Source organism: Streptomyces sp. NPDC047869 (assembly GCF_040704065.1).
Classification (GTDB): Bacteria; Actinomycetota; Actinomycetes; order Streptomycetales; family Streptomycetaceae; genus Streptomyces.
In genome coordinates, this window is record NZ_JBEYRK010000006.1 from 1 (window position 1) to 168,173 (window position 168,173).

At 71.7% G+C, this 168,173-nt stretch carries 148 protein-coding genes, 2 tRNA genes, 2 pseudogenes and 1 riboswitch; of the genes and pseudogenes, 61 read left to right on the top strand and 91 right to left on the bottom strand.

All coding sequences use genetic code 11. The annotated features are described in order from the left end of the window. Positions 1-392 precede the first annotated feature (392 nt). Entirely contained in the window at positions 393-1,400 is a 1,008-nt protein-coding gene (locus AB0924_RS10040; protein WP_358929006.1) for a stage II sporulation protein M, read from the bottom strand. Positions 1,401-1,541: 141 nt separating this feature from the next. Between AB0924_RS10040 and AB0924_RS10045 the strand changes: the two genes are divergently transcribed. Then, a complete protein-coding gene (locus AB0924_RS10045; RefSeq protein ID WP_366911125.1) occupies positions 1,542-2,552 on the top strand; it encodes an RDD family protein in 1,011 nt (336 codons plus the stop codon). Positions 2,553-2,567: 15 nt separating this feature from the next. Here AB0924_RS10045 and AB0924_RS10050 read toward each other — a convergent pair whose 3' ends face one another. The 8 genes from AB0924_RS10050 to AB0924_RS10085 all read right to left on the bottom strand — a co-directional run bounded on the left by AB0924_RS10050 (position 2,568) and on the right by AB0924_RS10085 (position 11,030). Further along, complete coding sequence (locus tag AB0924_RS10050) at positions 2,568-3,179, bottom strand: hypothetical protein (protein ID WP_366911126.1); 612 nt, start codon at positions 3,177-3,179, stop codon at positions 2,568-2,570. Between the two features lie 177 nt (positions 3,180-3,356). After that, positions 3,357-4,814 (bottom strand): adenosylhomocysteinase, encoded by a 1,458-nt coding sequence (ahcY, locus tag AB0924_RS10055; RefSeq protein WP_358929000.1) that lies wholly within the window; start codon positions 4,812-4,814, stop codon positions 3,357-3,359. Between the two features lie 330 nt (positions 4,815-5,144). Continuing rightward, positions 5,145-6,125: a cation diffusion facilitator family transporter gene (locus tag AB0924_RS10060; protein WP_366911127.1), complete on the bottom strand. Its 981-nt coding sequence runs from the start codon at positions 6,123-6,125 to the stop codon at positions 5,145-5,147. A 132-nt stretch (positions 6,126-6,257) separates the two neighbouring features. Further along, positions 6,258-7,409 (bottom strand): mannose-6-phosphate isomerase, class I, encoded by a 1,152-nt coding sequence (gene manA / locus AB0924_RS10065; protein ID WP_366911128.1) that lies wholly within the window; start codon positions 7,407-7,409, stop codon positions 6,258-6,260. 137 nt (positions 7,410-7,546) lie between these two features. Continuing rightward, positions 7,547-8,674 carry an SIS domain-containing protein gene (locus AB0924_RS10070; RefSeq protein ID WP_366911129.1) on the bottom strand — a complete coding sequence of 376 codons (1,128 nt, stop codon included), beginning with the start codon at positions 8,672-8,674 and terminating at the stop codon, positions 7,547-7,549. A 114-nt stretch (positions 8,675-8,788) separates the two neighbouring features. Beyond that, the gene (locus AB0924_RS10075; protein WP_007382472.1) at positions 8,789-8,959 is read right to left on the bottom strand and encodes a Trm112 family protein; all 171 of its coding nucleotides are present in this window, start codon (positions 8,957-8,959) and stop codon (positions 8,789-8,791) included. A gap of 152 nt (positions 8,960-9,111) precedes the next feature. Further along, positions 9,112-10,476, bottom strand: a complete 1,365-nt coding sequence (locus AB0924_RS10080; protein WP_366911130.1) for a phosphomannomutase/phosphoglucomutase — start codon at positions 10,474-10,476, stop codon at positions 9,112-9,114. 176 nt (positions 10,477-10,652) lie between these two features. Then, on the bottom strand, positions 10,653-11,030 hold the full coding sequence (locus AB0924_RS10085) for a DUF3499 domain-containing protein (RefSeq protein WP_250404864.1): 378 nt from the start codon (positions 11,028-11,030) through the stop codon (positions 10,653-10,655). A 435-nt stretch (positions 11,031-11,465) separates the two neighbouring features. On the opposite strand from AB0924_RS10085, the gene AB0924_RS10090 reads away from it, so the two are divergent. Beyond that, a complete protein-coding gene (locus AB0924_RS10090) occupies positions 11,466-11,849 on the top strand; it encodes a metallopeptidase family protein (RefSeq protein WP_358928988.1) in 384 nt (127 codons plus the stop codon). 153 nt (positions 11,850-12,002) lie between these two features. Here the strand turns inward: AB0924_RS10090 and AB0924_RS10095 are convergent, their stop codons facing one another. The 3 genes from AB0924_RS10095 to AB0924_RS10105 all read right to left on the bottom strand — a co-directional run bounded on the left by AB0924_RS10095 (position 12,003) and on the right by AB0924_RS10105 (position 17,612). After that, positions 12,003-13,511 carry a DUF5719 family protein gene (locus tag AB0924_RS10095; RefSeq protein WP_358928986.1) on the bottom strand — a complete coding sequence of 503 codons (1,509 nt, stop codon included), beginning with the start codon at positions 13,509-13,511 and terminating at the stop codon, positions 12,003-12,005. Then, positions 13,508-17,071 (bottom strand): glycosyltransferase, encoded by a 3,564-nt coding sequence (locus AB0924_RS10100; RefSeq protein ID WP_366911131.1) that lies wholly within the window; start codon positions 17,069-17,071, stop codon positions 13,508-13,510. The genes AB0924_RS10095 and AB0924_RS10100 overlap by 4 nt, the downstream gene beginning before the upstream one ends. 277 nt (positions 17,072-17,348) lie before the next feature. After that, positions 17,349-17,612 carry a WhiB family transcriptional regulator gene (locus AB0924_RS10105; RefSeq protein WP_003975777.1) on the bottom strand — a complete coding sequence of 88 codons (264 nt, stop codon included), beginning with the start codon at positions 17,610-17,612 and terminating at the stop codon, positions 17,349-17,351. 669 nt (positions 17,613-18,281) lie between these two features. Between AB0924_RS10105 and AB0924_RS10110 the strand changes: the two genes are divergently transcribed. From AB0924_RS10110 to AB0924_RS10125, 4 genes are all read left to right on the top strand, one after another. Continuing rightward, on the top strand, positions 18,282-18,788 hold the full coding sequence (locus tag AB0924_RS10110; RefSeq protein ID WP_358928982.1) for a cysteine dioxygenase family protein: 507 nt from the start codon (positions 18,282-18,284) through the stop codon (positions 18,786-18,788). Positions 18,789-18,821: 33 nt separating this feature from the next. After that, positions 18,822-19,781: a 2-phospho-L-lactate transferase gene (gene cofD / locus AB0924_RS10115; RefSeq protein ID WP_358928980.1), complete on the top strand. Its 960-nt coding sequence runs from the start codon at positions 18,822-18,824 to the stop codon at positions 19,779-19,781. Beyond that, positions 19,778-21,085, top strand: a complete 1,308-nt coding sequence (locus tag AB0924_RS10120; RefSeq protein WP_366911132.1) for a coenzyme F420-0:L-glutamate ligase — start codon at positions 19,778-19,780, stop codon at positions 21,083-21,085. Before cofD ends, AB0924_RS10120 begins: the two co-directional genes overlap by 4 nt. An 88-nt stretch (positions 21,086-21,173) precedes the next feature. Beyond that, complete coding sequence (locus AB0924_RS10125) at positions 21,174-22,196, top strand: DNA-3-methyladenine glycosylase 2 family protein (protein WP_366911133.1); 1,023 nt, start codon at positions 21,174-21,176, stop codon at positions 22,194-22,196. Between the two features lie 203 nt (positions 22,197-22,399). On the opposite strand, the gene AB0924_RS10130 is transcribed toward AB0924_RS10125, so the two are convergent. After that, a complete protein-coding gene (locus AB0924_RS10130; protein WP_359552014.1) occupies positions 22,400-23,482 on the bottom strand; it encodes an NDP-sugar synthase in 1,083 nt (360 codons plus the stop codon). A 169-nt stretch (positions 23,483-23,651) separates the two neighbouring features. After that, complete coding sequence (locus tag AB0924_RS10135) at positions 23,652-24,968, bottom strand: peptidoglycan recognition protein (RefSeq protein WP_358928972.1); 1,317 nt, start codon at positions 24,966-24,968, stop codon at positions 23,652-23,654. A gap of 128 nt (positions 24,969-25,096) precedes the next feature. Here AB0924_RS10135 and AB0924_RS10140 point away from each other — a divergent pair, with 128 nt between their 5' ends. From AB0924_RS10140 to AB0924_RS10155, 4 genes are all read left to right on the top strand, one after another. Continuing rightward, positions 25,097-25,852, top strand: a complete 756-nt coding sequence (locus AB0924_RS10140; RefSeq protein WP_358928970.1) for a TIGR03089 family protein — start codon at positions 25,097-25,099, stop codon at positions 25,850-25,852. Positions 25,853-26,039: 187 nt separating this feature from the next. Beyond that, positions 26,040-27,218: an LCP family protein gene (locus AB0924_RS10145; RefSeq protein WP_358928968.1), complete on the top strand. Its 1,179-nt coding sequence runs from the start codon at positions 26,040-26,042 to the stop codon at positions 27,216-27,218. Between the two features lie 233 nt (positions 27,219-27,451). Continuing rightward, the gene (locus tag AB0924_RS10150; protein WP_366911134.1) at positions 27,452-29,221 is read left to right on the top strand and encodes an LCP family protein; all 1,770 of its coding nucleotides are present in this window, start codon (positions 27,452-27,454) and stop codon (positions 29,219-29,221) included. 174 nt (positions 29,222-29,395) lie between these two features. Beyond that, positions 29,396-30,985 (top strand): LCP family protein, encoded by a 1,590-nt coding sequence (locus tag AB0924_RS10155; RefSeq protein ID WP_366911135.1) that lies wholly within the window; start codon positions 29,396-29,398, stop codon positions 30,983-30,985. Positions 30,986-31,049: 64 nt separating this feature from the next. Here the strand turns inward: AB0924_RS10155 and AB0924_RS10160 are convergent, their stop codons facing one another. Then, positions 31,050-32,078: a glycosyltransferase family 2 protein gene (locus tag AB0924_RS10160; RefSeq protein ID WP_358928962.1), complete on the bottom strand. Its 1,029-nt coding sequence runs from the start codon at positions 32,076-32,078 to the stop codon at positions 31,050-31,052. Positions 32,079-32,373: 295 nt separating this feature from the next. Between AB0924_RS10160 and AB0924_RS10165 the strand changes: the two genes are divergently transcribed. Beyond that, positions 32,374-33,756, top strand: a complete 1,383-nt coding sequence (locus tag AB0924_RS10165) for an LCP family protein (RefSeq protein WP_358928960.1) — start codon at positions 32,374-32,376, stop codon at positions 33,754-33,756. A gap of 95 nt (positions 33,757-33,851) precedes the next feature. On the opposite strand, the gene AB0924_RS10170 is transcribed toward AB0924_RS10165, so the two are convergent. Continuing rightward, positions 33,852-34,400, bottom strand: coding sequence for an acyl-CoA thioesterase (locus AB0924_RS10170; RefSeq protein WP_358928958.1), 549 nt, complete (start codon positions 34,398-34,400; stop codon positions 33,852-33,854). Positions 34,401-34,519: 119 nt separating this feature from the next. On the opposite strand from AB0924_RS10170, the gene AB0924_RS10175 reads away from it, so the two are divergent. Further along, positions 34,520-35,815 (top strand): LCP family protein, encoded by a 1,296-nt coding sequence (locus AB0924_RS10175; RefSeq protein WP_366911136.1) that lies wholly within the window; start codon positions 34,520-34,522, stop codon positions 35,813-35,815. Here AB0924_RS10175 and AB0924_RS10180 read toward each other — a convergent pair. From AB0924_RS10180 to AB0924_RS10190, 3 genes are all read right to left on the bottom strand, one after another. Next, positions 35,812-36,630 (bottom strand): class I SAM-dependent methyltransferase, encoded by an 819-nt coding sequence (locus AB0924_RS10180; protein ID WP_366911137.1) that lies wholly within the window; start codon positions 36,628-36,630, stop codon positions 35,812-35,814. The two genes, AB0924_RS10175 and AB0924_RS10180, sit on opposite strands and share 4 nt — an antisense overlap. A 71-nt stretch (positions 36,631-36,701) precedes the next feature. Then, complete coding sequence (locus AB0924_RS10185; RefSeq protein ID WP_358928952.1) at positions 36,702-37,064, bottom strand: four-helix bundle copper-binding protein; 363 nt, start codon at positions 37,062-37,064, stop codon at positions 36,702-36,704. Between the two features lie 161 nt (positions 37,065-37,225). Continuing rightward, positions 37,226-38,383, bottom strand: a complete 1,158-nt coding sequence (locus AB0924_RS10190) for an acyl-CoA dehydrogenase (protein WP_366911138.1) — start codon at positions 38,381-38,383, stop codon at positions 37,226-37,228. A gap of 180 nt (positions 38,384-38,563) precedes the next feature. Between AB0924_RS10190 and AB0924_RS10195 the strand changes: the two genes are divergently transcribed. Further along, positions 38,564-39,907 carry a UDP-glucose/GDP-mannose dehydrogenase family protein gene (locus AB0924_RS10195; protein ID WP_358929028.1) on the top strand — a complete coding sequence of 448 codons (1,344 nt, stop codon included), beginning with the start codon at positions 38,564-38,566 and terminating at the stop codon, positions 39,905-39,907. A gap of 92 nt (positions 39,908-39,999) precedes the next feature. Here AB0924_RS10195 and AB0924_RS10200 read toward each other — a convergent pair whose 3' ends face one another. Continuing rightward, positions 40,000-40,533, bottom strand: a complete 534-nt coding sequence (locus tag AB0924_RS10200; protein WP_358928948.1) for a CGNR zinc finger domain-containing protein — start codon at positions 40,531-40,533, stop codon at positions 40,000-40,002. A gap of 114 nt (positions 40,534-40,647) precedes the next feature. On the opposite strand from AB0924_RS10200, the gene AB0924_RS10205 reads away from it, so the two are divergent. Both AB0924_RS10205 and AB0924_RS10210 read left to right on the top strand, forming a co-directional pair. After that, a complete protein-coding gene (locus tag AB0924_RS10205; RefSeq protein WP_358928946.1) occupies positions 40,648-41,004 on the top strand; it encodes a VOC family protein in 357 nt (118 codons plus the stop codon). Between the two features lie 14 nt (positions 41,005-41,018). Then, entirely contained in the window at positions 41,019-41,420 is a 402-nt protein-coding gene (locus AB0924_RS10210; RefSeq protein WP_358928944.1) for a VOC family protein, read from the top strand. Between the two features lie 16 nt (positions 41,421-41,436). On the opposite strand, the pseudogene AB0924_RS10215 reads toward AB0924_RS10210, so the two are convergent. From AB0924_RS10215 to AB0924_RS10230, 4 genes and pseudogenes are all read right to left on the bottom strand, one after another. Continuing rightward, a pseudogene (locus tag AB0924_RS10215) lies at positions 41,437-42,096 on the bottom strand (membrane dipeptidase); the annotation flags it as partial. Between the two features lie 158 nt (positions 42,097-42,254). Then, positions 42,255-43,442, bottom strand: a complete 1,188-nt coding sequence (locus tag AB0924_RS10220) for a dipeptidase (protein WP_358929026.1) — start codon at positions 43,440-43,442, stop codon at positions 42,255-42,257. Between the two features lie 5 nt (positions 43,443-43,447). Beyond that, entirely contained in the window at positions 43,448-43,972 is a 525-nt protein-coding gene (gene purE, locus AB0924_RS10225) for a 5-(carboxyamino)imidazole ribonucleotide mutase (protein ID WP_358928942.1), read from the bottom strand. Then, entirely contained in the window at positions 43,969-45,129 is a 1,161-nt protein-coding gene (locus AB0924_RS10230) for a 5-(carboxyamino)imidazole ribonucleotide synthase (RefSeq protein WP_358928940.1), read from the bottom strand. Before AB0924_RS10230 ends, purE begins: the two co-directional genes overlap by 4 nt. 182 nt (positions 45,130-45,311) lie before the next feature. Here AB0924_RS10230 and AB0924_RS10235 point away from each other — a divergent pair, with 182 nt between their 5' ends. Next, positions 45,312-45,821, top strand: a complete 510-nt coding sequence (locus AB0924_RS10235) for a GtrA family protein (protein ID WP_358928938.1) — start codon at positions 45,312-45,314, stop codon at positions 45,819-45,821. A gap of 40 nt (positions 45,822-45,861) precedes the next feature. Here the strand turns inward: AB0924_RS10235 and AB0924_RS10240 are convergent, their stop codons facing one another. Next, positions 45,862-47,133, bottom strand: coding sequence for an ATP-binding protein (locus tag AB0924_RS10240; protein WP_358928936.1), 1,272 nt, complete (start codon positions 47,131-47,133; stop codon positions 45,862-45,864). A 42-nt stretch (positions 47,134-47,175) separates the two neighbouring features. Then, the gene (locus AB0924_RS10245; RefSeq protein ID WP_143631351.1) at positions 47,176-47,853 is read right to left on the bottom strand and encodes a response regulator transcription factor; all 678 of its coding nucleotides are present in this window, start codon (positions 47,851-47,853) and stop codon (positions 47,176-47,178) included. Between the two features lie 492 nt (positions 47,854-48,345). Between AB0924_RS10245 and AB0924_RS10250 the strand changes: the two genes are divergently transcribed. Continuing rightward, positions 48,346-49,884, top strand: a complete 1,539-nt coding sequence (locus tag AB0924_RS10250) for an oligopeptide:H+ symporter (RefSeq protein ID WP_358928933.1) — start codon at positions 48,346-48,348, stop codon at positions 49,882-49,884. 84 nt (positions 49,885-49,968) lie between these two features. Here the strand turns inward: AB0924_RS10250 and AB0924_RS10255 are convergent, their stop codons facing one another. The 3 genes from AB0924_RS10255 to AB0924_RS10265 all read right to left on the bottom strand — a co-directional run bounded on the left by AB0924_RS10255 (position 49,969) and on the right by AB0924_RS10265 (position 52,143). Beyond that, complete coding sequence (locus AB0924_RS10255) at positions 49,969-50,328, bottom strand: hypothetical protein (protein ID WP_358928931.1); 360 nt, start codon at positions 50,326-50,328, stop codon at positions 49,969-49,971. A 596-nt stretch (positions 50,329-50,924) separates the two neighbouring features. After that, positions 50,925-51,485 carry an ATP-binding protein gene (locus AB0924_RS10260; RefSeq protein ID WP_358928929.1) on the bottom strand — a complete coding sequence of 187 codons (561 nt, stop codon included), beginning with the start codon at positions 51,483-51,485 and terminating at the stop codon, positions 50,925-50,927. Positions 51,486-51,765: 280 nt separating this feature from the next. Beyond that, the gene (locus AB0924_RS10265; RefSeq protein ID WP_199210801.1) at positions 51,766-52,143 is read right to left on the bottom strand and encodes an anti-sigma factor antagonist; all 378 of its coding nucleotides are present in this window, start codon (positions 52,141-52,143) and stop codon (positions 51,766-51,768) included. A gap of 248 nt (positions 52,144-52,391) precedes the next feature. Here AB0924_RS10265 and AB0924_RS10270 point away from each other — a divergent pair, with 248 nt between their 5' ends. Both AB0924_RS10270 and AB0924_RS10275 read left to right on the top strand, forming a co-directional pair. Further along, the gene (locus tag AB0924_RS10270; RefSeq protein ID WP_359551976.1) at positions 52,392-53,285 is read left to right on the top strand and encodes an RNA polymerase sigma factor SigF; all 894 of its coding nucleotides are present in this window, start codon (positions 52,392-52,394) and stop codon (positions 53,283-53,285) included. A gap of 281 nt (positions 53,286-53,566) precedes the next feature. Continuing rightward, on the top strand, positions 53,567-55,117 hold the full coding sequence (locus tag AB0924_RS10275; protein ID WP_358928924.1) for an RICIN domain-containing protein: 1,551 nt from the start codon (positions 53,567-53,569) through the stop codon (positions 55,115-55,117). A 22-nt stretch (positions 55,118-55,139) separates the two neighbouring features. On the opposite strand, the gene hutI is transcribed toward AB0924_RS10275, so the two are convergent. The 4 genes from hutI to hutU all read right to left on the bottom strand — a co-directional run bounded on the left by hutI (position 55,140) and on the right by hutU (position 60,719). Beyond that, positions 55,140-56,315 (bottom strand): imidazolonepropionase, encoded by a 1,176-nt coding sequence (gene hutI, locus AB0924_RS10280; RefSeq protein WP_366911139.1) that lies wholly within the window; start codon positions 56,313-56,315, stop codon positions 55,140-55,142. A gap of 53 nt (positions 56,316-56,368) precedes the next feature. Beyond that, positions 56,369-57,721 carry a formimidoylglutamate deiminase gene (locus tag AB0924_RS10285; RefSeq protein WP_358928920.1) on the bottom strand — a complete coding sequence of 451 codons (1,353 nt, stop codon included), beginning with the start codon at positions 57,719-57,721 and terminating at the stop codon, positions 56,369-56,371. Then, positions 57,718-58,920, bottom strand: coding sequence for an allantoate amidohydrolase (locus tag AB0924_RS10290; protein WP_358928918.1), 1,203 nt, complete (start codon positions 58,918-58,920; stop codon positions 57,718-57,720). Before AB0924_RS10290 ends, AB0924_RS10285 begins: the two co-directional genes overlap by 4 nt. A gap of 134 nt (positions 58,921-59,054) precedes the next feature. Then, positions 59,055-60,719, bottom strand: a complete 1,665-nt coding sequence (gene hutU / locus AB0924_RS10295) for a urocanate hydratase (RefSeq protein WP_358928916.1) — start codon at positions 60,717-60,719, stop codon at positions 59,055-59,057. 106 nt (positions 60,720-60,825) lie between these two features. On the opposite strand from hutU, the gene AB0924_RS10300 reads away from it, so the two are divergent. The 5 genes from AB0924_RS10300 to AB0924_RS10320 all read left to right on the top strand — a co-directional run bounded on the left by AB0924_RS10300 (position 60,826) and on the right by AB0924_RS10320 (position 64,536). Then, positions 60,826-62,232: a diaminopimelate decarboxylase gene (locus tag AB0924_RS10300; RefSeq protein ID WP_358928914.1), complete on the top strand. Its 1,407-nt coding sequence runs from the start codon at positions 60,826-60,828 to the stop codon at positions 62,230-62,232. 179 nt (positions 62,233-62,411) lie between these two features. After that, positions 62,412-62,801 carry a hypothetical protein gene (locus tag AB0924_RS10305; protein WP_358928912.1) on the top strand — a complete coding sequence of 130 codons (390 nt, stop codon included), beginning with the start codon at positions 62,412-62,414 and terminating at the stop codon, positions 62,799-62,801. Beyond that, positions 62,798-63,616 carry a transcriptional regulator gene (locus AB0924_RS10310; RefSeq protein ID WP_358928910.1) on the top strand — a complete coding sequence of 273 codons (819 nt, stop codon included), beginning with the start codon at positions 62,798-62,800 and terminating at the stop codon, positions 63,614-63,616. Before AB0924_RS10305 ends, AB0924_RS10310 begins: the two co-directional genes overlap by 4 nt. A 34-nt stretch (positions 63,617-63,650) precedes the next feature. Further along, positions 63,651-64,151 (top strand): roadblock/LC7 domain-containing protein, encoded by a 501-nt coding sequence (locus tag AB0924_RS10315; protein ID WP_358928908.1) that lies wholly within the window; start codon positions 63,651-63,653, stop codon positions 64,149-64,151. A 10-nt stretch (positions 64,152-64,161) separates the two neighbouring features. After that, complete coding sequence (locus AB0924_RS10320) at positions 64,162-64,536, top strand: hypothetical protein (RefSeq protein WP_358928906.1); 375 nt, start codon at positions 64,162-64,164, stop codon at positions 64,534-64,536. A gap of 12 nt (positions 64,537-64,548) precedes the next feature. Here the strand turns inward: AB0924_RS10320 and AB0924_RS10325 are convergent, their stop codons facing one another. Then, a complete protein-coding gene (locus AB0924_RS10325) occupies positions 64,549-65,133 on the bottom strand; it encodes a hypothetical protein (RefSeq protein WP_358929024.1) in 585 nt (194 codons plus the stop codon). Between the two features lie 97 nt (positions 65,134-65,230). Further along, positions 65,231-66,094 carry a MurR/RpiR family transcriptional regulator gene (locus AB0924_RS10330; protein WP_358928904.1) on the bottom strand — a complete coding sequence of 288 codons (864 nt, stop codon included), beginning with the start codon at positions 66,092-66,094 and terminating at the stop codon, positions 65,231-65,233. Positions 66,095-66,271: 177 nt separating this feature from the next. Here AB0924_RS10330 and AB0924_RS10335 point away from each other — a divergent pair, with 177 nt between their 5' ends. After that, positions 66,272-66,673 (top strand): hypothetical protein, encoded by a 402-nt coding sequence (locus AB0924_RS10335; RefSeq protein WP_358928902.1) that lies wholly within the window; start codon positions 66,272-66,274, stop codon positions 66,671-66,673. A gap of 437 nt (positions 66,674-67,110) precedes the next feature. Here AB0924_RS10335 and AB0924_RS10340 read toward each other — a convergent pair whose 3' ends face one another. Continuing rightward, positions 67,111-68,502, bottom strand: coding sequence for a cystathionine beta-synthase (locus tag AB0924_RS10340; protein ID WP_359551958.1), 1,392 nt, complete (start codon positions 68,500-68,502; stop codon positions 67,111-67,113). 161 nt (positions 68,503-68,663) lie between these two features. Between AB0924_RS10340 and AB0924_RS10345 the strand changes: the two genes are divergently transcribed. From AB0924_RS10345 to AB0924_RS10355, 3 genes are all read left to right on the top strand, one after another. Next, positions 68,664-69,683: an SGNH/GDSL hydrolase family protein gene (locus AB0924_RS10345; RefSeq protein ID WP_366911140.1), complete on the top strand. Its 1,020-nt coding sequence runs from the start codon at positions 68,664-68,666 to the stop codon at positions 69,681-69,683. Positions 69,684-69,858: 175 nt separating this feature from the next. Then, on the top strand, positions 69,859-71,079 hold the full coding sequence (locus AB0924_RS10350) for an acetyl-CoA C-acetyltransferase (RefSeq protein WP_358928896.1): 1,221 nt from the start codon (positions 69,859-69,861) through the stop codon (positions 71,077-71,079). Positions 71,080-71,352: 273 nt separating this feature from the next. Continuing rightward, the gene (locus AB0924_RS10355) at positions 71,353-72,144 is read left to right on the top strand and encodes a hypothetical protein (protein WP_366911141.1); all 792 of its coding nucleotides are present in this window, start codon (positions 71,353-71,355) and stop codon (positions 72,142-72,144) included. A gap of 26 nt (positions 72,145-72,170) precedes the next feature. On the opposite strand, the gene AB0924_RS10360 is transcribed toward AB0924_RS10355, so the two are convergent. Then, positions 72,171-72,482 carry a hypothetical protein gene (locus AB0924_RS10360; RefSeq protein WP_358928892.1) on the bottom strand — a complete coding sequence of 104 codons (312 nt, stop codon included), beginning with the start codon at positions 72,480-72,482 and terminating at the stop codon, positions 72,171-72,173. 98 nt (positions 72,483-72,580) lie between these two features. Between AB0924_RS10360 and AB0924_RS10365 the strand changes: the two genes are divergently transcribed. Next, on the top strand, positions 72,581-72,811 hold the full coding sequence (locus AB0924_RS10365) for a DUF4287 domain-containing protein (protein ID WP_031173022.1): 231 nt from the start codon (positions 72,581-72,583) through the stop codon (positions 72,809-72,811). 112 nt (positions 72,812-72,923) lie between these two features. Here the strand turns inward: AB0924_RS10365 and AB0924_RS10370 are convergent, their stop codons facing one another. The 3 genes from AB0924_RS10370 to AB0924_RS10380 all read right to left on the bottom strand — a co-directional run bounded on the left by AB0924_RS10370 (position 72,924) and on the right by AB0924_RS10380 (position 75,339). Further along, positions 72,924-73,784, bottom strand: a complete 861-nt coding sequence (locus AB0924_RS10370; protein WP_358928890.1) for a Bax inhibitor-1/YccA family protein — start codon at positions 73,782-73,784, stop codon at positions 72,924-72,926. Between the two features lie 145 nt (positions 73,785-73,929). Next, positions 73,930-75,102, bottom strand: coding sequence for a 4-hydroxybenzoate 3-monooxygenase (locus AB0924_RS10375; protein ID WP_358928888.1), 1,173 nt, complete (start codon positions 75,100-75,102; stop codon positions 73,930-73,932). Positions 75,103-75,252: 150 nt separating this feature from the next. After that, positions 75,253-75,339: transfer RNA gene (locus AB0924_RS10380), tRNA-Leu, on the bottom strand. A gap of 391 nt (positions 75,340-75,730) precedes the next feature. On the opposite strand from AB0924_RS10380, the gene AB0924_RS10385 reads away from it, so the two are divergent. Then, positions 75,731-76,501: an ABC transporter ATP-binding protein gene (locus AB0924_RS10385; RefSeq protein WP_358928886.1), complete on the top strand. Its 771-nt coding sequence runs from the start codon at positions 75,731-75,733 to the stop codon at positions 76,499-76,501. After that, entirely contained in the window at positions 76,501-79,029 is a 2,529-nt protein-coding gene (locus tag AB0924_RS10390) for an FtsX-like permease family protein (RefSeq protein ID WP_366911142.1), read from the top strand. The genes AB0924_RS10385 and AB0924_RS10390 overlap by 1 nt, the downstream gene beginning before the upstream one ends. Before the next feature lie 65 nt (positions 79,030-79,094). Here AB0924_RS10390 and AB0924_RS10395 read toward each other — a convergent pair whose 3' ends face one another. The 15 genes from AB0924_RS10395 to AB0924_RS10465 form a co-directional block, all read right to left on the bottom strand. Then, positions 79,095-80,384, bottom strand: coding sequence for a cyclopropane-fatty-acyl-phospholipid synthase family protein (locus tag AB0924_RS10395; RefSeq protein ID WP_358928882.1), 1,290 nt, complete (start codon positions 80,382-80,384; stop codon positions 79,095-79,097). 211 nt (positions 80,385-80,595) lie between these two features. After that, the gene (locus AB0924_RS10400; protein ID WP_358928880.1) at positions 80,596-81,978 is read right to left on the bottom strand and encodes an NAD(P)/FAD-dependent oxidoreductase; all 1,383 of its coding nucleotides are present in this window, start codon (positions 81,976-81,978) and stop codon (positions 80,596-80,598) included. A 536-nt stretch (positions 81,979-82,514) separates the two neighbouring features. Further along, positions 82,515-83,471 carry a Ppx/GppA phosphatase family protein gene (locus AB0924_RS10405; RefSeq protein WP_366911143.1) on the bottom strand — a complete coding sequence of 319 codons (957 nt, stop codon included), beginning with the start codon at positions 83,469-83,471 and terminating at the stop codon, positions 82,515-82,517. Further along, a complete protein-coding gene (locus AB0924_RS10410; RefSeq protein ID WP_358928876.1) occupies positions 83,468-84,007 on the bottom strand; it encodes a DUF501 domain-containing protein in 540 nt (179 codons plus the stop codon). Before AB0924_RS10410 ends, AB0924_RS10405 begins: the two co-directional genes overlap by 4 nt. A gap of 82 nt (positions 84,008-84,089) precedes the next feature. Next, the gene (locus AB0924_RS10415; protein WP_358928874.1) at positions 84,090-84,566 is read right to left on the bottom strand and encodes a septum formation initiator family protein; all 477 of its coding nucleotides are present in this window, start codon (positions 84,564-84,566) and stop codon (positions 84,090-84,092) included. A gap of 122 nt (positions 84,567-84,688) precedes the next feature. Next, on the bottom strand, positions 84,689-85,996 hold the full coding sequence (eno, locus tag AB0924_RS10420) for a phosphopyruvate hydratase (RefSeq protein ID WP_358929022.1): 1,308 nt from the start codon (positions 85,994-85,996) through the stop codon (positions 84,689-84,691). 340 nt (positions 85,997-86,336) lie between these two features. Further along, a complete protein-coding gene (locus tag AB0924_RS10425) occupies positions 86,337-87,029 on the bottom strand; it encodes a transglycosylase family protein (RefSeq protein WP_358928872.1) in 693 nt (230 codons plus the stop codon). Between the two features lie 4 nt (positions 87,030-87,033). Beyond that, positions 87,034-87,206, bottom strand: a riboswitch (cyclic di-AMP (ydaO/yuaA leader). Positions 87,207-87,382: 176 nt separating this feature from the next. After that, positions 87,383-88,435: a transglycosylase family protein gene (locus tag AB0924_RS10430; protein WP_366911144.1), complete on the bottom strand. Its 1,053-nt coding sequence runs from the start codon at positions 88,433-88,435 to the stop codon at positions 87,383-87,385. Positions 88,436-88,583: 148 nt separating this feature from the next. Further along, positions 88,584-89,873 carry a cytochrome P450 gene (locus AB0924_RS10435; RefSeq protein ID WP_358928868.1) on the bottom strand — a complete coding sequence of 430 codons (1,290 nt, stop codon included), beginning with the start codon at positions 89,871-89,873 and terminating at the stop codon, positions 88,584-88,586. A 45-nt stretch (positions 89,874-89,918) separates the two neighbouring features. Further along, a complete protein-coding gene (locus AB0924_RS10440) occupies positions 89,919-90,887 on the bottom strand; it encodes a nucleoside triphosphate pyrophosphohydrolase (RefSeq protein ID WP_358928866.1) in 969 nt (322 codons plus the stop codon). Positions 90,888-91,031: 144 nt separating this feature from the next. Then, positions 91,032-91,679, bottom strand: a complete 648-nt coding sequence (locus AB0924_RS10445; protein ID WP_358928864.1) for a SurA N-terminal domain-containing protein — start codon at positions 91,677-91,679, stop codon at positions 91,032-91,034. Positions 91,680-91,825: 146 nt separating this feature from the next. Beyond that, complete coding sequence (locus tag AB0924_RS10450; protein ID WP_366911145.1) at positions 91,826-92,653, bottom strand: glycoside hydrolase domain-containing protein; 828 nt, start codon at positions 92,651-92,653, stop codon at positions 91,826-91,828. 124 nt (positions 92,654-92,777) lie between these two features. After that, positions 92,778-94,271 (bottom strand): protein kinase, encoded by a 1,494-nt coding sequence (locus AB0924_RS10455; protein WP_358929020.1) that lies wholly within the window; start codon positions 94,269-94,271, stop codon positions 92,778-92,780. A gap of 38 nt (positions 94,272-94,309) precedes the next feature. Continuing rightward, a complete protein-coding gene (locus AB0924_RS10460; RefSeq protein WP_366911146.1) occupies positions 94,310-94,972 on the bottom strand; it encodes a hypothetical protein in 663 nt (220 codons plus the stop codon). 147 nt (positions 94,973-95,119) lie between these two features. After that, on the bottom strand, positions 95,120-97,207 hold the full coding sequence (locus tag AB0924_RS10465) for an N-6 DNA methylase (protein ID WP_366911147.1): 2,088 nt from the start codon (positions 97,205-97,207) through the stop codon (positions 95,120-95,122). Positions 97,208-97,396: 189 nt separating this feature from the next. Here AB0924_RS10465 and AB0924_RS10470 point away from each other — a divergent pair, with 189 nt between their 5' ends. Together AB0924_RS10470 and AB0924_RS10475 are read left to right on the top strand one after the other, a co-directional pair. Beyond that, the gene (locus AB0924_RS10470) at positions 97,397-98,095 is read left to right on the top strand and encodes a hypothetical protein (RefSeq protein WP_358928856.1); all 699 of its coding nucleotides are present in this window, start codon (positions 97,397-97,399) and stop codon (positions 98,093-98,095) included. Between the two features lie 126 nt (positions 98,096-98,221). Further along, the gene (locus AB0924_RS10475) at positions 98,222-98,974 is read left to right on the top strand and encodes a hypothetical protein (protein ID WP_366911148.1); all 753 of its coding nucleotides are present in this window, start codon (positions 98,222-98,224) and stop codon (positions 98,972-98,974) included. A 24-nt stretch (positions 98,975-98,998) separates the two neighbouring features. Here AB0924_RS10475 and AB0924_RS10480 read toward each other — a convergent pair whose 3' ends face one another. The 5 genes from AB0924_RS10480 to AB0924_RS10500 all read right to left on the bottom strand — a co-directional run bounded on the left by AB0924_RS10480 (position 98,999) and on the right by AB0924_RS10500 (position 107,918). Beyond that, positions 98,999-99,742 (bottom strand): N-acetyltransferase, encoded by a 744-nt coding sequence (locus AB0924_RS10480; RefSeq protein ID WP_366911149.1) that lies wholly within the window; start codon positions 99,740-99,742, stop codon positions 98,999-99,001. Between the two features lie 49 nt (positions 99,743-99,791). Next, positions 99,792-100,511 (bottom strand): HNH endonuclease family protein, encoded by a 720-nt coding sequence (locus AB0924_RS10485; RefSeq protein WP_366911150.1) that lies wholly within the window; start codon positions 100,509-100,511, stop codon positions 99,792-99,794. A 217-nt stretch (positions 100,512-100,728) separates the two neighbouring features. Further along, a complete protein-coding gene (gene mfd / locus AB0924_RS10490; RefSeq protein WP_358928848.1) occupies positions 100,729-104,262 on the bottom strand; it encodes a transcription-repair coupling factor in 3,534 nt (1,177 codons plus the stop codon). A gap of 288 nt (positions 104,263-104,550) precedes the next feature. Next, positions 104,551-107,133, bottom strand: a complete 2,583-nt coding sequence (locus AB0924_RS10495) for an FtsX-like permease family protein (RefSeq protein WP_366911151.1) — start codon at positions 107,131-107,133, stop codon at positions 104,551-104,553. Further along, positions 107,130-107,918 carry an ABC transporter ATP-binding protein gene (locus AB0924_RS10500; protein ID WP_351664784.1) on the bottom strand — a complete coding sequence of 263 codons (789 nt, stop codon included), beginning with the start codon at positions 107,916-107,918 and terminating at the stop codon, positions 107,130-107,132. Before AB0924_RS10500 ends, AB0924_RS10495 begins: the two co-directional genes overlap by 4 nt. A 606-nt stretch (positions 107,919-108,524) precedes the next feature. On the opposite strand from AB0924_RS10500, the gene AB0924_RS10505 reads away from it, so the two are divergent. After that, positions 108,525-108,932, top strand: a complete 408-nt coding sequence (locus AB0924_RS10505; protein ID WP_358928843.1) for a DUF485 domain-containing protein — start codon at positions 108,525-108,527, stop codon at positions 108,930-108,932. 53 nt (positions 108,933-108,985) lie between these two features. Further along, a complete protein-coding gene (locus AB0924_RS10510) occupies positions 108,986-110,566 on the top strand; it encodes a cation acetate symporter (RefSeq protein ID WP_366911223.1) in 1,581 nt (526 codons plus the stop codon). 30 nt (positions 110,567-110,596) lie between these two features. Here the strand turns inward: AB0924_RS10510 and AB0924_RS10515 are convergent, their stop codons facing one another. The 3 genes from AB0924_RS10515 to AB0924_RS10525 form a co-directional block, all read right to left on the bottom strand. After that, a complete protein-coding gene (locus tag AB0924_RS10515; RefSeq protein WP_358928841.1) occupies positions 110,597-111,532 on the bottom strand; it encodes a cellulose-binding protein in 936 nt (311 codons plus the stop codon). 201 nt (positions 111,533-111,733) lie between these two features. Continuing rightward, positions 111,734-114,640, bottom strand: coding sequence for an SUKH-4 family immunity protein (locus AB0924_RS10520; RefSeq protein WP_366911152.1), 2,907 nt, complete (start codon positions 114,638-114,640; stop codon positions 111,734-111,736). A gap of 10 nt (positions 114,641-114,650) precedes the next feature. Next, positions 114,651-115,646, bottom strand: a complete 996-nt coding sequence (locus AB0924_RS10525) for an SMI1/KNR4 family protein (protein WP_358928837.1) — start codon at positions 115,644-115,646, stop codon at positions 114,651-114,653. Positions 115,647-115,908: 262 nt separating this feature from the next. Between AB0924_RS10525 and AB0924_RS10530 the strand changes: the two genes are divergently transcribed. Beyond that, a complete protein-coding gene (locus tag AB0924_RS10530) occupies positions 115,909-116,421 on the top strand; it encodes a YwqJ-related putative deaminase (protein ID WP_358928835.1) in 513 nt (170 codons plus the stop codon). Positions 116,422-116,492: 71 nt separating this feature from the next. After that, positions 116,493-116,987 (top strand): SUKH-3 domain-containing protein, encoded by a 495-nt coding sequence (locus tag AB0924_RS10535; RefSeq protein ID WP_358928833.1) that lies wholly within the window; start codon positions 116,493-116,495, stop codon positions 116,985-116,987. Positions 116,988-117,093: 106 nt separating this feature from the next. Here AB0924_RS10535 and AB0924_RS10540 read toward each other — a convergent pair whose 3' ends face one another. Further along, positions 117,094-118,392: a histidine kinase gene (locus AB0924_RS10540; protein ID WP_366911153.1), complete on the bottom strand. Its 1,299-nt coding sequence runs from the start codon at positions 118,390-118,392 to the stop codon at positions 117,094-117,096. Positions 118,393-118,558: 166 nt separating this feature from the next. On the opposite strand from AB0924_RS10540, the gene AB0924_RS10545 reads away from it, so the two are divergent. The 8 genes from AB0924_RS10545 (at position 118,559) to AB0924_RS10580 (ending at position 125,073) form a co-directional block, all read left to right on the top strand. Next, positions 118,559-119,440 carry a helix-turn-helix domain-containing protein gene (locus AB0924_RS10545; protein ID WP_366911154.1) on the top strand — a complete coding sequence of 294 codons (882 nt, stop codon included), beginning with the start codon at positions 118,559-118,561 and terminating at the stop codon, positions 119,438-119,440. Positions 119,441-119,451: 11 nt separating this feature from the next. Beyond that, a tRNA-Gln gene (locus AB0924_RS10550) sits at positions 119,452-119,522 on the top strand. Between the two features lie 115 nt (positions 119,523-119,637). Continuing rightward, positions 119,638-121,086 carry a bifunctional UDP-N-acetylglucosamine diphosphorylase/glucosamine-1-phosphate N-acetyltransferase GlmU gene (gene glmU / locus AB0924_RS10555; protein ID WP_358928827.1) on the top strand — a complete coding sequence of 483 codons (1,449 nt, stop codon included), beginning with the start codon at positions 119,638-119,640 and terminating at the stop codon, positions 121,084-121,086. A 141-nt stretch (positions 121,087-121,227) separates the two neighbouring features. Then, positions 121,228-122,208: a ribose-phosphate diphosphokinase gene (locus AB0924_RS10560; protein ID WP_358928825.1), complete on the top strand. Its 981-nt coding sequence runs from the start codon at positions 121,228-121,230 to the stop codon at positions 122,206-122,208. Between the two features lie 204 nt (positions 122,209-122,412). Next, a complete protein-coding gene (locus tag AB0924_RS10565; RefSeq protein WP_366911155.1) occupies positions 122,413-123,012 on the top strand; it encodes a 50S ribosomal protein L25/general stress protein Ctc in 600 nt (199 codons plus the stop codon). A gap of 70 nt (positions 123,013-123,082) precedes the next feature. After that, a complete protein-coding gene (gene pth, locus AB0924_RS10570; protein ID WP_358928821.1) occupies positions 123,083-123,685 on the top strand; it encodes an aminoacyl-tRNA hydrolase in 603 nt (200 codons plus the stop codon). Between the two features lie 52 nt (positions 123,686-123,737). Further along, positions 123,738-124,241 (top strand): hypothetical protein, encoded by a 504-nt coding sequence (locus AB0924_RS10575; RefSeq protein WP_358928819.1) that lies wholly within the window; start codon positions 123,738-123,740, stop codon positions 124,239-124,241. A gap of 136 nt (positions 124,242-124,377) precedes the next feature. Next, positions 124,378-125,073 carry a hypothetical protein gene (locus tag AB0924_RS10580; RefSeq protein ID WP_366911156.1) on the top strand — a complete coding sequence of 232 codons (696 nt, stop codon included), beginning with the start codon at positions 124,378-124,380 and terminating at the stop codon, positions 125,071-125,073. Positions 125,074-125,143: 70 nt separating this feature from the next. Here the strand turns inward: AB0924_RS10580 and ppc are convergent, their stop codons facing one another. Beyond that, positions 125,144-127,876 carry a phosphoenolpyruvate carboxylase gene (ppc, locus tag AB0924_RS10585; RefSeq protein ID WP_358928815.1) on the bottom strand — a complete coding sequence of 911 codons (2,733 nt, stop codon included), beginning with the start codon at positions 127,874-127,876 and terminating at the stop codon, positions 125,144-125,146. Between the two features lie 304 nt (positions 127,877-128,180). Between ppc and AB0924_RS10590 the strand changes: the two genes are divergently transcribed. Both AB0924_RS10590 and AB0924_RS10595 read left to right on the top strand, forming a co-directional pair. After that, positions 128,181-129,188, top strand: coding sequence for a fatty acid desaturase (locus AB0924_RS10590; RefSeq protein WP_366911157.1), 1,008 nt, complete (start codon positions 128,181-128,183; stop codon positions 129,186-129,188). Beyond that, positions 129,185-129,862: a TetR/AcrR family transcriptional regulator gene (locus tag AB0924_RS10595; protein WP_358928813.1), complete on the top strand. Its 678-nt coding sequence runs from the start codon at positions 129,185-129,187 to the stop codon at positions 129,860-129,862. The genes AB0924_RS10590 and AB0924_RS10595 overlap by 4 nt, the downstream gene beginning before the upstream one ends. On the opposite strand, the gene AB0924_RS10600 is transcribed toward AB0924_RS10595, so the two are convergent. Further along, on the bottom strand, positions 129,859-130,230 hold the full coding sequence (locus AB0924_RS10600; RefSeq protein WP_366911158.1) for a VOC family protein: 372 nt from the start codon (positions 130,228-130,230) through the stop codon (positions 129,859-129,861). The genes AB0924_RS10595 and AB0924_RS10600 overlap by 4 nt on opposite strands. Before the next feature lie 3 nt (positions 130,231-130,233). Further along, on the bottom strand, positions 130,234-131,049 hold the full coding sequence (locus tag AB0924_RS10605) for a trans-aconitate 2-methyltransferase (protein ID WP_358928810.1): 816 nt from the start codon (positions 131,047-131,049) through the stop codon (positions 130,234-130,236). Between the two features lie 89 nt (positions 131,050-131,138). Between AB0924_RS10605 and tamR the strand changes: the two genes are divergently transcribed. After that, complete coding sequence (tamR, locus tag AB0924_RS10610; RefSeq protein ID WP_366911159.1) at positions 131,139-131,636, top strand: MarR family transcriptional regulator TamR; 498 nt, start codon at positions 131,139-131,141, stop codon at positions 131,634-131,636. Here tamR and AB0924_RS10615 read toward each other — a convergent pair. Next, positions 131,595-132,362 carry a response regulator transcription factor gene (locus AB0924_RS10615; RefSeq protein ID WP_358928806.1) on the bottom strand — a complete coding sequence of 256 codons (768 nt, stop codon included), beginning with the start codon at positions 132,360-132,362 and terminating at the stop codon, positions 131,595-131,597. The genes tamR and AB0924_RS10615 overlap by 42 nt on opposite strands. A gap of 263 nt (positions 132,363-132,625) precedes the next feature. Here AB0924_RS10615 and AB0924_RS10620 point away from each other — a divergent pair, with 263 nt between their 5' ends. Then, positions 132,626-133,081 (top strand): N-acetyltransferase, encoded by a 456-nt coding sequence (locus AB0924_RS10620; protein WP_358928804.1) that lies wholly within the window; start codon positions 132,626-132,628, stop codon positions 133,079-133,081. A gap of 437 nt (positions 133,082-133,518) precedes the next feature. Here AB0924_RS10620 and AB0924_RS10625 read toward each other — a convergent pair whose 3' ends face one another. The 7 genes from AB0924_RS10625 to galT form a co-directional block, all read right to left on the bottom strand. Beyond that, the gene (locus AB0924_RS10625) at positions 133,519-134,166 is read right to left on the bottom strand and encodes a hypothetical protein (protein WP_358928800.1); all 648 of its coding nucleotides are present in this window, start codon (positions 134,164-134,166) and stop codon (positions 133,519-133,521) included. Next, on the bottom strand, positions 134,159-134,329 hold the full coding sequence (locus AB0924_RS10630) for a hypothetical protein (RefSeq protein ID WP_366911160.1): 171 nt from the start codon (positions 134,327-134,329) through the stop codon (positions 134,159-134,161). Before AB0924_RS10630 ends, AB0924_RS10625 begins: the two co-directional genes overlap by 8 nt. A gap of 237 nt (positions 134,330-134,566) precedes the next feature. Beyond that, the gene (locus AB0924_RS10635) at positions 134,567-135,169 is read right to left on the bottom strand and encodes a Uma2 family endonuclease (protein WP_358928796.1); all 603 of its coding nucleotides are present in this window, start codon (positions 135,167-135,169) and stop codon (positions 134,567-134,569) included. Positions 135,170-135,224: 55 nt separating this feature from the next. After that, positions 135,225-135,905, bottom strand: a complete 681-nt coding sequence (locus tag AB0924_RS10640; RefSeq protein ID WP_366911161.1) for an adenosylcobinamide amidohydrolase — start codon at positions 135,903-135,905, stop codon at positions 135,225-135,227. 70 nt (positions 135,906-135,975) lie between these two features. Beyond that, complete coding sequence (galK, locus tag AB0924_RS10645) at positions 135,976-137,130, bottom strand: galactokinase (RefSeq protein ID WP_366911162.1); 1,155 nt, start codon at positions 137,128-137,130, stop codon at positions 135,976-135,978. Beyond that, positions 137,130-138,092, bottom strand: a complete 963-nt coding sequence (galE, locus tag AB0924_RS10650; protein WP_358928790.1) for a UDP-glucose 4-epimerase GalE — start codon at positions 138,090-138,092, stop codon at positions 137,130-137,132. The genes galK and galE overlap by 1 nt, the downstream gene beginning before the upstream one ends. After that, entirely contained in the window at positions 138,089-139,150 is a 1,062-nt protein-coding gene (gene galT / locus AB0924_RS10655; RefSeq protein ID WP_358929016.1) for a galactose-1-phosphate uridylyltransferase, read from the bottom strand. The genes galE and galT overlap by 4 nt, the downstream gene beginning before the upstream one ends. A gap of 179 nt (positions 139,151-139,329) precedes the next feature. On the opposite strand from galT, the gene AB0924_RS10660 reads away from it, so the two are divergent. Further along, a complete protein-coding gene (locus tag AB0924_RS10660; RefSeq protein WP_366911163.1) occupies positions 139,330-141,021 on the top strand; it encodes a sodium:solute symporter family protein in 1,692 nt (563 codons plus the stop codon). Positions 141,022-141,042: 21 nt separating this feature from the next. Further along, the gene (locus tag AB0924_RS10665; RefSeq protein ID WP_358928786.1) at positions 141,043-141,396 is read left to right on the top strand and encodes a hypothetical protein; all 354 of its coding nucleotides are present in this window, start codon (positions 141,043-141,045) and stop codon (positions 141,394-141,396) included. Positions 141,397-141,484: 88 nt separating this feature from the next. Here AB0924_RS10665 and AB0924_RS10670 read toward each other — a convergent pair whose 3' ends face one another. From AB0924_RS10670 to rsmI, 10 genes are all read right to left on the bottom strand, one after another. Beyond that, complete coding sequence (locus AB0924_RS10670; RefSeq protein WP_358928784.1) at positions 141,485-142,171, bottom strand: response regulator transcription factor; 687 nt, start codon at positions 142,169-142,171, stop codon at positions 141,485-141,487. 228 nt (positions 142,172-142,399) lie between these two features. Next, positions 142,400-144,316, bottom strand: coding sequence for a PQQ-binding-like beta-propeller repeat protein (locus AB0924_RS10675; RefSeq protein ID WP_366911164.1), 1,917 nt, complete (start codon positions 144,314-144,316; stop codon positions 142,400-142,402). Between the two features lie 67 nt (positions 144,317-144,383). After that, the gene (locus AB0924_RS10680; RefSeq protein ID WP_366911165.1) at positions 144,384-146,144 is read right to left on the bottom strand and encodes a PQQ-binding-like beta-propeller repeat protein; all 1,761 of its coding nucleotides are present in this window, start codon (positions 146,142-146,144) and stop codon (positions 144,384-144,386) included. Positions 146,145-146,413: 269 nt separating this feature from the next. After that, positions 146,414-148,222 carry an ABC-F family ATP-binding cassette domain-containing protein gene (locus AB0924_RS10685; RefSeq protein WP_358928778.1) on the bottom strand — a complete coding sequence of 603 codons (1,809 nt, stop codon included), beginning with the start codon at positions 148,220-148,222 and terminating at the stop codon, positions 146,414-146,416. 94 nt (positions 148,223-148,316) lie between these two features. Further along, positions 148,317-149,210, bottom strand: coding sequence for a 4-(cytidine 5'-diphospho)-2-C-methyl-D-erythritol kinase (locus tag AB0924_RS10690; RefSeq protein ID WP_366911166.1), 894 nt, complete (start codon positions 149,208-149,210; stop codon positions 148,317-148,319). Continuing rightward, positions 149,207-150,112, bottom strand: a complete 906-nt coding sequence (rsmA, locus tag AB0924_RS10695; protein WP_358928774.1) for a 16S rRNA (adenine(1518)-N(6)/adenine(1519)-N(6))-dimethyltransferase RsmA — start codon at positions 150,110-150,112, stop codon at positions 149,207-149,209. The genes AB0924_RS10690 and rsmA overlap by 4 nt, the downstream gene beginning before the upstream one ends. A 49-nt stretch (positions 150,113-150,161) precedes the next feature. Next, entirely contained in the window at positions 150,162-151,532 is a 1,371-nt protein-coding gene (locus tag AB0924_RS10700; protein ID WP_366911167.1) for a ubiquitin-like domain-containing protein, read from the bottom strand. Positions 151,533-151,664: 132 nt separating this feature from the next. Beyond that, positions 151,665-152,546 carry a TatD family hydrolase gene (locus tag AB0924_RS10705; RefSeq protein WP_358928770.1) on the bottom strand — a complete coding sequence of 294 codons (882 nt, stop codon included), beginning with the start codon at positions 152,544-152,546 and terminating at the stop codon, positions 151,665-151,667. Positions 152,547-152,594: 48 nt separating this feature from the next. Next, positions 152,595-152,996 carry a hypothetical protein gene (locus AB0924_RS10710; RefSeq protein WP_358928768.1) on the bottom strand — a complete coding sequence of 134 codons (402 nt, stop codon included), beginning with the start codon at positions 152,994-152,996 and terminating at the stop codon, positions 152,595-152,597. Positions 152,997-153,330: 334 nt separating this feature from the next. Continuing rightward, positions 153,331-154,182 (bottom strand): 16S rRNA (cytidine(1402)-2'-O)-methyltransferase, encoded by an 852-nt coding sequence (gene rsmI / locus AB0924_RS10715; protein ID WP_358928766.1) that lies wholly within the window; start codon positions 154,180-154,182, stop codon positions 153,331-153,333. A 105-nt stretch (positions 154,183-154,287) separates the two neighbouring features. On the opposite strand from rsmI, the gene AB0924_RS10720 reads away from it, so the two are divergent. Beyond that, on the top strand, positions 154,288-156,036 hold the full coding sequence (locus AB0924_RS10720; protein WP_366911168.1) for a phospholipid carrier-dependent glycosyltransferase: 1,749 nt from the start codon (positions 154,288-154,290) through the stop codon (positions 156,034-156,036). An 84-nt stretch (positions 156,037-156,120) separates the two neighbouring features. Here the strand turns inward: AB0924_RS10720 and AB0924_RS10725 are convergent, their stop codons facing one another. From AB0924_RS10725 to AB0924_RS10745, 5 genes are all read right to left on the bottom strand, one after another. Next, positions 156,121-156,363 carry a hypothetical protein gene (locus tag AB0924_RS10725; protein ID WP_358928730.1) on the bottom strand — a complete coding sequence of 81 codons (243 nt, stop codon included), beginning with the start codon at positions 156,361-156,363 and terminating at the stop codon, positions 156,121-156,123. 110 nt (positions 156,364-156,473) lie between these two features. Then, on the bottom strand, positions 156,474-157,811 hold the full coding sequence (locus AB0924_RS10730; protein ID WP_366911169.1) for a hypothetical protein: 1,338 nt from the start codon (positions 157,809-157,811) through the stop codon (positions 156,474-156,476). A gap of 5 nt (positions 157,812-157,816) precedes the next feature. Continuing rightward, positions 157,817-158,275 (bottom strand): hypothetical protein, encoded by a 459-nt coding sequence (locus AB0924_RS10735; RefSeq protein WP_366911224.1) that lies wholly within the window; start codon positions 158,273-158,275, stop codon positions 157,817-157,819. 133 nt (positions 158,276-158,408) lie between these two features. Then, positions 158,409-158,789 (bottom strand): hypothetical protein, encoded by a 381-nt coding sequence (locus AB0924_RS10740; protein ID WP_366911170.1) that lies wholly within the window; start codon positions 158,787-158,789, stop codon positions 158,409-158,411. Further along, the gene (locus tag AB0924_RS10745) at positions 158,789-159,115 is read right to left on the bottom strand and encodes a hypothetical protein (protein WP_358928722.1); all 327 of its coding nucleotides are present in this window, start codon (positions 159,113-159,115) and stop codon (positions 158,789-158,791) included. Before AB0924_RS10745 ends, AB0924_RS10740 begins: the two co-directional genes overlap by 1 nt. A gap of 183 nt (positions 159,116-159,298) precedes the next feature. Between AB0924_RS10745 and AB0924_RS10750 the strand changes: the two genes are divergently transcribed. The 4 genes from AB0924_RS10750 to AB0924_RS10765 all read left to right on the top strand — a co-directional run bounded on the left by AB0924_RS10750 (position 159,299) and on the right by AB0924_RS10765 (position 163,678). Further along, a complete protein-coding gene (locus AB0924_RS10750; RefSeq protein ID WP_358928720.1) occupies positions 159,299-159,541 on the top strand; it encodes a winged helix-turn-helix domain-containing protein in 243 nt (80 codons plus the stop codon). 61 nt (positions 159,542-159,602) lie between these two features. Next, positions 159,603-160,136, top strand: coding sequence for a chloramphenicol phosphotransferase CPT (gene cpt / locus AB0924_RS10755; protein ID WP_366911172.1), 534 nt, complete (start codon positions 159,603-159,605; stop codon positions 160,134-160,136). 161 nt (positions 160,137-160,297) lie between these two features. After that, positions 160,298-161,929, top strand: coding sequence for a penicillin-binding transpeptidase domain-containing protein (locus AB0924_RS10760; RefSeq protein ID WP_366911173.1), 1,632 nt, complete (start codon positions 160,298-160,300; stop codon positions 161,927-161,929). Positions 161,930-162,022: 93 nt separating this feature from the next. After that, positions 162,023-163,678 (top strand): penicillin-binding transpeptidase domain-containing protein, encoded by a 1,656-nt coding sequence (locus AB0924_RS10765; RefSeq protein ID WP_366911174.1) that lies wholly within the window; start codon positions 162,023-162,025, stop codon positions 163,676-163,678. 22 nt (positions 163,679-163,700) lie between these two features. On the opposite strand, the gene AB0924_RS10770 is transcribed toward AB0924_RS10765, so the two are convergent. Further along, entirely contained in the window at positions 163,701-164,039 is a 339-nt protein-coding gene (locus tag AB0924_RS10770) for an SsgA family sporulation/cell division regulator (protein WP_358928712.1), read from the bottom strand. A gap of 148 nt (positions 164,040-164,187) precedes the next feature. On the opposite strand from AB0924_RS10770, the gene AB0924_RS10775 reads away from it, so the two are divergent. From AB0924_RS10775 to AB0924_RS10795, 5 genes and pseudogenes are all read left to right on the top strand, one after another. Next, a complete protein-coding gene (locus tag AB0924_RS10775) occupies positions 164,188-165,240 on the top strand; it encodes an energy-coupling factor ABC transporter permease (protein WP_366911175.1) in 1,053 nt (350 codons plus the stop codon). A gap of 1 nt (position 165,241) precedes the next feature. Continuing rightward, complete coding sequence (gene cbiQ / locus AB0924_RS10780) at positions 165,242-166,003, top strand: cobalt ECF transporter T component CbiQ (RefSeq protein WP_358928708.1); 762 nt, start codon at positions 165,242-165,244, stop codon at positions 166,001-166,003. Further along, positions 165,991-166,755, top strand: coding sequence for an ABC transporter ATP-binding protein (locus AB0924_RS10785; RefSeq protein ID WP_358928706.1), 765 nt, complete (start codon positions 165,991-165,993; stop codon positions 166,753-166,755). Before cbiQ ends, AB0924_RS10785 begins: the two co-directional genes overlap by 13 nt. 22 nt (positions 166,756-166,777) lie before the next feature. Further along, positions 166,778-166,960 (top strand): annotated as a pseudogene (locus tag AB0924_RS10790) (organic hydroperoxide resistance protein); the annotation flags it as partial. 73 nt (positions 166,961-167,033) lie between these two features. Next, a partial coding sequence (locus AB0924_RS10795) for a serine hydrolase domain-containing protein (RefSeq protein ID WP_366911176.1) occupies positions 167,034-168,173 on the top strand: 1,140 nt, incomplete at its 3' end.

Below are 168,173 nucleotides of genomic sequence, written 5' to 3' on the forward strand. Positions count from 1 at the left end.
CTCAAGGAACGGTCGCTTCCTTTGTACTCACCCTCTCGGGCTTTCCTCCGGGCGCTTCCCTTCGGTCTTGCGTTTCCGACTCTATCAGATCTTTTTTCGATCCGATTTCCTCGGTGCTTTCCAGGTTCCCGCTCTCGCGTTTCCCTTTCCGGCGGTTCCGACTTTATCAGAAGTTCTCGGCCGGTCTGACCGGCTGCTCATTTCTGAATAATTCGGAGGCGTGCTTCTCTCGATCGCGTCCGCGACTCTTGGGAAGCAGTAGATTCTAAACGATCGGCCCCGAACCTGTCCAGTTCTAGGCAACTGTTTGAATCTACCTCCCCGCTCCAGCCGTGTCAACAGCTCTTGCGGGGCGAAGGAGACACTAGCAGCTCAGAGACCGTGGATGCACATCAGGCGGCCGTCGGCACGGTGGCGCTGCGTTCGGCCGCCTCGATGTCGCCCGTCTCACCGGCCCGCACGGCGCGGCCGCCCAGGACGAAGACGTACGCCAGGAATGTCAGCTCGGCCGCGATCCCGATGCCGATACGAGCCCAGGTGGGCAGGCCGGACGGCGTGACGAAGCCTTCGATGGCGCCGGAGACGAAGAGGACGAGGGCGAGGCCGATGGCCATGCCGACCGCGGCTCGGCCCTCTTCGGCGAGCGCGACACGGCGACTGCGCGGCCCCGGGTCGATGAGGGTCCAGCCGAGGCGCAGACCGGTGCCGGCGGCGACGAAGACCGCGGTCAGTTCGAGCAGGCCGTGCGGGAGGATCAGGCCCAGGAACGTGTCGAGACGGCCGGCGGACGACATCAGACCGAAGCCGACGCCCAGGTTGAGCATGTTCTCGAAGAGGATGAAGAGCACGGGCAGGCCCAGGAAGATGCCCAGGACCAGGCACATCGCCGCCGCTTGGGCGTTGTTCGTCCAGACCTGGGCCGCGAAGGACGCCGCGGGATGGCTCGAGTAGTAGGTCTCGTACTCGCCGCCGGGGCGGGTCAGCTCCCGCAGCTGGCTGGGGGCCGCGATGGTGGACTGCACCTCCGGGTGGGTGCCTATCCACCACCCCAGAAGGATCGCGACCGCGGTGGAGACGAGCGCGGTGGGCACCCACCAGCGACGCGCGCGATAGACCGCGGCGGGGAATCCCTGGCCCAGGAACCGCGTAACGTCCCGCCACGAGGCGCGGCGGGTGCCGGTCACGGCGCTGCGCGCGCGTGCCACCAGTTGGCTGAGCCGGCCCGTCAGCTGAGGGTCCGGCGCGCTGGACTGAATGAGGGAGAGGTGGGTGGCGGTGCGCTGGTAGAGGGCGACGAGCTCGTCCGCCTCGGTTCCGGTGAGGCGGCGCCGCCGGCGGAGCAGGGCGTCGAGGCGGTCCCATTCGGCGCGGTGTGCGGAGACGAAGACGTCCAGGTCCATGGGGTCTGCCTGCTCCTCGGCTGGTCGTCCGCTGCTCGTCGTGCACTCTTATTGCCGTCAGCTTGTCGTACTGCGGCGCGATGCGCCCTCAGCTTGGCAGACTTGCGGTTCACGGGGCAGGCCAGGGGAAGGACGACGGGCGTGAGTGAGCTGGTGACCGGCGAGGCGGTGGCGCTCGAATTGCGGCCCGCGAAGCTCCCGAGCAGGGCGTTGGCGGTGCTGCTCGATCTGGTCGTGGCCGTGCTCGTGTACATCGGCGTGACTCTGGCGCTGGTGGCTGCGACCTCGTCGCTCGACGAGGCCGCTCAGGTCGCGCTGTCGATCGCCACCTTCCTGCTGGTGCTGGTCGGTGGGCCGATCGCGGTGGAGACGCTCAGTCACGGCCGTTCGCTGGGGAAGCTGGTGTTCGGGCTGCGTGTGGTACGGGACGACGGTGGCCCCGTCCGGTTCCGGCACGCGTTGGTGCGGGGCGCCATCGGTGTGGTCGAGATCCTGATGACGTTCGGGGTGGTGGCCTGTATCGCCTCGCTGGTGTCGGCGCGGGGGCGGCGGCTCGGCGACGTGTTCGCGGGCACCCTGGTCGTGCGCGAGCGGATTCCGGCCGGGCAGACCGGTCAGGTGCCTCCGCCGCCACCGTGGCTCGCGGGGCGGTTCGCCGAGCTGGATCTGTCGGCCGTACCGGACGGGCTGTGGCTCGCGATCCGGCAGTACCTGACGCGGATGCAGCAGCTGGATCCGCGGGTCTCCTGGGAGATGGCGCAGCGGCTTGCGGCGGACGTCGCGGCTCGCACGGGGGCATTTGTGCCGCACGGCGAGCACCCGGCGGCCTTCCTGGCCGCCGTGGTCCAGGAGAGGCAGTCGCGCGAGGCCCGGCGGGCGTTCGGCGGGGGCGGGTCCGTCCCGGCGGCGGGCTCGTCCGCTCCCGTTGCCCCCGGAGCGCCCGCGCAGCCTGTGGGGCCCTCGGCGGTCGGGGGCGGTGCGTCCGGTGGCTACCCTCCGCCGTTGCCCCAGCCGCCCGCGCCGTACACGTATCAGTCCCCGGCCGCTGGTCAGCCGCAGGATCCCGTGGCTCCCTCCGCGCCGTCCGCCCGGGTGCGCCCGGACGAACCGACGGCCGACCGTCCCGCCACCGGATTCGCGCCGCCGGCCTGAGACGGCGGCGGCCGCTCAGCCGAATACGGACGGCGGTGACTGGAGGTCCTCCAGCTCGATCCCGGGCGCGGACAGGACCACGTCCCCGGCGATGTGCACGGTGTGCAGTTCGCCTGTGTCCAGGGCGGTGACCTGGTATTCGTCCACGGTCAGAGGGCCGTTGTCAGTGGCGTGTGCTTCGCTTCTCACCAAGGTCCAGGACTGGTCCACGGTGCGGGGGGCGAGGACCGGGTCGGTGAAGGCCACGAGGCGCACGCGGGTCGCTGAGGAGGGGGTGAGGCGCAGGAGACGGGCGGTGGCGACGAGAAACGCGGGGGACGTGCCGGTGAAGGCGTGGGCGCGCACATTGCCTTCGGTGGCATGCGTTCCGGTGGCGTCGGTGCGGACCCAGGTGACGCCGTCGAGGGCGGCGCCTCGCACCTGCCAGCCACCTGTGTGCAGTTCGAGGCGGATGGGGCGGCCGAGGTCGTCCAGGGCGAGATCGACCGAGCCGCGGTGATCGCCGGCGGGGGTGGTCAGCTGGGAGACGTAGCGCCAGCCGGAGGGGCCGGGAGCGCACTGGAAGTGCTCTTCCGCGAAGGGGGTGTGATCGTGCGGATCGTGGAGCGAATATCGGCCGCGTGGCATGGGGGTCCTGGGTCTTGACGGGCCGGCGGTCCGGCCTACGGCTGCTGGTCCGGTCCTGGGCCAAAGGGGCAGGCCCCCGGCACGGGGGTGCGGGGGCCTGCCTCTGTGGATCTGCGGACCTGCTGCCGGGGAGCGCGGCGGTGCACCGGTGTGCTCCCCGGCGGCGGGGCTGCGGACTCAGTAGCGGTAGTGGTCCGACTTGTACGGGCCCTCGACCTCCACGCCGATGTACGAGGCCTGCTCGGGGCGCAGCTTGGTGAGCTTCACGCCGAGCGCGTCCAGGTGGAGGCGGGCGACCTTCTCGTCGAGGTGCTTGGGCAGCACGTAGACGCCGGTCGGGTACTCGTCGGGCTTGGTGAACAGCTCGATCTGGGCCAGGGTCTGGTCCGCGAAGGAGTTGGACATCACGAACGACGGGTGGCCGGTGGCGTTGCCCAGGTTCAGCAGGCGGCCCTCGGAGAGCACGATGAGGACCTTGCCCTCGGGGAACTTCCAGGTGTGGACCTGCGGCTTGACCTCGTCCTTGACGATGCCGGGGATCTGGGCGAGGCCGGCCATGTCGATCTCGTTGTCGAAGTGGCCGATGTTGCCGACGATCGCCTGGTGCTTCATCTTCGCCATGTCCGACGCGAGGATGATGTCCTTGTTGCCGGTGGTGGTGATGAAGATGTCGGCGGTCTCGACGACCTCGTCCAGCGTGGTGACCTGGTAGCCGTCCATCGCCGCCTGCAGGGCGCAGATCGGGTCGATCTCGGTGATGATCACGCGGGCGCCCTGGCCGCGCAGGGACTCCGCGCAGCCCTTGCCCACGTCGCCGTAGCCGCAGACGACGGCGGTCTTGCCGCCGATGAGGACGTCGGTGGCGCGGTTGATGCCGTCGACCAGGGAGTGGCGGCAGCCGTACTTGTTGTCGAACTTCGACTTGGTGACGGCGTCGTTGACGTTGATCGCCGGGAAGAGGAGGACGCCGTCGCGCTGCATCTCGTACAGGCGGTGCACGCCGGTGGTGGTCTCCTCGGTGACGCCGCGGATCTCCGAGGCGAGCTGGGTCCACTTCTGGGGGTTCTCGCCCAGGGTGCGGTGCAGCAGCTGGAGGATCACGCGGTGCTCGTCGGACTCGGCGGTCTCCAGGGCGGGGACCTTGCCGTCCTTCTCGTACTCGACGCCCTTGTGGACGAGGAGGGTGGCGTCGCCGCCGTCGTCGAGGATCATGTTCGGGCCGCCGGTGGCGCTGTCAGGCCAGGTCAGCGCCTGCTCGGTGCACCACCAGTACTCCTCCAGGGTCTCGCCCTTCCAGGCGAAGACCGGGACGCCCTGCGGATTGTCGGGCGTGCCGTTCGGGCCGACGGCGATGGCGGCGGCCGCGTGGTCCTGGGTGGAGAAGATGTTGCAGGAGGCCCAGCGGACCCGGGCGCCGAGGGCGACCAGGGTCTCGATGAGGACGGCGGTCTGCACGGTCATGTGCAGGGAGCCGGTGACGCGGGCGCCGGCGAGAGGCTGGGCCTCGGCGTATTCCTTGCGGAGCGCCATCAGGCCCGGCATCTCGTGCTCGGCGAGGGTGATCTCCTTGCGGCCGAACTCGGCCAGGGAGAGGTCGGCGACCTTGAAGTCCTGTCGGTTGTCGACAGTCGTCATTGCGAGCTGCTCCTCGGGGTTGGGTCGAGGTGGGTACGGCTGGTCTGCGCGGCGGCGGACGCACGGGTGCCCGAGAAGAGGACACAGGCATGCCCACGTACGCGCAGCGCAGTCCGTCGGAGGCCCTCTCTCCCTCGGCCGGTCCGCTGCGGGACCGCCCGACCGCCATCAGCAGCGACGTCTGGCTCCGTCCCAAGCTACACCGGGAGACAGGGAGGCCCCCAGTCCGTCTTCGAAGAGTTCCCGCCGTCCGGGGAGTGAACGGGGGCATTCCCCTTGTGGGGCGGCCCCGGTCGCCTTGTGGGGCGGCCCCGGTCGCCGTGTCGGGAATCAGTGGCCGGCGGCGTGCGGGGTGGGGCCGCCCGGGGTCGCCTCGGGGTCGGGGCCCTTGGCGGCCTCGGCCTCGCTGTAGATGTCGGGTTCCAGGTAGATCACGCGGGCGATGGGCACGGCGGCCCGGATGCGGGCCTCGGCCGCGTTGATGGCGTTGGCCACCTCGGTGGCCGTGTCGTCGTGCCGGACGGCGATCTTGGCGGCGATCAGCAGTTCCTCGGGGCCGAGGTGGAGCGTGCGCATGTGGATGACGCCGGTGACGGTGTCGCCGTCGACGATCGCGGCCTCGACCTTCTTGACCTCTTCGATGCCGGCGGCCTCGCCGAGCAGCAGCGACTTGGTCTCGGCGGCGAGCACGAGGGCGATGGAGACCAGCAGGACACCGATGCAGACGGTGCCGATGCCGTCCCAGACGCCGTCGCCGGTGAGCAGGGCCAGGCCGACGCCGCCGAGGGCGAGGACCAGACCGATGAGCGCGCCGAAGTCCTCGAGGAGGACGACGGGCAGTTCGGGGGCCTTGGCACGGCGGATGAACTGCGACCAGGACAGCTTGCCGCGCAGCTCGTTGGACTCCTTTATGGCCGTGCGGAAGGAGAAGCCCTCGGCGATGATCGCGAAGAGCAGGACCCCCACCGGCCAGTACCAGTGCTCGACCTGGTGCGGGTGGGTGATCTTCTCGTAGCCCTCGTAGATGGCGAACATGCCGCCGATGGAGAACAGGACGATCGAGACGAGGAACGCGTAGATGTAGCGCTCGCGGCCGTAGCCGAAGGGGTGCTGGGGGGTCGCCTCGCGCTGTGCCTTCTTGCCGCCGATCAGCAGCAGGAACTGGTTGCCGGAGTCGGCGACCGAGTGGACACCCTCGGCGAGCATCGAGGACGAGCCGCTGAACGCGAACGCCACGAACTTCGATGCCGCGATCGCGAGATTGGCGCCGAGTGCCGCCACGATCGCCCTGGTACCGCCTGACGCGCTCATGTGTCCGCGTTGTCCCTTCGCCTTCGTCCGTCTACGCCGTCCAGGCGTGTACCCGACTTTGCCCGTACTTTGCCGGGGGGCCATTCTTGCAGCCCGTCCGGGTGGCGGCGCTTCAGGTGTCCACAGTCCCGGTCATACGATCACAGTGGCACGGAAGACCGTGCCCGCTCCGGACACCTCGGCCTTCTCCCCCGCCGGGACGAAGACCGACTGGCCGGGGGCCAACTCGTGCTCACCGGCCTGGACGGACCCGGCGGTGCAGAGCAGGATCTGCGGGGTGTCGACGGTGAGGTCGTGGGCGGTGCCGCCCTCGGACAGGGCGTACCGGGAGAGCCGGAACTCGTCGATCGGGGTCTCGTAGACCTCCTCGCCGTCCGGGGAGGCCTCGGGGCGCAGCACGCCCGGGTCGCCCGCCTCGAAGCGGACGACGCGCAGCAGTTCGGGGACGTCGACGTGCTTGGGGGTCAGGCCGCAGCGCAGGACGTTGTCGGAGTTGGCCATGATCTCGACACCGAGGCCGTCGAGATAGGCGTGCGGGATGCCGGCGCCGAGGAACAGCGCCTCGCCGGGCTGCAGGCGGACGTGGTTGAGGAGCATGGCCGCGATGACGCCGGGGTCGCCCGGGTAGTGGTGGGCGAGGCCGGCGTAGGGGGCGTAGTCGCCGCCGAGGCGGGTGCAGGCGGCGGTGGCCTCGGCGACCGTGTGCGCCATTTCCCGCGGGTCGGCGCTGAGGACGGCGGTGAGGACCTCCCGCAGGGCCGCGTCCTCGGGGTGCGCGCGCAGCAGGTCGACGTACGGCTTCAGGGAGTCGACGCCGAGCCCTTCGAGCAGGCCGGCCGCCTCGGCCGGGTCACGGAACCCGCACAGGCCGTCGAACTCGGTGAGCGCGCAGAGCAGTTCGGGCTTGTGGTTGGCGTCCTTGTAGTTGCGGTGCGGGGCGTCGAGGGGGACGCCGCGCCGCTCCTCGTCGGCGAAGCCCTCCCTGGCCTGCTCCAGGTCGGGGTGCACCTGGAGGGAGAGGGGCGCGCCGGCGGCGAGGATCTTGAGCAGGAACGGCAGCCGTGGGCCGAACTTCGCGACCGCCGCGGCGCCCAGTTCGCGCTCGGGTCCGGCGTCGATCACCTCGACGAGCGTCCCGCGCGCGGTGCGTGAGGGAGCGCCCGGATGGGCGCCCATCCACATCTCCGCCTGCGGTTCGCCGCTCGGCTCGACGCCCAGGAGGTGCGGGATGGCGGTGGTGGAACCCCAGGCGTAGGGGCGGACGGTGTTGTCGAGGCGGTCCATGTGGTTTCTCTGTCTCCGTACGTACGCTGCTCGGCCGGCGCCGGCGCCGGGTGGTGTGCCGGTGCCGGTCGGTGTTCCGGTGGTGGGGCGCGGGCCGGTCGGCCCGGGCGGGCCCGGGTGCGACGCCCTGAGCAAGATCAGGCCCCGGAAGCGAGCGCCAGGTAAACGGCGGCGAAATCCGTGACGGCGATCAGTTCCGCGAGGGCCTCCAGTTCGTCGCCCTCGTCCGGTTCGAGTTCGCTGATCGGCGTGTCGTGGCTGAGCGCCAGGTCGCGGGCGGCGGGGGCGGCGGTGAGGCCGCCGATCGGGCGGTCGCGGAGCAGCACCACGCGCGCGTGCATCGCGGGCGGCTCCTCCACACGGTCGCGGAAGAAGTCGTCCGGGTCGGCGCTGGCCGCGAGCGGGCCGGCCAGCAGGGCGCTGTGCGCGGCGAGCGCCTCGGGGAGTTCGGCGACGAGGGCGGGGCGGCCGGCGAGTTCGGCGAGAGCGGCGGCGAACCGGCGGCCGGCGGGGCCGGTCGCGGGGCCCTCCGTCCACACGACGGGCAGCGCGTCGGCGAGTTCGGCGGCGAGGGTCTTGGCCGGGTTGCTGTAGGCCGCGATGGCCGGGCCGCAGCGCTCGGCGATGTGGTCCAGGCGGTCGGCGACCTTCTCCAGGGCGTCCGGCGCCGCGCTCAGCAGACCGATGCGGTCCAGCAGCGCGAGCAGCGGGGTGAACATGGCCCAGAAGACGCCCGGGGAGGACGCGGCGAGGGGTTCTTCCTGGTCGTAGGGCGCCGTCGCCATCGGTACGAACATTCCGTGTGCCGCGGCGATCGCCTCGGCGAGCGGGGTGTGGGCCGGGGCGACGGCGACCACCGAGCAGCCTCGGCGGTAGGCCTGCTCGGCGAGCAGGGAGAGGCTGGGTTCGGTGCCGTCCGGGGTGGCGATGAGCAGCAGGTCGACGGAGCCGACCCAGCCCGGGATCTCCCAGCGCAGGGCGCCGGCGGCGGGGGCGACGCCGGTGGGGGCCAGCCGGATGACGGGGCTGCCGGGGCCGGCCAGGGTGCCGAGCAGGTCGGCGGTGTGGGTGGCGGCGGCTCCGGGGCCCGCGATCAGTACGGCGCGGGGGCGGCCGTCGGGCTTGAGCTCGGCCACACCGGCCTCGGTGGCGTGCCGGACGGCGGTGCGTACGCGGGCGCCGGCCTCCGCCGCGCCGCGGAGGAGGCCGCGGGTGTCGGCGTCGGCGAGGCCGTCCGGGCTGTCGAGCAGCGATTCGTCGAGCATGGGCAACAGTCTCCGATCGCCGGGGTCCTGTGCGGGGTTCGAACGCGGGGGTGGGCGCCTCGTCGGTGCGCGGCGGTGACGCCGCGGTGCACGCGGGACGGGGAGCGCCTCGGGTTACGCGGGGCGGCGGGCCTCGTCGACGAGCAGGACCGGGATGCCGTCGCGGACCGGGTATGCCAGGCCGCAGTCCTGACCGGTGCAGATCAGCTCGGTGTCCTGCTCCTTGAGGGGGGCGTGACAGGCGGGGCAGGCGAGGATCTCCAGAAGGCCGGCTTCGAGCGGCATGAGGGTGTCCCTTCGGGGCGGAAGTTCTATTGCCGATGTGCTGGTCAGCGTACCGCTGGTGGCGGGGTCGGGCCGGGCCTGCGGGTGCGGCCGGAGGCGCGCTGCCCGCTGGGCCCCGGTTTGCCCGCCCCGGTGCGGGGCGGGCGGGTGGCTCAGGCCCTGATGATCGCCAGGGCCTCGTCGCGGATCCTGGTCATCGTCGCCTCGTCCTCGGCCTCCGCGTTCAGGCGCAGCAGCGGCTCGGTGTTGGACGGGCGGACGTTGAACCACCAGTCGGCGGCGGAGACCGTGAGGCCGTCGAGGTCGTCGAGGGTGATGCCCGGGCGGCCCTCGTAGGCGGCGCGGATCGCGGCGAGACGGGCGGCCTGGTCGGCGACGGTGGAGTTGATCTCGCCGGAGCCCGCGTAGCGGTCGTACTGGGCGGTCAGGGCGGACAGGGGGCCGTCCTGCCCCCCGAGGGCCGCGAGGACGTGGAGAGCGGCCAGCATGCCCGTGTCGGCGTTCCAGAAGTCCTTGAAGTAGTAGTGGGCGGAGTGCTCGCCGCCGAAGATAGCGCCGGAGCGGGCCATCTCGGCCTTGATGAAGGAGTGCCCGACGCGGGTGCGGACCGGGGTGCCGCCGTTCTCCTTCACCACCTCGGAGACGGTGCGGGACGTGATCAGGTTGTGGATGACGGTGCCCTTGCCGCCGGTGCGGGCCAGTTCGCGCGCCGCGACCAGCGCGGTGATCGCGGACGGGGAGACGGGGTCGCCGTTCTCGTCCACGACGAAGCAGCGGTCGGCGTCGCCGTCGAAGGCGATGCCCAGGTCGGCGCCCTCCGCCGGGACCCGCTTCTGCAGGTCCACGATGTTGGCCGGGTCGAGGGGGTTGGCCTCGTGGTTCGGGAAGGTGCCGTCCAGTTCGAAGTACATCGGCACGAGGGTCAGGGGCAGGCCGGCGAAGACCGTGGGGACCGTGTGGCCGCCCATGCCGTTGCCGGCGTCGACGACGACCTTCAGGGGGCGGACGGCGCTGAGGTCGACGAGGGAGCGGAGGTGGGCCGCGTAATCCTCCAACGTCTCGCGCGTGGTGAGGGTTCCCGGCTCGGCGGCCGGCTCCGGAGCGCCCGACTCCAGCCATCGCTCGACGAGTTCGCGGATCTGCGTCAGGCCCGTGTCCTGACCGACCGGTGCGGCGCCCGCGCGGCACATCTTGATGCCGTTGTACTGCGCCGGGTTGTGGGAGGCCGTGAACATCGCACCCGGGAGGTTCAGCGCGCCCGAGGCGTAGTACAGCTGGTCCGTCGAGCACAGGCCGATCTCGGTGACGTCCACCCCGCGTTCGGCGGCGCCGCGCGCGAAGGCGCGGGACAGGCCGGGGGACGAGGGGCGCATGTCGTGACCGACGACGATGGCCGTCGCTTCCGTCACCTCGGCGAAGGCGGCGCCGAAGAGGGCGGCCAGCGGCTCGTCCCACTGGTCCGGGACCACTCCGCGTACGTCGTACGCCTTCACGATCTGCGACAGATCAGCAGCCACGGCCAACCCTCCTGAAGTCCTATGGGTGCCCACAAACTACCCGTCGGGGGTGAGAGGCAGGTGTGCGGACACCCAGCGGACGGACAAGCGGACGGACAAGTGGACGGCGAGGGACGAGCAAATGGACTCGCGGGCCGTCCGGGTGGGTGCGGGATCGGTTCTCCGCGGATGCGGACTCAGTTGTCCGGTGAGCGCAGGATGCGCAGATGCCCGCGGCGGGCGACTTCCATGGGGTCCGGGGTACGGGCCCCGCCGCCGCCCGCCTCGGCCGCCCGCTGCTGGGGGCGGGCCGCCTCGCGCACGGCGTTGGCGAGGGCTTCGAGGTCGTCCCCACTGGGCCGCGCGGGCGCGGAGCCGTCGAGGAGACGGACGACCTCCCAGCCGCGGGGCGCGGTGAGGCGCTCGGAGTGCTCGGCGCACAGGTCGTAGCAGTGGGGTTCGGCGTAGGTGGCGAGCGGGCCGAGGACCGCGGTCGAGTCGGCGTAGACGTACGTCAGCGTCGCGACGGCGGGTCGGCCGCAGGCGGTGCGCGAACAGCGACGTACAGGGCTCACGACGATGGACGGTACCGCACTCTTGAGCGGGCCGCGACGACTCTCCTCCAGGTCACGCCACCGTGTCGGACTGTGAGCCGCCCCACAGGCACCTCTCAACGGGCCTTGCTGACCTGCGGGGACGGGGACGTGCGGGGTCCCGGGCGGGAAGGCCCTCGGTCACGAGGCGGCACAAACTCCGTCAATTGCCTTGAGTTGACCGGTCTTGGATGGTTACGGAAACGAGCCAGACCTTGGCTGGAATGGTCAACTTCTGACACGCCCTGTGACACGTGTTGTGCCGTGCCCGGGGACACGGAGGGCCGGCGGCCGGTTGCCGCGTGGGGCCGGGCGGGCGGAGCGCGCGGGGACTAGGCTTCTGCGGTGATGGACAACCGTGTACCGCCCCGCGCCACCGGCCCCGGGCCCCGTCGCCGCGATCGTCACGGACGGGGCATGCGTGGGCCGATCGCGCCGCCGCAGGTGCCGCTGGCGGCCAGCAGGGCCGAGGTGTTCGCGGATCTGGTGCAGGACTCCGTGGAACGTCTCGAGCGGCGGTGGCCGCAGTTGGCCGACATGGACTTCCTGGTGCTCGAGGTGCCTCGGCTGGAGAGGCGGGGCACGGACGCCTGGGACGACGAGGCCGTGCCGTTGGGCGGGATCATTCCCGCGCGGGAGGGGCGGCGGGCTCGGGTCGTGGTGTACCGGCGGCCGGTGGAGATCCGCACCAAGGGGCGGGACGAGCGGGCCGCGCTGGTGCATGAGGTCGTGGTGGAGCAGGTGGCGGAGTTGCTGGGGTTGACTCCGGAGACTGTTGATCCTCGGTACGGCGAGGATTAGGCGGGGCGCCCCGAGCTGGATGGACTGGGCCCGGGGCGCCTGGATGCCCCGTGCCTCGGTGAGCGTCGCGGTGTTTCGCTTGCCCGCGCTTGCGGGGTGCCTCCCGAGGCACGCATGCCCGCAGCTATGGCGGGCCGGGAGGCGAGCAGCGGGTTACTTCTGCAGGAGGGACAGGTCCTCTTCTGTTCGGGGAACCGAGACCAGGCCTCGGTCGGTGGGGAGGGTCTGGATGGTGAAGGCGGGGACGCCGGCCGCTGTCGACGCGAGGGTGCGGGCGGCGTAGAGGGGGCCTCCGGAGACGGGTTCCACCGTCAGGGCGTAGGTGCCCTTCAGGCCGGACGGGACGAGGGCCGGGATGTCCTGCGTGGTGCCGGACTTGATCGTGAAGGTCTTCGTGACCGGGGTGCCGCCCTCACTGCCCGCCGAGGCGGTGACCTTGACCGTGGTGGTGGCCGTGGGCGCGGTCAGGGAGAGGGTCGAGGTCTTGCCGCGGTTGTCGGCCGAGGTCGCCCGCTTGCCTACGGGAGCCGTGGCGGGGATGAAGGCCGTCTCCTGCTTGGCTCCCTTGCCCCGGACCACCCGCAGGGCCGCCACCACGGGTACGGACTGGTCGGTGGGCGTGAGCACCAGGGAGCCCGCCTCGCCACGGGTGACGTCGCCGAGGTCGGCGGCGGTCGTCATACCGGCCTTGACGTGCAGCGTCTCGTTCCCGGCCGGGGTGATCAGGCCGTCGGGCGAGGCCAGGCGGACCTTGAGGTCAGCGTCGGTGTCGCCGGGGGTGAAGGCGATCAGCCGGACGTCGGTGGCGTCCTTGGGGATGCCGGGCAGGACCAGGCTGCCGGACGGATCGTCCGCCGCGGCCAGCCAGTCGCCACCCACCTTGTCGTCCAGGGCCTGTACCGCCGCGCCCACCCGGCCGCTGCGCACACTGACGTGCACGGTCAGATCGGTCTGCCGTTCGTCGGTGAGCGTGGAGAGCAGGATCGGCTCGCTCCCGTGCGGCGGGATCGTGAAGCCGTCCGTGACCGAGGACTTGATCGCGCCGTCCTTGCCGTACAGCTCGATGTCGACGACGGCGGCCGAGTCCTCGGGGTTGGTGAGGTGCACGTAGTCGGTGCGGTCGGCGGCCGTGCTGGCGCCCGGGAACCAGAACTCGGTGTCCGGGGCGGTGCAGTTGACGCCCTGCAGTCCGCGGCCCGTGCCCGCCACGACCTCGGTGGTCTCCTGCACGGTCCAGCCGGGCGCGTACTTGCCGTCGGCGGTGCCGACCTGTGCGGGGGTGTCGGCGCCGGAGGTGTCGCCGGTGGCCGGGGTGCCGGGGTTCTTCGGCGTGAGGAGCGGCTTGGCGGGCTTCTTCTCGGCGTCCGCGCCCTTCTTGGATCCGCTCGTGCCGTCCGCCGACTGTTCGGCGGCCGCCTGGAGTTGGGCCTTGCCGCCGCTCGCCGTGCCCTTCGTGACGGGCGTGTACGACGTGTACGAGGTGTCGGCGATGTCGGAGGAGCTCGGCGCGGGGCACAGCAGGCTGGTGCGCTCCACGGGCAGTTCGGCGGCGGCCTTGGCCGGGGCCGCGCCGGATGCGGACGGGGTGTCGAGCGCGGCGAAGGCGGTGACGGCGGCCAGCGCGGTCGTGCAGGCGATCAGGGACAGGGTGGTGCGGTTCACTGCTGGCTCCCGTCGGGGCGCTCGCTGCCGGTGCCGTACTGCTGCTGGGCCGGGTCGTAACCCTGCTGGTACGCCTGCTGGTCGTACGCCTGCTGGTCGGCCGTGCCGCCGTAGGCGTAGGGGTCGTACTGGCCGTCCGGGTAGGGGCCGGGCTGGTACGCCTGCTGGTCGTAGGCCTCGGCGGGGTACTGCCCGGCGTCCTGGTACTGGCCGGTGCCGTAACCGGTGTAGTCGCTTCCCGCGTAGTCCCACTCGCCGTACGCCGGCTGCTGGGGGACGGCCGCCGGGGCCTCCTGCGGAGGTGACGGTACGTCGTCGGGCGCGGGCTGCTCCGGTACGGCGGCCTCCTCCGCCTGGGCGCGCAGCCGGCGGGCACGGCGGCCCTCTCCGGCGGTGGCCTGGGCCGGCAGCGGCTGCTCCTCGGGCAGGTCGTCGTCGATGTCGCGGCGGCGGCCGGGCAGGGCGAGGACGACCAGGACGAGGGCGAGCGCGCCCTGGGCCCAGAGCCAGGCGGTGTGGGTGATCGGGTCGTCGTGCACGACATCCAGCCGGCCGCCGGTGGCGGGCAGTCGGAAGCCCTGCGCCCAGCCGTCGACCGTGGTGCGGGTGAGCGGCTCGCCGTCCAGGGTGGCCGTCCAGCCGTCGGAGGCGGCGTCGGCCAGGCGCAGGACACGGCCGTCGGATCCGGAGGGGACGGTGGTGTGGATCTCCACGGGCCCGGAGGCGACGGACCGGGCGGTGCCGGTGCCGCCCGCGGGCACGATGGTGGCGCGGGAGACCTGCTGGTCGACGCGCCACAGGGCGCTGCCGTCCTGCTGGCTGAGCCGGCTCAGGCCGGGCGTGGCGTCCAGGACGCGGGCGATCTCGCGGGGTGCGCCCTTGTGGACGAGGACGTAGCGCACGGCGAAGCCGCCGAGCTGGCCCGCCTGGTCGGCGCCGGAGCCGGCGACCAGGTTGGCGACGACCTTGTCGAGCCTGGCGTTCTCCCCGTCGGTGGCGGCGAGTTCGGCGTCTCCCATGCGGGCACCGGAGCCGCGGACCAGGCTGTAGCGCACGAGTGCGGTGGAGTCGCTGTCCAAGACCAGGGTTCGGGCCTGGTCGCGGGTGGTGGCGTCCTCGGCGACGAACGCGGGGACCTGCACCGGGTCGCGGCGCTCCAGCGGGCCGTCGGCACCGCCGATCATCCAGCCGGCGGCGACGAGCAGCGGGCCCGCGGCGGAGGCGAAGGCGATCAGGGCGGCGACGGGCTGACGCCAGCCGAAGCTCTGCTCGGCCACGCGCGCGCGTGCTCCGTCGGCGCCGAGCGTCGCGGCGGCCAGCAGGGCGATGCCGTAGACGAGGGTGGCCGGTCCGGCCCACGTGGAGTGGTTGGACAGGACGGCGAAGACGAGACCCACCAGGGCGACCGCCCAGGCGGTGCGGATGCCCAACTGGCGTTCGGAGCGCAGCAGTGCGGCCAGGGCGGCGAGGACGATGCCGATGAGCATCAGGCCGTCGACGGTGCCGGGACCGCCGGGGCCGGCGCCGAGCAGGTCGAGCGCGGAGGCGCTGGAGGCGCCGTACTCCAGGCCCGCTTCCGTGAAGAAGCCGGTCGGGAGCAGCGTCAGCGACCAGGGGGCGAGGACCAGCAGCGGGGTGCCGAGCTGGGCGAGGAAGCGCAGGCCGTGCGCGACGAGGTCGCCGCGGCGCAGGACCAGCACGCCGATGCCGAGGATCAGCGCGAGGGGCCAGACGATCGGGGTGAACGCGGTGGTGATGGTCAGCAGCAGCGCGTACGCCCAGGTGGCGCGCCAGCTGCCGCGCGCGCCGGAGGGATGGGTGAGGCCGCTCGCGGCGATGCCCGCGCGCGCGATGAGCGGCAGCAGCACGGCGAGGACGGCGGTGCCGATGCGGCCGCCGGCCAGGGCGCCGGTGGCGGCCGGCAGGAAGGCGTAGGCGATGGCGGCCCAGGCGCGCAGCAGGCGGGAGGTGACGAGGGGCCGGGAGGCGAAGTAGGCGGTGAGGCCGGCCAGCGGAACCGAGCAGACCAGCAGCACGGTGACGGCGAGTCCGGTGGAGCCGAACAGGATCGAGGCGAGGGTCGCGACGATGGCGAGGTACGGCGGTGCGGCGGCGGTGCCGCCGGCGCCCACCGGGTGCCAGGCGTCCAGGTAGCGGGACCAGAGGTCGCCGGCGCTCGCCGGGGCGGGCAGCAGGGCACCGCCCGCGAGGGCGCCGCCGCCGAGCAGGGCGCGGCAGGCGACGAGGGAGACCAGGAGCAGGGCCAGGAAGAGCACCGGGCCGGGCTTGCGGGCGATCCGCTTCAGCCGGGCGAACTGCTCGATCTCCAGGAAGTCGGCGTCGTCGCCGCCGGGTCCGGACTCCACGGCGCCGCCGTGCCGGCCGGCCGAGGCGGTCTCGCTGTCGGAGCGGTCGGAGAAGTTGCCCGCGACCTGTTCCACGGTGGCGCGGATGGTCGCGCCGGGGGGCGGGAACAGCCGGCGCAGCTCGGTCTTGTCGATCTGGGAGGGGCCGCCGCGGCGGCGGCGGCCGGCGAGGATCCGCTCGGGCCGCAGCAGGGTTCCCAGCAGACCGCGGATCTCGTCGACGGCCTGTCCGGGGACCTTTCCGACGAGGTAGGCGACGGTCCTCAGCAGGGTGCCGAGGACGAGCCGCAGCAGCACCCAGGGCAGTGCGGCCGTGCGGGTGTTGACGAGCAGGGTGTAGATGGCGCCGGCCTTGTCGACCTTGTGCGGGGAGGCGGCGGTGCGGCCCACGCAGTCGACGGTGCGGCGCTCGCGGGAGGCCGCCTCGGCGTGTCGTACGACCGCCTCGGGGACGACGAGGACCCGGTGGCCGGCCGTGTGGGCCCGCCAGCACAGGTCGACGTCGTCGCGCATCAACGGCAGCCGGCGGTCGAATCCGCCGAGCTGTTCGAAGACGTCGCGGCGGATGAGCATGCCGGCGGTGGAGACGGACAGCACGGTGCGGACGTGGTCGTGCTGGCCCTGGTCCTGTTCCCGGCGGTCCAGGCCGGTCCAGCGGCGGCCGGAGTTGGCGATGGAGACGCCGACCTCCAGCAGTTGCCTGCGGTCGTACCAGCCGCGCAGCTTGGGGCCGACGATCGCCACGTCGTCGCGGCCCAGTTCGAGTTCGTTGTCGACGACCCGGAGCAGCTGGGCGAGGGCGTCGGGTTCGGGGGCGCAGTCGTCGTGCAGCAGCCAGAGCCACTGGACGGGCTCGCCGTGCGGCAGTTCCGGCAGGTCGTAGGCGTCGTCGCGCCACGAGCGCGTGACCGGGTCCCAGCCGCTGGGACGCCTGAGGTAGGGCAGCTCGTCGGGGGTGAGGAGGGGGGCGATGCGGCTCGCCTCCTCCACCGCCTGGCCGAAGCCGGTGCGCCGGGCCAGGTGCAGCACACGGTCGTCGCCGAGCGCCTCGGTGACCAGCTGGGCGGAGTCGTCCGCGCTGCCGGTGTCGGCCGCCACCGCGTTCTGGACGGGGCGCTCCTGGCCGAGCAGTCCGGCCAGCGCGTCGGGCAGCCAGCGGGCGCCGTCGTGGGAGACGAGGACCGCGGTCACCACATGACGCGGAAACTCAGGGTGGGCAGCCGGGTCTTGAGCTGCCGTTTGGCTGTGCACGGACATCGAGGTACGGGCCCCGGTTCGATGGACTGCGGTGGACGCCTGTGCCCCGAGGGGACAGCGGAGCGTCTCGGACGAGCGACCACACTATCGGCTGACCATGACGAGGGCCCGCCGCCTGTGGATAACCCACGGGCGACGGGCCGTTCGCGACATGTGCGAGGGTGCCGTCCGGCCGCTCGGCGGTGCGGCGGCCGTAACGTGACCGGGGCGCCGGTCAGACGGCGGCCTTCTTCAGCCGTCGGCGCTCACGCTCGGACAGACCGCCCCAGATGCCGAAGCGCTCGTCGTTGGCGAGGGCATACTCGAGGCACTCGGAGCGCACCTCGCAGGCGAGGCAGACCTTCTTCGCCTCTCTGGTCGAGCCGCCCTTCTCAGGGAAGAAGGACTCGGGGTCGGTCTGGGCGCACAGTGCGCGCTCCTGCCAGCCGAGTTCCTCGTCCGCGTCGTCGACCAGCAGTTGCTGCACCAGCTCGGTCATGTGCGCCCCTCGTCTGTCTTCACGTCCCCGTGCGTAGCCGCTACCGATTTCGGCTGAACGACACGAGTGAAATTACAAGTGTGCTGCTCCGGGCGAGTCAAGCCGAGATCTGCTATTGAGCCCGTTATTCACTCTGCGGAACCAAGGCCATGCGGAAAGTGTTCAAATCGCCATAAACCATGACACACAGAAGAGGCCCCGAGGGGCGGCGGACCCCGCACAGTTCCCTGTACGAAGAAGGACGCCCCTGCGTTCGATCTCGTTCCTGCGAGGCTCGAGCGCTCGGTTGAGCGCCATGTGTCCCGCGATCCGGGTGAACAAACCTTTCACCTGACAGATGAACCGGATGAGGTGAACCATGTCGCACTTTCCGGGCGTCGAGTTGACAGTCCGGGTGTGAGCCGGTGTCCTAGTGGGCATGCTCGCGAACTTGGCACCCGTCTCGACCCGCACCGCCGGGTCCCTCGGTGCCGCACGCGCGCGCTGTAGCTGTTGTTGCTGTCCCAGCTGTTGAGCCCATCGCGCTCCGGCTGCTCCCGAGTCCATCCCGGCTCGGCCGCGTTTCCCCGTCCCCGACCCTCATCCGGGACCCCTCTCATCGCCCGTGACCCGGGCGGACGCAGAGCGACACCCAGCCCCCACTCCCCCGCCGAGGAACCCCCTCACCCGATGAACAGCGACAACGACCTCCAGATCGCCGGCGACATCCTCGAAGTCCCGCACCTGCTCCAGCCGCCGCGTGAGCACCCCGCCACGGTCGCCGAGTTCGTGGGCCTCGCCCGCGCCATCGCCGCCGACCGCTCCCAGTGGGCGCACCTCGTCCGCTACGACGCCACCACCCGCTGGTACCACCGGCTCCGCACCGGCCCCGGCTACGAGGTCTGGCTGCTGTCCTGGGTGCCCGGCCAGGGCAGCGGGACGCACGACCACGGCCGTTCCTCCGGTGTCCTCACCGTCCTGGAGGGCACGCTGACCGAGCGCACCGAGCGGGACACGCGCGCGCTGACGGCCGGCGCCCAGCGGGTGTTCGCGCCGGGTTACGTGCACGAGGTGGTGAACGACGCGCTGGAGCCCGCGGTGAGCCTGCACGTCTACCACCCGGGCCTGACCGAGATGCCGATGCACAACTCCCCGCACTGCGAGGCGCGCACCGGACCGCGTCCGGTGACTGCCTGACACGATGTCGTACCCGCCTGCGAGAATCGGCCCATGCGCATTGTGGTTCTGGCAGGCGGCATCGGTGGTGCCCGGTTCCTGCGCGGTCTGAAGCGGGCCGTGCCGGACGCGGACGTCACGGTCATCGGCAACACCGGCGACGACATCCACCTCTTCGGGCTGAAGGTCTGCCCGGACCTCGACACGGTGATGTACACGCTGGGCGGCGGCATCAACGAGGAGCAGGGCTGGGGGCGGACGGACGAGACCTTCCACCTCAAGGAGGAGCTGGCGGCCTACGGGGTCGGCCCGGAGTGGTTCGGTCTCGGGGACCGGGATTTCGCCACGCACATCGTGCGGACGCAGATGCTGGGCGCCGGCTTTCCGCTGAGCGCGGTCACCGAGGCGCTCTGCGACCGCTGGAAGCCGGGTGTGCGGCTGATCCCGATGACCGACGACCGCGTGGAGACCCACGTGGCCGCGGAGATCGACGGCGAGCGCAAGGCGATCCACTTCCAGGAGTACTGGGTGCGGCTGCGCGCCTCGGTCGCGGCCGAGGCGGTCGTGCCGGTCGGCGCCGAGCAGGCCAAGCCGGCGCCGGGCGTCCTGGAGGCCATCGCCGAGGCGGACGTCATCCTCTTCCCACCGTCCAACCCGGTCGTGTCCATCGGCACCATCCTGGCCGTGCCCGGCATCCGTGAGGCGATCGCGGAAGCGGGCGTGCCCGTGGTGGGCCTGTCCCCGATCGTCGGGGACGCGCCGGTGCGCGGGATGGCCGACAAGGTGCTCGCCGCGGTCGGCGTGGAGTCGACGGCAGCCGCGGTCGCCGAGCACTACGGCTCGGGGCTGCTGGACGGCTGGCTGGTCGACACCGTCGACGCGGGCGTGGTGGAGCGGGTCGAGGCGGACGGGATCCGCTGCCGGGCGGTGCCGCTGATGATGACCGACGTCGACGCGACCGCGCAGATGGCCCGGGAGGCGCTTGCACTGGCCGAGGAGGTGCGGGGAGCGTGAGCGGCCGGCGCCCCGAGTACCGGGTCTGGGCCCCGTCCGGCATCGCCGAGGTGCGGGCCGGCGACGACCTGGCCAAGCTGATCGCCGCCGCCGAACCCGGGCTGGCCGACGGGGACGTGCTGCTCGTCACGTCCAAGATCGTCTCCAAGGCGGAGGGTCGTGTCGTCCGGGCGGACGACCGCGAGTCCGCGATCGACGCGGAGACCGTGCGGGTGGTGGCCCGGCGCGGCCCCCTGCGCATCGTCGAGAACCGCCAGGGCCTGGTGATGGCGGCCGCCGGGGTCGACGCCTCCAACACCCCGTCCGGCACCGTGCTGCTGCTCCCCGAGGACCCGGACGCGTCCGCGCGCGCGATCCGCGACGGGCTGCGCGACACCCTCGGCGTCCGGGTCGGCGTCGTCGTCACCGACACCTTCGGCCGGCCCTGGCGCGCGGGGCTCACGGACGTCGCGATCGGCGCGGCCGGAGTGCGCGTGCTGGACGATCTGCGCGGGGGCACGGACGCCCACGGCAACCCGCTCAGCGCCACCGTCGTCGCCACCGCCGACGAACTGGCCGCCGCCGGCGACCTGGTCAAGGGCAAGGCCGCCGGACTCCCGGTCGCCGTGGTGCGCGGGCTGCCCCACGTGGTGGACGGCGAGGACGGCGAGGGGGCGCGGGCGCTGGTGCGTACCGCGCGGGACGACATGTTCCGGCTGGGCACGTCCGAGGCCGTGCGCGAGGCCGTGACCCGGCGACGTACCGTGCGGGCCTTCACCGACGAGCCCGTGGACCCCGGCGCGGTCCGGCGCGCGGTGGCCGCGGCGGTCACCGCGCCCGCCCCGCACCACACCACGCCCTGGCGGTTCGTGCTCCTGGAGTCCGAGGAGTCGCGGGTACGGCTGCTCGACGCGATGCGGGACGCCTGGATCGCCGACCTGCGCCGGGACGGCAAGAGCGAGGGGTCCATCACCAAGCGGGTCCGGCGCGGCGACGTGCTGCGCAACGCCCCGTACCTGGTCGTGCCGTGCCTCGTCATGGACGGCTCGCACGCCTACGGGGACGCGCGGCGGGACGGCGCCGAGCGGGAGATGTTCGTGGTCGCGACGGGCGCGGGCGTGCAGAACCTCCTGGTCGCCCTGGCCGGGGAGCGGCTGGGGTCGGCCTGGGTGTCGTCGACGATGTTCTGCCGGGACACGGTGCGCGAGGTGCTGGGACTGCCGGCGGACTGGGACCCCATGGGGGCGGTGGCGGTGGGCCATCCGGACGAGGAGCCGCGGCCGCGGCCGGAGCGGGACGCGGGGACGTTCATCGAGGTGCGGTGACGTCCGTGGGCAAGTCGCGTCCGACGCCCCCGGCGACCGCCTAGTCTCTAGGACAGCCCCGGCACCACCACCCCCTAGGAACCCACCAGTGGCAGGACGATTCGCTCCGCGCCCCACCCGTACGACCGTGCGCGGCGGGCATGTCGGTGTGCCCGCCGGTGCCGCCGCCGGGATACCCCGGCAGGCCGCGGGGCCGGCGCGGGTGCGGCGCTGGACGCCGGAGGGGCCGCTCGATCTGGGGCTGGTGCTGGGTCCGCTGCGGCGCGGGCCCGGCGACCCGACGTTCCGGACCACACCGGACGGGTCCGTGTGGCGGGCCGCCCTGACGCCGGCCGGGCCGGGCACGCTGCGGGTGCGCGCCTACGGCGGTGAGGTGCTCGGTGAGGCGTGGGGACCGGGCGCGCAGTGGCTGCTGGAGCAGTTGCCCGGGATGCTGGGTGCCGCCGACGACCCGGACGCGTTCGTGCCCCGGCACCGGGTGGTGGCGCTGGCGCGGCACCGGCGGCCGGGGCTGCGGCTGACCCGGACCGGGCTGGTGCTGGAGTCGCTGATTCCGTCGGTGCTGGAGCAGAAGGTCACGACCGACGAGGCGTACCGGGCGTGGCGGTTGCTGGTGCGGAGGTTCGGGGAGCCGGCGCCCGGCCCCGCGGGCGCGTTCGAACGGCCGATGTGGGTGATGCCCGCTGCGCGGACGTGGGCGCTGATTCCCTCCTGGGAGTGGCACCGGGCCGGGGTCGACGACAAGCGGGCCTCGACGATCCTGCGGGCCGTGCGGGTCGCCGCGCGGCTCGAGCAGGCGGTGGGGATGCCGGCGGACGAGGCTCGGGCGCGGCTGGAGGTCGTGCCGGGGATCGGGCCGTGGACGTCGGCGGAGGTGGTGCAGCGCAGTCATGGGGCGGCGGACGCGGTGACCGTCGGGGATCTGCATCTGCCGGGGATCGTGGGATGGGTGCTGGACCGGAACCGGGACGCCGATGACGCGGAGATGCTGCGGCTGCTGGAGCCGTATGCGGGGCAGCGGCATCGGGCGGCTCGGCTGATTCTGCTGAGTGGGCAGGTGCCGCGGCGGCGGGCGCCGAAGATGCCTCGGTGGGACATCGGGGTGCTTTAGGGCTGGGGTGTGCGTGGGTGCTCGGCGTTGGCGCCGGCCTGGGGGTTGCGCTTGCCCCGCGCTCGCGGGGTGCCTCCCCCACGCTCGGCTTCGCTCGAGCGGGGGGGACCCCATCGCTCACCCGCGCCGCCCTGGGGGTCCCCCCAGGCCCTTGAGGCACTGGGGGAGGCACGCATGCCCGCAGCTGGGTCGGCTTGGTGCGCTTACTGGTCCGAGGAGAAGCGGAGGGCGGCCGGGGGGATGTGGGCGTCGCACCAGACGCGGACGCCTTCGCGGAGTTCGTTGTCGGGGCCGACCACCGCGCCGTCGCCGATGACCGTGCCGGTGAGGACGGAGCGTTCGCCCACCCGGGCGCGGCTGCCGATGAGGGAGTCGGTGATGACGGCGCCGGGCTCGATGACCGCGCCGGGCAGGATCGTCGAGCCGGAGACCCGGGCGCCCTCCGCGACGAACGCGCCCTCGCCGACCACCGTGCCCCCGGTCAGCTTGGCGTTCGGGGCGACGACGGCCGTGGGCAGGACCAGCCGGTCGCCGCAGCGGCCGGGGACGGCCGGCGAGGGGGCCCGGCCGAGGACCAGGTCGGCGGAGCCGCGCACGAAGGCCGCGGGGGTGCCGAGATCGAGCCAGTACGTGGAGTCCACCATGCCCTGCAGGTGGGCCCCGGCGGACAGCAGACCGGGGAAGGTCTCGCGTTCCACGGAGACCGGACGGCCCGCCGGGATGGTGTCGATGACCGAGCGGCGGAAGACGTACGCCCCCGCGTTGATCTGGTCGGTGACGATCTCCTCCGGCGTCTGCGGCTTCTCCAGGAAGGCGAGCACCCGGCCGGTCCCGTCGGTGGGGACCAGACCGTAGGCACGCGGGTCCGTCACCTTCGTCAGGTGCAGGGAGACGTCCGCGCCCGTCGACTCATGCGTGTCGACCAGGGCCCGGATGTCCAGGCCGGTCAGGATGTCGCCGTTGAAGATCAGTACCGGGTCGTCGGGACCGGAGCGCAGGAGCGGGGCCACGTTGCGGATGGCGCCGCCGGTGCCGAGGGGCTCCTCCTCCGTGACGTACTCGATGTGCAGGCCCAGCGCGGCGCCGTCGCCGAAGTAGGGCTCGAAGACCTCGGCGAGGTAGCTCGTGGCGAGGACGATGTGCTCCACGCCCGCCGCTCTCGCTCTGGCGAGCTGGTGCGTGAGGAACGGCACCCCGGCCGCCGGGACCATGGGCTTGGGCGTGTGCACCGTGAGCGGGCGCAGCCGGGTGCCTTTGCCGCCGACCAGGAGGATCGCTTCTGTCACCTGTCGTCTCCGCTTCCTGCCGGGACCGGCCGAACTTCTCGTTTCGGCCGGTCAGTGTATGCAGACCGGCCGGCGACGCCTCGGGTGGCCGCGCGGTGTCCGGCGGGATCGGCGCCAGGATTCCCTCGACCGCGCGTATCTCCCGACGACGGTGCCCGCGTCCCGGTCCTCAGCGGCCCTGGTACCGCGCGGCGCTGGAACGGGCCGAGCCGAGCTTGGAGTAGAGCCGCTTGCCCGGGCAGTCGGTGGCGAATCCGTCCCTGTGTCCGGAAATCACGTTCAGTCGTACGCTCTTCCCCTTTGGGTAGAGATTGCCGCCACCCGATGTCAGATATGTCTTTCCGCGCGGATTGGCGCCGTAGAGGCCGAGCTTCCACGCGGTGAGCTTGGCGACGGCCTTCACCGCGGCGCCGGACGGCTTGCTCGAGCCGTAGCTGCCGATGACGGCGATGCCCATGCTGTTGCTGTTGAACCCGAGGGTGTGGGCGCCCAGGACCGCCTTGGTGACTCCGCCGGCCCGGCCCTCGTAGATGGTTCCGCACTTGTCGACGAGGAAGTTGTAGCCGATGTCCCGCCAGCCCATGCTCTTGACGTGGTAGCGGTAGATGCCCCGGATGACGGACGGGGCCTGGGAGCATGAGTAGTTGTTGCCGGTGGACGTGTGGTGCACGAAGGCGGCCTTGATCTTCTTCGTGTACACGAACCCGCGCCCGCGCAGTGACTCGTCCGCGCTCCAGCCCCGGCGCGTCACGATTCCCGGGCGGGGCCCGATGTAGGGCTTGGCCCGGGGCACACCGTCGTCCACGGCGTCCAGGTCGCCCTCGGCCCGCAGACGGTCCATCTCCCGCTCGGTGTCGCGCCGGCTCAGCGCGGGCAGGGCGCGGGGGCTGTCCGCTTGCGGCCCCTGGGCCGTCGTCGTGCCGCCGGGGTCGACGAGTTCCAGGCGCAGCCCGGACGGCAGGGGCGGGTCGCCGCCCCCGCGCCGGTCCGTGGCAGCCCGGTCCGGCGCGGAGTCGGCGCGCACCCGTACGTCCACGCCGTCCGAGTCGCCCACCCACAGCGGCGCGGTGGCTCCGCGCACCCGGCCCGAGGAGCGTTCGGCGGTGGCCGGGTCGGCGCCGTGGTCCCCGTTGTGCGTCTCGACGTCCTGCCAGCGGGACCATTTTCCGGACGCCGCAGACCGGGTCCGTACCTGCACCGTGCCGCGCAGGGCTGTGTCCGGGTCGTCCCAGATCACGCCGACGAGCGAGAAGTGCCGTACGCCGGTGCGGTACAGGCCCTGTTCGGGGGCGGTTCCGGGGGTGCGCTCCTGGTCGAGCGGGGCCAGCGGCAGCGACTGGGTGCTGCCCGGGGCCGCCGCCCCGGCCGGCCGCCCCGCTCGCGGGGACGCGGCGGTCGCGGGCAGGGCCGCCGAAAGGACAAGGGCGGCCGCGCAGGTGACGCCGATCGAGGTGGCGCGGGCCGGGGAGCTGAGGAATCCACGCATGTCCTTGATCCTGGGCACGGTCGCCGTGGCCCGCCATCGGGGAACTGACGGTGCGTCGGCGGCCGTTGCGCCGAACCGGTGGCCCCGGCACTCGGTGCGCGGGGCCGCCCCGGCGTACTCTTGCGCGGGTGAACGCCACCGATCGCACCCCTGCCGACCTGCTGCGTTCCGCGCTCGCCGCGGACGCCGGACGCCCCCTGGTGACCTTCTACGACGACGCCACGGGCGAGCGCGTGGAACTGTCCGTGGCCACCTTCGCCAATTGGGTGGCCAAGACCGCGAACCTGCTGCAGGGCGACCTGTCCATCGGCCCCGGTGACCGGGTCGCGCTGCTGCTGCCCGCCCACTGGCAGACGGCGGTGTGGCTGCTCGCCTGCTCGTCGGTGGGAGCTGTCGCGGACATGGCCGGCAACCCGGCTGCCGCCGATGCCGTCGTGAGCGGGCCCGACACCCTGGAGGCGGCCCGGGCCTGCCGCGGCGAGCGGGTCGCGCTCGCGCTGCGGCCGCTCGGCGGGCGGTTCCCGCGAACGCCGGACGGGTTCGTCGACTACGCCGTGGAGGCGCCGAGCCAGGGGGACCGGTTCGCACCGTTCGCCCCGGTGGACCCCGAGGACCCCGCGCTGATCGTCGCGGGTGCGGAGTTCAGCGGGGCCGAGGTGGTCGAGCGGGCGCTGTCCGAGGCGCCGTCGCTGGATCTGACGGGGCCCGGGTCGCGACTGCTGTCGGGGCTGCCGTACGACACGTGGGACGGGCTGAGCGCGGGGCTCTACGCGCCGCTGGCCGTCGGCGGGTCCGTGGTGCTGTGCCGGAACCTGGACCGGCTGGACGGGGAGGGCCTGGCCAAGCGGATCGAGAGCGAGCGGGTGACCGCGTCCCGCCACTGAGCCGCGTCCCGCCCTTGAGCCGCGTCCCGCCACTGAGCCCGCTGGGCACCGCCCCGGCCACCCGTCGGGCAGGCCCCACCGCCGTCACCCGGATGGAGTAGCAAAGGGCGGCTCCCCCGGCTCCGTCCCGCCATCGTCGTAGGAGCAGCACGTGACGCTCGTACGCCATGGAGGGGTGTGACCGGACGTGCCCGACAGCGCAGGCAAGCCCCTCGGCCCCGGCCTCGGGTCCTCGGCCGACGGGGAGGGCCTGGCACGACGGCACCGGCGGCGGTGGGTGTGGGGTACGGCGGTGGGGGTGACCGCGTTCCTGATGGCCTCGTCGGGGATCGGCTGGGTCGTCTACGCCAAGCTCAACGGCAACATCACCGCCGACGAGGCGGCCGCCGCCGAACTCGCCCGGTACGAGCGGGAGCGGCCCACCTCGCTGGTGCGGGGCGCGCAGAACATCCTGCTGGTCGGCTCCGACACGCGGGCCGGGCAGGGCAACCAGGAGTACGGGCGGGACGTGGGCAGCGAGCGGTCCGACACCACGATCCTGCTGCACCTGGCCGCCGACCGGCGCAGCGCCACCGCCGTCTCGCTGCCGCGGGACCTGATGGTGGACATCCCCGGCTGCCGCAGGGCGGACGGCAGCCGCAGCGAGCCGGTGTTCGCGATGTTCAACCGGGCTTTCCAGGTGGGCGGTTCGGCCTGCTCCATCCGTACCGTCGAGAAGCTGACGGACATCCGCGTCGACCACCACATGGTGGTCGACTTCAGCGGGTTCAAGGAGATGGTGGACGCCGTCGACGGGGTGCGGGTGTGCCTGCGGGAGCCCATCGACGACAAGGCCGCCAAACTCAGGCTGCCGGCCGGGAAGGTGACGCTCGACGGGGAGCAGGCGCTCGGTTACGTGCGGGCCCGCAAGTCGCTCGGCAACGGCAGCGACACCGACCGGATCGACCGGCAGCAGCAGTTCCTCGGCGCGCTCGTGAACAAGGTGCAGAGCAGCGGTGTGCTGCTGAACCCGGTGAAGCTCTACCCGCTGCTGGACGCGGCGACCTCCTCGCTCACCACCGATCCGGAACTGGCAAGTCTGCGTGGTTTGTACCAGTTGGTGCGCGGACTGCGCGACATCCCCACCGAACATGTCCAGTTCCTGACGGTGCCGCGGAAGTCGTACGTCTACGACGCCAATCGCGACCAGCTGGTGGAGCCGGAGGCCGAGAAGCTGTTCGCCCGGCTGCGGGCGGACCAGCCGGTCGCGGTGAAGGCCGTTTCACGGCAGGTTCCCGGCGGCGGAGGGGAAGAAAACCGTAAGAATGCCCCCTCCCCCACCCCCACCTTCCGCGGGAACACCGCCGACGAGCACACCTGCGAGTAAGGCGTACAGCAGGGCCTACAAACTTTTGTTCAGAAATATGAGGGGGATTGCCCGGTTGTAGGAACGTGGAATTTGTCACCGCCGTCGCTCGACGCTGAACTGGACGGATAGTGTGAGCGATCCGGTGCACCCGGCCACGAGGTCTGTCCTGGGGTCGCGCACTGTTTCACCGAGACCCGAGCGCCTTTGAGGGGGAAGGCGCCGCGTGGCCCCGACGGAGGATTCGGACAACCGTGGACGCGCAAGGCCGTGGGCGGGCGGACAACATCGACCCCGCAGACCAGTGGGTGCTCAATCCGAACACCGGCGAATACGAACTGCGACTGAGCCCTTCCGCACCGCAGTCGGCGGTTCCCGGCCCGCGCAAACCGGGCTCCCGGGCCTCCGGTGGCGCGGGGCGCGGGCGCGGCGACTCGGCGGCGGGCGGGACGCGCCAGATGCCTCAGGCGCGCGGCGCGGACGTGCCGGCCCCGCGCCGGCGCCGTGGCCCCGAGTCCGAGCCCGAGCCGCCGCAGGGGCGGCGCAACCGGCGGCCGGTGAAGAAGAAGTCGACGGCCAAGAAGGCGCTGGCCTGGACCGCGGGCGGCACGGCGTTCGTCCTCCTCGCCGTCGGCACGGCCGGCTATCTCTACCTCAAGCACCTAGAGGGCAACGTCACCACGACCGACACCAGCGCGGCCAAGGACGGCTTCAGCAAGGACGACGCGTTCAACATCCTGATCATCGGCACCGACAAGCGGACCGGCAAGGGCAACGAGGGCTACGGCGACAAGGGCAGCGTCGGCCACGCGGACACCAACATCCTGCTGCACGTGGCCAAGGACCGGACGAACGCCACCGCGCTGAGCATCCCGCGCGACCTGATCGTGGACGTCCCCGACTGCGAGACCATCCAGCCCGACGGCAGCAAGAAGGTCGTCGCCGGCACCAGTGACGTCCGGTTCAACACCAGCCTGGGACAGGACGGCCGGGACCCGGGCTGCACCATGAACACCGTGAAGGCGGTCACCGGGATCGTGCCCGACCACTTCATGATGGTCGACTTCAACGCGGTGAAGACGCTGACGACGGCGGTCGGCGGTGTCGACGTGTGCCTCAAGCACGCCGTGAAGGACGCGGATTCGCATCTCGACCTGCCCGCCGGCCCGTCGAAGGTCGCGGGCGAGCAGGCGCTGGCGTTCGTCCGCACCCGGCACAGCTGGGGCAACCAGGGCGACCTGGACCGCATCAAGGTGCAGCAGCAGTTCATGGGCTCGCTGATGCGCAAGATGTCCTCCAGCGACACCCTCACCAGCCCGACGAAGCTGGTGAAGCTGGCGGAGGCCGCCACCAAGGCGCTGACCGTCGACCAGGGCATCGGCTCGGTGAGCACGCTCAAGGACGTGGCACTCGAACTGAAGAAGGTGCCGCCGAAGAACATCTCGTTCATGACGGTGCCCGTCCTGGACAATCCGGCCGACGGCGTCGTCCACAAGACGGTGATCGTCAACCAGAGCAAGGGACCCGCGGTCTTCGACGCCATCAAGAACGACGTCTCCTTCACCGACGTGAAGAAGAAGCAGAAGGCGGCCAAGGCCAAGGCCAAGGACGAGGCGGCCGCCCGGCTGAAGGGCACCAAGTCCGACCCCTCCGAGGTGCGGGTGCGGATCCTCAACGGGGGCGCCGCGCAGGGCAGCGCGCAGGCCGAGCTCAACTGGCTGCAGAACAACGCGGGCGTGCTCAAGTCGGAGAACGGGGGCAACGCCCCCGCCCCGCTGAGCAGGACCACGCTGGAGTACGCGCCCGACCAGGCGGCGCAGGCACGCCGGCTGGCCGCCATCATGGGCCTGTCCGGCTCGGCCCTGAAGCCGGGCAAGAGCGTCACCAACGCGCAGGGACTGCCCGCGATGACGCTGACCCTGGGCAAGGACTTCAAGGGCGCGGGTGCGTCCCTGACCGCTCCGACGAAGGCGCCGGAGGTGGACGGCCAGTCCACCGCGGACAAGGTGCAGTGCGCCTCGTAGCCAAGGCCGTTCACAGTTCAGGCAGTTCATGGTTCAGCGTGGTTCACAGGTAACCCATCGGGTCCGTCGTGCGTCTAACCCGACGCGGGACGGACCCGTTGCATGGCGCAAGTGGGGGGCAGGGAGTTGGCGCAGAGCGGTGTGCGGGGGGAGCCTCCCGCGGTCGAGGACACGATGTCGCTCACGACGCGGACGGCGGGCGCCCCTGCGGGGTCCGGACGGCATGGCGGGGGGCGTCGTGGTGGCGGCCCGAAGACGGACCGGCGGCCGCGCCGACGGCGCGCGCTGCGCTGGTCGGCGATCGTGCTGGCCGTGGTGATACTCGGCACCGCGGGTGCCGGCTATCTGTACTACGAGCATCTGAACGGCAACCTTCAGAAGGGCCGGCGCAGCAACGCCGACGACTCCAAGGCGCAGCGGACCCGCCCGAACGCGGCCGGCCAGACACCGCTGAACATCCTGCTGATCGGCTCCGACAGCCGTAACTCCGACGCGAACGTGGCGCTCGGCGGCAGCAAGGACAACCGGGGGAACCCGCCGCTCGGCGACGTGCAGATGCTCATCCACCTCTCCGCGGACCGCAAGAGCGCCGCGATGGTGAGCATCCCGCGGGACACCCGCGTCGACATCCCCCAGTGCGAGGACCCGAAGACCGGCAAGTCGTACCCGGCGACCAACGACATCATCAACACCTCGCTGGCCCGGGGCGGCGCCGGCTGCACGCTGGCCACCTGGGAGAACCTCACCGGGGTCTACATCGACCACTGGATGACGATCGACTTCGCGGGCGTGGTCCGGATGGCGGGCGCCATCGGCGGCGTCGAGGTCTGTGTGAACCAGAACGTCTGGGACCGCTCGACGCCCAGTCAGCGGGGCGGCTCCGGACTCAAGCTGAAGGCCGGGCGGAAGAAGATCGAGGGCGTGCAGGCCCTGCAGTGGCTGCGCACGCGGCACGCCTGGGGCAGCGACCTGATGCGGGCCCGCGCCCAGCACATGTACCTGAACTCGATGATCCGGACGCTGAGGCAGCAGAGCGTCTTCACCGACACCGGCCGGCTGACGGACCTGGCCGAGGCGGCCACCAAGTCGCTGACGGTGTCGGAGGAGATCGGCACCGTCAAGAAGCTCTACGACCTCGGCATGGAGCTGAAGTCGGTACCGTCCAACCGCATCACGTCGGTGACGATGCCCAACGTCGAGGACCCGGTGAACGGCTCGCACGTGGTGCCGGAGAAGGCCGGCGCCGACAAGATGTGGCAGATGCTCCGCGACGACGTGCCCTTCGACAAGAACGGCAAGGAAGCGAAGAAGAAGGACAAGGCCGAACCGGCCAAGACCCCTTCGACGGACGCGGCCCGGCTCGGCGTGCTCGTCCAGAACGCCACCCAGTCCTCGGCCGGGCCCGCGGTGCAGGGCCGGGCGCGCGCGATCGGCCAGGTCCTCGTGCAGCACGGGTACGCCAGGGCGGACACCGACACCTCGGCGGCGGTCTCGGCGGACGAGACCGTCGTGCGCTACCCGAGCGCCGAACTGCAGGGCGACGCACAGGCCGTGGCCAAGGCGCTGGGCATCCCGGCGAGCCAGGTGAAACGGTCGACCGACGTGTCCGGGGTCACCGTCGTCGTCGGCGCGGACTGGCGTACGGGCTCCGTCTACCCGAAGAAGTCGGCCCCGAAGGCCGGCGACCTGCCGAGCAACTCCGACGCCCTCAACGGCTCGGACACCTCCAAGTGCATGGACGTGTACAAGCCCTACCAGTGGTAGCGCGGTGAGCGCATGAGAAGAGGGCCCCGCCTCGGACAGGTGGGGCCCTCTTCGTGTTCCGTCGTCAGCGGGGTTCGAGCACCGCCGGGCGCCGCGAGGCGATCACCCGCTTCGCCAGCGACCTGGGACTGGTCAGGAAGCCCCAGCCCCACGTCATGTGCATGGTCGCCAGAGCCACCGGTATCCGCAGCCGGGCCTTGAGGGGCAGCCCCTTGCCCGCCGGGACCGAGCCCGCCAGGATCGCGGCCAGATAGCCGCCGGGTATCACCAGGCCCCACGGGGTCAGGGCGACGCCCACCACCAGGCCCGCGGCGATCGCGCACACCGCCGTGGGCGGGGCGAGGTAGCGCAGGTTGATCGAGCCCTCGTGGTACCGGGCCACGACATGGCGCCAGCGGCCGTAGTCCTTGTACTGCTTGGCCAGCGCCTTCACGCTGGGCCGCGGCCGGTAGGACACCCTCAGCTCCGGCGAGAACCAGATCAGGCCGCCCGCCTCCCGGATGCGGAAGTTCAGCTCCCAGTCCTGGGCCCGGATGAACTCCTCGTTGTAGCCGCCCTGCTGCTCCAGGGCCTCGCGGCGGAACACCCCGAGGTAGACCGTTTCGGCGGGGCCCGCCTGGCCACCGGTGTGGAAGGCGGCGTTGCCGACGCCGATCTTCGAGGTCATGGCGGCGGCGACCGCGTGCTCCCAGTCGTTCTCGCCCTCGGCGTGCATGACACCGCCGACGTTCTGCGCGCCGGTCTCCTCCAGGAGCCGGACGGCGGTGGCGATGTAGTTCGGCGAGAGCATGCCGTGGCCGTCGACGCGGACCACGATCGGATGCCGGGAGGCCTTGATCGCCGCGTTCAGCGCGGCGGGGGTGCGGCCGGTCGGGTTCGGGACGGTGTGTACGCGGGGATGTTCCGCGACCAGCTCGGCGGCGATCTCGTCCGTGCGGTCCGTGGACGGACCGAGGGCGATCACGACCTCCAGCTCGCCGGCGTACTCCTGCGCGAGGATCGCTTGGACGGCCCCGCGCAGATGCCGCTCCTCGTTGAGGACGGGCATGATCACAGACACGGCGGGGTGCCGCACGTCGGGCTTGGTGTTCATAGGGGGCTCACGTTACCGCGAACGGGGGACACCGGTGCGCGCCGCCGGGGCCGATCGGCGGGCTGAGGATCGTATCGCCCTACCGTGCTCACGGATCCCACGTACGGCCGTCGTCCGGAGGTTCCCTTTGCCCAGCCCGCCACGGTCCCCCTCCCCCGCCGCGAAGGGTGGGGGAGACGCCACCAGGCCGCAACGCCGGCCGCAGCCGTCCGCCCGCGTGCCCAGGCCGCCCCGGCCGCCCAGGCCTGGCCGGCCGGCCGGGCGGGCGATGCGGCCCAGGCGGCCGCGCTGGGCGATGCGTGCGGTGACCACGCTGTCCGTGGTCGTCCTCGCCTCGGCCGGGATCGGCCACGCCGTCGTCACCAGCCTGGACGCCGGCATCACCCGGGTCGACGCCTTCAAGGACATGAAGAACCGGCCCCGGGCGGGGCACGGCACGAACGTCCTGCTGGTCGGCACCGACGGCCGCGACAAGATCGGCGAGCGGGAGCGGCGGGCGTACCACCTCGGTGGCCAGCCCTGCCACTGCACCGACACGATGATGATCGTGCACATCTCGGCGGACCGGGAGCGGGCGAGCGTGGTGAGCCTGCCCCGCGACTCCTACGCCGAGGTGCCCGCGCACACCGACACGGCCACCGGCCGGCAGCGCGCCGCGCACCCCGCCCGGCTGAACGCGGCCTACGCCGAGGGCGGCCCCCAGCTGACCATCAGCACCGTGGAGAACATGACCCATGTGAAGATCGACCACTATCTGGAGGTCGACTTCACCAGCTTCATGAGGACCGTGGACGTGCTCGGCGGCGTCCGGGTCTGCACGGCGACACCGCTGAAGGACTCGTACACCGGGCTGGACCTCGCGCCCGGCACCCACACCCTCATGGGCGGGCAGGCACTGCAGTACGTGCGCGCCCGGCACGTCGACGGGGCGAGCGACCTGGGCCGGATGAAGCGGCAGCAGCACTTCCTGGCCGCGCTGATCGACCGGGCCACCTCCTCCGGGGTGCTGCTGAACCCCATGCGGTTCCGGGACGTGACCCGGGCGGTGCTCGGATCGGTCCGCGCCGACGTGGGCTTCGGCACCGACGAGCTGCTCGACCTCGGCCGGGCGATGCGGAACTTCTCCCCGTCCTCCTCCGAGTTCACCACCGTGCCCATCGGACAGATGAACTACCAGGTCAAGGGGCTCGGCTCGACCCTGAAGTGGGACGACGCGGCGTCCGGCGCGCTCTTCGCGGCGCTGCGCGAGGACAAGCCGCTCAGCGCGGAGCGGCCGCGGCCCGCCGGGCCGGTCCCGGTGGAGGTCGACCCGCGGCGGATCCGGGTCCAGGTGGAGAACGGCACCCGCACCGAAGGGGTCGCCAAACGGCTCGACGCGGCGCTCGCCGCGGTGGGCTTCGCCGCCACCCACCGGCCGGTCACCGCGGCCGCCCACGACGTCTCGCACACGGTGGTCTCCTACGACCCCCGCTGGGACCGCTCGGCCCGCTCCCTGGCCGCGGCCCTGCCCGGCAGCGAGCTGCGCGCGGTGCGCGGCCAGGGGCCGCTGATGAAGGTGACCACCGGGTCCGACTTCCTGGACGCCCGCAAGGTGCGCAAGGTGCGGACCGGGGACCCGGCGAGGCCGGAGCACATCGTGGTGCGCGGCAACGAGGTGGTGTGCTCGCGGGGCACCTGATCCGTCGCACCGACCGGCGCGGGAGCGGTGAACGGCTCACCGGCGCGGGCCGCGGACCGGCGGTCCCCGGCCGGCGCCGGGCCCGCCGCGCCGGGTCAGTCCTCGAAGCCCTCCGCCGCCCGCTTCTCGCGCAGCTCGCGGATCGCGCGGCGGCGCGCCAGGCGGTGGGTGCGGCGGATCTGCGCCTCCTGGTTGCGGCGCCGGTCACGGTCGGTCTCCGGGTGCACCTGCGGCACCCGGCGCGGCTTGCCGTCGGCGTCCACGGCCGCGAAGACCAGGTAGGCCGAGCCGACCTGGGTGGCGGGGGCGGACTCGTTCCAGCGTTCGGCGAGCACTCGCACGCCGATCTCCATCGAGGTCCGGCCGGTCCAGTTCACCTGGGCCTTCACATGCACCAGATCACCCACGCGGACCGGCTCGAGGAACACCATCTCGTCCATGGACGCGGTGACGGCGGGTCCGCCGGAGTGCCGGCCGGCCACGGCGCCCGCGGCATCGTCGACCAGCTTCATGATCACCCCGCCGTGCACCGTCCCCAGCAGGTTGGTGTCGTTGTGGGTCATGATGTGGCTGAGCGTGGTGCGGGAAGCGGAGGTGGGCTTGCCCGGGATGTCCGGATCCGCGTCCGGGGCCTGATCTGTCATGACCCCTACCTTATGACGAAGTCACATTCGCGGAATTTGTGTCAGCTTCGCAACAGCGGCGCCCTTATTTTCCGACAACCCTTGTGGGGCACACGCCCCCGACCTGCACACTGGGGCGCATGAATGACTGGCCCCAGGGATGGTCCGACGACAACCGCGGCCCGCGCTACGGACGCGGCAGCGGCGGTGCGCAGCCGGAAGGCGCCCGCGTGATGCGTCAGGTGCAGCGCGGCCCGGCGGTACCGCCCGGCCAGCGCCCGTACGGCACGCCCGGCCCGTCGGCGCCGCCCTACGGCGCCGGGGTCCCGCAGCAGCCGTCGTACGTCGACGGCCAGGGATACGACGACTACGACAGCGGCTACAACACCGGCCAGGTCTACGGCGGAGGCGGCCCCGGCGGCCCCGAGGAGCCCTACGGCAGAGGCCCCCGCCCCGCCCCGAACTGGCGGCGGCGGATCAAGCTGACGGCCCTGACGCTCGTGACTGTGCTCATCGTCACGTCGGTGGCGACCTACTTCTGGGCCGACTCCAAGCTGAACCGGGACGTCGACCTCTCCAAGGTCATCGACCGGCCCGAGACCGGCGAGGGCACCAACTACCTGATCGTCGGCTCCGACAGCCGCAAGGGCATGACGGCCGAGGACAAGAAGAAGCTGCACACCGGCTCCGCGCAGGGCCAGCGCACCGACTCGATGATGATCCTGCACGTCGGCAGCAACGGCGACACCCTGATCTCGCTGCCGCGCGACTCCGACGTGGCGATCCCCTCCTACAAGGGGTCGACGTCCGGGAAGGTCTACGCGAACCAGGGCCGCCACACGAAGCTGAACGCGGCCTACGCCGAGGACGGCCCGACCCTGCTGGTCCGCACGATCGAGTTCAACACCGGCCTGCACATCGACCACTACGTGGAGATCGGCTTCGGCGGCTTCGCGAAGATCGTGGACGCGGTGGGCGGTGTCGAGATGAACCTCGACCAGGGCTTCAAGGACAAGTGGTCGGGCGCCGACTTCAAGGCCGGCAAGCAGACGCTGAACGGCGAGCAGGCCCTGGCCTTCGTCCGCACCCGGCACGCCTTCGCGGCGAGCGACCTGCAGCGCACCAAGAACCAGCAGAAGTTCCTGGCCGCGCTGGCCCACCAGGTCGCCACCCCGTCGACGGTCCTCAACCCGTTCAAGTTCTACCCGACCATGGGCGCCGGCCTGGACTCCCTGACCGTCGACAAGGACATGAGCCTGTGGGACCTGGCGTCGATGTTCTGGGCGATGAAGGGCGTCAGCAGCGGGGACGGCAAGTCCATGAACATGCCGATCTCCGGCTCCTCCGGCGGCAACCTCGTCTGGGACAAGGCGAAGGTGAAGACCCTGGTGGACGAGCTGAAGAACGACGAGACGGTGACCGTCTCCGGCAACTAGGCGGTCCCGGAGGCCAGCAGCGCGACATGGGGAAGGGCGAGCAGCCCTTCCCCTTCGTCGTACCGGGCGCACAGCCGTTCGTACTCGCGCCGGACGCGTCCGGCGGTCTCCGCGTCCTGCGAGGTCACGACCAGGCCGACGGTGCCGACCCCGGCGGCCACCCCGCCCCACCACTCCTCGACGGTCGCCCGGTGGTCCCACTCCAGCTCCTCCGCCCCGGCACCGCCGAAGCCGGCCTCCGAGAGCAGCCCGGCCAGGCCCCGGGGGGTCCGCTCGAAGTCCTCGTCCGGCGCGAGACGGGGCAGGTACGACGGCGGGACCGCGCCGCCCGCCGCGCACGCGGCACCGAGCAGCTCCTGCCCGCCCCCGCGCCGGGCGCCCCACAGCGTCACCGCGAGCCGCCCTCCCGGCCGCAGCACCCGCCGCAACTCGGCGAGGGCGGTGCGCGGACGGCCCACGTGGTTGAGCACGAAGTTCCCGACGACCGCGTCGAACTCGCCCTCCTGGAATGGCAGTTCGGGCAGCACCGCCACCTCGGCGGTCACCCCGCGCCGACGCGCCTCGGCGACCATCCCGGCATCGGCGTCCACGGCCCGCACCAGCGCGCCCCGCTCCGCCGCCGCCAGCGCGGCCGTGCCGGTCCCGGTACCCACGTCGAGCACCCGGGTCCCCGCGCCGACGCCTGCGGCGTCCAGCAGGGTGGGCACGGTGTGAGCGCACAGGCGCCCGAAGCTCATGGCGTACGCCTCGGTCCGCCCGGCCCACATGGTCCGTTCGGCGGCGTCGAAAGCCGTCGTCGCATCCGTATCGGTCATGCGCCCAGCCTGCCGCACAAACGATCAAGGGCACCCCGTGGGTGCCCTTGATCACACGCAGGCGCGCGAGGTCACATCCGGGCGCCCGCCATCGTCCGGCACATCTCCGCGCAGCGGCGACACGCCTCGGCGCAGCGCATGAGCTGCTGGTCGTCCGGCATGGACATACACGCCTCGGCGCACATGTCGCAGGCCTTGGCGCACATCGCGCACATCTCCTGGGCCATGGGCGAGCGGCGCATCATCATGTCGGAGCACATGCGGGTCATCTCGGAGCAGTCCATGAGCGCGCGCATGATCTGCATCTGGGGCTGGCCGCCCATGTGCATGCAGGAGCTCATGGCCTCCTCGCACATGGTGTGCGCCGTCATGCAGGCCTCGACGCAGTCCTGCATCTCCTTGGTCATCGGGGTCATGGTTCCGGGCTGGGTCATGGCTCCTCCTGGGAAGACTGGGACCCGGATCGGGCCCCGTGTGCTTCCGTCCTACGCCCACCATCCCCGGCCCGCATGTGACCGACCGGTCGTAAGGCGCCCCCGAACAGACGGAAGGCGCCCCGTGGGGCGCCTTCCGGAGACCGTGGATCCGCGACCGGCTACGGCAGGTTGCGCGCCATCACGATCCGCTGGACCTGGTTGGTGCCTTCGTAGATCTGGGTGATCTTCGCGTCGCGCATCATGCGCTCCACCGGGTAGTCGCGGGTGTAGCCGTAGCCGCCGAGGAGCTGGACGGCGTCGGTGGTGACCTCCATCGCCGTGTCCGAGGCGAAGCACTTGGCGGCGGCGCCGAGGTAGGTGAGGTCGGCGTCGCCGCGCTCGGAGGCGGCGGCGGCCTGGTAGGTGAGGGCGCGGGCCGCCGAGATCTTCATGGACATGTCCGCGAGCATGAACTGGATGCCCTGGAAGTCGGCGATCGGCTTGCCGAACTGCTTGCGCTCCTGGACGTAGCCCTTGGCGTAGTCGAGGGCGCCCTGGGCGACACCGAGCGCCTGGGCGGCGATGGTGATGCGGGTGTGGTCCAGGGTCTTCATGGCGGTGGCGAAGCCGGTGCCCTCCTCGCCGATCATGCGGTCGGCGGGGATGCGAACGTTGTCGAAGTAGACCTCGCGGGTCGGGGAGCCCTTGATGCCGAGCTTCTTCTCCGGGGCGCCGAAGGAGACTCCCTCGTCCGACTTCTCGACGACGAACGCCGAGATGCCCCTGGAGCGCTTGGCGGGGTCCGTGACCGCCATCACCGTGTAGTACTCGGAGACGCCCGCGTTGGTGATCCAGCGTTTCACGCCGTTGAGGATCCAGTGGTCGCCGTCGCGGACCGCCTTGGTCTTCATGCCGGCCGCGTCCGAGCCCGCCTCCGGCTCGGAGAGGCAGTACGAGAACATCGCGTCGCCCTTGGCGAGCGGGGTCAGGTACTTCTTCTTCAGCTCCTCGCCGCCGGAGAGGATCACCGGCAGGGAGCCCAGCTTGTTCACCGCGGGGATCAGGGAGGAGGAGACGCAGGCGCGGGCGACTTCCTCGATCACGATGACCGTGGCGAGCGCGTCGGCGCCGGCGCCGCCGTACTCCTCGGGGACGTGCACGGCGGCGAGGTCGTTCGCCACGAGCGCGTCGAGGGCCTCCTGGGGGAAGCGGGCCTCCTCGTCGACCGCCGCGGCGAACGGCGCGATCTTCGCCTCGACCAGCGAGCGGACGGCGTCCCGGAGCATGTCGTGCTCCTCGGACGGGCGGTACAGGTCGAAGTCAGCCGTTCCGGCCACGGTCTCTCACGCTCCAAAGACACAGTGATACTGACGCTAATTACCGTTAAGTAACTCAAATTTTAGTGGGCCGCCCGGAACCCGCCTACGTGAGCTTGGTGACAGCGGGGAAAATGCCCGGTGGGCGGCCCGACTATGCTCAGGCACCGCATGACCGAGTCCCCGAGCTGGAGCGCACCCATGAGCCTGAAGATCACCGTGATCGGCACCGGCTATCTCGGCGCCACGCACGCCGCGGCCATGGCCGAGCTGGGCTTCGAGGTGCTGGGGCTCGACGTCGTGCCCGAGAAGATCGCCATGCTGGAGCGCGGCGAGACCCCGATGTACGAGCCGGGGCTCGAGGAGCTGCTGCGCAGGCACGTGACGGGCTTCGAGGGGTCCTCGGGGCGGCTGCGTTTCACCACGGACTGGGCCGAGGTGGCCGAGTTCGGCGATGTGCACTTCGTGTGCGTGAACACCCCGCAGCGGCACGGGGACTACGCGGCCGACATGTCGTACGTCGACGCGGCCATCGCCTCGCTCGCCCCGCATCTGCGCGGCCCGGCGCTGGTGGTCGGCAAGTCGACCGTGCCGGTGGGTTCGGCGGACCGGCTGGCCGACTACCTCGCGGAGCACGCGCCCGCCGGCGCGGACGCGGAGCTGGCCTGGAACCCGGAGTTCCTGCGTGAGGGCTTCGCGGTGCAGGACACGCTGCACCCGGACCGGATCGTGGTCGGGGTGCGCAGCGAGCGGGCGGAGAAGCTGCTGCGCGAGGTGTACGCGACGCCGGTCGGCGAGGGCACCCCGTTCGTGGTGACGGACTTCCCGACGGCCGAGCTGGTGAAGACCGCGGCGAACTCGTTCCTCGCGACGAAGATCTCGTTCATCAACGCGATGGCGGAGGTCTGCGAGGCGGGCGGCGGTGACGTGGCGCAGCTCGCGGAGGCCATCGGTTACGACGACCGGATCGGGCGGAAGTTCCTGCGCGCCGGGATCGGGTTCGGCGGCGGCTGTCTGCCGAAGGACATCCGGGCGTTCATGGCGCGCGCCGGTGAGCTGGGCGCGGACCAGGCGCTGACCTTCCTGCGGGAGATCGACTCCATCAACATGCGCCGGCGCGGCCAGATGGTGGAGATGGCCCGGGAGGCGCTCGGCGGCGGCTCGTTCCTGGGCAAGCGGGTGGCGGTGCTGGGTGCCGCCTTCAAGCCCGACTCGGACGACGTGCGGGACTCGCCGGCGCTGAACGTGGCCGGGCAGATCCATCTGCAGGGCGGTCAGGTGACCGTGTACGACCCGAAGGGCATGGCGAACGCCCGCAAGGTCTTCCCGACGCTGGGTTACGCGGATTCCGCCCTGGAGGCGGTCCGGGGGGCCGACGTGGTGCTGCACCTGACGGAGTGGCGGGAGTTCCGCGAGCTGGACCCGGCTTCGCTGGGCGAGGTGGCGGCGGCCCGGCTGATCCTGGACGGGCGCAACGCGCTGGACCCGGAGCTGTGGCGGCGGGCCGGGTGGACGTACCGGGCGATGGGCCGCCCGACCGCGTAGCGCCGGCTCCGAGTGCTATCCGGAGGACGCCGGTTCGGCCGAGGCTCAGTCGGCCGAACCGGCGTCCTCTTGCATTCTGCCCCACGGGGCGGCTATGTGGCCGTCGAACTTTCCGTGGTGTACGGCCCCTTCGCCCGGTACCGGCGCATCTTGGCGCGCGCTCCGCACACCTGCATGGAGCACCAGCGGCCGCGGCCGGCGGGGCTGCGGTCGTAGTACGCCCAGTGGCAGGTGTCGGCGGCGCAGGCCTTCAGCCGGGTCCAGGTGCCCGCGACCAGGGCCTGGGCGACGGCCGCGGCGACCCGGGAGAGCAGCGGGCCGGTGTCGGCCGGGGCGAGGGCCGCCGAGCCGTCGCCGGGATCGACGGTGATGTGCAGAGGTGCGTCGGCCAGCAGCTCGCCGAGCGGGGCGACCTCGCGGTGCGGCGGGTGGCCGGCGTGGGCGAGCAGGGTGGCCCGCAGTGACTCGCGCAGGGTGCGGGCGCCGGCCAGTTCGTCCTCGCTGAGCCCGAGGAGCCGCCGGCCGTCGGCCGTGTCGAGCGCGTCCCGCCCGCTCTCGATGTCGAGCGTGTTCACCAGGGACTCGATGAGCGCCAGGCCTTCCGGGGCGGGTGATCGCTCGGTCATGTCCGCCTCTCTTCTCCGCAATCCGGTTGCGACGTTACCCGCCTTGCGGGAGCATGCGGTAACCGTTACCGGATAACCGGGTTCAACGGTAACTCGGACGTCGTGGAGGAAGTCATGGCTCTCGCCAAGCTGGGTGTGGTCGTCCTGGACTGCCCGGACCCGCACGCGCTCGCCGGTTTCTACGCCGAGGTACTGGGCGGCACCCCCGAGGGGGACGCGCAGTGGGTGGACCTGAAGGTGCCGGGCGGGCAGGCGCTCGCCTTCCAGCGGGCCCCCGGACACGTCCCGCCGCGCTGGCCGTCGCCGGACGCCTCGCAGCAGCTGCATCTGGACCTGGTGGTAGAGGACCTGGACGAGGCGGAGAAGGGGGTGCTGGCGTTGGGTGCGAAGCCGCTGGCCGAGCAGGGCGGGAACAGCTTCCGGGTTTACGCCGACCCGGCCGGGCACCCGTTCTGCCTCTGCGCCTGCTGACACCTGGAGGACCCATGGCCATCGCCCGTCTGCGCAGCGTCGTGCTCGACTGCCCCGACCCGCACGCGCTGGCCGCGTTCTACGCGGCGGTGGCGGGCGGCACCCCGGACGCCGAGGACGACAACTGGGTCGTCCTGCGGGTCCCGGACGGGCCGCGGCTCTCCTTCCAGCGGGCCGAGGGATTCGCTCCGCCCCAGTGGCCGCGCGCCGACCGGGACTCGCAGCAGTTCCACCTGGACTTCGACGGCGGGCCGACCTGGACGGACATGGACGCGGCCCACGAGAAGGTCCTCGCGCTGGGAGCCCGGCCGCTGGACCTGGAGGACCGGGAGAAGAAGGACTTCCAGGTGTACGCCGATCCGGCCGGGCATCCGTTCTGCCTGTGCCGGATCGAGCGGCCGGACGGGCTCGACTGACGGCCGCTGGAAGGGCCTAGCCGTCCAGCTCCGTGATGCTCGCGGTCGACGGGCCGCGGCGGTGCTGTGCGGTCTTGGCGGTGAAGTCCGCCCTGCGCAGCACCCGCTGGACGTTCTGCCAGGTCAGCAGGGCCAGCTCGGACTCGGCCCAGCCGCGGCGGAGCAGCTCGGCGATCAGCTGGGGATAGCGGGAGGTGTCGGCTAGGCCGCGAGGGTGTGCGGCGCCGGTGTCGTAGGTGCCGGACAGGCCCACGGACTGGGGGCCGGCGACGTCGCGGACGTGGTCGAGGTGGTCGGCGACGTCCCGGACGGTCGGGCCGGTCTGCTCGGCGGTCATCGGCACCATGCACAGACCGCCGGCCGCGCCCAGTACGGCGAGCAGGTCGTCGGGCAGGTTGGCGGGGTGCGGGCGCAGGGCGCGGGCCGCGGAGCGGGTGCACAGGACCGGTGCCCGGGACAGGGCGAGGGTCCGGCGCACGGTGGCGTCGCCGGCGCCGGAGAGGTCGGCGAGGACGCCGAGGCGGTTCATCTCCCGGACCACCTCCTCGCCGAACCGGGTCAGCCCGGCCGCGCCCGCCCAGGCGGTGCCGGTCAGGGTGAGGACGCGCAGGCCGAGGGTGTGCAGCAGGCGCAGGATGCCCAGGGAGTCGCCGAGCGCGGGCGCCCCGGCCGGGCCGGCCGGCCACTGGCCACGCCGAACCACCGAACGAGCGCGACCGCCGGACGAGCGCGACCACCACACGGACCGGTCCGCCAGACGGGCCCAACCGCCGGACAGGCAGACCCGCCTGACGGCAGGCCCGCCAGGCAGGCCTGCCGTCCCGCTGCCTGCCGTCAGGCCCCGGTGCCGTCCAGGGACTCGATCGTGGCGTTGGACGCGGTGCGGGTGGCCCGGAGGTCGCGGGCGACGTCCTCCGCCGCGCCCAGCACGCGTACCGCGTTCTGCCACGTCAGCTTGGCCAGGTCGGGGCGGGACCAGCCGCGGTCGAGCAGTTCGGCGAGCAGGTTCGGGTAGCCGGAGACGTCGTCCAGGCCGTCCGGGGTGAACGCCGTGCCGTCGTAGTCACCGCCGATGCCGAGGTGGTCGATGCCCGCGACCTCGCGCATGTGGTCGAGGTGGTCGGCGACCGTGGACACCGTGGCGACCGGGCGCGGGGTGCTCTCCTCGAAGGCGCGGTGCACCTTCATGGCCTCGGCGGTGGTGTCGAGGTGGTGGAAGCCGTGGGCGCGCAGGTTCGCGTCGGCCGCCGCCGTCCAGTCGACCGCCGCCTGGAGCACGAACTTCGGCACGAACGTCACCATCGCCATGCCGCCGTTGGCGGGCAGCCGCTCCAGGACGTCGTCCGGGATGTTGCGCGGGTGGTCGCAGACGGCCCGGGAGGAGGAGTGCGAGAAGATCACCGGCGCGGTGGAGGTGTCCAGCGCGTCCCGCATGGTCGTCGCCGCCACGTGGGAGAGGTCGACGAGCATGCCGAGCCGGTTCATCTCGCGCACGACCTCGCGGCCGAACGCCGACAGGCCGCCGACGCCCGGCTCGTCGGTCGCGGAATCCGCCCAGTCGTTGTTGTCGTTGTGGGTGAGCGTCATGTAGCGCACGCCGAGCGCGTACAGCCCGCGCAGGGTGCCGAGCGAGTTGGCGATGGAGTGGCCGCCCTCGGCACCCATCAGGGAGGCGATCCGGCCGCCCTGCCGCGCCGCCTCCATGTCCGCCGCGGTCAGCGCGGGGGCCAGGTCGGCCGGGTAGCGGTCGATCAGCTGCCGGACGCAGTCGATCTGCTCGAGGGTGGCCGGAACCGCGCCGGGCCGGTCCGAGGGGACGTACACCGACCAGTACTGGGCGCCGACGCCGCCCGCGCGCAGCCGGGGGAGGTCGGTGTGCAGGTGGGCGTTCTGGTCCGCGGCGATGTCCCGGGCGTCCAGGTCGTAGGTGACCTGTTCGCGCAGGGCCCACGGCAGGTCGTTGTGGCCGTCGACGACCGGGAACTCGCGCAGCAGCTCGCGGGCCTCGTCCAGGGATGCCATGGGCGTCATTTCCCGAAGCCGAAGCCGCTGCCCGCGCCCTCGACCTTGGTCCGCAGGCGCTTGCCCTTCTCGGTGGCCTGGTCGTTGAGGTCCTGCATGAAGTCGCGCATCCGCTGGAGCAGCTCCTCGTCGTGCGCGGCGAGCATGCGGGCCGCGAGCAGACCGGCGTTGCGGGCACCGGCGACGGAGACGGTGGCGACCGGGACGCCGGCCGGCATCTGCACGATCGACAGCAGGGAGTCCATGCCGTCGAGGTACTTCAGCGGGACCGGGACGCCGATGACCGGCAGCGGGGTGACGGAGGCGAGCATGCCGGGCAGGTGGGCGGCACCGCCCGCGCCGGCGATGATCGCCTTCAGGCCGCGCTCGGCCGCCTGCTCGCCGTACGTGATCATCTCGCGCGGCATGCGGTGCGCGGAGACGACGTCGACCTCGTAGGCGATCTCGAACTCGTCCAGCGCCTTGGCGGCGGCCTCCATGACGGGCCAGTCGGAGTCCGACCCCATGACGATGCCAACAACAGGGCTCATTCGGTGATCGTGCCTCTCAGGTAGCCGGCTGCGTGCCGTGCGCGCTCGAGGACGTCGTCCAGGTCCTCGCCGTAGGTGTTGACGTGTCCGACCTTGCGGCCGGGCTTCACGTCCTTGCCGTACATGTGGATCTTGAGCTTGGGGTCGCGGGCCATGCAGTGCAAGTACGCGGAGTACATGTCCGGGTAGTCGCCGCCCAGGACGTTGACCATCACGGTCCACGGGGCGCGCGGGCGCGGGTCGCCGAGCGGGAGGTCGAGGACCGCGCGGACGTGGTTGGCGAACTGGGAGGTGACCGCGCCGTCCTGGGTCCAGTGGCCGGAGTTGTGCGGGCGCATCGCGAGTTCGTTGACGAGGATGCGGCCGTCGCGGGTCTGGAACAGCTCGACGGCGAGGTGGCCGACGACGCCGAGTTCCTTGGCGATGGTCAGGGCCATCTCCTCGGCCCGCAGCGCGAGGTCCTCACCGAGGTCGGGGGCGGGCGCGATGACGGTGTCGCAGACGCCGTTCACCTGCCGCGACTCGACCACCGGGTAGGCGACGGCCTGGCCGTGCGGGGAGCGTACGACGTTCGCGGCGAGCTCGCGGACGTAGTCGACCTTCTCCTCGGCGAGGACGGGCACGCCCGCGCGGAACGGGTCGGCGGCCTCCTCGGCTGAGTCGACGACCCACACGCCCTTGCCGTCGTAGCCGCCGCGGACGGTCTTCAGGACGACGGGGAAGCCGTCGCCCTCGGCGCCCTCGGCGAGGCCCTCGCGTGCGAAGGCGGCCACGTCCCGCGGGTCGCTCACGATGCGGTGCCGCGGGCAGGGGATGCCGATCGCGTCGAGCCTCGCCCGCATCACGCCCTTGTCCTGGGCGTGCACGAGCGCGTCGGGCCCCGGGCGCACGGGGATGCCGTCCGCCTCCAGGGCCCTGAGGTGCTCGGTGGGTACATGTTCGTGATCGAAGGTGATCACGTCGCACCCGCGCGCGAACTCACGCAGCGTGTCCAGGTCGCGATAGTCGCCGACGACGACATCGTTCACGACCTGTGCCGCGGAATCCTGAGGGGTGTCACTGAGGAGCTTGAACCTGATGCCCAACGGGATGCCGGCTTCGTGCGTCATACGCGCGAGCTGCCCCCCGCCGACCATGCCGACTACCGGGAACGTCACCCCCCTAGCGTATCGGCCAGACCGACCCGCCCGGCCTACCGGCCTCACACCCCCTCTTACCCTGGGCTTTCCCGGCTCTTTCCGACCCGTTCCCAAGCTGTGGCCTCGTCCGCAGGCGCCGGGGGTGCGGCCTGGATAGCATGGCTTGGCTGACGAAACCTACGGACGGGAGCTGCACAGCCATGGAACTACGTTCCTCGGGGCTGCAACGGCTCGTACGCGAGGTGGCCAAGTTCGGTGCCGTCGGCGGTGCCGGTGTCCTCGTCAACCTGGGCGTGTTCAACCTGGTCCGGCACGTCTCCGACCTGCCGGTGGTGCGCGCCAGCATCATCGCGACCGTCGTCGCCATCGCCTTCAATTACGTGGGCTTCCGTTACTGGACGTACCGGGACCGTGAAAAGAGCGGCCGCACCCGGGAGCTCACGCTGTTCCTGCTGTTCAGCGCGATCGGTCTGGTGATCGAGAACGGCGTGCTGTACCTGGCGACCTACGGCTTCGGCTGGGACAGCCCGCTGCAGAGCAACATCTTCAAGTTCGTGGGCATCGGCGTCGCCACCCTGTTCCGCTTCTGGTCCTACCGCACCTGGGTGTTCCGTGCCATGCCCGCCCGGGAGGCGGTCGCGGGCGCGGAGTCGATCCTGGCGCAGCAGCCCAGGAAGCCCGCGTCCGAGCCCCGGCAGCGCGTTCCGTAGCCGGCTGCCGCAGCCGGTTCCGGGGAGGTCCCGGGTCCCGCTAGCGGACCGTGGGCCCGTTCTCCTCCGGTTTGCGGGAGGGGGGCGTGCGGGACAGGAACAGGCCGAACACCGGTGGCTTGGCCTGGAGCAGCTCCAGGCGGCCCCCGTCGGCCTCCGCGAGGTCGCGGGCCACGGCCAGTCCGATGCCGGTGGAGTTGCGGCCGCTGATGGTGCGCTCGAAGATCCGCGCGCCGAGGTCGGCCGGGACACCGGGCCCCTCGTCGGTGACCTCCACTACCGCCTGGTTGCCGGTGACCCGGGTGCGCAGGGCCACGGTCCCGCCGCCGTGCATGAGGGAGTTCTCGATCAGCGCGGCCAGCACCTGCGCGACCGCGCCGGGGGTGCCGACGGCGTGCAGATGCCGCTTGCCGGAGGAGACGACGGCCCGGCCGGCGCTGCGGTAGGCGGGCCGCCACTCGGCGAGCTGCTGCTGGATGACCTCGTCGAGGTCGAAGGTGACGGCGGAGCCGGTGCGCGGGTCGCGGGCGTTGGTCAGCAGCCGCTGCACCACGTCCGTCAGCCGCTCGACCTGGGTCAGCGCGATGGTCGCCTCGTCCTTCACCGTGTCCGGGTCGTCGGTGAGGGTGATCTCCTCCAGCCGCATGGACAGCGCGGTCAGCGGCGTACGGAGCTGGTGGGAGGCGTCGGCGGCCAGGCGGCGCTCGGCGGTCAGCATGCGCCCGATCCGCTCGGCGGAGGAGTCCAGGACATCGGCGACCCGGTCCAGCTCGGGGACGCCGTACCGCTTGTGCCTCGGGCGCGGGTCGCCGGAGCCGAGGCGTTCGGCGGTCTCGGCGAGGTCGGTCAGCGGGGAGGCGAGGCGGTTGGCCTGGCGGACGGCGAGCAGCACGGCGGCGATCACCGCGAGCAGCGCGACCAGCCCGATGATCAGCAGGGTGCGGCCGACCTCGCGGGTGACCGCGGAGCGCGGCTCCTGCACGGTGACCGTCTCGCCCTCCTCGCCCCGCTGCGTGGCGTGGATGACGTCGCCCTCGGGCTTGCTGCCGATCTCGATCGGCGCCCGGCCGGGGACTTTGATGACCGCGTACTGGTCCTTGCTGACCGGGTTGCGCAGGACCTCGGAGTTGACGTTCTCCTCCGCGAGGATGCGGCTGTCCACGATGCTCGCCAGCCGCACCGCCTCGGACTCGACCCGCTCCTGGGCGCTGCTGGTGATGGTCCGCGTCTCGACGATCACCAGGGAGACCCCGAAGACGGCGATCACGACGAGGACGACGGCGAGCGTGGACTGGATGAGACGTCGGCGCATGTCCTGGTTACCTGAAGCGGTGCCGGGCCCCCGGTGGGGGGCTCAGCTCTTTTCGAAACGGAAGCCGACTCCGCGCACGGTGGCGATGTAGCGGGGGTTCGCCGCGTCGTCGCCGAGCTTCTTGCGCAGCCAGGAGATGTGCATGTCGAGGGTCTTGGTGGACGACCACCAGGTGGTGTCCCAGACCTCGCGCATGAGCTGGTCCCGGGTGACCACGCGTCCGGCGTCCCGCACCAGCACCCGCAGCAGGTCGAACTCCTTCGCGGTGAGCTGGAGTTCCTCCTCGCCCATCCAGGCGCGGTGCGACTCGACGTCGATGCGCACCCCGTGCGTGGCCGGCGGCTGCTGGGGCTCGGCGGCGCCGCGCCGCAGCAGGGCCCGTACCCGGGCGAGCAGTTCGGCGAGCCGGAAGGGCTTGGTGACGTAGTCGTCGGCGCCCGCGTCCAGGCCCACGACGGTGTCCACCTCGTCGGCGCGCGCGGTCAGGATGAGGATCGGCACGGACTGCCCGTCGGCACGCAGCCGGCGGGCGACCTCCAGGCCGTCCATGCCGGGCAGGCCCAGGTCGAGCACGACCAGATCGACACCGCCCTGGATGCCGGCGTCGAGCGCGGTGGGTCCGTCCTCGCGCACCTCGACCTCGTAACCTTCCCGGCGCAGTGCGCGGGCCAGCGGCTCCGAGATGGACGCGTCGTCCTCGGCGAGCAGTACACGGGTCATGAGGTGATGGTAGACCGCCCGCGCTCGGTGCCGGGGTGTGATCGCTTCCCGGGATTCTTACCTTCCCGGGCCAGTGGTACGAACCATTGCCTGGGGGATGCGATCGTAGGGGAGACCTTCGAATCAGGTCCCGCAGTTCCCCCGACACCTGTGATCCGTGTCTCAAGTCCTTCCATATCCGGCAGTGTCCTGACGTAGAGTGACGTGAACGCCTGTAGCACACCGGGGACCTTTGGCGGGCACTTGTCGCTGAGGGTCTCTTTTGTGTGCGGGCTGACGAAGATCAGCCCTGAAAGGAATGACCTCCGGCCGGGCTCCGGACGCAGTGCCGCGTGCGGGGCGTGGATCCCGGTGGTCGCCGTCCGCCGCTCCGCGATCCGGAGCGGACTCCCCCCTGGGCGTGGGGGTGGACGAGCGACCCCGCCGGTGCCGGCCAACCCCCCACCGGGCGCGCAACGCTCCATCGCGCGTCCCGACCAGCAAGGAACGACCATGGCGTCCAGCCTGACGAAGGACTCGGTCCGCCCGGGCACCCCCGGGTCCGAGAAGACCTTCTTCGGCCACCCCCGCGGACTGGCCACTCTCTTCATGACCGAGATGTGGGAGCGTTTCTCCTACTACGGCATGAAGGCCCTGCTCACCGTCTACCTGCTCTCCGGCGGCCCCGATGCCGGCAAGGGCAGCATGGGCGGCGGCCTGGCGATGGACGTGGCCACCACCACGGTGATCGTGTCCGTCTACTCGGCGATGGTGTACCTGCTCGCCATGCCCGGTGGCTGGCTCGGTGACCGCGTCTGGGGCCCGCGCAAGACGGTGGCCATCGCCGCTGTGACGATCATGTCCGGCCACATCGTGCTGGCCCTGCCCGGCGGTCAGGCGCCGTTCTTCGCCGGTCTGGCGCTGGTCGCGGCCGGTTCGGGTCTGCTCAAGGCCAACATCTCCACGATGGTGGGGCACCTGTACAACGGCCCGGACGACCCGCGCCGTGACGGTGGCTTCACGATCTTCTACATGGGCATCAACGCGGGCGCCTTCTTCGCCCCGCTGGCCATCGGCACCGTCGGCCAGGAGGTCAACTGGCACCTCGGCTTCGGCATGGCCGCGGTCGGCATGGCGATCGGTCTGGCCGCGTTCCTGCTCGGCACCCGCCACCTGAACCCGCAGAGCAGCGTCGTCCCGAAGCCGCTGAGCACCGAGGAGCGCACCTCCTGGCTGCGCAAGGGCCTGACCTGGGTCATCATCGCGGCCGTGTTCTACGGCGTCGTGGGCGTCACCGGCCACTTCACCCTGAACTGGGCGATGATCCCGCTGACCGTCATCGGTCTGGTCATCCCGGCCGGTGTGCTGATGCGCATCAAGCGGGACAAGGAACTGTCGTCCACCGAGCAGTCGAAGATGACCGGCTACATCTGGTTCTTCGTCGCGGCCGCCGTGTTCTGGATGATCTACGACCAGGGCGCGTCCACCGTCCAGGCGTTCGGTGAGGGCAAGGCCTCCGGCTCGCTGCTGGGCTTCGACTTCCCGTCCTCCTGGTACCAGTCGCTGAACCCGCTGTTCATCATGGCGCTGGCCCCGGTCTTCGCCTGGGTCTGGATGTGGCTGAACCGCCGGGATAAGGAGCCCAGCACCATCGTGAAGTTCTCGATGGGTCTGGTCCTGGTCGGCGTGTCGTTCTTCTTCTTCCTGATCCCGCTGGGCATGGCCGCGGGCGGCACCGCGGTCAGCCCGATGTGGCTGGTCGGCATCTACTTCATCCAGACCATCGGTGAGCTGTGCCTGTCCCCGGTGGGTCTGTCGGTGACGACGAAGATGGCCCCGGCCAAGTACGCCAGCCAGATGATGGGCGTGTGGTTCCTCGCGGTCACCGCGGGTGACTCCATCACCAGCCTGCTGTCCAACCCGGCCATCGCCGGGGTCGACCTCGGCGGCACGGGCGCGGTCTTCGGGGAGGCGGCCCTCGCGGCGCTCGCCGGCTTCGCGGTGTGGATGTACCGCCGGAAGGTGAAGTCGCTGATGGGCGACGTGCGCTGACGCACCCCCATACGCAACGACGGAGGGCCGCCGCACAGGATGTGCGGCGGCCCTCCGTCGTTGTCCGGGTCCCCGGCTCGGGGGTCAGGACTTCGTCTCGACCGACCAGGACCGGGTGAAGCTGCTGAAGCCGCACATCACGGTGGACTTCTGACCGGGCTTCACCCAGGGCCCCCACAGGTACCACGGGATCTCGTGCGGGGTGCCGCGGCCGCGGATCACGTCGCACACCAGCTTCACCCGGTGCCGGCCCACCGTCTTGCCCGAGGCGGACTTCTTGCACGTGGACGTGGCCTTGGGCCGGCCCAGGTCGAGGTGCACCACGGCGGTGCACTTGTACTTGGCGCCGGCCGCCTCCGCGGTGCCCGCGGTGGCCAGGCCGGTCCCCGTCGCCATGAGGACGGTGGCGAGCACGCCGCCCGCCACCTTCTTCCCCCAGATCATTTGCTCCTCTTTCCTCCGCCGGGCCCCGCGAGCGATGGTCAATCGCTCAACTGCGGATTCGCCCGGCGGACAGCATGCCTGTTCGCTTTGCTTGCACGAACGACGGGGACGCTATGCCGTATTTGATCTTGGTGGCAAATCGGCTGGGGGGTTCTGAGCAAGATCTGAGGTGCAAAGTCCCCGCGCCCGGTGCCGTCCCTGCGCCCGGGGCCGCGCGGAAGGGCGGCGGCGCGGGCCACGGAAGGGCGTGCGGCGATACGCCGTACCTCGCGCGGGGGCCGTGGGCGCCTCCGGTGGGGCCTGGAACCCTCTGGGGCGCGAGAGGGGTGCGCGGGAGCGCGTTGCGCTCGACGGTTGCGCCGGTGCGAGTGCGCGGTGGGTGGGGCAGCGCGCATATACGGCGAGTGGGCCAGTGAGGCGAGCGGGTGCGCCCGGTGGCCGTACCTGCGCGCGTGAACGGGTGCGTTCCGTGGCTGGGCCCGCGTACGAGAGCGGGTGCGCGCGGTGGGCGTACCGGTGCGCCGACGCGGAAAGCGGGGCCGCCCGGGCGGGTGGCGCCGGTGCGGTGGGCGGGGGCGCGGGCGCGCTTCGGCGGGTTACGCCGGTGCGCCCAGCTCCGCCCACACGGTCTTGCCGTCGCGGCCCGGGACGCGCAGGACGCCCCAGTCCAGGCAGAGCCGCTGCACGATGAACATGCCGTGGCCGCCGGGGCGGCCGGCGCGGTGCGGGGTGCGGGGGGCCGGCTGGCCGGTGCCCCGGTCGGAGACCTCCAGCCGGATCACCTTGTTGTCGCAGGCGAGGAGCAGCTCGTCCGGGCCCTCGGCGTGCAGGCAGGCGTTGGTGACCAGCTCGGACACCACGAGCAGCACGTCCTCGGCGGCGGCACGCTGATCGGCGCCGGCCGCGGGCAGCCAGCCCCACGCGTACAGGGCCTGGCGGGTGAAGTCACGGGCGAGCGGGACGACACCGCTCTCGCCGTCCAGGCGCAGCGTGCGTACCTGCCGCCCCCGTCCCGGGGGCGCGCCCTCGGACGGCACGGACGGCGCGGCTGCCCCCGTGGACGCGCCCGGCTCCGGCGCACCCCCTTCGGACGCCCCGGAAGCGCCGCTGGGCTCCGGGCCGCGGTCGCCCGGCGAGTAAGGCCGGGTGGTGCTCATCAGCGCTTCACCTCACCGATCCACCAGTTCACAGTTCAACATTCCGGCACCGTTCGGTGCCGGGCGGTCCGTACACAGTCCGCCCACGACTCCTCCGTCGTCCCCCTTCGCACGTACGTCGCGTCCAGGCCGTTCATCGGTCCCTGACGGCTCGGCGTGTTCGCGGTCGACGGCTTTCAGGATGACTCCTGCCCGACGGATCCGGCGGAACACCCCCCGTTTGGACATGACCGGTGCCCCGTACAGACATCGGCCGTCCGGGACCGGCGGGAGCACGGGTTCAGTCGGAGTCGCCGGCCAGTGCGGCCTCTACGGAGTCATGGACGGTGAAGACCGCCTCGGCCCCGGTGATCTCGAACACGCGCGCCACCACCGGGAGCATGCCCGCCAGGTGCACTCCGCCGCCGGCGGCCTCCGCCTTGAGTCGCGCACCGAGCAGAACGTTCAGTCCGGTGGAGTCGCAGAACTCAAGCCGTGAGCAGTCCACCACAAGCCGTGAGAACCCCTTCTCCAGAAGGTCGTCGAGGGGCTCGCGCAGAAGATCGGCGGTGTGGTGGTCAAGTTCACCCGCAGGTGTGACTACGGCGCTGGGACCCTCTTCCCGCACCTCCACCAGAAGCCGGCCCGACTGTGCGCTGCCGACCGTCCCGTGGTCCATGCCGTCTCTCTCCCGAGGTCGTGGCCGCTGATGCCCTCGAACATTACGCCTTTCAATCGCACTCCGACACCCGAACAACCTCCCACAATCGGACATATCGACACAGAACGCACTTGCGACCTGCTCGGTGAAGCGGGTAGGGCTAGTAAGGACACACAGCCCTACAGCCGGCTTCGGAGGCGCCGCACACCGCAGTGCACGATTTTTTGGCTCCGGCAGCCATATGCCGAGAACGATGGAGGACACCCATGTCACCCCGGCTCGACGAATCGCATACCCCGGTCGCGACGTCGACACCCCCACCGGAACTGGATCATCCCATCAATCCCCTCGAGGCGATCGAGGGACTCCCGGAGATCCCGCCCTTCGACGAGGTCGGCCCGGTCGACGCCCGGGCGCTGTCCCGGACGCTCTTCGAGCGCCTCGAGTCGCTCGAGGAAGGGACGCCCGACTACTCGTACGTGCGCAACACGCTCGTCGAGCTGAACCTCGCGCTGGTCAAGTTCGCCGCCTCCCGCTTCCGCTCCCGCAGCGAGCCGATGGAGGACATCATCCAGGTCGGCACCATCGGCCTGATCAAGGCGATCGACCGCTTCGAGCTCTCCCGCGGTGTGGAGTTCCCCACGTTCGCGATGCCGACCATCATCGGCGAGATCAAGCGCTTCTTCCGTGACACCTCCTGGTCCGTGCGGGTGCCGCGCCGACTGCAGGAACTACGGCTGGACCTGGCCAAGGCCGGGGACGAGCTGGCGCAGAAGCTGGACCGCGCCCCCACGGTGGCGGAACTCGCCGAGCGGCTCGGCATCTCCAACGACGAGGTCGTCGAGGGCATGGCCGCCTCCAACGCCTACACCGCGTCCTCCCTGGACGCCCAACCCGAGGAGGACGACTCCGAGGGCGCGCTCGCGGACCGCATCGGGTACGAGGACCACGGGCTGGAAGGCATCGAGTACGTCGAGTCGCTGAAGCCCCTGATCGCCGAACTCCCCTCCAGGGACCGGAAGATCCTTTCACTGCGCTTCGTCGCGGGCATGACCCAGTCGGAGATCGGCGAGGAACTGGGCATCTCCCAGATGCACGTCTCCCGGCTGCTGTCGCGGACGCTGGTGCGGCTGCGCAAGGGGCTGACCGTCGAGGAGTGATCCCTTTGGTGCCGCGTGCCAGGCGGCCCGGCCACGGCGCCGGGCCGCTTCGCCGTTTCCGGGACAGAATGCTCCGGTTCGACGGGTACCCGGCGCTCCAGCCCTCATGCCTGCCGGCTCATCGGTCACCCGTGGGCTCACCTGGTCTGTGCGCCCGCGTCATGCGCGAACCGTTACCGGGGTTACCCAGGGAAACGTCTTTCCGGAACCGCGCCGCTCCACCACCATGAGCCCCCAAACCGGCCGGTACGCCGGAGAGTTCGGGGGACGGAGGGCACGCGATGACTCAGGGCGGCGACGGGGCCGAGGCGGACACGGGACTCGCCGAAGCGCCGGACGCGCGGCTGATGGCGCTGCTGCGCACCCCGTCCCCGACGGCCTACCCGGCCCTTCAGGAACTGCGCCGCCGGCACCACCCGGCGGTCCTCGCCTACGCCCGGCTGTGCGCGTCGAGCGAGTCCGCGGCCCGCCGGCTGGCCGCGGAGACCCTGACCGAGGCGGCCCGTGAGACGGCCCGCGGCCGGGAGCCGAACGTGCCGCTGCGCCACCAGCTCCTGCTGCTCACCGCCCGGCTGGCGGCCGCCTGGGCTGCCGACGAACGCTCCGCGGGCGTCGACGCGGGCCTGCTGCTGGTGCTGAACGCCGGCGGCCTGCCCGAGGGGCCCGTCCCACCGCTCCTCCCGGCGTTCCAGACGCTCCCGTCCCGCGCCCAGGGCCTGATCTGGTACGGCGTCCTCGAAGCGGAGCCCGTGGAGCGCACCGCCGCCCACCTCGGCCTGAGCCGCGTGGACGTGACCCATGACACCCCGCAGGCGGTGCAGGCGCTGGCCCAGGCCTGTCTGCGGCACCGCCTGGCCGGCTCGGACGACCCGCGCTGTGCCGACTTCCGCCGGCTGATCGAGGAGGCGGTACGGCCCGACGGCCCCCGCCGCAGCTCCGACCTGGACGCCCACCGGGCTCGCTGCCCGCACTGCGCGGCCGCCGTCGAGGAGCTGACCGCGCTGCGGGACGCCCCGCGGCAGACCCTGGCGGAGGGCCTGCTCCCCTGGCACGGGACGGCGTACCTACGCACCGCCGGTCCGGTTCCCGCGCCCGGCCCGCGTGCCGCCCGCCGGGACCGGCCGCCCGGCCGCCGCTACCTGCTGGCCTCGACGGCGCTGGGCGTGGCCCTGGCCCCCCTGCTGGTCTTCCTGCTCTCCCCGTCCGAGGCCGCCGACCGGCACGCGTCGGCGGCGACGCCCACTCCCCCGCCGGTGACGGTGACGGCCACGGTCTCGCTGTCCCCGCCGCCCGCACCGACACCGTCACGCACCACCGAGTCGCCGTCACCGTCGCCGTCACCGTCACCGAGCAGGACTTCGCACCGCCCGGCCACCTCCCCGCCGCCCAGCCGAGGCGCCCCGCCCCGGTCCCCGGCGCCCGCGCCGCCGGGCAGCGCCTTCGCCCAGGTGGTGAACCTGGCCACGGGCCGCTGCCTGGACATCCGGGACGGCGAGCTGTGGAAGGGCAACGACGTCGTCATGGCGCCCTGCGACTCCTCCGCCACCCAGCGCTGGCGGGTCGACGCCGGTCCGGGCGTCCTGCGCTCGGCCGCCGACTCCGACTTCTGCCTGGACAGCCGCGGCTCGACCGACCGGGGCGTGGGCATCTGGGAGTGCGACTCGGTCTACGGCCGCAACGGCCAGAACCTCCGTTTCGGCGTCGGAACCGACGGCACGATCCGTCCGGCGATCGACAGCGGCACGGCGGTGACCCCGGACGGCGGCGACGGGCTCGTGCTGCGGCCGCTGGCCGGGGAGCAGGCGCAGCGGTGGCGGTCCGGGGCCGCCTGACCGGCCGGCGCGGACGCCCGGGTCAGATCTCGCGCACGCCGCGCCGCCAGACGCCGGCGACCAGTGGCACGCCCGGCCGGTAGGCCAGGTGCACATGACTCGGGGCGTCGAGCAACAGCAGGTCGGCGCGGGCCCCCGGGGCGAGGCGGCCGATGTCCGTGCGGCGCAGGGCCGCCGCGCCGCCGGCCGTCGCCGACCAGACCGCCTCGTCCGGGGTCATCCTCATGTCCCGCACCGCGAGCGCGACGCAGAAGGGGACCGAGGAGGTGAAGGACGAGCCCGGGTTGCAGTCCGTCGACAGGGCCACGGTGACGCCCGCGTCCAGCAGGCGGCGGGCGTCGGGCCACTCGGCGCGGGTGGAGAACTCGGCGCCGGGCAGCAGGGTGGCGACCGTGTCGCTGTGGACGAGGGCGTCGACGTCCGCGTCGGTGAGGTGGGTGCAGTGGTCGGCGCTGGCCGCGTCCAGCTCGACGGCCAGCTGGACGCCGGGGCCGTAGGAGAGCTGGTTGGCGTGGACCCTGGGGTGCAGGCCCCTGTCCCGGCCGGCGGTGAGGATCGCGCGGGCCTGGTCGCCGTCGAAGGCGCCCTTCTCGCAGAAGACGTCGATCCAGCGGGCGTGCGGTGCGCACGCGTCCAGCATCTCGCCGGTGACCAGGGCGACGTAGGCCGCCGGGTCGTCGGTGTGTTCCGGGGAGACGATGTGGGCGCCGAGGAACGTCACCTCGTCGGTGTGCCGGGCCGCGATGCGCAGGGCGCGGGCCTCGTCCTCGACGGTGAGGCCGTAGCCCGACTTCGTCTCGAAGGTGGTGGTGCCCTGACGGAGGGCTTCCGTCAGGTAGCGGGTGAGGTTCGCCTCCAGCTCCGCGTCGGAGGCGGCGCGGGTGACCGCGACCGTGGTGCGGATGCCGCCCGCGGTGTAGGAGCGGCCGGACATCCGGGCGTTGAACTCCTGGGTGCGGTCACCGGCGAAGACCAGGTGGGAGTGGGAGTCCACGAAGCCGGGCAGCACCGCCCGGCCGCCCGCGTCGACCCGGTTGTCAGTGGCGGGTGCTTTCCTTGATTCACCGGTCCACGCGATGCGGTCGCCGTCGATGACGACCGCCGCGTCCTGGATCAGGCCCAGGGGGGACCTGTCACCGAGGGAGGGGTCGTTGGTGACCAGCGTGGCGATGTTGGTGATGACGGTGCTGCTGCTCATGGTGTCCTCGTGGGTGGCCGGTCGGGGTTCGGCGGGGTTCGGCCGCGCGGGCGTCAGCCGCGCAGGGCTTCGATCGCGTCCGCGAGCGCTTTCGGCACGTCCGGTACGAGGGCGTGGACCCCGTCCCGTACGACCTGACGGCCGCCCACGACCGTGTGCCGCACGTCCGCCGCGGTCGCCGCGAATACGGCCGTCTCGGCGCCCAGTCGGGGCAGCGGCCCGGCCGTCCTGACCGAGTCGAGCGCGATCGTCGTCAGGTCGGCGAGCGCGCCGGCCTCGATGGTGCCGGCGTCCTGCCAGCCGAGGGCCGCGTGGCCGTCGGCGGTGGCGGCGCGCAGCAGTGCCGCGGCCGTCCAGTGGCCCCGGGTGCGGGTGCGCAGCCGCTCGTTCAGCTCCATCGCGCGCGCCTCTTCGAACAGGTCGATGACCGCGTGGCTGTCGGAGCCCAGGGAGAGCGGGGAGCCCGCCCGCTGCAGGGCGACGGCCGGGCCGATGCCGTCCGCCAGGTCGCGTTCGGTGGTGGGACACATGCAGGTGCCGGTACGCGAGCCGCCGAGCAGCGCGATGTCCTCGTCGGTGAGATGGGTGTTGTGCACACCGGTGGTGCGCGGCCCGAGGACGCCGTGGTCGGCGAGCAGTTGGGTGGGGGTGCGGCCGTGCGCGGCCCGGCAGGCCTCGTTCTCGGCGGTCTGCTCGGACAGGTGCACGTGCAGTGGGGCCCGCCGCTCCTCCGCCCAGCGCGCCACGGTCGCCATCTGGTCCGCGGGCACGGCCCGTACGGAGTGGATCGCCGCCCCGATCCGTGCGTGATCCCGTTCCTTGAGAACTGAACAGCGTTCGGCCCAGGCCTCCGCGCTGCCGTCGGAGAAGCGCAGCTGGTGGGTGTTGGGCGGCTCACCGCTGTGCTTGTTGCGGATGGCGGAGGAAAGGTAGGCGGTGTCCAGGAGAGTGATGCGGATACCGGCTTCGGCGGCGGCCGCGATCAGCGCCTCGCCCATGGCGTTGGGCTCGGCGTAAGGGGTGCCGCCGGGCGCGTGGTGCACGTAGTGGAACTCGCCGACGCAGGTGATGCCGGCCAGGGCCATCTCGGCGTACACCGCGCGGGCGAGGGCGTGGTAGGTCTCCGGGGTCAGCCGGTCGGCGACGGAGTACATCACCTCGCGCCAGGTCCAGAAGGTGCCGCTGCCGACCTGGACCGTGCCGCGCAGCGCCCGGTGGAAGGCGTGCGAGTGGGCGTTGGCCAGGCCGGGCAGGGTCAGTCCGCGCAGCACCTCGGCGCCGGGCGGCGGGGTGGGCACGCCGGTGCGGACGGCGGTGATCCGGCCGTCCGCGGCCGCCACCACGACTCCGGGCTCGACATGGGTGCCGAGCCAGGCGTGCTCCAGCCAGTAGGTCGCGTCGGTCACGTGCAGGCCAGCCCTTCCAGTATGTCGGCGAGCGCGCGCACCCCGGCCAGGCAGTCGTCCTCGGCCGCGGACTCGGCCGGGGAGTGCGAGACGCCGGTGGGGTTGCGCACGAACAGCATGGCGGTAGGGATGTGTCCGGAGAGGATTCCGGCGTCGTGTCCGGCGCCGGTACCCAGGACGGGCACCGTGAGGCCGGTGTCCTTGCCGAGGACGCGGCCGAGTTCGTCGCGCAGCGCGTGGTCGAACTCGACCACCGGGGTGAAGGACTCCCGGACGACGTCCAGGTCGATGCCGTGGGCGTCGGCGTACTCGCGCGCGGCCTTCTCGATGCCGCCTACGACGGCGTCCAGGGTCGCCTGGTCGGCGGCGCGGGAGTCGAGCCAGCCGCGCACCAGGGACGGGATGGCGTTGACGCCGTTCGGCTCGACGGAGATCTTGCCGAAGGTGGCCACGGCACCGGCGAGTTCGGCCTCGCGGCGGGCGGCGAGCACCGTCTCGGCGTATGACAGCATCGGGTCGCGCCGCTCCACCAGGCGGGTGGTGCCCGCGTGGTTGGCCTCGCCGCGGAAGTCGAAGCGCCAGCGGCCGTGCGGCCAGATGGCGCTGGCGATGCCGACCCGGTCGCCGGACAGGTCCAGCGCGCGGCCCTGTTCGACGTGGAGTTCCACGAAGGCGCCGATCCGGGCCAGCCGTTCCGGGTCGGCCCCGATGGCCTCGGGGTCGTAGCCGGCGGCCTCCATGGCCCGGGGGAGGGTGACACCGTCCGCGTCGGTGAGGCGGTGGGCCTGCTCGACGGTCAGCTGTCCGGCGGTGAGCCGGGAGCCGACACAGGCGAGACCGAACCGGGCGCCCTCCTCGTCGCCGAAGTTGACGATGGCGAGGGGCTTGGTGAACCGCGCGTTTCCGGCGCGCAGTTCGTCGAGGGCCGCGAAGGAGGACACGACGCCGAGGGGGCCGTCGAAGGCACCCCCGTCCGGCACCGAGTCCAGGTGCGACCCGGTGACCACGGCGTCCCCGGCGGCCGGGTCGCCGAGCCAGGCCCACTGGTTCCCGTTCCGGTCGACCTCGTAGGCCAGCCCGCGCGCCCGGGCCTGCTCCTCGAACCAGGCCCGGCACTCCCCGTCGGCCCCGCTCCAGGCATACCGCCGGTACCCACCGGAGTCGGGGTGCCGCCCGATGGGCAGCAGCTCACGCCACATCTCCTGGAAGGAGCCACCCACAGGCTGTGGGCCGTTCGGCGGGACGATGGGGCGGGTGGGCGCAGCCGCAGCCGCGCCCGGCGACGGCACCCCGGCCCCCGCCGAAGTGCCGCCGCCCCCGCCGCGAGCGGAACTCACGCCTCGTCACCCTCACGCATCGGCACCCGGACCCCCCGCTCGTCCGCGACGGACTCGGCGATGTCGTAACCGGCGTCCACGTGCCGGATGACACCCATACCGGGGTCGTTGGTGAGCACCCGCCGGATCTTCTCCCCGCCCAGCTTCGTGCCGTCGGCCACCGTCACCTGGCCGGCGTGGATGGAACGCCCCATGCCCACGCCGCCGCCGTGGTGGAGGGACACCCACGACGCGCCGGACGCCACGTTGACCATGGCGTTCAGCAGCGGCCAGTCGGCGATCGCGTCGGAGCCGTCGAGCATGGCCTCGGTCTCGCGGTACGGGGAGGCGACGGAGCCGCAGTCGAGGTGGTCGCGGCCGATGGCCAGCGGGGCGGCGAGCTCGCCGGAGGCCACCATGTCGTTGAAGCGCTCGCCGGCCTTGTCGCGCTCGCCGTAGCCGAGCCAGCAGATGCGCGCGGGCAGGCCCTGGAAGTGGACGCGCTCGCCGGCCATCTTGATCCAGCGGGCCAGGGACTCGTTCTCCGGGAAGAGGTCGAGGATCGCCTTGTCGGTCTTGGCGATGTCGGCGGGGTCGCCGGACAGGGCCGCCCAGCGGAACGGCCCCTTGCCCTCGCAGAACAGGGGCCGGATGTAGGCGGGCACGAAGCCGGGGAAGGCGAACGCGCGGTCGTACCCGGCGAGCTGGGCCTCGCCGCGGATGGAGTTGCCGTAGTCGAAGACCTCGGCACCGGCGTCCATGAAGCCGACCATGGCCTCCACGTGCTTCGCCATGGACTCACGGGCACGCGTGGTGAAGCCGGCCGGGTCCTTCGCGGCGGCGTCGGCCATGTCCTCGAAGGCGATGCCGACGGGCAGGTACGCCAGCGGGTCGTGGGCGGAGGTCTGGTCGGTGACGATGTCGATCGGCGCGTCCATCGCCAGGAGCTGCGGGACCAGTTCGGCGGCGTTGCCGAGGACGCCGATGGACAGCGGGCGGCGGGCGTCGCGGGCCTCGGTCGCCAGCTGGAGCGCGTGGTCCAGGGAGTCGGCCTTGACGTCCAGGTACCGGTGCTCGATGCGGCGCTCGATGGCGCGCGGGTCGCAGTCGACGCAGATGGCGACGCCGTCGTTCATGGTCACGGCGAGGGGCTGGGCGCCGCCCATGCCGCCGAGGCCGGCGGTGAGGGTGATGGTCCCGGCGAGGGTGCCGCCGAACTTCTTCGCGGCGACGGCGGAGAAGGTCTCGTAGGTGCCCTGGAGGATGCCCTGGGTGCCGATGTAGATCCAGGAGCCGGCGGTCATCTGGCCGTACATGGTCAGGCCGAGGGCCTCCAGACGGCGGAACTCCTCCCAGTTGGCCCAGTCGCCGACGAGGTTGGAGTTGGCGATGAGGACGCGCGGGGCCCACTCGTGGGTCTGCATCACGCCGACCGGGCGGCCGGACTGGACCAGCATGGTCTCGTCCTGCTTGAGCGTCCGCAGCGTGCGCACCATGGCGTCGAAGGAGCGCCAGTCACGGGCGGCCTTGCCGGTGCCGCCGTAGACGACGAGCTTGTCGGGGTGCTCGGCGACCTCGGGGTCGAGGTTGTTCTGCAGCATCCGCAGGGCGGCTTCCTGCTGCCATCCCAGGGTGCTCAGTTCCGTGCCGCGCGGTGCTCGTACGGGGCGGGGTCCCGACATCGTCTGCCTCCTCCTGTTACTACGTCTATTCACATCCTGGCTTTCTGAATAGAACTAGTCAACACCTCCCCGCGCTCACACCCGCGCGTCCCGGATGTTTGGCTGGATGTACACGAAGGCCGACAGGAGGGGAGAGGTCGTGGACCACGACACCGACGGTGAGGCCCGGGAGCGGGCCGCCCGGCGCGACGAGGCGGTACGCGGCGCGGTGGAGCAGGGGCTGCTGGGGCCGGACGCGGCCGTGGTGGGGCTGCTGGACGTCACCGGCATCCGGGAGTCGGCGGCCGCGCTGCGGGCGGCCTTCGACGCGGTCGTGGCGCCGGGGACGCCGGTGCTGCACGCCTTCGCGGTGAAGGCGAGCCCGCTGGTGCCGGTGCTGCGGCTGCTGCACGAGGAGGGCATCGGCGCGGAGGTGGCCAGCCCGGGCGAGCTGGCGCTGGCGCGGGCGGCGGGGCTGCCGCCGGAGAACACGGTGCTCGACTCCCCCGCCAAGACACCGGCCGAACTGCGCGAGGCGCTGGCGCTGGGCGTCGCCGTGAACGCGGACAACCCGCAGGAGCTGGACCGGCTCGACGCGCTGGTCCGGCCGGCGGCCACCCGGTCACCGCTCGGCATCCGGGTCAACCCGCAGATCGGCGGCGGCACCATAGGGGCGACCTCGACCGCGACCGAGACCTCGAAGTTCGGGGTGGCCCTGCGCGACGAGGGGGCCCGCGAGTGGGTCGTCCGGGCGTACGCCGACCGGCCGTGGCTGACCCGGCTGCACGCGCACACCGGCTCCCAGGGCATCCCGCTGTCGCTGCTGGCACGGGGTGTGGCGGAGACGTACGCGCTGGCCGAGGAGATCAACGCGCGGATCGGGCGGCGGCAGATCGACACGCTCGACATCGGCGGAGGGCTGCCGGTCAACTTCGACGCGGAGGCGACCTCGCCGACGTACGCGCAGTACGCGCGCACGCTCAGGGAGGAGGTGCCGGGGCTGTTCGACGGGCGGTACGGGATCGTCACCGAGTTCGGACGGTCGCTGCTGGCCAAGCACGGCACGGTGGTGGCTCGGGTGGAGTACGCGAAGAGCTCCGGCGGGCGGCGGATCGCGGTGACGCACGCGGGTGTGCAGGTGGCCACACGGACGGTGTACGCGCCGGGGGCCTGGCCGCTGCGGATCGCCGCGTACGACGCCAAGGGCCGGCCGAAGCCGGGCCCCGAGGTGACCCAGGACGTGGCGGGCCCGGCCTGCTTCTCGGGCGACCTGCTCGCCGAGGGGCGCGCCCTGCCCCTGCTGGAGCAGGGCGACTACGCGGCGGCGCTGGACACGGGCGCGTACTACTTCGCGCACCACTACGCCTACAACTCCCTGGCCCGGCCCGGGATCTACGGTTTCGCGCCGGACGGCTCCGGGGGCGTCGCCTTCGCGACCGCGCGGGAACCGCAGACGGTGGCGGAGGTCGTGGCCGAGTCCGGAGGGGCGCACGCGTCCGCGCTCACCACCCTGCACGCGTCCGGGAACCGTTGACACACTCCCGCACCTCGTCGAACAAATGGACCAACTGGCGGGCAGCAGCCGTCAATTGACCCACCCTAGTACGCCGGGCGCACGTTCCAACGGAAAATGCCAAAGCCCTCACCCGTCACGCACACGTTGCGTAGTGTCGCTGTCACTCAACCGGAGTACAGGCGGGGAGGGGAACCGGCGTGCCCGGAATCGACGAGTGCCTACTGGATGCGATGCGGCTGCCCGGTGCCCGGGGAGCCGCGCTGGTGGACTGGACGAGCGGACTGGCCCTGGGATCCGTCGGCGAAGCCCCGGGCGGTGACCACGAGACCACCGCAGCCGAGGCCGCCGAACTGGCCAGGCTGGCCGCCGAGCACGGCGCCTTCTCGGCCGGGGACGCCGAGGACGGACGCCCGCCCGTCGAGGACGTGATCATCAGCAACCGCGACAGCTACCACCTGCTGCGGTTCGTGGTCACGTCCTTCGACAGCAGCGTCTTCCTCCACCTGTGGCTGGGCCGCGAGGAGGGCAACCTGGCCCTCGCCCGCATCCGGCTCGGTGAGATGGCCGACCGGCTGGTGCTGGGATGACCATGGTCGGCACGCCTCCGCCGCTGCCGGTGCGGGACAGATCGGCCGGGGCCGACCGGACCGCGGGCGCGCTGTCGCCGATGCTCAGACGGCTCGCCGAGGAGCAGGCCACCGGCGTGCTCGTCCGCGAACACGGCACCCTGTACCTCGCCCGGGGCCGGGTCGTGCACGCCGAGAGTCCCCTCGCACCCGGCCTGAACGTCCTGCTCACCGCCCACGGCACCCTCGCGGCGGCCGCGTGGCAGCGGGCGGCCGATCGGGCCGGCGGCACTGCGGGCGCCGCCCTGCTGCTGCTCGACGCCGGACTGCTGCCCTCGGGCGCGCTGGAACTGTGCCATCTGGATGCGCTGTACGACGCCGGGTACTTCGCCCTGGCGCCGAGCAGCACCCCCGGCCGGTTCCGGTACGACGGCACGCCCCGTATCGGCCCGCTGCCCTCGGTCCCGGTCATCGCGCTGGAGCGCGAGACACTGCGCCGCCGGCTGCTGCTGCACCGGCTGTGGCCGGACCCGGCGGCCGACAGCGCCCCGCTGACCCGCGCCGACCCGGCCGCGGGGACGCAGGTCACACCGCGCCGGCGGGCCGTCCTGGACCGGGTGGACGGTGTCCGCACGGCCCCGGAGATCGCCCGTGACCTGGGCAGACAGGCATTCCACACGCTGGTGGACGTACGCCGGCTCGCGGCGGCCGGACTCATCCGGCCGGTGCCCACGGCACCCGACCCGCCGCCGCTCCCGCCGGCTCCCCCGCTCACGGTCACCGACCCCGACATCGCGCTGCTGAAGAGGCTCAGGGATGCGCTGGAGGCGCTTTGAACGGCACCACCCCGCCGCCGAGAGGAGAGAGCTGATGGTGCCCGAACAGGACCTGGAGACCGTGCTGGACGAGCTGCGCCGACTGCGCACCCGCGTCCCGCAGCTCACCGGCGCCCTCGCGGCCGGCGTCGACGGACTCGTCGTCGCCCACGACACACCCGGCATCGACCCGGAGGGCCTGGCGGCGCTCACCGCGGCAGCCCTCGGCGTGGCCGTGCGGGTCGCCGACGCCACCGGCAACGGCGGCTTCCGGGAGCTGCTGGTGCGCGGCGAGCGCGGCTACGTCGCCACCTACGCGGCAGGCCGCACCGCCGTGCTGACCCTGCTCACCCAGGACCGGGTGAACGTCGGCCGGCTCCACCTGGAGGGCCGCCGGTCCGGCGCCCGCATCGGGGAGCTGCTCGACGCCGCCGAGGCCGCCGCCCGGGCCGCGGCGCCCGCCGCACGGCCCGCCAGAACCACACCCGCACGTACTCGCACCGCGCGCGCGCCACGCACCACGGCCACCGAAGCGCGCACCGCAACCGACAACTGAGAGGACCACCATGGCCAACACCGAGACCGCCCTGAAAGAGGCCCTGACCTCCATCGAGGGCGCCACCGGCGTCGCACTCGTCGACTACACCAGCGGCATGGCGCTGGGCACGATGGGCGGCAACAAGACCTTCGACCTCAACGTGGCCGCCGCGGGCAACACGGACGTGATCCGCGCCAAGATGCGCACGATGGAGATGCTGGGCCTCAAGGCCGAGATCGACGACATCCTGATCACGCTGACGGACCAGTACCACCTGATCCGCCTGCTCAAGGGCCGCGGCGGGAACGGCCTGTTCCTCTACCTCGTCCTGGAGCAGAACCGGGCCAACCTGGCGATGGCCCGGCACCAGCTCAAGAGGATCGAGGAGGAGCTGGAGGTCTAGGACCTCTCGACGTCAGACCAGTGCCGCGGTACGGCGGCGGGACCCGCCGGGGGTCGCGTCGCCGGCCGCGACGCCCGTGGCGCGCAGGCCCTTCACGGCCTTGCCCACCGGGCCGCCGCCCCGCGGGTCGAGCCAGTCGACCCGCACCCACAGCAGCGTCTGTCCGGCCCGCTCCCGGCGCCCCAGCCACGCGGCCTTCAGCCTGAGCCCGGTGCCGGCCCCGGCCAGCAGCATGCCCCCGGCCGCGGGCACCGCGAACGAACCGCCGAGCGCCACCGCGAACGCCAGCAGCAGCCACCACCGGTGTCCCCGGCGCCAGTTGCGCACGGTCACCGCCCGGTCCTGCAGTACGTCGTACTTGCCCGCCCGGGCGGCACCGCGGGCGAGAGCGGCGTACCGCTTCCCGCGCACCAGTGCCACGACGGCCGCGGCAACGAGGAAGAGCGCGGCCCCCGCCGTCACCCCGATCCGGCGCCCGGTCACCCCGGGCGGCAGTACCCCGATACCGGCGGCCACCACCCCGAACCACCACAGCGGTGCGGCACCCGCCCTTACGACGACGGCCACCCGGGCCAGTCCCTGCCCTCCGCGCGCCACGTCAGCCTCCCGTGTCACGTCTGCGTCTCCACCCAGCACCTGGGTCCGGGCACGACGCTAACGGCAGAACGTGAGACGAGTCTGAGAGCGCGTCGGGTCACTCCACGAACAGCCCCCGGGCGGCGGCGTTCGCGTCGAACTGCTCCAACCGGGCCTGCGCGTCCGGCAGATCGTCGCACAGCGCCTCCAGCAGCACCCGCCCGAGCAGCATCGGCGCGCACGCGGTGTCGAAGGCGAGCCCGGTGCCGACCGCGGCGGGCAGCAGCAGGTCGGAGTGACGGGCGACGGGCGCGAACGCGGAGTCGGCGACCGAGACGACGGTCAGCCCCGCCTCCTGGGCGTAGGCGAGGGTGTCGACCACCTCGCGCGGATGCCGGGGCAGCGCGAAGCACAGCAGGGCCGTGGCGCCGGCGCGGACGGCCGCGTCGATGCGGTCCTGGATCATCGTGCCGCCCTCGTTGAGCAGCCGGACGTCCGGGTGGACCTTGGCGGCGAAGTACGCGAAGCCGTACGCCTGGGAAGCGGCGGCGCGCAGCCCGAGCACCGGCAGCGGGCGCGAGGCGGCCAGGATCCGGCCGGCCTTCTGCACCGGCCGGGGGTCGGCGAGCAGCTCCGCGAGGTGTCTCAGGTTCTCGATCTCGGCCTCGACGGCCTGCTGGTACTCGTTGTACGAGCCCGATCCGGCGGCGGCCTGCTCGGCGGGCACGACCTCGCGCAGGTGCCTGCGCAGGGCGGGGTAGCCGTCGAAGCCGAGGGCGACCGCGAACCGGGTCACGGAAGGCTGGCTGACCCCGGCCAGTTCGGCCAGTTCCACGCTGGACAGGAAGGGGACGTCGGCGGCCCGCCGCACCATGCTGTGCGCGATGCGGCGCTGGGTCGGCGTGAGCCGGTGCCCCTCGAAGAGCGCCTGCAGACGGGTCGCCGGGGTGTCCGTCACGCCCGTGCTCCGGTCGACGCTCATGCTGTGCTCCCCCTCCGGATGTGAACCCATGACCTATTCAGACATCTAGAACTCTGCATGAGCCTATACAGCCGGGCAAGGCCCGTCTCGGGATCCGGCCGGCCCGAGCCTCCCGGGTGCCGAAGAGGGGGGTTTACCCCAGTGCGCGGGGCACCGGCGCTCCTTACCGTGAAGCGCATGAGCGCACTGGACTCGCGGGACACCGACCTCAAGAAAGACCTGGACGCCACCGTACGGGCGCGCGGGGAGCTGGGCGAGGAGTACGACTCCGCGCTCGTGGACTCCTTCCTGGAGAAGGTCGAGCAGCGGATCGACGACACGGTGGACCGCCGGGTGCGGCGGCACCTGGCCGAGCGGCGGATGGACGACGCGCGCGGCCCCCGGCGGCCCGGACCGGCCGGCTCGTGGGCGGACCGCTTCGGTCTCGCGATCGTGTCGCTGGTGCTGGCCGTCCCGCTGTCCGCGATCTCCGGCGCCCTCGCCGGGGTGACCGGGATCGTGGCCACCTGGCTCGGGATCGTCGGTGTGAACGTGGCCCAGGCGGCGCGCCACAACCGAGCTGATCGCCGGCCGGCGTGATTCCGGGCGGTCCGCCCGCGACGACTGAGGCCCGGCGAAAAAGGAGGCCCGGCGAAGAACCGAGAACCGAGACCCGGGGAAGGGTTCTGCGCGGGGACCGCCGCACCCCCGTTTCCGGGGGGCGGGACGACGGCGGTCCCCGCGCGGGACGCGGGCCGGGTCAGGACCGGGCTTGCGCGCCCTGGGCGTCCATGGAGGTCCGGGAGCCGCTCCGGATGTCCTTGGCGCCGCACGGCGCCGGCCTGGGCGGGGAGCCTCCCCCAGTGCTCAACGCCTGGGAGGTACCCCCATCGCCCTGCCGACACCCCTAATGTGCCGGACCCGTGTTAAGCGGGTGCTGCGCGCACGTGACACGCTCGTACCAGTTGCGGAACGGACCGACCGGCCCAAGTCACCCGCGGTTCGCCGCCGTTGCCGGCGGTTCACCGCGGGTTCGGCTACTTGTTGCCGCCCTTGGCCAGGAAGGCCAGCAGGTCCTGCCGGCTGACCACTCCGGTCGGCTTGCCCTCGACCAGGACGATCGCGGCGTCCGCGGAGCCCAGCACCGACATCAGGTCGCCGACCGGCTCGCCGGAGCCGACCTGGGGCAGCGGGGCGCTCATGTGCTTCTCCAGCGGGTCCTCCAGCGAGGCCCGCTTGGAGAACAGGGCGTCCAGCAGTTCGCGTTCCACCACGGAACCGACGACCTCGGCGGCCATCACGTCCGGGTGACCGGCGCCCGGCTTGACGACCGGCATCTGCGAGACGCCGTACTCGCGCAGCACCTCGATGGCCTCGCCGACGGTCTCCTCGGGGTGCATGTGCACCAGGGACGGGATGGTGCCGGCCACCTTGTCCTGCAGGACGTCGCCGACGCGGGCGCTGGGGCCCTCGTCCTCGAGGAAGCCGTAGTCGGCCATCCACTCGTCGTTGAAGATCTTCGAGAGGTAGCCGCGGCCGCTGTCCGGGAGGAGGACGACCACGACGTCGTCCGGGCCGAGCCGTTCGGCGACGCGCAGCGCGGCGACGACGGCCATGCCGCAGGAGCCGCCGACCAGCAGGCCCTCCTCCTTGGCCAGGCGGCGGGTCATCTGGAAGGCGTCCTTGTCGGAGACGGCCACGATCTCGTCGGCCACGGTCCGGTCGTACGCGGTCGGCCAGAAGTCCTCGCCGACGCCCTCGATCAGGTACGGCCGGCCGGAGCCGCCGGAGTACACCGAGCCCTCGGGGTCGGCGCCGATGACCTTGACCGCGCCGTCGGAGGCGTCCTTCAGGTAGCGGCCGGTGCCGGAGATGGTGCCGCCGGTACCGACGCCCGCCACGAAGTGGGTGATCTTCCCCTCGGTCTGCTCCCACAGCTCGGGGCCGGTCGAGTGATAGTGCGAGAGCGGGTTGTTGGGGTTGGAGTACTGGTCGGGCTTCCAGGCGCCGGGGGTCTCGCGGACGAGGCGGTCGGAGACGTTGTAGTACGAGTCCGGGTGCTCGGGGTCCACGGCGGTCGGGCAGACCACGACCTCGGCGCCGTAGGCCCGCAGCACGTTGATCTTGTCGGTGGAGACCTTGTCAGGGCAGACGAAGATGCACTTGTAGCCCTTCTGCTGGGCCACGATGGCCAGGCCCACGCCGGTGTTGCCGCTGGTCGGCTCGACGATCGTGCCGCCCGGCTTCAGCTCCCCGCTCTGCTCGGCCGCCTCGATCATGCGCAGGGCGATGCGGTCCTTCACGGAACCGCCCGGGTTGAAGTACTCCACCTTGGCCAGGACGGTCGCCTGGATGCCCTTGGTCACGTTGTTGAGCCGCACCAGCGGGGTGTTGCCGACGAGGCTGATCATCGAGTCGTGGAATCGCACCGTTGTCTCCGGTTGCTTGCAAAAACATTGGTCGTAGTGGTTCCGCCAGCCTACGGCCCCGGAAGTGGCCTCGGCCGGGCGTTCACTCCCCGTTGAGATTGACACACGGACTGTACGGGGCAAGGAGTGGGTGTACGGCTACGAGGAGGTGGCGGCGACGCATGACGAGCATGTCGAGGGCGAGAGTGGCCCGGCGCATCGCGGCCGGAGCGGCCTACGGCGGCGGCGGGGTGGGGCTCGTCGGGGCGGCGGCGGTCGGCCTGCTGCTGGCGGAGATGCAACTGGCCCGGCGCCATGTGGGCAACGGCAGCACGGGCCGGGTGCCGGTGGCCGACGGGGTGTACGGCCACGCGTACGACATCCCCGGCGAGCCTCCGCTGCGGCTGGCCCTGCTCGGCGACTCCACGGCCGCGGGGCAGGGCGTGCACCGGGCGGGCCAGACGCCGGGGGCGCTGCTGGCGTCGGGGCTGGCCGCGGTGGCGGAGCGGCCGGTGGAGCTGCGGAACGTGGCGTCGCCGGGCGCCCAGTCGAACGACCTGGACCGGCAGGTGGCGCTCGTCCTGTCGGCCGCCGATCCCGTCCCGGACGTCTGCGTGATCATGATCGGCGCGAACGACGTGACCCACCGGATGCCGCCGACGCGGTCGGTACGGCACCTGTCGGCGGCGGTACGCCGGCTGCGCACGGCCGGCGCCGAGGTGGTCGTCGGCACGTGCCCCGACCTCGGGACCATCGAGCCGGTGCAGCAGCCGCTGCGGTGGCTGGCCCGCCGGACCTCGCGGCAGCTGGCGGCGGCGCAGACGATCGGGGCGGTGGAACAGGGCGGACGGACGGTGTCGCTGGGCGACCTGCTGGGCCCGGAGTTCGAGGCGAACCCCCGGGAGCTGTTCGGTCCCGACAACTACCACCCCTCGGCAGAGGGCTATGCGACGGCGGCGATGGCGGTCCTGCCGACGGTCTGCGCGGCGCTCGGTCTGTGGCCGGCCGAGGAAGAACGGCCGGACGCGTCCCGGCGCGAGGGCTTCCTCCCGGTGGCCCGGGCGGCCGCGGAGGCCGCCTCCGAGCCGGGCACCGAGGTCACGGCGGCCATGCCCACCGGCCCCCGGGGCCCCTGGGCCCTCCTGAAGCGCCGCCGCCGGCGCCGTGTGAGCGAGGCGGAACCGGCCCGCCCCACGGCATGACGGAGGCCGGGGGCGCAGCCCTCGGCCTTACGGAGCCCTGTCGGCGAACCGCCGACGACCCAAGCAAGCGCTTAGTAAATTGCGGCCAGTGTCACACCGCGACACCGGTGACCTGAACCATACGGCCGGGTAACTTCCCAACCGGCCCTGCCCAACTCCGTCCTCTGGAGCCGTGATGCCCGAAGCCGTCATCGTCTCGACCGCCCGCTCCCCCATCGGCCGCGCCTTCAAGGGCTCCCTCAAGGACCTGCGCCCGGACGACCTGACCGCCACGATCATCCAGGCGGCGCTGGCCAAGGTCCCCGAGCTGGACCCCAGGGACATCGACGACCTGATGCTCGGCTGTGGTCTGCCGGGCGGCGAGCAGGGCAACAACCTCGGCCGCATCGTGGCCGTGCAGATGGGCATGGACCACCTGCCCGGCTGCACGGTCACCCGCTACTGCTCCTCCTCGCTGCAGACCAGCCGCATGGCCCTGCACGCCATCAAGGCCGGCGAGGGCGACGTCTTCATCTCGGCCGGCGTCGAGATGGTGTCCCGCTTCACCAAGGGCAACTCCGACAGCCTCCCGGACACGCACAACCCGCTCTTCGCCGAGGCCGAGGCCCGCACCGCCGCCGTGGCCGCGCAGGAGGGCACCACCTGGCACGACCCGCGTGAGGACGGCCTGGTCCCGGACGCCTACATCGCGATGGGCCAGACCGCGGAGAACCTCGCCCGCTGGAAGGGCGTGACCCGCCAGGACATGGACGAGTTCGGCGTCCGCTCGCAGAACCTGGCCGAAGAGGCCATCAAGAACGGCTTCTGGGAGCGCGAGATCACCCCGGTGACCCTGCCGGACGGCACGGTCGTCGCCAAGGACGACGGCCCGCGCGCCGGCGTCACCTTGGAGGGCGTGCAGGGCCTCAAGCCGGTGTTCCGCCCGGACGGGCTCGTCACTGCCGCCAACTGCTGCCCGCTCAACGACGGCGCCGCCGCGGTCGTCATCATGTCCGACACCAAGGCGCGCGAGCTCGGCCTCACCCCGCTCGCCCGCATCGTCTCCACCGGCGTCTCCGGCCTCTCCCCGGAGATCATGGGCCTCGGCCCGGTCGAGGCGTCCCAGCAGGCGCTGCGCCGCGCGGGCCTCACCGTCGACGACATCGACCTGGTGGAGATCAACGAGGCCTTCGCCGCCCAGGTGATCCCCTCCTACCGCGACCTCGGCATCGACCTGGACAAGGTGAACGTCAACGGCGGCGCGATCGCCGTCGGCCACCCCTTCGGCATGACCGGCGCGCGCATCACCGGCACGCTGATCAACTCGCTCCAGTTCCACGACAAGCAGTTCGGCCTGGAGACGATGTGCGTCGGCGGCGGCCAGGGCATGGCGATGGTCATCGAGCGCCTGAGCTGACGCACCCCCGGTAGCGGGCACGGCACCCTACGTCAGGCGGTGGCCCAGAACCCGGGAAAGCCCCGGGTTCTGGGCCGTTTTGTGATCCAATCTCCCTCAGGATGTGACCTATGTCCCTCACAGGGGCGTCCTTGCAGGTCAGCGCTGTCGGCCGGGGAACGACGCCAAGAAAGTCCTGTCCGTTTCGTGACGTTACGCACTGACAGCTGGTCAGTCCGCCCTTCAAGCTGATGTAGGAAGTCGGGGGTCGACTTTGAACCTGGGAGTACGTCAGTGAGCGCCATGCCCTTCGCCCTGCTGCTCACCACGGCCGCCACGGGCGCCGTGGGCGTCGCCGTCCTGCGGACCGTTCTGAAGCTGCGCCGCCAGCTCAGCCAGCTGCAGGCACAGCTCGCCGAGAACCAGGCCTCCGCCAGGCGTGCGCTGCTGCCCGCCGCCCGCGCCGCCGACGCGGACGAGATACGCGCGGCCGTGGCCGAGGCGCTGGCCGAGGAGCGGGAGCGGGAACTGGCCGAGGCCCGCGCGTTCTGGGCCGCACAGGAGGCCCGGGACGCCTCCGACGCGCCGTCCCTGCTGAACCTTTCCGAGAACGACCTGTTCCTGCCCCGGCAGGCCGATTTCGCGGGCCTGGACTCACTGGAGCCGGTCGCCGAGCCGGCCACGGAGACCGAGGAGTTCTCCGGGGGCGAGTCCCCCGAACTGGCCGCGGCCCGCCGCCGTCACCCCTCGCACCCCGACTTCGTGCCCGTACAGTCGCCGGTGGTGAACGACCATGAGCGCACGGTGACCGCCCTGGAGCAGCTTGCCGCCGACCAGGTCGAGCTGGCCGACGTCCGGCCCGGGCCCCTGGGCACCCTGGACGTCTACGTCTTCGCCGACGGCACCACCCTGTGCATGACCCCCGGGCACCGGGAGACGGCGGAGCGGCTGGCCGCGGCCGTGCGGGAGGGCGACACGCCGTACCTGCTCGGCGGCTCGGGCATCTCCGGCGCCTACACGCTGACGTTCGCGTGCGGCGGCGACATGGTCTACATCCTGGCAGACCGGGTCATCGCGTCCCTGTGACGGCGGCGGAAGCCCGTGCCGGTGCCTCAGACGCCGGCCCGCTTGCGTGCCTCCTCCACCAGCGCGACCGCCTCGCCGACCTCGTCGTCGGTGCGCAGCACCAGCGACAAGTCGTGCGCGGCCACGAGAATTTGGTCGGCGGCGGCGAACATTCCCGCGTCCGGCATCTCCCGTGGCTCGGCGGCCGGCTCCTCCACGCGCTGCGCCCACTGGGCCAACTCGTTGGCCAGGGCCAGCGCCTCCGCCGCGGCTCCCCGCTGGAGCCGGCTCTGCGGAGCCGCCCGCAACCGGTCGGCGAAGTGATCCACTGCTCGGGTCAAGGGCGTCGTATCAACCACGGGCTGAGCGTAACGCGCCGCACTGTTGCCAATACGCGAACGCTCAGGCACGGTGACGTGAAGGACCGGCTTACATCCCCTTTGCACCGGAGGCGCCGATGTCCCAACTCTTCTCCGAGGAGACCCACCGCAACCTGCTCGCCCGCATCCCCCATTGCACCGGTCGTGAAGTCTCCGACTGGCTGCGCACCGTCGAAGAAGGCCCCGCGCTGTTCCGCTTCGAGGAGAAGGTCAGCTGGCTCCGGCACGAGTACGACCTCGCGTACGGCCACGCCAAGGCGATCATCCATGAGTACGACCTGAGGAGGGCCGCCCGCAAGCTGCTCTAGCACGCGCGGCGACCCGGCCACGGCAAAGGGCCCCTGCGATCCGCCTTCGACGGATCCGGGGCCCTTTCCCACGACTTCACCCGAGCGGCGGCCCGGTCGCGGGCCGGTCGCGCTAGTCGTTGCTGCTGAAGATCGCCACCAGCCGCAGCATCTCGACGTAGATCCACACCAGGGTGAGGGTGAGGCCGAACGCGGCGAGCCAGGACTCGCTGCGCGGGGCGCCGTAGGCGATGCCGTCCTCGATCTGCTTGAAGTCCAGAGTGAGGAAGAAGGCGCCGAGCACGATGGCGATGATGCCGACGATCGCGCCGAGCGGGCCGAAGCTGCGCAGTCCGCCGTCCTCGGCCACACCGAACGCGACCAGAAGCAGGTTGACCACCATCACCAGGATGAAGGCCATGGCGATGGCCATGCCGATGCGGGCGTAGCGGGCCGTGACGCGGACCCAGCCGGCCTTGTAGACGAGCAGGGTCGCGGCCGAGACGGCCATGGTGCCGAGCACCGCCTGGAAGGGCGCACCGCTCCAGCGGCTGTTGTACATCTCGCTGATGACGCCCAGGAAGACGCCCTCGAAGGCCGCGTAGCCCAGGATCAGCGCGGGCGACGGCGTGCGCTTGAAGCTCTGCACCAGCGCCAGGACCATCGCGACGATGGCGGCACCGAAGGCCAGGCCGTAGCTGGTCGCGGAGACCGGCAGCAGGATCCAGGCCAGGGCGGCGCCGACGGCGACCGTGCCGAGCGTGAGGGCCGAACGCATGACGACGTCGTCCATCGTCATCCGGCCGGTGGTGGCCGGGGCCTGCGGCGGGGCACCTTGCTGAAGGTCCTGCTGAGCGTAGGGGTTCTGCGCGTACGGGTTCTGCGCGTACGGGTTGCCCTGCGCGTACCCGGCCTGCGCTGCGGTGTTGAAGCCGGCGTAGCCGTTGTCGCGGCTGAACCCCCGTCGCGAGAAGACCGGGTTACTGCTCCTCATTTCACTCCTCCATGGCCACTGTGCGCGGCCTTGGCTCAAGAGTAATGGATTGGCAAAAGAACGGCCGTACTACTTGAGAGGGATCTTTCCCCTGCGGTGTTGCCCAACACGCCACGCGAACCCCTGATTCCCCCTGTGGAACCGCTCACTCCAGCGGGAAGCCGGTGTAGGCCTCGGCCAGATCGGTCTCGGCCGCGCGGGAGGAGGTGACGCGTTCCAGCCGGGCCCGCTGGAGGCGGGCGTCGAAGGCGGTCGCGTCGGGGGCGCTGTGCAGCATGGTCGTCATGTCGTACGAGAACCGCTCGGCCTGCCAGATCCGGCGCAGGCAGCTGGCGGAGTAGGCGTCGAGGAGTTCCGGCGACCCGGTCCGCCGTTCGTGGACGAGCGCCCGGGCGAACGTCACGACGTCACCGACGGCGAGGTTCAGCCCCTTGGCGCCGGTCGGCGGCACGATGTGGGCGGCGTCACCGGCCAGGAAGAGCCGGCCGTGGCGCATCGGCTCGTGCACGAAGGACCGCATGGGGGTGACCGACTTCTGTGTGATCGGACCGCGCTCCAGCTTCCAGCCGTCGTCGGTCTCCAGGCGCCGGTCCAGTTCGGCCCAGATCTCCTCGTCGCCCCACTGTCCGGCCTCGGTGCCGGCGGGCACCTGGAGATAGAGACGGGAGACGGAGGGCGAGCGCATGGACAACAGGGCGAAGCCGCGGTCGTGCCGGGCGTAGACGAGTTCGTCGTGCGAGGGCGCGACGTCGGCGAGGACGCCGAGCCAGGCGTACGGGTAGGTCCGCTCGAACACCCGGGAGGCGGTGGGGAAGGCCTTTCGGGCCACGCCCCAGAAGCCGTCGCATCCGACGACGTAGTCGCACTCCAGGACGTCCTCGCTCCCTTGGTGCCGGAACGGCACCCGCGGCCGGCCGCCGTCCGCGCCCTCGACGGCCAGCGCCTCCGCCTCGAACAGCAGCGGGCCGCCTTCGGCCAGTTGGAGGGCGATGAGGTCCTTGCAAATCTCCGTCTGGGCGTAGACCGTCACGGACCGCCCGCCGGTGAGGCCGGGGAAGTCGACGCGGTGCCGGCGCCGGTCGAAGCGGAGTTCGATCCCGTCGTGCCGCAGACCCTCGCGGTCCATCCGCTCACCGGCGCCGGCCTCCCGCAGTACGTCCACGGTGCCCTGCTCCAGGATCCCGGCCCGCTGCCGCTGCTCGACGTAGGCCCGGTCCCGGCTCTCCAGGACGACCGAGTCGACGCCGGCGCGGTGCAGCAGCCGCGCCAGAAGCAGCCCGGCCGGACCGGCTCCGATGATCCCGACGGTGGTGCGCATCGGTCGCCCCTTTTCTCTGCCCACTCTTGTTCGCGTGGTGAAGTTTCTTTCACTCTTGCGAGGCGAGTCTCCGGCCGCGCACATACCGCTGTCAACGGTCACGGGGCAGAAGGCCCGGGAAACAAGGGAGCGGGCCGGAAAAGAGGGGGTTGGTGCCCGGAGCCGGACTTGAACCGGCACGCCCGCGAAGGGGCAGCGAGGTTTAAGCTCGCCGTGTCTGCATTCCACCATCCGGGCAGGCCATGGGCACCGCTGCGAGGCTCCGAGCCTATCGGGGCGCATCCCTCGGACAGGCGAAGGGATGACCCGATGTTGTCTTATTTTATTGATGTCTGAGGGTGCATCAGCACTCGGAACTCGCCATCCGCACTTGCCACCAGCGTGACGGGGCGTGGGTGGGCGCGTACGCGGAATGACGGAATTTCACCTACCGAACGAGGGCGCTCGTCCTGTTCCGGCCACCGCGCGGGTCGGGGTCGCCCGTCCTCCCCAGGTATGACACGGGCCCGCTCCGTCCGACCGGAGTCGCCCCCCGGAACCGGAACAGCGGCTGACTACACGCGCGCCGGCGGCCGGGACGATGGATCAGTCCCCGAAACAGACGTCGTCCCGACAGGAGCACCCTCCCGTGACCACCACACCCACCGCCGGCCGGACCACGGCCGTGGCCGCACGCGCCACCGAGCTGTCGAAGATCTACGGGCAGGGCGAGACCCGGGTGGTCGCCCTGGACCAGGTCTCGGTCGACTTCCGGCAGGCGGAGTTCACCGCGATCATGGGACCGTCCGGTTCCGGCAAGTCCACACTGATGCACTGCGTGGCGGGTCTGGACACCTTCTCCTCCGGGTCCGTGCGGATCGGCGAGACCGAGCTGGGCTCCCTGAAGGACAAGCAGCTCACCAGGCTCCGCCGGGACAAGATCGGCTTCATCTTCCAGGCGTTCAACCTGCTGCCGACGCTGACCGCGCTGGAGAACATCACCCTGCCGATGGACATCGCGGGCCGGAAGGCCGACAAGGCGTGGCTGGACCGGGTCATCCAGATGGTCGGGCTGTCCGACCGGCTCGGCCACCGGCCTTCGCAGCTCTCCGGCGGTCAGCAGCAGCGCGTCGCCGTCGCCCGGGCGCTCGCCTCCAAGCCGGAGATCATCTTCGGTGACGAGCCGACCGGAAACCTCGACTCGCGCTCCGGCGCCGAGGTACTGGGCTTCCTGCGCAACTCGGTGCGCGAACTGGGCCAGACGGTGGTCATGGTGACCCACGACCCGGTGGCGGCGGCGTACGCGGACCGCGTGGTCTTCCTGGCCGACGGCCGGATCGTGGACGAGATCCACGGCCCCACGGCCGACTCCGTCCTCGATCTGATGAAGCAGTTCGACGCGAAGGGCCGTACCAGCTGATGTTCCGCACCGCCCTGCGCAACGTGTCCGCGCACAAGGCCCGGCTCCTGATGACCGTGCTCGCCGTCATGCTCGGCGTGGCCTTCGTGTCCGGGACCCTCGTCTTCACCAACACCATCTCCGACGCCTACCAGAAGAGCTCCGCCAAGGGCTTCGACCAGGTCGACGTCGCCGTACGGCCCGAGTACCAGGACTCCGAGGGAGACCGGGTCGGCAAGACCCCCGAACTGACCCAGGCCCTGCTCGACCGGGCTGCCGGGACGCCCGGCGCCGCCTCCGCGACCGGTGTCGTCACCGGGTTCACCGCGATCGCCGGCAAGGACGGCAAACTGCTCGGCGACGGCTGGCAGTCCGAGGGCGGCAACTACTGGGGCACCAAGGACGCCCGCTACCCCCTGGTCGCCGGACACGCGCCCAGCGGCCGGGGCGAGGTGCTGATCGACGCCAGAACCGCCGAGCGGGCCGGCTACAAGGTCGGCGACACCGTCCGGCTCTCGGTGGACGGTCCCGTCCTCACTCCGCGCATCAGCGGCATCTTCAGCACCGACGACGGCAACGTGGCCGCCGGCGGCAGCCTCGCCCTGTTCGACACGCCCACCGCGCAGGCCCTGTTCGGCAAGAAGGGCACGTTCGACGAGATCGACGTGAAGGCGAAGGCGGGAACCGGCCAGAGCGCGCTCAAGACGGCCCTGGACGAGGCCCTGCCGTCACGCCTGGTGGAGACCACCACCGGCAAGCGGCTCGCCGACGACCAGGCCGAGATGATCTCCGCCTCGATGAGCGGCCTGAAGCAGGGGCTGCTGGTGTTCGCCGGCATCGCCCTGTTCGTCGGCACGTTCATCATCGCCAACACCTTCACCATGCTGGTCGCCCAGCGCACCAGGGAACTGGCCCTGCTGCGGGCGGTCGGCGCCTCCCGCCGGCAGGTCACCCGCTCGGTGCTGATCGAGGCGCTGGTGGTCGGCACGGTCGCCGGGGCGACCGGTCTGGCCGCCGGTGTCGGCATCGGCGCGGGCCTGCGGTCGCTGCTGGGCTCGTTCGGCGCGAGCATGCCCGACGGGCCGCTGGTGATCACACCGGGCACCGTGCTGACCGCCCTCGCCGTCGGCATCGTCATCACCGTCCTGGCCGCCTGGCTGCCGGGCCGCCGCGCGGCGAAGATCCCGCCGGTGGCGGCGATGAGCAGCGTGCACGCCAAGGCGACCACCAAGTCGCTGGTGCTGCGCAACACGCTCGGCGCGCTGTTCTCGGCGGCCGGCGTCACGGTGGTCCTCGCGGCCACGACGATGGACACCGACTCCGCCCAGGGCCCGATGGGGCTCGGCGCGGTCCTGCTCATCATCGGCGTGTTCATCCTGACCCCGCTGCTGTCCCGCCCGCTGATCGCGGCCGCCGCGCCCGTGCTGCGCGTGTTCGGTGTCTCGGGCAAGCTGGCCCGCCAGAACTCGGTGCGCAACCCGCGCCGTACGGCGGCCACGGCGTCCGCGCTGATGATCGGCCTGACACTGATCACCGGCATGACGGTGATGGCGGGCAGCCTGCAGACGTCGATCGACCGGATGGCCAGTTCGGCGATCCGCGCGGACTACGTCGTGTCGATGGCCAACCGCGGCCCGCTCTCCCCGGACGTCGCGCGCAGGCTCGCCGGCGCCGACGGCGTCACCGCCAGCAGCCCGCTGCGCAACGGGGCGTCCCGGATCGGCGGCGAGACGGAGTACCTGACCGGCGTCGACGGCTCCGCGATCGGCAAGCTGACGGACCTGAAGGTGGACGACGGCTCCTTCACCGTGGGCGGCTCACGGATCGTCGTGGACAAGGACCGGGCCCAGGAGCACGGCTGGCGGGTCGGCTCCCGGTTCACCGCGCACTTCGAGGACGGCGCGGCGCGCGGCCTCACGGTCGCCGGGATCTACGAGGGCAACGACATGCTCAACGGGATCATGCTCGACAACAAGGTCCTCACCCCGCACCTGACCGACCCGGCCGACATGCAGGTGATGGTCAAAACCGAGGGCGGCGCCTCCGGCGGCGCGAAGGACGGGCTGGAGAAGGCCCTCGGCTCCAACCCGGCGATCCTGGTCCAGGACAAGAAGGACATCTCCAACGACATCGCGAAGATGTTCACGCTGATGCTGAACATGGTCTACGGCCTGCTCGGCATGGCGGTGATCGTCGCGGTCCTCGGCGTCATCAACACCCTGGCCATGTCGGTCTTCGAGCGCTCCCAGGAGATCGGCATGCTGCGCGCGATCGGCCTGGACCGCAGGTCGGTCAAGCGGATGGTCCGCCTGGAGTCGCTGGTGATCTCCCTGTTCGGCGGGGTGCTCGGCATCGGTCTCGGTGTCTTCTTCGGCTGGGCGGCCGGAGAGCTGCTGGGCACGAAGATGCCGACGTACGAACTGGTCCTGCCCTGGGGCCGGATGGCGCTCTTCCTGCTGCTGGCCGGGGTGGTCGGGGTGCTGGCCGCCCTGTGGCCGGCCCGGCGCGCGGCACGGCTGAACATGCTGGCGGCGATCAAGAGCGAGTAGCCGCACGGACGACCGGGGCCCCGTTCCGCGTACCGGAACGGGGCCCCTCGCCGTGTCCCGGCGCGTCAGGTGTTCCAGGTGCGGGTGCGCAGGGGCAGCCCGGAGGCGCCCGAGTCGGGGGTGCGGACGGCCAGGACCTGGTTGACGCCGATGCGGTTGCGTTCGAAGGCGAGCGCGCAGGCCGCCATGTACAGCAGCCAGACGCGGGTCCGGCCGGGGCTGGTGAGGCGCATCGCGCGGTCCCGGCCGGCCTCCAACCGGGTGACCCACTGGCGCAGGGTGCGGGCGTAGTGCTCGCGGATCGACTCCACGTCCCGGACCTCGAAACCGGCCCGTTCGAGCTGGGTGACGGTGGTGCCGAGCGGGGCGAGTTCGCCGTCGGGGAAGACGTAGGCGTCGATGAACGCGTCGACCTCGTACGTGGATTCGTCGCGCTGCGGGCGGCGGGCGATCTGGTGGTTGAGCAGCCGCCCGCCGGGCTTCAGCAGGGCGTACAGGGCGCTCGCGTACTCCAGGTAGCGCTCGGCGCCGACGTGTTCGGCCATGCCGATGGAGGAGATCGCGTCGTAGGGGCCGTCCGTGACGTCCCGGTAGTCCTGGACGCGGATCTCCACGCGGTCGGTCAGCCCCTCGTCCGCGACGCGCTTGCGGGCGTACGCCGCCTGCTCCTGGGAGAGGGTGACGCCGACGACGCGCACGCCGTGCTCGCGGGCCGCGTGTACGGCCATCGAGCCCCAGCCGCAGCCGACGTCCAGCAGCCGCTGCCCCTGCGTCAGGCCGAGCTTGGCGCAGACGAGTTCGAGCTTGTCCCGCTGGGCGGACTCCAGGGTGCCGCCGTCCTGCCAGTAGGCGCACGAGTAGACCATCGACGGGCCGAGGACGAGTTCGTAGAAGTCGTTGCCGACGTCGTAGTGGTGGCTGATGGCCCGCCGGTCGCTGTGCCGGGTGTGCAGGTGGCGGCGTCTGCGGACCTCCTCGCGGGGCGGGGCTGGCGGGATCGGCGGCCCGGCGAGCCTCAGCAGCTCGCGCCCGGCGGCCCGCACCTCGGGGTCGCGCAGCGCCTCGACGAGACCGCGGGCGTCCTCGTCGCGTTCCCACACCAGCCCCGCGATGACCGCGAGGACTTCGTAGAGGTCGCCCTCGATGTCCAGGTCTCCGGAGACCCAGGCCCGGGCCAGGCCCAACTCACCGGGCTTGAACAGCAGTCGGCGCAGGGCCCGGCGGTTGCGGACGACGAGGGCCGGGGCGTCCGGTGGGCCGGACCGCGAACCGTCCCAGGCGCGGATCCGCACCGGTAGCGGTGCTCCCAGCAGTTGCTCGGCGAGATTCCTCAGCCGCGACGCGGCGTCGGCCATGGCGCACACCTCCAAGACGACGATCCCGGATGTCCGATACCACGAAAACACCGGGAGGCCTCCGGCGCAGTCCCGCAAAGGAGTTACAGGTGGGTGAACTCCCCCTTCCGGAAGCGCGCCGGAACGCCGGAAGACCTCCCGCACCACGGATGGCGGGAGGTCTTCCGGATGGTCGCGGCACCGGTTCGGCGACCGGTGGCGCGACCGTGGGTCAGGAGGCCTTGGCCTTCTCGCCGGTCTTGCCGGCGGCGGCGACCGGGGCCGGCTTGGCGGCCTCGTAGAACTCCTCGCGCGGGTTCTCCATGGCGCCCAGGGAGACGACCTCGCGCTTGAGGAACATGCCGAGGGTCCAGTCGGCGAAGACGCGGATCTTGCGGTTCCAGGTCGGCATCGCCATGCCGTGGTAGCCACGGTGCATGTACCAGGCGAGACGGCCCTTGAGCTTGATCTTCATCTTGCCCATGACGATCATCGCCACGCCCTTGTGCAGGCCGAGACCGGCCACCGCACCCTTGTTGGCGTGCTCGTACTCCTTCTGCGGGAAGCCCCGCAGACCGGAGATCACGTTGTCGCCGAGGGCACGGGCCTGGCGCAGCGCGTGCTGGGCGTTCGGCGGGCACCAGGCGTTCTCGTTGCCGGCCTTGCGGCCGACGAGGTCCGGGACCTGGGCGTTGTCGCCGGCGGCCCAGATGTAGTCGGTGCCCTTGACCTGGAGCGTGGGCTCGCAGTCGACGTGTCCGCGCGGGCCGAGGGGCAGGCCGAAGCGGGCGAGGGCCGGGTTCGGCTTGACGCCGGCGGTCCAGACGATCGTGTTGGAGTCGACCTCGAGGCCGTTCTTCAGCACGACGTGGCCGTCGACGCAGGAGTCCATCGAGGTGGAGAGGTAGATCTCCACGCCGCGGCTCTCCAGGTGCTCCTTGCCGTACTGGCCGAGCTTGGGGCCGACCTCGGGGAGGATCTTGTCGGCGGCGTCCACGAGGACGAACCGCATGTCCTCGCGGGAGACGTTCTTGTAGTACTTGGCCGCGTCCCGGGCCATGTCCTCGACCTCGCCGATGGTCTCCGCGCCCGCGAAGCCACCGCCGATGAAGACGAAGGTGAGCGCCTTGCGGCGGATCTCCTCGTCGGTCGTGGAGTCGGCCTTGTCCAGCTGCTCCAGGACGTGGTTGCGCAGGCCGATGGACTCCTCGATGCCCTTCATGCCGATGCCCTGCTCGGCGAGGCCGGGGATCGGGAAGGTGCGGGAGACCGCGCCCATCGCGATGACCAGGTAGTCGAAGGGCAGCTCGTACGCCTCGCCCACGAGGGGGGCGATCGTGGCGACCTTGCGGTCCTGGTCGATGGTGGTGACCCGGCCGGTGAGGACCTCCGCCTTCGGCAGCACGCGTCGCAGCGGGACGACGACGTGGCGAGGGGAGATGCTGCCGGCGGCGGCTTCGGGGAGGAAGGGCTGGTAGGTCATGTACGACCGGGGGTCGACGACCGTGACGGTCGCCTCGCCGTAGCGCATCTTCTTGAGGATGCGCCGAGCTGCGTACAGGCCTACGTACCCACCGCCTACTACGAGGATCCTGGGACGCTCCGTGGTGCTCATGGCATCGAGTATCCACCCGGCTCAGGGGGGCTGCTCGTGCGCCCCTTCACAAGCTCCGGCATGCCCTGTGCTAAACTCCGCGGCCCGCGTGACGCAGGTCATGTCGCGAACCCGGAACCGCGGGGCGGTCTGACCCGTTGTCAAGGCCGCGTGAGCTGCCTCTCTGTCGATTCAGGGCGTCCGTGAGGAACCGGAAACGTCCTCGGAGCCTCCCCCTCGAGCCTCTCGTGCAGCCACCGTCTGAACATGTTCAAACGGCAGACGAACCCCCGGAAGGGCCAACCGGCCCTGTTTCCCGGCCGAACGGGACGGAATTCCTTGTGAAGAAGTTCACGAACTTTCCCGACGGGGTGTCGCCGGAGGCACCGAACGGCTCGCTCACACGTTATCCGAGCTGCTCAACAGAGGCTACTCATCAGTAGCATGCGGACGGAAGAAGCCCCCGGGGGCGGGGTGTTGGCCGGGGACGCCGGCGGCCCGGGCCGTCGGCGTCCGCTTGCCGGCAGACGCGGGATGGTTTTCTTCAGCACCACCCGTTACGGCGTCATGCTCTCCGCCGCGCTGAAGGCGATGCCGTCGAGGATGTCGTGCTCACTGACGACGACCTCCTCGGCCCCGGTCCGCTCCATGATCGCGAGCAGTACGAGGGCGCCCGCGCCGATCACGTCGACCCGGCCCGGGTGCATGGAGGGGATCGCCGCGCGCTCGGCGTGCGTGGAGTGCAGCAGCTCGTCCGTGATCTCGCGGACGCGCTCCAAGGTGACCCGGGAGTGGTGGATGCGCGCGGAGTCGTACTCGGGCAGCTCCTGGGCGATCGCCGACACGGTGGTGACCGAGCCGGCGAGGCCGACCAGGGTGCGTGCCTCGCGCAGCGGGACCGTCCGCTCGGCGAGGTCGAGGGCGGCCTCGACGTCCGCCCGTATGGCCGCGATCCGCTCTTCGGTGGGCGGGTCGGTGACCTTGCCCTCGTGCACCAGGTGCCGTTCGGTCATCCGCACGCAGCCGACGTCCACGGACCGCGCGGCCCGTACGTGGTCGTCGCCGACGACGAACTCGGTGGAGCCGCCGCCGATGTCCACGACGAGGTAGGGGCGGGGCAGGTCGTCGCGGCCCCGGAGCTCGTTGGTCGCGCCGGTGAAGGAGAACTCGGCCTCCTGCTCGCCGGTGATGACCTCGGGCTCGACGCCGAGGATGTCCACGACACCGCGCACGAAGTCGTCCCGGTTCTCCGCGTCCCGGGAGGCGGAGGTGGCCACGAAGCGGATCCTCTCCGCGCCGTGCTCCTTGATGACCTCGGCGTACTCGCGGCAGGCGGCGAAGGTGCGCTCCAACGCCTCGGGGGCGAGCCGGCCGGTGCGGTCGACGCCCTGGCCGAGCCGCACGATCGTCATCCGCCGGTCCAGTTCGACGAGTTCACCGGTCACGGGATCGGCGTCGGCGACCAGCAGGCGGATGGAGTTCGTACCGCAGTCGACGGCGGCCACGCGGGTCACTTCTCGTCCTCCCCGGCCGGCTCGCACGGCGTCACGCACGGTCCCTTGCTCCACCACTCGGGGAGCATCGCGATGGCCTCGTCGCCGAGCGGGTTGACGCCCGGTCCGGCGGCCAGCGAGTGGGCCACCAGCACGTGCAGGCACTTCACCCGGTCCGGCATGCCGCCGGCGCTCGGGAAGCCCGCCAGCACCTCGATCTCGTCCCGGCGCCGGATGTAGTCCTCGTGGGCGGCCCGGTAGGCGGCGGCCAGCTCGGGGTCGGTCCCCAGCCGCTCGGTCATCTCCTTCATGACGCCGTCCGCCTCCAGCGTGCCGATCGCCGAGTTGGCGCGCGGGCACGTCAGGTAGTACGTCGTCGGGAAGGGCGTGCCGTCGGGCAGCCGGGGCGCCGTCTCCACGACGTCCGGCTGACCACAGGGGCAGCGGTGCGCGATGGCCCGCAGGCCCCGCGGCGGGCGGCCCAGCTGCTGCTTGAAGGCCTCGACGTCCGCGTCGGTGGGCTCGGTGCGCGGAGTGGGCGGCGGAGGCGTTTCCATGACTGCTTTCAGGGTGGCTTTCTGTCGGTGGCCGGCCCGCGGGCCGGTTACTGGTGGCGGCCGGTGGCCGGCCGGGGTCCGGTCACTGGTCGGAGGCGTCCGCCTTGTCGACCCCGTCCCAGACGTTCGCGTACCAGGGCCGGCGGGCGGCCCCGAGGTCCGCGCGGGACTGCTTGGCCTCGCCCGGGTCGACGACGACGTAGCCGGTCTCGCCGGGCATCACATAGTGCAGCCGGCGCCGGATCTGCTGCTCGGCGTAGGCGTCGTCCTGCCAGCGCGCCTTGAGGTCACGCAGCTGCTCGACGCGCTGCCGGGCCTGCCCCCGCTCCCGCTGGAGGTCGGAGATCTCGGCGCGCTGGGAGACGTACTGCCGCATCGGGTAGGCGAGGGCGACGATCAGCGAGCACAGCACCAGTGCCAGCAGGGCCGCGCGGCCGGTGAGCCGGGAGCGGCGGGCCTGCCGTTTGGTCTGGGAGCGGTAGACCCTGGCCGCGGTCTGCTCGCCGAGCGCGCGCAGCCTGGTGGCGGTGGAGAAACGGTCCCGGTCCTTGACGGCCATCTGGCTCTCCGCCTCCCCTTCCACGTGCGTACGTCCCCGCACACGGTACGGGACCGGGTACGGGGACGTACGTACGACTGGCTGATATCCGGGTCGTCCCGTTCGGATCGGCCCGGCGGAGGTCAGCCCTTGGAGACCTCGGTGTGGCCGCGGAAGCGCGGGAAGGCGCTGCGGCCGGCGTACACCGCGGCGTCGTCGAGGATCTCCTCGATGCGCAGCAGCTGGTTGTACTTGGCGACGCGCTCGGAGCGGGCCGGGGCGCCGGTCTTGATCTGGCCGCAGTTGGTGGCGACGGCCAGGTCGGCGATGGTGACGTCCTCGGTCTCACCGGAGCGGTGGGACATCATGCACTTGAAGCCGTTGCGCTGGGCCAGCTCGACGGCGTCCAGGGTCTCGGTGAGCGAGCCGATCTGGTTCACCTTGACCAGCAGGGCGTTGGCGGCACCCTCGTCGATGCCGCGGGCGAGGCGCTCGGGGTTGGTGACGAACAGGTCGTCGCCGACGAGCTGGACCTTGTCGCCGAGCTTGTCGGTGATGATCTTCCAGCCGGCCCAGTCGTCCTCGAACAGCGGGTCCTCGATGGAGACGAGCGGGTAGGCCGCGACGAGCTCCTCGTAGTACTCCGTCATCTCGGCGGCGGAGCGGTCCTTGCCCTCGAAGAGGTACTTGCCGTCCTTGTAGAACTCGGAGGCGGCGACGTCGAGCGCGAGGGCGATCTGCTCGCCGGGCGCGTAGCCGGCTTCCTTGATGGCCTCGAGGATGAGGTCGAGGGCCTCGCGGTTGGAGCCGAGGTTCGGGGCGAACCCGCCCTCGTCGCCGAGGCCGGTGGACAGGCCCTTGCTCTTCAGGACCTTCTTCAGCGTGTGGTAGACCTCGGTGCCCCAGCGCAGGGCCTCGGAGAAGGACTCCGCGCCGATCGGAGCGATCATGAACTCCTGGATGTCCACGTTGGAGTCGGCGTGCGAGCCGCCGTTCAGGATGTTCATCATCGGCACCGGCAGCAGGTGCGCGTTCGGGCCGCCCAGGTAGCGGAACAGCGGCAGGTCGCTGGCCTCGGAGGCGGCGTGCGCGACGGCGAGGGAGACGCCGAGGATGGCGTTGGCGCCGAGCGAGCCCTTGTTGTCGGTGGCGTCCAGGTCGAACATGGCCTGGTCGATCAGGCGCTGCTCGGTGGCGTCGTAGCCGACCAGCTCCGGGCCGATCTGCTCGATGACGGCGAGGACGGCCTTCTCGACGCCCTTGCCCTGGTAGCGGTTGGGGTCGCCGTCACGGAGCTCGATGGCCTCGAAGGCACCGGTGGAGGCACCGGACGGCACGGCGGCACGACCCGTGCTGCCGTCGTCGAGGCCGACCTCGACCTCGACCGTGGGGTTGCCTCGGGAGTCCAGGATTTCCCGGGCTACGACGACGTCGATGGACGGCACGAGCATCTCCTTCATGGATGTGACGCTGGAAGTGCGGGGCGGGGTGCCTTTCGGCTCTGCCTTGCGACTAGAGCCTAACCGTCCAAGGGGCGTCGGCCACCGACCGACCGTCCCGTGGACAGAGAGACGGTACCCATTGTTCCTGTCCGGAACAAAGCGGTTCGGTGAGGTTCCGCGAACCAATGGGGGAAGGGGGCGGGAAAAAACACAGCCCCGCCCCGGTGCGTACGGGGGAACACGCACCGGGGCGGGGAGCCCGTGGGGGACGGGAGGAATGGCCCTCACGAGGCCTTCAGCTTGGGGGACGGCCTTGTGAGGGCACTGTGGTTCCGGTCGGAGCCAGGCGTCACTTCAGGTGCAGCTGCTGGCCCGGGTAGATGAGGTCGGCGTCCTGGACGATGTCCTTGTTCAGCTTGAAGAGCTTCTGCCAGCCGCCGTCGACCTTGTGCTTCTCGGCGATGGTGCCGAGGGTGTCGCCCTTGACCACCTTGTACTCGCCGTCGCCCTTCTTGACCTTCTTACCGGTCGGGGTGGTGACGGTCTTCTTCGCGCTCGCGGCCGGACGCTCGCTGGAACGGGAGGCGGCCTGCTGGTCGCCGGCGCGGGTGGCGGTGCTGCCCGAGGAGGTGCTCTTGGAGGAGCCGCTCGGGGCGGAGCCGCTGTAGGGGGTGCTCGACAGGCCCTTGCCGCACACCGGCCAGGCGCCCTTGCCCTGGGCGGCGAGGACCTTCTCGGCGACGGCTATCTGCTGGGCCTTGGAGGCCTGGTTGGCCTGGCCGGCGTACTGCGTGCCGCCGTAGGCGGCCCAGGTGGAGGCGGAGAACTGCAGACCGCCGTAGTAGCCGTTGCCGGTGTTGATGGACCAGTTGCCACCGGACTCGCACTGGGCGACCGCGTCCCACTCGGAGGTGGTGGCGGCGGAGGCGTTGCCGGCCGCCATCAGCGGGGCGGCGACGGCGGCGCCGGTAACACCGGCGAGCGCGATGGCACGGGTGGCCTTGGACGGACGACGGTGCTTGCCCTTGCTGGAGAACAGCATGGATGGATCCCCTCACCGACGCCTGCGAGGTGAGCTGTCGGGTTCGGGCCGGTTGAGTTGCCCGGCCGCGGGCCCGCTTTCACGGGCCGCGGCTCCACCCCTAGCCGGTTCCAGCGCGACCGCTGGTTCCGGCACTTACCTTGGGTCCCCCGCTCCTGCCTACGGCGCTTTACGCGACGACTGTTCCCGGGCGGCCGCTGGCAGGATTCGGCGTTGCGACAGCCGGGGCTCGTGGTGACGAGCGGTCACGACCGTAGACACGCGATCGAGGGAATTTCAAAGACGATCAGGGCTTCTGAGACTCATCCCACACTTTCACCGAAGCGGACATCAATGCCCAATCCGGTCGTCAACTACCGCTGCTTTTGGCCCGTTTCGCTACCGACTTCCAGGGTCTGACCGGCGGAGATGTGGTTCGGGTCGGTACCGATGGCCTTCTTGTTCCGGGCGTACAGCTCGTGCCATCCGCCGTCCACGTCAAGGGAGTCGGCGATGGAGGCGAGGGTGTCGCCCTCATGCACGGTGTAGGTGTCCGTCCCGCGGGAGGCGTGCTTCCCCGACGAGGAGGCGCTCTGACCGTTTGTCACGCTTTCGTCCGCACTGCCGCCGCGGTGACGTCCGCCACTGCTGAGTGCTCCGGTGTCGACGAGGCTCCAAGAACCGCCGGTCTGCAATGAATTGTCCGAGTCTTCCACGACCGGGTCCGGGGTCGCGGACTCGCTCCCCTGTGACTCCTCGGCGCGCGGCGAGGTGGATTCGTCGGACTCGGGAGTGCCCGTGCCCGTGTCCGACCCCTTGGAGCCGGCACTCTTGCCCGCGCCCGGGGACGACTTGCCGGCCGAGCCCGAGGAAGAGTCGGAGCCGGAGTCGGAGGAGTCGGGCGAGGAGGTGGAATCCGGCAGACCGGACGAGTCGGGATCACCGGCGGAATCGGACGAGTCCGTGGAGCCGGAGGAGTCGCCGGACCCGCCATGGTCCGAGCCGGACTTCCCGGAGCCTCCGACGCCCGTGTCGACGTCCAGGGACCCGGAGTCGGAGGTCAGGCCGGAGAGCAGGGCACAGGTGGTCCAGGGCGTGGTGCCCTTGTCGGCGAGGATCTTCTCGGCGACGGCGATCTGCTGGGAACGGCTCGCCAGGTCGGCGGTGGCGGCGTACTTGGTGCCGCCGTAGGCGTTCCAGTCGTCCTGGGAGATCTGCAGTCCGCCGTAGTACCCGTTGCCCGTGTCGGCGCTCCACGAGCCGCCGCTCTCGCACTCGGCGACCTTGTCCCAGGTCGTGCCGTCGGCCGCGTTGGCGCTAGCGGCACCTAGGAGCGGGATGGCGATGGCGGAGCCGGTCACTCCGGCCGCGACGAGAAGAGCCGGAGCCTGACGGGGGCGACGGTGACGACCGTTCCCGGAGAGCATGCGGAAGCCTTTCGTGCGACAGCGGGAGCGACGCGGCACCCAATGCTCGGGCCGCGTTGATGGGTGAACGTATAGGCACACGATCACTTGTCACAAGTTCATGCCGCACAGATCACATGAAGATCACAAAGTTGAACGCCCGTCATGTTTACGGTTGTACGGGCTGTTCCTTGGCCGGGGTGAACTCCACGGGCAGGGTGCGCAGCCCGCGCATGATGAGCCCGCCGCGCCAGCGCAGGTCGGCCGGATCGGCCGCGAGCCGCAGGTCGGGGAGGCGGGTGAGGAGCGTGGCGAGCGCGGTCCGGCCCTCCAGCCGGGCGAGCGGGGCGCCGAGGCAGTAGTGGATGCCGTGGCCGTAGCCAAGGTGCTGGTTGTCCCCGCGGGCGAGGTCGAGGACGTCGGGACCGGCGAACCGCTCCGGGTCCCGGTCGGCGGCGGCGAGGACGACGAGCACCGGGTCGCCGGCCGCGATCTCCTGCCCGCCGAGGGTCAGCGGCCCGGTGGCGAACCGCCAGGTGGCCAGCTCGACCGGGCCGTCGTAGCGGAGCAGTTCCTCGATACCGGTCTCCAGCAGACCCTGTTCGCCGCGGGCGAGGGAGTCCTGCAGCCGGTGGCGCTGCTCCGGGTGGTTGAGCAGGGCGTAGGTACCGTTGCCGATGAGGTTGACGGTCGTCTCGAAGCCGGCGAACAGAAGGATGAAGGCCATCGCGGCGGCCTCGTTCTCGGTGAGGTGCTCACCGTGGTCGGAGGCGCGGATCAGGCCGGAGATCAGGTCCTCGCCCGGGGTGGGCTCGGCCGGCAGTGCCGCACGCTTGCGGTGGATCAGCTCGGCGAGGTAGCCGCGCATCTTCTTCACCGACCGGGCGACCCCACCGCGCGGTCCTCCGCCGTGCCTGATCATCATCCCGGCCCAGTCGCGGAAGTCGTCCTGGTCCTCGCGCGGGACGCCGAGCAGGTCGCAGATGGCGTAGATGGGCAGCGGGAAGGCGAACTCGTGGATGAGGTCGGCGGAGCCCGTCCTCGCGAACCGGTCGATGAGGTCGTCGGTCAGCTCCTGCACCCGGGGCGCGAACTCGGCGACCCGGCGCGGCGTGAACGCCTTGCTGACCAGCCTGCGCAGCCTGGTGTGGTCCGGCGGGTCGATGTTCAGCAGGTGCGTCATCAACTCGGCCTTGCGCTCACCCGGGATACCGGTCTTGCCCTTGGCGTGCGCGGGCTCGTCGTGGTGCGCGGGGTTCTTGCTCAGCCGCTGGTCGGCGAGGGCCTGCCGGGCGTCGGCGTACCGGGTTACCAGCCAGGCCTCGACCCCGCTGGGCAGCCGCGTCCGGCGCACGGGCTCGTGCTCGCGCAGCCAGGCGTAGGCGGGGTAGGGGTCGGCGGCGAACTCCCAGGTGAACAGTTCCGGGGCGGTGCTGGGCGGGGCGGGCTGGTCGGTCACTCCTCGACGGTATCGGTCACGGACGCCTGCTCCGCGGCGCGGGTGTCAGCTCTCGGCCGCCCGTATCGCGTCCCGGTACACCCGCGCCGCCGCGCGCAGGGCCGCCTCCGGGTCCACACCGGCGGACTCGGCGCGGACCGCCAGGGCCAGCAGCTCGTAGCCGATGCCCTCGCCCTCGGGCAGCGGCACCTCCAGGCCCGCCGTGCGGGTGCGGGAGGCGAGCTTGGCGGCGAGGGCCAGGCCGGGCTGGCCGAGGGGTACGCCCTCGGTGACCGAGGTGCGCCGCTTCTCCTCGGCCTTGGTGCGCAGCCAGTGCTCCTTGACGTCCTCCGGGGTCTCGGCCGTCTCGTCGCCGAAGACGTGCGGGTGACGGTGGATCAGCTTGGCGACGATGCCGCCGGCCACGTCGTCGACGGAGAACGGCGCCTCCGGGTCCTCCTCGGCGATACGGGAGTGGAAGACGACCTGGAGCAGGACGTCGCCCAGCTCCTCGCGCAGTTCCTCCCGGTCGCCGGCCTCGATCGCCTCGACCAGTTCGTACGCCTCCTCGATCCCGTACTTCGCCAGGCCCAGGTGGGTCTGCCGGGACGACCAGGGGCATTCGACCCGGATGCGGTCCATGACCTGGACGAGGTCGAGGAGGCGGGCGCCGGGCAGGTCGTAGGAGGCGGGCAGCAGCTCCAGCTCGGGCATCCGGAACCGTCCGGAGCCGGCGAGGCGGGCGAGGCCGTCGGTGAGGGCGGGCTCTCCCTCCCCCGTGGCCACGACGACCACCGTCCGCCCGCCCGCGCAGGTGTCGAGCAGCTCCTGCGCGGTGGGCGCCGCCTCCGCCACCGTTATCCCGGCCTCCCGCAGATAGGGAAGCTGCGGATGGGCGCCGTCCGCGCACAGCACGGCGTCGGCGGTGCGCAGCGCCTGCCAGGCGGGCCAGGACAGCAGGCCGGGCGCGACGCGGTGGCTGGTGGTGAGCAGGACGATGCGGCCGGGGGCGGCTTCGGGACTGGTTGCGTTCACCATCCGAACGTAACCCACGGGGAAGAGGGACGGGATCGGTTGTCCACAGGGCCGGGGGCAACGTGTGATCGTATGACCGACCGGTCCCCGTCGGGCCCTGCCGTACCCGCTCCGGCGCCCCGGCACAGGAGCGCCGACCGCCCGCTACGCCGGCTGCTGCGCCCCCGTCGCCGTGGCCTCCCGCACCCAGGGCGTCTTGGCGTCCACGCGGCCGCTCTTGCGCACGTCCCAGGCGCCGTAGCGCGGGTTGAGGTCGACGTGGAGTTCCTGGGAGGCCCGGGACAGGGCCTTCCAGAACGCGGGCTGCGTGGTGTCCGAGCCGAGCTTCGCGGCGAGTTTCTGCGCCTCGAGCTGGAGCCGGAGGTTGTCGTCCAGGCGGCCGGGCGCGATGCCGTACTTCTGCAGCCAGGCGGTCTCCAGGCCCTTGGCGCCACCGGCCTGCTGCTCCAGGCCGGCCCGCATCCCGGAGACCTCCTTGCGGGTGACCGTGATCCCCTCGTCCTGCGCGGCGCGGTGCAGGACCTGGTCCAGGACCATGTTGTGCAGGGTGTCGCGGGTCAGACTGCCGGTGGAGGCGAGGACCTGCTGGTACTGGGTCTCGTCCCGCACCGCCGCGCGCTGCGCCCGGCGTACCTCGTTGACCCGGCCCTCGAGCTGGGCGACGGTGATCCGCTCCCCTCCCACGACCGCGGCGGCGCCCGGGTGCGCCTCGCCTCCGCAGGCGGTGAGGGCGGGTGCCGCGGCGGCGATCGCGGCGGAGAGGAGGAGCGCGGTGCGACGGCGGCGGTGCAAGGAGACCTCCAGGGGAGCTTGTGCGGCGGTGCACAAAGTCTTGCGGTGATCGATGTTAGGCAGTGGGCAGCCTGTGGCCAACCCATTCGACCAACGATTCGCACGTGCTTCGGGCACCGTGGTGCCTCCCCGGGCCGGGGGACGGGTCAGCCGGTGATGGCCACCGGCGCGTCCCAGGCGTCACGGTCGACGGTGAGCGTGACACCGCCGTGCGACTCCTTGCTGTTGACCATGTACTGGTGGGCGCGGCTGTGGTTGGTGAACTGGGTCGAACCCCAGGGCCAGTCCGAGGTGGTGGTGTTCTTCTTGTCCCACAGCGCGTACCAGAGGTTGCCCGGCAGGTCGGTCTTGTCGCTCGCGGTGGCGATGGCCTTGGCGCTGGAGCTGGTGAAGCCGTAGTAGCCGGCGCGGTACGTCTTGACGCGCAGCTCCTTGTCGAAGGCGCGGACGTAGGTGAGCACGGCGTCGTTGCAGGACTTGTTCGTGACGTCGTACGGCTCCATGTCCAGGTAGATCGCGCTGCCGGCCTTCATGCCGAGCGCGGCGGCCCTGGCCACGGCGTCCTTGGCGTCGCTGGTGCCGAGGGAGGCGGCGGTGGACGCGGTGAGCTTCTCCGGGTTGGAGCTGGTCTGGCAGGGCGGCTGGGCGCCGACGTAGATCGGGACGAGCTTCCAGCCGAGGCCGCTGACGTAGGTCACCCAGGAGGACGTCAGGTTGGGCTGGGTGCAGCCGCGGTTCCGGCCGCCCACGTAGACGGCGGCCGCGCCGTAGAAGCCGGTGTGCCAGGCCTTCATCGTCGCCTTGGAGGGCGCGGTGCAGGTGTCGAAGGCGCGGCCGGTGAACGTCTTCTGCGCGGGCCAGGCCGTGGCGGCCATCGAGGTCTGCGCGGCGATGCCCCCGCCGGCGACGACGGCCGTGGCCGCCACGGCCCACGTGATGTACCTGCGCCTCTTGGACTGCCGATGACCTGCCATGGAACCCCACCCCTGCTCGCAAAGTGCGTGGCGAAAACGAACCGCAACCTATCCCGCGCCGGTCATGCGTTCGGGAAACCCAAGCCCTTGTAGAGCACAAGAATCTCCCAGGCGAGGGCAAAGACTAGCCGCGCACCTGCCCCAGCCATTGCAGGGTCCGGCGGATCTCCGCGGCCAGCGGGTCGCCGGGGCCGCGGAAACGCTCGACGTCCACCAGCAGCCGCGCCAGCGTGTCGTGGGCGGCCGGCCGGTCGCCGAGGGCGAGCAGCAGGTGGCCGATGCGGCGGCGCACGTCATGGGCGAGCTGCGGATCACCGGAAACGTACTGGTTCTCGTAGTACGGCAGCAGCGCGCGGTACTCGGCGAGTGCCGCCGCCGGTTCGCCGAGCTGTTCGAGGCACTGGGCCGCCTCGTAGCGGAAGCGCAGGGACTGCGGGTCGGCCTGCCCGGCCTCGGCGGCGCGCTCGTCGGCGAGGCGGCGCAGTTCGGGCAGGGCGCGCCGGTACTGGCCGTCGTCCAGGAGGGTGGCCGCGTACTGCTTGCGCAGGGTGCGCACCACCGGGGAGCGCTCGCCATGCTGTTCGGCCGCGGCGGGCAGGATCGCGCCGAGTATGTCCACGGCCTGGGTGATGCGGCCCTCCCCGAGCAGGCGCTTGACCTCGTCCACGGCGGCGGCGACGTCGGGCTTCCCGGCGGCGGGCGGCGCGGGCGCGACGGGGGCGGGCTGCGGCGCGGGCGTGCGCGCGCGGTCCGGCCAGGGGGCGTGCGGCCGCAGGAAGGGGCGCGTCGGGTCCAGCGGCGCACCGGTGGGCATGCCGCGCGCGGGCAGCAGCAGCGCCAGGTGCTCGTACACCTCCTGCGCGGAGTCCGGCCGGTGCTGCGGGTCCTTGGCCAGCAGGCGCAGGACGAGCGACTCCAGCGCCTCGGGGACCTCCGGGCGGGTGCGGCGCACCGGCAGCGGCGGCTCGTACAGGTGCCGGTGCAGCACGCCGAGCGCGGTGGAGCCCGCGAACGGCACGTCACCGCTGAGCAGTTCGTGCATCAGCACGCCGAGCGCGTACAGGTCGGTGTACGGGCCGACCGCGCCGCCCATGGCCTGCTCGGGCGCCATGTAGGCGGGCGAGCCGATCGGGGAGCCGGTGTGGGTGAGGCGGGTGGTGTCGGTGTCCATGACGGAGGCCACGCCCAGGTCGAGGACGGTGACCGTGCCGTCCTGCTTCACCATGACGTTCCGCGGTTTGAGGTCGCGGTGCACGATCGGCACGGCGTGCACCGCGCTCAGCACGGCGCACAGCTGCGCGGCCACCGCCACCGCCCACTGCCAGGGGTACGGGTCGTGCTCGGCGAGATGGTCGGAGAGGTCGGCGCCGTCGACGTACTGCATGACGAGGAACAGCTCCTCGCCCTCGCTGCCCGCGTCGTGCACCGTGACCAGGCCCGGGTGGTCGACCTGCGCGGTCACCCGGCACTCGCGCACGAAGCGGCGGCGCAGTTCGTCCGCCTCCTGCCCGGCCACCTTGTCGGGGCGCAGCAGCTTCACCGCCACCCGCCGGTCCAGCCGCTGGTCGTACGCCGTCCACACCTGGCCCATGCCGCCCTGGCCGATGAGCGTGGACAGTTCGTAGCGGCCGGCGACGACACGTCCCGCCGCCACGCTCACCGTCCGCCCTCGTGGCCGGCGTCCCGCACGCCGTCGCCGTCGTGGTGGCCGTCGTGCTGGCGCAGGTAGTCGCTCAGCTCGTCCAGTTCGGCACGCACCTGGTCGATACGGGCGGGTGCCGGGCGCTGCTGCGGCGGGGCGACCGGCGGGTGCTGCGGCACGGGCGTGTGGTGCGCGGGGGGCGTCGCGGGTACGGGTGTGTGGTGTGCCGGGGGCGTCGCCGGCACGGGGGTCTGCGACGTGGCCGCGGTGTTGTACGGCGTCGCGGGCGGCGGGTAGCCGTACCCGGACACCGCGGCGCCGGCGTACGCCTGCCGCAGCCTCTGGTAGTGCCGGATCTCCGCCACGAGGTAGTACACGAGCGCGGCCGCAAGGGCGCCCAGGAGCAGCAGGACGCCCAGGTAACCACCGGTGGTGTGGACCTCGTCGCCGGGCTCGCTGCCCAGCAGGACGATGCTGAGGATGTCGGCGGCCAGCAGCGCCACGAACAGACCCCAGTCCAGCGACCTGCGCGTGACGGCGGCCAGTCGCAGCAGCATCACCCAGGCGAGCATGCCGATGCTGAGGACCGCGACCGCCACGAACAGCACGCGCAGGAAGACCAGCCCCGCGGGGTGCGGCGGCTGCTTCACCGGCTGTACGTAGCCGTGGCCTTGCATGGCTGCTCCTGATGCCTGAAATGGGCGTACCTGTCCGCCCGGTGTGCTCCGCCGGGCTGACGCCACTCGTGCGATGGTCGCTTCGAGCATATGGCCCGGCACGGACAAGCGGTCCGGGTTGTACCGAACCGTTGTCCGGGAGCACCGTCAATCCGGCGCGACGGTACCGTCCGTGAGTCCGTCGTACATCCCGCGCACCAACTGCTCCCCGAGCCGGCTCGCGTGCCGCACGGCCCGCTCGAACTCCTCGAGGGCGCGGAACCGCGCGCCGTAGCGCCGCTGTTCGTCCAACGGGAGCCGGGGCAGCTGGAGACGGCGCACGTCCAGGCGGGTGGCCGTGGAGGCATAGCTGCTGGCCTGGCGGTGGTTGGCCGTACCGCGCAGGAAGCCGGCGAGGAACCACGGGTCCAGCGCCGCCGGATCGGGCCGCAGCAGCACCAGGTTGCGGCCCAGGGCGGCGCCCCGCGTCGACTCGCCGATCACGCGCGCCACCGTGCCGCCGCCGAGCACCGGCACGACGACGTCGCCGGCTTCCGTCAGCACGGCCTCCTCGTCGCTCTCCGGCAGCATCCCGGAGGGCGCCGTTCCGGCGAGCACGTCGTGGTCGGTGAGGACGGGGACGCGCGCGCGGCCGCCGTTCCCGCCGGTGCGCAGCACCAGCGTGCCCCCGCGCGCGAGTTCACCGACGGTGGTGAGCGGCCAGCGCACGGGGGGCGCCGGGTCGGCGGGGGGCGGGGTGAGGTCTGCGGTCAGCCGCAGCGTCTCGCCGAGGCGCTCGCGCACCGCGGTGAGCTGCTCCGCGCCGTCGGCGGCCGCCGCGGGCGGCAGGTGGCGGGCGGGGGCCAGGTCGACGTCGTCGTCGAGGAGTTCGATGACCGGCACGGACCGGGCCAGCCCCGGCCGCTCCGCCAGCCGCCCGGCGCGTTCGAAGGCGCGCCAGGCGTCGAGCACGGCCTCCCGCACCGCCTGCCAGTCGGGGCCGCCGCGCGCCTCACCGGCGAACCGCCCGGTGTCGGCGAGCAGCACCTCGGGCGCCGCGGGCGTCCGGTCGGGCCGGCGCAGCACCCACACGTGGAGCGGGATGTTGTACGGCGGCGCCGCCCCGACCGGCAGCGCGACGACGGCGCGCAGCGCGCCCCGGCGCAGCAGATCGGCGCGGATCCGGCGCCCGGAGCGGCGGGAGGCGGCGGCCGGCGGCATGAGCAAGACGGCGGTGCCGCCGTCGGCCAGCCGGGCCAGCGCGTGCTGCACCCAGGCCAGCTCGGACTCGGTGCGCGCCGGGAAGCCGTACTCCCAGCGGGCGTCGTAGGCGAGTTCGTCGTGGCCCCAGTTTCGCTCGTTGAACGGCGGGTGGCACAGCACGGCGTCGGCGCGCAGCTCCGGGTGGGCGTCGGCGCGCAGGGTGTCGCCGACGGCGGCGTGCACGGTGGCGCGGGACTGCAGTCCGAGGCGCAGGGCGGTGAGGGCGGCGAGGTCGGGGGCGCCGTCCTGGGCGTACAGCTCCTGGCCGGGGCGGGTGTCGACGGCGCGCAGCAGGGCGCCGGTGCCGCAGGCCGGGTCGAGGACGGTGCGGACGGGGCCCGCGAGATCGGCCATCAGCCGGGCGAGGTCGGCCGGGGTCAGCGTGTACTGGCGTGGGTTGGCGTCCAGGTGGCGGCCCAGCAGGAACTCGAAGGTCTGCCGCGCCCCCGTCTCGGCGGCCAGTTCGGCCGCGCCGCGCAGGAGGGGGGCGGAGGGGAGGAGCTGGGGGCCGGTCGGGGTGTGCAGCGCGGGGGTGGGGGCGGCGGGCGGGGTGTGAGTGGACGGCGGAGTGTGAGCGGGGGCGCCGGTGTTCACAGGCGGCGAGGTGTTCACAGCCAGCACCTGCTCCAGCGCGCCCGGCAGCATCGCGGCCAGACGTTCGTCGGAGCCCGCGCTCACGTCCAGCCAGACGGTGGGGCGTTCATGGATCAGCAGCAGCACGCAGCCCGCGTGCACCAGCGCGGTGACCGGGCCCTCGGGATGCCCGGCGAGCTGCTGCCAGACGCGTTCACGCAACGGGACCTCGGCGAGCTTGCCCTGCTCGCGCAGCCATGCCTCCACCTCGGCGAGCGCGAAGGACGGACTGGTCTCGGTGCCGCCGACCGGTTTGGGGAAGTCGGCGTGCCGGCGGCGCCAGTTGCTGACGGCGGCCCGGCCCACACCGGCGAGCCGCGCGATACCGGCGGCGGTCACCTCTGTCGCGTTGTCCTGCACCGGCCCCGCTCCCCTCGTCCCGTTGTGCGCCGAGCATACCGGCGTACACAAGATCCACGGCTTCACGAACGTGTACTGCCGAGAATCTGTGAACCGTGTTGACTCGGTTCACAAGCTCTGATCTTATTGACCCAGCGAACGAGCGGCCAGCCGGAGGGGGCGGTCGCCGCATCGGGGAGGGGTTCCGTCATGGGTATGGGCAAGATCGCGCTGGGCGCAGTCGTCGGGGTCGCCGTCATCGCCGCCGTGTCCGCCAACGCCGACGACAGCAAGGACGGCGGTTCCGGCAGCGGCAAGGACACTTCGGCGTCCGCCGCGCACCGGCCCGGCTCGAAGCAGGACAAGGGCGCCGGGAAGGAAGCCGGCGGCAAGGCGGCGGCGAAGAAGAAGGCCGCCTTCGACGGGGACGGCGAGTTCCAGGTCGGCTCCGACATCAAGCCCGGCACCTACCGCACCACCGGCAACACCGACGGCATGTGCTACTGGGAGCGGGCCAAGGACGCCTCGGGCGAAATGGACTCCATCCTCGCCAACGACAACGTCTCGGGCACCAGTTACGTCACCGTCAAGGCCGGCGACAAGCTGTTCAAGTCGCACGGCTGCGCGGACTGGGAGGCCGTCGCCGCGAAGGCGAAGGGGTCGCCCGCCTCCGCCATGGACGGCGACGGCGGCATGTTCAAGGTCGGCACCGACATCGCGCCGGGCACCTACAAGTCGGCCGGCAACAGCGACGACTCCTGCTACTGGGAGCGCGACAAGGACGCCGAGCACGGGCTCGACTCGATCATCGCCAACAACAACGTGAAGGGCACGGCCGTCGTCACCGTCGGCGCCGGCGACGCCTACTTCAAGACGACCGGCTGCGGGAACTGGAAGAAGACGGCCTGACCGCCGCCCCGTTCACCACCGCACCGCTCCACCACCGGGCGACCACCGCGCCACGCACCGCACCGCACGGCGCACCGTTCCACTCGTCACCACATCTCATCCCACTTCACCCAGCAAGGAACTGTCATGCGCCGAACCGCACTTGCCGCCCTCTGTCTCATCGCCGCGGCCACCGCGGGAATCACCGGCTGTCTGCCGGGGCAGGACAAGGCGGACAGCAAGCCGGAGGGCCCGTTCGCCGGGCTGAGCGGCGGCGAGATCGCCGACCGCGCGCTGAAGGCCACCACCGGGGCCTCTTCGCTGCGGATGAAGGGCGATGTCGCCGACGACGAGAGCACGGGCACCATCGGGCTCGACATGGCCCTGGACAAGAAGGGCGAGTGCGCCGGCACGATGAGCATGGGCGGCCAGGGCAAGGCCGACCTGGTCAAGACCGGGAGCACCGTCTACATGAAGTACGACGAGGCGTTCCTGCGCGCCCAGAGCAAGGGTGAGTCCAAGGCCGACACCGACGCGGCGGTGGACATGCTGGCCGGGAAGTGGACCAAGATGGCGGTGAAGGGCCAGGACGCCAAGGACATCGCGGGCTTCTGCGACCTCAACTCGGTGCTGGCCGGCGCGGGTGACGTCAGCTCGGACGCCACCCGCGGGAAGACCACCACGGTCGGCGGCACCCCGGCGATCGTGCTGCACGAGAAGGACGGCAAGGACCGCTACACGCTGTACGTGGCGACCGAGGGCAAGCCGTATCTGCTCCAGGTCGACAGCGCGGCCGGCGCCAAGGAGCCGGTGCACCTGTCCTTCAGCGACTACGACAAGCCCGTACCGGCGCGGAAGCCCGCCGGGAAGGTCATCGACCTGGACGCCCTGGGCGGCTGAGTCCGGGCCGGGCCCGGCGCCGGGTCACAGCGGGTGCCGCATCCACACGTTGGGCTCGACGTAGACGGCGTACCCGCGCTCCGGTTCGCAGTGGACCGGGACCAGCGCGCCGGGCACCTCGACGTCCCCCCGGGTGTCGAATGGCAGCCCGGTCCAGCGGCGCCACTCCTCGAGGGAGGCGCCGACGGTCATGGAGGCCGTGGCGACGGAGTCGATGGTGGCACCGGCGCGGGCGTGCACGCGCAGCCACGGGTCCTCCGGCAGGCCGTCGGGGCGGACCCGGTGGGCGTACTCGGCGATCGGGGTGCGCGGTTCGCGGTGCTTGGCGCTGGGGCGGACGGGGGCGACGACCTCGCCGAAGCCGCGGGCGCGGGCGTTGTCCCGCATCGCCGAGAGCATCCGGGCGGACAGGCCCTGCCCCTGGGCGTGCGGGGCGATGACGACGGAGATCGCGCTGACCGTGTCGGGGCGGGTGCCGCGGCGCAGGTCGGAGAAGGCCCACAGCAGGATCTGGTCCCAGCCGCGGGCGGGCAGGGTTCCCCGGCCCTCGGCGGCGAGGGAGAAGGGGACGCTGAAGGCATGGGCGACGACCTCACCGCGCCCGTCCTCGGCGAACAGCGCGTACTCGGGCAGTTCGGTGGGGATGCGGCCGTAGTGGGCGTTGCCCACGGGGTCGTTGGTCACGAACTCGGGCCAGGTGTCGGCCATCTCGAACACCGCCGGGAGCCGGTCGGGCCGCTCGGCGACGCTGCTCACCTTCACGTCCATGCGGGTCACCGTAGGCGGTGCGGAACGCCCCGAGAAACCGAATTGCCGGTCACCGGGCCTTGAAGCGCTCCGGGGCGTTCGTGGGGTTGCCGCCCGTGGGGAGCTTCTGGTCCGGGCAGGTGGCGAGCACCTTCTTCATCGCGGCCTTCTCGGCGGCGGTGACCCACAGGCCGTACTTCTTCTTCACCGCCACCTGGGCGGCGACGTAGACGCAGCGGTAGCCCTTGGCGGGCGGCAGCCAGGTGGCCGTGTCGCCGTCGCCCTTGCCGCGGTTGGCGCTCGCGTCGACCGCGAGGAGGTTGAGCGGGTCGTTGGCCAGGGCTATGCGCTTGCTGGGCTCCCAGTACTTGGCGCCCTTCTGCCAGGCGTCCGAGAGGGCGACGAGGTGGTCGATGTCGACCTGGCTGCGGCCGCGCCGGTAGGTGATGTCCTTGCCCGAGTAGGGGTCCGACTTCAGCAGGCCGTAGGAGACCTTGCAGTCCCCGTCGGTGAACCTCACCTGTTCCAGGTCGCGTCTGAGGATGTCGTCACGCGTGTCGCAGGAGTTGGAGTCGGTGTCGGCCCAGGCGGAGCCGAAACGCTCGCGGGAGTACCCGGTCTTGGGGGCGCGCCCCTTGACTGTCAGCGAGTCGGCGGCGGCCAGGGCCGCTCCCCCGCGCGCCTTCTCCTGGGGGCCGGAGGACCCGCCGATCTCAGCGCTCTTGCAGCCCGCCACGGAGACCGCCATGACGACCGCCGCGGCGACCGCCCCGCCCCTCAGACGCGTCACGGTGCGTCCCCCTCGCTCGCCCTGTCCGCCCCGCTGTGCGGGCGGATCCTGTCCGCGTCCACCGTAACGGGCGTTCGGCGCACAGCAGATGGGGCTCAAAGGGGTGACAGGGCCGCAACCGGGACGATCACCGCGAAATTCGGCGCTCCGCCGTCGGCCACCGCACCACGGCGGCGGGGCGGGAGGTCACGCCCTCCCGCCCCGCGCCCAGGACTTCCTACGACCCCAGGACCGAGGCCAGGAACTCGCCGACCCAGCCGAGCAGTTCGCGGCCGACGAGCGGCTTGCCGCCGACCTTCGCGGTCTTCGGCCGCGGGACGAGGACCTGGTGCGCGGCCGGCTTGATGACCGTGCCCGGGTAGAGCCGCTTGAGCCGCAGCTCCTGCGACTCGCGCAGCTCCACCGGCGCGAAGCGGATGTTGTTGCCCTGCAGCACGATCTCGCCGACGCCGCACGCGCGCGCGAGCATCCGCAGCCCGGCCACCAGCAGCAGGTTCTCCACCGGCTCGGGCAGCTTGCCGTAGCGGTCGGTGAGTTCCTCGCGGACGGCCTTGACGTCCTCCTCCGAGTTCGCGGAGGCGATGGCGCGGTACGCCTGCAGGCGCAGCCGCTCGCCGGGGGCGTAGTCGTGCGGGACGTGCGCGTCGACGGGCAGCTCGACCTTGACCTCGAGCGGCGGCTCCTCCTCGATCTCGCCGGTCTCCAACTGCCGCCGGTAGTCGGCGACGGCCTCGCCGACCATGCGGACGTACAGGTCGAAGCCGACGCCCGCGATGTGCCCGGACTGCTCGCCGCCGAGGAGGTTTCCGGCGCCGCGGATCTCCAGGTCCTTCATGGCGACGTACATGCCCGCGCCCATCTCGGTGTGCTGGGCGATGGTGGCGAGGCGCTCGTGCGCGGTCTCCGTCAGCGGCTTCTCCGGCGGGTACAGGAAGTAGGCGTAGCCCCGCTCCCGTCCCCGGCCGACGCGGCCGCGGAGCTGGTGGAGCTGGGACAGGCCGAAGTTGTCGCCGCGCTCCACGATGAGGGTGTTGGCGTTGGAGATGTCGATGCCGGACTCGACGATCGTGGTCGACACCAGCACGTCGAACTTCTTCTCCCAGAAGTCGACGACCACCTGTTCCAGCGCGGACTCCGACATCTGGCCGTGCGCGGTGGCGATCCGCGCCTCGGGGACGATCTCGCGCAGGCGGGCCGCCGCCCGGTCGATGGACTCGACCCGGTTGTGGATGTAGAAGACCTGGCCCTCGCGCAGCAGTTCACGGCGGACGGCGGCGCCGATCTGCCGCTCCTCGTACGGCCCGACGAAGGTGAGGACGGGGTGCCGCTCCTCGGGCGGGGTGGTGATGGTGGACATCTCCCGGATGCCGGTGACCGCCATCTCCAGGGTGCGCGGGATCGGGGTGGCGGACATGGTCAGGACGTCGACGTTGGCGCGGAGCTTCTTCAGCTGCTCCTTGTGCTCGACGCCGAAGCGCTGCTCCTCGTCCACGATGACCAGGCCCAGATCCTTGAACTTGGTCTCGGAGGCGAACAGGCGGTGGGTGCCGATGACGACGTCCACCGAGCCTTCCTTCAGGCCTTCCAGGACGGCCTTGGCCTGGGTGTCGGTCTGGAAGCGGGAGAGGGCCTTCACGCTCACCGGGAACTGCGCGTACCGCTCGGAGAACGTCCCGAAGTGCTGCTGCACCAGCAGGGTGGTGGGGACGAGCACGGCGACCTGCTTGCCGTCCTGTACGGCCTTGAAGGCGGCCCGCACCGCGATCTCGGTCTTGCCGTAGCCGACGTCACCGCAGATCAGGCGGTCCATGGGGATCGACTTCTCCATGTCCTCCTTGACCTCGGCGATGGTGGTGAGCTGGTCGGGGGTCTCCGCGTAGGGGAAGGCGTCCTCCAGCTCGCGCTGCCACGGCGAGTCGGCGCCGAAGGCGTGGCCGGGGGCGGCCATGCGGGCGCTGTAGAGCTTGATCAGGTCGGCGGCGATCTCCTTGACGGCCTTCTTCGCGCGCGCCTTGGTCTTGGTCCAGTCGGCGCCGCCGAGGCGGTGCAGGGTGGGGGCCTCGCCACCGACGTACTTGGTGATCTGCTCGAGCTGGTCGGTGGGGATGTAGAGGCGGTCGCCGGGCTGGCCGCGCTTGGCGGGGGCGTACTCCACGACCAGGTACTCGCGGGTGGCGCCCTGCACGGTGCGCTGCACCATCTCGATGTAGCGGCCGACGCCGTGCTGCTCGTGGACGATGTAGTCGCCCGCCTCCAGGGTGAGCGGGTCGATGGTCTTGCGGCGGCGGGCCGGCATCCGGGCGCCGTCGCGGCCGGAGGCCTTCTGGCCGGAGAGGTCGGTCTCGGTGAGGACGGCCAGCTTCAGCGCCGGGTCCACGAAGCCGTAGTCGATGCAGCCGCAGGCGACGTGCACCACGGAGGGGCTCAGCTCGCCGAGGTCGGCGTGCAGGCGGGCGGCGATGCCCTCGCCGCCGAGCACCTCGACGGTGCGGGCGGCCGGGCCGTGGCCCTCGGTGACGTAGACGGTGCGCCAGCCGTCGGCGAGCCAGCCCTTGGTGTCGGCGAGGGCACGCGCGGTGTCGCCGCGGTAGGTCTCGGTGGCGTGCATGCCGAGCTTGAGGGTGTCCGCGTCGAGCTGCTCGTCGGCCGCGAACGGGGAGACCGACCACCACATCATGCCCAGCTCGCGCGCGCGGTCGCGGACGTCGGCGATGGACCACAGGGAGGCGGCGCCGACGTCGATGGGCGCCTCGCCGCCGCCCGCCGTGGCGGCCCAGGAGGCCTGGAGGAACTCCTGGGAGGTGGCGACGAGGTCGGCGGCGCGGGTGCGGACCCGCTCCGGGTCGCAGACGACGGCCATGGCGCCACCGGGGAGCACGTCGAGCAGCAGCTCCATGTCGTCGACCAGGACGGGGGCGAGGGACTCCATGCCCTCGACCGCGATGCCCTCGGCGATCTTGTTCAGCAGTTCGCCCAGCTCCGGGTGTTCCTCGGCGAGGGCACGCGCGCGCGTGCGCACGTCCTCGGTGAGCAGCAGCTCGCGACAGGGCGGGGCCCACAGACCGTGCTCGGCGACCTCCAGGGAGCGCTGGTCGGCGACCTTGAAGTAGCGGATCTCCTCGACGTCGTCGCCCCAGAACTCGACGCGCAGGGGGTGCTCCTCGGTGGGCGGGAACACGTCCAGGATGCCGCCGCGCACGGCGAACTCGCCGCGCTTCTCCACCAGTTCCACGCGCGCGTAGGCGGCGGCCGCGAGGGCTTCGACGACCTCGTTCAGGTCGGCGCTCCGGCCCGTTCTCAGGGACACCGGCTCCAGGTCGCCGAGGCCCTTGACCTGCGGCTGGAGCACGGAGCGCACGGGGGCGACGACGACGGAGACAGGGCCGGTCTCGGGGTCGTCGGCACTGGGGTGGGCGAGGCGGCGCAGTACGGCGAGGCGGCGCCCGACGGTGTCGCTGCGCGGGCTGAGCCGCTCGTGGGGCAGCGTCTCCCAGGAGGGGTACTCCGCCACCGTCTGCGGGGGCAGCAGGGTGCGCAGGGCGGCGGCCAGGTCCTCGGCCTCCCGCCCGGTGGCGGTGACCGCGAGCACCGGCCGGCCGGTCTCGCGGGCCAGGGCGGCGACCGCGAAGGGGCGGGCTGCCGGGGGGCCGACCAGGTCGACGTGCATGCGGTTGCCGTCCGCCGCCGCCTCGATCGCTTCGGCGAGGGCGGGGTCCTTGACTACGGCGTCGAGCAGACCGTGCAGGCTCATGAAGAGGCTTTCCGTCCGGGTATGGGCAACGCGAACCGCCCGACACGCGGGGCGGGCCGGGGTTCCCAGGGTACGTCGCCCGGGCCCCTGTCACCCGTCGGAGTGAACACGCTGGCCCGGTGGAGGGAGGCGGCGCTACTGAAGGCCTGACGATCGTCACCCGCAACGCCTGGATCCCGAAGTACGACGTCCGGGTCCTCCCCGCATGACAAAGCCCGGCGCCGAGAAGTCCCCCGTGACTTCTCGGCGCCGGGCCCCCCGTGCCCCCGTGTCCCCCGTCCGGGGTGGCTACTCGGTCGCGATGGCGTTCAGTACGTTCATCCGGCCCGCCCGGAACGCCGGGATCAGGGCGGCGAACAGGCCCACGAAGGCCGAGGCGACGAAGACCGTGATGATCGTCGGCCAGGGGATCTCCAGGACCTTCAGGCCCTCCAGTGCCAGCAGCTTCTGGGCGGTCGCGCCCCAGCCCATGCCCAGGCCGAGACCGAGCAGGGCGCCGAAGACCGCGATCACCACGGACTCCAGGCGGATCATGCGGCGCAGTTGCCGGCGGGAGAGGCCGATGGCCCGCATCAGGCCGATCTCCCGGGTCCGCTCGACCACCGACAGGGCCAGGGTGTTCACCACACCGAGGACGGCGACGATGATCGCGAGCGCCAGCAGGCCGTAGATCATGTTGAGCAGCTGGCCGATCTGGTCCTTCAGGGCCTGCTTGTAGTCGGTCTGGTCGCGGACCGTCAGGCTCGGGTCCTGGTGCAGGGCCGACTTCAGCGCCTTGTAGGCCGCGTCCTGCTGGCCTTCCTTGGCGGTGGCGAACACCAGCATGTCCAGCGGCATCCGGTCGGCGGGCACGTACTTCGCGACCGTCGGGATGGACGCGTACATGGCGCCCTTGTCGACGACGGCCTCGTCGCTGGTGATCGCGCGGACCGTCAGCCTGGCCGTCGAACCGTCCTTGAAGTCGACGGAGACCGTGGAGCCGAGCTTGATGCCGTGCTTCTCGGCGAAGCCCTCGAAGACGGACATCGAGTCGGGCTTGTAGGCGTCGGCGAGCGTGCCGGCGACCGTCTCGGTGCGCAGGTCCCGCGCGTAGGTCGGGTCGGCCGCGTTGATCGTCTCCTTCTTGGAGACCTGGCCGTCCGGGGTGGTCAGGGACGCGTCCAGGAGCTTGTACTCGGTGACCCGTTCCAGGCCCGGCGTGTTCTTCACGGCGCGCACGGACTGCGGGTTGATGAGGCCGCCCTGGTTGTCGTTCTGGATGATGAAGTCCGTGCCGACGGTCTTGTCGAGCTGGTCGGTGGCGGAGGCCACCATGGAGGAGCCGACCACCGACAGGCAGGCCACCAGGGCCAGGCCGATCATCAGGGCGGCGCCGGTGGCGCCGGTGCGGCGCGGGTTGCGCAGCGCGTTGCGCTCGGCCATCCGGCCGACCGGGCCGAAGATCCGCAGCATGATCACGCCGAGGACGCGGACCAGGCCGGCGGCGAGCAGCGGGCCGATGACGACGAAGCCGATGAGGGTGAGCACGACGCCGAGCCCCAGCCAGCCGGAGCCGCCCTTGGCCTGGTCGGCGGTGGCGGCCGCGAACAGGCTCGCGGTACCGGCGCCGGTCAGGACCAGGCCGATGACGGCCCGGACGACCCCGGCCTTGGCGTCGGCCGGGGCGTACGCGTCGCGCAGCGCGGCCATCGGGGAGACCTTGCCGGCGCGCCGGGCGGGCAGGTAGGCCGCAAGGACGGTGACGACGACACCGAGGAGCAGGCCCAGCACCGGGGTGGTCCAGGCGACCGTCAGGTCGTCGGTGGACAGGTGCATGCCTATCTGGCCCATGAGTTTCATCAGGCCGACGGCGATGCCGACGCCCGCGCCGACACCGAGCACGGAGCCGATCACGCCGAGCAGCAGGGCCTCGATGAGCACCGACCGGTTGACCTGCTTGCGGGAGGAGCCGATGGCCCGCAGCAGACCGATCTCACGGGTGCGCTGGGCGACCAGCATGGAGAAGGTGTTGATGATCAGGAAGATGCCGACCAGGAAGGCGATACCGGCGAAGCCGAGCATCGCGTACTTCATGACGTTCAGCACGCCCTGAAGCTGCTTCTGGTTGGCGTCGGCGATCTCCTTGGCCGTCTGCACCTTGTAGCCGCGGCCGAGCGCGGCGACCACGTTCTTCTTCAGCCGGTCGTCGGTGACGCCCTTGGCGGCGGTGACGTTGACGTTGGTGTACACGCCGGTCCGGCCGACCAGGGTCCGCTGGGCGGTCTCCGTGTCCAGGTAGAAGATCGCCGCACCGGGGTTGGTGACGGTGAAGGTGGCGATGCCGGACACGCGCGCGTGGTGCGTGCCGACGACGGTGATGATGCCGATCTCGTCACCGATCTTCAGGTGGTGCTTCTTGACGGTGTCGGCGTCCACCATGACCTGGCCGGACCCCTTGGGGGCCGTACCGGAGGTGATCTTCATGGTGCGGGCGTCGTTGTCGTTCCAGCTTCCGACGACGGTCGGGGCGCCGCTGGTGGGCGAGAGCTTGTCGAGGTCGTGGTCGACCACGGTCACCGAGGTGGAGAAGACCGTTCCCTCGGCCTTGCCGACGCCCTCCGCCCCGCGCACCTCGCCGACCACGGAGGCCGGCATCACCGGGGGCTTGCCGGTGCCCGAGGTGGTCTCGCCGGTGTCGGACGAGTCCTTGGCGCTGACCTGCACGTCCGACGACGTCGCCTGGAACAGGTTGTCGAACGTCGTGTTCATCGTGTCCGTGAACACCAGCGTCCCGCAGACGAAGGCCACCGACAGCAGCACCGCGATCGCCGACAGCGCCATCCGGCCCTTGTGGGCGAAGAAGTTGCGCATCGAGGTCTTCAGCACGGTCATGACGTGCGCCCCCGGGCGTCGAAGTCCTTCATGCGGTCCAGGACCTGCTCGGCCGTCGGCTGGTGCATCTCGTCGACGATCCGGCCGTCGGCGAGGTAGAGCACGCGGTCGGCGTAGGAGGCGGCGACGGGGTCGTGGGTGACCATCACGATGGTCTGCCCGAGTTCGGTCACCGAGCGGCGCAGGAAGCCCAGCACCTCGGCGCCCGCGCGCGAGTCGAGGTTTCCGGTCGGCTCGTCACCGAAGATGATCTCCGGGCGGGCGGCGAGCGCGCGGGCCACGGCGACCCGCTGCTGCTGGCCGCCGGAGAGCTGGGTGGGACGGTGCTTGAGCCGGCCCGCCAGCCCGACGGTCTCCACGACCCGGTCCAGCCACGCCCGGTCCGGCTTGCGGCCGGCGATGTCCATGGGGAGCGTGATGTTCTCGAGCGCATTCAGCGTGGGCAGCAGGTTGAACGCCTGGAAGATGAACCCGATGCGGTCCCGGCGCAGCTTGGTGAGCTTCTTGTCCTTCAGGCCGGTGATCTCGGTCTCGTCCAGGTAGATCTGACCGCTCGTCACCGTGTCCAGGCCGGCGAGGCAGTGCATCAGGGTGGACTTGCCGGACCCCGAGGGGCCCATGATCGCGGTGAACTGGCCGCGGGCGATGTCCACGTCGACGTGGTCCAGCGCCACGACGCGGGTCTCGCCGGACCCGTACGCCTTGACGACCTGCCGGGCCCGCGCGGCAACGGCCGTAGGCCCTCCAGTGCCCCCGTGCCTGGGAATGGTCACAGCCGATGTCACGGTACGTCTCCTATGTCGGTCGACAGGTCGGTGGGTGCGCCCCGGTGTCGCGGTGCGCCTGTTCCGGGTACGACGCCGAGTCTGGCGTGCGGCGGGCGTGCCGCGCGCTGGTGCGAAGCCCCCTGTTGTGCGGGGGAAAACCCCACCCCCGCCGGTTCGGTCAGCCGCCCCCCGGCGGCGTAAAGCCAGGTTAAGGACGGCGGTGGGCGTTCCTCGTCCTCCGCCGGGACGAACCCTCCCCGACCCGCAGTACGGAGATACCCCTAGGGGTCGTCCACCGTCGGGTGGAGACGCGCTCGGGGTCCGCTCCACCCTCCGCCCCGGAAAGGCTCCACCCTGCCGTCGCGTCAGGTTCAAGTCACGGGCGCCCAGCGCGGCTTCACACCGGCGGACGGTGCGGGGTGCCGCCCCGCGAACGCCCTGGTTAACGCGGGTAACAACACGGACGGGACACGGTTCGGTGCAGTAAGCGCATACCGACCGGCCAGTTCGGTGAAAAGCCCACGCGGCCGTACACCCCCGAGTAGCGTGCGTCACTCCGTTTCCCCACCCCCTACCTCCCTGCGGTCCGCCGCCACGGACCCGAGCCACGCAAGGAGCCCCGGGATGTCCTACGACCCGCCGCACTCCCCGTCGTACCCGACCTACCCCTGGCAGCCGGTACCCCCCGAACCGCCGCGCCCGCACCGCGCCCCGGCCCGCGAACCCCTCGGGCACCACAGCGACCTGCGCCTGCTGCGCGGCGCCTACCGCTGGCAGCGGCGCACCGCCACCCTCACCGCACTCGGCTACTTCACGCTGTTCCTCGTGCTGTCCGCGTACGCCCCGGACGTCATGACGCGGGACCTCGCCGACGGCATCCCGGCCGGCCTGCTGCTCGCCCTGCTGCAACTCCCGGTCACCTGGCTGGCGATCGCCCTGTACGAGCACACCGCGCGCCGCCATGTCGACCCGCTCGCCGACCGCATCCGCAAGGAGGCCGAACTGGACGCGCGGCGGGGAGCGATCCGGTGACCGCCCGCGCCCTCGCGCCGGACGTCTCCGGCTTCAGCGGCTCCGCCCAGGCCATGTCGCTGGTCGCCTTCTCCGCCGTGGCCACCCTCACCCTGCTGCTGTGCGTGATGACCGGCCCGGACCGCGACGACCTCGACGAGTTCTACACCGGCTACGGCACCCTGTCCCCGCTGCGCAACGGCCTGGCCATCGCCGGGGACTACATCTCCGCGGCGACCGTCCTCGGCACCGGCGGAGTGATCGCCCTGTGCGGCTACGACGGTGTCGTACTCGCCCTCAGCACCGCCCTGTCGCTGCTGCTGCTGATGTTCCTGCTGGCCGAACCGCTGCGGAACGCGGGCCGGTTCACCATGGGCGACGCGCTGGCCCGCCGGATGCCCGGCCGCGCCGTGCGGATCACGGCCTGCGTGGTGACGATCGCCTCGCTGCTGCCGCTGATGCTGGTGCAGCTCGCCGGCACCGGACAGCTCATCGCGTTCATCCTGGGCTTCTCCAACGAGTCGCTGAAGACCGGCTGTGTCGTGGGAATCGGCGCCCTGATGATCGCCTACGCGGCGATCGGCGGCATGAAGGGCACCGCCCTCATCCAGATCCTGAAGATCGTCATGCTGCTCGGCTCCGGCGCCGTCGTCGCCGTACTGATCCTGCACCGCTTCGACTGGGACCCGGGCGCCCTGTTCCAGGCCGCGGCACGGCAGAGCGGCGCCGGTCCGGCCTTCCTCCACTCCGGGCTGCAGTTCGCCGGGCACCCGGGCGCCCGCCTGGACATGATCACTTCCGAGCTGACCATCGTCCTCGGCGGCGCCTGCCTGCCGCACATCACCATGCGCATGTACACCGCCTCCAGCGCCCGTCAGGTGCGCCGCTCGCTGTCCTGGGCGGTGTCGCTGGTGGCCCTGTTCGTGCTGGTCATCACGGTGGTCGGGTTCGGCGCCACGGCCCTGGTGGGCCGCTCGGCGATCGCGGCGGCCGACAAGCAGGGCAACACCGCCTACTTGCTGGGCTCACGGGCGGCGTTCGGCGTGGACGTGTCCACGACGGAGAGCTTCCTGTTCACCCTGGTGACCACGGCACTCTTCCTGACCCTGCTCGCCTCGGTCGCCGGGATGATCCTCGCCTGCGCCAACTCCCTGGCCCACGACGTGTTCGCCGCCCGGGTACAGGAGATGCCGGCCCGCCGGGAGATGGCCCTGGCCCGCTTCTCCGCCCTCGCCGTCGGAGTGCCCACGATCCTGCTGGCCACCCTGGTGCAGCACCACAGCCTGCAGCCGCTGGTGACGCTCTCCTTCTGCCTCGGCGCCTCCGCGCTCGCCCCCGCCCTCGTCTACAGCCTGTTCTGGCGCCGCTACACCCGCGCCGGACTGATGGGCACCCTGCTCGGCGGCTCCCTGGCCGTGCTGCTGCTCATGCCGGGCACCAACCTCGTCTCCGGCTCGCCCGTATCGGCCTTTCCCGGCGCCGACTTCAACTGGTTTCCGTTCACCACGACCGGCATCGTCTCCATCCCGGCCGGCTTCTTCTTCGGCTGGCTGGGCACGGTCGCCTCCGGCCGCCGCAAGGCGGAGGAACAGCGGCGCCAGTACGAGGCGGTGGAGGGCTGGATCCTGGCGGGCGCGGTCCGCAGGGGCGGCTGAGCCGGCGCGACGCGACGCACCGCCGCCGCGTCAGGGGGTGTCCTCCGGTTCGCGCAGCCCCGCCCCGGACGCCACCCCCTGCTCCTGCTCCACCCTGCCGGTCAGGGTGAGGAGGCTGTTGCGCACGGAGTCCATGTGCGTCTGGACCTCGTCCCACATCTCGCTGTGCTCGCGCAGCACCCGCTCTGTCTCCTGGGCGATGCGCTTCTCCTCCGTGTGCGCCTCGTCGACGATCTCGACGGCACGCACCCGCGCCTGCTCCTCGCAGCGGCGCGCGGCCTCCTCGGCCTCGCCGAGCGCCCGCTCCGCCTCGGCGACCCGGGCCTCCGCGCCGGCGATCCGCTCGGCCTGGCAGGCCTCCAGCGCGACCAGCCGCTCGGCCTCCTCGCGCCGCACCGCCGCCAGCCGCTCCGCCTGCTGCCCGGCCTGCTCGGCGGAGAGTCCGTCGATGCGCTCGCGCACCTCACGCAGCGCGGCGAGCGCCTCCCCGCGCCGCTCCTTCACTCCGCGCCGCGCGCCGATCCGCAGCTCGTCGGCCTCCGCGCGCGCGGCGAGGACGAGCCGGCGGGCATGCTCCACGGCCTCCTCGCGCAGCGCGTCCGCCGCCTCCCGGGCCGCCTGGTGCACGTCCAGGGCGTAGGCCTCGGCCTCGGCGATCTCCTCCTGCGCCGCCCGCCGCGCACCTTCGCGGACCTCGGCTGCCTCCCGCAGCACCAGCTGGTACAGGTGCGCCGCCCGCTCCCCCAGCGACTCGTACGTCTGCGGCACCAGTTCCCCGACCGTCTCGCGCAGCCGCGCCGCCTCCGCCTCCATGTCCTTGGCGAGCACGGTCAGCCGCGCGGCGCGCTCCCACGCGGCGTCCCGGTCCTGCGACAGCGCCTCCAGATAGGTGTCGACCTGATCGGGGCGGTAGCCGCGCCCCCGGACGGTCTCCAGGCCGTACGGCGTCGTCGATGCGCTGCTCACCCTGGGAGCCCCTTTCCGCCGGACATACACGACATAATGATTTAGCGCATATCCTGCTAGACCGGGCGTAAGTATGCATAACACGACACTCCGCAGAGACGTCACGGCCGAAATCTCACGCGACGACGCGCGCGAAAACACTCATGCCCTCCACGCACACGCGTGAAGGGCATGACAGAAGCGGGCCTCGGCGGGCAAGGGCTACAACAGCCCGTCCCACATCTGCTCCAGCAGCACCGACCACCAGCTCTCCGGCGAACCCAGCGCCGCCGGGTCCAGAGCGGCCAACTGCGCCTGGAAGTCCACCGTCCAGCGGCCCGCCTGCTCCTGGTTCAGCCCGTGCCGCAGCCGCCACATCCGCCCCAGCAGCGCCAGGCACCGCGCGAACTCCGGCAGACCGGTGTTCACGAACTGCGGCGGCACCGGAGCACCCCCGGGCCCGGCCTCCACCGGAACGGCCACGATGTTCGCCGTCCCGTACTGCACACAGACCGCCCGGCCGAAGTCCGTACCCATCACCAGGTACGACCCCGCGTCCGGCGCCGGCTGCACCCCGCGCTCCGCCGCCAGCTCCGCCAGCGTCGGCACCGGACGGCCCGGCTGGGCCTGCGCCCAGAAGAACGGACCCAGGTCCACCGGAAGCCCGGCCACCACCAGCGTGTGCGCCACGACCGGCGGCACACCCTGCCGCGACACCGCCTGCTGCTCGAACCGGAAGACCCCCGGCCCGAACGCCGCCGCCAGCTCCTGCCCGATGACCTCCGGCGGGACCGGCGGCGCCGGCTGCACCGGCGGCAGCGGAGCCCGCACCGGAGCCGGCCGGGCCGGGCCGTCGGCGACCTGGTGCAGCTCACCCTGGTGCGCCAGCAACTGCCGCATGCCCTGCTGCCGGCTCGCGTGGTCCGTGCCGTACGGCGCGATGCTCGTGATCCGCGCCTGCGGCCACTGCTCCCGGATCATCCGCGCGCAGTACGCCCCCGGCAGCTCGCACGACTCCAGCTCCGTGTGCAGCTCCAGCACCTGGTCCGGCGGCACGTTCATCGCCCGCAGCTCATGGAAGATCTGCCACTCCGGATGCGGCGTGCCCGGGGCCGAACGCCGGATCAGCTGCTGCTCCGAACCGTCCTGCGCGCGGTACCGCAGCACCGCCTGATACCCCGGACCCACCGTCGGCTGCCCCTGCTGCGGATAGCCGTACGCCGGAGGCTGCCCCGGCAGCGGACCACCCGGCGGCGGCATCGCACCCGGCGGCATCGGCTGCTGCGGCATCGGCTGCGGCTGCGGGGCGCCCATCGGCCCCGGAACGCCCGGGGCACCCGGCGGCATGCCGGGCGGGCCGGCCGCGGGCGGCGGCGGAGGCGGAGGCGGAGGCGGCGCTCCCGGGCCCCCCACCGGCGGCGCCGCCAGCACGGTCTCCGCGTGGTGCACCGCACCACGCCCACCGCCGGGGGCACCCGGGGCAGCGGGCGCGCCGGGAACACCAGGGGCGCCCGGAGGCTGGGGGGCACCGGGGGCGGGAGGCAGCGGCATGCCCGGCGTGGCCAGCACCGTGGCCGCGTGGGGGGCGTCGCCGGGCGGCGTACCCCCGGGAACACCCGGCGCACCGGGCGGCTGAGCAGCGCCCGGAGCACCGGGGCCCTCGGGGCCGAGCGCCGACACCAGCTGCGTCGGCACGTACCCGCCCGCGGGCGCGCCCGGAGCACCCGGCGCGGGCATACTCCCCGGACGCGCGCCCGGCGTACCCGGAGCGCCCGGCGGCGGAGGCGGCGTGCCCAGCCCGGCGCGCGGCTTGCGCGGCGGCGGCGCCGCCTTGCTCGTCGCCGCGTCCGCGATGTCCCCGGCGTTCGGCGGGAGCGGCCGCTCCGGACCGGCCGGCGGCCGCGGCACGTCCGGCACCGCACCCGGCGCCTGCGGATAGCCGTACGTCGGCGCACCCGGGGGCGGCGGAGGCGTGGCACCCGGAGGCGGCGCGCTGACGCCCGGTCCCGCGACCGGCGCGGGCGTGCCCGGTCCCGCCGGCGGCTGCGGATGACCGTACGACGGCATGCCCGGAGGCGGCGGAGGCGTGGCACCCGGCCCGGATCCCGGCGCACCAGGCACGACGGGAGCGGCGGGCGGAGCAGCAGGCGGAGTCCCGGGCGCACCCGGCGGCACGTCCGGCGCTCCCGGCCGGCCCTCGGCGGCCAGCGCCGGCGCCACCGCCGTGGGCGGCAGCGCACTGCCCCCCGACATCAGCGCGGTCTTCGCGTCCGGCGCGGCGGCCGGCGGCCGCGGCACACCGCCGTCCGGGTCACTCAGCGGCGGCGCGAACACCGTCGCCGGCAACGGCACCGAACGATCCTCACCGGAATCCGCGTTGGTGTCCGTACCCGCCCACGGCGTGGCCCCCGCGGGCGCCTCCGGCGCACTCGGCGCGCCGGGCGCACCCGGCACAACGGGCCCACCGCCAGGCGCACCCGGCGCAACAGGCCCACCGGCAGGCGCACCCGGCGCACCCGGCGCACCGGACACCCCCGCGCCCGGCGTGGCGCCCGACCCGGCAGCCGGCCACACGGCACCGCTCCCGACACCACCCGCCGCACCCGCACCGGCCGGCATCCCCGGAACCGCGTCCGAGGGCTCCGCCGCCGGCACCCCGGCCTGCGTCTCGGCGAGCGCACCCGAACCGGCAGCGAGAGCACCGGAATCCGCGGCGGCGGCCGCGGCGCCCGACGACTCCCCCGACCGGCGATCCGGAATACCCAGCTTGTCCGCCGCCTCCTGCAACCACTCCGGCGGAGTCAGCAGGAACGACGTCTGATTCAGATCCACCCGGGCCGGCGCCGGCACCGCGTCCCGCACCTCGTCGACGCGCCCGTACTCCTCCTCGTACCGGCGGATCACCTCACCCACCGGCAGCGCCGGCCACAACGTCGCCTCACCACTGTCCCGGGCGATGACGAGACGCTGCCCGCCCGCGTCCGAACGCGGCCCCTCCGCACGGTCCTCGCCCCACACCACGAAGCCCAGCTCGAACTCCCGCACCCGCACCTCACGATGCTGGTAGACGGGCACGTCACCGTTGATCCACTCCTCGGCGCGCTCCTGCGCCTGCGCAAAGGTCACCATCGCTCGCAGCTCACTCCCCCACCGGCACGGAAGACACCGGAACGGCACGCGCGAAACCGCCGTCCACCATCAGACTCGCCACCGTCTCCAACTCCGGCGGATTACCCGCCAGCCGCGACAGGAACGCGTCGAAGTCGTCACCGCACGGCAGCAGCAACCGCTCCACCCGCTCCGCCGGCGACCACGACGCGTCCACGTCCCGCGCGTCGTCGTACGCGCAGAACCACACCGAACCGAGCCGCTCACCACGCACCTTGACGGCGAGCAGACCACCCTGCACGAAACCGACGCCCAGGTAGTCCTTCGTCAGATGGTCACGCAGACACTTGTTGACGTACACCAGGTCGTTGACCGCGGCCTCGTCCCGCACCGTGAAGAACGGCTGATCCAGCAACAGCCCCAGCTCGGCGTCCAGCGCGGCACCCACCGGCGCGCAGCCGCCCGCCGCCTTCAGGAACGACCGGTACGCGCCCGGAAGGCGATACCCCAGCTCCTCCTCGACGCCCTGCACCTGCGACTCCGTCACCGCCACACCCGACTTCGGCAGCCCGAAGTGCGCCGGACGCGTCTCCTGCAACGGCCGCGTGCCACGCTTGCCGTGATCCACGCGCGTCGTCGCCACCCCGCCGTGATGCCGCAGCAGCGCCTTCACATCGACCGGAACCAGCTCCAGCCTCCGCGAACCCACCACGTGATGCCACGTCCAGCCGTGCGGCGTCGCCACATCCGGCACCGTGTCCCACAACTCGTGCCCCGCCGCGGCCAACGCCGCGTTCGCCGACACATAGTCCGTCAGCCGAAGCTCGTCGACCCCGAAACCCTCCGGCGGATCGGCGATCTCCGCCGCCGCGCGCGCGTACGCAGAGAAATCCGGGTAACCATGCTCATCGACCCGTACCCCTCTCGGGTGACGTGCCGCCCGAACCGGATCCGGGAAGTGCACGACCTGCCCGGCATAAGCCGCGTTCGGCGGCGCGGCTTGTTGCCCGAGCCGACCTGTCGTCATGGCGGTTGCCCCCTGCGGCGTTCTCTCTGGCCTGAACGGCGGTGTCGATCGCGGATGCCGACAGCCTAAGCGGTACGCGCACACCGGTCACCGGCCCGCCGTCCCACCCCGCCACATCCCGCCTCCACTTCCGTGACCAGCCGTCACCCCAACGTGACGGCATAACCCGACCCGGGCGTGTCGCGCCGCCCCAGCTTCCGCACCAGCCACGGCATTTGGCACTCTGTGTCCTTCGGGGCACACCCGGGGAGGGAAAACGCACATGAACGCCATGCAGACCGGAGGAACCGACGTGCGGGCCGGCGACCCGCGCATCGGCTGGAGCGGCCCCCCCACACCCCCCGCTCCCGCCCTCCACCACCGCCGCGACGGCATCCTCCCCACCATCGCCGCCGCCCTCTCCGTCCGCGGCACCACCCTCACCGGCACCGCCGCCCGTGGCGACCAGCCCCCCGCCCTGCACCCCCTCGTACAGGACTTCCTCGACACCCTCACCAGCGCCCAGCGCGACCGCTTCACCGGCCGCTGCGCCGAGACCATCCTCATCTCCCGGCACATCACCGCCGCCGACGCCGCCCGCAGCAAACGCGCCGCCCGCAAGCCCATGACCAACGGCGAAGCCCGCAAAGTCCTCAAACAGGCCAAACTCACCACCCGCCGTATACGCGAGGACGGCGACCCCCTCCACGGGAACTTCGCCACCCCCTGCCGCGCCTGCACCGCCCTGAGCGCCCACTTCGGCGTCCGCGTCGTCGACCCCGCCGCCGACGACTGAGCCCCCGGAACCCCGCACGACGAGAAACGCCTCGCACCACACGCACCACACGCACGACGATCGAAGGGCAGATGCACCCCGACCGCACCTCCACCACCCGCTTCCCCGTCCCCGTCGACGCCGCCCTCCGCGCCGCCGGCTGGCAACCCGGGCGCTGGGACATAAAGCAAGCGGAGTACTGGGCCGACACCCTGCGCGAGCACACCTCACCCGCCGGACACCAGCACACCGTCTTCCCCGCGGCCGTCGAAGCCTGGGCCGAGTTCGGCGGACTGCACATCACCCCCACCGGCCCCGGCCGCCAGGTCGCCCCCGCGACCCTGCACCTCGACCCCCTGCACGGCCTCCACCTCGCCCGCACCCTCGGCGACCTCGGCCGCGCCCTCGGCACCGAGGTCACCCCCCTCGGCGAGGAGACCGACACCTCCGCCCTCCTCGCCATCGACACCGAAGGCCGCGTCTACGCCCTCGACCACACCGGCGACTGGTACCTCGGCCCCGACATCGACCAGGCCCTGTCGACCCTCGTCGCCGGCGCCATACCCGCCCGCCTCACCACCGCCTGACACCGGACACCTGACACCGCCCGGCACCCGGGCACGCCGATCACCGGCAGCACCCGACTCGGCCGAGGGCGGCGACACCCGGCACACACCACGCCGGCCGCACCCCTCACACCGCCGGAATCACCGCCGACACGCGGAAACCCCCCACATCCGTCGGCCCCGACACGAACACCCCGCCCAGCGCCAGCACCCGCTCCCGCATCCCCACCAGACCGTTACCACCCGACGGCAACCCCGCCGCCGACGCGGACCCCGGCTCCGGCGGCGGCCCGTTCTCCACCTGCATCGCGATCTCCCCGCCCCGATGAGCGAGCCGCACATACGTCTTCGCGCCCCCCGCGTGCTTGTGCACGTTCGTCAGCGCCTCCTGCACCACCCGGTACGCCGTCTGCTCCACCTCCGCCGCATACGACCGCACCTCCCCCTCCACCGACAGATCGACCACCATCCCCGCCGCGGCCGACTGCCCCACCAACTCCTCCAGTTCCGACAGACACGGCCCCTCCTCGTCGGCCGCCCCGGCCGCCCGCGCCGCGGCCACCCCCACCGCCGCCAACGGCACCGCCGCCGCCCGCCGCACCGCGTCCTCCCCGGCCCGCAGCACCCCGAGCATCTCCCGCAGCTCCGTCAGCGCCTGCCGCCCCATGTCCCCCACCAGCGCGGCGTTCCGCACCGCCTTCTCCGGATCCTTCCGCGCCACCGCCTGCAACGCCGCCGCGTGCACCACCATCAGACTCACCCGGTGCGCGACCACGTCGTGCATCTCCCGCGCGATCCGCGTCCGCTCCTCGTTGCGCGCCCACTCCGCCCGCTCCTCCGCCCGCTCCGCGAGCAACTGGAGCTCCCGCTCCAGCGAGTCCGCCCGCTCCCGCAGACTCTCCATCAACCGGCGCCGCGCACCCACGTACAGACCGAGCAGCACCGGCGGAGCCGTCAGCCCCAGCGACGTCGTGATCGAGGCGAACGGCACGAACCAGTCGCCCAGCGTCAGATCACCCCGCGCCATGTCCTGCCGCACCCGCACGAACGTCACGATCATCGTGCCCACCAGCGACATCCCCGCCAGCGCCACGATGATCCGCCGCGGCAGCTCGCACGCCGCCAGCGTGTACAGCCCCACGATGCCCATCAGGAAGCCCATCTGGGCCGGCGTGATCGCGATCGCGACCAGCACGACGGCGATCGGCCACTTCCTGCGCACCAGCAGCACCGAGCCGGCGACCAACCCGAACACGATCCCCACCGACACCGGGACACCCGCGTCCCGGGCGAACGGAATCCCCTCCGCACCGCACTCCACGGCCGACACCAGCGCGAGACTCCCGTCGAGCACCGCACTGCGCCACCTGGCCCACCACCACGGGCCGGTCAGGGCCCTGGTGCGCTCTTCCCCCGTCGTGGTCATGCCTCCAGCCTACGGGCGGCGGCCGTGCCATTTCCGGTGACTTTCACCTACCTCCACACACCACACTCCGTAATCGAATGACACCTGAACCCGCCGGAATCCCTCGAACAGCTGAACCCCACCCGTTCGACCCCGGAGCCGATCATTCCGCCCGGACGGTATGCCTATGACACATTCACCGGGCAGGAACGGCAGGTACGAGGACTTCGAAACGTTGCGGAAGCGAGCGGTCGCACTGCGCCGGGAGGGGCACAGCCTCCGGCAGATCCGCGACGAGCTGAAGGTCTTCAACAACGACATCCTCAACCAGCTCGTGAAGGGCGAACCGCCCCCGGAATGGACGAAACGCCCGAACGCCAAGGACGACCTCCGGGAGAAGGCCCGGGAACTGCGCCTCCAGGGGTGGACTTACGACCGGATCCAGGCGGCGCTGGGCTGCTCCAGGAGCTCGGTCTCGTTGTGGGTGCGGGACCTGCCGAAACCGGAGCGCAAGCGCAGCCGCGAGGAGGCATCCGCCATCGCCAGGAAAGGCTGGGAAGCGACGCTGCGCATCAGGGAAGAGGAACGGCAGCACACGAAGGGTGCCGCCAAACGGGCCATCGGCGACCTGACACCTCGAGAGCTGTTCCTGGTGGGCGTCGGGCTCTATTGGTCCGAGGGCGCCAAGGACAAGCCCTACGACCGCCGGGAGAACGTCACCTTCGTCAACAGCGATCCCGGCATGATCAAGGTGTTTCTCGCCTGGCTCGACCTCATGGAGGTGGAACGCGAGCGCCTCAGGTACACCGTCATGATCCATGAGAACGCCGATGTGTCGGGCGCCGAACAGTACTGGGCCGCCCTTGTCGGCGCCGACCGGTCCTCCTTCAACAAGACGACCCTCAAGAAGCACAACCCCAAGACGGTCCGCAAGAACACCGGCGAGAACTACCGCGGCTGCCTCGTGATCAAAGTCCTGAAAGGCGCCGACTTGTACCGTCGCATCGAGGGCTCCTGGTACGGCATAGTGGAGTCCGTGCGCGAAGCCGATCAATCAAATCGGACATAGCGCACTTTCCTTCCCGGATCGTCTAAAGGTAGGACAAACGGTTTTGGTCCGTTGAATGAGGGTTCGAGTCCTTCTCCGGGAGCCCAACACCGGCGGGCCCTGACAGCACCGTCAGGGCCCGCACTCATATCCGCCACAAGCCCCCCCGGTATCCTGCGGCTGTCACCCCCACCGATCCAGAGCCGAAGGGCAACCCCGTGAGCGCCATTCGCCCGGCAGCCGTCGTCGTTCTTGCAGCGGGTGAGGGCACCCGTATGAAGTCGGCCACACCGAAGGTCCTGCACCAGATCTGCGGCCGTTCCCTCGTGGGCCATGTGCTGGCCGCCGCCCGTGAATTGGATCCGGCGAACCTGGTCGTCGTCGTGGGGCACGCCCGTGAGCAGGTCGCCGCGCACCTGGGTGAGATCGACCCCGGCGTCCGCACGGCCGTGCAGGAGCAGCAGAACGGCACCGGGCACGCGGTGCGGATGGGGCTCGAGGAGCTGGGCGGGCCGGTCGACGGGACCGTGGTCGTGGTGTGCGGGGACACTCCGCTGCTGACCGCGGACACGCTGCGGCGGCTGGCGGAGACCCATGCCGCCGACGGCAACGCGGTGACGGTCCTGACGGCGGAGGTTCCGGACGCGACCGGTTACGGCCGGATCGTGCGCGACGAGGCGTCGGGTGCGGTGACGGCGATCGTGGAGCACAAGGACGCGTCGGACGCCCAGCGGTCGATCCGGGAGATCAACAGCGGGGTGTTCGCGTTCGACGGGCGGCTGCTGGCGGACGCGCTGAAGAAGGTGCGGACGGACAACAGCCAGGGCGAGGAGTACCTGACGGACGTGCTCGGGATCCTGCGTGAGGCGGGGCACCGGGTGGGTGCGTCGGTGGCCGGTGATCACCGTGAGATCGCGGGGATCAACAACCGGGTGCAGCTCGCTCAGGCGCGTCGCATTTTGAACGACCGTCTGCTGACGCTGGCGATGCTGGACGGTGTGACGGTCGTGGATCCGGCGTCGACGTGGGTGGACGTGACGGTGACGTTCGAGCGGGACTCGGTGGTGTACCCGAACACGCTGCTGTCGGGTGCGACGCTGATCGGCGAGGGTGCCGAGGTGGGTCCGAACAGCCGGCTGAACGACACCCGGGTGGGTGCGGGTGCGCGGGTGGACAACACGGTGTCGGACGGTGCGCGGATCGGTGCGGGAGCGTCGGTGGGTCCGTACGCGTATCTGCGGCCCGGTACGCGTCTCGGGGCGAAGGCCAAGATCGGTACGTACGTGGAGACGAAGAACTCGTCGATCGGTGAGGGGACGAAGGTTCCGCATCTGTCGTACGTCGGTGATGCGACGATCGGTGATTTCTCGAACATCGGTGCGGCGAGTGTGTTCGTGAACTACGACGGGGAGAGCAAGCACCACACGACCGTCGGGTCGCACTGCAAGACGGGGTCGGACAACATGTTTGTGGCTCCTGTCACGGTCGGGGACGGTGCTTACACCGCTGCCGGGTCCGTGATCACGAAGGATGTGCCGCCCGGTTCGCTGGCCGTGGCCCGTGGTCAGCAGCGGAATATCGAGGGTTGGGTGGCTCGTAAGCGTCCTGGGAGCGCGGCGGCGAAGGCGGCCGAGGCGGCGTCCCGGCAGGGTCCTGACGAGGACTGACGGGAAACGAGTGCGTCGAACACGGCGTACCGTGATAAGTGGACAACCGCACCCCTACCAGCTGATTCGGCCTCTCGCGCCCAGCCGAGTGGCGGTTTGAGCAGCCGGCTGGCTTTTAGAGACCTCTGAGGAGACTGTGCTGTGACCGGGATCAAGACGACCGGCGTGAAGAAGATGATGTTCTTCTCCGGCCGCGCCCACCCCGAGCTTGCCGAGGAGGTCGCCCAGCAGCTGGGTGTCGGGGTTGTCCCGACGAAGGCCTTCGACTTCGCCAACGGCGAGATCTATGTGCGTTACCAGGAGTCGGCGCGTGGCGCCGACTGCTTCCTGATCCAGAGCCACACGGCGCCGATCAACAAGTGGATCATGGAGCAGCTCATCATGATCGACGCGTTGAAGCGTGCGTCGGCTCGTTCCATCACGGTGATCGTGCCGTTCTACGGTTACGCGCGGCAGGACAAGAAGCACCGGGGTCGTGAACCGATTTCGGCGCGTCTGATCGCGGATCTGATGAAGACCGCGGGTGCGGACCGGATCCTGACCGTGGATCTGCACACGGACCAGATCCAGGGCTTCTTCGACGGTCCGGTGGATCACCTGTTCGCGCTGCCGCTGCTGGCGGACTACGTGGGCGGCAAGGTGGACCGGGAGAAGCTGACGGTCGTGTCGCCGGACGCGGGCCGGGTGCGGGTGGCGGACCGCTGGTGCGACCGGCTGGGCGCGCCGCTGGCCATCGTGCACAAGCGGCGGGACAAGGACGTGGCGAACCAGGTCACGGTGCACGAGGTCGTCGGTGATGTGAAGGGCCGTATCTGTGTCCTGGTGGACGACATGATCGACACGGGTGGCACGATCTGTGCGGCGGCGGACGCTCTGTTCGCGCATGGTGCGGAGGACGTCATCGTGACGGCGACGCACGGCGTGCTGTCCGGTCCGGCGGCGGACCGGCTGAAGAACTCGCGGGTGAGTGAGTTCGTGTTCACGAACACGCTGCCGACGCCGGGTGAGCTGGCGGGGGACCTGGACAAGATCAAGGTTCTGTCGATCGCTCCGACGATCGCGAGTGCGGTGCGTGAGGTGTTCGAGGACGGGTCGGTGACCAGTCTCTTCGACGAGCAGTGAGGTTTCTGCAGTTCGCCTTCGCGGGCTAGCTGAAGATCCTTTTGGAGGCGGCCTCCCCTGCCGAGTAGACTGCTGCAGTTGCTCGGCGAGGGAGGCCGTTCCCGTTTTCACGGGGTACGGCGATCCGTTATCGACGCGCTCTTCGTAGCAGGCCGTTCGTGGCCGGGTGACCACGTCCGTCTCTGTTTCCGAGGAGTGATCAGCATGTCCGAGGTGAAGCTCACCGCCGCCACGCGCAGCGAGTTCGGCAAGGGTGCCGCCCGTCGTATCCGTCGTGAGAACAAGGTTCCGGGTGTCCTGTACGGCCACGGTTCCGACCCGCTGCACCTGACCCTGCCGGGCCACGAGCTGCTGCTGGCCCTGCGTACGCCGAACGTCCTGATCTCGCTGGACATCGACGGCAAGACCAACGAGCTGGCGATCCCGAAGTCCGTGCAGCGTGACCCGATCAAGGGCTTCCTGGAGCACGTCGACCTGCTGCTGGTCAAGCGCGGCGAGAAGGTCACGGTGGAGATCCCGGTGCAGACCGAGGGCGAGCTGGCCCCGGGCGGCAACCTGCTCGAGCACGTGCTGAACGCGCTGCCGGTCGAGGCCGAGGCCACGCACATCCCCGAGGCCGTCACCGTCTCCGTCGAGGGCCTGGAGGCCGGTGCCTCCATCCACGCCAAGGACATCACCCTGCCGTCCGGTGTGACCCTGGCCGTCGAGGAGGACGCGGTCGTCCTGCAGGTCCTGGCCGCGCAGGCCGAGGAGGCCGTGGAGGGCGAGGAGACCGAGGGCGCCGAAGAGGTCGCCGAGGCCTGATCCTCGTAGTCGTCGTTTCGTCAGCCGCTGTTCCCCGTGGGGGACGGCGGCTGGCGCGTATCAAGGAGACATGGACGTGAGCACTCCCGCAGGTGCCCCCTGGCTGATCGTGGGGCTCGGCAATCCCGGGCCGGAGTACGCCATGAACCGGCACAACGTCGGTTTCATGGTGGTGGACCTGCTCGCCGGGCGGATCGGGGGGAAGTTCAAGCGGGCGGGCAAGGCGCAGGCGCAGGTGCTGGAGGGACGGATCGGTCCGGTGGGGCCGGCGAACCGCCGGGTGATCCTGGCGAAGCCGATGTCGTTCATGAATCTGTCGGGTGGTCCGGTGAACGCGTTGCGGGACTTCTACAAGGTGCCGCCGGCGAACGTCGTCGCGGTGCACGACGAGCTGGACATCGACTACGGGGTGCTGCGGCTGAAGCTGGGCGGCGGGGACAACGGGCACAACGGTCTGAAGTCGATGACGAAGGCGATGAGTGCGGACTACCACCGGGTGCGGTTCGGGATCGGCCGGCCGCCGGGGCGGATGCAGGTGGCGGACTTCGTGCTGAAGGACTTCTCGTCGTCGGAGCGCAAGGAGCTGGACTACTTCGTGGACCGGGCGGCCGATGCGGTGGAGTGTCTGGTGACGGAGGGGCTCGAGCGGGCGCAGAGCACCTACAACTCCTGACTTGTCGGGTCTTGTCCCTCCTCGGAGTTGACCGGCAGTAGGGGTATGGCCAATGATCCCCGCCATGCCTGCCTCAGCCACCACTGCCCGCCAGGCCTCCGTGACCGCGTTGCGGTTCGGGCGGGTCGCGGCGACGGGCGCCATCGCCGCGCTGATCCTGTTCGCGGGGGTGTGGGGTTCCTGGGGGACCGCGCAGCACGTGATGCTGACCAAGGGACGTGAGCGGGGCACGATGCGGGTGGCGGAGTGCGCGGGGGACGTCTGCTCCGGTCCGTTCACGCCGGCCTCCGCGGGTGCCGGGGCGCGCGCGCACGTGGAGATCGAGCGGACGGTCGCGGTGCGCAAGGGGCGGACGTACGACGTGGTGGTGAAGCCGGGGTCGGCCGAGGTGGTGCGGTCGGGTCCCGCGGGTGTGCTGTACGCGTGGGTGCCGTTCGGCGGGGCGTTGCTGCTGGCGTCGGTCGTGGTGGCGGGCGGGATGCGGTGGATCCGGGTGGCGTGGGCGCTGGCCGGAGCGGGTGCGGCGCTGCTGACGGCGGCATTCGTGTCGCTGTGACGGGGTTGGGGCGTTCTTCACGTGTGTAGGGGACTTGTGTGTTGTCCGTTCGTGATTGACCGGGCGCCCGGCCGGGCCGGAAGCTGAACCGCCCCCTCCACATCTTCCCGTCCCTGTCGCGTAGATGGACTGCCCTATGCCCACCCCCACCCGCGTCGGCGTACTGACCGCCGTCGCCTCGGCGGCGCTGTTCGCCGTCCCCACCGCCGCTCACGCCACCGCTCCCGGTGACAACGGCACCGTAAAGATCCACGATGCCCGGACCGGCGAGGAACTGCGCCGCAACGAACCGCACGTGTGCACGTTCTACCTGGACGCCTTCGGCTTCGACGGCGTGCAGCGGGTCGACTGGCACATCGAGGCCTGGGCGCCGACGGCGTCCGTGAAGGGCGAGACGGTGAAGTCCGGCGCGCTCACGCTGGACACCGGCGGTCATGGCCGTACGGAGGACCTGTCGCTGCCGGACGGTCACTACAAGCTGTTCTGGAACTTCGAGGGCGAGAAGGGCGCGGCGAAGCACAAGGTGTTCTGGACGGACTGCGCGGGCTCCGAGGGGGGCGCGGGCGCGCCGTCCGGTTCGGCGTCGGCGTCCGCTCCGGTGCCGGGCTCCTCGTCGGCCGCTTCGCCGTCGTCCTCGTCCGGTGCGGTGCCGGGTGCGCCGGCGTCCGGTTCGCCGTCCCCGGTGGTGTCCTCGTCGCCGTCCGTCCAGGGTGCCGCCGGCGACCTGGCGGAGACGGGCAACGGTGCTCCGGTGGGCCTGCTGTCGGCCGCCGCCGCGGTGCTGGTCGGCGCGGGTGGCTATCTGGTGGCCCGGCGGGTGCGGCGCGGCTGAGCCGGCTGATACGGACGGGTGCCCCCGTGGTCGTGCGACCGCGGGGGCACCCGTGTGTGCGGCGGGGCTGTCAGCCGGTGTTGCGCAGGCCCGCCGCCACGCCGTTGACGGTGAGGAGCAGGGCGCGGCCGAGCAGCGGGTCGGCGGTGGCGCCGGCGGCGGCCGCGTCGCGGTGGCGCTTGAGCAGAGCGACCTGGAGGTAGGAGATCGGGTCGAGGTAGGCGTCGCGGATGGCGAAGGTCTGCTTGAGGACGGGGGCGGCGTCGAGGAGTTCGTCCTCGCCGGTGATCTTGAGGACCTCGCGGACGGTCAGCTCGTGTTCGGCCTTGATGGTGTCGAACACGTGCTTGAGCTCGTCGGGGACGAGGGTGTCGACGTAGTGCTGGGCGATCCGCAGGTCGGTCTTGGCGAGGGTCATCTCCACGTTGGAGATGAAGTTGCGGAAGAAGTGCCACTGCTCGTGCATCTCGTCCAGGACGGTGTCGAGACCGGCCTCGCGCAGGGCCTTGAGACCGGAGCCGACGCCGAACCAGCCGGGGACGATCTGGCGGGACTGGGTCCAGCCGAAGACCCACGGGATGGCGCGCAGTCCGTCGAGCGAGACGCCCGAGCCGGGGCGGCGGGAGGGCCGCGAGCCCAGGTGCAGGTCGGCGAGCTGGTCGACCGGCGTGGAGGCGAGGAAGTACGTCGGCAGGTCGGGGTCCTCGACGAGTTCGCGGTAGGCGGCGTGGGCGGCGTCGGAGACGACGTCCATGGCGGCGTCCCAGCGGGCGAGGGCCTCGTCGGACTGGCGGGGCGCGGTGTGCAGGGCGGAGGCCTGCAGGGTGGCCGCGACGGTCAGTTCCAGGTTCTCGCGGGCGAGGGAGGGGATGAGGTACTTGTCGGAGATGACCTCGCCCTGTTCGGTGACCTTGATCTCGCCCTCGAGGGTGCCCCAGGGCTGGGCGAGGATGGCGTCGTGGGAGGGGCCGCCGCCGCGGCCGACGGTGCCGCCGCGGCCGTGGAAGAGGCGCAGCCGCACGCCGTAGCGGTGGGCGACGTCGCGCAGCCGGCGCTGGGCGCGGTGGATCTCCCACTGGCTGGTGGTGATGCCGCCGAACTTGGAGGAGTCGGAGTAGCCGAGCATGACCTCCTGGACGTCGCCGCGCAGCGCGACCAGGCGCCGGTAGGACGGGTCGGAGAGCATGTCCTCGAGGATGGTGTCGGCGGCGCGCAGTTCGTCGGTGGTCTCCAGCAGGGGGACGATGCCGATCCTGGCCCAGCCGGCGTGGAGGTCGACGAGGCCGGCCTCGCGGGCGAGGACGGCGGCGGCGAAGACGTCGTCGGCGCCCTGGCACATGGAGATGATGTAGGACTCGATGACCTCGGGTCCGAAGACCTCCAGGGCCTTCTTGACGGTCTGGAAGACGCCGAGGGTCTTGGCGCCGGCGGCGTCGACGGGGGCCGGGGTGGGGGCGAGGGGCCTGCGGGAGCGCAGTTCCTTGGCGAGGAGCCGGGCCCGGTAGTCGCGGGGCATGTCGGCGTAGCGCCAGGACTCCTCGCCGAGGCGGTCGAAGAGCTGGCCGAGGGCGTGGTGGTGGGCGTCGGCGTGTTCGCGGACGTCCATGGTGGCGAGCTGGAGGCCGAAGGCGGCGAGGGTGCGGATGGTGCGGGCGAGGCGGCCGTCCGCGAAGAGGGCGCCGCGGTGCTCGCGCAGGGAGGTCTGGATGATGCGGAGGTCGGCGAGGAGTTCGCCGGTGCCGAGGTAGTCGCGGCCGTCCTGGTGGGGGGTGCCGCCTGCGAGGCGCTGCTTGGTGTTCTCCAGCTTCTGCCGGATGCAGGTGGCCTTGAGCCGGTAGGGCTCCTCGGCGTTGAGGCGCTTGTAGCGGGGGCTGATCTCGGGCAGTTGTTCGAGGTCGCTGTTCAGGGACTCCAGCAGCTCCTCGGTGGCTCCGGCGTAGCGGATGGAGTTGGAGAGCAGGCCGCGCAGTTCGTCGATCATCTCCAGGGCGTCGTTGATGCCGTGCTCGTGCTGGAGGATGAGGACGTCCCAGGTCACCTGGGGGGTGACGTTGGGGTTGCCGTCGCGGTCGCCGCCGATCCAGGTGCCGAAGGTGAGGGGGCGGGTGGTGTCGGGCAGCTTGACGCCGACCCGCTCGAGTTCGGCGGTGAGGTCCTCGAGGACGTCACCGACGGCGTCGGCGTGCAGTTCGTCGAGGTAGTAGATGGCGTTGCGGGCCTCGTCGGCGGGTTCGGGGCGGACGACGCGCAGTTCGTCGGTCTGCCAGACGAGGTCGATGTTCTCGGCGAGGCGGATGTCGTGGCGGCGGCGGTCGGAGTCGAGGACGGGGGTGTCCAGGAGCGCGGCGACGCGCCGGAGCTTGTTGAGGACGGACCGGCGCGCGGCCTCGGTGGGGTGCGCGGTGAACACGGGGCGGACGTTGAGGTGCTCGACGGTCTGCCGCAGGTGTTCGGGGTCGGCGTCCTTGAGGCGGTCAGCGGTGCGGGTGAGGAGGCCGCCCTCGGCCGCGCGGCGGGCGCGCAGCTCGCGGCCGCGGTGGACCTGCTCGGTGACGTTGGCGAGGTGGAAGTAGGTGGAGAAGGCTCGAACCAGCTTGGCGGCGGTCTCCAGTTCGGTACCGCGCAGCAGCTCGGCGGCGGCTTCGCCGTCCTCCCGGGTGAGGCGGCGGACCTTTTCGACCAGGTCGAGGAGTTCGGGGCCTTCCTGACGCACGAGGGTCTCGCCCAGGAGGTCACCCAGCCGGCGGATGTCGGCGCGCAGCTCGCTGCTGGTCGTGGTGGTCTGGTCGTCGGCACTGCTCACAGGTGCGGCTCCTTGCAGTGTTGAAGCTCGTCTGGAGGGAACCCGGACGTCCGTCCACCGCGCGGCGGGTGCCGCATACGGGCCGAGGGGTCCGGGAAGGAATCAGAGCGGACCGCGCTGTCCGACCGACTACAAGGATAGGTGTCCACTCGGACGCGCAGGCTCTTGGGCTCTTGCCGCCGAACAGCACGCTGCCATACTTACGACGCCGTAGGTTACGGGACCGTAGGGAAGGTCGCTCCATATCCCGCCGGTTCCGGCGGCCCGGCATCTGCCACGACCCTAGACCCCACAGGGGACGCGCATGACCTCAAGTTCCGATGTGATCGACGAAGCCCGCAAGGCCAACGACACCTCCATCTCCTCCGCCACGCTGGGCGGCGAGCAGAAGCGTTCGATCGAACAGATCACGCTGCTCCTGTTCATCACGGTGCCGTTCCTGGCACTGGTGGCGGCCGTGCCGCTGGCCTGGGGCTGGGGGGTGAGCTGGCTCGACATGGGCCTGCTGGTGTTCTTCTACTTCCTGGGGTGCCACGGCATCACGATCGGTTTCCACCGGTACTTCACCCATGGCTCGTTCAAGGCGAAGCGGCCCCTGCGGATCGCGCTGGCGATCATGGGGTCGCTGGCGGTCGAGGGGCCGCTGGTGCGCTGGGTGGCCGACCACCGCAAGCACCACAAGTTCTCCGACGCCGAGGGCGACCCGCACTCGCCGTGGCGGTTCGGGGAGACGGTCCCGGCGTTGATCAAGGGCCTGTGGTGGGCGCACATCGCCTGGATGTTCGACGAGGAGCAGACCCCGCAGGAGAAGTACGCGCCGGATCTGATCAAGGACCCGGCGCTCCGGTCGATCTCCCGCCAGTTCGTGCTGTGGACGGTCGTGTCCCTGGCGCTTCCGCCGCTGGTCGGCGGGCTGGTGACGATGTCCTGGTGGGGCGCCTTCACCGCGTTCTTCTGGGGTTCACTCGTCCGGGTGGCGCTGTTGCACCATGTGACGTGGTCGATCAACTCGATCTGCCACGCGGTGGGCAAGCGGCCGTTCAAGTCGCGGGACCGTTCGGGCAACGTGTGGTGGCTGGCGGTGCTGTCGTGCGGGGAGTCCTGGCACAACCTGCACCACGCCGACCCGACGTCGGCGCGGCACGGGGTGATGCGCGGCCAGATCGACTCCTCCGCGCGGTTCATCCGCTGGTTCGAACTGCTCGGCTGGGCGTACGACGTGCGCTGGCCGTCACGCTCGCGTATCGATTCGCGGCGCAACGACGGTGAAGGAGACTCCCGGCTCCGGAAGGAAGCGGCCGAGGCGGCATGATTGACGCCGTGGCGACCGACTCCAGCAGCACTCCGGGCAACGACAAGCAGCGGCGGACCCGCCGGACCCGTATGACCGGTGCCGAGCGCCGCCAGCAGCTCCTGGAGATCGGTCGCACCCTTTTCGCGGCGAAGGGTTTCGAGGGCACGTCGGTGGAGGAGATCGCGGCGAAGGCCGGGGTGTCCAAGCCGGTGGTGTACGAGCACTTCGGCGGCAAGGAGGGGCTGTACGCGGTGGTGGTCGACCGCGAGATGCGGCGGCTGCTGGACATGGTGACCGGCTCGCTGACCGCCGGGCATCCGCGTGAGCTGTGCGAGCAGGCGGCCTTCGCGCTCCTGGACTACATCGAGGAGTACACGGACGGCTTCCGCATCCTGGTCCGCGACTCCCCGATCCCCCAGTCCACGGGGTCCTTCGCCTCCCTCATCTCGGACATCGCCACCCAGGTGGAGGACATCCTGGGGCGCGAGTTCAAGTCCCGCGGCTTCGATCCGAAGCTGGCCCCGCTGTACGCCCAGGCGCTGGTCGGCATGGTCGCGCTGACCGGCCAGTGGTGGCTGGACGTGCGCCGCCCGAAGAAGGCGGAGGTCGCGGCGCACCTGGTGAACCTGGCCTGGCACGGGCTGGACGGCCTGGAGCAGAAGCCGCGGCTGATAGGGCACCGGAAGGCCTAGACGGTGTCCGGCGTGGGCTCCGGGAACTCCAGTCGGTTGCCGGCCGGGTCCGCGGAGAAGAAGCGCCGGTGGCCCGGCAGGTCGTCGTCCCAGGTGACCGGCGCTCCGTGGGCGGTGAGCCGGGCCGCGTAGGCCTCGATGCCGGTGACCCGCAGTCCCGGGTGGGCCTGCCCGGCAGGCCGGAAGTCCTCCTCGGCGCCCAGGTGCAGGTGGACCGGCCCCGCCCGGAACCAGCAGCCGCCGCGCGCGGCGAGCACCGGCGGCTTGGGGATCTCCGTCATGCCGAGGACGTCGGCGTAGTAGGCCCGCATGGTGTCCTCGGAGCCGGGCGGGATGGCGAGCTGGACGTGGTCGAGCGCGGCGAGCATGTCTCACTCCCCCTTCTTCACGGCGACCGCGAACAGCCGGCGGAAGGGCAGGACCGTGCCGTACGGGGCGCTCGGGTAGGCCGCGCGGAGCAGGTCGCGGTACTCGGTGACGAAGGCGTCGCGGGCCTCGGGGTCGTCGGCGAGTGCGGTCAGGGCGGGGCGCAGGCCGGTGCCCTTGACCCAGTCGAGGACGGGGTCCTCGCCGGTCAGGACGTGGAGGTACGTCGTCTGCCAGACGTCGGTCGCGCAGCCGAGGCGGGCTAGGCGGTCCAGGTAGGCGCCGGGGGTGTGCACGGAGTCCTCGGGGCGCAGGACGTCGCCGAGGAGGGGCTTCCAGCGCGGGGTGGCGGCGAGTTCGCGCATCAGGGCGTGCAGCGGGGCGTCGATGTTGTCGGGGACCTGGAAGGCGAAGGTGCCGCCCGGCGCGAGGCCCGCGATCCAGTCGGCGAAGCGGTCGGCGTGGCCCGGCACCCAGTGCAGGGTGGCGTTGGAGACGATCAGGTCGTACGGCTCCCCCGGCGTCCAGGTGCGGACGTCGGCGGGGGCGAAGTCGAGCCGGCCGCCGCCGGTCGTGGGGCCCTCGTGGTCGGCGTGCGCCTTGTCGAGCATCTCGGGCGAGTTGTCGTAGCCGGTGATGTGGGCCGTGGGCCAGCGTCCGGCGAGCAGGGCGGTGACGTTGCCGGGGCCGCAGCCGAGGTCGGCGATGCGGGGCCGGTGGGAGGGGAGGTCCGGGACGCGGGCGAGGAGGTCGGCGAAGGGGCGGGCGCGGTGGCCGGCGTGACGGAGGTACTGGGCGGGATCCCAGGTGGGTGTCGTCATGCCGTTCACTCTCCCGAGAGAATTGTCTTGATGTCAAGAGACTCGACATCAAGAGACTTCATGTCGACACAACCACTACACTGATCTCCATGGAGGACGAGGTCGATCGGCTGGTCGGAGCGTGGCGCCGGGAGCGCCCGGACCTCGACGTGGAGCCGCTCGAGGTACTCAGCCGGGTGAGCCGGCTGGCCCGGCACCTGGACCGCGCGCGCCGGCTCGCTTTCGCCGAACATCAGCTTGAGCCCTGGGAGTTCGACGTGCTGACCGCGCTGCGGCGCGCGGGAACCCCCTACCAGCTCTCGCCCGGGCAACTGCTGACACAGACCCTGGTCACCTCGGGCACGATGACCAACCGGATCGACCGGCTCGCCAAGAAGGGCCTGGTGGAGCGGCTGCCCGACCCGAGCGACCGGCGGGGCGTGCTGGTCCGGCTGACCGACACCGGCCGGGACCGCGCGGACCAGGCACTGGCGGGCCTGCTGGAGCAGGAGCGGGCGATCCTCGCCGAACTCTCCCGCGCGCAGCGCGCCGAACTCGCCAGCCTGCTACGCCAGTTGACCGCCCCGTTCGACAACATCCCCGGTTAGTTCGGCCGGCCCCACTCCCGCCCTGCGGGCGAGGGCGACGGCGGCGAGCGTCGAGTGGACGCCCAGCTTGCCGAGGACGTTCTGCATGTGGGTGCGCACGGTGTGCGGGGAGAGGAAGAGCCGCTCGGCCACGGCCTTGCGGCCGAGCCCCGCGACCATGCACCGCAGCACTTCCCGTTCCCTCGGGGTCAGCGACTCCACCAGCCGCTCGCTCTCGGTGCGGTGCTTGCGGGCGGCCGTCAGTTCCTTGAGGACGCCGGTGAGCAGGGCGGGCGGCAGATGCGTCTCGTCGCGCAGCACACCCCGGATCACCGTCAGCAGCCGGGACAGCGAGCAGTCCTTCGCGACCCAGCCGGAGGCGCCGGCCTGCAGGGCGAGGGCGGCCCGCCGGGGATCGTCCTTCTCGGCGAGGACCACCGTCCGCACCCCGGGCTGCGCCGAGCGCACGCCCGCGACCAGCGAGATCCCGTCGACCAGCCCCTCCTCGTCGCCGTCGTGCACGGGCACGGCCGGGCGCACGCCGGGCAGCGCGCCGCCCAGATCGGCGTCCACGAGGAGGACGTCGTAACGGCGGCCCTCGGCGGCCGCGCGCTCCAGACAGCGCAGCGCTGCCGGGCCGCTGCCCGCGGCGAAGACGTCGACGTCGGGCTCGGCGGCCAGCGCGGCCGCGAGCGACTCGGCGAAAATACGGTGGTCGTCGACGACCAGCACTCGGATGCGAACCACGAAGCCCCCTTCCCCGGGCTCCGCGTGGAGCAGGGGATAACCAAGGTCCGGAGAACGACGACCCGCTCGGATCCGACACCCGCGGTGAGAGACGCCGACCGCACGGCCGCCGCCGTTGCGGACACTGCTACCCCCACCACGGGCGCCGTACCCGTCTGTCTCGCCCCCTGATCAGCACCGGCCCCCACCGGCGCTGCTCCACAGAGTACGGATGCGGGCACGCGGCGGAAGTCGATTTGCAGAACTGGCCGTCCGGCACGTTTATGGTGTGCCGCATGTTTCGTATTGAGGCGGAAGTCGACAGAGGCCGACGTGATCTGCTCCGCTCCCGGCTGCGGGACACCAACACGGCGGCGTCCCCGGTCCTTTCGGCCCTGCGGGGCACGCCCGGCGAACGCGAGGTCCCGCTGCACGTGTGGGCGCTGGACGAATCGGGGGACCTGGCCGCCGGCCTGGTCGGCCACACCTGGGCGACCTGGCTGCACGTCACCTACCTGTGGGTCGACACCCGCCACCGCGGCGCGGGCCTCGGCTCCCGCCTGCTGTCCCGCGCCGAACACATCGCCCGCACCGACCGCGCCTGCGCCACCGCCCGCCTGGAGACCTGGGACTTCCAGGCCCCCGGCTTCTACCGGAAGCAGGGTTACGACGTGGTGTGCGTGATCCCCGACTATCCCCCGGGCCTCACGGAGTACACCCTGACGAAACGGCTCGCCTGACGCCGGATCACCGCGGGGGCGGCGGAGGCGGATACGCCGGGCGGGGCGGGATCCGCGGCCGGGGCGGCCTCACCGGCGGAGGCGGCTGCGGCTCCATCGAGCGCCGGGGCCGGGGCGCGGGCGGCAGGTGAACGAGGGGCGGTGGCGGACCGGGCGGAGGCGGCGGCGGTTCCTCGTCCGCCAGCACCGGCCCACCGGCCCGCAACCGCTCGATGGTCCGCTCGGCCCGACGCCGGGTCCGGGGATCGTCGTCAGACGCACGGTGACGGGAGCCGGAAGGCCGAACACGCGGCCGGGGCCCCGGGTCCGCTCGGCGCGGATCAGCTCGTAGCCCAGCGCGTACGCGATCGGCTCGGCCCGCTCCTGCACGGACGCCCCACCACTGGTCTCGACCCGCCCCCGCCCGTCGAGGCGCGACCGGATCTCGTCATCGTCCATCAGTGGTCCCCATAGCGCGGCAGCCGCTTGGGAAAGTCGCTCGGCCCTTTGCACCCGGCCAGCGCGTAGGCATGTCGGGTGAGTTGATAGGCGAAGTCGGTCAGGTCCTGGCGCCGGGCCGCTCCCGAGGCCCTGCTCTTCCCGGTCACACCGGCCTCCGCCACCAGGGCACGGGGCCCGGACGTCTCCTCCGCGTCCTTCGGCTCGCAGGGCACGTACACGGAGGCGACGCCGCCGTCGTCGTCGAGCTGTGCCAGCCCCGCCACGCGGCCCGCCGAGGTCCGCACGACGCGGGTGCCCCCGTCACTGCCGTAGCCCCGCTCCCAGTCGTCCTTCGACGACTCCCGCAGGTTCACGCTCCCCGACAGGATCGAGTCACCGCTGGTGGAGACACGGCAGCCGAACATGAAGTCGGTCCCCCTGCCGCGGTGATCCGACCATTCGTCCGCCGCCCGCGCCCGCGGAAGGGTCCGGATGACGACGTCCCGCTGGACCGAGCCTTCGCACACCTTGTCCGGGAGCAGGTACAGCCCCTTCACGAAGAACACGAAGAGACCGCCGCACACCAGCACGAGGATCACCGTGGCCGCGAAGAACCCTCTTATGGAGTGGGTCTTCCACCAGCGGCCAGAACCTCTCTCAGCCATACTTCACCTTCGAACGGTTCAGGTAGTAGTCGGCGTCTTTCCAACCGTCGTTGACGGCCTGCCCCACCGAGTCGTCAATCTCGTCCTTCGGCAGATTCACGTGATGGCGGGCCAGGGCGTCGTCGACCGACCAGATCGTCTGCTGACCGACCGAGTTCCGCATCGCGAACAGACCCAGTTCTTGGCGAAGTCCCCCTTGGCCTTCAAGGCGTCGTTGCAGTCCTTCTCCGATCGGCCGCCTGGGCCCTCAGCTGCTCCCACTCCTCCCACGCCATGTGCGGTCTCCCCGTTTTTTCTGCGCACTGCCAGATGGTGCGACAGCCGTGCACATTACCGGGACCCAACTGCGGGGCGCGGCCGCGCCCTTCAGTGCTGAGTGCCGGTGGCCGAGAGTCAGCCGCTACGGCTCCTGCGGCAGCCCCATGTCCTTGGCGCTGTATCGGGGAAGTCCGGTGGTGTCGATCGTCCAGGTGCCGAGGTCTGTGGAAACGGTGACCGGATCGCCGTACGGGAGGTGCAGCCGGTTCTCGTAGGCGGGGCGGCCGTCGTTGCGGCCGATCTCCCACTGGTAGGTCCACGTCCCGTCACGGGGGTCGATGATCAGATAGTGGGGGATACCCATGGCCGGGTAGTCACGCGTCTTGTTCTCGTAGTCGTTTCCCGGGTTCGACGGCGAGACGATCTCGATGGCCAGGATGATTTCACGGGGATCGAGCGGATCGTCGGTCTGCATGGCCTCACTGGGGCACACGAGGATATCCGGGATGCGCAGCTTGCCGAGCGCCTCATCGTCGGTATCGGTCGCCTCGAATGCGAAGAAGCCCTCGGGAAGCTGCTCGTCGAGCTGCCGGGAAATCAGCTTCGCCGTGTACTGGTGGCGAGGCCGCGGGCTCATCATCATCACGAGCTGTCCGTCACTGATCTCGGGCCAGGCGAAGCCCGGCGGCGGAGTCATGCGATCACGGCGGTCCCGCAACTGCCGGTACAGGGTCTGCTGAGTCATGGGTCCTCCCGGCTTCAGTATGAACGCCGGTGCCGGCCGGCGGCTGCCGTCGGCGTCACCCGGGTGTCACGGCCTCGCCCACCGCCCGGTGCACAGCCCGGGCCAGGCGGGCTCCCCACAGGAAGCGGGGGCCGGCGAAGGGGTGGGGGTCCTCGCCGGGGGCGGGGGTGCGGGAGGCCACGCAGATGGCGTCCGTGGGGGTGCCGGAGCAGTCGTTGCCGGCGTCGAGCAGGGCCTGGACCTTGGCTTCGGTGGCGGTCGCGACCGCGTTGACCAGGGCGGCGTCGGTCAGCGCCACGGGGAGGACGGCGACGATGTTGATGGTGCCCGGCTGCGCGGGCAGCGCGGTGCCCTCCGCCGGGGTCGCGGCCCAGCCGCGCACGCTGATGCCGGCCGTGACGACCGCTTCCGCGCCACCGTCCTCCGCACGGCCGTGACGGGAGACGTCGGCCGCCGTCATCAGCCCGACGCCCGGTCCGGCCGCGCCCGCCGCGGCGGCCAGCTCGGCCAGGTGCCGGTCCGGGTCGGTACGCCGGTAGCCGTGCGCCACCTGGGCGTTGAGGACCCAGCCGCGCTCCCCGATGCCACCGCCGAGCACGGCGCTGCTGATCATCCGCCACCCCGGACCCGCCCCCCAGAGCAGCGCGTGCAGCCGCTCACCGTCCTCGAAGCGGGTCAGCAGCCGCACGGTGCGCGGTCCGGTGGTCGTGCTGGACGGGGGGAGGACGGCGGTCACCGGTACTTCGCTCCTTGGGGTGAGAACCGGCCGATCGCATCCGGGCCGGTCCCGCCGCCCCGCCCGGCCGTCAGCCCAGCCGGCGCGCCCCCGGCGAAGGCACCGCCTCGAAGACCCGCGGGGCCGTGAAGCCGGCCGCGGCGAAGGCCTCCTGCACCGCCTTCGTCACCGTGACCACGTCCGCCGCCTCCGCCAGGACGATCGCGGAGCCGCCGAAGCCGCCGCCGGTCATCCGGGCGCCCAGGGCGCCCACGGTCAGGGCCGTGTCGACGACCAGGTCCAACTCCGGGCAGGAGATGCGGAAGTCGTCGCGCAGGGAGGTGTGGCCCTCAGTGAGGACCGGGCCGATGGCGCGGGTCTCGCCGGCGCGCAGCAGACCGACGGTCCGCTCGACCCGCTCGTCCTCGGTCACCACGTGCCGGACCAGGCGGATCACCTCCTCGTCGTCACCGAGGCGGGCGAGGGCGGAGTCCAGGTCGCCGTAGGGGATGTCGCGCAGGGCGTCGAGGCCGAGCAGGGCGGCGCCCTTCTCGCAGCCGGCCCGGCGCTTGCCGTACTCGCCGCCGCTGTGGGCGTGCTTGACCTGGGTGTCGACCACCAGCAGGCGCAGGCCCTCGGCGGCCAGGTCGAAGGGGATCTGCCGCTGGGACAGGTCGCGGGTGTCGAGGAACAGGGCGTGGCCCTGCTCGCAGCAGGCCGAGGCCGTCTGGTCCATGATCCCGGTGGGCGCGCCGACGTACACGTTCTCGGCGCGCTGGCACAGGCGGGCCAGCTGCCAGCGCTGCAGGCCCAGGTCGTACAGGTCGTTCAGGGCCAGGGCGACGACGACCTCCAGGGCGGCGGAGGAGGACAGGCCGGCGCCGGTGGGGACCGTCGAGGCGAGGTGGATGTCGGCGCCGGTGACCGGGTGGCCGGCCTCGCGCAGCGCCCAGACGACACCCGCCGGGTACGCCGTCCACTCCTTGTCGCTCTGCGGTGCGAGCGCGTCCAGCGTCAGCTCGACGGCCTCGCCCCCGATGTCCGCGGAGTGCAGGCGCAGCACGCCGTCGGTGCGACGGGAGACCGCGGCCGTGGCCTGGTGCGGCAGGGCGAACGGCATCACGAAGCCGTCGTTGTAGTCGGTGTGCTCGCCGATGAGGTTGACCCGGCCGGGTGCCGCCCACACCCCTTCCGGGGCGGCGCCGTACAGCTCGGTGAAACGCCCGGTGACCTGCTCTGCCCCCACTACCGCTCCCTCGAGATGTGCTGTGCGAACTCCCAGGCGTCCGCGACGATCCCCGCGAGGTCCGCGCGGGACGGGTTCCAGCCCAGCTTCTCGCGGGCCGTGTCCGCGGCGGCCACCAGGACCGCCGGGTCGCCGCCGCGGCGCGGCGCGACGACCTCGGGGATCGGGTGTCCGGTGACCTTGCGGACGGTCTCGACGACCTCGCGGACGGAGAAGCCGCTGCCGTTGCCGAGGTTGCAGATCAGGTGCTCGCCCGGCCGGGCGGCGCCGAGGGCCAGCAGATGGGCCTCGGCGAGGTCCGCGACGTGGATGTAGTCGCGGACGCAGGTGCCGTCCGGGGTCGGGTAGTCGTCGCCGTAGACGGAGATCGCCTCGCGGCGGCCCTGGGCGACCTGGAGGACCAGCGGGATCAGGTGCGACTCGGGGTCGTGGCGTTCGCCGTGGGTGCCGTAGGCGCCGGCCACGTTGAAGTACCGCAGGGACACCGCGGCCAGGCCGTGGGCGTTCGCCTCGCTGGTGATCATGTGGTCGACGGCGAGCTTGGTGGCGCCGTAGGGGTTGGTCGGCCTCGTCGGGGCGGTCTCCACGATCGGGACCTGCTCCGGCTCGCCGTAGGTGGCCGCCGTGGAGGAGAAGACCAGCTTGCGGACGCCCGCCTCGCGCATCGCGCCGAGCAGGGCCAGGCTGCCGGCGACGTTGTTGTCCCAGTACTTCTCCGGCTTCACCACCGACTCGCCGACCTGCGAGGAGGCGGCGAAGTGCAGCACGCCTTCGTAGGAGGGGTCGAGCCACTTCGCGGCGTCCCGGATGTCGCCCTCGACGAACGCGGCACCGGCGGGCACGCCCTCGCGGAAGCCGGTGGAGAGGTTGTCGAGGACGGTGACCTCGTGGCCGGCCTCCAGCAGGTGCTGGGCCACGACACTGCCGACGTACCCCGCCCCACCCGTCACCAGGTACTTCATGAACTCGCTACCTCTCGCAGTCGCTCGGCCGCGGCTTCCGGCGGCACGTCGTTGATGAACACGTTCATGCCGGACTCGGAACCCGCGAGAAACTTCAGCTTGCCGGAAGTGCGGCGGATGGTGAAAAGCTCGAGGTGCAGCGCGAAGTCGTCCCGCGTCACGCCGTCGAACTCCTCCAGCGTGCCGAACGGGGCCTGGTGCCAGGCCGCGATGTAGGGCGTCGGAGGCTCACCCTCGCCGAAGATACGGTCGAAGCGCTTCAAGAGTTCCAGATAGATCTGGGGGAATTCTGTGCGTGCCGCCTCGTCGAGGGCGAGCAGATCGGGCACGCGCCGCTTGGGGTACAGGTGGACCTCGTACGGCCAGTGCGCCGCGTAGGGCACGAAGGCCGCCCAGTGTTCACCCTCAAGGACGACCCGCTCGCCGGCGAGTTCCCGGGCCAGGACGTCGTCGAACAGGTTCTGTCCGCCGGTGGCCTCCTTGTGGGCGGCGAGCGAGCGGAGCATCAGCGCGGTGCGGGGCGTGGTGAAGGGGTAGGCGTAGATCTGTCCGTGCGGGTGCTGAAGGGTCACGCCGATCTCGGCACCCCGGTTCTCGAAACAGAACACCTGCTCGACGGAGGGCAGATGCGACAGCTCGGAGGTGCGGTCCGTCCAGGCGTCCAGGACCAGCCGCGCCTGGTCCTCGGTGAGGCCGGCGAAGGAGGCGTCGTGGTCAGAGGTGAAGCAGACCACCTCGCAGCGGCCGGAGTCGCCGGCGAGCGAGGGGAAGCGGTTCTCGAAGACGACCACGTCGTACGAGGAGTCGGGGATCTCGCTGAGCCGCTCGCCCCGGGTCGGGCACAGGGGGCACTGGTCGGCCGGCGGATGGTAGGTGCGGCCCTGGCGGTGCGAGGCGACGGCGACCGAGTCGCCGAGCAGCGGGTCGCGACGGATCTCGGAGGTGGTGACCGTGGCGTCCAGCGGGCGGCGGTCGGCGGCATCCCGCACGGTGTCGTCCCGGAGGTCGTAGTAGATCAGCTCACGACCGTCGGCCAGCCGGGTCGAGGTCTTCTTCACGCCGGACTCCTTCTCGTCCCGGACCCAATCACTCAACACAATCAAACATAACAGATCACAACCCGACAGCACCTCGTACGATCACAATCAAACAAAGAACACCATCGGAAGTGTTCAATTGCTGAACACAGAGGCGTAGGTTCCGCTCTGGATCAGTTCGCGCGACGAAGCGAGTTCTCATGCAAACCCCCACATACGCCCCGACCTATCTGGCGGCGGAGCTACGGCTCCCCACCAACTGGCTGGACTACTCGATCCTGGCGATCTACTTCATCGTCGTTCTCGGCATCGGCTTCGCGGCCCGCCGGTCCGTCAAGACCAGCCTCGACTTCTTCCTCTCCGGACGCTCGCTGCCCGCCTGGATCACCGGCCTCGCCTTCATCTCGGCGAACCTGGCGGCCACCGAGATCCTGGGCATGGCCGCCAACAGCGCCCAGTACGGCGCCTACACCGTGCACTGGTACTGGATCGGCGCCATCCCCGCCATGGTCTTCCTGGGCCTGGTGATGATGCCCTTCTACTACGGCAGCAAGGTCCGCTCGGTCCCCGAGTTCCTGCTGCTGCGCTTCGACCGGGCCGCCCACCTGCTCAGTTCGATCCTGTTCGCCTTCGCCGCCATCCTGATCGCGGGTGTCAACCTCTACGCCCTCGCGATCGTGGTGGAGGCCCTGCTCGGCTGGCCGCAGTGGGTCGCCATCGTGGTCGCCGGCGCCTTCGTGCTCGCGTACATCACGCTCGGCGGCCTGTCCTCGGCGATCTACAACGAGGTGCTCCAGTTCTTCGTGATCCTGGCCGCCCTCATCCCGATCACCGTCCTCGGCCTCAAGAAGGTCGGCGGCTGGGGCGGCCTGACCGACAAGCTCACCGCCACGCACGGGCAGAACTTCACCACCGCCTGGGGCGGCACCGGCATCGGCAGCGCCAACCCGTTGGGCGCCAACTGGCTGACCATCGTGCTCGGCCTCGGCTTCGTGCTGTCCTTCGGCTACTGGACCACCAACTTCGCCGAGGTGCAGCGCGCCCTGTCCGCGAAGAACCTCTCGGCCGCTCAGCGGACGCCGCTGATCGCCGCCTACCCGAAGATCTTCATCGTCTTCCTGGTGATGATCCCGGGCCTGGTCGCCGCCGCGATCGTCCCGAACTTCGGCGCCTCCGGCTCCGGCTACCAGTACAACGACGCCATCCCCTACCTGATGCAGGAGCTGCTGCCCAACGGCGTGCTCGGCATCGCGGTCACCGGTCTGCTGGCCGCCTTCATGGCGGGCATGGCGGCGAACGTGTCGTCGTTCAACACGGTGTTCACCACCGACATCTGGGAGAAGTACGTGGTGCCGGGCCGTGAGGACGAGTACTACGTCCGCTTCGGCCGCCTGATCACCGTCGTCGGTGTCTGCGCCTCCATCGGCACGGCGTTCCTGGCGTCCTCGTTCTCCAACATCATGTCGTACCTGCAGACGCTGTTCTCCTTCTTCAACGTGCCGATGTTCGTCGTCTTCATCGTCGGCATGTTCTGGAAGCGCGCGTCCGCCAAGTCCGGCTTCTGGGGGCTGCTCGCCGGCACCGTGACCGCGATGGTCAACTACTTCGTCTTCTACAAGAAGGGCGTCATCTCCCTTCCCTCCGACCAGGGCGCGAACTTCGTCTCCGCCATCGCGGGCTTCGTCGCCGGTGCGATCGTCATGTTCGCCGTGTCCCTGTTCACCAAGCCGAAGCCGGCGCAGGAGCTGCAGGGCCTGGTCTACGGCACCCGCTCCCCCGGCATGGCCGAGCCGCCCGCCCCGGGTGACGACGCCTGGTACCGCAAGCCGGCCCTGCTGGGCTGGGGCGCGGTCGTGATCGCCGCCGCCTGCTACATCCCGTTCTCGTTCTGACGCGGGAGGACCGAGGAAATCATGAGCGAACAGCCTGGACAGCCCGACCACCCCGGCCGGCACCACCACTACACCGAGGACGACCTCTCGCGTGACGTCGCCGACCTCGAGACCAAGTCGGCGACCGCCGCCCGCATCTTCGACCTGCGCCGCATCATCGGCGGCCTGTTCGTCCTCTACGGGGTCATCGTCACGATCGTCGGCATCACCGATTCGCAGTCCGCCATCGACAAGGCCCAGGGCGTCAACATCAACCTGTGGACCGGGATCGGCATGCTGGTGCTGGGCATCTTCTTCCTGGCCTGGCTGAAGCTGCGGCCCACTCCGCCGCCGCTTCCCCCGGAGGGTCTGCGGGAGGAGAAGGAGACGGCGTAATCGCCGTACCCGGCCGCGGGCGCGTGGGGACTGGTCGCGCCGTCCCCACGTGCCCCTGGGAGACGAACTTCGCCCATGCACCGGGTGCCTAAGCGGGGCCGACATCCATGTACGGGCCCGCCCGGTCCAGCAGGCCGGTGCGGGCGGCCAGGGCCGCCGCCTCCAGGCGGGAGCCCACGCCCAGCTTCATCAGTACCCGCTGGACGTGCGTGCGCGCGGTGCTCGGCGCGATGCCCATGCCGGCCGCGATCACCCGGGTGTCCTCCCCGTCGGCGACCCGGACCAGCACCTCCACCTCGCGGGGCGTCAGCATGTCCAGCAGGCGCTGCCCCTCGTCGTCCGGCTGGGCCGCCGGGTTCAGCAGCTCACCGAAGGCCCCTTGCAGGAGCTGCGGCGCCACCGCCGCCTCGCCCGCCCGCGCCTTCATGATCGCCCGCTCGACGCCCTCGATGCGCTCGTCGTGCCGTACGTAACCGGAGGCCCCAGCCGCGAACGCGGCCGCGATGCCCCGCGGTGACGGCACCGGGCCCAGCACCAGGACCGCCACCTGCGGCCGCTCCCGCTTGATCTTCGCCACCGGATCGAAGGCCCCCGGCTCGGCCGGCGCCGCCGTGCCCAGCAGGCACACCTCGGGCGCCCGCGAGATCACCAGATCCGCCGCGCCCGCGGCCGGCGCCGCCGCCGCGAGCACCCGGTGCCCGCGCAGCTTCAGTGCCGACGCCAGCGCCTCCGCGAGCAGGCGATGGTCGTCGACGACCATGAGCCGCACTCCCATAGAGCAACCCCCCAGCCCTCCCCCATGGATGCCCCACTATGGACGCCCACCGGTCCACCACGACAGAGGGCCCCCCGGCACCCCGCCCTTCATGCCCCCGGAAGCTACACGCTTGTTCGACGTCGCGCTGCCCCTACGCAGGAGAAGTGCCCCGGATAGTGAAATCCGGGGCACTCCCTGGTAATCCCTCGCATTCGCCCCGGCGCCCGTGCGCGCCGGGGCGGACGGTCAGCCGCCCGCGCCGAACGCGAGCAGCAGGTACTCCTTGCCGTACGTGGACTTGTGCGCGTACACGGCCGACATGTAGAGCCGGCCGTGCCCGTACCGGATCTCCGCGTACTCCGGCAGCATCGTGGTCTCGGCCCGCCGCACGCTCTCGGTGGACGGGTTCTCCAGCAGCGTGGTCGCCTTGAACGACGGGCCGCCGAGGGTGACGACCTGGCCGCCCTTGTTGTACGGCGGGTGCTTGTAGGCGATCAGGTTGCCACCGTCCATGCGCAGCGGGGAGAGCGTGTAGCCGTCGCCGGCCTCGGCGCGCTGGCCGGTCTGCTTGCCGGTGGCCAGGTCGAAGACGACGATCTCGTTGGTCTTGCTGTAGTCGCCGTCGCCGTCGTGCTCCTCGGTCGGCACGTACAGCCTGCCGTTGCCGGCGACGACCTCCCGGCAGTCCTCGACGCGGGTGATGCTGTCGCAGCGGCCGGCATAGGTGTCGGAGGGCGCGGAGATCCGGGTGAGCAGCTTGCCGGACTTGTTGTCGATGGAGAAATAGTCCGAGATGCCGCTGCCGTCGTCGGCGCTGTCACCGACGTCGGCGGCCACCACCAGCGGGTCGGTGGAGACGATGCCGGCGTACTCGATGCCCGCGGTCATCCTGTAGTCGGAGATGACCTTCCCGGACGTCGGGTCGATGGTCTGGATGTGGAGCTGGCGCTCGCCGTAGCTGCCGCACTTGCGCACCGCGACCAGCCTGGGGCCGCCGCCGTACCCGGCGTCCTCGCAGGTGTCCTCCGGCTTGGGCTGCCAGAGCACCTTGCCGGTGCCGATGTCGAACGCGGCACCGCCGTTGCTGCTGCCGACCGCGACGGTGTGCTGGGAGACCGTCACGTTCTGCAGGTTGGCCGTGTAGTCACCGTTCTTGACCGTCTTGGTCCAGAGCTTGGTGCCCTTGTCGAGGTCGATGGCGGCGACCTGGCTGCAGCCCTCGCTGGAGCCCTTCTTGGGCATCTTCGGCTGGAAGACGACCGCGGTCTTGTTGTCCTCGGTGACGTACTTACTGGCCGTGCACACCGGGCCGGGCAGCTTGATGGTCCACATCTTCGTGCCCGCGGCGGGGTTGTAGCCGACGATCTCGGCGACGCCGCTCTTGGCGTACACCGAGTCGGTCAGCCAGGAGCCCGAGGTGACGACGGTGTCCTTCGTCTGGGGCATGTCGACCTGGAAGAGCACCTTGGACGCGGGGTCCGACGGCACCTTCTCCTCGCCGCCGGAGGACGTGCCGCCGGTGGTGTCGTCCTTGCCGTTCGTGCCGCCGCTGGAGCTGGCGGTCTCGTCCTTCTTGCCGTCGCCGCCGGAGGACTTGGCGTACCAGATGCCGCCGCCGACGATCAGCGCGATGGCGACGACCGCGGCGACGATGATGACGAGGGCGGTGTTGTTCCGGCCGCCGCCGGGCTGCCCGGGCTGCGCCGGCATCGGCACGGTGGGTCCGCCCGGGTAGCCGTAACCCGGCTGCTGGGCGTACGGGCCCATGGGCTGGGCCGGCTGCGCGTACGGGTTCGGCTGGGCGCCGGGGTAGCCGTAGCCGGGCTGCGGCTGGGGCGGCTGGGGTGCCTGAGGAAAGCCGTAACCCGGCTGCGGGGCCTGCGGGTAACCGTAGCCCGGCTGGGGCTGGGGCGGCTGCGGGACCTGGGGTGCCGGGGGCTGCTGCGGGTAGCCGTAGCCGGGCTCCGGTCCCTTCTGCAGGCTGGGCGGCGTCTGGGGTGCCGGCGGTGTCGCGGGACCCTGCGGGGCAGCAGGGGTCGCCGGGGTGGCCGGAGTCTCTGGGTTGGCCGGGGCCTCCGGGCTGGCGGGCGGCTGGTCCTGGGGTGGACCGAAACCACCCTGCTGCGGGGGCTGGTTCGGCGGCGGCGGGGGCGGCTGGGTCATGACGGGGGTACCTCGGTGAAGCTGTCGGGGCCTGGCGGCGAGGGGACGGTGGGAGAAGGGCCGGGACTCACTTGCCGAAGGCCATCATCAGCTTCTCCTTCGAGTCGTCGTTGCCGGAGAGCCGGGTGGTGGAGATGTAGAAGCGCCCGTCGGTCCAGCTCACGGCACCGTTGTAGAAGCCGTTCTCGATCTGGGCCGTGCCCGCCGGGTTCTGCAGCAGCTTGGCCGTCGGGTGCGAACCGCCGGTGGTGGGGACGGACACGATCTGGCCGCCAGCGTCGTAGGTCGGGCCCACGTAGGCGATGAGCTTGCCGTTCTCCACCGTCAGCGGGGACATCGACTCGTCCTCCGGCGACTTCACGCGCCACTTCTCCTTGCCGTCGGCCAGGCCGATGGCGACGATCTCGTTGGCGCCGCTGGTGGCACTGGTGGGCAGGTAGAGCGTGTCGGAGTCGACGGCGACGCCCTGGCAGCCCTGCAGGTCCCGTTCGAGGATCGCCCAGCCGCACTGCGGGGCGAACTTCTCGTTGACCTTGACCTCGGAGCGGAACTTGCCGTCCTTGGTGAAGGTGGAGATGTTCCAGGCCTTCTTGCTCTCGTTGGTCAGATAGACCACGAGCGGGTCCAGCGAGTACGTCCGCGCGACCCGCCAGCCCTTCTTGACCGGCTGCGTCCACCTGACCTTGCCGGTGGCCGGGTCGAGCTCCTGGATCTCCTCGTGGGCGTTGCTGCCGCCGGCGTTGCAGGAGGCCACCTGGACCAGTCGGCCCGTGCCGCCCGCGAACGCGGTCGGGAAGCAGGCGTCGCCGTACTTCTTCTTGTCGTACAGCTTCTTGCCGCTGTCGAGGTCGTACGCCGTGCCCGACTGCGAGCGGCCCACCATCAGCGTCTTGTCGCTGACGCTCAGCTCGACGCTGAGCGCGCTGTCGAACAGCGCGCCGTCGGCGACCTCGGTGCTCCAGCCCTTCTTGCCGGTGGCCAGGTCGACCTGCTGGAGCTGGTTGCACTTGGCGCGGTCGCTGACGCCGCTCATGTAGGCAACGACGATCTTGTCGTCGGCCGACTTCTGCGGGGTGACCGAGCAGATCTTCTGCGGGAAGGCGATCGGGTCCCAGGTGGGGTTGCCGTCACCGACGTTGTAGGCGAAGAGCTGCTTGTACGCCGCCTTCACCGCGGTCTTGTCCGTGATCCACATCCCGGGCGCGTCGGCGCCGGAGCCGGGGGCGTCGGGTGCCGTCTTGTACCAGAGCACCTTCGCCTCGCCGGGCTTGCGGCCCTCGTTGAGGTTCTCCGGGTCCGCGCCGCCGTCACCGCTGCCGTCGCCGGGGTTGACCGGGGCGTCGGAGGCGCCCTTCTTGCCGTCGTCGCTCTGCTGGGCGACCGGCTTCTTCTCGCCGTCGTCACCGCCGCTGGTGACGACGTAGACGGTGCCGCCGATGACCAGCAGTGCGGCCACGGCGGCGCCGACGATCAGCGCGGTCTTCTTCTTGCCGGCGGGCGGCTGCGGACCGCCGTAGGGTGCACCGCCGGGGGCACCGGGGTACTGGGGCGGCTGCTGCGGGTAGCCGTAGCCGGGCTGCTGGGGCTGCCCGTAGGGGCCGGGGGTGCCGGGCGGCGGCGCTCCGTAGGGGCCAGGCTGGGCGTAGGGGCCGGGCTGCTGGGGGTAGCCGTAGCCGGGCTGGGGCTGAGGAGGCTGGGCCGGTGCCTGCGGCGGCTGGGCCGGTGGCGGGGGCGGTGACTGCGGGGCGCCGAATCCACCGTCCTGCGGCGGCTGGTCCTGCGGTGCTCCGAAGCCGCCCTGCGGCGGTTGGTTGGGCGGCTGAGTCATCAGCGCTCTTCCCCCTCGTTCACTGATTTTTAGCCACGCCCCGAGGTTCGCTCGCGGACCCAGGTCGTACTCATACGGTTCTCAGACGGCTCTTTCTATCACCCGGCACCGACCGCTCAGGGGCCTGGATCCGCGCCTGTTCCCAAGGGAGGACCGGGCTGTGATGCCGCCGTTACGCGCCTTCACGCCCTCTTCACGCGGCGCACGCGACAGCGGCGCGCGCGGCGCTTTCACGCCGCGCGCGCCGAAGAGGTGCGCCTGCCCGCGGGTTACGCGTCGTCGGCCAGTTCCAGCCAGCGCAGCTCCAGTTCCTCGCGCTCGCCCGCCAGGTCGCGCAACTGGGCGTCCAGTTCGGCGACCTTGGCGAAGTCGGTGGCGTGCTCGGCGATCCGCGCGTGCAGCTTGGACTCCTTCTCGGAGACCTTGTCCAACTGGCGCTCGATCTTCTGGAGTTCCTTCTTGGCGGCGCGCTGGTCGGCGGCGCTCTTCTCCTGCGCGGCCGGCTTGGGCGCCGCGGCGGCGGCCTGGGCGGCGACCGCCTCCTCCATGCGCAGGCGCCGTTCCAGGTACTCGTCGATACCGCGCGGCAGCATCCGCAGGGCGCCGTCGCCGAGGAGCGCGAACACCCGGTCCGTGGTGCGCTCGACGAAGAACCGGTCGTGGGAGATGACGACCATCGAGCCGGGCCAGCCGTCGAGGACGTCCTCGAGCTGGGTGAGGGTCTCGATGTCGAGGTCGTTGGTGGGCTCGTCGAGGAAGAGGACGTTGGGCTCGTCCATCAGCAGGCGCAGCAGCTGAAGACGCCTGCGCTCACCGCCCGACAGATCCCCGACCGGCGTCCACTGCTTCTCCTTGCCGAAGCCGAAGGTCTCGCAGAGCTGACCCGCGGTCATCTCGCGCCCCTTGCCGAGGTCGACGCGCTCACGGACCCGCTGCACCGCCTCCAGGACCCGCCAGGTGGGGTCGAGTTCGTCGACCTCCTGGGAGAGGTAGGCGAGCTTGACGGTCCGGCCGACGGCGATGCGCCCGCCGGCGGGCTGGGTCTCGCCCTCGGTGCGCGCGGCCTCCGCCATGGCCCGCAGCAGCGAGGTCTTGCCGGCGCCGTTGACGCCGACCAGGCCGATGCGGTCACCGGGGCCGAGCTGCCAGGTGACGTGCTTGAGCAGCACCTTGGGGCCGGCCTGCACGGTGATGTCCTCGAGGTCGAAGACGGTCCTGCCCAGCCGCGAGGAGGCGAACTTCATCAGTTCGCTGCTGTCCCGGGGCGGCGGCACGTCCGCGATCAGCTCGTTGGCGGCCTCCACGCGGAAGCGCGGCTTGGAGGTGCGGGCGGGCGCTCCGCGACGGAGCCAGGCCAGCTCCTTGCGGATCAGGTTCTGCCGCTTGACCTCCTCGGTGGCGGCGATCCGCTCGCGCTCCGCGCGCGCGAAGACGTAGTCGGAGTAGCCGCCCTCGTACTCGTACACGTCGCCGCGCTGCACGTCCCACATGCGGGTGCAGACCTGGTCCAGGAACCAGCGGTCGTGGGTGACGCAGACCAGCGCCGAGCGCCGCTCGCGCAGGTGCCGGGCGAGCCAGGCGATGCCCTCGACGTCGAGGTGGTTGGTGGGCTCGTCGAGGACGAGGAGGTCCTGTTCCTCGATGAGCAGCTTGGCGAGCGCGATGCGGCGCCGCTCGCCACCGGAGAGCGGCCCGATGACGGTGTCCAGCCCCTTGGGGAAGCCCGGCAGGTCGAGCCCGCCGAACAGCCCGGTCAGCACGTCCCGCACCTTGGCGTTGCCGGCCCACTCGTGGTCGGCCATGTCGCCGATGACCTCGTGGCGGACGGTGGCGGCCGGGTCGAGGGAGTCGTGCTGGGTGAGCACCCCGAGCCGCAGCCCGCCGGAGTGGGTCACGCGTCCGGAGTCGGCCTCCTCCACCTTGGCCAGCATCCGGATGAGGGTGGTCTTGCCGTCGCCGTTGCGCCCGACGACCCCGATCCGGTCCCCTTCGGACACACCGAGCGAGACGCCGTCCAGCAGGGCACGGGTGCCGTACACCTTGCTGACGTTCTCGACATTGACCAGGTTGACGGCCATTTCACTCCTGTGCGCGGGACGGTGACGACATGCGGCTGCGCCGCCCGTCAGCCTTCTAGCCTAGGGCCTGCGGGGATGGTGGCGGCGGCCTGTCTCAGAGCACCGTCGCCCCGGGCACCGGTCCCGCCGCCGTCCGTACCGTCCGGCACGTGCCGGACGCGCGCAGGGCCTCGGCGACCTGCTGCGCGGAGTCGGCGTCGCGGGTGAGGAACGCCGTCGTCGGGCCCGAGCCGGAGACCAGCGTGGCCAGTGCGCCGGCGCCGCTGCCTGCCCGCAGGGTGTCGGCCAGCTCCGGGCAGAGCGACAGGGCGGCCGGCTGGAGGTCGTTGGTGAGCGAGGCGGCCAGGGCCTCGGTGTCGCCCTTGGCCAGTGCCTCCAGCAGCTCCGGCCTGGCCACCGGCTCCGGGACCTCGCGTCCTTCCGCCAGCCGGTCGAACTCGCGGAACACCGCCGGCGTCGACAGCCCCCGCCCGGCCATCGCGAACACCCAGTGGAAGGTGCCGCCGGTCTCCAGGACCGTCAGCCGTTCGCCGCGCCCGGTGCCGAGGGCGGCGCCCCCGACCAGGCTGAACGGCACGTCGCTGCCCAGCTCGGCGCAGATCGCGAGCAGCTCGGCGCGCGAGGCGCCCGTGCCCCACAGCGTGTTGCAGGCGAGCAGCGCGCCCGCGCCGTCCGCGCTGCCGCCCGCCATGCCGCCGGCGACCGGGATGTCCTTGGCGATGTGGATGTGCACGGCCGGCTCGATGCCCCGGCGCCCGGCGAGCGCGACCGCCGCGCGCGCGGCGAGGTTGGTGCGGTCCAGCGGGACCTGGTCGGCGTCCGGCCCCTCGCAGGTGACGCGGAGCTCGTCGGCCGGGGTGACGGTGACCTCGTCGTACAGGCCGACCGCGAGGAAGACGTTGGCGAGGTCGTGGAATCCGTCGGGGCGGGCGGCGCCGACCCCGAGCTGGACGTTGACCTTCGCGGGGACGCGGACGGTGACGCTCACTTGCCGGACTCCTCGTTCGGGGCCGTGGGGGCCGTCCCCCGCGCCGGCGCGGCCTCGGCGATCCGCGCGAACTCCTCCACCGTCAGCGACTCGCCCCGCGCCCGCGGCGAGACCCCGGCCGCGACCAGGGCGGCCTCGGCGGCCGCCGCGGAGCCCGCCCAGCCGGCGAGTGCGGCCCGCAGGGTCTTGCGGCGCTGCGCGAAAGCCGCGTCGACGACCGCGAAGACCTCCTTCTTGGAAGCCGTCGTCCTGATCGGCTCGGTCCGCCGGACCAGCGACACCAGTCCGCTGTCGACGTTCGGCGCGGGCCAGAAGACGTTGCGCCCGATGGCACCGGCCCGCTTGACCTCGGCGTACCAGTTGGCCTTCACGGAGGGCACGCCGTACACCTTGGAGCCGGGCGCGGCGGCCAGCCGGTCGGCGACCTCGGCCTGCACCATCACCAGGGTCCGCTCGATGCCGGGGAAGGTGTCGAGCATGTGCAGCAGCACGGGGACGGCCACGTTGTACGGCAGGTTCGCAACCAGAGCCGTCGGGGCGGGACCGGGCAGCTCGGTGACGTGCATGGCGTCGGAGTGGACGAGGGCGAACCGGTCGGCGCGCTCCGGCATGCGGGCGGCGATGGTCGCGGGGAGGGCCGCGGCGAGCACGTCGTCGATCTCGACGGCGGTGACCCGGTCGGCGGCCTCCAGCAGCGCGAGGGTGAGGGAGCCGAGCCCCGGGCCGACCTCGACGACCACGTCGTCGGGGCGGACCCCGGCGGTGCGGACGATACGGCGGACCGTGTTGGCGTCGATCACGAAGTTCTGGCCGCGCTGCTTGGTGGGACGGACACCGAGCGCGGCCGCGAGCTCGCGGATGTCGGCGGGGCCGAGGAGGGAGTCGGAGGTGGGGCTGGTCACGCGACAAGGGTACGGGGCCGCCGGGCCCCCCTCGCCCGGCTCCCCGTCCTCACCGGCGGTGCAGCCGTGGGCCGCAGTGCGGCCAGGGGCTGGCGCCGCGGCGCACGTACAGCTTCTTCGCGCGGTTCGTCTGCTCCGCCGCCGGCGCGTCCTGCGGGCGCCCGCTGCCGCCGAGGCTGCGCCAGGTGCTCGTGTCGAACTGGTAGAGCCCGCCGTACGTGCCGGAGGGGTCGACCGCGTTGGGCCGGCCGCCGGACTCGCAGGCGGCGAGGGCGCGCCAGTTCAGGCCGTCGGCGCCCCGGCCGGAGGCCGGGCGGGCCTTGGTGCCCACCTTCACCACCTGGGTGCGGGGCCGGCGCAGCACCTCCGAGGACTCCCGGCGTGCCTTCTCCCGCACGCCGTTGACGGTGCGCAGGTAGTAGGTGACCTGCCGCAGGCCCGGCCGCCCGGGCCGTTCGACGACCTCGGTGCCCTTGAAGAGGGAACGGTCCTTCACCCGCTTCACGTGGAACGGGATCCGCTCCTCTCGCACCTCGCGGAAGCCGTGCACCCGCAACACGGTCACAATCTGCCCGTCGCGCGGGAAGCTGTCGGGCGGGACCGAGGTGGTGTCCTGGCCGCGCAGGGTGATGCCGGCCTCCTCGACGGCCTCGCGGACGGTGGCCGCGTTGGTGCGGATGGTGCGGGAGCGGCCGTCCGCCATGACCGTGACGGCGCGCTCGGTGCGCACGTCCAGGTCGAGTCCGGCGCGTCCGATGCTCCGGGAGCGCGAGGACGACAGATACGCGCCCTCGGCCCGCACCCCCAGCTCGCGCAGCGCCCCCTCCACGGTGGGGGACGTCGTCCACACCTGGCGCTCCTGGCCGTCCAGCCTGAGCCGTACCGGGCGCCCGTAGCGCACCGCGACCTCGTCGCCGCTGGCGAGTGAGGTGCCGGGGGCGGGCGCGATCATGTCGTGCCCGCCCACCCGCAGGCCCTCCTCGGCGAGCAGCCCGGAGACGTCGTCGGCGAAGGTGTGCAGGGTGCGCTGCCGGCCGTCGACGCTCAGCTCGACCGCCTTGTCCTCGGCGACGAAGGCGGTGGTGCCGCCGGCGAGGAACGCGACGACCAGTGCCTGCGGCAGCAGCCGACGCACCGCGGAGTCCGAGCGCTCGCCGAAACGCCTCCGGCGCCGGCGGGCGGCCCGCCGGCCGCCTGCCGCGGGCGCCTCGGGCTCCCGGCGCGCCGCTCCGGCCTCGTCACTCACCGTCACGGGCAGGGTCGGCGTCCGGGACGGCGGCGGCTCGCTGACGAAGTACGCCTCGGCCTCGTAGGCGGGCCGGTAGGTGTCCTTGTTCACGCCGGAGGGCAGCGTCTCCGCCGTGTGGACGGAGACGTCAGGGCCGTAGGGGCCGTACGTCTCGTGCTGCGAACTGCTCACGCCGACACGCTCCAGAGGGGCCAGAGGGGTCCGGTTCGGGCCCACAGAACCTAGCGGAGCGTTCGTCACTCTCCAAAGCGACGCGACTACGTAACGTTGCACTTCCGAACGTACACGCGGTTGTCCGGGTGATCAGTATCCGAACGCGCGAGCGGTGTTCGCACCCAGGGCCGTGGCCAGCGCGTCCTCGTCGATCCCGCGCACGGCGGCCATCGCGCGCACGGTGACGGGGACGAGATACGGGGCGTTGGGCCGGCCCCGGTACGGCGCCGGGGTGAGGAAGGGGGCGTCGGTCTCCACGAGGACCAGTTCCAGCGGGGCGACGGCGAGGGCGTCGCGCAGGTTCTGGGCGTTCTTGAAGGTGACGTTGCCGGCGAACGACATGAAGTAGCCCTCGCGGGCGCAGATCTCCGCCATCTCGGCGTCGCCGGAGTAGCAGTGGAAGACGGTGCGCTCGGGGGCGCCCTCCTCCCGCAGCACGCGCAGGACGTCGGCGTGGGCGTCCCGGTCGTGGATGACGAGGGCCTTGCCGTGCCGCTTGGCGATCTCGATGTGGGCGCGGAAGGACCGCTCCTGCGCCTCCTTGCCCTCCGGCCCGGTGCGGAAGTGGTCGAGCCCCGTCTCGCCGACGCCCTTGACCTGGGGCAGCGCGGCGAGCCGGTCGATCTCGGCGAGCGCCTCGTCCAGCGCGGCGTCACCGCCCGGTTCGCGGGCGCCCTGCCGGGACCAGCCTCCCTCAGGATCGCCGTGGACGATGCGCGGGGCCTCGTTGGGGTGCAGCGCGACGGTGGCGTGGACGCCGTCGTGCGCCGCGGCGGTCTCCGCGGCCCACTGGGAGCCCTTGATGTCGCAGCCGACCTGGACGACCGTCGTCACACCCACCGACGCGGCCTTGGCGAGGCCCTCCTCGACCGTGCCCGACTGCATGTCGAGGTGGGTGTGGGAGTCGGCCACGGGCACCCGCAGCGGCGGCGGGAGCGGCGGAGCCGCGTTCTTGTCGGCGTTCGAAGGCATGCCCCGATCCTACGAAAGGGGCATGCCCGGGCGGCCGGCGCCGTCGGCTCAGCTCGCCCTGCGCTGGAAGGGGTGGAGGAGGTCGGACAGGTGCCAGTGGTGCGGCTCGGCGGTCTGCCCCGGCACCTGGGGCGCCTCGACGGGACCCGCTGCCGGGGGCACCCGGCGGGTCCCGGTCACGCCGCGCACCGACGAGACCTGCCCGGCGCGCATGATCCGCACGACATGGCCGTCGCAGTTGTGGCAGACGGGGCGGCTCAGCGGGGACGGCACGACCCGGCCCTCGGCCACGTACATCACGTACTCCTGGCCGTCACCGTCCAGGTGATGCTCTATCTCGTACGACTGCTCCCAGCCGAAGCCGCACCTCATACAGGCGAAGGCGTACGACTCGTGAACGACGGCGGTGGCGGTGCCGCGAAGGCCTGTCCGTCCTGCGATCTCACTCATGCCAGCTCCGGTTGTCCGCTGGACAAGCACCCCGGCGAGGGTTCCCCCTGCGATCCCGGGGTGCGGGACGGGTGCGTCCCTGCGACCAGTGGACGCCCTCACCGGCGCGAGCGCATCAGGCCTGTCGAGTGTTGGAGGCGTTTTGGACTCTCCTTGCCGAAACGGGCCCGGACGGGCACTTCGGGCTTTGCCTTGCGTGCCACCCCTTTGCCCCGTGTTGGGGCGCACGCTCAGCGGAGAAGAGACCTGCTCAGAGCGCGAGTGCGCCCCGGTCCGACGGGTGGGCGGACGGCTCCTCGGGCCGCCCCCTGCGAGCCGGGCCCGCCCCCTTCACCTAGACGGCCCCGTCCTTCTTCGCGGCGACCACGGCGTCGAAGACCACCCTCTTGGGCAGCCCGGCCTCCACCGCCACCGCCGCGATCGCCTCCTTGCGCCGCTCCCCGGCCTCCTCGCGGATGCGCACCCGCCGGACCAGTTCCCCGGCGTCGAGTTCCTCGGGGCCGGTCTCGGCGGCGCCCTCCACGACGACGGTGATCTCCCCGCGGACGCCTTCGGCGGCCCACTCGGCCAGCTCGGCGAGCGGGCCGCGCCGCACCTCCTCGTACGTCTTGGTCAGCTCGCGGCAGACGGCGGCCCGCCGGTCCGCGCCGAACACCTCGGCCATCGCGGCGAGGGTGTCGTCGAGCCGGTGCGGGGCCTCGAAGTAGACGAGCGTGCGCCGCTCACCGGCCACCTCGCGCAACCTGGACAGCCGCTCGCCCGCCTTGCGCGGCAGGAAGCCCTCGAAGCAGAACCGGTCGACGGGCAGCCCGGACAGGGCGAGGGCGGTGAGCACGGCGGACGGCCCCGGCACGGCGGTGACCTTGATGTCCTCCTCCACCGCGGCGGCGACCAGCCGGTATCCCGGGTCGGAGACCGACGGCATGCCCGCGTCCGTCACCAGCAGCACGCGCGCGCCACCGAGCAGCTCCTGGACCAGCTCGGGCGTGCGGGCGGACTCGTTGCCCTCGAAGTACGACACGACGCGGCCCTTGGGCGTGACACCCAGCGCCTGGGTGAGCCGGCGCAGCCGCCGGGTGTCCTCGGCGGCGACGAGGTCGGCGCCGGCCAGCTCCTCGGCCAGCCGGGGCGGCGCGTCCGCGATGTCGCCGATGGGGGTACCTGCGAGGACAAGGGTTCCAGTCACGCACCCATCCTCGCAGGGACCGCGGGACGGCCGGGAAGGCGACCGTGTCCCGACCGGTACCGGCATGCACGGGACTCACACAGAACGTTTCCCTACGATGGCGCGGTGACCAGTACCGCGTCCTCCATGGACCTCCGGCCGGGCCAGGCACCGCACGACCAGCGGCCGACGTGGCAGCAGCGGCTGCGCCGATTCGGGTACGCGCCGGCGGGGGACACGCCCGCGGGCGACGTGCGTGACCGGCTGGTTCCGCCGTACAACGAGCCGAGCCCGCGCCTGTGGCAGGTGCTGGGCGTGCCGCCGGTCCTGGCCGAGCGGCTCACCCGCTGGTCGGGCTGGGGCGGTCCGCTGCTGGTGACACTGCTGGCGGGCGTGATGCGGTTCTGGCACCTGGGCAGCCCGCGTGCGGTGATATTCGACGAGACGTACTACGCCAAGGACGCCTGGGCGCTCGTCCACCGCGGGTTCGAGGTCAACTGGGACAAGAACGCCAACGACGCGGTGCTGCAGACGCACGGGCACCTCGCGATCCCCACGGACGCGGCGTACGTCGTGCACCCGCCGGTCGGCAAGTACGTCATCGGCCTGGGCGAGCTGGTGTTCGGGTTCGACCCGTTCGGCTGGCGGTTCATGACGGCCCTGCTGGGGACGCTCTCCGTGCTGCTGCTGTGCCGGATCGGGCGCCGGATGTTCCGTTCGACGTTCCTCGGCTGCCTGGCGGGCGCGCTGATGGCGGTGGACGGCCTGCACTTCGTGATGAGCCGTACGTCGCTGCTGGACGGCGTGCTGATGTTCTTCGTGGTGGCCGCGTTCGGCTGCCTGGTCGTCGACCGGGACAGATCCCGCGCGCGCCTGGCCGCCGCCCTCCCGGCCGACGCGGACGGCCGGGTCCGCCCGGACGCGGCCGTGGCCGACACCCTCCGCCTCGGCTGGCGGCCCTGGCGCTGGGGCGCGGGGCTGATGCTGGGCCTGGCCATCGGCACGAAGTGGAACGGCCTGTACATCCTGGCCGCCTTCTGCGTGCTGGCGGTGCTGTGGGACGTCGGCGCCCGCAAGGTGGCCGGCGCCCACCACCCGTACCTGGCGGCGCTGAGGCACGACACGGGCATCACGTTCCTCGCGACGGTGCCGGTGGCGATCGGCGTCTACCTGCTCTCCTGGCTCGGCTGGATCCTCTCCCCGACCGACGGCACCGGCGGCTACTTCCGCAACTGGGCGGCGACCGACGGCAGGGGCGGCCACTGGACCTTCCTGCCGGACTGGCTGCGCAGCCTGTGGCACTACGAGCACGAGGTCTACAAGTTCCACGTCGGCCTGTCGACGCCGCACACCTACCAGTCCAACCCGTGGAGCTGGCTGGTCCTGGGCCGCCCGGTCTCGTACTTCTACGAGTCGCCCTCCCCCGGCGCCGACGGCTGCCCGGCCGACGCGGGCGAGAAGTGCGCCCGCGAGGTACTCGCCATCGGCACCCCCGTCCTGTGGTGGGCGGGCATCGTCGCCCTCCTGTACGTCCTCTGGCGCTGGGCGTTCCGCCGCGACTGGCGGGCCGGCGCGATCGCCTGCGGCATCGCGGCCGGTTACCTGCCCTGGTTCATGTACCAGGAGCGGACGATCTTCCTCTTCTACGCGGTCGTCTTCCTCCCCTTCCTCTGCCTGGCCCTGGCCATGCTCATCGGCGCCATCATCGGCCCCCCGGGCTCTACGGACACCCGCCGCCTGATCGGCGCCTCGTCGGCGGGCGTACTGGTGCTGCTGATCGCCTGGAACTTCATCTACTTCTGGCCGCTGTACACGGGGACTGCGATCCCGATCAACGACTGGAGATCGCGGATGTGGCTGGATACGTGGGTGTAGCCGGGCACACGCGCCCAGGACGGCCCGGCAGGATGCGGCCGACCTGGGCGTTGTCAGTTGTCCGAGGCCGTCACCGGCCGCCGGTCAAAGACTCGGCGCCAGCAGGCTCAGCCTCAGCAGCGCGGCGGTGGCCAATGCTGCGGGGAGGGCGTACCACCACGAGCGGAGCCAGTAGGCCTTGACGAAGACCCACGTCAGCAGTGCCGTCACGAACGAGAGGCCCAAGGCAAGGCCGGCGGCGAAGTTCGAGTGAGCAGCGGTCTCGCTGTCCCAAGGTCCAGCCGGTTCGGCCATGTACGCGAGAAATCCGACGTAGATCGTTACCACATGCCCTAGAGCCAGGAGGAGACCGCAAACGACAGACCCCGTCCGCGTGCGCTTCCTCGCGGGCGGCCCTGACGATGACGCCTGGGAAGACACAGGACCGGTGCAGCGGCTCACCGCATGGCCTCCTTCGCATCGTTCAGCTTCTGGTCGAAGCTCTGTCCATAGGCCTGGGCCCCTGGGTCCTGGTAGTACGGTCCGCCGTTGTATCGAGCAGCCAGCTCCTGCATTTGTGTGCGGGTCATCTGCTCTGGCGGCACGTCGGCGAAGCCGCTTTCCGCCTTGAGCTGTGCCAGGTACTCGGAGGCGATGAAGATATTCTTCGCCGGGTCTTTGATCGCGCCCACCACTTGGTCCCGCTGGATGTCGGTGAGGTGCTGCGAGTCATAGCCGAGCACCTCAGCGGCACGACGGACCTGTATGGACAGGGGGCCCATTGACGTCTCGTCCGGGTCGTTGGAGCCAGGGAGGATCTTGCGTCCCTCGTATGCCAGGTCGTCCAGAACGGCGGGGTCTCCCATGACTTCCTGCCAGGCGATACCGGCGACCATCTCGGGCGGCAGTCCAGCGTCATGCGCCGCTGCCCTGATCAGCTCTTTATTGGCGGAGATGTATTCACGCCGCCCCTCATCGGAGAGTGACGGCAGCCAGTAGTAGTTTCCCTGACCTTCAGGAAGGCCGTTGATACGAGTCTCGATACGAGAAAGGATCTCGTTGGCCACGACATTCCGGCCCGTGGTGGGGATGTCGTCCATCTTGGGTCCGGCGCCGGGAAGCTGGGCATAGGGGTTGTCCCGCGCCTGCCGGGCCTCGACCTGCAGCGGGCCCAGATGTCTCAGGAGCTGTCCGGGATCGGCGATGGGACATTGGAACTCGGGCAAAGACCGGTAGGCCGCCCTGATATCGGCGATGCACGTCTCGCGCGCTTCGGACTCCACCCGCAGGGCATCGCCGTAGTGGCCCTTGGTCTGATGGTAGTAGCGCTCAGCGTCCTCGCGGATCGTGTCGACATCGACGCCGAGTTCCGCGAACCAGTCCATGACGCCGGTGGTGGCCCGCAGGTCCTCCCACTGCCTCAAGGGCTCAGCGGCACGCGCCGTCGGCGTGATCGCGGTGGCTTGCTTGGCCATCACCTCCGACAGCTGGGCTTCGGAGTGCTTCCCGCTCTTGTAGTGGCTCTTGGCTGTGGTCACCGCTTCGCTGTAGACCGTGAGGGCACTGGCCACTTGACGGAAGGAGTCCGACAGGGAGTCAGTGAGTTCCCTCGCTTCGCTCAGCCGCTTTGCGTACAGGTCACGTGCGTCGCTCCTCCAGTGCACCTTCATCGCTTTGTGGAGGGCATCATCAGTAGTGCCGATCAACTCGTGCAGCCGCGTGAACTCCGCCGAACTAAGACCGATCAGCGCCGGGTTGGCGTCCTCCAGGAACTCGACGTCCGCGCGATAGGCCACGGCTATCACCGGTCCGCAGGGGCCGTGTAGCACCCCGCCGTGAGTACCGAGTTCAGTTCCCCGCGAACCGCTTCGTCATAGTTGGTGTAAGCGCCACCAGCTGACTTCAGTTTGCCGGCCAGCGCAGCCAGCAGGATGACCGCGTCGGCGTACTGCTCTTTGGCGTACCGGGCGAATGTCTCAACACTGGCGGCGAGCTCCGGGTGGACCCTAGGGGCGCGGCACATCGTCGCGTTCTCCCCGTCCATCCGTCCCTCGTACAGGACTCCTGCTATCTCCAGCAGTTCGTGCGAGCTTCCGTCGATGGAGTCCGCGCTCACCGAGAATCCGGCTCCGTGGCCGGCCGGGCCGTCGGTGGGACCGCCGCCTCCGTCACCGGGCAACTGGTTCAACTGCATGTGCGCCGACTGCCGCCGCGCAAGAGCGTCCGCCTTGAGTTGAGCCCATTCCTCTTCCCACGACACCGTGTCCCCCCGGTCCGGCCGCTGGCTGCCTGCGCACAGGCTCGTCATCCCTATTCTGTCACGTACAGACCATCAATGATCAAAAAAGACCGACCGACCCGTCCGGCCATAGAGCCGGGACGGGTCACAGTTTTCACGCGGGCCCTCCTGCCAGACCCGGTGCCGATGGAGAGTTGGTGGCAGCGAGGGCATCGGCCTCACCGGTGCCATCCTCCACGCCGATGTCGTCAGACATGCGAAGGCGGCGGCCGCGGGACTCGGCTACGCGTAACGCGTCGGCCAGGCATTCCGAGAGCCGGATCGCGGTGTAGCGGACCTCGACGTTCGGGGACAGGGGGTCGTCCAGGACCTTGCGGGCCCCTACGAGCACGTCCAGGCCATCGGCCAGCTGCAGATCCTCCGTCTCGTCGGCAAGCCGCGAGAGGTAACCGCCCTCACCGGCGGTGGCGAGGAAGCAGGGCTTGCCCTCCGGTGACGACCAGGGGAGCAGCCTGAGCTTGGTGCGGGGATCCATCAGGCCGCCGTCCTCTCCGCGCCGATCACGTGCTGGTCGAGGTCGATGCCGAAGTCGGCGGCTAGGACGAGGGTGCGGCGGCGGTGCCGCTGGCGTGCCCTTTCCTGCTCGTGGGCCGTGAGGTAGGGGCGGACGAGCCGGGACTCGGAGCCGGCCAGGGGGAGGTGGAGGCAGTACGGGGAGCGGTGGATGGGGAGGCAGAGGGAGTCGGTGGGGTGCCTTTCCGGGGAACGGTGCGGGCGGGGGCCGCCGGCTCGGTGGGCTCCGGTGCCCGGGCCGAGGAGAAGGGCCAGCCAATGGGCGAGGCGGCGGATAAGGTCGTGCATGTCGGCGCTCCCAAGGAAGCGTTGGCCGCGCCCCGGGAGGTCTAGCCACCTCGCCGGGGTTCTGTCATTGCTGACGATAGCGAAACTGCGTCCCCCCGCACCCCACAACTCCCCACCGCGTTCCGACGCGGTGCGCAGCGTCCTACTACTGCGCGGCGCGTCGCGGTGCTCCACCGTTGAGCCATGACTGAGCTGCCGCGCTACGAGTACGTGAAGCTTGCGGATGCCATCGCCGCCGAGATCGCCTCCGGCAAACTGCCGCAGGGCGCGGCCCTGCCCGGCGAGCGTGCGATGACCGAGTTGTACGGCGTGAGCATCGGCACCGTGCGGCGGGCCATCGTCGAGCTGCGCAAGCGCGGCCTGGTCGCGACCCTGCCCGCGAAGGGGACGTACGTCATCGGGACCCCTGAGCCGACCACCGACTGAGAGCGCCATCGCCCCCGATATCCCGTTTCCGCCCCACCCTCGCCACGCCTACCGTGACCCCGTGACGACTCAAGTGATCGTGCTCAACGGTGGGTCCAGTTCGGGGAAGTCCGGGATCGTCCGGTGTCTTCAGGCGGTGTTGCCCGGGGCGTGGCTGGCGTTCGGGACGGACACGTTCGTCGACGCGTTGCCGGCGGCCATGCGGGCCGGGGACGGGGGGATCGAGTTCGGGGCGGACGGTGAGGTGGTCGTCGGCGCGGAGTTCCGGAAGTTGGAGGCCGCGTGGATCGAGGGCGTCGCCTCGATGGTGCGGGCGGGGGCCCGGGTCGTCGTGGACGAGGTGTTCCTCGGCGGGGCGCAGTCCCAGGGTCGGTGGCGGAAGGCGCTGGACGGGCTAGGGGTGTTGTGGGTGGGGGTGCGGTGTGATGCCGCCGTCGCCGCGGGGCGTGAGGTCGCGCGGGGTGACCGGGTCACCGGAATGGCCGTTTCCCAGGCGGGGCTCGTGCATCAGGGGGTCGACTACGACCTCGAAGTGGACACCACGCACGCCGAGTCGATGGAGTGTGCACGGACCATTGCCGCACATGTCGGGTGATCGACCGGACAGCGACGTCTCTCTTCGGACAACAATCGGCAACACCGGCCACAACTGCCGCACAACCGCTTACAGTTCCGCTGCGACCTGCTTTTGAACGCGTTCAGGAATGTCCCGGGCGCAGCAGGTCCCCACGGGGAGACGGGGAGAGGGTGCGCCTGATGCGCAGCGGAGTGAAGGCCGGGGTCATAGGCGGCGTGTGCGCGGTGATGCTGGGCGGCGCCGGCTACGGCGCCTACAACATCCTGTCCGCGCTGAACGGCGACGGGGGGACCGGGGGCGCGGCCGCCGTCCGGACGGGGCCGCCCAGCCGGGACGAAGTGAAGGACACCACGGGGAGGTTCTTCGCCGCGTGGCAGAAGGGGGACGCCGCCGCGGCCGCTTCGTACACGAACTTCCCCGAGTCGGCGAGGGACTTGCTGACGGCGTACCGGAGCGACGCGCACCTCACCAAGGTGCACATCACGCCGGGCGCGGCCACCGGCGCGACCGTGCCGTTCACGGTCAGGACAACGGTGTCGTACGGAGGGAAGTCCCGGCAGCTCAGCTATGAGTCCACGCTGACCGTGGTGCGCGGCGAGACCTCGCACCGCGCCCTGGTCGACTGGCAGCCCTCCGTCGTGCACCCGCGGCTGCGCAAGGGCGACACCCTCGCGACCGGCGAGTCCGCGGCGCCCGAGATCGAGGCCGTGGACCGCGACGGGCAGGTGCTGTCGAAGGAGAAGTACCCCTCGCTCGGCCCGGTCCTGGACGAGCTGCGCAAGCGCTACGGCGACACGACGGACGGCAGGCCCGGCGTGGAGCTGGTCATTCGCCACCAGGGCGCCGGCGAGGAGAGCCCGGCCGACACCACCCTGCTCACCCTCGCCAAGGGCCGACCGGGCAAGCTGCGCACCACGCTCAGCGCGAGCGCGCAGGCGGCCGCGGAGACGGCCGCGCGGAAGTACGCGGACGCGTCCGTCGTGGCCGTGAAGCCCAGCACCGGCGAGATCCTGGCCGTCGCCAACCACCGGGAGGACGGCTTCGACGCGGCCCTGCTCGGCGAGCGCCCGCCCGGCTCCACCATGAAGATCGTCAGCGCGGCGACCCTCATCGACACCGGGCTGACCAGCGCGAACGGCAAGGCTCCCTGCCCGCCGACCGCCGTCTGGCAGAGCCAGACGTTCCACAACCTCAAGAACATGCCCCCGAACGAGAACGCCACCCTTTCGGAGAGCTTCGCCCGCTCCTGCAACACGGCGTTCGTGAAGTTCGCCGACGACCTCGGGGTCGACGCCCTCACCAAGGAGGCGCAGGACCGGTTCGGGATCGGGCGCAACGACTGGAAGATCGGCGTGCCGTCCTTCGACGGCCGGGTGCCCGCCTCCGGCGGACCGGACACGGCGGCCAATCTGATCGGCCAGGGCCAGGTGCAGATGAGCCCGCTGAACATGGCCTCCGTCACGGCCACCGCGATGACCGGCGCCTTCCGGCAGCCGGTGATCGTGCCGCTGGCCCTGGACCACCGCGAGCCGGCCCGCGCGCGCGGGCTGTCGCAGAGCACCGTCCAGCAGTTGCGCGCGATGATGAACCGCACCGCGACCAGCGGCACCGCGGCCACCATCATGTCCGGGCTCGGCGGGAGCATCGGCGCGAAGACGGGTTCGGCCGAGTCCGACGGGCAGGCGAAGTCGGACAGTTGGTTCGCCGGGTACCGCAACGACATGGCCGCCGCCGCGATGGTCCAGGACGGCGGGCACGGCGTCGACGCGGCCGGGCCGATTGTCGCAGGCGTGCTACGGACCGCGGGCTGACGTCACCCACACAGCGGGGGACTTTAGGCTGGTCGGCGTCGTTGGGGTGTGCGGGCCGTGAGAACGCTGGTAAGGCGCGGAGGAACTGAGGCTGTGGGCAAGAGAAGGCGCGTCGCCGAGCGGCGGAAGAACAGACCGGTGATGCTCGGCGGGATGATCGCCGTGGTCGTCGGCGGTGCCGGCCTCGGTGCCTACGCGCTGTACGGCGGCGGGGCGGCGGCCGACGACCGGCCGTCCGGCCCGACCGTCAAGACGGGCCCGCTCAGCGCCGCCGAGGTGCGCACGGCCTCCACCCGCTTCCTCACCGCCTGGCAGCACGGCAGGGTGACCGAGGCGGCGGCCGCCACAGACGACCCGTCCACCGCGGCGGAACTGCTCACCGGCGCCACCAAGGACGCGCACCTGAAGGACGTCACGCTCACCGCCGGCAGGGCCGCCGGCGCCAAGGTGCCGTTCTCCGTCAAGGCGACGGTGTCGTACAAGAGCACCGGCAAGCCGCTCGGCTACGACAGCTCGCTCACGGTCGTGCGGCGCAAGAGCGACGGCGCCCCGCTGGTCGGCTGGCACTCCTCGGTCGTCCACCCGGACCTGAAGGACGGCGACTCGCTCGTCACCGGCGAGTCCGGCACCCCGCCGGTGACGGCGCTGGACCGCGACGGCGAGAAGCTGACGGCCGCGAAGTACCGCTCGCTGGGCACCGTGCTGGACGGCCTGCGCGAGAAGTACGGCAAGACGGCGGGCGGCAAGGCGGGCGTGGAGCTGCGCGTGGTGCGCGGCAAGGCGTCCAAGGCGGCCAAGCTGTCCGACAAGACCCTGCTGGAGCTGAGCAAGGGCACGCCGGGAACCGTGCGCACGACGCTCAGCCCGGCCCTGCAGGCGACGGCCGAGCAGCAGGTCGGCAAGCGGGCCCGCGCCTCGGTGGTGGTCGTACGGCCCTCGACCGGGGAGATCCTCGCGGTCGCCAACAGCGGGCACGGCTTCAACACCGCCTTCCAGGGCTCGCTGGCGCCCGGCTCCACGATGAAGGTCATCACCTCGTCGCTGCTGATCGACAAGGGCCTGGCGTCGGTGGACAAGAAGCACCCGTGTCCGAAGACGTTCACCTACGGCGGCTGGAAGTTCCACAACGACGACGACTTCACGATCAAGGACGGCACGTTCAAGGCGAGCTTCGCCCGCTCCTGCAACACCGCCTTCATCAGCCAGGCGAAGAAGCTGGAGAACGACGACCTGACCAAGCAGGCCCAGCAGGTCTTCGGCCTGTCCATGAACAACTGGGCGATCGGCGTGCCCACCTTCGACGGCGCGGTGCCGGTGCAGTCGGCGGCGCAGATGGCGGCGTCGCTGATCGGGCAGGGCGGGGTGCGCATGAACCCGCTGAACATGGCCTCGGTCGCCGCGACGGTGAAGTCGGGCACCTTCCACCAGCCCTATCTGGTCTCCCCCGAGGTCGACCACCGCAAGCTGGCCACCGCGTCCCGCACCCTGTCGGGCAGCACGCTGTCGCAGCTGCGGGAGCTGATGCGGTACACGGCCGCCTACGGCACCGCCGCCGAGGCCATGTCCGGCCTCGGTCCGGACTACGGCGCGAAGACCGGTTCGGCGGAGGTCGACGGGCAGAAGAAGCCCAACGGCTGGTTCACCGCCTACCGAGGCGACCTCGCGGCCGCGGGCGTGGTCCAGGCGGGCGGTCACGGCGGTGACACGGCCGGGCCGATCGTCGCGACGCTGCTGAAGCAGGGAAGCTGACCGCCGCCGTCACCGGCCCGGCTCAGCTCACCACCGGTTCGGCCTTGTAGGTGCGGCGCAGGAAGCTGATCAGCGCCTTCGACTCGAACTGCACCACCGAGACACCGCCGTCGGAGTGGAACTCCACGACGGCCTGGACGCGTCCGCAGGGCCACACCCGTACGTCGCCGCTGGTGGCCGGGGCGGTCAGTCCCCGTTCGAGCAGGGCGCGGGAGCAGGTCCATTCATGCGCGCCGGGCAGGTCGATGTGCACCGATCGCGGATCGCTGTCGGGGTCGTAGCGCAGTACGACGGGTACGGCTCCGGGATCCTCCTCGTCCGTGACGATATGGGCGCGTGCGTACTGTTCGACTACAGACATCGGACCGCCCTTTCACGCTCAGTCACCTCAGCGAAAGCCGTGCATCCGCTTCTTCTCTAATGTCCCATATTTTCCGGTTTGCACCTCCGCGAGACGGAAACTACGTCTCTCTTGCAAACCCTTCGCAACAAGGCCCTAGACTCGTACGGTGCACGTACCTGACGGATTCATCAACGCCCCTGTCTCCGCCGTCACCGGGGTGGTCGCCGCCGGCGCCATCGCGGTGAGCCTGCGGGGTGCCCGCCGTGAACTCGACGAGCGCACCGCTCCGCTGGCCGGTCTGGTGGCCGCGTTCATCTTCGCCGTACAGATGCTCAACTTCCCCGTGGCGGCCGGAACAAGCGGCCATCTGCTGGGCGGTGCGCTCGCCGCGATACTCGTCGGCCCCTTCACGGGGGTGCTCTGTGTGTCGGTGGTGCTGCTCATGCAGGGTGTGCTGTTCGCGGACGGCGGGCTCACCGCGCTCGGGGTGAACATCACCGATATGGCGATCGTCACCACGGTGGTGTCCTACGCCGTCTTCCGCGGGCTGCTCGCCGTGCTGCCCCGCAAGCGGCGCTCGGTGACCGTCGCCTCCTTCGTCGCCGCGCTGGTCTCGGTGCCGGCCGCCGCCGTCGCCTTCACGCTCATGTACGCGGTCGGCGGCACCACCGACGTCTCCATCGGCAAGGTGGCGACCGCGATGATCGGTGTCCACGTGCTGATCGGCATCGGTGAGGCCGTGATCACCGCCCTCACCGTGGGCGCCGTGGTCGCCGTACGCCCGGACCTGGTGCACGGCGCGCGCGGGCTGCGGCAGCGTCTGCGGCTGCGGGTGAACGGCGAGCTGGTGGACGCCCCCGCGCCGGCCGCCCCCGTGGCGGCACGCACCTCCCGGCGCACCCTGTGGCTGACCGGTCTGGTCACCTCCCTGGTCCTCGCCGGGTTCGTGAGCTTCTACGCCTCCGCGAACCCCGACGGCCTGGAGAAGGTCGCGCACGACCAGGGCATCGACAAGAAGACCGGCAAGCACGCCTCGTCCGGCTCCCCGCTCGCCGACTACGGCGTCGAGGACGTCTCCGACGCCCGGCTGTCCGGCGGTCTCGCGGGCGTGATCGGCGTCGGCGTCACCGTCGTCGCCGGCAGCACGGTGTTCTGGGCGGTACGCAGGCGCCGCGACACGGACGTCTCCCCCACCTCCACCGCGAGCACGGGCGCCTGACGTGGGAGCGGGACACGCGCACCGGCTCTACCGGCACGGGCACTCGCCCGTGCACGCCCTGCCGCCGCACACCAAACTGGCGGCCGCCTTCGCGTTCGTGGTCGTCGTGGTGTCGACCCCGCGGGAGGCGATGTGGGCGTTCGCGGTCTACGCCGTGCTGCTCGCCCTCGTCGCGCGCCTGGCGCGCGTGCCCTCCGGTTTCCTGCTGAAGCGGCTGCTGATCGAGGTGCCGTTCGTGGCCTTCGCGGTGCTCATGCCGTTCGTGGCGGAGGGCGAGCGGGTGCAGGTGCTCGGCCTGTCGCTGAGCGTCAACGGGCTGTGGGGCGCCTGGAACGTGCTCGCCAAGGGCACCCTCGGCGTCGCCGCCTCCGTACTGCTCGCCGCCACCACCGAGCTGCGCGAACTGCTGCTCGGGCTGCAGCGGCTGAAGCTGCCGCCGCTGCTCGTGCAGATCGCCTCCTTCATGATCCGCTACGGCGACGTCATCACCGACGAGATGCGCCGGATGCGGATCGCCCGTGAGTCGCGCGGCTTCGAGGCGCGGGGCGTACGGCACTGGGGGGTGCTCGCCAAGTCGGCGGGCGCCCTGTTCATCCGCTCCTACGAGCGCGGGGAGCGGGTGCACCTGGCCATGGTCAGCCGGGGGTACGCCGGCTCGATGCCGGTCATCGACGAGGTGACCGCGTCCCGGGCCGAGTGGCGTCACGCCCTCACCCTCCCCTGCGCCGCCCTCGTCGTCTGTCTGCTGGGATGGGTCCTGTGACTACACCTGCCTCACTGGAGGTCTCCGGCCTCGCCTTCGCCTACCCCGACGGCCACCAGGCCCTGTTCGGCGTGGACTTCTCCGTCGCGCGCGGCGAACGGGTCGCGCTGCTCGGCCCGAACGGCGCCGGCAAGACCACCCTCGTGCTGCACCTCAACGGCATCCTGGGCGGCGGCACCGGCACCGTGACCGTGGCCGGGATGCCGGTCGGCAAGCGGCACATGGCCGAGATCCGGCAGAAGGTCGGCATCGTCTTCCAGGACCCGGACGACCAGCTCTTCATGCCGACGGTGCGGGAGGACGTGGCGTTCGGCCCCGCGGCCGCCGGGATCAGGGGCGCCGCGCTGGAGGAGCGGGTGCGCACGTCCCTGGACCTGGTCGGGATGGGGGACTTCGCCGACCGGCCGCCGCACCACCTGTCGTTCGGGCAGCGCCGCCGGGTCGCGGTCGCGACCGTGCTCGCGATGGAGCCGGAGATCCTGGTCCTGGACGAGCCGTCGTCCAACCTGGATCCGGCCTCCCGCCGGGAACTCGCCGACATCCTGCGCTCGTTGGACGTCACCGTCCTGATGGTCACGCACGACCTGCCCTACGCCCTGGAGCTGTGCCCGCGCTCGCTGGTCCTCAGCGAGGGCGTCATCGCGGCGGACGGCCCGACCGGCGAACTGCTCTGCGACGACGCCCTGATGCGGGCGCACCGGCTGGAGCTGCCGTTCGGCTTCGACCCGAGGTCCGTGCCAATGGGCGCGTGACGCGTCAAGACGACCAAGTCGGGCGGCGAAGGTGGCTATCGGCCCCAACAAGCACCGCGGCTACGGCCTCGCGGTCGCCCTCAGTGTCTCCCTGCCCGTACTGGACCGGGAGGTCGCGACGGAGCTGGTGGACGCGGCGCACGAGGTCCGCTCGTACTCGAACGCCACCCGCGGCAACATCGATGTAACGATTCTGTTGGGCTGATCCCGCCGAGGAATCGCAGGCCCGCGGACCCCGTTGCACCCACTGTCGCAGGCGATCGGAAGGGACGGCGGACGTGGACGTGCACGGCACTGTGGCCGAGGGCTTCGAGCCGGTCAGGCAGGCGTTCGCCGCCAACTTCGAACTGCTCGGGGAGCGGGGCGCGGCCGTCGCCGTGTACCGGGACGGCAAGAAGGTCGTCGACCTCTGGGGCGGCACCAGGGACGTGGACGGCACCGCCCCCTGGGTGCCCGGCACCGCGCAGATCGTGCGCTCGGCGACCAAGGGCGTCGCCGCCGCCGCGCTCCTGCTGCTGCACCAGCGCGGCGAGCTGGACCTGGACGCCCCGGTCGGCACGTACTGGCCGGAGTACAAGGCGGCCGGCAAGGAGCGCACCCTCGTCCGGCACCTGCTCGCGCACCGGGCCGGGGTGCCGGTGCTGGACCGCCCGCTGACCCCCGCGGAGGCGGCCGACCCCGACCTCGGCGCGGCGGCCGTCGCCGCCCAGGCCCCGGTCTGGGAGCCGGGCGCCGACCACGGCTACCACGCACAGACCTACAGCTGGCTCACCGGCGAGCTGGTCCGGCGGATCACCGGGCGGCCGGTCGGCACCTGGATCGCGGAGGAGATCGCCGCGCCCACCGGCGCGGAACTGTGGCTCGGACTGCCGGAGGCGGAGCAGCCACGCGTGGGCCGGGTCGGTCCCGTGGAGGCACCGCAGGCGTCCGGCACCCTGCGGACCCGTCCCAAGCGGGCCGTGTCCGAGGCCTACGCCGACCCCGAATCCCTCACCCGCCGTGCCTTCGCCGCGATCACCCCGCTGCCGGACGAGAACGCGCCCGCCTACCGCGCGGCGGCCCTGCCCGCCTCCAACGGCATCGCCACCGCCGACGGCCTGGCCCGCTTCTACGCCGCGCTCATCGGCGAGGTGGACGGCGGCACCCGGCTGTTCACCCCGGCGACCGTGGAACTCGCCCGCGCCGAGCGGTCGGCCGGACCGGACCGGGTCCTCGTGGTGGGCACCCGGTTCGGCCTCGGTCACATGCTGCACGGCAGCGCCTCGCCGCTGCTGTCGCCCGGCTCCTTCGGCCACCCGGGCCGCGGCGGTGCCCTCGCCTTCACCGACCCGGAGACCGGCGTCGCCTTCGGCTACGTCACCAACGGCTTCCGCAAGAGCGTGACGGCGGACCCGAGGGCGCAGGCACTGGTCCGGGCG

What these genes read in the sequence shown, in the direction of transcription:
- AB0924_RS10040 (WP_358929006.1), bottom strand. Translation starts at nt 1,400, where the DNA reads ATGGACCTGGACGTCTTCGTCTCCGCACACCGCGCCGAATGGGACCGC.
- AB0924_RS10050 (WP_366911126.1), bottom strand. Translation starts at nt 3,179, where the DNA reads ATGCCACGCGGCCGATATTCGCTCCACGATCCGCACGATCACACCCCC.
- ahcY (WP_358929000.1), bottom strand. Translation starts at nt 4,814, where the DNA reads ATGACGACTGTCGACAACCGACAGGACTTCAAGGTCGCCGACCTCTCC.
- AB0924_RS10060 (WP_366911127.1), bottom strand. Translation starts at nt 6,125, where the DNA reads ATGAGCGCGTCAGGCGGTACCAGGGCGATCGTGGCGGCACTCGGCGCC.
- manA (WP_366911128.1), bottom strand. Translation starts at nt 7,409, where the DNA reads ATGGACCGCCTCGACAACACCGTCCGCCCCTACGCCTGGGGTTCCACC.
- AB0924_RS10070 (WP_366911129.1), bottom strand. Translation starts at nt 8,674, where the DNA reads ATGCTCGACGAATCGCTGCTCGACAGCCCGGACGGCCTCGCCGACGCC.
- AB0924_RS10075 (WP_007382472.1), bottom strand. Translation starts at nt 8,959, where the DNA reads ATGCCGCTCGAAGCCGGCCTTCTGGAGATCCTCGCCTGCCCCGCCTGT.
- AB0924_RS10090 (WP_358928988.1), top strand. Translation starts at nt 11,466, where the DNA reads ATGCGTGGGCCGATCGCGCCGCCGCAGGTGCCGCTGGCGGCCAGCAGG.
- AB0924_RS10105 (WP_003975777.1), bottom strand. Translation starts at nt 17,612, where the DNA reads ATGACCGAGCTGGTGCAGCAACTGCTGGTCGACGACGCGGACGAGGAA.
- AB0924_RS10110 (WP_358928982.1), top strand. Translation starts at nt 18,282, where the DNA reads ATGAACAGCGACAACGACCTCCAGATCGCCGGCGACATCCTCGAAGTC.
- cofD (WP_358928980.1), top strand. Translation starts at nt 18,822, where the DNA reads ATGCGCATTGTGGTTCTGGCAGGCGGCATCGGTGGTGCCCGGTTCCTG.
- AB0924_RS10135 (WP_358928972.1), bottom strand. Translation starts at nt 24,968, where the DNA reads ATGCGTGGATTCCTCAGCTCCCCGGCCCGCGCCACCTCGATCGGCGTC.
- AB0924_RS10155 (WP_366911135.1), top strand. Translation starts at nt 29,396, where the DNA reads ATGTCGCTCACGACGCGGACGGCGGGCGCCCCTGCGGGGTCCGGACGG.
- AB0924_RS10160 (WP_358928962.1), bottom strand. Translation starts at nt 32,078, where the DNA reads ATGAACACCAAGCCCGACGTGCGGCACCCCGCCGTGTCTGTGATCATG.
- AB0924_RS10165 (WP_358928960.1), top strand. Translation starts at nt 32,374, where the DNA reads ATGCGTGCGGTGACCACGCTGTCCGTGGTCGTCCTCGCCTCGGCCGGG.
- AB0924_RS10170 (WP_358928958.1), bottom strand. Translation starts at nt 34,400, where the DNA reads ATGACAGATCAGGCCCCGGACGCGGATCCGGACATCCCGGGCAAGCCC.
- AB0924_RS10175 (WP_366911136.1), top strand. Translation starts at nt 34,520, where the DNA reads ATGAATGACTGGCCCCAGGGATGGTCCGACGACAACCGCGGCCCGCGC.
- AB0924_RS10180 (WP_366911137.1), bottom strand. Translation starts at nt 36,630, where the DNA reads ATGACCGATACGGATGCGACGACGGCTTTCGACGCCGCCGAACGGACC.
- AB0924_RS10185 (WP_358928952.1), bottom strand. Translation starts at nt 37,064, where the DNA reads ATGACCCAGCCCGGAACCATGACCCCGATGACCAAGGAGATGCAGGAC.
- AB0924_RS10195 (WP_358929028.1), top strand. Translation starts at nt 38,564, where the DNA reads ATGAGCCTGAAGATCACCGTGATCGGCACCGGCTATCTCGGCGCCACG.
- AB0924_RS10200 (WP_358928948.1), bottom strand. Translation starts at nt 40,533, where the DNA reads ATGACCGAGCGATCACCCGCCCCGGAAGGCCTGGCGCTCATCGAGTCC.
- AB0924_RS10205 (WP_358928946.1), top strand. Translation starts at nt 40,648, where the DNA reads ATGGCTCTCGCCAAGCTGGGTGTGGTCGTCCTGGACTGCCCGGACCCG.
- AB0924_RS10210 (WP_358928944.1), top strand. Translation starts at nt 41,019, where the DNA reads ATGGCCATCGCCCGTCTGCGCAGCGTCGTGCTCGACTGCCCCGACCCG.
- AB0924_RS10220 (WP_358929026.1), bottom strand. Translation starts at nt 43,442, where the DNA reads ATGGCATCCCTGGACGAGGCCCGCGAGCTGCTGCGCGAGTTCCCGGTC.
- purE (WP_358928942.1), bottom strand. Translation starts at nt 43,972, where the DNA reads ATGAGCCCTGTTGTTGGCATCGTCATGGGGTCGGACTCCGACTGGCCC.
- AB0924_RS10235 (WP_358928938.1), top strand. Translation starts at nt 45,312, where the DNA reads ATGGAACTACGTTCCTCGGGGCTGCAACGGCTCGTACGCGAGGTGGCC.
- AB0924_RS10240 (WP_358928936.1), bottom strand. Translation starts at nt 47,133, where the DNA reads ATGCGCCGACGTCTCATCCAGTCCACGCTCGCCGTCGTCCTCGTCGTG.
- AB0924_RS10245 (WP_143631351.1), bottom strand. Translation starts at nt 47,853, where the DNA reads ATGACCCGTGTACTGCTCGCCGAGGACGACGCGTCCATCTCGGAGCCG.
- AB0924_RS10250 (WP_358928933.1), top strand. Translation starts at nt 48,346, where the DNA reads ATGGCGTCCAGCCTGACGAAGGACTCGGTCCGCCCGGGCACCCCCGGG.
- AB0924_RS10255 (WP_358928931.1), bottom strand. Translation starts at nt 50,328, where the DNA reads ATGATCTGGGGGAAGAAGGTGGCGGGCGGCGTGCTCGCCACCGTCCTC.
- AB0924_RS10260 (WP_358928929.1), bottom strand. Translation starts at nt 51,485, where the DNA reads ATGAGCACCACCCGGCCTTACTCGCCGGGCGACCGCGGCCCGGAGCCC.
- AB0924_RS10265 (WP_199210801.1), bottom strand. Translation starts at nt 52,143, where the DNA reads ATGGACCACGGGACGGTCGGCAGCGCACAGTCGGGCCGGCTTCTGGTG.
- AB0924_RS10270 (WP_359551976.1), top strand. Translation starts at nt 52,392, where the DNA reads ATGTCACCCCGGCTCGACGAATCGCATACCCCGGTCGCGACGTCGACA.
- AB0924_RS10275 (WP_358928924.1), top strand. Translation starts at nt 53,567, where the DNA reads ATGACTCAGGGCGGCGACGGGGCCGAGGCGGACACGGGACTCGCCGAA.
- hutI (WP_366911139.1), bottom strand. Translation starts at nt 56,315, where the DNA reads ATGAGCAGCAGCACCGTCATCACCAACATCGCCACGCTGGTCACCAAC.
- AB0924_RS10290 (WP_358928918.1), bottom strand. Translation starts at nt 58,920, where the DNA reads ATGTGGCGTGAGCTGCTGCCCATCGGGCGGCACCCCGACTCCGGTGGG.
- hutU (WP_358928916.1), bottom strand. Translation starts at nt 60,719, where the DNA reads ATGTCGGGACCCCGCCCCGTACGAGCACCGCGCGGCACGGAACTGAGC.
- AB0924_RS10300 (WP_358928914.1), top strand. Translation starts at nt 60,826, where the DNA reads ATGTACACGAAGGCCGACAGGAGGGGAGAGGTCGTGGACCACGACACC.
- AB0924_RS10310 (WP_358928910.1), top strand. Translation starts at nt 62,798, where the DNA reads ATGACCATGGTCGGCACGCCTCCGCCGCTGCCGGTGCGGGACAGATCG.
- AB0924_RS10315 (WP_358928908.1), top strand. Translation starts at nt 63,651, where the DNA reads ATGGTGCCCGAACAGGACCTGGAGACCGTGCTGGACGAGCTGCGCCGA.
- AB0924_RS10320 (WP_358928906.1), top strand. Translation starts at nt 64,162, where the DNA reads ATGGCCAACACCGAGACCGCCCTGAAAGAGGCCCTGACCTCCATCGAG.
- AB0924_RS10330 (WP_358928904.1), bottom strand. Translation starts at nt 66,094, where the DNA reads ATGAGCGTCGACCGGAGCACGGGCGTGACGGACACCCCGGCGACCCGT.
- AB0924_RS10335 (WP_358928902.1), top strand. Translation starts at nt 66,272, where the DNA reads ATGAGCGCACTGGACTCGCGGGACACCGACCTCAAGAAAGACCTGGAC.
- AB0924_RS10345 (WP_366911140.1), top strand. Translation starts at nt 68,664, where the DNA reads ATGACGAGCATGTCGAGGGCGAGAGTGGCCCGGCGCATCGCGGCCGGA.
- AB0924_RS10350 (WP_358928896.1), top strand. Translation starts at nt 69,859, where the DNA reads ATGCCCGAAGCCGTCATCGTCTCGACCGCCCGCTCCCCCATCGGCCGC.
- AB0924_RS10365 (WP_031173022.1), top strand. Translation starts at nt 72,581, where the DNA reads ATGTCCCAACTCTTCTCCGAGGAGACCCACCGCAACCTGCTCGCCCGC.
- AB0924_RS10370 (WP_358928890.1), bottom strand. Translation starts at nt 73,784, where the DNA reads ATGAGGAGCAGTAACCCGGTCTTCTCGCGACGGGGGTTCAGCCGCGAC.
- AB0924_RS10375 (WP_358928888.1), bottom strand. Translation starts at nt 75,102, where the DNA reads ATGCGCACCACCGTCGGGATCATCGGAGCCGGTCCGGCCGGGCTGCTT.
- AB0924_RS10390 (WP_366911142.1), top strand. Translation starts at nt 76,501, where the DNA reads ATGTTCCGCACCGCCCTGCGCAACGTGTCCGCGCACAAGGCCCGGCTC.
- AB0924_RS10395 (WP_358928882.1), bottom strand. Translation starts at nt 80,384, where the DNA reads ATGGCCGACGCCGCGTCGCGGCTGAGGAATCTCGCCGAGCAACTGCTG.
- AB0924_RS10400 (WP_358928880.1), bottom strand. Translation starts at nt 81,978, where the DNA reads ATGAGCACCACGGAGCGTCCCAGGATCCTCGTAGTAGGCGGTGGGTAC.
- AB0924_RS10410 (WP_358928876.1), bottom strand. Translation starts at nt 84,007, where the DNA reads ATGGAAACGCCTCCGCCGCCCACTCCGCGCACCGAGCCCACCGACGCG.
- AB0924_RS10415 (WP_358928874.1), bottom strand. Translation starts at nt 84,566, where the DNA reads ATGGCCGTCAAGGACCGGGACCGTTTCTCCACCGCCACCAGGCTGCGC.
- eno (WP_358929022.1), bottom strand. Translation starts at nt 85,996, where the DNA reads ATGCTCGTGCCGTCCATCGACGTCGTCGTAGCCCGGGAAATCCTGGAC.
- AB0924_RS10425 (WP_358928872.1), bottom strand. Translation starts at nt 87,029, where the DNA reads ATGCTGTTCTCCAGCAAGGGCAAGCACCGTCGTCCGTCCAAGGCCACC.
- AB0924_RS10430 (WP_366911144.1), bottom strand. Translation starts at nt 88,435, where the DNA reads ATGCTCTCCGGGAACGGTCGTCACCGTCGCCCCCGTCAGGCTCCGGCT.
- AB0924_RS10450 (WP_366911145.1), bottom strand. Translation starts at nt 92,653, where the DNA reads ATGGCAGGTCATCGGCAGTCCAAGAGGCGCAGGTACATCACGTGGGCC.
- AB0924_RS10460 (WP_366911146.1), bottom strand. Translation starts at nt 94,972, where the DNA reads ATGCAAGGCCACGGCTACGTACAGCCGGTGAAGCAGCCGCCGCACCCC.
- AB0924_RS10470 (WP_358928856.1), top strand. Translation starts at nt 97,397, where the DNA reads ATGGGTATGGGCAAGATCGCGCTGGGCGCAGTCGTCGGGGTCGCCGTC.
- AB0924_RS10475 (WP_366911148.1), top strand. Translation starts at nt 98,222, where the DNA reads ATGCGCCGAACCGCACTTGCCGCCCTCTGTCTCATCGCCGCGGCCACC.
- AB0924_RS10480 (WP_366911149.1), bottom strand. Translation starts at nt 99,742, where the DNA reads ATGGACGTGAAGGTGAGCAGCGTCGCCGAGCGGCCCGACCGGCTCCCG.
- mfd (WP_358928848.1), bottom strand. Translation starts at nt 104,262, where the DNA reads ATGAGCCTGCACGGTCTGCTCGACGCCGTAGTCAAGGACCCCGCCCTC.
- AB0924_RS10495 (WP_366911151.1), bottom strand. Translation starts at nt 107,133, where the DNA reads ATGACCGTGCTGAAGACCTCGATGCGCAACTTCTTCGCCCACAAGGGC.
- AB0924_RS10505 (WP_358928843.1), top strand. Translation starts at nt 108,525, where the DNA reads ATGTCCTACGACCCGCCGCACTCCCCGTCGTACCCGACCTACCCCTGG.
- AB0924_RS10510 (WP_366911223.1), top strand. Translation starts at nt 108,986, where the DNA reads ATGTCGCTGGTCGCCTTCTCCGCCGTGGCCACCCTCACCCTGCTGCTG.
- AB0924_RS10520 (WP_366911152.1), bottom strand. Translation starts at nt 114,640, where the DNA reads ATGGTGACCTTTGCGCAGGCGCAGGAGCGCGCCGAGGAGTGGATCAAC.
- AB0924_RS10525 (WP_358928837.1), bottom strand. Translation starts at nt 115,646, where the DNA reads ATGACGACAGGTCGGCTCGGGCAACAAGCCGCGCCGCCGAACGCGGCT.
- AB0924_RS10530 (WP_358928835.1), top strand. Translation starts at nt 115,909, where the DNA reads ATGAACGCCATGCAGACCGGAGGAACCGACGTGCGGGCCGGCGACCCG.
- AB0924_RS10535 (WP_358928833.1), top strand. Translation starts at nt 116,493, where the DNA reads ATGCACCCCGACCGCACCTCCACCACCCGCTTCCCCGTCCCCGTCGAC.
- AB0924_RS10540 (WP_366911153.1), bottom strand. Translation starts at nt 118,392, where the DNA reads ATGACCACGACGGGGGAAGAGCGCACCAGGGCCCTGACCGGCCCGTGG.
- AB0924_RS10545 (WP_366911154.1), top strand. Translation starts at nt 118,559, where the DNA reads ATGACACATTCACCGGGCAGGAACGGCAGGTACGAGGACTTCGAAACG.
- AB0924_RS10565 (WP_366911155.1), top strand. Translation starts at nt 122,413, where the DNA reads ATGTCCGAGGTGAAGCTCACCGCCGCCACGCGCAGCGAGTTCGGCAAG.
- pth (WP_358928821.1), top strand. Translation starts at nt 123,083, where the DNA reads ATGGACGTGAGCACTCCCGCAGGTGCCCCCTGGCTGATCGTGGGGCTC.
- AB0924_RS10575 (WP_358928819.1), top strand. Translation starts at nt 123,738, where the DNA reads ATGATCCCCGCCATGCCTGCCTCAGCCACCACTGCCCGCCAGGCCTCC.
- AB0924_RS10580 (WP_366911156.1), top strand. Translation starts at nt 124,378, where the DNA reads ATGCCCACCCCCACCCGCGTCGGCGTACTGACCGCCGTCGCCTCGGCG.
- AB0924_RS10590 (WP_366911157.1), top strand. Translation starts at nt 128,181, where the DNA reads ATGACCTCAAGTTCCGATGTGATCGACGAAGCCCGCAAGGCCAACGAC.
- AB0924_RS10595 (WP_358928813.1), top strand. Translation starts at nt 129,185, where the DNA reads ATGATTGACGCCGTGGCGACCGACTCCAGCAGCACTCCGGGCAACGAC.
- AB0924_RS10600 (WP_366911158.1), bottom strand. Translation starts at nt 130,230, where the DNA reads ATGCTCGCCGCGCTCGACCACGTCCAGCTCGCCATCCCGCCCGGCTCC.
- AB0924_RS10605 (WP_358928810.1), bottom strand. Translation starts at nt 131,049, where the DNA reads ATGACGACACCCACCTGGGATCCCGCCCAGTACCTCCGTCACGCCGGC.
- tamR (WP_366911159.1), top strand. Translation starts at nt 131,139, where the DNA reads ATGGAGGACGAGGTCGATCGGCTGGTCGGAGCGTGGCGCCGGGAGCGC.
- AB0924_RS10620 (WP_358928804.1), top strand. Translation starts at nt 132,626, where the DNA reads ATGGTGTGCCGCATGTTTCGTATTGAGGCGGAAGTCGACAGAGGCCGA.
- AB0924_RS10625 (WP_358928800.1), bottom strand. Translation starts at nt 134,166, where the DNA reads ATGGCTGAGAGAGGTTCTGGCCGCTGGTGGAAGACCCACTCCATAAGA.
- AB0924_RS10630 (WP_366911160.1), bottom strand. Translation starts at nt 134,329, where the DNA reads ATGCGGAACTCGGTCGGTCAGCAGACGATCTGGTCGGTCGACGACGCC.
- AB0924_RS10635 (WP_358928796.1), bottom strand. Translation starts at nt 135,169, where the DNA reads ATGACTCAGCAGACCCTGTACCGGCAGTTGCGGGACCGCCGTGATCGC.
- galE (WP_358928790.1), bottom strand. Translation starts at nt 138,092, where the DNA reads ATGAAGTACCTGGTGACGGGTGGGGCGGGGTACGTCGGCAGTGTCGTG.
- AB0924_RS10660 (WP_366911163.1), top strand. Translation starts at nt 139,330, where the DNA reads ATGCAAACCCCCACATACGCCCCGACCTATCTGGCGGCGGAGCTACGG.
- AB0924_RS10665 (WP_358928786.1), top strand. Translation starts at nt 141,043, where the DNA reads ATGAGCGAACAGCCTGGACAGCCCGACCACCCCGGCCGGCACCACCAC.
- AB0924_RS10670 (WP_358928784.1), bottom strand. Translation starts at nt 142,171, where the DNA reads ATGGGAGTGCGGCTCATGGTCGTCGACGACCATCGCCTGCTCGCGGAG.
- AB0924_RS10675 (WP_366911164.1), bottom strand. Translation starts at nt 144,316, where the DNA reads ATGACCCAGCCGCCCCCGCCGCCGCCGAACCAGCCCCCGCAGCAGGGT.
- AB0924_RS10680 (WP_366911165.1), bottom strand. Translation starts at nt 146,144, where the DNA reads ATGACTCAGCCGCCCAACCAACCGCCGCAGGGCGGCTTCGGAGCACCG.
- AB0924_RS10685 (WP_358928778.1), bottom strand. Translation starts at nt 148,222, where the DNA reads ATGGCCGTCAACCTGGTCAATGTCGAGAACGTCAGCAAGGTGTACGGC.
- AB0924_RS10705 (WP_358928770.1), bottom strand. Translation starts at nt 152,546, where the DNA reads ATGCCTTCGAACGCCGACAAGAACGCGGCTCCGCCGCTCCCGCCGCCG.
- AB0924_RS10710 (WP_358928768.1), bottom strand. Translation starts at nt 152,996, where the DNA reads ATGAGTGAGATCGCAGGACGGACAGGCCTTCGCGGCACCGCCACCGCC.
- AB0924_RS10740 (WP_366911170.1), bottom strand. Translation starts at nt 158,789, where the DNA reads ATGGATCCCCGCACCAAGCTCAGGCTGCTCCCCTGGTCGTCACCGGAG.
- AB0924_RS10745 (WP_358928722.1), bottom strand. Translation starts at nt 159,115, where the DNA reads ATGCACGACCTTATCCGCCGCCTCGCCCATTGGCTGGCCCTTCTCCTC.
- AB0924_RS10750 (WP_358928720.1), top strand. Translation starts at nt 159,299, where the DNA reads ATGACTGAGCTGCCGCGCTACGAGTACGTGAAGCTTGCGGATGCCATC.
- AB0924_RS10760 (WP_366911173.1), top strand. Translation starts at nt 160,298, where the DNA reads ATGCGCAGCGGAGTGAAGGCCGGGGTCATAGGCGGCGTGTGCGCGGTG.
- AB0924_RS10770 (WP_358928712.1), bottom strand. Translation starts at nt 164,039, where the DNA reads ATGTCTGTAGTCGAACAGTACGCACGCGCCCATATCGTCACGGACGAG.
- AB0924_RS10785 (WP_358928706.1), top strand. Translation starts at nt 165,991, where the DNA reads ATGGGTCCTGTGACTACACCTGCCTCACTGGAGGTCTCCGGCCTCGCC.